Origin of the sequence: Microbacterium rhizomatis, assembly GCF_008710745.1 — a bacterium.
In the GTDB taxonomy this organism is placed as follows: domain Bacteria; phylum Actinomycetota; class Actinomycetes; order Actinomycetales; family Microbacteriaceae; genus Microbacterium; species Microbacterium rhizomatis.
The window spans coordinates 685,091-910,234 of the sequence record NZ_VYSA01000001.1 but is presented as its reverse complement, the minus strand read 5'-3'; the positions used below and the strand labels follow the sequence as shown (position 1 = coordinate 910,234).

Genomic DNA, 225,144 nt, shown 5'->3' with positions numbered 1-225,144 from the left:
CGCCCGTTGCCCTCGGAAACCCCATCGGGCCCTCACGCCGACCGGGCACCGTGGGTGTGCCCTTTCCGAGCACCGATATCCGCGTCGTCGACCCCGGGCATCCCGAGACCGATGTGGAACAGGGGCAACCGGGCGAGTTGCTCATCCGCGGACCGCAGGTCTTCCAGGGCTATTGGAAGCGCCCCGACGAGACCCGCGCAGTGCTCCTGGAGGGCGGATGGCTGCGCACGGGCGACATCGTCACGGTGTCTCCCGACGGTTTCGTGACGATCGTGGATCGCATCAAGGAGCTGATCATCACGGGTGGATTCAACGTCAGCCCGTCCGAAGTCGAAGAGACCCTGCTCGGGCACCCCGATGTCGAAGCAGCCGCCGTGGTGGGCCTTCCGCGCAGCTCGGGCGGCGAGGACGTCACGGCCGCAGTCGTGCTGCGCTCCGGCGCGCAGTTCGACCCGGGAGCGCTGCGCGACTATTGCCGGAAGCACCTCACCGCGTACAAGGTCCCCAAGCGGGTCGTGCAGGTCGAGGAGCTTCCGCGCTCGCTGATCGGCAAGGTGCTCCGCAAGACGGTGCGAGACGAACTCACCTCTGCTGCCGCCGAACGGGCAGCGTCGGAAACGAAGGAAGGCTGACCTCATGGCACGCATCATCATCATCGGCGGGCACGGAAAAGTGGCGCTCCTGCTCGCCCCCCTCCTCGTGGCGCGGGGCGACGAGGTCACCTCGGTCGTGCGCAATCCCGAGCACGCCGACGACATCTCGGCGACGGGTGCCGCTGTCGCGGTGGCCGACGTCGAACGGCTCGACGCCGACGGCATCGCCGACGTGATCGCGGGCCACGACGCGGTCGTCTGGTCAGCCGGCGCGGGTGGCGGCAGCCCCGCGCGGACGTACGCGGTCGACCGTGACGCGGCGATCCGCACGATGGATGCGGCCGGAAGTGCGGGCGTCGGACGCTTCGTGATGGTGTCGTACTTCGGCGCTCGCCCCGATCACGGCGTCCCGCAGGAGAATTCGTTCTTCGCCTATGCGGAGGCGAAGGCGGCAGCCGACGAGCATCTTCGCGCGAGCGGTCTGGAATGGACGATCCTCGGCCCGAGCGGGCTCACGCTCGACCCGCCGACCGGCCGCATCGACGTCGACGCATCCGAGTCCACGACCGTTCCGCGCGCCGATGTCGCGGCGGTCATCGCGGCCACGCTGGCCGATCCGTCCACGGTGGGACGCAGCATCCGATTCAACTCCGGCGACGTGCCGATCGCCGAGGCGATCGCGCGCCGCTGAGGGTCGGCCGAACGATGGAACGCGGGCGCTACGGCGAGTTCGCCACGCTGCTGGCGCAGCGCCGGATCGAGCTCGAAGCGGCTCTTGCGGCCGGCGATCGGCGCGTTGAGGCGATTCGCTCGGCCCGATCGGACACACCTGCCGACGACGAGCACGACCCGGAGGGCTCGACGCTGTCGGGGGAGTGGTCGGCGGCGATCGGGCTGCGCGATGCGGCCGGTCAGGAGCTCGCGCAGATCGCTCTCGCTGAGGCGCGTCTGGATGGCGGAACCTACGGTGTCTGCGAGATCTGCGGATCCGAGATCCCGCTCGAGCGGCTGCGGGCGCGACCTGCTGCCGCGCGCTGCGTACGGTGCGCCTCGCCGTGAGTCGACGGCGCTCGACGAGCGTTCAGGCGGAGCGCACCAGGTGGAACACCGCGATCGTGCGCCCCGCGCTTTCCTCATAGGTCGAGAAGGACGGACTCGCCGAAAGGAAGCGCGCCCAGGCCCTGTCGCGTTCGGACCCGTCCAGTTCCTCAGCGACCGCATCGACGGTCCCAGTGCCCGTCTCGACCGCGGCACGCGGGGTGACGCGGAGGTTATGGGCCCAGCCGGGCTCCTCGGGAGCACCGCCCTTGGAAGCGGCGACCAGCCAGCCGTTCTCGGTGGGCAGGCCCATCAGGGGGCTCACCCGGTCGGCACCGGTCTTCGCGCCCGTGGTGTGCAGCAGGACCAGGCGGTCGCCGAAACCCGCCGTCGTGACGTGCCCGCCGTGGGCGCGGAACTCCTCGATGATTCTGCTGTTGAAGTCGCTCATGCCGTCCAGCCTAGGAGTCGATCGTGACGTCGGGGCGAGCACGGGGCGGTCGCGTTTAGGCTCTACCCATGCTTGCCACCCTCATCCACGCCGCCCGCGACATCCGCGTCGAAGAAGTCCCCGACCCCGCGCTCTCGACCGGAGGCGACGCGATCGTGCGCGTCGTCGCGGCATGCGTGTGCGGGTCCGATCTGTGGTCCTATCGCGGCATCACGCCGACGGATGAGCCCCAGCGGATCGGCCACGAGTTCGTCGGCATCGTCGAGGCTGTCGGCTCGGAGGTGGAGAACGTGCAAGCGGGCGACTTCGTCATCGCGCCGTTCTATGTGTGCGACGGCACGTGTGCGAACTGCCGGAACGGGGTGAGCACGTCGTGTCTGAACGGCGGGTGGTGGGGAACGGACGACCGGGTCGGCGGATTCGCCGACGGCGGACAGGGCGAGCGGGTGCGCGTGCCCCTTGCCGACGGCACGCTGGTGGTCGTGCCGGGTCCCGTGGCCGATGACGAGATCCCGGGCCTCCTCACCCTCAGCGACGTCATGGGGACGGGGCACCACGCGGCGGTCTCGGCCGGCGTGTCGCCGGGTGAAGCGGTCGCGGTGGTCGGCGACGGCGCCGTGGGGCTGTGCGCGATCATCGCAGCCAAGCGGCTCGGCGCGACGACGATCATCGCGATGTCGCGGCATCCGCAGCGCCAGGCCCTCGCGCGCGCGTTCGGGGCGACACACATCGTCGAGGAGCGCGGCGATGCCGGGGTCGAGGCCGTTCGCGCGCTCACAGGCGGGATCGGAGCCGATCGCGTGCTCGAGTGCGTCGGCACGAAGGAGTCGATGGACCAGGCACTGCGCTCGACGCGACCGGGCGGGATGGTGGGCTACGTCGGCGTGCCCAACGGTGGTCCTGTGCTGCCCATTCAACGCATGTTCGGCCGCAACGTCGGCGTGAACGGCGGTGTCGCTCCGGTGCGCGGGTACATCGAAGAGCTTCTGCCCGACGTGCGTTCGGGGGCGATCAAGCCGGGGCTCGTCTTCGACCTCGAACTCCCGTTGAGCGAGGCCGCGGAGGCGTACGCGGCGATGGACGAACGCCGCGCCACGAAAGTGCTGCTGCGGCCCTAGCGTCCGCACGGTGCAGGAAGACGCACGAGGACAGGAGGGTTCGGCCTTCTATCGTCCTGTGTCGGTGATTTCTCCTGTGCTCGTGCGTCGAACGTGACGCGGACCTCAAGGGAACGCGAGCACCGTGTCGCCCCACCCCGCGCGGAGAGGCGCGTCGAGGTCGGCGACGATGCGGTCGTCGGCGTCGATCACGAGGGTTTCGCGCGTGTGAGCGTCGTAGGGCGTCCAGGCGACGGCATCCGGTGCGTCCGGCGACCCGCCGCGGGCGAATGCCGTCCATCGCGCACGCACACGGCCCGAGATCCGCTCCGCGGTGCGGCGTCCGCCGAGGAGGAACGTCGGATCCTTCCGGCCGGTGGGCAGGTTTCCCCAGACGTAGGCCAGTTCGGCACCGTGCGTCGCGCCGAGCCCGATCGCCTGGAGCGCGCGCGTGGCGTGGTCGAATCGATAGAGCCAGACCGGTGCGACAGCCGCATGTCCTTCTGCGATCCAGATCGTGGGCAGGCGGAACGCGATGTCGCGGGCGATCCCGAGCCCGAGCATCTTCTGGCGGACGCCCTCGTAGCTCGCGAGCACGGCCTCTCGCGATGGCAGTTCCACAGTGGGGTTCTCGACCTGCATCGCCGCGAACATGCGCTCGATGTCGGGCCCCGTGATCGGCATGAGCGGGCTCTTCATGAAGCGGAAGAACGAGGCCTCGTCGTGATTGGTGCCGATGATCAGCGGCACGGGAAGGGCGCGCCCCTCCTTGAGCACGGTCGCCGGCGCCTCGGGCACCAGCGTTCCGTCGATGACGGGCGCGAAGGCGAGCGTGCCGGGCACTTCGGTCGGCACCGCGGCGAAGACCGCCATGGCGGCGCGCACGATCTCAGAAGCGGGCAGAGAACGAGCGGATGCGGCATCCCCGCCCACTTCGCGCAGGAACCGCTCCGCGACGCTGCGTGCGCGCGCTGGTCCGTACACGCTCGTGGCCGGAGAGGATTCGGCGATCGCGCGCGAGAACAGGCCCGCGGCGCTCGGAGTGGCCAGGAGCGTGGTGACCAGGCCGCCGCCCGCCGACTCCCCGAAGACCGTCACCTTCGAGGGGTCGCCGCCGAAGTCCTCGATGTTGTCCTTCACCCAGTGCAACGCCAGCAGGATGTCCTTCAGCGCGAGATTGCCGTCGAACTGCTGGTCAGTGGTGCTGAACGACGACAGGTCGAGGAACCCGAGGGCACCGATCCGATAGTTGACGGTGACGACGACCACGTCACCGGACTCCACGAGGGCGCCCCCGTCGTACAGCGGCTGGCTCGATGACCCGAAGGTGTACGCGCCGCCGTGCAGCCATACCATGACCGGCAGCGCGCGACCGGAAGCCCCCGCAGGGCGCCACACGTTCAAGAACAGGCAGTCCTCGTCCTGACGGGCGCCGGGGCCGAGCGTCAGGGCGGGGTTGATCTGCTGCGGAGCGACCCCACCGAAGGTTGTCGCGTCGATCGGCCCCACGACGGACGGAGCGGGCAGCGGATCACGCCACCGGCGCCCGCCGATGGGCGGGGCGGCGTAGCGGATGCCGCGGAACACGTCCACGGTGCCGAGTCCCGCGCCGATGAACTCTCCGGCAGCACACTGCACGTGGGGGGATGCGTCGGTCATTCTTCCTCGCTCGCGTCGTCGTGTCGGTCCCTGAGCAGGATGCAGGAACATTCCGGTCGTCCTGGCCGTTCTGGTACTCTAGAGCGTCACTCGTGTGGCTCTCTTGCCGCGCCCCGCTTGCCGGGACGAGAAGACATCGCACAATCAATCCACCCCGCTTCGGCCCGAAGCATCCGCTCGCCCTCGTGCGTGCGTGTGCGGCCGCAGCCCGACACCCAACCCAACAAGGACAACCCACTACATGACTACCGCAACGACCGCCCCGGCCACCAAGCAGGTCGCCATCAACGACATCGGATCTGCTGAGGACTTCCTGGCCGCGGTCGAACTGACCCTCAAGTTCTTCAACGACGGCGACCTCATCGAAGGAACCGTCGTGAAGATCGACCGCGACGAGGTGCTCCTCGACGTCGGGTACAAGACCGAGGGCGTCATCCCCTCGCGCGAGCTCTCCATCAAGCACGACGTCGACCCCAACGAGGTCGTCAAGGTCGGCGACGCCGTCGAGGCGCTCGTTCTCCAGAAGGAGGACAAAGAGGGCCGCCTCATCCTGTCCAAGAAGCGCGCGCAGTACGAGCGTGCCTGGGGTGACGTGGAGAAGATCAAGGAGACCGACGGTGTCGTCACCGGCTCCGTGATCGAGGTCGTCAAGGGCGGACTCATCGTCGACATCGGCCTCCGGGGCTTCCTGCCGGCGTCGCTCATCGAGCTGCGTCGCGTCCGCGACCTCACGCCGTACCTCGGCCAGGAGATCGAGGCCAAGATCCTCGAGCTCGACAAGAACCGCAACAACGTCGTGCTCTCGCGCCGCGCCCTGCTCGAGCAGACGCAGTCCGAGTCGCGCACCACGTTCCTCAACAACCTGCACAAGGGCCAGGTCCGCAAGGGCACGGTCAGCTCGATCGTCAACTTCGGTGCGTTCGTCGACCTGGGCGGCGTGGACGGCCTCGTGCACGTCTCCGAGCTCTCGTGGAAGCACATCGAGCACGCGTCCGAGGTCGTCGAGGTCGGCCAGGAGGTCACCGTCGAGATCCTCGAGGTCGACCTGGACCGCGAGCGCGTCTCGCTGTCGCTCAAGGCGACGCAGGAAGACCCGTGGCAGGTCTTCGCCCGGACGCATGCGATCGGCCAGGTCGCTCCGGGCAAGGTCACCAAGCTCGTTCCGTTCGGTGCGTTCGTGCGCGTCGCAGACGGCATCGAGGGTCTCGTGCACATCTCCGAGCTGTCGGGCAAGCACGTCGAGCTCGCTGAGCAGGTCGTGTCGGTCGGCGAAGAGGTCTTCGTCAAGATCATCGACATCGACCTCGAGCGTCGTCGCATCTCGCTGTCGCTCAAGCAGGCGAACGAGGCGATCGACCCGTTCGGCACCGAGTTCGACCCGGCGCTGTACGGCATGGTCACCGAGTACGACGAGAACGGCGAGTACAAGTACCCCGAGGGCTTCGACCCCGAGACCAACGCCTGGAAGGAAGGCTCGGACGAGGCCCGCGAGAAGTGGGAGCAGGAGTACGCCGCTGCCCAGGCTCGCTGGGAGCAGCACAAGGCTGCCGTTGCCAAGGCCCTCGAGGCCGAGGCGAACGCTCCGGCCGTCGAGTCGTCCTCGAGCTTCTCGTCCGACGTTTCGGCGTCGACGAGCGGTGGCGGCGGAACCCTCGCCGACGACGAGGCTCTCGCGGCGCTCCGCGAGAAGCTCTCGGGTCGCTGATCCGCTGAGATCCTGATAGCGCGTCGCTGACGTGACGCAGAGGGCCGGAACCTTCGGGTTCCGGCCCTTCGTCGTACCGTCATGTCCGACCCCTCGGCTACGTTCGCCTCGTGCCCCTCGATTCGTCGCGCTCATCGTGCATCGTCGGTGACGGATGCCTCGGCCCGGTGCCGCCCGATGCGCCGATCGCCCTCTGCGAGGGGCACCTGGCGCTGGCGGCCGAGTGGGCCGGGGCCACGGCGGGCGTGAGCGACGTGCTCCCCGCGCCGTGCCGGCTGTGCGGCTCACGGGCGGGCGTGCGGTATCCGTCCGGGTGGCTGTGCGCGGTCTGCGAGTGGCGCCACGGCGACATCGTCGACGGCGAGCTGCCGCCCCCGCGCATCGATGTCGTCTACTACCTCCGCTTCGCCGATCGCGTGAAGATCGGCACCACTGCCAACCCGCGTCAGCGGTTCGCGGCGATCCGTCACGATGAGCTGCTGGCCTTCGAGCGCGGAGACCGGCGCCAGGAGCATCGACGCCACCTGCAGTTCGGCGCCGAACGCTACGGCACCACCGAGTGGTTCCGGCTGACGGATTCCCTCCGCGCCCACATCGACCTCGTGCGGGACGGCACGGGAGACCCGTGGGAGCGGCATGCGCGCTGGGTGAGCGAGGCGCTCGCGCTCCGGGGCTGACGGCGCGATACGCGGGCGGCGAATGGATGCGGTGGTCCCAGCATCCTCTGAGCCTTCGGACATAGCGTGAGGAGTCCCCACGACGACGGAGGACACATGGGATTCTGGGACCGCCTGATGGGCAACGACGACGCCGCGCGTCAGGCTCCGACGCGAGCGACCGGCTACGACCGGCCCGCGCAGGCCGCCAATCAGCCGCCGCGCAGCGAGGACGAGATCGCCATCGAACGCTATCGGTACCTGCTGCGTACGGCGCCTCCCGAGACGATCGAGCAGGTCCACGCCGAGGCGTTCGCGAAGCTGACCGAGCCGCAGCGTCAGCAGGTGCTGGCCGATCTGTCGGCCGGCCTTTCCGCCGCCGAGCGCCCTGCTTCGACCGATCCGCAGTCGATGGCCCGCGCGGCGACGCGTGCAGAGTCGATGAACCCGGGATTCATGGAGCGCACGCTCGGCTCGGGCGGCGGCCGCCAGGGCCCCGGGTTCGGCGCGATGGTGGGCTCGTCCATCCTCGGGACGGTCGCCGGTTACGTGATCGGCTCCGCGCTCGTCAGCGCGTTCATGGAGCCCGCGTTCGCGTACGACGAGGGCTACGGCGACGGGTCGGCGGATGCCTCGGCCACCGACGCGGGTTCGGCCGACGCCGGCGGCGCTGACTGGGGCGGGGGAGATTTCGGCGGGGGAGATTTCGGCGGTTTCGACGGGTTCTGACCCGCGCACGTCGCCCACCCACCCCTCTCCCACCCAATCAGCCCTGTGCGAGCACGACACCGGGGAGCGGGTCGGCGGGAGCGGGGTGGTTGGGCGGAATCCAGGGCGGGACGTGGCATCCTCGAATCATGCCGCTCGTCGCACTCACCGGAGGAATCGCCTCGGGCAAGTCCACGATCGCCCGCCGTCTCGCCGAGCACGGCGCGACGATCGTCGACGCTGACGCGATCGTGCGCCACGTGCAGCGACCCGGATCACCCGTCCTCGACGCTCTCGCGGCCGAATTCGGTGCCGACATCATCGAATCCGACGGTGCCCTCAACCGTGCTGCGCTCGGCGCGCGGGTGTTCGGCGACTCCGACGCGATCACCCGGCTGAATGCGATCGTTCACCCCGCGGTACGCGTCGAATCGCAGCGACGGATCGGCGAGGCGCTGGCGACGGACCCCGACGGAGTGGTCGTCTACGACGTGCCGCTCCTCGTGGAGGCGCGCGCCGACGACCCGTGGGAGCTCATCGTCGTCGCTCACGCGCCCGCAGACGTCCGTGTGCGGCGTCTCGTCGACATCCGCGGCCTGACCGAGCCCGACGCCCGCGCCCGGATCGCCTCGCAGGTCTCCGACGAGGAGAGGCTGGCCATCGCCGACGCGGTGATCGACACGTCCGGTGACCTCGCAGACACGATCGCCCGGACCGACGAGCTCTGGGGCACGCTCGCCGAGCGCATCAGGACGCGCGCCGGTCGCTGACGGGGCCATCCGCGCTCGGCGAACGGCGGCCCCGATGTCGGAGGTCGCGCCTACGCTGGAGGGATGCAGGCAACGCGTTCGGTCCGTCCTTTCGAGGTCGTCAGCGAGTACGTTCCGAGCGGTGATCAACCGCAGGCGATCGCCGAGCTCGCGGCGCGCATCAACGCCGGTGAGACCGACGTCGTGCTCCTGGGCGCCACCGGCACGGGCAAGTCGGCGACCACCGCGTGGCTGGTCGAGCAGGTGCAGCGCCCCACGCTCGTGCTCGCTCACAACAAGACTCTCGCGGCGCAGCTCGCCAACGAGTTCCGCGAGCTCATGCCGAACAATGCGGTCGAGTACTTCGTCAGCTATTACGACTACTACCAGCCCGAGGCCTACGTACCCCAGACCGATACCTTCATCGAGAAGGACTCGTCGGTCAACGCGGAGGTCGAGCGGCTGCGCCACTCCACGACGAACTCGCTGCTCAGCCGCCGCGATGTCATCGTCGTGTCCACCGTCTCGTGCATCTACGGCCTCGGTGCGCCGGAAGAGTACATGCGGGCCATGGTCGCCCTGCAGGTGGGGGAGCGGTACGACCGCGACGCCCTCATCCGCAAGTTCATCTCGATGCAGTACAACCGCAACGACGTCGACTTTTCGCGCGGCAACTTCCGTGTGCGCGGCGACACGATCGAGATCATCCCCGTCTACGAAGAGTACGCGATCCGCGTCGAGCTCTTCGGCGACGAGATCGAAGCGCTGTACATGCTGCACCCGCTCACGGGTGATGTGGTCCAGAAGCTCGAGTCGGTGCCGATCTTCCCCGCATCGCACTATGTCGCCGGCACCGATACCGTGCAGCGCGCGATCGGCACGATCGAGACAGAGCTCGAAGCGCGCCTGAAAGAGCTCGAGTCGCAGAACAAGCTGCTGGAAGCCCAGCGCCTGCGCATGCGCACCACGTTCGATCTCGAGATGCTCCAGCAGCTCGGGTTCTGCTCCGGCATCGAGAACTACTCCCGCCATCTCGATGGGCGGCAGCCCGGCGAGGCTCCGCACTGCCTGCTCGACTTCTTCCCCGACGACTTCCTCGTCGTCATCGACGAGTCGCACGCTACCGTGCCGCAGATCGGTGCGATGTACGAGGGGGATGCCTCGCGCAAGCGCACGCTCGTCGAGCACGGCTTCCGGCTTCCGAGCGCCCTCGACAACCGGCCGCTCCGGTGGGACGAGTTCAAGGATCGGGTGGGTCAGACCGTCTACCTCTCGGCAACCCCCGGGCGGTACGAGATGGGCATCGCCGACGGCGTCGTCGAGCAGATCATCCGCCCGACGGGTCTGATCGATCCGCAGATCATCGTGAAGCCGTCGAAGGGCCAGATCGACGACCTGCTCGAGCAGATCCGCGTGCGCGTCGAGCGCGATGAGCGCATCCTCGTCACGACCCTCACGAAGAAGATGGCCGAAGAGCTCACCGACTTCCTCGGCGAGCACGGCGTGCGGGTGCGTTATCTGCACTCGGATGTCGACACCCTCCGCCGTGTCGAGCTGCTCACCGAGCTGCGCGCCGGGGTGTACGACGTCCTGGTGGGCATCAACCTCCTCCGCGAAGGCCTCGACCTGCCGGAGGTCTCTCTCGTCGCGATCCTCGACGCCGACAAAGAGGGGTTCCTCCGCAGCGGCACCTCGCTGATCCAGACGATCGGCCGCGCGGCACGCAACGTATCGGGCGAAGTGCACATGTACGCCGACAACATGACCGACTCGATGCGCAACGCGATCGAAGAGACCGACCGCCGCCGCGACAAGCAGATCGCGTACAACCTCGAGCACGGCGTCGATCCGCAGCCGTTGCGCAAGAAGATCGCCGACATCACCGAGGCGCTGGCCCGTGAGGGCGCCGACACCAAGGCGATGCTGTCACGCGGAGGCCGCGCGGGCGCGACGGGCAAAGGCAAGTCGCCGACCCCGGGCCTTCGCCGCACGGGCATCGCCGCAGACGGGGCGAATCAGCTCGAGGCGACCATTGCCGATCTGAGCGATCAGATGCTCGCCGCGGCGGGCGAGCTCAAGTTCGAGCTGGCCGCCCGACTCCGCGACGAAGTGCAGGATCTGAAGAAGGAGCTCAGGGCCATGGAGCGCGCCGGGCACGCCTGACCCACCCGCCGGCGAGCCGGCTCAGGGGCAGTGCATGAGCGGCTTCGGACCTGATCTGTCGAACGTGTGCAGTGACATCGGCCGACCGCACAGCGGGCATGCCCGCTCCGTGCGGTCGGGCTCGGGCGTCGTTTCGTACGGGCCGACCGACGCGGGCCCCGCGACGCGGATCAGCTTCTTGTTGAGGTACTCGTACCATCCGCCCGCCTCCCGCACGCGTTGACGGAGGGTCGAGCGCGGGGACGGGGCATCCGGGGTGGTCATACTAATTAGTGTACTAAGTAATAGGGCAGATAGGATCGACCGATGGACCGCGACGACCTGCTGAAGCTCGACAACCAGGTGTGCTTCGCCATCGTGACCGCCGCGCGCAACGTGGTGTCGATCTACCGTCCGATCCTCGATCCGCTCGGTCTCACGCATCCGCAGTACCTCGTCATGCTCGCGCTGTGGGAGAGGGCGCCGCGGTCCCTCGGCGACCTCGCCGCAGAACTGGCGATGGATCCGGCCACCCTCTCGCCGCTCGTCAAACGCCTCGAGGCGCAGGGCCGCGTCACGCGCGCGAGGCGCGCCGACGACGAGCGCATCCTCGACATCGACCTCACCGAGGAGGGGCATGCGCTGCGCGCTCGTGCGCTGGACGTGCCCGGTCAGGTGATGGCGCGTGTGGGGGTGGATGCCGAGCAGCTCGCCGCGCTCCGCGATGGTCTCGCGCCCTTCTCGGGCAGCGCTGGGGTCTCGGCTCGATCGGGGCGTCATCCGGCGCAGACCGGCTGAGCCGAGAGCGAACCCCGAGACCGGTGTCGGAGGCCGCGCCTACAATTGACCAGTGCCTATCGTCCCTGTCGTCGCGCCCGGAAAACTCAGTGTTCGCGGTGCTCGCGTCCACAACCTGAAGGACGTCGATCTCGACATCCCTCGCGATTCACTCGTCGTGTTCACGGGTCTGTCGGGCTCGGGCAAGTCGAGCCTCGCGTTCGACACGATCTTCGCGGAGGGCCAGCGGCGATACGTCGAATCGCTGAGCGCGTACGCCCGCCAGTTCCTCGGCCAGGTCGACCGTCCGGACGTCGATTTCATCGAGGGCCTCAGCCCGGCGGTGTCGATCGATCAGAAGTCGACGAACCGCAATCCGCGATCGACCGTGGGGACGATCACCGAGATCCACGACTACATGCGCCTGCTCTGGGCGCGCATCGGCGTGCCGCACTGCCCCGAGTGCGGCGCCGTCATCCAGCGCCAGACGGTCCAGCAGATCGCCGACCAGCTGATGGAGCTTCCCGAGAAGACCCGCTATCAGATCGTCGCGCCGGTCATCTCGCAGAAGAAGGGCGAGTTCGTCGACCTCTTCCGCGAGCTCGGCGCCAAGGGTTACGCCCGGGCGATCGTCGACGGTGAGCTCATCCAGCTCGCCGAGCCCCCGGTGCTGAAGAAGAGCTACAAGCACGACATCGCCGTCGTCATCGACCGCCTCGTCGCCGGTCCCGACATCCTGAGCCGTGTCACCGACTCCGTCGAGACGGCGCTCGGCCTCGCCGGCGGTCTCGTGCAGGTGAACTTCGTCGACGAAGAAGGCGACGCCGCATGGCAGTCCTTCTCCGAGAAGCTCGCGTGCCCGAACGGCCACCCGCTGCAGCTCACCGAGATCGAGCCACGCACGTTCTCGTTCAACGCACCCTTCGGCGCGTGCCCGACGTGCTCCGGACTCGGCACCCGCATGTCGGTCGACGTCGACCTCATGCTCGGCGACGACGCCCTCTCGATCCGCGAAGGCGTGCTGATCCCGTGGACCACGCAGGGCAAGGGTCTCTTCCAGTACTACGAGCGGCTCCTCGAAGGCCTCTCCGATGACCTCGGTTTCTCGCTCGACACACCGTGGCGCAAGCTGCCCGCCGCCATCCAGGAGGCGGTCCTCCGCGGGGAGGACTACAAGGTCACCGTGCGTTGGAAGAACCGGTACGGGCGTGAGATGCGCTACGCATCGGGCTTCGAGGGCGTCGTCCCCTACATCGAGCGGCAGTACAGCACCGCCGAGTCCGACACTCAGCGCCAGCGCTGGTCGGAGTACCTGCGCGAGGTGCCCTGCGCGGTGTGCAATGGCGATCGTCTGAAGCCCGAAGTGCTCGCAGTGCTCGTGCATGGGCATTCCATCGCGGATGCTTCGCGCCTGAGCCTTGCCGACGCGCGTGACTACTTCGGCCGCCTCGAGCTCACCGATCGCGAGGCGCAGATCGCCGCACAGGTGCTGCGCGAGATCCGGGTGCGGCTGGACTTCCTGATCCAGGTGGGCCTGAACTACCTCAACCTCAGCCGAGCGGCCGCCTCCCTCTCCGGCGGCGAGGCGCAGCGCATCCGGCTCGCGACTCAGATCGGCTCGGGGCTCACCGGCGTGCTCTACGTCCTCGACGAACCGTCGATCGGTCTGCATCAGCGCGACAACCGCCGCCTGATCGAGACCCTCGTGACCCTGCGCGACCTCGGCAACACGCTGATCGTCGTCGAGCACGATGAAGAGACCATCCACGCCGCCGACTGGATCGTCGACATCGGGCCGTATGCCGGTGTCGCCGGCGGCCGCGTCGTGCATTCGGGGCCGTTGGACGCGCTCCTCACCGAGCGCGAGTCGGTGACGGCCGACTACCTGTCGGGCCGCCGCGAGATCCCGACGCCGAAGAAGAGGCGACGCTTGGACCGGAGTCGCAAGATCACGGTCGTCGGAGCGCGCGAGAACAACCTGAAGAACGTGACGGTCGACTTCCCGCTCGGCGTGCTGACCGCTGTCACCGGTGTGAGCGGGTCGGGCAAGTCGTCGCTCGTGAACGACATCCTCTACGAGGTGCTCGCCTCGCGTCTGAACGGGGCAAGGCGCGTACCGGGCAAGCACACCCGAGTGACCGGGACGGATGATCTCGACAAGGTCGTGCATGTCGACCAAGGGCCGATCGGGCGCACTCCGCGTTCCAACCCGGCCACCTATACCGGCGTGTTCGATCGGGTCCGCACCCTCTTCAGCGAGACCCCGGAGGCCAAGGCGCGCGGCTATCAGCCCGGGCGTTTCAGCTTCAATGTCAAGGGCGGCCGCTGCGAGGCGTGCGCCGGTGACGGCACGATCAAGATCGAGATGAACTTCCTGCCCGACGTCTATGTCGACTGCGAGGTCTGCCACGGCAAGAGGTACAACCGCGACACGCTGGCCGTGCACTACAAGGGCAAGAACATCGCAGAGGTGCTGGAGATGCCGATCGAAGAAGCTGCGGACTTCTTCGAACCCATCCAAGCGATCCACCGGTACCTGAAGACCCTCGTCGACGTCGGACTCGGCTATGTGCGCCTCGGTCAGTCCGCGACCACGCTGTCGGGCGGTGAGGCCCAGCGCGTGAAGCTCGCGACCGAGCTGCAGCGGCGCAGCAACGGCCGCAGCATCTACGTCCTCGATGAGCCGACCACCGGCCTGCACTTCGAGGACGTGCGGCGGCTGCTGGAGGTCTTGAACGGCCTGGTCGAGAAGGGCAACACGGTCATCGTGATCGAGCACAACCTCGACGTGATCAAGTCGGCGGACTGGATCATCGACCTCGGGCCGGAAGGCGGCGCGGGCGGGGGAGAAGTGCTCGCGACCGGAACGCCCGAGCAGATCGCACGCGTCGAGAGCAGCTATACGGGTGCCTTCCTCGCAGAGGTGCTCGGCACGGAGGCGGCCCGCAAGGCCGGCTGACGTGGCTGGTCCCGAGCGCATGTCGCAGCTCTCGTATCGGCCGAAGCCCGGCGAGATCCCGACCAATCCCGGTGTTTACCGTTTCCGTGATGCCGACGGGCGGGTGCTGTACGTCGGCAAGGCGAAGAATCTGCGCGCGCGCCTCTCGAACTACTTCGCGCCCCTGCGGTCGCTGCACGAGCGCACCAGGCGGATGGTGACGACCGCGGCGTCGGTCGAATGGACCGTCGTCGCGAGCGACGTCGACTCGCTCCAGCTCGAGTACATGTGGATCAAAGAGTTCGATCCGCCGTTCAACGTGCGCTACAGAGACGACAAGTCGTACCCGTTCATGGCGATCACCCTGGCTGACGAGGCACCGAGGGTCATCGTCACGCGCAATAGGCGGATCCCCGGGGCGAAGTACTTCGGCCCGTACCCGAAGGTCTGGGCGGTGCACGACACCATCGACCTGATGATCAAGGTCTTTCCGATCCGCACCTGCAGTGATGCGTCGTACAAGAAGGCGATGCAGACCGGTCGACCGTGCTTCCCGGGCCAGATCGGCCGATGCGGTGGGCCCTGCTCCGGTCGCGTGACGATCGAAGAGCATCGCGCGATCGTTGATGACTTCATCGCGTTCATGTCCGGCGGTGACCAGCGGTTCACGAAGGCGCTCACGCAGCGGATGCGGGAGGCCTCCGCAGCCATGGACTACGAGGCCGCGGCGGTCTATCGCGACAAACTCCAGTCGATCGATGCGGTGCTCAACCGCAGTGCCCTCGTGCTGGCCGAAGATACCGACGCCGACCTCTTCGGCATCGCCGAGGACGAGCTGGCTGCGACCGTGCAGCACTTCGTGATCCGGGGCGGGCGGGTCCGCGGTGTGCGAGCCCTCACGATCGAGAAGGAGCTCGACATCGCGGGAGCCGACCTGGTCGACCAGGTGCTGCAGCGCACATACGGCGACGCGGTCGCCGCCGACATCCCCCGCCAGGTGCTCGTGCCGTCCCTCCCCGAAGACGCGGCCGACCTCGAACAGTGGCTCCGTGAGCGGCGTCAACGGCCCGTGACGATCCAGGTGGCGCAGCGGGGACGCAAGGCGGAGCTGATGCGGACGGCGTCGCTCAACGCTCAGCAGGCGCTCATGCTGCACAAGACACGCCGGACGAGCGATTACGTCGCGCGCGCGCAGGCGCTCACCGATCTTCAGGACGCGCTCGGACTGGCCGAGGCACCGCTGCGCATCGAGTGCTTCGACGTCTCGCACCTGGGCGGGACGAACGTCGTGGCCTCGATGGTCGTCTTCGAGGACGGCCTGGCCCGCAAGGATCAGTATCGGTCGTTCTCTATTCCCGAGACCACCGACGACACCGACTCGATCTACCAGGTCCTCACACGCCGACTCGCCTACGTCGACCGTGCGGAGGAGCCCGACGAACCGGCCGATCCGCTGGCCGCGGCGGTGGCCGACGGTGACGTGGTCACCACCCGCAAACGGCCGCGCTTCGCGTACCGTCCGCAGCTGCTCGTCGTGGACGGCGGTAAACCACAGGTCGAGGCGGCCGCCCGCGCCCTCGCGGACGCCGGCCACGAAGAGATCGCCCTCTGCGGGATCGCGAAGCGCCTCGAAGAGGTCTGGCTTCCGGGCGAGGACTTCCCCGTGATCCTGCCGCGCACGAGCGAGGCACTGTACCTCCTGCAGCGACTGCGTGATGAGGCCCACCGCTTCGCGATCACGCACCAGCGCAAACGCCGGCGTCGCGACATCGGCAGCGTGCTGTCGGAAGTGCCGGGGCTCGGCGATGCCCGGATCAAGGCTCTCCTTCGGCATTTCGGTTCGGTCACCGCACTCAAGAATGCTGCCCCGGAAGAGATCGCCGAGCTCCCGGGCATCGGCCCGAAGCTCGCCCTCGCGATTCACGACCACCTCACGACTCGCTAGGGTGGACGTGACGACGGGGGTGGTCATGACCGACGCAGCGCGCCAACCGGGCGAGGTGCTCATCGTCACGGGGATGTCGGGTGCCGGCCGGTCGACGGCCGCGGACGCGCTCGAGGACCTCGACTGGTACGTGGTCGACAACCTGCCGCCGCAGATGCTCCGCCCGCTTCTCGAGATCACCGAGCTCGCCGCCGGGGCACTCCCCAAAGTCGCGGTGGTCGTGGACGTTCGTGGCCGTGACCTGTTCGCGCAGCTCCCCGAGGTCACCCGGGTGCTGCGGGATGCGCGTCAGGTGCGCGTCCTGTTCCTCGATGCGTCCGACGAAGTGCTCGTGCGGCGCTTCGAGGCGGTGCGCCGCCCGCACCCGCTGCAGGGCGAGGGAACGATCATCGACGGCATCCGGCTGGAGCGCGAACGACTCGCGCTCGTGCGCGAGAGCGCCGACATCATCATCGACACGTCGAACTACAACATCCATCAACTGTCCACTCAGGTCGTCGAGCTCTTCGCGGTCGAGGATGCTCCGCGGCACACCATGACGGTGATGAGCTTCGGCTTCAAATACGGTCTGCCCACCGATGCCGACCTCGTGGCCGACATGCGGTTCTTGCCCAACCCCTTCTGGAACGAGGATCTGCGCGCACTCACCGGTGAAGACGAGAAGGTACGCGAGTACGTGCTCGCACAGGAGGGCGCCGAAGAGTTCGTCGACGCCTACGCCGCGGCCCTCAAACCCGTTCTCCAGGGATATCAGCGTGAGAACAAGCGGCACTCCGTCGTCGCCATCGGCTGCACGGGCGGTAAGCACCGCTCTGTCGTGATGGCCAAAGAGCTCGCCGCTCGCCTGGCCGAGCAACCCGGAGTGGCGGTACGTACGATTCATCGCGATCTCGGTCGCGAGTAGGCTGGACCGTCGTCCCGGCCGCACCACACATTTTCACGACGTGTCGCGGGCCGGGTGAGACATAACACATCAGGACATCGACCAGAGGAGTGCCGTGCCGCTGACCACCGACGTGAAGGCAGAACTCGCCGCCGTCCGAGACCCCCGGCCGAGTGCCCGAGTCGCCGAGCTCACGTCGATCCTGCGGTTCTCCGGCGGACTGCATTCGATCGCGAACCGCGTCGCGGTCGAGGCCGAACTCGACTCCGACCTCCTGGCGCGCCGCGTGGCACGCGACCTCGTGGAGATCTACGGGGTGCGCCCCGAGCTCGTCCACGTCCAGGGCTCGGGCGCGAGGAACGGCAGCCACTATGCGGTCCGCGTGATCGAGGGCGGCGAGACCCTCGCCAGGCAGACCGGTCTGCTGGATCAGCGCAGGCGTCCTGTCCGCGGACTTCCGAACAAGCTGACCACCGGCTCGCGGGCCGATCTCGCCGCGGTCTGGCGGGGCGCATTCCTCGCGTCCGGCACTCTGAGCGAGCCGGGCCGCTCCGCGGCGCTCGAGATCGCGTGCCCGTCGTCCGAGGCCGCTATGGCGCTCGTCGGTGCGGCGCACCGGCTCGGGATTCCCGCCAAGGCCCGCGAAGTGCGTGGCGTGCCGCGCGTCGTCGTTCGTGACGGTGAGGCCATCAGGGCCGCACTGGCTGAGATGGGCGCGGCCAAGACCGCGAGCGAGTGGGATCAGCTGCGCCAGCGGCGCGAAGTGCGCGCGGGCGTCAACCGCCTCGTCAACTTCGACGATGCCAACCTCCGCCGCTCGGCGCAGGCCGCCGTGGCAGCGTGCGCCCGTGTGGAGCGCGCGCTCGAGATCCTCGCCGACGAGGTGCCCGAGCACCTCCGCGAAGCCGGCGAGCTGCGTCTCGCCCACCGTGACGCGAGCCTCGACGAGCTGGGTCACCACGCCGATCCGCCGCTCACGAAGGACGCAGTCGCCGGCCGCATCCGCCGCCTCCTCGCGATGGCCGACAAGAAGGCCGAGGTGGACGGCATCCCCGACACCGAATCGGCTGTTCCCGTCGGCGCCGAGGACTGAGTCCGCGCGACCGTCTCGCCGCTAGACCGTGTCACGCGGGGAAGCAACCCGGTCGCCGAGACGTTGCCCATCACTAGGATGAAAACGTCACCCTCGCGGCTCCGGGCCTCGGCGCCGCGCCGACCGGAAGAAGAGAACATGGCGATTTACACGCTGCCCGACCTCCCCTACGACTACGCCGCTCTCGAGCCGCACATCAGCGCCAAGATCATGGAGCTGCACCACGACAAGCACCACCAGGCGTACGTCACCGGCGCCAACACCGCGCTCGAGCAGCTCGCGGAGGCCCGCGACAGCGGCAACCTCGCGAACGTCAACAAGCTCGAGAAGGATCTCGCGTTCAACCTCGGCGGACACGTCAACCACTCGATCTTCTGGACGAACCTCTCGCCCAACGGCGGGGGCGAGCCGGAAGGTGAGCTGGCCGCCGCGATCGACGAGTTCTTCGGCGGGTTCGCCAAGTTCCAGGCGCACTTCACCGCCGCCGCCACCGGCATCCAGGGTTCGGGATGGGCGGTCCTCAGCTGGGACACGATCGGCCAGCAGCTGATCATCCAGCAGCTGTTCGACCAGCAGTCCAACACCGCGCAGGGCACGATCCCCGTGTTCCAGCTCGACATGTGGGAGCACGCGTTCTACCTCGACTACCTCAACGTCAAGGCCGACTATGTGAAGGCCGTCTGGAACATCGCGGACTGGAGCAACGTTCAGCAGCGCTTCACCGCCGCCCGTGAGAAGACAACGGGTCTGCTGGTACTGTCGTAGCAGTTGTGGGCGTCCCGGCGGGATGGCCCGCCGGGACGCCGTTGTCCTCCGTCTGAAGCCGCACCAACCGCGCTTTCGCGCACGACAATCAGGAGATATTCCGTGACCGTCAAGATCGGAATCAACGGCTTCGGCCGTATCGGACGCAACTACCTTCGGGCGGCCCTCGCACAGGGCGCCGATCTCGAGATCGTGGCGGTGAACGACCTCACCGACAACAAGACCCTCGCCCACCTTCTCAAGTACGACTCCGTCGGCGGGCCCCTCGCCGAAGAGGTCTCGTACGACGCCGACTCGATCACCGTCGGCGGGAAGTCGATCAAGGTCTTCGAAGAGCGCGACCCGGCAAACCTCCCCTGGGGCGAGCTCGGCGTCGACATCGTGATCGAATCGACCGGCCGCTTCACCAAGGCAGAGGATGCCAAGAAGCACGTCGCCGGCGGCGCGAAGAAGGTCCTCATCTCCGCCCCCGCGACCGGTGACGACGTCACGATCGTCATGGGAGTCAACGAGGGCGACTACAACCCCGAGACCGACGTCATCATCTCGAACGCGTCCTGCACGACGAACTGCCTCGCCCCCCTGGCCAAGGTCTTCAACGACGCTTTCGGCATCGAGCGCGGCTTCATGATGACCGCTCACGCCTACACGGCTGACCAGAACCTGCAGGACGGCCCGCACAGCGACCTCCGCCGTGCCCGTGCCGCCGCGATCAACATCGTGCCCGCGTCGACCGGTGCCGCCAAGGCCATCGGCCACGTGCTGCCCGAGCTGAACGGCAAGCTCAGCGGCTCGTCCTACCGCGTTCCGGTTCCCACGGGATCCATCGTCGACCTCACGATCGTGACGCCGACCGAGGGCCTCACCGTCGACCAGATCAACGAGGTCTACAAGAAGGCCGCGGCCGAGGGTGCGCTCGCGGGCTACCTGCAGTACACCGAAGACCCCATCGTGTCCAGCGACATCCAGGGCAACCCCCACTCGTCGATCTTCGACTCCGAACTGACCAACGTCAGCGGCAACCTGGTCAAGGTCTCGGCGTGGTACGACAACGAGTGGGGTTACTCGAACCGTCTGGTCGACCTCACCGAGTACGTCGCCGAGAGCCTCTAAGCGCCACCATGGCTCTGCGCACCCTCGATTCGCTGGGTTCGCTCGCAGGCAAGCGCGTCATCGTCCGTTGTGACCTGAACGTCCCCCTGAAGGACGGCGTCATCACGGACGATGGCCGCGTGCGAGCATCCCTGCCGACGCTCAACGCCCTGATCAATCAGGGCGCCCATCTCGTCGTCTGCTCCCACCTCGGGCGCCCCGACGGCGCGCCCGACCCGAAGTACAGCCTCGCGACGGTCGCGCAGCGCCTGTCCGAGCTGCTCGGCAAGCCGGTGGCGTTCGCTCGCGACACGGTGGGGGAGTCGGCCCACGAGGCGGTCGCCGCCCTCGAGGACGGCGACGTCGCGGTTATCGAGAACCTGCGCTTCAACCCGGGTGAGACCGCGAAGGACGACGCAGAGCGTCACGCGTTCGCCGAGCAGCTCGCCGCCCTCGGCGACGCGCTCGTCTCGGACGGATTCGGGGTCGTGCACCGCAAGCAGGCGAGTGTCTACGACCTCGCCGAGATCCTGCCATCCGCCGCGGGGCTGCTGATCGCGACCGAGCTGGACGTACTCGACCGCCTGACCGAGAACCCTGAGCGCCCCTACACGGTGGTGCTCGGCGGATCGAAGGTGAGCGACAAGCTCGGCGTGATCTCGCACCTCCTCCCGAGGGTCGACCGGATCCTCGTCGGGGGAGGGATGCTGTTCACCTTCCTCGCGGCGAAGGGCGACAAGGTGGGCGCGAGCCTGCTGGAGGCCGATCAGCTCGACACCGTCTCGCAGTACATGGCGACGGCCGAGGAGCGTGGCGTAGAGCTCATCCTCCCGACCGACGTCGTCGTCGCCTCGAAGTTCGGCGCTGACGCGGAACATGTCGTGACGGCGGCCGACGCCATCGAGGAGACCCCGTTCGGCGCATCGGGTCTCGGACTCGACATCGGACCTGAGACCGCCGCCCGCTTCGCCGCGGTGATCCGCGACAGCCGCACGGTCTTCTGGAACGGCCCGATGGGCGTCTTCGAGATCCCCGCGTTCGCGGAAGGCACGCGCGCCGTCGCCCAGGCTCTCACCGATGTCGAGGGCCTGAGCGTGGTCGGTGGCGGCGATTCGGCCGCCGCTGTCCGCCAGCTCGGCTTCGCCGACGACGATTTCGGCCACATCTCCACCGGTGGTGGCGCCAGCCTCGAGTTCCTCGAGGGTAAGAAGCTTCCCGGACTGGAGGTCCTCGGATGGTCCTGACGACAAGAACACCGTTCATCGCAGGCAACTGGAAGATGAACCTCGACCACCTGCAGGCGGTCGCCTTCGTCCAGAAGCTGCACTGGACGCTCAAGGACGCCAAGCACGAGAGTGACAGCGTAGAGGTCGGGCTGTTCCCGCCCTTCACCGATCTGCGCACCGTGCAGACGCTCCTGGACGCAGACAAGATCCCGTTCGCGCTGGGCGCGCAGGATCTGTCGACGAAGGACTCGGGGGCATACACCGGTGAGGTGTCGGGCCAGTTCCTGGCGAAGCTCGATGCGAAGTACGTCATCATCGGCCACTCCGAGCGCCGCGAGTACCACGCGGAGTCCGACGAGGTCGTGGCGGCGAAGGTGCAGGCGGCGCTGCGTCACGGACTCGTTCCCGTGATCTGCGTCGGCGAGACCGCCGCCGACCTCGAGGAGTTCGGCGCCAGCGCCGTCCCCGTGGGCCAGCTGGAGGTCGCACTCGAGGGGGTGCCCGCCGATGCCGACATCGTCGTGGCGTACGAACCCGTCTGGGCGATCGGCTCCGGGCAGGCCGCCACACCCGAGCAGGCGCAAGAGGTCTGCGCGAAGCTGCGTGAGGTCGTCGCCTCGAAGCTGGGTGCGGACGCTGCGGCTCGTACCCGCGTGCTGTACGGCGGGTCGGTCAAGTCATCGAACATCGCGAGCTTCATGCGCGAGCCCGATGTCGACGGTGCGCTGGTCGGCGGCGCCAGCCTCGTCGCCGATGAATTCGCCGCAATCATCCGATTCCAGAAGCACGTCGGCGTCTGAGCGGGTCCGCCCCGTATACTTGACCCTTGTGCGATCCGCGGGATCGCAGCGAAAGGCTTTGAACGACTGTGGACATCCTCCAGTTCGTCCTGTGGGTGGTGCTCGGAATCACGAGTCTCCTGCTGACGCTCCTCATCCTCCTGCACAAGGGCCGCGGCGGTGGCCTCTCCGACATGTTCGGCGGCGGCATGACCTCCGCGATGGGTTCTTCGGGACTCGCGGAGAGAAACCTGAATCGGTTCACCGTCATCCTCGCCCTCGCGTGGTTCGTGTCGATCGTGGCACTGGGCCTCATCACGAAGATCCAGGGCCTCTGACATGGCCACAGGAGGCAACGCCATCCGAGGGACACGCGTCGGTGCAGGACCAATGGGCGAGCAGGATCACGGCTTCCACGCCGATCGGATCGCGATCTCCTATTGGGATGCGCTCGGCAACGAGACGGTCAGATACTTCTCCGCGGGGATCCCCGACGAGGAGATCCCCGACACGATCGATTCGCCGCACTCCGGCCTCCCCGCCGGTCGTGACAAACAGAATCCGCCGGCTCTGGCCAAGACCGAGCCGTACAAGACGCACCTCGCCTACGTGAAAGAGCGTCGTACGGAAGAAGAGGCTGAGACCCTTCTCGACGACGCCCTCCAGCAGCTGCGAGAGCGCCGCGGCCAGGACTAGCCACCGAATCCTTCGCGCGGTACGCGGTTCGATGACCGAGTAGCGAGCGTATAGAGATCCGCGGCCAGACGTACCGCGTCGGCCAGGTTTCGATGCGGCGCTGGCGCGCCTTACTCAACCTTGACACGCAAACGACTCAACGCGGGCTTCGCTCGCATTGAGTCGTTTGCGTGTCAATACTCGCGATCGATGAGCTCCTGCGGCACCTTCTCGGCGGCCGCCTCGTCGACGAACAGAATGGTGCGCGACCGGCCTTTTGCACCCGCAGCGGGGACGCTGAGATAGCTCGCACCCGCGAGCGCGAGGCCGAGAGCGGACGCTTTGTCGACGCCGGCGAGCACCATCCATACGCGCTCGGACGAGTTGATGACCGGTCGCGTCAGAGAGATCCGTTCCGGCGGGGGCTTGGGCGAATCGCGGACAGCGACCGCTGCACGATCGGTGACGCCGATCTCCGCACGATCCGGGAACAGTGACGCGATGTGTGCGTCAGGCCCCACGCCCAGGAAGCAGATCTCGAACGAGGGCCACGGTCCTGTCTCGGAGCGATCCGCGGGAGCGAACTGGGCGAGCTCGTCCTCGTAAGCGATCGCCGCAGCATCCAGATCCAGTGTTCCGTCGCTCGAGGCCATCGCATGGATGTTCTCTGCGGGGATCGCGATACGGTCCAGCAGAGCAGCACGCGCGGGTTTGTCGTTGCGGTCATCGGAGTCGGCCGGGACGAATCTTTCATCCCCCCACCAGAAGTGCACGAGCGACCAGTCGATGTTCTCGCGCTTGGGATTGGCGCCGGCCGCAACGAGCACGGCCGTCCCGATCGTGCCGCCCGTGAGCGCGACGTGGACAGTCTCACCCGCGCTCGTCTTCTTGAGCAGCACCTTGAGGAAGCGTGCGGCGACCGATTCGGCGAGATGCGCGGGGTCCGGGCTGATGACGACCCGCTTCTCGGTGAAGAACTCAGCCATCTGTCTCCTGTGTGCTGGACGGTCCCAGAAGCTCCCAGCCCGTGGTGATCACCCGACCGTACAGCACGTCAGGATCGAGGCGGCGGAGCTCCTCGGCGAGGCATTCCCGCAACGAGCGCCGAGGGAGCACGAGATCGTGCTGGGGCTGGCCAGGCTGGGTCAGGCACGCGATGGCGGCCGACGAGCGCTCGAGGAGGATGTCTGCCCCGGTGTCCGATGAGGTGCCGGCGCGCACGAGGCGCACGGACTTGATGCCGTCCGTCCACTCGTGTGCGGGCAGGTAGGTCCAGGTCACCGGAACGTCCAGCTTGAGCCGCAGCCATGCGGCCAGAAGTGCCGTGGACGGCGACGTGCTCGCTCCACGGACCTCGGCCGCGGTGACCTGCTCGTACGGCGGCTGGTCGAGCACGGCGGCGAGCTGCTCACGCCAATGCGTGAGGCGGGTCCACGCCAGGTCGGTGTCGCCGGGAGCGTGGTTCTCGCCGAGCGCGGTGAGCCGGCCAGGAACATACGGGCGCGTGGACGCGTCGGTGATTCGCCGCTGGGCGATCCGCCCGAGCGGAGAGGTCGACGGGACCACCGGCGGGTGATCCGGCCACCACACCACGACAGGCGCATCCGGCAGCAGCAGACCGGTGACCAGGCTCTCTTCGTTGGATGCAGCGGCACCGTACGCGCGCAGCACCACGACCTCGCTCGCGCCGGCGTCGCCGCCCACGCGGATCTCGGCGTCGATGCGGGGCTTCTCGTGCGGGTCATCATCCGTCATGAGCACGATGACGCGCATCGGATGCTCGCGCGACGCGTCGTTGGCCGCTTCGATGACCTCTTCCTCGGCGCCGTGGCGTACGGCGATGATGAGGGTGAGCACTCGTCCGAGGGCGACGGCGCCGCCCTCCTCGCGGACGCTCACGAGCGAGCGCGAGATCTTGCTCACGGTGGTGTCGGGCAGCTCGACGATCACGGGCGCCTCCAGGTACGGCCGTCGCGGGCGAGGAGCTCGTCGGCGGAAGGCGGACCCCACGAACCGGGGGAGTACTGCTCGAGCGGGCCACCCTGCTTCGCCCAGAACTCCTCGATCGGATCGAGGATCTTCCAGGAGAGCTCCACCTCCTCGTGGCGGGGGAAGAGCGGGGGGTCGCCCAGGAGCACGTCGAGGATCAAGCGTTCATACGCTTCGGGGCTCGCCTCGGTGAACGCGTGGCCGTAGCCGAAGTCCATCGTGACGTCGCGCACCTGCAGGGCCGCACCCGGCACCTTCGACCCGAACCGGATCGTGACGCCCTCGTCCGGCTGCACGCGGATCACGAGCGCGTTCTGCCCGAGGGTCTCGGTCTGGTTGCGGGCGAAAAGCAATTGCGGCGCCCGCTTGAAGACGACCGCGATCTCGGTGACGCGGCGCCCGAGGCGCTTGCCCGTGCGGAGGTAGAACGGCACACCCGCCCAGCGGCGGGTGTTGATCTCGAGCTTGACGGCGGCATAGGTCTCGGTCGTCGACTGAGGGTCCATCCCGTCCTCTTCGAGAAAGCCCAGGACCTTCTCACCGCCCTGCCATCCACCGGCATACTGACCGCGCGCCGTGGCCTGCGCGAGGTCGTCGGGGAGCTTTACCGCGGCGAGCACCTTCTCCTTCTCGGCCCGCAGCTCTTTCGCGTCGAAGCTGATGGGCTCCTCCATGGCGGTGAGGGCCAGGAGTTGCAGGAGATGGTTCTGGATGACGTCGCGAGCCGCGCCGATTCCGTCGTAGTAGCCGGCCCGCCCGCCGACCCCGATGTCTTCGGCCATCGTGATCTGCACGTGGTCGACGTAGTTGCGGTTCCAGATGGGTTCGTAGAGTTCGTTCGCGAAGCGCAGCGCCAGGATGTTCTGGACCGTCTCCTTGCCCAGATAGTGATCGATGCGGAAGATCGAGTCCGTCGGGAAGGCCGACCTCAGAGAGTCGTTGAGGGCGCGTGCGGACGCGAGGTCATGGCCGAACGGCTTCTCGATGACGACACGCCGCCAGTGCTCGTCCTCATCGGCGTTGTCCCCGACGAGCCCCGACGCCTTGAGCTGCTGCGCGACCACCGGGAAGTCCTTGGGCGGAATCGACAGGTAATACGCGTGATTGCCCATCGTGCCGCGTTCGACGTCGAGCTTCTCGATCGTCTCGCGGAGGTGCTGGAAAGACTCGGCGTTGTCGAACTCGCCGGAGACGAACCGGATGCCCTGCAGGAGCTGAATCCACGTCTCTTCGCGGTACTCGGTGCGCGCGTAGTGCTTGACCGCGTCGTGCACCACCTCGGCGAAGTCCTCATCCTCCCAGTCGCGTCGAGCGAACCCCACGAGTGCGAAGCCGGGTGGAAGCAGACCGCGGTTGGCGAGATCGTAGACGGCGGGCATGAGCTTCTTGCGCGACAGGTCGCCCGTCACGCCGAAGATCACCAGGGCACTCGGCCCGGCGATGCGATTGAGGCGACCGTCTTCCGGGTCGCGGAGCGGGTTGTGCCCGCGTGAGATCTCCACGGCCATGGCTTACTGCGCAGCCTCGAACAGTGCGAGAACCTCGACCTGCGGATCCGTCAGCGTGATCGTCACGACCGGGCGTCCGTGCCCGTCGGAGAGCACAGACGCATCGCCGGCCGCTTGCGCTTCGATCAGCTCGCCGAAGGTGAACGGCCGACCGGGGATCTCGAGGTCGACGTCGGTGCGCTCCGTGATCTGCAGGAAGACACCGTTGGCGGGACCGCCCTTATGGTACTGCCCGGTCGAATGCAGGAATCGGGGACCCCAGCCGAACGTCGTGGGGCGACCGGAGTCCGCGGCGACGAGTTCGCGAAGCCCCTGCAGCTGGGGGAGGTCGAGGCGGTTGACGTAGGCCTGGATCGCGACATAGCCGTCGGCGGGAACGAGGGCCCACAGCGCATCCAGCACTCCCGCAACCGTTCCCGAAGCGGCGAGTGCGGGGTCCGAAACCCGTACCTCGACACCGTCGGCGGCGAACGCCGGGGCGGTGCGCTCGGGGCGAGCGTCAAGCAGGGCGCGCGTGGCGGCCTTGGCCGATTCCACGTCGGGCTGGTCGAACGGATCGATACCGAGCATCCGTCCGGCGATCGCCGTCGCGTACTCCCAGACGAGCAGCTGAGCGCCCAGCGAGCCGCTGATCAGAACTTCGCCCTCGTGGTGTTCGAAAAGATGGAACCGCGTCGCTTCGTCCACGAGCCGCACGATCTGCAGATCTGCGGGCTTCGAGTCGAGCTCGGGCGAGACCGGGAGCAGGACGACCGGCAGGATGCCGGTACCCTGCTTTCCCGTCGATTCGGCGACGAGCTGCTCGATCCAGTCGGGCAGGCCGATGATGTGGGTGCCGTCGGTGATGAGGCCGAGCTTGTCGCGTCGCGCCGATGCTCCGTTGCTGCTCTGGCTGCCGGCGATCGCGGCGGCCAGCACGAGCGCGGGATTCTCGGGGCTGTCGATGGCGACCTCGAGAAGGGTCGCCTCCGCCTCGTCGAGGAGCTCGGCGATGTCGGCGCCGGCCAGGCCGGCCGGCACGAGGCCGAAGGCGGTGAGCGCGGAGTAGCGACCGCCCACAGTGGGGTCGGCGTTGAAGACGCGGTAGCCCTCCGCGCGTGCGGATACATCCAGCGGCGAGCCGGGATCGGTGACGACGACGATCCGCTCCAGCGGGTCGATGCCGAGGTCACGGAATGACGCCTCGAAGGCGCGTTTGGCCGAATCCGTCTCGACGGTCGAGCCGGATTTGGACGAGACGACGAGCACGGTGCGCTCGAGGCCGCCTGCTTCGGCGTCGCCGTCGATCGCGGCCAGCACCTGCCCGGGGGCCGTCGAATCGAGGATGACGAGCGGGACCCCCGCGGTCTGCGCGATGACCTCGGGCGCGAGGGACGATCCGCCCATGCCCGCGAGCACGACACGCGTGACCTGCTTCTCGATGAGCTCGGCGCGAAGCGCCTCGATCTCGGCGACGAGCGGACGCGAGACGGTGACCGCCTGCACCCAGCCCAATCTCTTGCTCGCCTCAGCCTCGGCGGCGGGACCCCAGAGCGACGCGTCGCCGGCGGTGATGCCCGACGCGACCATGTCGCCGATGAGCCCGGGGAGCGTCGCCTCCACGACCGACTTGACGTGACCGGTCAGGTGGATGTCGAAACTCATTTGGATGTCTCGAGAGCGCTCTGCAGAGCGGTCGTGACCGTCGCCTGCAGCTCGTGCCAGGAGGCGATGAACTTCTCGACCCCTTCGTCCTCGAGCACCTGGGTGGCATCCGCGAAGTCGACTCCCGCCGCGGCGAGCCTGTCGAACACGTCGTGCGCGTCGGCGTAGTTGCCCGTGATCGTGTCGCCGGAGATCACGCCGTGATCGAACGTCGCCTCCAGCGTCTTCTCCGGCATGGTGTTGACCGTTCCGGCGGCGACGAGCTCGGTGACGTAGAGCGTGTCGGGGAGGGCCGGGTCTTTGACGCCGGTCGAAGCCCAGAGGGGTCGCTGCACGGTGGCACCGGCATCCAGAAGCGCCTTCGCGCGATCGGTCGCGAACTCGCGCTCGAACAGCTCGTACGCGAGGCGAGCGTTCGCCACGCCGGCCTTGGACTTCAGAGCCTCGGCATCGGGGGTTCCGATCGCGGTCAGGCGCTTGTCGACCTCGGTGTCGACGCGCGACACGAAGAACGAGGCGACCGACTGGATCGTGGAGATGTCGATCCCGGCGGCCTTGGCCTGCTCGACACCGGCCAGGTAGGCATCGATCACGGCGGCGTAGCGCTCGAGGCTGAAGATCAGCGTGACGTTGACCGAGATGCCGGAGCCGATGACCTCGGTGATCGCGGGGAGCCCGGCCTTCGTGGCGGGGATCTTGATCAGCGCGTTGGGGCGGTCGACCGTGGCCCAGAGTTCCTTCGCCTGCGCGATCGTCGCCTCGGTGTCGTGGGCGAGGTCGGGTGAGACCTCGATCGACACGCGCCCGTCCACGCCGTTCGTGGCGTCGAACACCGGACGGAACACGTCGGATGCGGCCCGCACGTCGTCGGTCGTGATCTCGAAGATCGCCTCGTCGGTGCTGGCACCGCGTTGTGCGAGCACCGCGACCTGGCCCTCGTACGCCTCGCCCTTCGAGAGCGCGCCCGCGAAGATCGTGGGGTTGGTCGTGACCCCCACCACGTTTCGGGTGGCGATCAGGTCGGCCAGGTTTCCGGTGATGATGCGCTGGCGCGAAAGGTCATCGAGCCAGATGCTGACGCCCTCTGCGGACAGGTGGGCGGTGGGGGTGCTCATTCGGCGTTCTCCTTGAGGGTCTCGCGTGCCGCCTGGACGACGGCGTCGGCGGTGATGCCGAACTTCTGGAACAGGGTCTTGTAGTCGGCGGAGGCGCCGAAGTGATCGATCGACACGCTGCGTCCGCGGTCGCCGATGAGCCCGCGCCAGGGCATCGCGATTCCGGCCTCGACAGATACGCGGGCCGTGACCGACGGGGGCAGCACCGATGCCCGGTAGGCGGCGTCCTGCTCGTCGAACCACTCCAGCGACGGCGCCGAGACGACGCGCGCGCCGATGCCCTCTGCCGCGAGGGTCTCGCGGGCGGCGACAGCCAGCTGCACCTCGGAACCTGTCGCGATCAGGATCACGTCGGGCTCTCCGCTCGGAGCGTCAATCAGCACGTAGGCGCCCCGCGCGACGTTGTCCGCCGAAGCGAACGTGTCGCCGGATGCCGCGCCCTCGCCCCGCTCGAACGTCGGGACGTTCTGGCGGGTCAGCGCGATGCCTGTCGGCCCCGCGGTGCGGCGGAGGATCTCGAGCCATGCGACCGCTGTCTCGTTCGCGTCCGCGGGTCGCACGAGGTTGAAGTTCGGGATCGCGCGCAGCGCAGCAAGCTGCTCGACGGGCTGGTGGGTCGGTCCGTCCTCGCCCAGCGCGACCGAGTCGTGCGTCCAGACGAACACGGTCGGGACGTTCATGAGTGCCGCCAGCCGTACGGGCGGACGCATGTAGTCGCTGAAGATGAGGAACGTGCCGCCGAACGGGCGCGTCGGCCCGTGCAGCTTGATGCCGTTGAGGATCGCGCCCATCGCATGCTCTCGGATACCGAAATGCAGCACACGCCCGTACGGATCTCCCGACCATTCATGCGTCGACCACTCGACGGGGATGAACGACTTGCCGTCGGTGATCGTCGTCAGGTTCGATTCCGCGAGGTCGGCGGAACCACCCCACAGTTCGGGCAGTTCAGCGGCCAGCGCGTTGATGACCTTGCCCGACGCGGCACGCGTCGACACGTCCTTGCCGGCTTCGAAGACCGGGAGCGCGGCGGCGATCCCCTCGGGGAGCTCCTTCGCCTCGAGACGGTCCAGGAGCGCCTTGCGCTCGGGGTTCGCCTCGGCCCAGGCGTCGAAGCCCTTCTGCCATTCGGCGTGAGCGGCTGCGCCGCGCTCCACCAGCTCGCGGGTGTGCGCGATCACGTCGTCGGCGACGACGAAGCTCTGCTCGGGATCGAACCCCAAGACCTCTTTCGTGGCCTTCAGCTCGTCGGCGCCCAGGGCCGAGCCGTGGATCTTGCCGGAATTCTGCTTGCCGGGGGAGGGCCAGCCGATGATCGTCTTGAGGATGATGATCGAGGGCTTGTCGGTCACGCCCTTCGCGGCCTCGATGGCCGCATTGAGTTCGGCCACGTCCTCGATGTACTGGCCGGTCTTCTTCCAGTCGACCGTCTGGACGTGCCAGCCGTACGCGTCGTAGCGCTGGGCGACATCCTCGGTGAACGCCACATTCGTGTCGTCCTCGATCGAGATCTGGTTGGAGTCGTAGATCGCGATCAGGTTGCCCAGCTGCTGGTGCCCGGCGAGGCTGGATGCCTCGGACGTGACGCCCTCTTCGAGGTCGCCGTCGCCCGCGATCACGTAGATGTAGTGGTCGAACGGAGACGTGCCGGGCGCAGCATCCGGATCGAAGAGTCCGCGCTCGTAGCGGGATGCGTAGGCGAAGCCGACCGCCGAGGCCAGACCCTGACCGAGCGGCCCCGTGGTGATCTCCACGCCGTCCGTGTGCCCGTATTCGGGGTGTCCCGGGGTTTTCGAACCCCACGTCCGCAGCGCTTCGAGATCGCCGAGCTCGAGACCGAAGCCGCCGAGGTACAGCTGGATGTACTGCGTCAGCGACGAGTGGCCGACGGAGAGGATGAAGCGGTCGCGGCCGATCCAGTGCGTGTCGGACGGGTCGTGCCGCATGACCCGCTGGTACAGCAGGTAGGCGGCGGGAGCGAGGCTCATGGCCGTGCCGGGGTGGCCGTTGCCGACCTTCTCCACCGCGTCCGCCGCGAGCACGCGGACGGTGTCCACCGCGCGCCTATCGATTTCATCCCACTGCAGATCCGACACCCGGCCGCCTTTCGTCAGGGAGCGCCCAGCCGAAGCCGGTCCGCGGCCCTCGACACGAGGAGGAATGGGGATCGGCGCATGGGCGCGCGTGTCTTTCCAGCATAGCGAAGGGGCACGCCGCGAGGCGGGCATCCCGCCGTCATGTGACGGCCCGGGCCTACATCGCCGACGCGGCCGGTCGGAGGCGATGCCATAGACTGAACAGGTCTGGGCACACGCGGGATTCGGGGGACGATGGACATCACAGCGACGTCTCGCCTCCCCATCGAGACCGGCGGGCGATCCCTCGGACGGACGGTTCGCGCCTACGTTGCGCTGACAAAGCCCCGGGTGCTCGAGCTGCTCCTGGTCACGACGGTGCCGGTGATGATCCTCGCTCAGGGGGGCCTGCCGAATCTCTGGCTCGTGCTCGCGACCGTCGTCGGTGGCTCGCTCAGCGCCGGTTCCGCTGCGGCGTTCAACATGTACCTCGACCGTGACATCGACGCGCACATGCAGAGGACCGTCAACCGGCCGCTGGTCACGGGCGAGGTCTCGCCCCGGGGCGCGCTGATCTTCGCGTGGACTCTCGCGGCCGTCTCCACGGTCTGGCTTTCACTGACGACCAACTGGCTCGCCGCCGTGCTGTCGGCGGGCGCGATCTTCTTCTACGTCGTCATCTACACGATGATCCTGAAGCGCCGGACCGAGCAGAACATCGTCTGGGGTGGCATCGCGGGGTGCTTCCCCGTGTTGATCGGCTGGTCGGCTGTGACGGGCTCGCTGTCGTGGACGCCGATGATCCTGTTCGCGCTCGTCTTCCTCTGGACGCCCCCGCACTACTGGCCGCTGTCGATGAAGTACAAGGATCAGTACGACGACGTCGACGTGCCCATGCTCGGGGCCACGCGCACCGGCTCGCAGGTGGGCCTGCAGGTCATCCTCTACGCGTGGGCGACGGTGGCCTGCTCGCTGCTGCTCGTCCCGGTCGCGTCGATGGGGCTCGTCTACACGGTGTCGGCCGTGGTGTTCGGCGGCTGGTTCATCTACGAGTCGCATCGTCTGTACGCCCGTGCCGTGCGCGGCACGGAACCGCGGCCCATGCGCGTCTTCCACGCGTCGATCACGTATCTCACGCTGCTCTTCGTGGCGATCGCGGTCGATCCGCTGCTGCCGTTCTGACCTGAGCGCGGTTCCGGCCGTTTTCCGATCTTCGGAGGTCTGCAGTTCTTCGGAGGTCTGAGGTTCTTCGGAGTTCTGCGGTTCTTCGGAGTTCTGCGGTTCTTCGGAGGTCTGCAGTTCTTCGGAGGTCTGCAGTTCTTCGGAGTTCTGCGGTTCTTCGGAGTTCTGCGGTTCTTCGGAGCGGAACGGCGCGACGGCTCCGACGTTGTGCAGTTCTCCGAGGCTGTGCGGGCCGGCCGGGTGGGCATCGCCTCCTCCCCATGCGGTTCGAAGAGGCCGTTGTGCTCGGATAGCCGGTTCGGGGGTCGCCCCGGCCATCGCACCGGGCACGATCGGGGGGTGACGATACCCCCCGAAGCCCGAGCGCGCGGGCGTGATCGACGTCGTCGGGCAGACGCCGACCTGATCGCTGCGGTCACCGAGAAGCACGACGTCGCGCGCGTGACATCGCTCCGCAACGCGGGTCACTCGCGCCACACCATCGCGCTCGCGCTCGACTCCGGGCGCCTCATACGGGTCCGCCGTGACTGGGTGGCGCTTCCCGGCGCGGATCCCGAACTCGTCGCAGCCGCACGCCACGGTGTCGTTCTCACATGCGTCACGCTCGCGCGGCGCACGGGTCTCTGGGTGCTCGCTGAAGACAGCTGCCACGTCGGCGCCGACCCGCACTCGGCAGTGCGGGCTCCGCACCGAGCGACGACGCATTGGTCGGTCCCCCTGGTGCCGAGGCATCCCGACGACCTGGTCGACTCGCTCACGAACGCACTCGTCCTGATCGCGCGGTGTCAGCCACATGAGGCTGCCCTCGCGGTGTGGGAATCGGCGCTCGACAAGCGCATGATCGTGCGCGAGGAGCTGGCGCAGTTGAGGCTCCCCGGCGCAGCGGCTCGTATGCTCGCGGCGATTCAGCCGTACCGCGACTCGGGGCTCGAGACGATCTTCATCGAACGCTTGCGGTGGCTCGGCGTGAGGATCCTCGTCCAGATCTGGATCGCCGGGCACCGGGTGGACGCCCTCATCGGTGATCGGCTGGTGGTGCAACTCGACGGCGGGCACCACGTCGATGAGCAGCGCGTGAGCGACATCTCGCACGACGCGGCGCTGATGCTGATGGGCTATCACGTCCTGCGGTTCGGCTATCGACAGGTGCTGGAGGATTGGCCGCGAGTTCAAGCCACGATCATGGATGCGGTCGCCCAAGGACTGCATCGCGCGGTCGGGTGAAGCGGTGAGGGAGGGGTGCGGATGCCGCGTGGTGTCTCGCGCAACCTCGGAGAAATGCATGGTCTCGGAGAGTATCGGGATGCTTGTTCCGAGGCTGTGCAGATTCCCGAGGCTATGCAGATTACCGGGGCTGTGCAGATTACTGAGGCTGTGCAGATTCCCGAGGCTATGCAGATTCCCGGGGCTGTGCAGATTCCCGAGGCTGTGCAGACTCCCGGAGCTGTGCAGACCTCGTTCGATGCCGGATACGCGAAACGGCCCGCCCCCGGGTAGGGGCGGGCCGTCGCACGGAGATCAGCGCGTGGGCGTCGTGCTCGACTCTTCGGCGGGCGACTCGGGAGTGGCGGGCGACTCGGGAGTGGCGGGCGACTCGGTCGCGTCGACCGGCGTGGCAGCGACCGGCGTGGCAGCGACCGGCGTCGCGTCGACCGGGGCCGCAGCGGCGGGCTCGGTCACGAGAACGGATGCCGCGTCGTCAGCGTCATCCTCGTCGTTCCACTCGATGACCTCGAGTGCGGCGGGGGCCGGGGCGGGGACGAAGGAGCGGGCCGCGGCGAGCGCGAGAACGGTCACGAGTCCGAACAGTCCGGCAGCAAGGAGCGCTCCGCCGACGATCACCCAGGACTGTCCGGCGTACACCTCGACGCCCGTGGCCGATCCGTCGGCGAGAGTGCTCGTCATCGTCGAGATCTTGTCGAGGACGAGCCAGAGGCCGACCCCCACGCTCGCGAGCGAGCCGACGAGGAGGATCCAGAACGGGATGCTCCGCAGCAGGCCCGGACGGCGGCCGGCGGTCGTGGCGGGACTAATGGACATGGGGGATTCTCCTTGGATGTCGGGCGCCGCGGGATCCGCGGCATACGTAAGCCTGGTCGGTCAGTCCGAGCGCGCTGTGTGTGTCGCCCATGAGTTGGCTATGAGTTCGCCATTCGAGTCACCCCGGGGTGCGCGCTCTCTCGGCTGCGTCGGCGGGTGCGGCGGCGATCGTCGCGGGCGCCGGAAGCTTCAGGTGCATCACGACCGCCGTCATCGCGGCGACCAGCATCATCGCGAGCACCATGTGGATGTTGACGAGGACGATGGGCAGCCCCAGCCGTGCCTGCCACAGTCCGACGGCGATCTGGAGCAGTTCGACCGCGAGCAGGAGCCCCACCCAGAGCCTGAGCCGTCGTGCGGCCTGCGTGCGCCAGGCACCGATCAGGAGTACCACCGTCAGCGCGAGGGTCGCATAGGCCGGCCACGAGTGCACGTGCTGCATGAACTCGGGGTCCAGTCCGTTGCGCGAAGCCGCGCTGTCGCCGGCGTGGGGGCCCGAGCCGGTCACGAGGATGCCGACGATCACCGTGATCAGCACCACCGCGCTCGTGATGTGCGCGGTGATCGCGTACCAGCGCGGCACGCCCCGCTCGCGAGGCCCGGGCGCGGCGTACACCCGGCACACGAGCGCCGCCGCGATCGCGACGAGCGGCACCGACGCGAAGAAGTGCAGCCCCACGACGTAGGGATTGAGCTTCGTGAGCACGGTGATGCCGCCGAGCACCGCCTGCACGGGGATGTACAGCCCGACGAGGAGGGCGAGCCAGAACAGGTCGCGCCGCTCGCGCCGCATCCGCAGAATCAGGATGAACGTGACGATGGCGACGATCGCGAGCACGAATGTCAGCGCGCGGTTGGTGAACTCTATGACGCCGTGGATGCCCATCTCGGGGGTCGCGATGAGCGAATCATCTGTGCACCGCGGCCAGGTGGGGCAGCCCAGCCCCGAGCCTGTGAGGCGCACGAGGCCGCCGGTGCCGACGATCCCGATCTGGACGACGAGCGTCGCCCAGGCGGCCGCGACGACACGGCGATCGACCTTTTCGGGCAGCCACAGCCACAGCCGGCGGCCGATGCCGGGTCGAGAAGATGCGGTCGGTTGGGCGGACATCGCGTCTGGGCCTCCTGGGAATGCCCTCCAGGACGTGGCCGGAGGCGGATCCGCGACCCACGATGGGGGAGCGGAGCCTGTAGAATCGAGGTGTTCGGGATGCTGCGCGCAACGCGCGATTCGCATCACTGACAGTGTAGGCGCGCAAGACGGCGCCACTTGAGAGGGCCCACCAGCGACGTTCTCCTCACGGTGATTTCACCGTGCGATCGGAATGTCGGGGCGGATGACACCGTTGCGGCCTAGAGGAGAGTGTGACTATGTCTGAAGTGCTTGTGTCTGACGTGCTCATCGATCGACCCGAGCTCGCCGGCCTCGGCCAGTACGAGTTCGGCTGGCACGACGATGACGCCGCGGGAGCCATCGCCCAGCGCGGGCTCAGTGAGGCCGTCGTCCGGGGGATCTCGGGGCTCAAATCCGAGCCCGAATGGATGCTGAAGAACCGGCTCAAGGGCCTGCAGCTCTTCGAGCGCAAGCCGATGCCGACGTGGGGGGCCGATCTCAGCGAGATCGACTTCGACAACATCAAGTACTTCGTGCGCTCGACGGAGAAGCAGGCGCAGTCGTGGGAAGACCTTCCTGAGGAGATCCGCAACACGTACGAGCGCCTCGGAATCCCCGAAGCCGAGCGCCAGCGCCTTGTCGCCGGGGTCGCCGCGCAGTACGAGTCCGAGGTCGTCTATCACCAGATCCGTGAAGATCTCGAGGCCCAGGGCGTCATCTTCATGGACACCGACACGGCTCTGCGCGAGCATCCCGAGTTCTTCGAGGAGTACTTCGGCACGGTGATCCCCGCCGGCGACAACAAGTTCGCGGCACTCAACACGGCCGTCTGGTCGGGCGGGTCGTTCGTCTACGTCCCCAAGGGCGTGCACGTCGAGATCCCGCTCCAGGCGTACTTCCGCATCAACACCGAGAACATGGGTCAGTTCGAGCGGACGCTGATCATCGCGGACGAGGATTCGTACATCCACTACATCGAGGGCTGCACGGCGCCGATCTACAAGTCGGACTCGCTGCACTCCGCCGTCGTCGAGATCATCGTCAAGAAGAACGCGCGTGTGCGCTACACGACGATCCAGAACTGGTCGAACAACGTCTACAACCTGGTCACGAAGCGTGCGATCGCGCACGAGGGCGCGACCATGGAGTGGATCGACGGCAACATCGGTTCGAAGGTGACCATGAAGTACCCGTCCATCTTCCTGGTGGGCGAGCACGCCAAGGGCGAGACGCTCTCGGTCGCTTTCGCGGGGCCCGGCCAGCATCAGGACGCCGGCGCCAAGATGATCCACATGGCGCCGTACACGCAGTCTTCGATCGTCTCGAAGTCGATCGCCCGCGGCGGCGGCCGAGCGGGCTACCGAGGCGAGGTCCGCGTCGAGGCGAACGCGCACCACTCCGCGAACACCGTGCGCTGCGATGCGCTGCTGGTCGACACGAAGTCGCGCTCCGACACCTACCCCGCGATCGACATCCGCGTCGATGATGTGCAGCTCGGCCACGAGGCGACCGTCTCGAAGGTCAGCGAGGAGCAGCTCTTCTATCTCATGAGCCGAGGGATGCCGGAGGACGAGGCGATGGCCATGATCGTCCGCGGATTCATCGAGCCGATCGCCCGTGAACTGCCGATGGAGTACGCCATGGAATTGAACAAGCTCATCGAGATGGGCATGGAAGGCAGCGTCGGATAATGATCGCTCTCGCGATGAACGGAATCGTGGGCTGAATGACGTCGCTCACCCAAGCCCCGGCCACCACACCGTCGGGGGTCGCTGTCGTGGGCAGCACCGCCCACTCCGACGGCGGTTTCGTCCCGGTCCAGACCCGCTCCGAGCGCCCGCGCTCGTACGACCCCGCTGACTTCGGCGTTCCCACGGGGCGCGAGGTCGACTTCACGCACACGCCGGTCGCGCGACTGGCTCCGCTCTTCGTCGACGCCGACGCGTCGGCGAACCCGGTCGAGATGACGGTGAGTGGCGCGCAGGACGTGTTTCAGGGCACGCTCGCGATCGGCCAGAGCCCGCGTGGCGACGTCTTCGAGCCCGAGGACGTGATCGCCGCCGTGGCCTGGACCCGCACGACGTCGGCGCTGCACCTTCGCATCCCCGCCTCGATCGAGCTCGCCGAACCCGTCGAGATCGATGTCACCGCGCCTGGCGCGGTGGCCCACAGCCACATCGTGATCGAGGCGTCGGCGCATTCGCGGGCGACCGTGCTCCTGCGTCACCGCGGCGAGGCCCTGCTGGCCCAGAACGTCGAGATCATCGTGCGCGACGGCGCCCATCTCACCGTGGTGACCGTGCAGGAGTGGTCCGACGGCGCCGTGCACGCGGCATCCCACCAGGCTCGTGTCGATCGCGACGCGTACCTGCGGCACATCGTGGTGAGCCTCGGCGGTGCCGTGGTCAGGCTGAACCCGTCGATCGAGCTCGCCGGCTCGGGGGCGGAAGCCGAGATCTACGGGCTCTCGTTCGCCGACGCCGGTCAGCACTTGGAGAGCCAGGTCTACCTGCATCACAAGGGCCCTCAGACGCGCGGGAACGTGCTCTACAAGAGCGCTCTGCAGGGTGACGGCGCGCGGACGGTGTGGGTCGGCGACGTGCTGATCGGACCCGATGCGACCGGTACCGACTCCTACGAGGCAAACCGCAACCTCGTGCTCACCGAAGGTGCGCGCGCGGACTCTATCCCGAACCTCGAGATCGAGACCGGCGACATCCGCGGAGCAGGGCACGCGAGCGCCACGGGGCGCTTCGACGACGAGCAGCTCTTCTACCTGCAGGCTCGCGGCATCCCGGAAGAAGAAGCGCGCCGCCTGGTCGTGCGCGGATTCCTCGCCGAGATCGTGCAGAAGCTCGGCATCCCGGCCCTCGAAGAAGAACTCAGCGCCGCCATCGAGGCGGAGCTGACCCCGGCGGAGGCGGCATGAGCGCCACCCGCGCGTGCGCGCTCAGCGAGCTGCAGCAGGACGAGGCCCACCGAGTCGAGATCGACGGTGTCGCGATCGCGGTCGTGCTCGACTCGAACGGCGAGGTCCACGCGATCGGCGATGTCTGCACCCACGGCGACGTCTCGCTGTCCGAAGGGTTCGTCGACGACGACACGCTGGAGTGCTGGGCCCACGGCTCCGCCTTCTCGCTGCGTACCGGTCGCCCACTGAACCTCCCCGCGTACGAGCCGGTCCCGGTGTATGCGGTCACCATCGACGGCGATGACGTCCTCATCGACCCCGCCGTCCTCAAAGAGCTCTGAAGAAGGAAGCACACATGCCTGTCCTTGAAATCCGCGATCTGTTCGTGACGGTCGAGACGGATGCCGGAACAACGCCCATCCTCAACGGCCTGACGCTCACGATCCGCACGGGTGAGACCCACGCGATCATGGGCCCGAACGGGTCGGGTAAGTCGACTTTGGCCTACACGATCGCCGGTCACCCCAAGTACCACGTCGAGAGCGGCTCCATCACGCTCGACGGTGCAGACGTCCTGTCGATGACCGTCGACGAGCGTGCGCGCGCCGGTCTGTTCCTGGCGATGCAGTATCCCGTCGAGATCCCCGGTGTGACCGTGACGAACTTCCTGCGCACGGCCAAGACCGCGATCGACGGCGAGGCGCCGTCCATCCGCACCTGGACCAAGGACGTCAAAGCGTCCATGAAGAACCTCCGCATGGACCCGAAGTTCGCCCAGCGCAATGTGAACGAGGGCTTCTCCGGCGGCGAGAAGAAGCGCCACGAGATCCTCCAGCTCGAACTCCTGCGCCCGCAGATCGCCGTGCTCGACGAGACCGATTCGGGCCTCGACGTCGACGCGCTCAAGATCGTGTCCGAGGGCGTGAACCGCGCCAAGGAGCAGACCAACCTCGGCGTTCTGCTCATCACGCACTACACCCGCATTCTGCGATACATCCACCCCGATTTCGTTCACGTGATGGTCGCCGGTCGGATCGTCGAAGAGGGCGGTCCCGAGCTGGCTGAGCGCCTCGAAGACGAAGGCTACGATCGTTTCGTCGAGCCCGCCGTCGACGCGGACGCGTAGGATCGTTATATGACCGCAACGCTCGCACCCGAGAAGTTCGACGAGGTCACCGAAGCCCTGAAGGACGTCATGGATCCCGAGCTCGGGATCAACGTCGTCGATCTGGGACTCATCTACGACCTCGCGTGGGATGACGAGAACGATGCTCTCGTGATTCACATGACCCTCACCAGCGCCGGGTGTCCCCTCACCGATGTGCTCGAGGAGCAGACGGCGCAGGCGCTCGACAACGTCGTCGAGCGTTTCCGCATCAATTGGGTCTGGATGCCGCCGTGGGGCCCTGAGCGGATCACGGACGACGGACGCGACATGATGAGGGCACTCGGCTTCGCGATCTGAGCGACGTCCCCGCGACGCCGTGTGACAGGTGAGGGGCGCCGCCGTTGCCGCGCGGTTAGCCTGAAAAAGTGAGTGCGACCCCGCTGCAGGCCCTGCCGATCGACGAGTTGCGCCAGCGTTCGAGTACGAAGTGGCGCAAGTATCCGGCCGACGTGATCCCGATGTTCGTCGCTGAGACCGACTACGGGCTCGCCCCGGCCATCACCCGAGTTCTCGCCAGGGCGGTCGAGCTCGGCGACACCGGCTATACCCCGCCCGACCCCGGCATCCGGGACGCGTTCGTCGGATTCGCGCAGCGCCGCCTCGGATGGTCGGTGGACCCCTCGCACGTGTTCTGGACCGGCGACGTGATGATGGGGGTCGTCGAGATCCTGCGCCTCGTGATCTCGCCTGGGGACCGCGTCGTCGTGACCACGCCGGTGTATCCGCCCTTCTTCGACACGGTCGAGGAGGCGGGCGGCATCGTCGAGCGAGTACCGCTCGTCCGTACAGAGACGGGCTTTCATCTCGACCTCGACGGCATCGAGGCCGCCCTGGCCGGGGGAGCGCGCGCCATTCTTCTGTGCAATCCGCACAATCCGACCGGCACCGTTCACACGCGCGAGACGCTCGCCGCTCTCGCGGACATCGCCGAGCGCGCGGGCGCCACCGTCATCAGCGACGAGATCCACGGCCCTCTCGCGTACGATCCCCGTGCCTTCACGCCGTTCCTCGCCGCATCGGACGCGGCCGCCCGGGTCGGCTACGCGGTGACGAGTGCGAGTAAGACCTTCAACCTGGCGGGGCTGAAGTGCGCGGTGATGATCGCGGGCGCGACCCCTCAGGCCCACGCTCTGCAGACGCTGCCCTGGGAGGTCGAATGGCGGACGGGACTGTTCGGGGCGCTCGCGAACGTGGCTGCCTACTCGCCCGAGAGCGATGAGTGGCATGACAGCCTCATGGCGGCCCTGACCGCCAACAGGGCGCTCCTGGCGGACCTGCTCGCCGATCACCTGCCCGAGGCGCGGTACCGCATACCCGATGCGGGGTTCCTCGCATGGGTGGATGTCTCGGACTACGGGTGGGGCGACAACCCCGCGACGAAGATCCGCCGCGAAGCGCGAGTGGCCCTGCATCACGGGCCGCTGTTCGGCGACGAGGGCGTGGGGCACGTGCGGATCAACTTCGCGTGCCACCCCGATCTCCTCCGTGAGGCCGTGACGCGTGTAGGGGCTCTTGCGGGCGGTGTCACCGCATCGAATTGAGGTTAAGGAGTAGGTGAGGCTAACCTAAGAAACATGTCCTCGACCGAGATCATCTCCCGGCCCGCCTACCGCCCCTATCGAGCGACCGTCTCACGTGTTCGACGTCTCTCGCCGCACTTCGTGCGTGTGACGTTCCACGATCACGATCTGGCCTACTTCGGTACGGCCGGCCTGGATCAGCGGATCAAGGTCGTTCTTCCGCGAGCGGACGGCGAGTACGGCGATTTCGGTCAGCATGATGCCGCGGGGGACTGGTACGACCGGTGGAGGGCGCTCCCCGAGTCGGAGCGCAACCCGTTTCGCACGTACACGGTGCGCCGGATCGATCCGGATGCGCGCGAGCTCGACGTCGACTTCGTCGTGCATCCCGGGGCCGGCCCGGCGGGCACATGGGCCGAGACGGCGGCGCCCGGCCAGGAGCTCATCATCGTCGGGCCCGACGAGCGGAGCCCGCACTCCGCGACCGGTTTGGACTGGCACCCGGGAAACGCCACGCGGCTGCTGCTCGCCGGCGATGAGACGGCCGCCCCCGCGATCGGCGCGATCCTCGAGTCTCTCGACGACTCGCACGAGGTCGACGCCTTCATCGAGGTGGCCACGGCAGAGGACGTCGTGCCGCCCGCATGCGCCAGCGGGTTCCGCGTGCACTGGATCGCGCGCCACGAGCGAGCGCACGGCGCTGCGCTCATCGAGGCGGTGAGCGCCTGGGCGAGCCGATCGACCGATGTCCTCGAGCGCGCGGCCGCGCCGCGCACGCAGGAGCTCGACGACATCGACGTGGATCGTGAGCTGCTCTGGGACAGCCCCGAGGGCGCCGAGGGGGAGTTCTACGCCTGGATCGCAGGCGAAGCCGCCACCGTCAAGCAACTGCGCCGGATGCTGGTATCCGACCGGGGCGTGGACCGCAAGCGCGTCGCCTTCATGGGCTACTGGCGTCTCGGTCAGGCCGAACGCGTCGAATGATCGCCACCGCCCGAAGGCGGCGGACCGGGCTGGTGCTCGCGGGGATGATCGTCGTGTTCGTCGTCGCCGTCGTGCTGAGCCTCGGTGTCGGCGCGCGTCCGATCGCCCCCGCCACCGTCCTCGAAGCGCTGCTGTCGCCCGACCGCTCGGACCCCGACCACACGGTGGTGCTCACGCAGCGTCTCCCTCGCACAGTGATCGCGATCGTGGCCGGCGCTGCACTCGCCGTTGCCGGCACCGTGATGCAGGGGCTGACGCGCAACCCCCTCGCCGACCCCGGGCTGCTCGGAGTCAATGCCGGAGCATCCGTCGCCGTGCTCGCCGCGATCACGCTCCTCGGCATCACCACCCCGAGCGGCTTCGTCTGGTTCGCTTTCGGCGGCGCGGCGATCGCAGCAGTCGTCGTCGCCGCGATCGGGGGACGCGGACCGGACGGGAGCAATCCTGCGAGACTCGCCCTCACCGGAGCCGCCGTCACGGCAGGGCTCGGGGCTGTCACCATGCTCATCCTGACGACGAACACCGTCGCTCTGGACGTCTACCGCTACTGGTCGGTGGGCGGCCTCACCGCACGCGGACTGGATGCTGTCGCGATCGTCCTGATTCCGATCCTCATCGGGCTCGTGCTCTCGCTCACCTCGGCGCGCGGGCTGGATCTGGTCGCGCTCGGCGAGGACACCGCAACGGGTCTCGGCCACAATGTCGCACGAACGAGGGTCGTCGGCATCCTCGCCACCGTGCTCCTGTGCGGCGGCGCGACAGCGATCGCGGGCCCCATCGTCTTCCTCGGACTTCTCGTGCCGCACGCGCTTCGCGCGGTGGTCGGCGGCGAGTACGGGCGCCTGCTCGTGGTCGGCATCCCGGCGGGAGCGAGCGTGCTGCTCCTCGCCGACGTCGCCGGCCGGGTCATCGCGCTGCCGGGCGAAGTGCAGGCGGGCATCGTCGTGGCGTTCATCGGAGCACCCGTCCTCATCTCCCTTGTGCTGCGCAGAACGGAGGTGTCGCTGTGACGACGCTCGAGGAACCCGTCTTCCCGCGGGCGAGCGTCGTCCTGGGCGTGCGGCGCGGCGCGCGTCGGCGCGCGACCCTCGTCCTCTGGATCGTCGCGGCGATCGTCGTCGCGGTGACGGCCGTCGCGCTCTCGATCGGCGACTACGCCCTCTCACCGGAGGCGCTCTGGCGCACCCTGTGGGGTGGCGGTGAACGGATCGAGTCCTACGTCCTCTTCCAGGTGCGGGCTCCGCGCGTCGCGATGGCGCTGGTCGCCGGCGGCGCGCTGGGGCTCGCCGGCGCCCTCCTGCAGTCCTTGCTCGGCAATCCCCTCGCCAGCCCCGACCTCCTGGGCATCTCCGGCGGCAGCGGTGTCACCGCGGTGTTCGTCCTGCTGGTGCTCGGCACCACTGGGCCGCTTCTCGCGCTTGGCGCGTTCGGGGGAGGCATCGCCGTCGCCGGACTCCTCCTGCTCGCCGGTCGGGCTCAGCTCGACGGCGGTTACCGGCTGATCCTCGCGGGGATCGGAGTGTCATTCCTGTGCGCGGCGGTCATCAACTTCCTGATGGTGCGCGCCAAGGTCGAGCAGACGCAGCTGGCCCTGCTCTGGCTGACCGGCAGCCTGTCGTCCACACCGTGGTGGCAGGTGGTCACGGTGGCAGCAGTGGTGCTCGCGAGCATCCCGGCCGTCGTCCTCTGCGCGCGCTGGCTGCCGATCGTGCAGCTGGGGCCGTCCACCGCGTCGGGGCTCGGGGTGCGCCCGGGTGTCGTCCGTGTGACGACGGTGACCGTCGCCGTGCTCCTGACGTCGGTCACGTGCGCCTTCCTCGGGCCGATCTCGTTCGTCGCGCTGTGTGCTCCGGCGATCGCACGCCCGCTGCTCGGCCACGGCGCCATCGGCATCGGTACGAGCGCCCTGATCGGGGGTGCGCTGCTCGCCGTCGCCGACCTGATCGCACAGTTCGGGATCCCGGGACTCCAGGTGCCCGTGGGCGTCGTCACCGGCGCTCTCGGCGCCGTCTTCCTGCTCTGTCTGCTCGCCACTTCGAAAGGACGCCACTTGTGACCTCCCCGAATGCCACGGATGCTCCGCGCCTCGTCGCGCGTGGCCTCGATGCCGGCTACCCCGGCCGCAGGGTCATCGAGGGTCTGGATCTGCAGATCGCCCCCGGGCGGATCACGATGATCATCGGCGCCAACGCGTGCGGAAAGTCCACGCTGCTCGGGGTGCTCGCTCGCCTCCGCGCTCCGCTCGCCGGGAGCGTCGAACTGGATGACGTCGATGTGAACACGATTGCGCGGTCGCGCTTCGCGCGCACGGTCGGGCTGCTGCCCCAGCATCCGATCGCTCCCGACGGGCTCAGCGTCGCCGAGCTCGTCTCTCGCGGCCGCCACCCCCATCGCGGGGTCTTCCGCCGGTGGAGCGCGGCGGATTCCGCGCACGTCGACGACGCGATGGCCCGCACGGGCGTCAGCGAGCTCGCCGACCGCCCGGTGGGTGATCTGTCCGGCGGGCAGAGACAGCGGGTCTGGATCGCGATGGCTCTGGCGCAGGACCCCAAGATCCTGCTGCTGGATGAACCGACGACGTTCCTCGACCTCAGCCATCAGCTCGAGGTGCTCGATCTGCTGCGCGAGCTCAATCGCACCCAGGGCACCACGATCGTCGTCGTCCTTCACGAGCTGAACCTCGCGGCGCGCTACGCCGACGATCTCATCGTCATGTCGGAGGGCCGGGTCGTCGCACACGGCCGGCCGTCCGACGTGCTCACCCGCGAAGTGGTGGCGCGGGCTTTCGCCCTGGACGCCCTCGTGATCCCCGACCCGCTCACGCAGACTCCGCTCGTCATCCCGGTACCCGGAGGCGCGCACGCGCGCGCCGACGAGCACTGACCACAGCCCACCACAGAAAGGCACGACACATGACCCGTCCACGTACCAGGCTGGCCCTCGCCATCGCCGCGACCGCCGCGGCCGCCTTCGCTCTCGCCGGATGCGCCGGCACGGCCTCGACGTCGCCCACCGCGAGCGCAGGAGCCGTCGCGCAGATCGGCTTCCCCGTCACGATCGACTCGGCCCTCGGCTCGACCACGATCGAGGCCGCGCCCACCCGTATCGCGACGTGGGGATGGGGTGCCACCGACGCGGTCCTCGCGCTCGGGATCGTGCCCGTGGCCATCCCCGCCGACAACTACTCCGGCGGCGACGACAAGATGTCGCCGTGGATCTCGGACGCCATCGAGCAGCTCGGGGGCGATGCCCCGACGATCCTCGATTCGTCCGCCAGCGAGATCTCGGTCGAGGAGCTCCTCGCGACCGACCCCGACGTGCTCCTGGCGCCTTATTCCGGGCTGACGCAGAAGGAGTTCGACGCGGTGACCGCAGCCGGCGTCCCCGTCATCGCGTACCCCGAAGCGGCCTGGACGACGCCGTGGCGCGACGTCATCACGATCACCGGCGAGGCACTCGGGATGAAGGATCAGGCGGCCCAGCTGCTCGGTGACCTCGACACCCTCGTGAGCGACGCGGCCGCCTCGCATCCCGAGTTCGCCGGAACCTCGATCGCGTACATCGACGACGACGTGGACACGTTCTACATGTATCTGCCCGCCGATCCGCGCGTCGAGATCCTCGAAGACCTCGGATTCGTCACCCCGTCGAGCGTGACAGCGCTCGACAACAAAGAGGGGACGTTCTACACGACCGTGAGCTATGAGAGCCTCGACAGGATCGACGCGCAGGTGATCTTCACACAGGCGGAAGAGCAGAGCGCGCTCGATGAATTCCTGAGCTCGGACCGCGGGCTGCTGATCCCGGCTGTCAAGAAGGGCGCCGTGGCCGCGATCGTCGGTGCGGAGAACGTCGGTGCCGTCTCGCCCACGGCGCTCAGCCTCCCGTGGCTGCTCCCGACGATGACGGACAAGCTCGCCGCGGCAGTCGCGACAGCCAAGAGCTGAGAGCGCTCTACCCGATGGATGCCCCGGCCGTCGTAGCCGGGGCATCCGTCGTGTGCCGCCCCCGGGAAGGGTCGGGGCGCGTGCCGACTTATACTTGGGGGCTGGCACTTCGCCGCCCTCGATCCCCGACTTCAAGAAACGGACGTCTGCTGTGCTCGCCGTTCACGACCTCGAGATCCGCGTGGGAGCCCGCATCCTCATGTCGGATGTCTCCTTCCGCGTGTCACCCGGTGACAAAGTGGGGCTCGTGGGCCGCAACGGCGCCGGCAAGACCACGCTCACGAAGGTCCTCGCGGGCGATCTGCTTCCGGCCGACGGCCGCGTCGAGCGATCGGGCGAACTCGGTTACCTGCCGCAGGATCCCCGCTCGGGTGATCCATCGATGCTCGCCCGCACGCGCATCCTCGATGCACGCGGCCTCGGCTCCTTGGCGATCGAGATGCACGAGGCTGCTCTGGCCATGGGTGCTGACGATCAGGCCGTCGCCGCGAAGGCGATGAAGCGGTACGGCCAGCTCACGGAGCGTTTCGAAGCTCTGGGCGGCTACACGGCCGAGGCAGAGGCGGCGACGATCTCGCACAACCTCTCGCTCCCGGATCGACTTCTCGATCAGCCGCTGAGCACGCTGTCGGGCGGCCAGCGACGCCGGATCGAGCTCGCCCGCATCCTGTTCTCGGATGCAGATTCGATGATCCTCGACGAGCCGACCAACCACCTCGACGCTGACAGCGTGGTGTGGCTGCGTGAGTTCCTGAAGAACTACCGCGGTGGCCTCATTGTGATCAGCCACGACGTCGAACTCGTGGGCGAGACCGTCAACCGGGTCTTCTACCTCGACGCGAACCGTCAGGTCATCGACGTCTACAACATGAACTGGAAGAACTACCTGCGCCAGCGGGTCGCCGACGAAGAGCGCCGGAAGAAGGAGCGCGTCAACGTCGAGAAGAAGGCGACAGCACTGCAGCTGCAGGCCGCCCGGTTCGGCGCCAAGGCATCGAAGGCCGCCGCCGCCCACCAGATGGTCGCACGTGCGGAGAAGATGTTGTCCGGCCTCGACGAGGTGCGTCAGGAGGAGCGTGTCGCGAAGCTCCGCTTCCCCAAGCCCGCGCCGTGCGGAAAGACGCCGCTCATGGCGACGGGTCTGTCGAAGTCGTACGGCTCGCTGGAGATCTTCACAGATGTGGATCTCGCGATCGACCGCGGGTCGAAGGTCGTCGTGCTCGGGTTCAACGGCGCGGGCAAGACGACGCTCCTGCGGATCCTCGCGGGGGTCGACAAGCCCGACACGGGTGAGCTCGAACCCGGCCACGGACTGAAGGTCGGCTACTACGCCCAGGAGCACGAGAACCTCGACGTCAATCGGTCGGTGCTCGAGAACATGATGTCGGCGGCGCCCGACATCACCGCCACCGAGGCGCGTAAGGTGCTGGGTTCGTTCCTGTTCACGGGCGACGATGTGCTCAAGCCCGCCGGCGTACTCTCCGGCGGCGAGAAGACGCGCCTGTCGCTGGCGACTCTCGTCGTCTCGTCGGCGAACATGCTCCTGCTGGACGAGCCCACGAACAACCTCGATCCCGCGTCGCGCGAAGAGATCCTCGGCGCGCTCTCGCACTACGAGGGCGCCGTGGTGCTCGTCTCGCATGACGAGGGCGCGGTGATGGCGCTCAACCCCGAGCGTGTCCTCATCCTTCCCGACGGCGTCGAAGACATCTGGAACCGCGAGTACCAGGAGCTGATCACGCTCGCGTGATCTTCCGTCGCTGCGGAGGCGGGTCAGCGGGTGCGGTCGAGCAGCGCATCCTCGTCTTCGGCGTCGCGGTCGCGTCGACGCCTGGCCGGCGTGCGGGTCGGAAGCTCGACGCCGGCGGCGGCCGCGGCACGGTCTTCGGCATCCTCTCGCCGGGCCCGTCGTTCGCTGCGGATCACGTACCAGATGAAGACGAAGCCCATGATCGCGAACAGGATCCACTGGATCGCGTACGACAGGTAGGGTCCTGGGTCGTCCGACGGCGGGTCGACGGCCTGCGGCCGTGTGTCGGGGGCCGGGGTCTCGGACATCATGAGACCGTAAGCCGACTGCTCGAGCTTGGCCGCTGACGCCGGGTCGAGCATATCCGCGACCAGCGGGAGGTTGATCGTCGGCACCTGACCGTCGGGTGCCGACCGGCCGGAGGTGGGGAGGGCCTCACCCGGCCGCAGCCGGACGATCACCGACACGTCGCCCGTCGGTGCGGCAGGAATGACATCCGGGTCCGGCTGGTGGTTTCCGGGCGGAACCCACCCTCGATCAACGAGGAGGACGCGGCCATCGTCCAGCTGGAAGGGTACGAGCACCTCGAAGGCTGCCGTCCCGCCGTGCGGTCGATTGCGCACCAGGATCTGTTCACCGTCCAGGTATCTCCCCGTCAGCTCGACGGGGAGCCACTCGTCCTGCGGTGCCAGCGTCGTGCCCAGGGGGATCGCCGAGTCGAGCGACACGGGTTCGCGGTCGTAGTTCGCGGCGACCAGCGCGAGCTGCTCGGATCGCTCCGCGTTCCGGGAGAACTGCCAATTCGAGAGGAACCCGCACGCGATCGCGAACACGATCGCGACGGCGATGTAGATCGTCCAGCGCACCGCGGCGGGAGCGGTGGCGCGGCTCACAACACGCCTCCGGCGGATGTGAGCGCGCTCACCGACACGGGGAACTCGCGCGCGGCGAGAAACGCGCGCAGGTACTCGACGTGGTCATCGCACGCCACCCAGATCTTGCGGCGGTCACCGGTGTGGATACGGGGATTGCGCCAGGTGATCCGCCAGGAGGCGTGCTCGCGGCATCCCGCTCTCGAGCACTCCGCGGTCGACGCGCCCGGATCCGAGTCAGCGTCGTGCCGTGGGCTCATGCGCCGGGCCCGGAGGCCGGACCGTCGCCCTGGCCGGCCCCGTCGATCGGGCGGCTCTCGTGGATGAGGATCACCGGAGGCGCGGACGCCTCCGCCTCACGTACGACCGGTGTGCTCGGCGCTTGCGGCAGAGCACGCTCCGGGCTCTCGGCATCCACTTCATGCACATCGTCGCCGACGTTGGCGATGACGACGGCGATATAGGGCAGGAAGATCGCCCCGGCACCGAAGACCCACGTGTACCAGCCGTACGGAGTGACCAGCACCATCAGCACGAAGCACACGATGCGGATGCCCATCATCACGAGGTACCTCGTGTACCGACGGCTCGCTTCGTCGCGCGGCGCCCGCGGAAGGGACGTCGCCGACTGCGCATTCGCCTGACTCTTCACGATGATCACAGACTACGCCGCGTGCGAGCCTCTCGGCCCCGTCCGCGGCGTGCGATCGGACTCAGATGTTGTTATAACGCGCACCCTGCGTGGCGGCGAACCCGATGAATGCGAAGAAGGCGATCACGCCGAGGATGAACAGCCCGAGGCCGACGTACCCGACGATGACTCCCGCCAGCGCCAGCCCGCGTCCGCCCTCTTGCGTCTGGGAGATCTGACGCAGCGAGATGTGCCCCATGATCACGCCGGCGAGTGAACCGATGAACGGCAGGAACCAGAGGAATCCGACGATCGAGGCGATCATCGAGATCACTGCGAGCGTGTTGGTCTTGACCGGCTGCGGATACGCGCCGTACGGAGCCTGCGCGTACTGCGGGTAGGCACCGGGCTGGCCGTAGACCGGCTGCGGAGGAGCGCCGTAGGGGGCAGGCTGAGCGGGCGCTCCGTACGGAGCCGGGGGTGGGTACGCGCTCGGAGGCGGATAGGCGCTCGGCTGCGCGGGCGAGCCATAGGCGGGGGGAGCGGGCGGCGCCGGCACGGCGGGGACCTGAGGATTCTGGCCGGGGGAGGTGTCGCTCACGATGCGCCTTTCGTCACGGATGCTGGCCTTCAGCGTCCCAGCGCCGCAACCCGGGTGTCAAACCCGCGCCGGTAGGCTGGTGCGGATCATCCGCCGAGCTCCAGGAGGCCTACATGCCCAGCGATCGCGTCGTCCTCGTCACCGGGGGAAACCGCGGCATCGGCCGTGCCATCGCCGAGCGCTTCGTCGCGGAGGGGTACCGGGTCGCAGTGACAGCCCGATCCGGCGAAGGACCCGAGGGCACGCTGACGGTGCGCGCGGACGTGACGGATGCCGCAGCCCTCGATGCCGCGTTCACCGAGGTGGAGCAGCAACTGGGGCCCGTCGAGATCGTCGTCGCGAACGCGGGCATCACGCGCGACACACTCCTGCTCAGGATGACGGAGGACGATTTCGACAGCGTGATCGCGACCAATCTCGGCGGAACCTTCCGCGTCGTCAAGCGCGCATCCAAGGGAATGCTCCGCGCGCGCTGGGGGCGCGTGATCCTCATCTCGAGTGTCGTCGGCCTCTACGGCGGAGCCGGTCAGGTCAACTACTCGGCCTCCAAGAGCGCCCTGGTGGGCTTCGCGCGTTCACTCACGCGAGAGCTCGGCGGACGGGGCATCACGGCGAACGTCGTCGCCCCCGGCTTCATCGAGACCGACCTCACCGCAGTCCTGCCCGAGGCGACCCAGGCGGAGTACAAGAAGAACATCCCGGCGGGGCGCTTCGCCACGACAGACGAGGTCGCCGGGGTCGTGACGTGGCTCGCGTCGGATGACGCGTCCTACATCTCGGGTGCCGTGATTCCGGTGGACGGCGGCCTCGGCATGGGGCACTGACGGGCGCGCATCGCCCCCGGCCACCTTCGGGGCGCTGCTCAGGGCAGCAGCGGAATCACTTCGCGCAGATCCACCGGCCCGATCACCAGGTCCGCGTGCGCGCGCACCGCGGGTTTGGCGTTGAAGGCGAGCCCGAGGCCTGCAGCGGCCATCATCAGCAGGTCGTTCGCGCCGTCGCCGATCGCGATCGTGCGCGCGGCCGACACGCCGAGTTCATCGGCCCATTCACGAAGCGACGCGGCCTTGGCCGCAGCATCCACGATCTCGCCGTCGATGACTCCGGTGAGCACCTCGTCCTTCGAGGCGAGTCGATTCGCCCGCCACCGGTCGACCCCTAGCTGGGGAGCGACCGTGTCGAGGATCTCGTGGAAGCCGCCTGAGACGACTCCCACGACGCCGTGTCGTTCGTGCACGGCGTCGATGAGCTCTCGGACGCCGGGGGTGGGTTCGATGCGCGCGCGAACGCGCGCGAACGACGACAGCGGCACCCCCTCCAGGGCTCGGACGCGCGACCGCAGGCTCTCCGCGAAATCCACCTCGCCGCGCATGGCGGCCTCGGTCGCCGCCGCGATCTCGGGGCCGCGACCCGCTTCGTCGGCGATCAACTCGATCACTTCGTTGCGGATAAGGGTCGAATCCGCGTCGAGGACGACGAGAAGGCGGGTGGGGGCGTCGGGCACCCTCACACGTTAGCGGGATCCGCGGGGAGCCCCCGCGCAGAGGTCAGTCGACCCGCATACCCTTGCCGACGACCGTGATGCCGGTCTCGGTGACGGTGAAGCCCCTGGCCAGATCGTGATCGCGGTCGACGCCGACGGTGGCTCCGTCGCCCAGGACCACGTTCTTGTCGAGGATGGCGCGATGGATGCGGGCGCCCTGCCCGACGCGGACATGGTCGAAGATGACCGAGTCGGTGATCGTCGACCCGCCGGCGGCGAGGGCCCACGGACCGATCACGCTGCGTTCGAGGTGAGTCCCCGAGAGCACCGAGCCGAGCGAGACGATCGAGTCGATCGAGTTGCCGATGCGGCCGACCGAGTCGCGGACGAACTTCGCCGGTGGCGAGTTGACCGTCTGCGAGTGGATGGGCCAGTCCATGTTGTAGAGGTTGAAGATCGGCAGGGTCGAGATCAGATCCATGTGCGCGTCGAAGAACGACTCGATCGTGCCCACGTCCCGCCAGTACGACCTGTCGCGGTCGGTGGAGCCGGGCACCTCGTTGCGCTTCATGTCGTAGACGCCGGCTTCGCCTCGTCCGACGAAATAGGGCACGATGTCGCCGCCCATGTCGTGGTTGGAGGTCGGGAGTTCGCCGTCCGTCTCGACGGCCTCGATGAGTGCCTCCGCGTCGAAGATGTAGTTGCCCATCGAGGCGAGGACCTCACCGGGGGAGTCGGCCAGGCCGGTCGGGTTCTGCGGCTTCTCGAGGAACTGCTTGATCTTCGACGGGTCCTTCGCATCGACATCGATGATGCCGAACTGGTTGGCGAGTCCGATGGGCTGGCGGATGCCGGCTACGGTCGCCCGGGCGCCGGATTCGATGTGCGCAGCGAGCATCTGACGGAAGTCCATGCGGTACACGTGATCGGCGCCGATCACCACGACGATGTCGGGCTTCTCGTCGTTGATCAGGTTGAGGCTCTGCAGGATCGCGTCAGCCGATCCGGAGAACCAGCGCTTGCCGAGCCGCTGCTGCGCCGGGACGGATGCAACATACGAGTCGAGGAGCGGCGACATCCGCCAGGTCTGGGATATATGCCGGTCGAGGCTGTGCGACTTGTACTGCGTCAGTACGACGAGCTGTCTCAGCCCCGAGTTGATCAGATTCGAGATCGCGAAATCGATGAGACGGTACTGGCCGCCGAACGGGACGGCGGGCTTGGCTCGGTCGGCGGTGAGGGGCATGAGGCGCTTGCCCTCCCCGCCCGCGAGGATGATTCCGAACACCTTCGGCGCTGCTGGCATGGCACCACACTAGGCCGCGCCAGGGCCGGGGACTAGCGTATTGACATGCGAGTCGACATCATCACGAAGGAGTATCCGCCGGAGATCTATGGCGGCGCGGGAGTGCATGTCACGGAACTCGTGAAGGCACTGCGCGAGCGGCTGGACGTGCAGGTGCGCGCGTTCGGGGGTGCCCGCGACGAGACGGGGACGACCTCTTACGCGGTTCCGGTCGAGCTTGCCGGCGCGAACGGAGCGGTGCAGACCCTCGGAACCGATCTCGAGATCGTCACGGATGTCGCCGGCGCGGACGTCGTGCACAGCCACACCTGGTACGCGAACTTCGCGGGGCATCTGTCGTCGTTGCTGCACGGCATCCCCCACATCGTCACGGCCCACAGCCTCGAACCGCTCCGCCCGTGGAAGGCGGAACAGCTCGGCGGCGGCTACGCGGTGTCGAGCTATATCGAGAAGACGGCATATGAGGGTGCGGCGGCGATCATCGCCGTGAGCGAGGGCATGCGGCAAGACATCCTGCGGAGCTACCCGTCGCTCGATCCCGCCGACGTGCGCGTGATCTACAACGGCATCGATGTGGAGGAATGGCACCCCGTCGAGGATGCTGCGGTGCTCGCCGAGTACGGGATCGACCCCGATCGTCCCTCCGTCGTCTTCGTCGGTCGCATCACCCGGCAGAAGGGCCTGCCCTACCTGCTGCGGGCCGTGGCGGAGCTCCCTGCAGATGTCCAGGTGATCCTCTGCGCCGGCGCCCCGGACACGCCCCAGATCCTGACCGAGGTCGAGGGTCTCGTACGCGATCTGCAGACCACCCGTGACGGTGTCGTCTGGATCGACAAGCTTCTGCCGCGGCACGAGCTGTGCGCCATCCTGTCGTCTGCGACCACGTTCGTGTGTCCGTCGGTGTATGAGCCGCTGGGGATCGTCAATCTCGAGGCGATGGCGTGCGGGGCAGCTGTCGTGGGCACAGCGACCGGCGGCATTCCCGAGGTCGTCGTGGACGGCGTCACGGGGCGACTGGTCCCGATCGAGCAGGTGCAGGACGGAACGGGCACCCCGGTCGACCCGGAGCGGTTCGTCGCAGATCTCGCCCGTGTCCTGACCGAGGTCGTGACCGACCGCGAGCGTGCCCGGACCTACGGCGAAGCGGGCCGCGCGCGCGCGGCCGCGGCTTTCAGCTGGGGTGCGATCGCCGAGGCCACGGCGGCGCTCTACGCCGAGGTCGCCGGTCGCGGCCGATAGGCTGGGCTCATGCCGCAGGTGCTCGAGTTCTCCGACGTCGTCGTCCGCCGAAGCACCCGGAACATCGTCGATCATCTCGACTGGACGGTGCAGGACGATCAGCGGTGGGTGATTCTCGGCCCCAACGGAGCGGGAAAGACGACCCTGCTCCAGCTGGCCGACACGCTCATGCACCCCACTTCGGGTCGGGTGACGATCCTCGGCGAGGTGCTCGGACGCAGCGACGTGTTCGAACTGCGTCCGAGGATCGGCTTCGCGTCATCGGCGATGGCAAGGCGGATTCCGGGTGACGAGACCGTGCTGAACGTCGTACTCACCGCCGCCTTCTCGGTGCTCGGACGCTGGAACGAGGACTACGAAGACATCGACGAGCGCCGGGCGCTCCGGGTGCTCGCCGAGTGGAAGCTGGATCACCTGGCCGACCGCACGTTCGGCACACTGTCGGACGGTGAACAGAAGCGCGTGCAGATCGCGCGCGCCGTCATGACGGATCCGGAGCTCCTGCTGCTCGACGAGCCGACGGCGAGCCTTGACCTCGGCGCGCGAGAGGAGCTTCTGGCGCTCTTGACGGGCTATGCGCAGGCGCCGTCCACGCCCGGGATGGTGATGGTGACGCACCACGTCGAAGAGATTCCGGTGGGCTTCACTCACGTGCTGCTTCTGCGAGACGGCGCTGCGGTCTCCGCTGGTCCGATTGCGGAGGCGCTCACCTCTGAGACTCTGTCCCGGGCCTTCGGGCTGTCGATCGAGCTCAGCGAGCATGACGGCCGGTACGCCGCCATCGCGCGCAGATCCTGACGCCTCCGCACCGCAGGGGCGGGCGGAGGGCGCATGATTCCGCATCGTGCGGCATCCCTGATAGAATCGTTCCTTGGTGCGCTCGCACCACAGACTTTCTGCCCTGGCACAATCCAGAGCTCCACTCCCTAGAGGATCACCATGAAGACTGACATCCACCCCAACTACCAGGACGTCGTGTTCCGCGACCTCGGTTCGGGCGAGACCTTCCTGACCCGTTCGACGGTCACCAGCAGCAAGACGATCGAGCTCGACGGTGTGGAGTACCCCGTCATCGATGTCGAGATCTCGTCGGCGTCGCACCCGTTCTACACGGGCAAGCAGCGCATCATGGACTCGGCCGGTCGCGTCGAGAAGTTCAACCAGCGCTTCAAGGGCTTCGGCGGTGGGTCGAGCAACTAGCTCACCTCGCTTCGCTCGATAGAAACGCCCCGCTTCGGCGGGGCGTTTCTTCGTGCATCGGGGGCGTTATCGCACCGGCCAACCGCCGTCGAGGCGCTCGTCGGGGTCGAGACGCCCGATCCGGATGAAGTACTCGGTCAGGCTGGCCGCCTGAGCCCGCGCCCACGCGATCTGCCGAGTGTGAAGCTCTTCAAGCCTCGGCGGGAGAAGCGGGGCGAATCGCTCCGCGAGCGCTTGCGCGAGACGCCCAGCCGCAACGGCGTCTGCGGAGGCGTGATGTGCATCGTCCAGCCCCACCGCGTAGTGCTCGGCCACGGCCGCGAGCGTGCGCTTGCCGCGACGGTACCGGTCATACGTCTTGTCGATGATGAGCGGATCGATCACGGGAGCCGGATCCCGCAAGGGGGAGACGCCGTGCCTGTGGGCCTCGTGCGCGAGCAGCGAGAAATCGTACGCCGCGTTGTAGGCGACGACGGGGATGCCGGCATCGAGCAGTGAGCGGAGCACGTCGACGATCTGCTCGACGACGTCGCCCGCAGGCGACCCGACCGCACGCGCGTCCGCCGTGGTGACGCCGTGGATCGCCGCCGCCGACTCGGGGATGTCGATGCCCGGATCGGCGATCCAATCGCGCGAGAGGATGACGGCACCGCTCGCGTCGAGGAGCCCGACGTGGGCCGTCACGATCCTGTCTGTCGTGACGTCGATACCGGTCGTCTCGAGGTCGAACACCCCGATGACTCGTGCCCACGCCGGCGTCGAGTCGTGGGCATCCGCCGCCAGGGGGGCGTGCAGGTTCGGGTCCATGTCGACTACGGTATGCATCCCCTCCGACACCGGTCACGAGTCCCGCTGATATATATTAGTGTTTCGCATATCAAATCGTTCTGGGAGGGTACTGTGTCGTCGTCTGTCTTCGGAATCGGCCGAGGTGTGTGGGGTGTGGGCGTCGGCGTCCTGGTGGTGGGGTGCGTGGTGCTGGGGTCGGGTGCGGTCTCAGCCACTGCAGCGACAGGTCAGCTCGCCGACTCGGCTTTGGCGACGCCGGTGGTGGGCAGTTTCGACCTCGGCTACGGGGTGGATGGTCAGATCGACGAGCGGGTGGGTTCGTTGTCGTTCGTTCTTCCGCGGGCGGGGTTGGAGTTGCGTTGGGATTCCAGGGCGCTCGGCCTGGACATGGTGGGTTTGGGTGCGGGATGGATCCTGTCGGGTGTGCCATATGTGGGTGTGGACGGTGGGGTGAAAGTGTTCCCCGTATCCGGGGGCGACTACGACGCGGACGCGAGCGCCCCGTCCGGAATGGCCGGGTACGTGCTCGGCGACGCCGTGTTCTCCCAGACCGGTGGGGTGGTCCCCGCCCGGACGGATGGGATGGTCGCCGAGCGGGAGTACGCGTTCGAACTGTCGCAGACCGGCGGGACGACGACGTATTTCAACGCGGACGGTGAGCCGTTGACGCAGATAAAGGACTCGGAGAACCGGACGGATTGGGTCCCGGCGTCCGATGGCTCGCACCGCCTCATGCGGGTCGTCGACCCCGTGGGTGTCGTGACCGGGGTCGACTGGTCGAACCCGTCCGCTGTCCACGTCACTCGGGCCACCGCAACGCCCCCTGGCGCTGCGTCGGTCGGGGGAGAGGTGGAGCTGGACGGAGGCCGGGTCGCCGGCGTGGTCGATGCCGTCGGGGGTCGGGTGTCGGTCGACTACGACTCGTCCGGGCTGATCGCGCGGATCACCGGGGTGTCGGGCGCGGTCACCGATGTGTCCTGGCAGCCCCTCGTCGACGGATCGGCCGGCGTGGACCGCGTCCGGGTCATCGATGGACTCACGGGGGCGGTGCTGTCTGTGCGGGAGTGGGATGCCGAGTCTGGGGTCGCATCGGGGTGGCCGATGTACGCGGGGGAGGGAGACGTGTTCTCGTCCGGTGACGGTGCCTTCCGGTACCGAACGGCACTCTCCGACGGTGCGACCCGGGTGATTTCGGAGTACAACTCCACCCACTTGCTCATCGGCCGCTCCGTCGAGGTGACCACCGAATCAGGGCCGGTCGTCATTCAGGAGCAGGCGTTCCGGTATCCCGGGACGGATGGCGGGACTGTCCCTGACCCGTGGGACCTGCCGGCGCAGTTCAACCGCCCCACCGCCGCCGAGGTGACTTACCGAGATGATGCGGGCCGTGAACGGACCACTTCCGACGCGTACGAGTTCGACCCCCACGGGCACATGGTCTCCCACACCTCGCCGGATGGGACTGTGACCGAGACCGTGTATGACGAGACCGTGCTCGCGGGTGGCGTCCTGCCCGTGGGCCTGCCCCTCTCGGAGACTGTGCGCACGACGGACGGGCTGGTCTCACAGACCCGCTACGAACTGAACCCGACCCGGACGGCGCCGGTCGTCGAGGAGTCCTTAGCCGGAAAGGCAGGAGAAGTCCTGACCCGAACCGGCAGGACGGAGCGGGCTGTGCGGACCGATGGGTTCGTCTCCGAGGAACGCGTGTTCGGACAGGGAGGCACCGGTACCCCCGTCGTCACCACGCATGCCAGGGACGTGGATCTGGCAGCGAGCACTCAGAAGATCACGGACACGGCCGCCGCGGGGACGGATCTCGCCGTCACCACCAGCCACGTCTCCGATCTCCTGACCGAGCAGACCATCTCCGAGACCGACGCACTGGGAAATACGACGACGAGTTCGTATGACCCATCGGGGCGTGTGACCGCGCGGACAGACACTGCGGGTAACCTCACCCGCACCCGTTACCTCACCGTTCAGGCGGATGGGGTGAACGCGACCGTGGTGACCGCGCCGGACGGGGTGGTCACCACGACCGAGACGGACGTGCTGGGTCGGGTCGTGAAGGTCACCGACAACCTGAAGGACGGTGCGCCTGTCGATGGGCATGTGCGGGTGGTGGAGTCGCGGATCTACCCGGACCCGGGGACCGTGGAGGTCACGGACGCGTGGGGTGCGGTGACGGTCACGAAGCAGGATGTGTTCGGCCGGGAGCGCGAAACCGTCGCGTCGAATGGGCTCGCCAAGATCACCCAGTACGACGACATCGCCCACACTGTGACGACAGGGTTGACCCCTACGGGGAACATCTCGGACGCGGAATACGTCAGGACGAGCGTTCTGGACGAGGTCGGGCAGGTCACCCGGTCCAGCGGCGTTCGAGCGGATCAGAAACCCGTCCCCACGACTGCTTCAGTGTTCAACGGATTCGGGCGTGAGACATCCACATCGGACGAGACCACGGTCGCTAGCACGAAGCTGGATGTGTTCGGCAACCCGACCAGCACCACTCTCGCGCGCCACGACTCCGACGGAGTGCCGATCGTCGCGGAGCGCCGGTTCGACCAGTTCGGGACGAGCGTGGAGAAGACCTTGAGCGCGGGCGCCGAGTCTCGCTCCGGGGGTACCCGCACTCTGGACATCCTTGGTCGGGTGCTGTCCGAGACCGACCAGGTCGGGTCGACCACGACCTACACCCACACCCCCGACGGGCATGTCGCGAAAGCACTGACCGGCTACGGCCGATCGACTGTCAACACGTACGACCCGCTGACCCGAAAACTGACCGAAACGGTCACGACCTCCCCGATCGGGGACGATGTCCGTTCCGGATACGAGTACGACCCCGTCACGGGAAACCTCCTTGCCGTTTTCGATCCGGCCGACCGGGCCGGTACGCAGGTCTCCTACACGTACGACGGGTTCAAGAACACCACGAGCACCACATACCCGGACGGGAAGCAGATCACCCACACCTACGACGACAACGGTCGCAAGACCTCCACGACCGACACCGCCGGGAACACCACCTCCTATGCCCATGATCCGGCGGGGCTGCTCACTGCCGCGGTGCAGGTCAGCCCCGACGGCACCGAAATCGGCCGGGTCGCATACACGTACGACGAGTACGGGCGTACGAGAGAGCTGTCCCGCGGCAACGGCGTCACCACGCGGTACACGTTCACCTCGCTCGACGAGATCGCGACCGAGACGACGACCGGGTCGGATGGGAGCATCCAAGACGCCCGCTCGTACACGTACGACGGTCGTGGAAACCTCACGAGACGCATCGATACCACCTCCGATCTCGCGGACGGGGGCGATCCGACGACCACCACCACGACGTATGAGTATGACGAGCAAGACCGTCTCACCCACTCCACCGTTCATCGAGGTGACACCGTGGATGGATCGATGGTCAAGGAGACGACCTACGTGATGACCGTGTCGGGTGACATCTCTCGCGAGACCGTCACCGCCCCGAACCCCGGCACCGGGGTCGATGCCACGACCGTGCGGGAGTTCACCTACACCCCGACCGGAGAGATCGCGGGCATCACGACGACCGCAGCGGACGGCACGCGCTCCCACGCCGCCCCGACCTACGACGCGGCCGGCAATCTCACCACTGCTGTCGACGGGACCGCCTACTCGTACAACGCCGTCAACCGGCCCGTGACCGAGACGAGCTCCTCCGGGGAGACCGTATCGACAGGGTATTGGGCGACCGGGCAGCGCGCACACCTCATTGCCGCCGGCCCTGGCGACGAATCCGCTCGGGCGAGCTTTTACTGGGACGACAGCACACTGATCAACGACACGCACAGCGAAGGTGAGAACTCGACCGGGACGGCGTCTTACCTGATCGGTACCGCCCGGCAGTCCCGAACCACGACGGGGCCGGAATCGAGAGCGGCGGTCGGAGCGGACACGGTCTACTACACGCAGGACCGGCACGGCAATACGACCGCTCTCACGGCAGCAGACGGCACCCCCACGACCCGGTACACCTACGCCGATTACGGAACAACGACCCGGACCGGCGGGGGCGCCGACACGGGTGCAGCGTGGATAGGAGAGCTGTCCTACCAGCCGTTCCAATACGCCGGCGAACACACCACCCCCGCAGGCGAGCAGTACCTGCAGGCGCGCATGTTCGACCCGGCCACCATGCGGTTCACCACGCAAGACACCGCGGAGCTGCACAACACGTACAACTACGCCGACCTCAACCCCGTCACGAAAACCGACCCCACCGGCCATATTGCCCTCGGCGATGCGATCGGCGTCGTCGTGTTGGGCGCGCTCGCGCTCGTGGGCGCAATCGTATCGGCGACGGCAACGGTAACCGGACTGCTGGCGGTCCTCACCATGGAAGGAGGACTAGCCGCGGTGGGCATGTCGCCCGTGGTCGCTGCAATTGTCGGCATTGGCGCGAACTTGTACAGCGCCGCACTGTCCGCGGGACTCATCGTCACGACGCTGGCACCCGATCTCGACGCAAATGCCACCGCGTTCTTCAACTCCTCGTTCGCCTGGATTTCGCAGGTAGTCGCCCTGGCGGTAGGAGCCGCTGCCTCCGCCTTGCTCAAGGTGATGACCGCGCAGCCGACGCTCATTATCCGCGAAGCCCGAGAGAGTGCATCGATCGTGAGAGCCGGGGCAGCCACCCAAACGGGCCGCGCAGGAACGACCGGTTCCATCAACGCCGGCTCCACTGCCACGACCGCCAGCGAGTCCACGCGCCTGGTCACCGCACCTCAGACAAGCACCTCGTGGACAGCGGCGACATTTCTGTCGAAATTCCAATGACGGGCCCCCGCGGATGCCGAGACGACGATCTTCGTGGTCCCGGCATCCGCGGTGATCGAGAAGTTCACCCAGCGCTTCACGGGCTTCGACGGTGGGTCGGGCAGCTCGCTCACCCCCGATTCGTCGCGCATGTCGCGCTCAGCGTACGCCCACGTCGGCGCTGTGTCGGTGACGGCTGCCGCCGGGCAGGTGTGCGGGTCATGTCGATTACGATCGATCCGTGCCCGTTCCCCATCCGACCGCTCCGCTCGGGTCGCTCCGCCCGACACGGCACGATGTGGAGCTCGTCGGAGGGGCCACTGCCTATTGGGAATACGGTCCGGCGGACGCGGAGAAGACGATCGTTGCGGTTCACGGCTTCCGCGGCGAGCACCACGGGCTCGAGGCGGTTGTTGCGCTGCTCCCGGAGATGCGGATCATCTCTCCCGATCTGCCGGGTTTCGGCGAGACCTTCCCGCTGCCGGGGCGGACCCATGACCTCGCGGCATACACCGACTGGTTGCGCGCGTTCGTCAGTGCGGTCGCGCCGGGTGCCGTCATCGTGGGGCACTCGTTCGGCTCGATCGTGGCGTCAGCTGCGGTCGCGGGCGGCCTCGCGACCCCCGGGCTGATCCTGGTCAATCCCATCGGCGCCCCCGCGCTCGAGGGTCCGCGCGGCATCATGACGCGCCTCGCGATCTTCTATTACTGGGCTGGGGCTCGCCTGCCGGAGCGACTGGGCACGGCGATCCTTCGCAACGGGCTGGTCGTACGGGTCATGAGCGTCACGATGGCCAAGACCACCGATAAAGAGCTGCGCCGCTTCGTGCACGACCAGCACGACACGTACTTCTCGCGCTTCGCGGATCGCGACGTGCTGCACGACGCGTTCGTGACGAGCGTCTCGCACGACGTCAGCGAGTTCGCGCCGGCCATCGAGGTGCCGACGCTCCTCGTCGCGGCGCAGAAGGACGACATCACCCCCATCGAGGCGGAGCGCCGCCTCGCGACCCTCTTCCCGCACGCCGAACTGGTCGAGATTCCTGATGTCGGCCACCTCATCCACTACGAGACGCCGGGGCCCGCGGCATCCGCGATCAGGCGGTTTCTTGCGCCTTCCGCTGGCGATACGCGATGACGTTCATCCGGTTTCCGCAGTTGCCGGTGTCGCAGTAGCGCTTCGACCCGTTCTTCGAATAGTCGATGTAGACGGAATCGCAGTCGTCCGCAGCGCAGATGCGCACGCGGTCGTACTCGTCAGACCGGATGACGTCGACGAAGGCCATCGCCGCTTCGACGAGGATTCGCGTCGCCAGCTCTGCATCGTCGGCCGTAGCGTGGATGTGCCAGTCGTATCCGTCGTGGATCACCAGGCGGGGGAGGGCATGCCCGTCCTGAAGCATCTGGTTGACCAGCGGGACAGCTCCCTCGCGATCGACGTCCCACAGTTCGCGCAGGCGCGCGCGGATTGTACGGACCGCCGCCACCTCAGCGTCATCGAGATGCCTGACGCCCGTGTACGGGTTGACGACGAGGTACGACTCGAGGTCGGCGCGAGTCTGCAGCGTGTCTGTTCCGTCGTAGCCGGGCAGGGTGTTGACGAGCGAGACCGCAGCGTCGAGCGCTTGCTTCGTGTCATGAATGAAGACCATGTTGACTCCTGACGCCCGGCTCCCTTAGAGTCACTAGCGTACCCCCGTTTACTCCTGACAGTGAGACACTATGGTCGCCTCCACCGCCTCGCTTCGGATCGTCGGTGCCCCCGCCGCACGCCGCATGAGCACGTCCGGTCTCGTGATGGCCGTCGCGTCCGCCCTGGCCTTCTCGTCGAGCGGCCCGCTCGTCAAGCCGCTCCTCGAGGCGGGCTGGTCGCTGGGCGCCGCACTGCTGGTCCGCATGGGCGTTGCTGCCCTCATCCTCTCGCCCGCCCTGATCCGCACCGTCCGCAGGCAGCCCGGGTTCGTCCGCAGACACGGATGGATCATCCTCGCGTTCGGACTCATGCCCGTGCTCGGCTGCCAGCTCTTCTTCTTCTCCGCCATGCAGCGGATGCCAGTGGCTGTCGCACTTCTGATCCAGTACCTCGCCCCCGTCATGCTGGTGGTCCTGGCGTGGGTGCGAACACGTCGACGGCCTTCCGCGCTTGTGCTCTGGGGGTCTGTCGTCGCGATCGTCGGTCTCGTTCTCGTCGTCGACATCTCGGGAGCCGCGTTCGACCTGCTCGGAACGATTCTCGCGCTCTGCGCGGCGGTCTGCGTGTGCGCCTACTTCCTCATCGCCGAGCACGTGAGCGATGACCTGCCTCCGCTCGCACTGGCCTCGGGCGGCCTGATCACGGGCGCGGTGATCATGGCCGTCCTCTGCGGGTCGGGCGTCATGCCGTTCATCGCGCCCCCGGTCTCGGTCGTGCTTGCCGGGGTGGAGGTGCCGTGGTTCGTGCCCCTCCTCTGGGTAGGTGCTGTGGGCACGACGCTCGGCTACGCACTGGGGGTGAAGGCGGTACCCCGGATCGGGTCTCGGGTCGCATCGTTCGTGGGCCTGTCGGAGGTGCTGTTCGCCCTCGGCTTCGCGTGGCTGCTCCTTGCCGAGGTGCCCGCACCCGTGCAGTTCGCGGGTGGAGCGTTGATCCTGGTCGGGGTCGTGCTCGTGCGCGCCGACGCGGGATCGTCGGTGAATCCGACGACGGAGGTCGCTACGCTTCCCGCCGTGCCAGCTCCATGAGTGGCGCGACGCGGTAGCCGATCACCTCGCCCATGACGAGCGAGGTCTCGGTGCGCTCGACGCCCTCGATGGCGAGGATGCGAGCATCCGTGTCGAAGAGATGCTGGGTGTCTCGGCACGCGACCTTCACCAGGAGGTCCACCTGCCCGCTGAGCCCATGCGCCTGGACCACCTCGGGCACTCGTTGCAGTTCGGCGGTGATGCGGGGGAGGTCGGCCTGTCGCACCATGACGCTGATGAAGGCCTTGATGGGGAACCCGAGCGCATTCGGCGACAGGGCGCGCTCGTACGAGAGGAACACGCCCGAACGTTCGAGCTTTGCCATTCTGGCCTGCACTGTATTGCGCGATAGCCCGAGGCGATCGGCAAGGGCGACGACGGTGGCACGCGGGTCGCCCGCAAGAGCGGCCAGAAGCTCAAGGTCGACGCGATCGAGGTTTCCCATAGTGCGAAACAATATCAGTCGCTCCGGCCTGTTGATTGGCAACATGCTCAAGCAATCGTCGGATGCTTGAGCTAGGTGTACCGCGGACGTAACGTCGACGGTGATCGGCGAAGACGCCGGTGCTCTAGCAGATCGGCCTCACGAGGGCGGATCTCACCGAGAGGTATGACGATGGCGCACACCCTGACCCCCACCGCAGACCCGGCCGTCGACGTCGAGGACGTCGCGCGGCTGCTGACCGAGGACGGCGAGCGCGTCGCCGATCGGGAGCTCGACCCCTGGGTGGCCGACGTAGATACGACAGCACTCCAATCCCTGTACCGCGACATGGTGCTCGTCCGTCGGGTCGACACCGAGGGCGTCGCCCTCCAGCGTCAGGGTCAGCTGGGCCTCTGGGCGCCGTGCCTCGGTCAGGAGGCGACGCAGATCGGCACCGCGCGGGCGCTCCGGTCGGACGACTTCGTCTTCCCCAGCTACCGTGAGACCGGGGTCATCCACGTGCGCGGCGCGAGCCCCGCCGATCTGGTGCTGACGTGGCGCGGCGAGGAGCACTCGACCTACGACCCGGCGGCGATCAATACGGCGCCGCTCCAGATCATCATCGGCGCACAGGCTCTGCACGCCGTCGGGTACGCGATGGGGATCCAGCGCGACGGCACCGACCAGGTGGCAGCCGCCTACTTCGGCGACGGTGCCACGAGTCAGGGCGACGTGAACGAAGCGATGGTGTTCGCCTCATCGTTCCGTGCCCCGGTGGTGTTCGTGTGCACGAACAACCAGTGGGCGATCTCCGAGCCGGTGACCGTACAGGCGAAGTACCCGATCGCCGGGAGGGCGCCCGGCTTCGGCATCCCCAGCATGCGCATCGACGGGAACGATGTGCTCGCCTCGATGGCGGCGATGCGCTGGGCGCTCGGTCATGCGCGTCGCGGTGAGGGGCCCGCGTTCATCGAGGCGGTGACCTACCGGATGGGGCCGCACACGACATCCGACGACCCGACCCGGTATCGCGACCCGGAGGAGCTCGAGCGGTGGCGTCGCCGCGACCCGCTTCTGCGCGTCGAGAGGCTGCTGCGGTCCCTGGACGCGTTCGACGACGAGTTCGCCGCCGACGTCGCCGCCGACGCCGACCGGTTGGGCTCGGAGGTGCGCGCCGCATGCCTCGGCGCGGTCTCGCGCGCGCCGATCGGCGTCTTCGATCACGTCTACGCCGAACCGCACGCGGGGCTCGACGAACAGCGCGAGCACTTCGCGGCGTACCTCGACGGGTTCGCCGGCGCGGAGGGAACGAGTCGATGACCACTCTCACGATGGCGAAGGCGCTCAACGAAGGTCTGCGGCGCGCACTGGCCGACGACCCGAAAGTGCTCCTCTTGGGGGAGGACATCGGGCGCCTGGGCGGGGTCTTCCGCATCACGGACGGCCTCCAGGCCGAATTCGGAGCGATGCGTGTGATCGATACTCCGCTCGCTGAGGCGGGGATCATGGGAACCGCGGTCGGGCTCGCCTTCCGCGGCTACCGGCCCGTCGTCGAGATCCAGTTCGATGGCTTCGTCTACCCGGCGTTCGACCAGATCGTCTGCCAGGTCGCGAAGCTGCACTATCGCTCGCACGGCAATGTGAACATGCCGATCACCGTCCGCATCCCGTGGGCGGGCGGCATCGGGGCGGCCGAGCATCACAGCGAATCGCCCGAGGCGTACTTCGTCCACACCTCCGGGCTCCGCGTCGTCGCCGTCTCGAACCCTCAAGACGCGCACGTCATGCTGCGCCAGGCGATCGCCTCGGATGACCCGGTCGTCTTCTTCGAGCCGAAGCGGCTGTACCACGCCAAGGGCGAGGTCGACATGGGTGTCGACATCGCCGATGCGCCGCCGATGGGGCTCGCCCGTGTCGCGAGAGAAGGCTCGGACGTGACGCTCATCACGTACGGCGCTCAGGTGACGACGGCGCTGGATGCGGCGATCGCCGCGGAAGACGACGGCGTCTCGATCGAGGTCATCGATCTGCGTTCGCTGTCACCCGTCGATTACCGCACGGTGACATCGTCCGTGCGCAAGACCGGCCGCGTCGTGGTCACCCACGAGGCGGCGAGGGAAGCGGGCGTCGGGGCTGAGATCGTCGCGAGCGTGACAGAGCGGTGCTTCGAATACCTCGAGTCCGCCCCCGTCCGGGTGACGGGACACGACATCCCCTACCCTCCCGCGAAGCTCGAGAAGCACCATCTCCCCGATCTCGACCGGATCCTGGATGCCGTCGACCGTGTGCTGGATCGGCCGAACAGCATGACGGGGGTATCGCTGTGACCGACTCCGCGATCGTGGACTTCCGTCTCCCCGACCTGGGTGAAGGCCTGCCCGAGGCTGAACTCGTTCAGTGGCTGGTCGCGGAGGGCGATACGGTGACCCTCAATCAGGTCATCGCCGAGGTGGAGACCGCCAAGGCGGTCGTGGAGCTTCCTTCTCCGCACGCCGGGGTGATCCGTGCGCTCCATGCCGCAGCGGGCGACATCGTTCCGGTCGGATCGGTCCTGGTCTCGTTCGACCTGGGCGGCGGGGTTGGAGAAGCCCCCCGCGTCGAAGGGGGAGCGGAGGTCGAAGAGACCACCGAGGTCGAAGAGAAGGCGCAGCCCAATCTCGTCGGGTACGGCGCCGCTCCCCGGAGCACCGTGCGCCCGCAGCGGCGTGCCCGCAGCGTGCGCGGTGGGGTGACAGCACCTGCCAGCGCAGACGCGGCCGTCCTGGTGGCTGCGCCGCACGACGCGATCATGCAGGTCGCGGACCGTGCCGACGAGCGCGTCCGCGAGCGTCCTCGGTCGACGCCTCCCGTGCGCAAGCTCGCGAAGGACCTCGGCATCGATCTGGCGCTGGTCGAGGCATCCGGAGCGGGCCCCGTGATCACCCGATCCGACGTCGAGGACTTCGCCCGCCGGAGGGAGGTGCCGGCCCCCGCTCCGACCGCGGCTGTCGCCGGAGCCGCGCCGCGCACGACCCGCACGCCCATTCGCGGGGTGCGCCGGATGACCGCCGATGCGATGGTGCGCAGCGCCTTCACCGCGCCGCATGTGACGACCTTCCTCACCGTGGACGTCACCGCCACGACCGAGCTGGTCGCGTCACTCCGGGACGATCGGATGCTGGAGGGCCACCGCATCGGGATCATGGCGGTCGCGGCCAAAGCCGTCTGCCTCGCGCTGCCCCGGCATCCGGCTCTCAACTCTCGGTGGGACGCCGAGGCCGGCGAGATCGTCGCGCACCACTACGTCAATCTGGGTATCGCGGCGGCGACCGGCCGCGGGCTCGTCGTCCCGAACATTCCGGACGCCGAGCAGATGAGTCTGGTCGAGCTCGCCGATGCGATCGGTGAGCTCGCCGCAACGGCTCGCGCAGGCAAGACTGCGCCCTCCGGCATGACCGGCGGGACGTTCTCGATCACGAACGTCGGCGTCTTCGGCATCGATGCGGGCACACCGATCCTGAACCCGGGCGAGGCGGGCATCCTCGCGCTGGGCGCCGTTCGACGGCAGCCGTGGGAGCACCGTGGAGAGGTCGCTCTCCGCGATGTCATGACGCTCGCCCTGTCGTTCGACCACCGGCTGGTGGACGGCGAGCAGGGTGCTCGGTTCCTCGTCGCCGTGGCCGATGTGCTCCGCGAACCCGGCAGGGCGATGCTGCTGCGCTGACTCGATGCGGGGTCGCGGTCAAGAGCGCGGAGCGCGCATGCGCTTCGCGCTCTTCCGCGTCCGCTAGACTGAAGTCACTTGCGAACCCGATCCGGGTTCCCTGCGTCGTCAGAACGACCCCTTCATGCTGCGGCAGGCCTCGAGCCCCGCAAACATGCTGAAGCTTCTCACGGCGAACGGATGCGTCGCCCGACGCCTTCGCCACTCCTCGGTGCACCACGATTGCTGCACCGGCTCCTCCCCGCCTGAGCGGCGGACGGAGCAGCCCGCCCGAAAGGCACACCCATGTCCACCGACACTCCCTCTTTCGCCTCGCTCGGCGTTCCGGCACCGCTCGTGCGCGTGCTCGCCGAACAGGGCAAGAACGAACCCTTCCCCATCCAGGTCGACACCCTTCCCGACACCCTCGGCGGCCGCGACGTGCTCGGCCGTGGAAAGACCGGCTCGGGCAAGACGCTCGCGTTCGCGCTCCCGATGGTCGCGCGCCTCGGCGGAAAGCTCGCCGGCGGCAACCGCCGCGCCGGCCGCCCGCTCGGAATGGTCCTGGCTCCGACCCGTGAGCTCGCCACGCAGATCGACGCGGTGCTCGCACCGCTCGCCGCCGCGTACGGCCTCAAGACCACCACGATCTACGGCGGCGTCAACCAGAAGCGCCAGGTCGACGCACTCAAGGCCGGCGTCGACATCATCGTCGCTTGCCCCGGCCGGCTCGAAGACCTCATGCAGCAGCGATTCGTCACGCTCGACGCGGTCGAGATCACGGTGCTCGACGAAGCCGACCACATGGCCGACCTCGGGTTCCTGCCGGTGGTCACGCGCATCCTCGACAAGACCCCGCAGGGTGGTCAGCGGCTGCTGTTCTCCGCGACGCTCGACAACGGCGTCGACAAGCTCGTGCGCCGCTTCCTGCAGAACGAGGTGCTCCACTCTGTCGATGAGGCCAACTCGCCCGTTGCCGCGATGACCCACCACGTCTTCGAGACGGTGGATGCCGACACCAAGCGCGATCTCGTGCACGCCCTCGCTCGCGGCAAGGGTCGCCGCATCCTCTTCATGCGCACCAAGCACCACGCCAAGAAGCTCGCCAAGCAGCTGACCGACCAGGGGATCCCCGCGGTCGACCTGCACGGCAACCTGTCTCAGCCGCAGCGTGACCGCAACCTCGCCGCGTTCGGCGACGGATCGGTGCGGGTCCTCGTGGCCACCGATGTCGCGGCCCGTGGCGTGCACGTCGACGACGTCGAGCTCGTGGTGCACGTCGACCCGCCCACGGAGCACAAGGCGTACCTGCACCGCTCGGGTCGCACCGCGCGCGCCGGCAGCGCCGGTGACGTCGTGACCGTCATGCTTCCCGCTCAGCGCAAAGACACCGAGGCCCTGCTGCGCAAGGCCGCCATCGCGGTCACGCCGGTCGCCGTGCGTCACGATTCGCCCCGGGTGACCGAGCTCGTCGGTCCCGCGGCGGAGTACGTGAAGCCGCAGCCCCGCCAGGAGCAGCACGGCTCGGGCGGTGGGCGCTCCGGCGCCGGTCGCTCCGGCGGTGGGCAGTCGGGCGCCGGTCGCTCGCAGGGCGCGAACGCCCAGCGCAAGCGCGCCGCGCGCGACGGCGCCGCCAGCAGCAGCGCGGGGGCATCCTCCCAGCGATCGGGCGGCTCCGGGCAGGGCCGGCCGGCTCAGGGCTCCGGGCAGGGCCGGCCCGCTCAGGGACGCCCGGCTCAGGGTACGGGCCAGGGTCGTTCCGGCGGGATGCGCGTCGGCGACACGGTCGGGCGAGGCTCCCGCTCCCCGCAGCGCACCAACCGTCGCGCACAAGGCTGAACCGCGCAGCCGCTGAAGTCATGCAGAGAGACCCGGGTTCTTCGGAACCCGGGTCTCTCTTTGTTCGGGAACGTGTGTTCACGAACGTGTGTGCTCAGGAATGTGCGCTGGTGGCCTAGTAGAGGCCGTACAGCAGAGAGGTGATCTTGCCGATGTCGGCGTTCGCCTGGATGACCTTGCCCTGCACGGCCGTCGGATCCTTCCCCAGCGGAACGTCGTTGACGTAGATGGCGAACCCGTACTTCTTGCCGCTCTTCGCGTCCAGGTAGCCCGCGAGCGCTTTCGTCTCGAGCACGAACCCTCCGGTCGCGTCGTCCGCGCCCACGAGGGTTCCGGTCTTCGCGTGCGCTTTCCCGATCGCCGGGTCACCGGCGGGAAGCACGGAGGCGAGGGAGCCGTCCACGCCGAGGATCGGAGTGGAGTCGTAGAAGGTGTCGAAGGTCGCGGTCGTGGTGAGGTACTTCAGGTAGTCGGTCAGCCCGGCCGGGGTGATCACGTTGTCCGGAAGCCCCTGGCCATCGGTCACCGTCACCTCGTCGGTGGTGAGACCGCCGTTCTCCAACACCGACATCTCGATCGCGAGACCGTCATCGAGAGTGCGCTTCCCCTCCTGCGCCGCAAGGAGGAGGGGGAGCTGATTCGCTCCGAGGTTGTGGCTCACCTTATTGATCAGGCGCGCCGTCTCGGCGAACGGCGGCGATGTGTAGACCGCGATCGGTGCCGACGCGTCGAGCTCTGCCGCCGCGGGCAGGGACGCGACGGGATTCGCCGTCAGCGGATCCGACGTGACCTCTACGCCGGCCCTCACCAGTGCCTCCATGAACAGGGTCCGCGCCCACGTGGCGGGGTCGGGCACCTGGTAGGTGTGCACGACGGGCGCGGCACCGGCGGGGACGCTGCCGGCGAGCGCGAGCGCGCCGCCGTCCCCCGGAGTGACGTCGAGATCGATGGGACTCCCGGTCGCCCCGGTGGTCACGGCGAAGGCCGGCTGGTATGCGGCCGTCTGGGGCCGCCAGGTGACGGTGGCGGGATCGCCGGCGGCAGCGCCGGGTGTCACGACGAAGTCGATGAGGTTGTCGTTGACCACGATCGGGGTGATCGGGATCTTGTCCAGGACGACCGGGTCCCACAGCCGGTCGTCGACGAGCACATCGCCGGCCACGCGGTTCACTCCCGCGGCCTTCACCTGAGCGGCCAGCGAATCCAGTCCCGACAGCGGATCCTCCGCGGGGAGGGTCGCCAGTCCGGGCAGCACGTTGGCGTCGTAGTGATCGAACGTCTGCACATCGATCGTGCCGTCGGCCTTGACCCCTGCGCCGAGCGTCAGGTCACCCATTCCGCGCAGCACGAGGTCTCCGGTCAGCGTGCCTCCGGAGATCGGCCCCGTCGCGATGACGGGCGTGTCGATGCGGTGGTCGGCTCCCAGCTTGTCGAGCGCCGCGGTCACGGAGAGGATCTTCGCCGTCGAGCCCATTCGGAACTTCTCGTCCGGGTTCATCGCCAGGACGGTCTTCCCCGTCTCGAGGTCGATGAGGCTGAGTCCCCAGCGTCCGCCCTCGTAGTTCGGGTCGTCCATGATCGCGAGGATCTCGGGGGGCAGCGCCGATGCGTCGCTGGCCGTGGGAACGGGGGTCGGCGGCTCGGCGGTGCAGCCGGTGATGACCAAGGCGATCGCGGCCAGTGCGGCGAATCCCGCCAGCGGCGCGCTTCGAAGTGAGAACGTCATGCTCTCACTCTGGCGCACCGCCCGAGTCCGGGGAGCCGACTCAGGTCCTGTCTTCGCGAGAATCCGGTCAGACCGTGAGAGCGGTCCTGGCCATCGATTCGAGGATGCTGCGCACGGCGCTGTCGGAGGGCACGCCGCGCTGCCCGCGGACGCTGTGGGGCGTGGAGTTGATGAGTCCGAAGCAGGCGTGCGCCCGCACGCGCAGATCGCTCTCGGAGCGGCCGGGGTGAAGGCGCGCGAGGACGGCCATCCAGATCCCGACGTACTCGCGCTGCAGGCGGCGCACGCGGTGGCGATCGTCGTCGCTCAGGCTCTCGAGCTCCCTGTCCTGCACGCGAATGACATCCGCGTCGGCGAGGGCGAAGTCGACATGGAACCTCACCAGCGCCTCGAGCTGAGCATCCGCATCGTCGAGCGCGGCGACCACGCTCCGCCCTCCGGTGAGCAGCCTCTCGCTGACCCGCACGAGGATCGCGCCGAGGAGTGCCTGCTTGTTGGCGAAGTGGCGGTAGACGGCAGGACCGCTGACGCCGACGGCGGCGCCGAGATCCTCCAGGCTCACCCCCGCGAAACCGCGATCGGCGAACAGCCTTGCCGCTTCGCGCAGAAGCGCCGACTGCCGGTCGGCCTTCGCGCGATCGCGTTCGGTCAGCCCACTTGCCATTTCAGTTAACCCCCGCTAACCTAGATTTACAGTTAGTGAACACTAACCAATGCGATCGCGCCGGACAACGGGTGTGATCCGATCGTGACGTCGACGGAGATGACATGGCCGTGCTGCCGACCGCCGCCCATCGCGGTGAGATGTTCACGCGCAATGCCGACGCCCAGTCCGCTCTTGCTCGGGACCTCCGGGAGCGGCTGGCCAGAGCATCCCTCGGCGGGCCCGCCTCGTCACGCGAACGGCATGTCGCGCGCGGAAAGCTGCTGCCCCGCGAGCGTGTCGACCGGCTGCTGGACGAGGGAAGTCCGTTCGTCGAGATCGCCGCGCTCGCCGCCACGGGCCTCTACGACGATGAGGCGCCGGCCGCGGGGGTCATCGCCGGCATCGGTCTCGTGCACGGCCGCCACGTGATGGTCGTCTGCAACGACGCGACGGTCAAGGGCGGAACGTATTTTCCGATGACGGTCAAGAAGCATCTTCGTGCACAGGAGATCGCGCTGGAGAACCGTCTGCCCTGCATCTACCTCGTCGACTCGGGCGGAGCATTCCTCCCCATGCAGGACGAGGTGTTCCCCGATCGCGACCACTTCGGGCGCATCTTCTTCAACCAGGCGCGCATGTCGGCCGAGCGGATCCCGCAGATCGCGGCGGTGCTCGGATCGTGCACCGCGGGCGGAGCCTATGTGCCGGCGATGAGCGATGAGACCGTGATCGTTCGGGGCCAGGGCACGATCTTCCTCGGCGGTCCGCCTCTCGTGAGGGCCGCCATCGGCGAGATCGTGACCCCCGAGGAACTCGGCGGGGGAGAGCTGCACGCGCGGCGTTCGGGCGTCGTCGACCACCTGGCAGATGACGACGAGCACGCACTCGAGATCGTGCGCGACATCGTCGCGACCCTTCCGTCGCCACCGATGCCCGCGTGGGAGGTCGAAGCGACCCGTGCTCCCGTCGTCGACCCGGCCACGCTGTACGGCGTCGTACCGGTCGACGTCAATCAGCCGTACGACGTCCGCGAGGTGATCGCGCGCCTCGTCGACGGCAGTGAGCTGCACGAATTCAAGCGCGAGTACGGCACAACGCTGGTGACGGGTTTCGCGCACATCCACGGTCACCCGGTCGGCATCGTCGCGAACAACGGCGTGCTCTTCTCCGAATCGGCGCAGAAGGGCGCGCACTTCATCGAGCTGTGCGACCAGCGGGGCATCCCGCTGCTCTTCCTGCAGAACATCTCCGGCTTCATGGTCGGACGGGATGCGGAGGCCGGGGGCATCGCGAAGGACGGCGCCAAGATGGTGACCGCCGTGGCGACCACGCGAGTGCCCAAGCTGACGGTCGTGATCGGCGGCTCGTTCGGTGCGGGCAACTATTCGATGTGCGGGCGGGCGTACTCGCCGCGGTTCCTGTGGACCTGGCCCGCGAGCCGCATCTCGGTGATGGGCGGACCGCAGGCAGCGTCGGTGCTCGCCACCGTGAAGCGCGACCAGCTCGAAGCGCGCGGAGAAGAGTGGTCGGCCGACGCCCAGGCCGCATTCGAGAAGCCGATCCGCGCACGCTACGACGAGCAGGGCAGCCCGTACTACGCCACGGCCCGGCTCTGGGACGACGGTGTGATCGATCCGATGGATACGCGCGACCTGCTCGGTCTCACGCTCGACGTCGTCGCGCGCACCCCCCTTCCCGAGGCGCGCTTCGGCGTGTTCCGGATGTGAGCGGCATGTTCGATACCGTCCTGGTCGCCAATCGCGGCGAGATCGCCCGACGAGTCATCCGCACGCTGCGACGCCTCGGCATCCGATCGGTCGCGGTCTACAGCGACGCCGATGCGGATGCGCCGCACGTTCATGAGGCGGACGCGGCCGTGCGTATCGGGCCCGCCGCAGCATCCCTGTCGTACTTGGACGTCGAGGCGGTCATCGGCGCAGCGCTCCAGACCGGTGCGCAGGCGATCCACCCGGGCTACGGCTTCCTCTCCGAGAACGCCGGCTTCGCGCAGGCGTGCGCGGCGGCCGGCATCGTCTTCATCGGGCCGGATGAGCGTGCGCTCGAGGTGATGGCCGACAAGATCCGCGCCAAAGCGCACGTCGCACGACACGGAGTCCCCGTCGTGCCGGGATTCAGTGCGCGGGGGATGGACGATGATGACATCCTCGCCGAGGCCCAGCGCATCGGACTGCCGCTCCTGATCAAGCCGTCCGCCGGGGGCGGAGGGAAGGGCATGCAGGTCGTGCGCGAGGCGTCCGAACTCCGCGATGCCCTCGCCGCCGCCCGACGCGTCTCGGCTGCCGCCTTCGGCGACGACACCCTGCTCCTCGAGCGCCTCATCGATGGGCCTCGTCACATCGAGGTGCAGGTCCTGGCCGATGCCCACGGGGCCGTCATCCACCTCGGCGAACGCGAGTGCACGCTGCAGCGGCGTCACCAGAAGGTGATCGAAGAGGCGCCATCGCCCGTCGTCGACGAACGAACCCGCGCACGACTGGGTGCTGCCGCCCGCGCGGCGGCGGAGAGCGTGGACTACCGAGGGGCGGGCACCGTCGAGTTCCTGGTCGCCGCCGACCGTCCGGACGAGTTCTTCTTCATCGAGATGAACACGCGCCTGCAGGTCGAGCATCCGGTCACCGAACTCGTGACGGGGCTCGACCTGGTCGAACTGCAGCTTCGCGTCGCCGCCGGCGAACACCTGCCGATCGCGCAGGACGACGTGCGTCTGCACGGCCACGCGATCGAGGCCCGCGTGTACGCGGAGGCTCCCGCACGCGGCTTCCTCCCGGCGACGGGCGAGGTGCTGATGTGGCGTGAGCCGGCGGGGGTCCGAACGGATGCCGCGGTGGAGACCGGCAGCATCGTCTCGGCCGACTACGACCCGATGATCGCCAAGGTCATCGCATGGGGCGAGGATCGGGCATCCGCCCTCGAGCGGCTCGACGATGCCCTCGCCCGCACCGTCCTGCTCGGGGTCGACGCGAACATCGGATTCCTGCGCACTCTGCTGGGGGCCCCCGCGGTGCGGGCCGGTGATCTCGATACCGGTCTGATCGACCGGATGCCCCCGCACACGGATCCCGAGCCGACGATGGCTGCGCTGACCGCCGTCGCGACCCAGCTCGCCGTCGCGCACCCCTCGCTAGAGCCGAGGCGTGCCGTCAGCGCGCTCTGGGCTTCCGGCGGAGGGTGGCGCGCCGGCGCGGCGCCGTCGGTCGTGGCCCAACGGTTCGAGACCGCGAGCGGCCAGATCGTCACCGCGACAACCGGCGATCCGGGCGATGCCGTCGTGGCCGGGCCGGACGGCGACGGGCGCGTGTGGGTGCACGACGCGGGCACGGCCTACGTCTTGCGCCCCCTGTCGCGCCGCGAGGCGGCCGATCTGCGGCGCGCACGGCGCGAACGCACCGCACACGCGACCGATCCGGAGCTCCGCGCACCCATGCCCGGCGCGGTCGTCGCGGTTCACGTCGCCGACGGCGCGTCGGTCGCCGCGGGGGAGCGCATCCTCACGATCGAGGCCATGAAGATGGAGCACCCGCTGATCGCAGCGCACGATGGCGTCGTGCGGCTCGATGCCGCGGTGGGTGACCAGGTGCGGCGCGACCAGGTGCTCGCGCACGTCAGCGCGAACGGCGAATAGGAGAGACATGGACCACCCGGATCTGACCGAGGACGAGCGCGAGCTGGCCGCGACGGTGCGCGAATTCGCCGAGGAGGTCGTCGCTCCCCGCGCGTACGAGGCGGATCGCACTCACACTCTCCCGCTCGACGTCGTCGCGCAGATGGGCGAGCTCGGGCTGTTCGGACTCCCGTTCCCCGAGGAGTACGGCGGACAGGGCGGCGACTCCTTCGCGCTCTGCCTCGCGATAGAGGCCCTGGGTCGCGTCGACCAGTCGATCGCGATCACACTGGAGGCAGGGGTGAGCCTCGGCGCGATGCCGGTGTTCCGTTTCGGCACCGAGGCGCAGAAGCGCGAGCTGCTGCCCGATCTCCTCGCCGGTCGCGCGCTCGCCGGTTTCGGGCTCACCGAACCGGAAGCGGGGTCCGATGCGGGAGCCACCCGCACGACGGCGAGGCTCGACGACGACGCTTCGGAGTGGGTGATCAACGGCGCAAAGCAGTTCATCACGAACTCCGGAACGGATATCACCCGATTCGTCACGGTGACCGCCGTGACCGGCGAGCGCGACGGGCGCAAGGAGATCTCGACGATCGTCGTGCCGAACGGCACACCCGGGTTCACGGTCGAGCCGGCCTACGACAAAGTGGGATGGCACGCATCCGACACGCACCCTCTCTCCTTCGTCAATGCTCGGGTTCCCGCGGCGAATCTGCTGGGGGAGCGCGGTCGCGGTTTCGCGAACTTCCTGCACATCCTCGACGAAGGGCGGATCGCCATCGCGGCTCTCTCGACGGGTGCGGCGGAGGGATGCCTGGAGGCATCGATCGATTACGCCAAGAAGCGCACCGTGTTCGGCGAGGCCCTCTCCACCCGTCAGAACGTCCAGTTCACGATCGCCCGGATGCACCTTCGGGTCCACAACGCCCGCCTGGCCTGGCATCACGCCGCGCGGCTGCGCGACGCCGGGAAGCCGTTCAAGACCGCGGCGGCCGTCGCGAAGCTGACGGCGAGCGACGCGGCGATGGACAACGCGCGCGACGCGACACAGATCTTCGGCGGCAACGGGTTCATGAACGAGTACCCGGTCGCGCGCCACTACCGCGATTCGAAGATCCTCGAGATCGGCGAGGGCACGACCGAGGTGCAGCTGCTCGTCATCTCGCGCGCACTCGGCCTCCAGTGAATCGGCGGGTAGCGTGAACAGCGTGACGGAACACGACGCACCCGCTCCCGCCCGCGAGATCGTGCAGCGCGGGCTGTATTTCGATGAGATCGAGGTGGGCGCCCGGTACTCCCATCGTCCAGGGCGCACCGCCACCGAGGCCGACAATGTGCTGTTCTCCTCGCTCACGATGAACGCGCAGGCGTTGCATCTGGATGCCGCGTACGCGGCGACCCAGCCGTTCGGCCAGCGCCTGATGAACTCGATGTGGACGCTGTCGACGGTTGTGGGCCTGTCCGTGACCCAGCTCACGCAGGGGACGCTCGTCGCGCAGCTGGGCCTGACCGACATCGCGTTTCCTGCGCCGCTGTTCGCCGGCGACACCCTCACCGCTCAGACGGAGATCATCGCCAAGCGGGCATCGGCCTCTCGCCCGGGTCAGGGTGTCGTGACGATGGCCCATACGGGTCGCAATCAGCACGGCGAGATCGTCGCGACGGCGACGAGGGTCGCGTTGATGTGGTTCCGGGATGCCGCGCCCGCGACGGGGGCGGAGGCCTCGGCGTGAGCGAGGCTGTCACGTTCGGGATGGGCCCCGCCCTGCTCTTCTGCCCCGCAGACCGGCCCGAGCGGTTCGCGAAGGCACTGGACCGTGCCGACGCCGTCATCCTCGATCTGGAGGACGCGGTCGCGCCCGATGCCAAATCGGCCGCCCGCGGCGCGGTGATCGAGTCGGAGCTCGACCCCGACAGGGTGATCGTGCGGGTCAACCCCCCGGGAACGGACGCGTTCGTCTCCGACATCGCCACGCTCTCCCAGACCGACTACCGCACCGTCATGATCGCGAAGGCCGAGAGCGCGAAGTCGCTGAAGGCTCTTGACCGGCGGTTCTCGCTCATCACCCTCTGCGAGACGGCCAAGGGGATCGCGGCGGCGGAGAAGCTCGCCGCACACGATCAGGTCGTCGCGCTGATGTGGGGCGCGGAGGACCTCGTCGCGAGCCTCGGCGGCACGTCCAGTCGCAAGCCGAAGGGCGCCTATCGCGACATCGCGCGCTACGCCCGTTCCCGCGTGCTGCTGGCCGCGGGTGCGAACGGCAAGGCGGCGATCGATGCCGTGCACCTCGACATCTCGGACACGAAGCGCCTCGCTGCCGAGGCGGCGGATGCCGCGGCATCCGGATTCGCCGCCACCGCGTGCATCCATCCGAGCCAGGCCGATGTGATTCGTGACGCGTACCGGCCCGATGCGGCGACGACGAGTTGGGCCCGCGGCGTGCTGGAGGCCTCTCGCACGCAGCGCGGAGTGTTCACCTACGCCGGGCGCATGGTCGACGAGCCGGTGCTGCGACATGCCCGACTGGTGCTGAGCCGCGTCGACCGTTAGGCCACGACCCCGCTGTAGGACAGGAGCCGGAGTCGCTCGCGCTCGAGCAGGAACGTCGTCGCCGATCCGTTCGCCAGCCGCTCGCCGTCTGCGGGGAACTCCTCGCGCGTGGCGTGCCGGATGACCTCCCGGATGAGCGCGCCGTGGGTCACGACCACCAGAGACGCGGCGACGGGAGCGGTGTCGCGCCGAGCCTGCGCGCTCACCCGGCGCAGTGCCCCGAGGGCACGGGCGCGCAGGTGCGGCCGCGTCTCGGCGCCGGGCACCTCGGCGGTGTGCCAGTCGCCCCAGCGGCTGAAGAACTCGTCCGAACTGATGCCCTCCGCCACCCCGTAGGCGCGCTCGCGAAGCTCGGCGAACTGGCGGGGTTCGGGCAGTTCGAGCTGCGCGGCGATGATCTGCGCGGTCTCTCGGGCCCTCGCCAGGTCGCTGCTGACGATCACCACGGGGCCGTCGAGCTCGGCGGCGAGTGCGGTCGCCGCATCCCGTGCCTGCTGGCGTCCCGTGTCGTTCAGCGGAATGTCGGTGGTGCCCTGAATGCGCCGATCGCGATTCCAATCGGTTTCGCCGTGGCGCACGAGCGTCAGGATGGTCACGATGCCTTCTCCGGACTCAGCGGGCGGCGGGCAGGGCGGTCGCGAGCGCGCTCAGCACTTCACTCGTGCCCGCGTCGATCTTCACGGTGGCGCGACCGTCCGCCCTGGTCCCACCGCGGTTCACGATCACGACGGGCAGGCGCCGCCGCCGGGCTCGCTCGACGAGTCGGATGCCTGAGTTGACGACGAGCGAGGACCCGGCCACTACGAGGGCTTCGCTGGCCTGGACGAGCTGCTCGGCCTCGCGGAACTTCTCGGCGGGGATGTACTCGCCGAAGAACACGACGTCGGGCTTGAGCATGCCGCCGCACACCGTGCAGTCGGGCACCAGGAAGTCGACGGCGGTCTCAGGCCGCACGTCGCCGTCCGGGCCGAGCACGACGTTCTCATCGACCGTGATCCAGGGATTGTCGTTCTCGACGCGAGCCGCGAGATCCCGACGATCGAACACCTGGCCGCAGTGCGTGCAGAACACGCGCCGCATCGTGCCGTGCAACTCCACGACGCGGCGGCTGCCGGCGCGCACGTGCAGGCCGTCCACGTTCTGGGTGATCACGCCGGTTGCGATCCCGGAGGTCTCGAGCGAGGCGATGGCCTCATGCCCCGGATTCGGTCCCGCAGCGGCGAACGACCGCCAGCCGAGGTGGCTGCCCACCCAGTAGCGCTGGCGGGCGGAGGCGCTCCCCAGAAACTGCTCAGCGGTCATCGGGGTCCGCGTGGGCGCGCCCTTGCCGCGATAGTCGGGGATGCCGGAATCCGTCGAGACCCCGGCGCCGGTGAGGATCGCCACCCGGCGCCCGGCCAAGGCGTCGATCGCGCGGTCGAGCATGGCCGCCGCCTGCGTGTCGAGCTCCGTCAGAGTCGTCATGCGATCACCTCCCCGAGCTTCGAGTGTAGGCGGCTCGGTTTTCCGGGATGTTTCAGGCGGCCCCGGCGGGCCTGCGAGACTCATGCGGGAGGTACGCCATGCCGATCGTGCACATCTCGTCCGAGGACGATTCGCGTCTGGCCGACTATCGGTCGCTGACGGACGTTGCGCTGCGCCGTCTTCTCGAGCCCGACGGCGGGCTCTACATCGCCGAATCCGTGAAGGTTCTCACCAGGGCTCTCGCTGCCGGCCACAGACCCCGGTCGATCCTGGTCCAGGAGAAGTGGCTTGCCGACGTGGAGGCGCTGGACGGTATCGCCGACGAGGTGCCGGTGTACGTGGTGGCCGCGGAGGTGGCCGAGCGGGTGACCGGGTACGCAGTGCATCGCGGGATCCTGGCGGCGATGCACCGGCCCGTTCTGCCGACCGTCGCCGAGGTGCTTCACGGTGCGCGCCGCGTGCTCGTGCTCGAAGACATCATGGACCACACCAATGTGGGCGCCGCCTTCCGCAGCGCTGCCGGGATCGGGGCGGACGCGGTGCTCGTCTCGCCGCGCTGCGCAGACCCGCTCTACCGGCGAAGCGTGCGCGTGAGTATGGGAACGGTCTTCCAAGTGCCGTGGACGCGGCTTCCGGAGTGGCGCGAGGCTCGCGGTCAGCTGCACGATGCCGGGTTCCACGTCGCCGCGCTCGCGCTCGCGGACGGTGCGCTTCCCCTGGACGCGTTCGCCGCGGACCCTCCCGACCGGGTCGCGCTCCTGCTCGGTGCCGAGGGCGACGGGCTGAGCAGGCGCGCGCTGGAGGCGGCCGATTCGGTGGTGACGATTCCGATGACGGGCGGAGTGGATTCGCTGAACGTCGCCGCTGCCAGCGCCGTCGCGCTGTGGGCATTGCGCGAGCGCCCGATCCCGTAGGAATACCTCCGGACTGCGGTCGTTGACGTCACTATGACGCGCATCGGAACCAGCACCCTCGACATCCTTCCCCTCTCGCTCGGCGGCAACGTCTTCGGGTGGACAGCCGATCGCGACGAGTCGTTCGCGATCCTCGATGCGTTCGCGGCGGGCGGCGGCGATTTCATCGATACCGCGGATGCCTACAGCGCATGGGTGCCGGGCAACACCGGCGGCGACAGCGAGCGGATCATCGGCGAATGGCTGGCCTCGCGCCGGCCGGGCGGTGTCGTCGTGGCGACCAAGGTCAGCCAGCATCCCGATTTCAAGGGTCTTTCGGCGGGGAACATCCGCGCGGCGGCGGAGGCCTCCCTCCAGCGTCTCGGCGTGGACGTCCTCGACCTGTACTACGCCCACTTCGACGATGCGACAGTGCCTCTGGAAGAGACCGTGGGAGCATTCGGCGAGCTCGTCGCCGACGGTCTCGTGCGCTACACGGCGGTATCGAACTACAGCGCCGAGCGCATCCGCGAATGGATGACCATCGCCGAGGCCGCGGGCAGCGCCCTCCCCATCGCGATCCAGCCGCACTACAACCTGGTTCACCGGGGCGACGTCGAGGAGAGCATCATCCCCCTCGCCGAAGAGTACGGCATGAGTCTCGTGCCCTACTATGCGCTCGCGAGCGGGTTCCTCACCGGCAAATACCGGTCGACGGATGCCGGGGCTCAAGGCTCGCCGCGTGCCGCCGGTGCGTCGAAGTACGCCACGCCGCAGGGTCTCGCGATCATCGACGCGCTGGAGGGGGTCGGCAGGGCTCACGGTGTGTCCGTCGCCGCGACCGCGCTCGCCTGGCTGCGCGCACAGCCCACCGTGGCTGCGCCGATCGCCAGCGCCTCCCGCGTCGCTCAGGTAGCCGACCTGCTCGATGGAGCCCGCGTGACGCTCACGCCCGAAGAGATCGCCGCGCTGAACAGCGTGTCGGAGTGGAGCCCGGCCAGCGCCTGACGCAGGGTCCGCGGAAGGCTCCCATCCGATTCGACGTCCGTGCCGAATCACCTCTAGAACATCACCGTCACCACCCGACGTCGCTCGCGCGACGGGTGCCGAATGTCTGGAGTCGTACGCTCATGCCCTCCCACCCGATGCCCCCCTCCGGGTCCGCTCCGAAGTCGTCGACGCCGCGTACCGGCGCTCCCGCGGCGTCCAGCGCGAAGAAGACCGGGGCGGCGAAGCCCGCGGTCCCTTCGCGCAAGGCCCCGAGCGCGAAAGCGCCTGCGAAGAAGCCGGCCGTGCCCAAAAAGCCGGCCGTGCCCACGAAGCAGTCCGCGCCGAGGAAGCCGGCCACCTCCGCGAGCGCCGCCGCGTCCGTGCAGCCGACCGTCGCCAAGAGCCCGGCACCGCCTGCGGTCGTTCCTCCGCCGAAGCCCGCCATCCCCGCATCCGCTGCAGCATCCTCAACTCCGTCGACGGCCGCAGAAAGGACCGTCGCGCAGAAGCCGGTGGTGCAAAAGCCTGTTGCGCAGAAGCCGGTGGTGCAGAAGCCGGTGGTGCAGAAGCCGGTGGTGCAGAAGCCTGTCGTGGCGGCCCCCGCGGGAAGGCGCGGGTGGCTGGCGACGTACCGCGGAGCGCTCCTGAGCCTCATCCCGGTCTACCTGCTGGTCGGGCTCCTGAGCGTTTCTGCCACGGTCGCCGCCACCGCGGGGAACGGCACTGAACCACCGGTCGCAGGTACAGGACGAACGGCTGCGCAGGACGCCGCGGCGTCCTGGCTCATCGCCAACTCCGCTCCGAACCAGGCGTTGATCGTGGATGCACCGATGTCCGGCGATCTCCTGACAGCGGGATGGTCCGCGGACGACCTGTTCGTCTACGACAGCGCGCAGGGCGCGGCATCCGTCGAGCAGCCGACGAACTGGCGCGACGCGGCGTTCGTGGTGACCACTCCCGCGGCCGCGAGCACCGTGATCGCCTCGGGACAAGTGGGCCAAGCCGTGGACAATTCCACGCTCGTCGCCTCGTTCGGCTCAGGCACCGACGTCGTCCAGGTGCGCAAGGTCACACCAGAAGGAGCATCCCTCGCCTCGTTCGCGAGCCGCCGCGACGCGCAGACCCGAGCGGAGTTCGGCGCCCAGCTGGCAGAGAACGCGTCGGTGCGCCTCTCGGTCGCCGACCGGTCGCAACTGGCCGCCGGAAGGGTCGACACGCGCATCGTGGCCGTGCTCGGAACGCTCGCGGCAGCGAGCGACGTCGCCGTGACGTCGTTCCCGGTGATCGCCGGCGAAGAGGATCAGCCGTTCCGGCAGGTCGCCATCAGCGAGGTCGGCGATGTCGCCCTCGTGAAGGACGGAGCCGTCACGCCCGATGCGTCCGCGCTCCTCAGCGGTCTTCGCGGTACGTACGCCCCTCAGGACATCACGATCGACGGAGCGAGCGTCGTGCTCCGCTACGCCGTCATGCCGGCCGTCGGCTGAGCAGAACGAACGGAAGGAATGACGCCATGAATCTTCACGTCTCCCCACGGGCACGCGTGCTCGCGGTCCTCGGTGCGATGGTGCTCGGTGCCGCGCTCGCGGCACCCGCGGCCGCTGTCGCCGCTCCCCGCGAGGCCGCGCTCTCGGTCCCTGCGGCGGCCGGCGCTACCGGCTGGCTCCGGCTCGGGCACTTCTCTCCCGACACGAAGGCGGTCGACATCCGGGTGTCCGCGCTGCGCGGCGGTTCCGTCGTGTTCGAGCTCGACGGCATCGGATACGGCGACGTGTCGCCGTACAAAGCGCTGCAGCCGGGCGACTACACGGTGAGCATGATCGCCGCGGGCACCGGCGACTGGAGCAAGCTCGCGATCTCCGGCACGGTGACGGTGGGCGCCGCAACGGCGACGACGATGGCGGCCTACGGTCCGAGCAGCTCGCTGCAGATCAAGCCCTTCACCGACGATCTCACGAGCCCCGCGAGCGGGAATGCGCGGATCCGCGTGATCCAGGCCTCGACGATCACTCCCACCGTCGATGTGCGGACCTCGACGGGGACCGCCATCGCCACGGCTGCCCGCGCCGGATCGGCATCGTCCTATGCCGAGGTCCGCGCGGGGACCTGGAAGCTTCAGCTGACCGGCACCGGAGTCAGTGACACGGCCGACGTCGCCGTCGCCGCCGGCAGCGTCACGTCGCTCTTCGTGCTCGACAACGCCCGCGGAGGTCTCACGATCCTTCCCGTCCTCGACAGTGCGGCTGCGCCCGTCGTGCCGATCGGTGGAGTTCAGACCGGCGGAGGCTGGCTTGCCGCCCACCCGTCCGCCACCCATGCCCTCCGGCCCGGTGGCTCGGCGGTCGTCACCGGAGCGGCGGTGGCCGGCTGATGCGCATCCCGCGACGCGTCGTCGCGGGCCTCGCGGCGACCTCCGTCGCGGCGATCATGCTCAGCGGCTGCATGAGCGTCACGGGCTCTCCGGGTCCGGGCGTCGCGTCTTCGGCGACACCGTCGTCGAACCCCTTCGCCGCGGGGGGTCTGCAGGACCCGCGAGGGCAGGCCTCGGCCGATGCCTCGGCATCCGTCCCCACTCCCACCCGCGTTCGGATCCCTTCGATCGGCGTGGACACGGGCGTGGAAGACCTGGCCATCGGCGAAGGAGGCAGGCTGAACGCGCCGGTCGACTACGACTCGGCCGGGTGGTTCGCCGGGGGAGTGAGCCCCGGACAGATCGGACCGGCGATCATCGCCGGTCACGTGGATTCGCCGACCGCCCCCGCGGTCTTCGCCCGCATCGGCGAACTCGCGGTGGGGGCGGACGTCGTCATCTCGATGTCCGACGGGTCCGACCTCACGTTCCGCGTGACCGGCACCGCGCAGTCGGCGAAGTCGGAGTTCCCGACCGCGGAGGTGTACAGCAACGTGCCTGCACCCGAACTGCGGCTCATCACGTGCGCCGGGTCGTTCGACACGGCGATCGGTCACTACACCGACAACCTGATCGTGTTCGCGGTGCGTGCCTGAGCGGACTCAGTCCCCGGGCTGCCCGCGCGCGGGCTCCTCAGCGGACGGCCGTGTGTTGCGACGCGACCGCACCCGTCGGACGATGCTGACGATCGCCCAGACGACCGCCGCGATCACGGCGATGACCGCGATCCACGGGATCAGGAAGCCGACCGCGATGACGATGCCGTTGAGGGTCGCGACAAGTCCGTTCCAGCCCGCCGCGACGCCGTCGCCGAATCCCGCGGGGTCGGCGGTGACGGCCGTGTTCTTCGCTGTCAGGTTCACGGTCAGGGTCGACATCTCGACCTGCCCGGAGAGGTAGCTCAGCTGCTGCTGATACGACTCGAGGGTGGCCTGCCGCTCGGCGAGCGCTGACTCGGCGGCGATGAGGTCCGCGGTGCTCGTGGCCTGCGCCATGAGCTGCGTGAGGCGATCGATCGAGACCTGGCTCGCGTCGATTCGGGCTTGGAGGTCGATCGTCTGATCGGTGACGTCCTGACGCGTGATCGAGGATGCCGTCACCTCGCCGATGCCCGGAAGCTGGGCGATGAGGGCGCTCAGCTGATCGGACGGCACCCGTACCGTCACCCACCCGCCGTCAGGAGAAGGGGCGACGGGGATGCTGTCGGCCGCGCCGCCCATCGGGAAGACCACCCCCGACTGCCCGATCGTCGTCGATTCGACCGACCCCCCGAGCGCCGTCGCCGCCGCTCCGACGCGCTGAGCCCCGGTGGCCACGTCCTCGACGGCGATCGTCGCGGAGGCGGTCGTGATGACCTGCGGATCGACGGCGGTATTGGCGCCGGGCAGCGCGGATGATCCCGCCACGCCCGCGGCGTCCTTGGCGATCTCGCTCTGGGCCGCTGAGTCGCTCAACGGCACCGGCGCGGACGCGATGGTCGACGACGTCGAACTCGAGGGCGAGACCAGCCCCACGACCGTCGGGGCGATCACGGCCGCGACGACGATCACGGCGGCTGCCGCGCCTGCCCCGAGCCACACACGGCGCCGGCGCGTCGCCGATCGGCCGCGCTCGCGGGCGATGTCGGCGAACAGAGCGTCCTCCATGGCATCGATGCGGACGTCGCTGAGCTCCGGCAGCCGCGCTGGCGCGGCATCCGGAACCGGGGGGATGGATGCGGTGTTCATGTGCTCTCCGTTTCGGTGACGACCGTCCGAAGGCGGCCGCGAATGCGGGAGAGACGATTGCGGACGGTGCCGTGCGCGACGCCGAGCTCGTCGGCGGCCGCCTGGTAGGCATAGCCCTCGACGGCGCACAGCCGGAAGATCTCGCGATCGGTCGGGCTCAGCCGGCCCACTTCGGCGAGGATCGACGCGGCCATCTGATCGTCGATCACCTGCTGGGCGACGTCGACCGTGTCGGGCACCGAGTCATCGGGCGCGTCCGTGGTGTGTGTGCGCTCGCGCTGCTGCCGGCGAATGCGGTTGGCGGCCTGGAACCGGCAAATCGTCACGAGCCAGGGCAGGAGCGAGTCCCCGGCCAGCTGCAGGCCTGGGAGCTTCCGCCACGCGACCAGGAAGGTCTCCTGCGTCACGTCCTCCGCGTCCGCGGAGTTGCCCACCAGATCATGCGCGAGCCAGTAGACCGGCCGCACGTAGCCCCGGTAGAGCGTGCGGAACGCGTGTTCGCTGCCGCCGGCGGCCAACGCCACGAGTTCCGCGTCGTCCGTCACCACTGGTTCGCCCCTGTCCCACCCGATCGGTGCTTCATTGTCTCTCACCCGGTAAGTGTCGGAAGGAACCGGATCGTCTCACGGGCGGGCGCCCCGGTTCGGAGGCACCGGATCCGCCCTGTATCCTGGTAGGGCGAGAGGGAGTATCCCGTCATCGCGTGTCCGTCATCACGGGAGCTTGCGAGCGACCCGGGCACGCACCGCGCAGCCGGTCTCCGGCACCGCGGGGGAGAGACTTTCGACGATTCGTCGCCCCCTCCCGTGAAAGGCCCGCAATGGACCTCGCCCTCCCGCTCTGGTTCGAGATCGGCTCGCTCGTCGTGCTGACGCTCATCCTCGCCGCCGACCTGCTCCTCATCCTCAAGCGCCCGCACATCCCGTCGACGAGGGAATCCACTCTCTGGGTGGTGTTCTACATCTGCCTGGCGCTCATCTTCGCGGGCCTCATGTGGATCTTCGCCGGCGGAGAGTACGCGGGGCAGTTCGTCGCGGGATGGCTGACCGAGTACAGCCTCTCGATCGACAACCTGTTCGTCTTCGTGCTGATCATGGCTCAGTTCGCCGTCCCGCGGCGCTACCAGCAGGAAGTCCTGATGGTGGGCATCATCATCGCCCTGGTCCTGCGCGGGGCGTTCATCCTGGTCGGGGCCACCGTGATCGAGAATTTCAGCCCGATCTTCTACGTGTTCGGCGCGTTCCTGGTGTGGACGGCGTACCGGCAGGCGTTTCCCCACGGTGGCGCGCACGATGACGACGTGCAGAGGGAGAACTTCGTCGTGCGGCTCCTCCGGCGCACGGTCGACATCAGCGACGACTACGACGGCGCGAAGCTGAGGACCGTTGTGAACGGCAAGAAGATCTTCACGCCGATGATCATCGTCTTCGCAGCGATCGGTGTCACCGATCTGCTGTTCGCGATCGACTCGATTCCCGCCATCTTCGGCATCACGCAGAGCCCGTTCATCGTCTTCACCGCGAACATCTTCGCGCTGATGGGTCTGCGTCAGCTCTACTTCCTGCTCGGCGACCTGCTCGATCGACTGCGCTACCTGCACTACGGCATCGCGTTCATCCTGGCGTTCATCGGGCTCAAGCTCGTCTTCCACGCGATGCACGTGAACGAGCTCCCCTTCATCAACAACGGCGAGCACATCGAGTGGGCCCCCGAGATCTCGACCTGGATGTCGCTGGGCGTGATCATCGCCTCGATGGCGGTCGCGACGATCGCGAGCCTCATCGCCTCGGCGCGCGATAAGAAGAAGGCCGAGCTCAGCAGCTAGAAGGCCCGGAGGTTCGCCTGCAGTCCGCCCGCGGCGTACTCCGTCCGCAGAACGCCGCGTCGCCGCAGGATCGGCACGAGGTCGTCGAGGACCCGGTGCACCGTGACCGGGTGCAGGTCGCCCCACAGCAGCACGCCGTCGTTGCCCCATGAGCCCAGTTCCTCGATGAGGTCGGCGAACTCGTTCGCGGTGCCCACAAAACCCGAACGGTCCGAGATCCGTCCCAGCTTTGCGTGGGCGGCGAGGATCGTCCGCAGCGGTGTATCCGCGTCGTGGGCCCCGACCAGGCGCCGGATGCTGCCGTGCGACACGTGTTCGCCGAAGACCGAGAGATCGAGCGGAGCGTCGAGGTCGAGGGCGGTGAGGTCGGTCTCGAGGTCGCTGGACTGCCGTTCGGCGATGTACCGGATCGCCGCCTCATCCGGGTGGCGGGATGCTGCGACCAGCCGATCCGCTTCTTCGGGCGACGAGACGATCACGGGCTGGATCGCGAACAGGATCTTGATGTCGTCCGGTGAGCGTCCGTGCGCGACGGCCGAGGCGTGGATCTTCGCGCGATACTCCGTGATGCTCTTCTCATCGAGCGGGGCGAGCGCGAGCTGGACGGCGGAGTTCGCCCCCGCGAACGCGAGTCCACGTCCGGACCCGCCCGGTGAGACGATCGCCGGCTCGCCGTCGGTGAACGGGATGGCGTTCAGCGGTCCGTCGAACGAGAAGTACTCGCCGCGGTGCTGTACCGGTGCCAGCAGCGCTCCGTCCGCGTACCGGCCGTGCGCCGGGTCGGCGATGAGCGCACCGTCGCCCCAGCTGTTCCAGAGTGCCCGGATGCCGGCGAGCCACTCCTCCGCACGGTCGTACGCGCCGTCGTGGTCGAGCTGCGGTGCGATGCCGAAGTGTCGTGCGCTGCCCGTGTCGGTGACCACATTGATTCCCAGTCGATGACCGCTCAGGTGCTGAAGCGTCGCGAACTGCCGGGCCGCGGTGTACGGCAGGGAGGCGGCGGGATTCACGGTCGGCACGACCCCGAGGTGGCTGGTCGCGGCGAACAGGTAGGGCGCGAGCAGGAGCGGGTCGTGCTTGGGGCCGCCGAAGGCGTGACGGATCCGGAGGTCGATCGTGCGGGGCGAGCCGAGAGAGGGCGCGTCTTCGATGATCAGCAGGTCGAATCCGGCCTGCTCGAGCGCGCGCACGGAGTCCTGGTACAGCGCGGGCTCTGTCCAGCGGTAGTTCCAGTCGAGGTAGGGATGCCCCCACCCGTGCGGACCGAATCCCCGGGCGAGAAACCAGCCGAAGTGCTGGGGCCGGCTCACGCGGCGACCACGACGTCGAGCGCGCCGGACTCTTCGCGCACCGCCTCGACGGTCTCGAGAGGGGGGTGCGAGGCATCCAATCCGCGCGAGAGATCCGCGATCAGGTCGGCGGAGTCCTCGATCCCGATCGACAGGCGCAGGGTGCCGGGCAGAACGCCATGGGCCTCGCGCTCCTCGGGAGTGCGCCGGACATGGCTCGTCGTCCCCGGGTGGAGGATGAGAGACCGGACGTCGCCGAGGTGGGTCATGTGCGTGATCACCCGCAGCGCCTCGACGAAGGAGCGTGCCTCGTCGATGCCGCCTCGGAGGGTGAAGGTGAACACCGAACCGTTGCCACGTGCCAGATAGCGTCCGGCGAGGGCGTGATGGGGGTGGGACGGCAGGCCGACGTAGTCGACAGAGGCCACCTCGGGTCGCGTGCTGAGCCACTCGGCGACGATCAGCGCGTTCTCGGACTGCCGCTGGACGCGCAGGCTCAGGGTCTCGAGACCCTGGCCGACGAGGAACGCGTTGAGCGGCGAGGGTGTCGGCCCGAGCCGAGGGGCGACCGTCTCGCGCAGATACGCGATGCGGGCGAGGCCGCCGTGCCGCTCTGCCAGGCTCGAGCCGCCCAGGCGCCCCGTCCCGGTCAAATGGGGGTAGAGCGCTCCGGAGCGGACCGCGTCGAAGCGCCCGTCGTCGATGATGACGCCGCCGAGCACCGAGCCCTGCCCCGCCAGGAACTTGCTGGCCGAGTGCACGACGATCGCTGCGCCGTGCTCGATCGGGCGCAGCAGATACGGCGTCGCGAAGGTGTTGTCGACGACGAGGGGTATGCCGTGACCGTCGGCGACGCGCGCGATCGACGCGATGTCGAGCAGATCGTTGCGGGCATTGGCGATCGACTCCGCGAACAGGACGCGCGTCGTGGGCCGGATCTTCGACTCCCACTCGGCGACGTCGTTCACGTCGTCCACGAAGTCGACCTCGATGTTCAGGCGGGCGAGGTTGTCGAGGATGAGTCCGCGTGTGCCCTCGTAGATGTGGGTGGCGCACACGATGTGCTCGCCGGCCGACACCAGTCCGAGAAGGACGACAGTCACGGCAGCCTGACCGCTCGCGACCAGGAGCGCCTGCGCGCCGCCCTCCAGCGAGGCGATCTTGCGTTCGACCGCGTCGACGGTCGGGTTACCCGTGCGGGTGTAGCCGAATCCATCGCCCTGGTCGAAATGCGCGGCCGCGTCGTCGAAGCCGTCGAACGGGAACCCTGCCGTCATATAGATGGGCAGTGCGCGCGGGCGCGCGGCACGGGCATCCGATCCTGCGTGGACTTGACGAGTCGTGAAGCCCTCGTCGGCGGACTGTGTCATCGTGGCCTTCCCGGGTCGTGCGTGGACAACCCAGAGTGGCACGGACCCCGCGAAATCCCGATCGAATGAGAAGCAGTGTTACGACGCGACCGGGACGGCCGACACGCTGGGCTCAGGACGGGCCCCGGTGCGCCGGTGGTAGTCTGCTCAGGTGCGGATCGCTCGCCTTCTCCTTAGCAGCCGCGACGAGTCCTAATTCCCAGGCCTCCCTCGTCGCGGAGTTCACTGCGGGCTTGATCCTCTTCTTCAGGAGAACGACGGAGCAATGAGCACCCCCATTTCCACGATTCCCGACCGCCCTCGCACCCTCGCCGAGAAGGTGTGGGACGACCATCTCGTCGTGAAGGGCGAGAACGGCGAACCCGACCTCATCTACATCGACCTGCATCTCGTGCACGAGGTGACGAGTCCGCAGGCGTTCGACGGCCTCCGCGCCGAGGGGCGGCCCCTTCGCCGGGTCGATCTCACGATCGCGACAGAGGACCACAACACCCCGACGCTCGCGATCGACAAGCCCATCGCCGACCTCACGAGCCGGACGCAGATCGAGACGCTCCGCCGGAACGCCGAGGAATTCGGTGTGCGCATCCACTCGCTCGGCGACAAAGAGCAGGGGATCGTGCACGTCGTCGGCCCCCAGCTCGGGCTCACGATGCCGGGAATCACTGTCGTGTGCGGCGACTCCCACACCTCGACCCATGGCGCCTTCGGCGCGATGGCCTTCGGCATCGGCACGAGCGAGGTCGAGCACGTCATGGCGACGCAGACCCTGCCGCTGAAGCCGTTCAAGACGATGGCGATCACCGTCGAGGGCGAACTCCAGCCTGGTGTGACCGCGAAGGACATCATCCTCGCCGTCATCGCGAAGATCGGTACGGGCGGTGGGCAGGGCTACGTGCTCGAGTACCGCGGCAGTGCGATCCGCGCCCTCTCGATGGAGGGGCGCATGACGATCTGCAACATGTCGATCGAGGCGGGCGCGCGAGCAGGCATGGTCGCCCCCGACGAGAAGACCTTCGCATATGTGAAAGACAAGCCGCACGCGCCGCAGGGCGCCGACTGGGACGCGGCGGTCGCCTACTGGCAGACCCTCCCCACCGACGAGGGCGCCGTCTTCGACGCCGAGGTCTTCCTCGATGCGAATGAGCTCGAGCCGTTCGTGACGTGGGGCACGAACCCCGGGCAGGGTGTCTCGCTCTCGGACGTCGTGCCGACGCCTGCCGACATCGCCGATCCCAACGAACGGGCCGCTGCGGAACGCGCTCTGGAATACATGGATCTCGCTGCGGGGACGCCCATGAAGGACGTGTCGGTGGATGCTGTGTTCATGGGCTCGTGCACTAACAGCCGCATCGAAGACCTCCGTGCCTTCGCGTCGATCATCGAAGGCCGCACCAAGGCCCCCGGTGTGCGCGTCATGGTGGTGCCGGGATCGGCCCGCGTGCGACTCGAGGCCGAGGCCGAGGGGATCGACAAGATCGTCGAGGCGTTCGGCGCCGAATGGCGCTTCGCCGGGTGCTCGATGTGCCTGGGCATGAACCCGGATCAGCTCGCGCCCGGTGAGCGGTGCGCGTCGACATCCAATCGCAACTTCGAAGGACGCCAGGGCAAGGGCGGCCGCACCCATCTGGTGTCACCCCTCGTCGCGGCGGCCACGGCCGTGCGCGGGACGCTCTCCAGTCCCAGCGATCTCCCCGCCCTGCAGAAGGTCGAGGCCTGACATGGACAAGTTCACGACGCACACCGGTATCGCCGCGCCGCTGAAGCGGTCGAATGTCGACACCGACCAGATCATCCCCGCGGTCTACCTCAAGCGCGTGACGAAGACGGGCTTCGACGACGCCCTGTTCGCCGCCTGGCGGCAGGACCCCGAGTTCGTGCTGAACCAGCCCGCCTTCCAGGGCGCGAGCATCCTGGTCGCAGGTGCGGACTTCGGCACCGGCTCGAGCCGCGAGCACGCGGTATGGGCACTGCGCGACTTCGGGTTCGCCGTCGTCCTGAGCCCTCGGTTCGGAGACATCTTCCGCGGCAACTCGGGCAAGCAGGGTCTCGTGACCGGCCTCATAACCGAGGACGACCTCGAGCGCATCTGGGCGCGCATCGACGCCGAACCGGGCACCACGATGACGGTCGACCTCGAAGCGCGGCGCGCGACGATCGGTGACCTCACGGTCGCTTTCGACATCGACGATTACACTAGGTGGCGGCTTCTCGAAGGGCTCGACGACATCGGGCTCACGCTGCGCAGCGAAGACAAGATCGCGCAGTTCGAGGCCCGCCGGGAGGCGTGGCGGCCGCGGACGATACCCGTCCCCTGATGCGGGAGGGCGCCTTACGAGGGCGTTCCGACCGACAGCCGTACCCCTTGACACACCCAAGGCCCACACAAGCGAGGTTCCACCGGATGAAGACTCTTCTCAGCGACGCAGCCGATTCGAAGGCGGGGGAGAAGGGCTTGTCCGGAGAGGTGCTCTCCATTCGCGGTGGACGTCCGCTCACCGGACGTGTCGAGGTCAAGGGTGCGAAGAACCTCGTCACGAAGGCGATGGTCGCTGCCCTCCTGGGCGAGACCCCCAGTGTTCTGCGCGATGTCCCCGATATCAGCGACGTGCAGGTGGTGCGCTCCCTCCTCGAGGTGCACGGCGTCCGCGTCGTGGACGGAGAGGAAGAGGGCACGCTGCACCTCGATCCGGCCGGCGCGGTCTCGGCGCACTTCGAAGAGATCGATGCGCACGCGGGGGCATCCCGGATCCCGATCCTGTTCTGCGGGCCTCTTCTGCACCTCCTGGGAGAGGCGCTCATCCCCGACCTCGGCGGGTGCCGCATCGGCGACCGGCCGATCAACTTCCACATGGACGCGCTGCGCGCATTCGGGGCGGTCGTCGACAAGAGCTACGAGGGCATCAGGATCACCGCTCCCCACGGCCTGCACGGCGCCGACATCGAGCTGCCCTACCCGAGTGTGGGCGCCACCGAGCAGGTGCTGCTGACGGCGGTCCGCGCCAAGGGGACCACAGAGCTGCGCAACGCGGCGATCGAGCCGGAGATCATGGATCTGATCGCCGTGCTGCAGAAGATGGGCGCGATCATCTCGTACGAGCCCAACCGGGTGATCCTCATCGAGGGCGTCGATTCGCTCCGCGGGTACGATCACCGGGCGATCTTCGACCGCAACGAGGCCGCCTCGTGGGCGTGCGCGGCGCTGGCGACCGACGGCGACATCTTCGTCGGGGGGGCCAAGCAGCAGGAGATGCTGACCTTCCTGAACGTCTTCCGCAAGGTGGGAGGCGACTTCGACGTCCGCGAGGACGGGATCCGGTTCCGCCGCGGCGGCGAGCTCAAGCCTGTCGTCGTCGAAACCGACGTACACCCCGGGTTCATGACCGACTGGCAGCAGCCGCTCATCGTGGCGCTCACGCAGGCCCAAGGCGAGTCGGTCGTGCATGAGACCGTCTACGAGAACCGGCTCGGCTTCACCGAGGCGCTCGTGCAGATGGGTGCGGACATCGTCGTGCACAAGCAGGGCATCGACGCCCCCGGGCGGCGCGTGCCGCGGCGCGCCCTCGAGCAGGCTGCCGTCATCAACGGACCCACTCCGCTGCACGGCGCCGAGGTCGAGGTGCCCGACCTGCGTGGCGGGTACAGCTACGTCATCGCCGCCCTCGCGGCCGAAGGAAGGTCTGTGGTCAGCAACGTCGGGATCATCCGCCGCGGCTACGAGAAGTTCTTCGCCAAGCTCCAGGCGCTCGGCGCCGACTTCGACGTCATCGGCTGACGCGCGTGGCAGAGACTTCGCCCTCCACCGGGTCAGACGCGCGTGAGCCGCGGCCGTTCGTGTTCTGGATGCTGGCGACCATCGTCGTGCCGTTGTTCGGCCTGCTCGCGAAGGTCCGGATCCGGAAGGGTGATTCTCTTCCGCGCAACGGCGCGTACATCCTGGCGCCGAACCACTACACCGAGATAGACCCGATCGTGGTCGCCGTCGCCGTCTGGCGTCTGGGCCGCCCGCCTCGTTTCATGGCCAAAGAGAGCCTTTTCAAGGTCCCGGTGCTCGGCGCCGCGCTGCGTGCCACGGGGATGGTTCCCGTCGCGCGATCGAGCTCCAGCGCATCGGCGCGCCAGACCATTGCGGCATCCGAGGCTCTCGTCGAGCACGGGCGCGGTGTGATCGTCTACCCCGAGGGAACGCTGACCCGCGAGCCCGGGATGTGGCCGATGCGCGGCAAGACCGGCGCCGTGCGGCTCGCGCTGGAGTCCGGCATCCCGCTCATCCCGATGGCCCACTGGGGTGCGCAGGAGATCATGGCGCGCTACGGGAAGAAGATCAGCCTCTGGCCGCCGCGCAAGCTCGTGACCGTGGCGGTGGGCGCACCCGTCGACATCTCCGACCTCGTCGGACGCCACACCCAGCCCGCGGCACTCGCCGAGGCCACGGATCGGCTCATGTCGGCCATCACCGTGCTCCTCGAAGACCTCCGGAACGAGAAGGCTCCCGCCGAGCGGTGGAATCCTGCGTCGCACGGGCAGAAGGAAACGGGCCGCCTTGAGCCGTAAGCAGGATGCCGCCCTGCCCCGGGTCGCCGTCGTCGGTGCGGGCAGTTGGGGCACGACCTTCGGCAAGGTGCTCGCCGATGGCGGGGCCCACGTGACGATGTGGGCGCGCCGGCCCGAGCTCGCGACCGAGATCAACGAGGCCAAGCGCAACAGCGGCTACCTGCCCGGTGTCAATCTCCCACGCACGATGAGCGCGAGCCACCACCTGTCCGAAGCCCTCGAGGGTGCCGAGCAGATCTACCTCTCCATCCCGAGCCAGGCCGTCCGTGAGAACCTCAAGGCGGTGCGCGCTCTCGTCTCGATGAGCGACGTGCCGATCGTTTCGCTCATGAAGGGTGTCGAGAGACGCACCGGGCTGCGGATGAGCCAGGTCATCGAGCAGGAGCTCGCGTGCGACCCGATGCGGATCGCGGTGGCCTCGGGGCCCAACCTCGCGCTGGAGATCGCGCGGGAGCAGCCCACCGCGGCGGTGATCTCCTCGACGAGCCAGGAGACCGCCGAGGCGGTCGCCCGGCGCGCTCGCAACCGCTACTTCCGCACGTTCGTCAACACCGACGTGATCGGCACCGAGTTCGGCGGGGTGCTCAAGAACCTCATCGCCGTGGCGATCGGGATCGTCGACGGCGTCGGCTACGGCGAGAACACGAAGGCGTCGATCATCACACGGGGTCTCGTCGAGATGACCGATTTCGCGGTCGCGCAGGGTGCCGAGCCGGAGACGTTGCAGGGCCTCGCCGGCCTGGGCGATCTGATCGCGACCTGCCAGTCGCCGTTGAGCCGCAACAACACCGCGGGGCGCCTGCTGGGTCAGGGTCTCAGCCTGGCCGATGTCGTCAAGCAGATGAATCAGACCGCGGAGGGTCTGGCGTCGGTGGCGCCGATCCTCCAGCTCGCGCGCGAGGCGGGGGTTGCGATGCCGATCGTCGAGCAGGTCAAACGGGTGCTCGACGGCACGATGGATCCGCGCGAGATCGCGCCCCACCTCACGACCGACGACGACGAGCCGCAAGGCGAGAGGACGCAGAATGGACAAGCCGGCGGTGGTGGTGCTCTTTGGAGGTCGCTCCAGCGAACACTCGATCAGTTCCGCAACGGCGGGAGGCGTGCTCCGCGCGATCAATCGTGATCGCTACCGCGTGATCCCGGTCGGGATCACGCGGGACGGCGCGTTCGTGCTCGAAGACGACGATCCGGACAAGTTCGCGCTCGATCCTTCCGCGATGCCCGCCGTCCTTGACAACGGCACGCGCATCGTGTGGCCGGAGGCGGCGGGGGCGCACGGTTTCGCCGTTCGGCGCACCGACGGAACGATCGACGACCTTGGCAGCGTCGATGTCGTGCTGCCGATCCTGCACGGACCGCACGGCGAGGACGGCACCATTCAGGGCTTCTTCGACACGATCGAGCTGCCGTACGCGGGCGGTGGCGTGCTCGATTCCGCGCTGTGCATGGACAAGCACTTCATGAAGGTGGCCCTTCAGCACGCGGGGGTCCCCGTCGCCCCCTGGATCACGGTGCGGCAGTCCGAATGGCGCGGAGATGCGGATGCTGTCGCCGCCCGCGCCGCCCATCTCGCGCTGCCGTGGTTCGTCAAGCCCGCCAGGGCGGGCTCGAGCGTCGGGGTGTCGAAGGTGCATGGGACCGATGAGCTCGCCGCGGCACTGGAGGTGGCGTTCGCCGAGGACGACAAGGTGCTCGTGGAAGAGGGGCTCACGGGCCGGGAGATCGAGGTGGGCGTGCTCGAGGGGCGCGACGGGGCCGGGTCGCGAGCATCCCTTCCCGGTGAGATCGTCCTCACGACGCGCGAGTTCTACGACTTCGAGGGCAAGTACCTCGGCGGCGACGGGGTCGAGGTGGTCTGCCCCGCCGACCTGAGCGATCAAGAGCGCGACGCGGTCCAGGCGATGGCGCTGCGCGCCTTCGCCGCCGTGGACGGGCGTGGGCTGGCGCGGGTCGACTTCTTCGTGACCGACAGTGGGCCCGTCGTCAACGAGCTGAACACGATGCCGGGATTCACGCCGATCTCCATGTTCCCGAAGTGCTGGATCGCGTCCGGGCTGTCGTACTCCGACCTGATCTCGGAGCTCATCGATACCGCGCTGGAGCGCGTTGCGGGCTAAGGGGTCGCAGATGCGGTAGCGCTGGCGGTATCGGTGCACGCCGATCCGTCGGTGGGGAGCGTCGCCACGATGCGCGAGAGCGTGTCGAGGACGTCGGCACTGCTGACGACGTCGTTGTCCAGGTAGATCTGGACGGCCGGAACACGGCCGAACGTGGTCACCCGGTACCGCGGAGCATCCGTGTCGTCGATGATCCAGTCCACACCCGCGACCGGCGTGCAGGGCAGGGTGGTGGGGCCGGGGGGTGTGATGCCGCACGTGAGGATGACCGAGGCGGGGTCTCCCCACGCGCCCGTCGCCTGCGCATCGGTCCAGCGGCGATCCTGGCCGCTGACCGACGCCGGAAGGTGCACGGTGATGTCTGCGCACGCGGGGTCGTTGGCTGCGGCGGCGGGCTGGAGCGAGACGGCTGACGTGCACCCGGAGAGCGCGGCCATGAGTGCGAGGCCGACGGCGGCGGCTCCGGCGACGGCGGAGAGGCGGCGGGGGCGGAGCACACCTCCAGGCTAACCCGGGGGATCGCGGGGCGCGGACGAAGAGCCGGTACGTTTTCAGGATGACATCGCGTGATGACCCCACCGTGGGCGAGCTCAGCGAGGGAACGATCCTGCGCCGCATCCTCGACCGTGTCGGGCCGTCGGCGGCGGTCGTCGGCCCCGGTGACGACGCAGCGGTGCTCGCCGTGCCGGACGGGCGGGTGGTCGCGACGACCGACACCCTCGTGCACGGACCCGACTTCCGTCTCGCGTGGTCGAGCGCGTTCGACATCGGCTGGAAGGCCGCGGCGGTCAATCTCGCCGATGTCGCGGCGATGGGCGCCCGGCCCACGGCGCTCCTGGTGGCCCTGGCGATGCCGGACGACACCCGCATCTCCTTCGTCGCGGGCCTGGCCGATGGGCTCCGTGCCGCGTGCGATGAGCTCGCGCCCGGTTGCGTGGTCGAGGGCGGCGATCTGACCGTCTCCGACACGCTGACCGTCGCCGTGACCGCACTCGGCGTTCTCGACGGACGCGAGCCGGTGCTGCGTTCCGGAGCGCATCCGGGCGATGTGGTGGCCATCGCGGGTGAAATGGGAGTGGCGGCCCGCGGTCTCGAGCTGCTGTTCACGCGGTTCGCCGACTCCGACGGGACACCGAACGCGCTCACCAGCGAGGCTTTCGCCGAGCGTCTCGTGGAGACGGGCGACGCCACCGCGGTGACGCGCCAGCTGCGGCCGCGACCGCCCATCGGAATGGGGCCCCTCGCATCTGAGCGCGGAGCCACGGCGATGATGGACGTCTCGGACGGACTCGCTCTGGATGCCACGCGTATGGCGGATGCCTCGGGGGTCACGATCGACATCGATGTGCGGTGTCTCGGGCCCGACGCCGCGCGCGCGCTGTCCGGCGGCGAGGACCACGCGCTTCTGGCGACGTTTCCCGCGGGTGGGGAGCTGCCTGAAGGGTTCACGCGTATCGGATCCGTGCACGATCGCACGCACGCGCCCCTGCTCGTCGACGGTGACCCCTTCCAGGGGCGGGGCGGCTGGGATCCTTATCGCGACTGGGACACCGGACGGGGCTGACCCCACCACAGCGTGGTGTCGCCGTAGCGGCGGTCGCGGAGGGCGTGCAGGTCTGCCGCGTTCCAGTCCGGCGCGGGGGAGCGGCGCGCGCGCTCGACGATCACGATGGCGTCCGCGTGCAGCGAGGGGCCCAGAGCGATGAGGGCGCCCGTGAGCTCGGATTCCGCAAGATCGTAAGGCGGGTCGATGAAGACCAGGCTGTAGGGGCCGCGGGCGGCGCGCAGGAACAGCTCGACGCTCGCCCGGTGCACTCTCATCGGGCCGGCGGCGGATCCGAGCGATTTCGCGACGCGAGCGGCGTTGCGCTCTGCGGCCGCCGCGGCCTTGGGCGTCTTCTCCACGAGATCCGCGGATGCCGCGCCCCGGCTCATCGCCTCGAGCGCGAGCGCCCCCGATCCTGCGTAGAGATCGAGCACCTCGGCGCCGCGGAGAGCGTCGATCGATTCGAGCGCGCCGAACAGCGATTCCCTGACGCGGTCGCTCGTGGGGCGGGTTCCCGCGTCGGGGACCTCGAGGGTGACGGAGCCGGCGCGTCCGGCGATGATGCGCGTCACGAGATCATGCGGGCGCCGAGGCCGTGTCTTCGTCGGCCGTGCGCTCGTCGCGCAGCCGCGGCTCGATGCGCAGTTCGGGGCGGAAGCCCGCCTTGTCGGCGTAGAAGGCCCTGATGCGGTCCATGTCGGCCCGAACATCGCCCGTGAGATCGATCGTCGGCCCCAGCCCCGTGGTCATCGTGGTGCGATCGACGAAGCAGAGGGTCACGCCGAGACCCGTCTCGCGGGCGATGCGATAGAACCCCGACTTCCAGTACTCGGCACCCCCGCGCGTACCCTCGGGGGTGATCACGAGCCCGAAGACCTCGCCTCTGCGGATGCGTTCGACCACGTCGCCGACGACGCGCGATGCATCCGCGCGATCGACGGGGATGCCGCCGATGGCGCGCATGAGCGGGCCGCGCCAGCCGCGGAACAGGCTGGCCTTGCCGAGCCAGCGCATTCGCACGCCGCGTCGCCAGGCGACGGCCAGCATGAAGACGAAGTCCCAGTTGGAGGTGTGCGGTGCCCCCAGGAAGACCGTCGGCCGGGTGGGTGCGAGTTGGGGGGCGAGGGTCCAGCGGCTGCACGCCCAGTACAGGCGCGACACGAAGCGTCGGATCATGCCGCCACAATATGCGATGCCGCGATGGAGTGCCCAGCGGCACGTCGCCGCCCCTGCCTAGACTCGGGACATGTCGTTCACGCTCGATTCGCGGCTCGACGGCGCCGTCGGCGGGAAGACGGCGACCGCTCTGCAGCGCGCCTTCGGGATGAAGACGGTGGGCGATCTGCTCGCCCACTATCCGCGCCGCTACGCACGCCGGGGTGAGCTCACTCCGATCTCGTCGCTCCCACTCGGCGAACCGGTCACGATCGTCGCCGAGATCCGACGCGCGAACGAGCGCCGCATGCAGAACCGCAAGGGGTCCCTCCTCGAGGTCGTGATCAGCGACGGCCAGGGCGAGCTCTCGCTCACCTTCTTCAACCAGTCGTGGCGCATCAAGGATCTGCACGCCGGTCGTCGTGGCATCTTCTCGGGGAAGGTGGGTGAGTACCGCGGTGCGAAGCAGCTCGCCCATCCCGATTACGAGCTGTTCGACGACGAAGCCGAGGCGCGTCTGACGGCCGAAGCGTATGCGAACCTCCCGATCCCGATCTATCCGGCCACCAGCACGATCGCGAGCTGGCAGTTCCAGAAGATCGCAGCCCTCGTCCTCGACGGGCTCGGTGCGGTCGAAGACCCGCTTCCCGAGCCCTTCCGCGAGGCGCATGAGCTCCTCGACGCGCGCACCGCGCTCCTGCGCATCCACAGACCCGACTTCGAGAGCCAGATCGAGCAGGCGAGGGCGACGCTGCGCATGCACGAGGCCTTCGTGCTGCAGGCGGCGCTCCTCCAGCAACGGCAGTTCGTCCGCGCGCTCTCGGCGACCGCACGCCCTGCTTCTCCCCGCGGCCTGCTCGAGCGCTTCGACGCGCTTCTCCCGTTCGCGCGCACCGCCGATCAGGTCGCGGTCGGCGATCAGATCGCGGTCGATCTCGTCGGCGACTGGCCGATGAACCGGCTCGTGCAGGGCGAGGTGGGATCGGGAAAGACTCTCGTCGCTCTGCGCGCCATGCTGCAGGTCGCCGAGAGCGGGGGGCAGTCCGCACTCATCGCGCCCACCGAAGTGCTGGCCGGTCAGCACGTGCGCTCCATCGCGCGGATGCTCGGGCCCGAGCTCGCCCCCGAGCTCATGCCGACCCTCCTCACCGGTCAGATGACCGCGGCGGAGCGTCGCAAGGCGGCGCTGCGCGTGGCCTCCGGTCAGGCACTGATCGTCATCGGGACGCATGCCCTGCTCAGCGAGACGACGACGTTCGCCGAGCTGGGGCTCGTCGTCGTCGACGAGCAGCACCGGTTCGGCGTGGATCAGCGCGAGACGCTGCGGGCCAAGGGGCTGTCTCCGCACGCCCTCGTGCTCACCGCGACGCCGATCCCGCGCACCGTGGCCATGACGGTGTTCGGCGATCTCGACGTCTCCACGATCCGCACGCTGCCCGCGGGCCGTGCCGGCATCCAGACGTTCGTCACGCCGCTCGCCGAGCGACCGGCGTGGTTCGGGCGGGTGTGGGACCGCATCGCCGAGGAGGTCGCCCTCGGGCGCCAGGCGTTCGTGGTCTGCCCGGCGATCGATGCGGAGGCGTCCACGAAAGACGACACGGCCGACGAACCCGTCGAGGTCGTGGAGGGCGAGGCGGCGCGGATCCGGTGGGGCGTCGTGCAGGCGGCCGACCTGCTGTCACGGCATCCCGCGTTCGAGAACGTACGCGTCGCGATCCTGCACGGCAAGATGCCGTCGGACGAGAAGGATGCCGTCATGCAGCGATTCGCTCGGGGTGAACTCGATGTACTCGTGGCGACCACCGTCGTCGAGGTCGGTGTCGATGTGCCGAATGCCTCGACCATGGCGATCCTCGAAGCCGATCGGTTCGGTGTCTCGCAGCTGCACCAGCTGCGCGGCCGCGTGGGGCGAGGCGGTGTTCCTGGGCTCTGCCTGCTCGTGACCGAAGCACCGATCGGCACGCCGGCCCGTGCGCGAGTGGACGCGGTCGCCGCGACGACCGACGGGTTCGCTCTGGCAGAGGTCGATCTCGAGCTGCGCGGGGAGGGCGATGTCCTCGGCGGAGCACAGTCGGGTGCGCGGTCCTCCCTCCGCCTGCTGCGGGTGGTGAAGGACGCCGACCTGATCGCCGAGGCGCGCGCCGAGGCGGAGCGCGTGCTCATCGACGATCCCGCGCTCCTGCGGCATCCGGGTCTGGCCGCGACGATCGAACGGCGCGTGGGGATGCAGGAGCGCGCGGCGCTCGCGAAGAACTAGCGGCATCCCCTCGATAGGCTTGTCGCATGAGCAGCCGGATCGCCGTCGTCCCCGGGTCGTTCGATCCGCCGACCCTGGGTCACCTCGACGTGATCCGTCGCGCGGCGTCGCTCTACGACCAGCTGCACGTGCTCGTCGTGCACAACCCCGGTAAAGAAGCCATGCTCCCGATCGCTCAGCGACTCACGCTCCTGGAGCGGTCGATCGCCGAGAGTGACATCGAAGGCGACGTGGTCATCGCCGCATGGAGCATGGGACTTCTGGTGGATTACGCGACCGATGTCGGGGCCGGCGTCCTCGTGAAAGGCATCCGCTCGCAGGTCGACGTCGCCTACGAGACCCCGATGGCGATCGTCAACCGCCATCTCGCGCACGTGGAGACTGTCTTCCTTCTGCCCGACCCCGCGCACGCCCTCGTCTCGAGCTCTCTCGTCCGCCAGGTCTCCGCTCTGGGCGGCGATGTGTCGCCGTTCGTGCCGCCCGCCGTCGCGCGTTTCCTCGACACGGGTGCCCAGCGCGCGTGAAGCCCGAGCGGTACGGCGCCCTCGTCTCCACGCGCCGGTACGATGGACCCCTGTGAGAAGACATCGCCCCGGACCGTTCGCCCTTCAAGTGCGCGACATCGTCCACCGCGCGGGAGAGATGCGCGAGTTCACGATCGACACGCCTGCCCCGGAGAAGTGGGGAGAGGGGCTCGTCGCCGTCGCCGGGGGTGAGCCCCTCGAGCTCGACGTGCGTGCCGAGTCGGTGCACGAGGGCATTTTGATCTCCGGCAGCGTCGAAACCGAGTACACCGGCATCTGCGGACGCTGCCTCACCGACATCGCCGAGCCCCTCCAAGTCGAGTTTCAGGAGCTTTTCGCGTATCCTGGAGAAGAAGCAACTGACTTCGAGGTTCAAGACGACCACGTGGATCTTGAAACTCTCGTCAGGGACGCGATCGTTCTGTCGCTCCCGTTTCAGCCGGTGTGCCAGCCGGATTGCCCCGGTCTCGACGCGATCACGGGTGAGCGGCTGGCCGACACCCCCGGCGAACAGCAGCGCACGCCCTCCGATCCACGCTGGGCCGCGCTCCAGGAATACACCCCAGACCACGACGACGAAGCGCCGCGCCGCGCGTAGCGCCTGATCGCCGCCGTACACAACGAAGACAGCACAGAAGAGAGCAAGCCATGGCAGGTAACCCCCCGAAGCGGAAGGTCTCCCGCTCGAACACCCGGTCCCGTCGCGCGCAGTGGAAGGCGGCGCCCATCACGCTGACCGCCACGGTCGAGAACGGCAAGACGGTCTACAGCCGTCCGCACCAGGCGAAGGTCGTCACCGACTCGCAGGGCACCGAGCTGTTTCTCGAGTACAAGGGCCGCAAGGTCGCCGACGTCTGATCGCCTTCCGGCGAATCTTGACTGACGTCACACTCGAGCGGCATACGCTCACCGACAAGCTCGGGGTCATCATCGATCCCGAGCTTCTGTCGCTTGCCCTCACCCATCGATCCTTCGCGTACGAGCACGGTCAGATGCCGCATAATGAGCGGCTCGAGTTCCTCGGCGATTCCGTTCTCGGGCAAGCGGTCACGGTGCGTCTGTTCACCGGACATCCGGACCTCGACGAGGGCGAGCTCGCCAAGCGTCGCGCGAGCGTCGTCTCGACGGTCGCTCTGGCAGAGGTCGCGAGACGCATCGGACTCGGCGCCTACATTCTGCTCGGCCGCGGCGAGAACCAGACCGGTGGCCGCGACAAGGACTCGATCCTCGCCGACACGATGGAAGCGATCATCGGGGCCACGTTCCTCTCCGCCGGTCCGGACGCCGCGACGTCCCTCGTCCTCCGTCTCGTCGAGCCCCTCCTGGCCGATCCGGAGCGCTACGGCGCCGCGATGGATCCCAAGACGAGTCTTCAGGAACTCGCCGCCCGCCGGGGGTTCGCGCCGCCGTCGTACGGCGTCGAGTCTTCCGGCCCGGATCACGACCGCACGTTCATCGCGACGGTGACGGTCGGCGATGTGTCGATGAACGGCACGGGCACGAGCAAGAAGCACGCCGAGATGGCGGCGGCCCTGCGGGCGTGGCACGAGCTCGCAGACCGTGCCTGAGCTCCCTGAGGTCGAGGTTGTTCGTGCGGGCCTCGAGCCGGCGGTGACGGGTGCGATCATCACGGGTGTGAGCGCGGTCGACGAGCGTGCGCTGACCCGGCACTCCGGTGGTGCCTCCCACTTCGAGGCCGCTCTGGCCGGACGATCCTTCGTCGGTGCCGCCCGCCGCGGAAAGTTCCTCTGGCTCCCGCTGGCGACCCGATCCGCCGGCGAGGGCGAAGCCGTCATCGCCCACCTGGGAATGAGCGGTCAGATGCTGCTGCGTGAAGCAGGAGCCCCCGCCCAGCGCCACGAACGCGTACGCCTGGACCTGGAGCATCCCCGTCACGGAGAACTGGCGCTCGTGTTCGCCGATCAGCGGACTTTCGGCTCACTCGCGATCGACCGGCTCATTCCGACTGCGGATGGCGCACCGGGCGGGAGAGGAACCGCCGAGGCGACCGTCCCCACGCAGGTCGCGCACATCGCCCGCGACCCCCTCGACCCCGCCTTCGACGACGGTCTGTTCCGGGCCGCGCTGGCGCGCAAGACGTCGGCGATCAAGCGGGTGCTGCTGGACCAGACGGCGATCAGCGGTGTGGGGAACATCTACGCCGACGAAGCGCTGTGGGCCGCACGGGTGCATCCAGAGACACTCGCGCGCGACCTGTCCACCCGCACGGCGCACCGGCTTCTCGCCGAGGTGCGTGCAGTCCTCGAGAAGGCATTGGCCGAGGGCGGGACGAGCTTCGACGCCCAGTACGTCAACGTGAACGGGCAGGCGGGATACTTCGCGCATTCCCTCCACGCCTACGGGCGTACCGGCCAGCCGTGCGACCGTTGCGGCCGGCCGATCGTCCGCGCGTCGTTCATGAACAGGTCGAGCCACTATTGCCCGCGCTGTCAACGGATGCCGCGGCCCGCGGCATCCGTCTGATCAGCTCCGCCGGTCACGCGAGCACCTTCTTCCACGCGGCCGCGTATGAGGCGGCGGTGAACCCGATGGCCTCGTTGATGTCGAGCATGGGACGGTTCTCTTCGGCGTTGAACGTCGAGACGCGCGGCGATTCGGGCACCAGCTCGCGCCAACGCAGGAGGTTGGCCGTCTTGACGATCGTCCCGAGACGGTGACCGCGATGCTCCTTCAGCACCAGGGTGCCGTACTGATGCGTGGATCGAGTGTGGTCGGCGCCGATCACGAGCTCGTTGAAGGCCACGATCCGACCGCTCGGCGTGTGCTGGACGCAGGCGACCGACACGGTGTGGCCGCCGGCGAGGAGGCGAGCATCCCGGCGCTCGACGCGGGCGGCATCCCACGTCTCCTCGTCGAAGACCATCCCGCCGCTGGGCACATCGGTCGCCATGCGCGAGATCGCGTAGGCGAAGCCCTCGGCATGCTCGGCCGGCGTCGGAGCGGTCCACATCACAAGGCGATAGTCACCGCCGGCCGCGTCGAGCGCCTCACGATGCAGGCGCTCGACCAGATCGAACGGCCCCCGCAGGTCGAACGTGCTGTTGCGCTCGGTCTGCTCGAACGTGAAGCCCTCCTCGATCATGAACAGCGTCTGGCGATCGTGGGCGGGAATCGAACCGAAACCGGTCGGAGGCGTGAGGCGCGGGCCTCCCGCTCCGGGGCGATGAAGCGTCCAGGTCTGGATGATGTCGCGCGAGCGGTCTTTCGCGATCTGCTCCACGCGGTGCAGCAGCGCCTGCTCGGCGCCCTCGTTCCAGTGGTCGGGGTGCACGCAGAGATCGAACTCGGCCGTGGTCGTGCCCACCTCGTTGGGGATGGTGAGGGTCACCGCGCCGATGTCCACGCCGTGGCGCCGGGCGAGGTAGGCCATCCGCGTCGTATCGGTCTGGTCGAGCCACGTGGGCAGCTCCTGTTGCGGCTCTTGGTCGAGGTGGTCGTGGCCGGCATCATGTCGACACATCAGGTTGCCGAGCCGGATGACGCTGCGGAAGTCCGCGGCGTCGTTCCCGTGCGGATCCCGGGGGATCTGCACGGGAACGATCTCGACCTCTCGGGTGGCATCGTGCTCACGCATCGAGGACCTTCTTCCACGCGCCTCCGTAGGCGATCGGAACGAACCCCATCGCCTCGTTGATGTCGAGCATGGGCCGGTTCTCCTCTGCGTTGTAGGTGAGCACGCGCGGCGAATCCGGGGCGAAGTCGCGCCAGGCCAGCAGGGCTGCGCACTTGACGAGCAGCCCGAGCCTGTGCCCCCGGTGTTCCGCGAGCACCAGCGTGTCTTCCTGATGAGTCGCCTCGGTCAGGTCGCTGCCGATCACCAGCTCGTTGAAGGCGCACAGCTCGCCGGTGGCGATGTGCTGGGCGGCCGTCACCTGCATCGGACGACCGGCATCCAGGTAGATCGCCTCGTGGCGGCGCAGGCGAGCGGCGTCCCACTCCTCTTCGTCGAACTCCATCGCCGCGGCGGGCGCGTCGGTGATCATGCGCGACTTCATCCAGCCATAGCCGGCGACGAACTCCGGGGGAGTGGGCAGGAACCACTGCACGATCCGATAGTCTCCCGACGCGGCGAGCGCCTCGGCATGGAGGTCCCTCAGCCGTGGCAACGCCTCATGGATATCGAGGGCGCTGTTGCGCTCGACCTGTTCCAGAGAGTAGCCGTGCCGCCGGTAGAAGCGGGCGGCGTGGTCGTCGGGAATGCTGCCGAATCCCGTCGGTGGCGACAATCGTGGTCCCGGCGCATCGGGGTGGGAGGTCCACGACTGCAGAACCGTCCGGCCGTGCTCGCGAGCGACGCGCTCCACGAGGGCGTGACCGGCCGTGCCGACACCCCGGCCCCACGACGAGCGGAGCAGCTCGATCCGCCAGAAGACCACCTTCGAATCCTCTTCGAGGGGAATGTCGACACCGACGCGCCCGATGGTCTCGCCGTCCTGCACGGCGAGCCACACGAGGCGGATCTCATAGTCGGTCCGCTGCATGGCGGGCAGGAGCTCCTCGGGAGCGATCCGCTCGTCGTCGTGACCGTTCATCTCCAGATAGACGAGGTTTCGGACCCGCACCATCTCGATGAAGTCCGCGGCGTCGGGCGATTCGATCGAGGTCGGGATGGCGATCTGCCGGAACTCAAGGCCGGTGGGTGGAGCGTACATGGTGGATCCTTCGATGTCGGTCGATGTTGTTCATTAGAGGTCGGGGGTGACCCGGGCCCGCAGGAGCGAGCCCGGGTCGACGGACGTCACGCGCGAAGCTGCCTCAGCAGGTGGTCGCCGGTGAATGCGCGTTCGCGGACTTCCCGTGCCCGCTCGTTCGCGAACAGGCGAGCGTGCTCGGTGTGATCGGTGCCGAGGCGGAGCCGTCGTTCGCCGCGCAGGAGCAGCCAGAGGCCGATCCGCATCGCCAGGCGATCGCTCAGCGACGGACGCGGGCCGAGATGCGGCGGGTGGGACAGGAGCCGGTGCCGTTCCAGGCCGGGTGACCGGACGGAACCCAGAAGATCGTTCATGAGGATTCTTTCGAGTGGATGTCGTCGAGTGGGCCCGAAGGCCAGGGTCCGAGCGCAGAGAGCGCAAAGGACGGGAGCGCGCTGAGGGCTGACGAGCCCGACGCGGACCGGGGAGACCCTCGAGGTCACGCCGGATGGCGGAGTCCTCGCAGGGTACGGAGCGACTACGCGGCTGCGGCTGCGCGGAAGGCGGGGGTCACCCCACGGGCGACTCCTCCGAACGGAGTGCGGCTGAATGGCGCAGCGATCGCAGCAATACCGGAGATGGTGGCTGCAGAGCTGGCGGCGTGGTTCATGAGCATCATGATGGTGACCTCCTTTCGACTTCGTACGCGAAGGAAGACGTTAGCGCGGTCGACGTGGACGCGTCAAGCTGATTCACAGAATTCGTGGACTCTCGGGCGTGTCCGTTGGTGTCGCCGGAATGCTGCCGCGGGGCGGCATCGGCCCGCCTGCCGGGCCTGGGGCCCGATGTCCGGTAGCGTGAACGCGCAATCCATCGGCCGGAAAGGGCGCGTTCATGCACCTGAAGAGCGTGACGCTCAAAGGGTTCAAGTCGTTCGCCCAGTCGACGACTTTCGCCTTCGAGCAGGGTGTGACCGCGATCGTCGGTCCGAACGGTTCGGGCAAGTCGAACGTCGTCGATGCACTCGCCTGGGTGATGGGCGAGCAGGGCGCCAAGACGCTGCGCGGCGGCAAGATGGAAGACGTCATCTTCGCAGGAACGGCCACGCGCGGACCCCTCGGTCGTGCCGAGGTGCAGCTGACGATCGACAACCACGACGGCGTCCTCCCGATCGAGTACTCCGAAGTGACGATCAGCCGCACGCTCTTCCGCAACGGTGCGAGCGAGTACGCGATCAACGGGTCGACCTGCCGCCTGCTGGACGTGCAGGAGCTCCTGAGTGATTCCGGTCTCGGCCGCGAGATGCACGTGATCGTCGGCCAGGGCCGGCTCGACAGTGTCCTCCAGGCCTCGCCGGAAGACCGGCGCGGGTTCATCGAGGAGGCCGCCGGCATCCTCAAGCACCGCAGGCGCAAGGAGAAGACACTCCGCAAGCTCGACGCGATGGAGGCCAACCTCACGCGCCTGAACGACCTCGCCGGTGAGTTGCGGCGCCAGCTCAAACCTCTCGGGAGACAAGCCGAGATCGCGAGAGAGGCGGCCACGATCGCGGCGGTCGTCCGCGACGCGAAGGCCAGGCTGTTCGCGGACGAGCTGCTCCGCCTGCGAGCCGAACTCGCCGACCACGCCCGCAGCGAGCAGGAACGCCACACGGAGCGACTCGTGCTGCAGGACCAGAGCGAGAACGTGCGCGCACGCATCGCGCAGCTCGAATCGAGCCAGCAGTCCGCTGCCGTCGACGATGCACGCGGCGTGACCTTCGCGCTCGAGCGCGTCCAGGAGCGGCTTCGATCGCTCTACTCGCTCACCGGCCAGCGGCTCGCGCTGCTCGGCGCGGACGATGACACGGCGCTCGAGCATCCGACGGTGTCACAGGCGTCGATCGATGAGGCGCGCGCGGAGATCGACGAGATCTCGGACGGCCTCGGGGGTGCGCAGGATGCCGCGGCCGCCGCCGGCCGCGACGTCGTGCGTGCACGGGCCGAACTCGATGCGCTCGACGTCGACATCGCCGAGCAGAGCGCACTCGTCTCGGAGCACGACATGCGGTTGACCGCACTGCGCGGCGGCGCGGAAGCGGCCGCATCGACTCTCGCCGCTGTGCGCGCCGGGCTCGAGCGGCAGCGCGCCGCGCTGGATGCGGCTACGACGCGCAGAGCCGAAGCCGAGCAGGTGCTCGCCGGCGTCGAGCCCGACCTGGTTCCCGAAGGCGGCTCGGCCGAGCAGGCCGGCGCATACGAGCAGGCGCAGCGCCTGGCTGCCGACGCGGAGACGCAGGTCGGCGCCCTGCGCGAGCGCCTGCATGCCGCCGAGCGCGAGGTCGAGGCGCTCACCGCTCAGACGCGAGCTCTCGGACGTGCTCTTGATATCCGCAATGCTGCCGCGGAGCTGGTCGCGCGGGGCGGCGGGGGAATCCGCGGACTCATCGGCGACGCGGTCAAGGTGACCCCCGGGTTCGAAGCCGCGATCGCGGCAGCCCTCGGGCCGCTGGCAGAGGGGGTTCTCGTCGGTACGCGCGACGAGGCTTACGACCTGGCCCGCGCGGCGCGCGGCGACGACCTGGGCGTGGTCGACATCGCGATCGCCGATGCCGTGCACACGGCGCGCCCCGTGTCGTCGATCCCGGGGATCGTGGCGGCGGCCGAGGTGGTGCGCGCCCCGGAAGGGATTCTCGGCATTCTGGCCGGCACGGTCATCGCCGACGACCTGGATGCCGCGGCCGCCGCAGCGGGAATGCTCGCGGCGAGAGAGAACTCGAATCCTGTCACGATCGTCACCCGCGCCGGTGAGGTCGTCACCGCGCACACGGTCCGCGCCGGGTCGGGGAGCGGGCGCTCGCGCCTCGAGCTCGCAGCCGAGCGGGATGCGGCGACCGAGCGGCTCAGCGAGGTCTCCGTGATCGCCGACAGCCTGCGCGAGGCGCTCGTCGATGCCGTGCAGGAGCTCGATCATGCACGGCGCCGGACCAAGACCGCCCTCGAGACGTTGCGCGCGCACGACGCCGCGCTCGCCGCGCACGCCGAGCATGTGAACCGCGCCACCGTCCGCCACGAGGCCGCCGTCGCGGAGTGCGATCGGCTCGCGGCCGGCGTGCGCCAGGCCGAAGCCGCAGTCGAGGAGGCGGAGTCCGCCGCGCGCGTCGCCGACGATCGATACGCTGCCGCGGTCGAGGCACCCCGCCCGATCCTGGACGCGTCAGCCCGCGACGGGCTGCTGAGCGCACTGGAGTCCGCGCGCGACGCCGAGATGCGGGCACGTCTGGACGTCGAGACGCTCAAGGAACGCGTGCGAGCCGGTGAGGCGCGCGTGGCGGGCCTCGTGCGCCAGCGTGAGCGCGAACGGTCGGCGGCGGAGGAGGCCGCCCGGCGCGCCGTCATCAGGCGCGCGCAGCGCGACGTCGCTGCCGACGTCGCCGGCCAGCTCCCCGCCCTGCTGGATTCGGTCGACCGGTCGGTGAGCCAGGCCCGCGTCGAACTCGCCGCAGCGGAGTCTGCGCGCACCGCGGTGACGGCCGAGCTCGGCGACCTGCGCACGAGCGAGGCATCCGTCCGCGAAAGGCTCTCGGGGCTCACCGAGATGGTGCACGGTCTCGAGCTGAAGATCCACGAGAAGCGGCTTCACGCGTCGAGTCTGCTCGAACGGGTGATGTCGGAACTGGGCCTCGAGGAAGACATTCTCATTTCGGAATACGGGCCAGACGCAGACGGAGGCGAGCCTTTCGACCGGGCCGTCCAGCGCACCCGCCTGCAGGATGCCGAGCGGAAGCTCGCCCAGCTCGGCAGGGTCAATCCGCTCGCACTCGAGGAGTTCTCCGCCCTCGAACAGCGGCACAAGTTCCTCACCGAGCAGCTCGCCGACCTGACTCAGACACGCAAAGACCTGATGACGATCATCGAGGAGCTCGACGAGCGGATGCAGGTGATCTTCCTCGCCGCGTTCGAAGACACCCGCGTCGCATTCGGCGAGGTCTTCCCGATCCTCTTCCCGGGCGGCACGGGCAGCATCTCGCTGACCGATCCCGACTCTCCGCTCACGACGGGCATCGAGGTCATGGTCCGGCCGGTGGGAAAGAAGATCGAGCGTCTGTCGCTGTTGTCGGGCGGGGAACGCTCGCTCGCGGCAGTGGCATTGCTCACCGCCATCTTCAAGGCGCGCCCCAGCCCTTTCTACATCCTCGACGAGGTGGAAGCCGCCCTCGACGACGCGAACCTCGGGCGCCTGCTCGGCGTGTTCGAACAGCTGCGCGCGAGCAGTCAGCTCATCGTCATCACGCACCAGAAGCGCACGATGGAGATCGCCGACGCGCTCTATGGCGTGTCGATGCGACAGGATGGCGTCTCCGCGGTCGTCGGTCAGCGCGTCGGCGATCGCGTCGCCTCCTAGTCCGGCCTCGTAAGCTCTAGGGCATGGCAGAGAGCTCCTGGTCGCTGGGCCGCGCGCTGCGCGGCGTGTTCGTGAAACCGACGATCGACGAGACCACATGGGACGACCTCGAGACTGCGCTGCTGACCGCCGACTTCGGCCCCGACATCACCGAGCGCATCGTCGATGAACTGCGCGAAAAGGTCGACCGGTACCGCACGACCGACCCGAAGGACCTGCAGCGGATGCTGCGCGAGACCCTCGAGGAGCACTTCGCGAAGTTCGACACGACGCTGCGCCTGACGGAGCGGCCGGCCGTCGTGCTCGTCGTGGGGGTGAATGGCGTCGGAAAGACGACCACGATCGGCAAATTCGCGAAGTTCCTGCAGCGCTACGGCCGTTCGGTCGTCGTCGGAGCGGCCGACACGTTCCGCGCCGCCGCCGTGGATCAGCTCGCGACGTGGGCAGAACGCGGGGGAGCGGCGATCGTCCGGCCTCAGCAGGAAGGCCAGGATCCGGCATCCGTTGCCTTTCAGACGATCGAGTACGCGAAGCAGACGGGCACTGAGATCGTGCTCGTCGACACCGCCGGGCGCCTGCACACCAAGGGCGGCCTGATGGACGAGCTCTCCAAGATCCGCCGCGTGATCGAGAAGCAGGCGCCGATCAGCGAGGTTCTCCTCGTGCTGGACGCGACGACGGGGCAGAACGGGGTTCTGCAGGCGCAGGCCTTCCTCGAGCACGCGGGCGTCACGGGACTCGTCCTGACCAAGCTCGACGGGTCGGCCAAGGGCGGGTTCGTGCTGGCGGTGCAGGAGAAGACCGGGATACCGGTGAAGCTGCTCGGGCAGGGCGAGGGAATCGGCGACCTGACAGGCTTCACACCGCACGTCTTCGCCGCGTCCCTGGTGGAGTGATCGGCCGATACGGCGAAAACAATCCCGGACACGCCCGTTCGGACTACCGTCGAGGGCGTCTCGCTGGTTTCATGGGGACATGGCGATCGAACACGACTTCTTCGGGCTTCTGGAGTCCGGACCGGACGGCTCGATCTTCTGGTCGGAGAACGTCGAGTTCGGCGACCAGACCGTCACTGTCGATCTGACCGCTCCCGACCAGGACGACGTGTCGCAGGCGGCACTCGACGTCGCCGCCGCCATGGTCTCATCGATCGAGGCGATCGACCTCGCCGCGCGCAACGCCATGGTCTCGGAGCTCGATGACCGCGCCAGCGAGGTCACCGAGTACACCCTGCAGCAGCAGGAGGCGCTCGGAGATGCGATCGAGGAGCTGCTGGTCGACATCTCCGGAGACACGCCGATCGACATCATCCGCTCGCTCCAGCTCATGAGCATGACGATCCTCGCGGATGAGCACGGCGGTGCCGATCCGTTCGCCGTGCTCGAGTACGCACTCGATCCGGACGCCACAGACGATGTGCTGCTGGTGAACTTGAGCTCGGAGGGCGAAGTCCAGTCGGTCACCAGCGCAGACTGAGCCCGTCGACCTCCACGATCCCTCGCCGGATCACACCGCCTGCGCGAAACCGAGCTGCGCCGCTTCGGCGATGTGAGAGAGGTGGGGCGGGATCTCACGGCCCTTCGAGACCATCGACTGCGCCCACAGCCGACCTGCGCGGTAAGACGAGCGGACGAGCGGGCCCGCCAGGACGCCGAGGAAGCCGATGCGTTCGGCCTCGTCCTTGAACTCGACGAACTCCTGCGGCTTGACCCACCGGGCGACGGGCAGGTGGCGCGGAGTGGGCCGCAAGTACTGGGTGATGGTGATGATGTCGGTGCCGGCGTCGTGCAGGTCCTGGAGGGCCTGGACCACTTCTTCGGGTTCCTCGCCCATTCCGAGGATGAGGTTGGACTTGGTGATGAGCCCGAAGTCGCGAGCCTGGGTGAGGACATCCAGTGACCGCTCGTAACGAAACGCGGGACGGATGCGCTTGAAGATCCGCGGGACGGTTTCGACGTTGTGCGCGAAGACTTCGGGGCGGGACTCGAAGACTTCGCTCAGCAGGGCGGGATTGCCGGAGAAATCAGTGGCGAGGATCTCGACACCGGTGCCGGGGTTCTCCGCATGGATGCGACGCACCGTCTCGGCGTGCAGCCACGCTCCCTCGTCGGGGAGGTCGTCCCTGGCGACGCCGGTGACCGTGGCGTATCGCAGCCGCATCTGGCGGACGCTCTCGGCGACGCGGCGAGGCTCGTCGGTGTCGTAGTCGGCCGGCTTGCCGGTGTCGATCTGGCAGAAGTCGCAGCGGCGGGTGCACTGCGAGCCGCCGATCAGGAACGTGGCCTCACGGTCTTCCCAGCACTCGAAGATGTTGGGGCACCCCGCCTCCTGGCAGACGGTGTGCAGCCCCTCGTCCTTCACGAGGTGCTGAAGGGCCGTGTACTCGGGCCCCATGCGGGCCTTGGTCTTGATCCACTCGGGCTTGCGCTCGATCGGGGTCTCGGCGTTGCGCACCTCGAGGCGGAGGAGCTTTCGCCCGTCCGGTCCTGACGCGCTCACGCGAGGGCGCCTTCGTACTCGCGCTGGAACGTGCGGGTGACGGTGTCGAGGATGTCGGACGGGGTAATGTCGGCGCCGACGACTTCGCTGACCGTCGTGACCCCGGCATCGGTGATCCCGCACGGGATGATCCCCCGGAAGCCCGCGAGTGAGTTGTCGCAGTTGATGGCGAAGCCGTGCATCGTCACGCCCTTCTCGACGCGCACGCCGATCGCGGCTACCTTGTCTTCCGAAAGCGGGCGCCGCACCCACACGCCGCTGCGGCCGGTGACCTGGTACCCCTCGACGCCGTGCACGCGGAGCGCGTCGATCAGCAGCCTCTCGATGCGCCGCACATGCGCGACGACGTCCATGGGCTCGGTCAGGCGCACGATCGGATACCCGACGAGCTGGCCGGGGCCGTGCCAGGTGATCTTGCCGCCCCGGTCCACATCGATGACGGGGGTCCCGTCGGTCGGCCGCTCCTGGGGCTCCGTGCGCTTGCCCGCGGTGTAGACGGCCTCGTGCTCGAGGAGGATCAGCGTGTCGGGACGCTCACCTGCGGCGACCTCGGCATGCACGCGGCGTTGCAGCGCCCAGCCTTCGTGATACGGAACGTACGTCGGCGCCAGTCCGGCGTTCAGGATCTCGAGCACAGCCGCTCCTCGCATCTCATCGTTGTTGGATCGCGTCCAACAATACGCCTCGTGTACGCGGTCTCCGCACAATAGCCTTGAGCGATGATCCCGGTGACGCGAAGCGGCAGACCACGTGCGTCGTCGCGCGAAGTGCTCGCCGAGGCCGCGTGCGAGCTCTTTCTGGAACGCGGCTACGAGGCGACGTCCGTGGCCGACATCACCTCACGCGCAGGGGTGAGCCGCTCGAGCTTCTTCAACTACTTCTCGTCGAAGGGCGATGTGCTGTGGGCGGCGTTCGATGAGCGGATCGCCGCGCTCATCGAGAAGCTCGAGGCGGACACCGGGTCGGATGCTGCGTCCGCCGTGCGCAGCGGGATCGCCGCCATCGGCGACGATCTCGAGCCGGAGAGCCTGGCGCTCGCGATCGCGAACGCCACTGCGATGGGGATCGAGCTCGAACTGGAGCGCGAGTCGGCGATGCGGCGCGCCCGGATCGCGAGCGCGGTAGCTGCGCGCCTTCGTCGCGGAGGCGACGACGCGTTGCGCGCGGAGGTCCTCGCCGCGGCGTACGCGGGCGCGGTGCTGGCCGCTGTGGAGCGATGGGCTCACGAAGGTCCGGGACGCACTGCTCTCTCCGGCGTCCTGGATCGGGCCCTCGCCGTCGTGGCGACCCTCCCGACCGCCGCATCCTGATCACCGCTCCCGTCGCGTAAACTTGGCGGATCATGGCGACTTTCGGCACCCTTTCCGACCGACTCACCGAGACCTTCCGCAACCTTCGCAAGAAGGGTCAGCTCACCCCGGCCGACGTCGACGGAACCGTCCGCGAGATCCGGCGCGCACTTCTCGATGCCGATGTGGCCCTGCCCGTCGTCAAGGAGTTCACCGCGAAAGTGCGCGAGCGCGCGCTCGGTGACGAGGTCAACCGGGCGCTGAACCCTGCACAGCAGGTCGTGCAGATCGTGAACGAAGAGCTCATCGCCATCCTCGGTGGCCAGCAGCGCCGCCTGCAGTTCGCGAAGAACCCGCCGACGGTGATCATGCTGGCGGGCTTGCAGGGATCGGGAAAGACGACCTTCGCGGGCAAGCTCGCGAAGCTGCTCGAGAAGGAGGGGCACACCCCGCTTCTGGTCGCGGCCGACCTGCAGCGCCCCAACGCGGTCAACCAGCTCCAGGTCGTCGCCGCTCAGGCCGGTGCTGCGGTCTACGCGCCGCAGCCCGGTAACGGCGTAGGCAACCCCGTCCAGGTCGCGCGAGACGGTGTCGAGGTCGCCCGCCGCCAGCAGCACGACGTCGTCATCATCGACACCGCGGGCCGGCTCGGTGTGGACGCCGAGCTGATGAAGCAGGCGTCCGACATCCGCAAGGCCACCGATCCGGACGAAGTGCTGTTCGTGATCGATGCCCTCACGGGTCAGGACGCTGTCAACACCGCGAAAGCATTCCAGGAGGGCGTGGACTTCACCGGTGTCGTCCTCTCCAAGCTCGACGGCGATTCGCGCGGAGGCGCGGCGCTCTCGGTCGCATCCGTGACGGGGCGTCCCATCATCTACGCGTCGACGGGTGAAGGTCTCGATGACCTCGAGCCGTTCCACCCCGACCGCATGGCCTCCCGCATTCTCGACCTCGGCGACATCCTGACGCTGATCGAGCAGGCGCAGAACGCGTTCGACGAGGCCGAGGCCCTCAAGGTCGCCGAGAAGATCGCGACCGACAGCTTCACCCTCGAGGACTTCCTCGAGCAGATGCAGCAGATGAAGAAGATGGGCTCCATGAAGAAGATGCTCGGCATGCTGCCGGGCATGGGGCAGATGAAGCAGCAGCTGGACGACTTCGACGAGAAGGAGATCGACCGCACCGAGGCGATCATCCGGTCGATGACGCTCGGGGAGCGTCGCAATCCGAAGATCCTGAACGGCTCGCGCCGCCTGCGGATCGCGCGCGGTTCGGGGATGACGGTGACCGACGTCAACGCACTCGTGAACAGGTTCGACCAGGCTGCCAAGATGATGAAGACCGTCGCGCGCGGCGGCGTGCCCAACATCCCCGGGATGGGGCCGGTTCCGGGAGCGGGCCGACCCGGAGCGTCCTCCAAGCGCGGGAAGCAGCCGAAGGCTCGGGCGATCTCGAGGTCGGGCAACCCCGCCAAACGCGCGGCGGAGGCCGCAGGAGCCGCGGCGGCCGCTCCCACCGCGCCTGCCGGTTCGGGCTTCGGCCTCGGAGGGGGCGCCAAGGGTGCGCCGACCGAAGCCGACCTCGCCGAGCTTCAGAAGCTCCTCGGCAAGGGCTGATCTCGCCGTGACCTGCTAGACGTAGATGCCCGCGCCGGCCAGGGCCGACGTGATGGCGTCCAGAAGCACCTGCTGGCCCGCGGCCGTCGGGTGCTCGTCGTCGAACTGCATGAGGTCCTGTCCGTTCTGCAGCGGCTGGCCGATGTCGACGAAGGTGCCCCCGACAGCATCCACCGCGGTCTGCAGCGCGATCGTGCTGGAGACGATCTCATCGGGCGCGTCGTACGGCTGATTCCACAGTGTGCTCAGGCCGACGATGCGAGCGTCCGGCAGCGCTGCGCGCAGCGCGACCACTGTCGTCATCGCCGCATTGTCGAGGTCGGCGTCGCTCTGGCCGTCGTCGTTGTCGGAGGACTGCAGAATGACCATCGTGGGGTGGGCGGCGATCGCGGCGTCGATGAGCCCCGCGAAGTCGGAACCGCAGTCGCCGTCCGCGATGAAGCCGGCGCCGCTGCAGGCGAGGTTGGTCACAGGGACTCCGGTGCGATCGGCCAGCAGGGTCGGCCAGTCCTCGCCCGGGTCGAGCCCATAGCCGGCCATGATCGAATCCCCGATCGTCACGATCACGGGCGCCGGCACAGATGCCGGGGCTGTCTCGCCCGCGCTCGGCATGCGAACGGGTGCGGCGGGGAACGGCGTCGCAGACGGATCGAGCCCGACCTCGGAGGCCGGGACGGTGGCCGCGCACCCGCTGCTCATCAGCAGCGTCAGCAGCAGCACGGCGACTGCTGCGCGCGCACGGGTCTTGGACACCCCACAACGGTACGCACACTCGCTGAACGGATTCCGGGTGCGTTCACCCGAAGCGCGCACTCGGCGTATCAGTGCCCGAGGGAGGCCAGGTGATCGCGGAGCGTGGGTCCGGCGCGGAACTCGCGGATGAGGTGTTGGACGACTTCGTGCAGGTCACCGCCCGCGGCGTCGGCGACCAGCATCTGCCGGGTGGAGCTCGCGCCCTGGCTCAGTATGGTCTCCAGACCGGCGAACTCGCGCGCGCAACGGAGGTCGACGGCGACGTCGCCGAGCCGTTCCACGAGCTCGCGGAGGTGGCGGGTGACCTCCACTTCCGTGCCGTCGCGATCCACGATCACTCTCGCGTCCAGTCCGTACCGTGCCGCCCGCCACTTGTTCTCCCGGACGAACCACGGCTGAATCGTCGCGAGCTCGCGCCCGGCATCCAGCTCGCGTGAGAAGTGCTCCACGAGGACCTGGACGAGGGAGGCCACTGCCGCCAGCTCGGGCAGCGTCGACATGCCGTCGCACGCACGGACTTCGATCGTGCCCCACCGAGGAGCGGGCCGGATGTCCCAGCGCACTTCGCTCGCGTCGGCCATCACCCCGGTCCGCTCCATGTCGTCCAGATAGCCCTCGAACTCCGACCAGTTCTGCAAGGGCCAGGGGAGTCCTGCGGTGGGCAGCTGCTGGAAGACGAGGGAGCGGTTGGAGGCGTACCCGGTCCGCTCGCCCGCCCAGAAAGGGCTCGACGCCGACAGCGCCTGCAGGTGGGGCAGGTACACCGAAAGAGCGTTGATGATCGGGAAGACCTTGTTGACGTCCTCGACGCCCACGTGGACGTGGATGCCCCAGATCATCATGTTGCGCCCCCACCACTGGGTGCGTTCGATGAGCGTGTGGTACCTGGACTTGTCCGTCACCTGCTGGTTGTACCACTGGGCGAACGGATGGCTGCCTGCGCAGAGCAGCTGTATGCCCAGGGGGTTGGTCACGGTGCGGACGGCGGCGATCGCATCCGCGATGTCCTCGACGGCGGCCTCCACGGTGTCACCGACTCCGCTGGTCACCTCGACCGTGTTGGTCAGCAGCTCGCCCGTCACGGTGAACCGCTCCAACGCGGTCGACTCGGCGAGGGCATCGATCACTTCGGGGCCCCGGGGGACGAGGTCACCGGAGTCGCCATCGGCAAGCATGAGTTCCCACTCGATGCCCACGGACGAGCGGGAGGATGTCGCAAACGGCACCGTCATCCGCTCAGTCTGGCACGCACTGTCCGATCAGACCCTCATCCGGAGGTGTTCGAGAAACCCTGTGTCATGTGGAAGAATGGAGGGTCGGACGTGGTGCTCGACCCTCTATCCAGCGCCAATGTCCTCCTCAGAGCTTCCGCCGGGTGTGCACCCCACTCTCCCGGACGATCGGTTCCTTCCTCATCACACCATTCAGGAGAATTGTGGCTGTCAAGATCCGTCTCAAGCGCCTCGGCAAGATCCGTGCGCCGTACTACCGCATCGTCGTTGCCGACTCGCGCACCAAGCGCGACGGTCGCGTGATCGAAGAGATCGGCAAGTATCACCCCACGGAGGAGCCCTCGTTCATCGAGGTCGACTCCGAGCGCGCGCAGTACTGGCTGTCGGTGGGCGCGCAGCCGACCGAGCAGGTCGCCGCGCTGCTGAAGCTCACGGGCGACTGGGGCAAGTTCAAGGGCGACGCCAACGCGGTCTCGACCGTCAAGGTGCGGGCGCCCAAGGCCCCGTTCGAGGTCGACTCCGCCAAGAAGTCGGTGCTCCAGCCCAAGGTCGAGAAGACGTCGGCGAAGGTCGAAGAGGCTCCGGCCGCCGACAGCGCTGACGCGACCGACGCAGAGTAGCCATCGTGCTGGCCGCCGCGCTCGAGCACGTCGTGAAGGGGATCGTGGATCACCCGGACGACGTGAACATCCGCTCCTCCTCCTCGCCGCGAGGCGACGTGTTGGAGGTGCGCGTGCACCCCGATGACAGGGGTCGCGTCATCGGGCGCGGCGGTCGCACGGCCAAGGCACTGCGCACGCTCATCTCGGCACTCGCCGACGGTCGACGCGTTCGCGTCGACGTCGCCGATGACTGACGTCGTGACATCGGAAGAACCCGTCCAGGGAGACAAGACGCCTCGCACGCAATTGCGTGTCGGGCGACTCGTCAAGGCTCACGGTCTCAAGGGCGCGCTCAAGCTCGAGCTGTTCACCGATGATCCGGACGGCAGGTTCGTCCCCGGTGCGACCTTCACTCTGCAGGTGCCCGAGGCATCCCCCTGGCACGGCAAGCCGCTCACGGTGCGCGAGTTCCGCTGGATGAACAGCCATCCGGTCGCGTTCTTCGAGGGCGTCGACGACCGTGACGTCGCCGAGAGTCTTGTCAAGGCGATCCTCTGGATCGATGAGGACGACGATGCCGCCGTGGCCGAGGACGACGCGTGGTACGACCACCAGCTCGTCGGGCTCGACGTGGTGCGCGACGGCGTCGTGGTGGGTCGCGTGATCCGTGTCGACCACTTCCCCGCGCAGGACCTCCTGATCGTGCGGACGCCCGGCGGCCCGGACGGCGAGGGCGAGGTCCTCGTCCCGTTCGTCAAGGCGATCGTCCCGGTCGTCGACATCGTTGCGGGGCGGGTGACCGTTACCCCTCCGCCTGGGCTGTTCGAGGACCTCCCGGACGACCCGGCGCCTCCGGAGAGCGCCGTGCCCGAGCCGGCCGAGGACCACTCTCCGAAGGATTGACGTGCGCATCGATGTCGTGACGATCTTCCCGTCATTCTTCGACGTACTCGAGGTGTCTCTTCTGGGGCGGGCGCGCGATCGCGGTCTGCTCGAAGTGCGTGTGCACGACCTGCGCGACTGGGCGCACGACCGGCACCGTACTGTCGACGACACCCCCTACGGCGGCGGCGCCGGGATGGTCATGAAGCCCGAGCCATGGGGTGCGGCGCTCGACGCGATCGCTGCGGATGCGGGTGAGCGCCCGACCTTCATCTTTCCCTCGCCCGCGGGAGAGCTGTTCACGCAGGCGACCGCGCGAGAGCTGTCGACGGCTTCACGGCTGGTATTCGGCTGCGGACGCTATGAGGGAATCGATGAGCGGGTGTTCGCGCACGCGGCCACGCTCGGCGACGTGCGACTCATGAGCCTCGGCGACTACGTCCTCAACGGTGGCGAGGTCGCCACGATGGCCATGATCGAGGCCATCGGGCGCCTCATCCCGGGAGTAGTGGGCAACCCGGCGAGCCTGGTCGAGGAGTCGCACGAAGACGGCCTGCTGGAGTATCCGTCGTACACCAAGCCGGCGCAGTGGCGCGGGCACGAGGTGCCGCCGGTGCTGCTGAGCGGCAACCACGGTGCGATCGCGGCGTGGCGGCGAGACCAACAGCTGGAACGCACCCGCGCACGGCGTCCCGATCTGCTCAGCGATCCTTCGGATTCCACCGGAACGTAAGAGCGCACACGACCAGCCCGACCACGAGCCAGACGCTGCAGACGATGGCGACGAGGGGGAGGGCCCAGGTTCCGCCGGGTTCCGCGCCCTCGAATGCGGTGGGGAGGAACACCGCCCGCATCCCGGCCGCGGTCCACCTCAGCGGGAAGACGCTCGCGATCTGCTGCATCCATTCCGGCAAGACGTCGAAGGCGATGTACACGCCGGAGATGAATTGGAGGATCAGGGCGATCGGGACGATGACGGACTGGGCGGATTTGCCCGACCGCGGGAGCGCACTCACCGCGATCCCGAGAACGGCGGAGCACGACACTCCCAGCACGAAGACCCACGCGAAAGTCGCCCAGGCCTGGGCTGTCGACGGCAGTTCCACGTGCCATACGGCCCACGCGACGAGGATCAGCACCGTTGCCTGCAGCGACGCGGTGACCGCCACCTGGCCCATCTTGCCCATGAAGTAGCTGCCGATCGGCATCGGCGAACCCGCGTATCGCTTCAGCGTCCCATCCGCGCGCTCGACGGCGATGTCGACGCCGAGGTTCTGCAGGCCGGAGAGCAGGATGCCGGCGGCCAGCATTCCCGGAAGGTAGTACGCCGCCGCGCTGATCGTCGCGTCCGCGGGCCCGAACGACTGACTGCTGAAGGCGGTCGCGAAGATCGCCAGCATCAGCACCGGGAAGAGGAACGTGAAGAAGAGGGTGTCGGTCTGGCGGAAGTATGCGCGCACCTCGTAACCGACGCGGAGCCCGCCGATCCGCGCCGACCGGCCCCGGGGGAGAGGGGCGATCCGCTCTCCGGCGCGGACGTTCATGCGGGGCGGGCGGGGGTCGAGCCGGCCTCGGCTGCACCGATCATCGCGAGATAGACGTCTTCGAGGCTGGGCCGCACGACCTCGAGACCGGAAACCTCCCCGAGCTCGCGGAAGAGGTGCGCCGTCAGGGCGCCGGGTTCGGCGGTGCGCTCTTCTCGCCTGCTGCCCTCGTGCCACCACCGCACCACGGGCATCCGCGCCTCCGCACCGCCGAGCTGATCGATGGGCGCGATGTCCAAGAGCGACCCTCCGGCGATGACGCCCGCCCGATCGGCGAGCTGCGCGGCTTCGTCGAGGTAGTGGGTCGTGAGCAGGATCGTCGTCCCTTCATCCTTGAGGGAATGGATGAGGTCCCAGAACTGACGGCGAGCGGCGGGGTCGAAGCCGGTGGTCGGTTCGTCGAGGAAGAGGAGGGCGGGGCGTCCGATGATGCCGACGGCGACGTCCACGCGTCGTCGCTGACCTCCCGACAGGCGGCGGATGAGCGTCTTGCGCTGCGGTTCCAACCCGACCGCGGCGATGACCTCGTCGACGTCGCGCGGCTGCGGGTACATCGCGGCGAAGTGAGCGAGTTGCTCGCGGACGGTCACCGGTCCGCTCTCGCCCGTGGTCTGCAGCACGATCCCGAGGCGCGCCTTCCACTCCAGGCCGCCTCGGTGGGGGTCCACGCCGAGCACCCGTACCGTGCCGCCGCTGCGGTGGCGGTATCCCTCGAGGATCTCGATCGTGGTGGACTTTCCAGCGCCGTTGGGTCCGAGGAGGGCGAACGTCTCGCCGGGCTGGATGTCGAACGACACGCCATCGACCGCGACCTTGTGCCCGTAGGCCTTGACCAGCCCCTCGACCTCTACCGCCGCAGCGGGCATGTCAGTCCACGCCGAGGAAGCTGCGGTCGGTCAGCACGATCGGTCCGTCGGCGGTCACCGCGATCGTGTGCTCGGAATGGGCACCGCGGGATCCGTCGGCGCTGCGCAGCGTCCATCCGTCCGGGTCCGTGACGAGTTCGTCCGTGGTCTGCAGGAACCACGGCTCCAGAGCCACGACGAGACCTTCACGCAGTGCATATCCGCGCCCTGCCCTGCCGTCGTTCGCGACATGCGGGTCGCCGTGCATGATGTGGCCGACGCCGTGGCCGCCGAAGTCGGTGTTGATCGAGTAGCCGTCGGCGTGAGCGATGGCCGCGATGGCCGCGGAGATGTCGCCGATCCGGTTGCCCACCGTGGCCGCCGCGATCGCCGCGGCCAGCGCGCGTTCGGTGGTGTCGATGATCGCGAGGTCTTCGTCCCTCGGGGTTCCGACGACGAACGAGACGGCGGAGTCGGCCACCCATCCGTCGATCGACACCGCAAGATCCAGCGAGACCAGATCGCCGTCGCGGATCGCGTAGTCGTGCGGGAGTCCGTGCAGCACCGCGTCGTTGATCGAGGTGCAGATGACCTTGCCGAAGGGGCTGGCGCCGAACGAAGGGTGGTAGTCGATGTAGCACGACTGGGCACCTGCCCGGCGGATCAACTCGTGGACACGCCGGTCGATCGCCAGCAGGTTCGTGCCGACCTTGGTCTCGTCGCGCATCGCCGCGAGCGTCTCGGCGACGAAGCGCCCGGCCGGTCGCATGGCCTCGATCTCTGCCGGCGTGCGCAATTCGATCATCGTGATCCCTTCATCCCCTCCATTCTGTCGGATGCCGGGGGCACGGGCTGAGAGGCTGCTCAGCGTCTCCTCTCCACCGGTGCCGCGCGGTCGCGACGGGCGTACGATCAGTGCCATGTGGGTTCGTCGGGCGTTCTACGGATGGCTCATCCCTTCCGCTTTCCTCCTTCCGCTCTGGCTGCTGGTCGGCTGGGGCGTGTTCAACGCCGGGGGCTGGGCATTCGTGTGGGTGCTCTTCCTGGCCATTCCGTCGGTGTTGATCGGCCAACTGATCCTCACGCTGCTGGTGAGGGCCCGAGGTACCGTTCGCGCGCATCGCGCGGTGTCCTGGTGGGATGTGGCGGGTTTCACCGTGTGGCACCTCCTCACCATCTCGCTCGGCTTCTTCAATCAGGCATGGTGGGCGCCCGTGATGGTGCTCACGATCTTCGTCGCGGTCGGTCTGTTCTGGCTGGAGCTGTGGCAGCTGTGGCGCGAGGCACGCGGATCTGCGGCCGTCGTCCTGCGAACCGCGGAAGGCGTCGGGTACATTCCCGCAGAGCCCCCGCGATCGGCACCTGTCAGCGACGACGTCTTCGTCATCGCGGAGAAGCAGCCGCCGACCATCTGAGCCGTTTTTGACGGATGCGGCATCCGTGGCAGAATGGATCTTTGTGCCCTGACCCGGCTCTGCCTCAGGGGAGTCCGTCGTCCGGCTTCATCCGGCGACATCGGGCACATGACATCCTTTTCCTCTCTCTCGCGGTCGACCTGTGGCGGCCTCAGGAAGTGATCGACCATGCAGATCCTCGATTCCGTCGATGCGGCTTCGCTCCGCTCCGACATCCCCGACTTCAACCCCGGTGACACCGTCAAGGTGCACGTGAACATCACCGAGGGCACCCGTTCGCGCATCCAGGTGTTCCAGGGCATCGTCATCGGTCGCTCCGGTGACGGTGTCCGCGAGACCTTCACGGTCCGCAAGATCAGCTTCCAGGTCGGTGTCGAGCGGACGTTCCCGGTGCACAGCCCGGTCATCGACCACATCGAGGTCGTCACCCGTGGCGATGTCCGCCGTGCGAAGCTCTACTACCTTCGCAACCTGCGCGGCAAGAAGGCCAAGATCAAGGAGAAGCGCGACCGCTGACGCGGTTCATACGCTCTTCCGCGCGAAACCCCGTGGCCACAGGTCACGGGGTTTCCCCATCTGCGGGGGAGTGCGCCGTGTACGATTCTTCACGGTGCGGCTCTCCGATTCCCGGTGACCGGCGAAGGAATTCATGACGACCGAGAAGACGGCCCCGACGGGCCCCACGCCGTCACCCGATCCCGCCGCCGCACCTCCACGACGTCGGCGCGGCTGGCTGACCTTCCTGCGCGATGTTCTGGTGATCGTGCTGATCGCCGTCCTGGTCTCGTTCCTCGTCAAGACCTTTCTGGTGCGATCGTTCTACATCCCCTCAGGGTCGATGAAAGACACGCTGCAGATCGACGACCGCATCCTGGTCGACGAGATCACGCCGAAGTTCGGCGGGTTCTCGCGCGGCGACATCGTGGTGTTCCGCGATCCCGGCGGGTGGCTGACCGCACCGGCCAAGCCGGCACGGCCCGCGATCGTCGAGGCCGCAGACTGGGCGCTCTCGCTCGTGGGTCTGTCCGCGCCCGACAGCGACGACCATCTCATCAAGCGCATCATCGGGCTCCCGGGCGACCACGTCGTCTGCTGCAACGGAATCGGCCAGATCACCGTGAACGACGTTCCGATCGACGAGTCCTCGTACCTGCGCCTGCGGCCGGGTGACCCGGCCTCCTCCGTACCCTTCGACGTGACCGTGCCGCCCAATTCGCTCTGGGTCCTCGGCGACAACCGCAACGAGTCTCGAGACTCGCGGTACAACACCGACCAGCCCGGCCGGGGATTCGTCCCACTCGACAACGTGGTGGGGCGCGCATTCCTCACGACGTGGCCGCTGGCTCGCTTCGGCCTGCTCGACTTCCATCATGATGTTTTCGCCGGGGTTCCGGCGCCCGCCGGCACCCCGTCCACGGGCACGGGGAGCACGACCTCGCCATGACGGTCGTCGAGCCGCGCCTGACGCTCGAACGACGTCTCCTGCGCGAGCATCCCCTCGTCATCGCGTGCGACGAGGTCGGCCGCGGCGCCCTCGCCGGACCGGTCGCCGTCGGTGCGACCGTGGTGGATGCCCGCGACGCACGCAGGCGCGTCCCCGCGGGATTGCGCGACTCCAAGCTCGTCCCCGAGGCGCGGCGGGCTGATGTCGCGGCCCGGGCATCGTCGTGGGTGTCCGCCAGTGCGGTGGGGTGGGCAAGCTCCGCGGAGATCGATGAGGTCGGCATCATGCGCGCGCTCGGAAACGCCGCCATCCGGGCGATCGCGCAACTGCGTGTCGTCGGGGTCGTGCCCGAGGACGCGATCGTGCTGCTGGACGGCAACTACGACTACATCCGCCCGGCGGGCGCAACCGGGCTCACCGTACGACCGGTGATCAAAGCCGACCGCGATTGCGCGAGCGCCGCGGCGGCATCGGTCATCGCGAAAGTCGCGCGCGACGCGCTCATGGTCGAGCTCCATGACGAGCTTCCGGCTTATCAGTGGGCACGCAACAAGGGATACGCGAGTCCTGAGCACCGCGACGCCATCCGCGCGCACGGCATCAGCGCCCACCATCGCGCGTCGTGGTCGATCGCGGACGCGCCGACGCTGTTCTGAAAGAGATCAGGAGTCCAGCGACAGCTCTTCCGGGAGGTGGAAGTCGCGTCGGGACAGTTCCTCGACGTTGACGTCTTTGAACGTCAGCACCCGCACCGACTTGACGAAGCGATCGGCGCGGTAGATGTCCCACACCCACACGTCCGTCATCGAGATCTCGAAGTAGAAGTCGTGCTCGGTGTCCTTGCGGACGACGTTCACCTCGTTCGCCAGATAGAACCGGCGCTCCGTCTCGATCACGTACTGGAACTGTGCGACGACATCCCGGTACTCGCGATAGAGGGCGAGCTCCAGTTCGCGGTCATAGTCTTCGAAGACTTCGTCATCCATGGTGCGTCTATCTTAGGCGCGCTCCCGGACGGGACGATCGCGGGTTGTCGGAGGGCGTGCATTCCTCCCCAGTGCCTCGTCGGCGTCGGACTGTGCACATGTGCGAACGTTCGTGCCGTCCAGGCCTGTGGCGGCGACCACGATCGATGCATGGCAGAAAAGGACGGCCTAGGCCGAGCGGGCGAGGAGCGCGCCGCGCGCTACTTCGAAGAGTGCGGCTACGCGGTGCTGGACCGAAATTGGCGTTCGCCCGGCGGTGAGCTCGACCTCGTCGTCGCGACGGCGACGCAGCTCGTGGTGGTCGAGGTGAAGACGAGGCGGACCGCACGGTTCGGGCATCCCCTCGAAGCCGTGGACGCGCGCAAGCGCGGCCGACTGTGGCGCCTGGCGATCGCGTGGATCGCGGCCCACCCCGGCGATGTGCAGGGGCGCCGACTGCGCATCGACGCGGTGGGGATCATCGGTGAGGATCCACGCATCGGCAGCATCGAGCACATCGAGGACGTCGCGTGACCGTCGCACGCACCCTGTCCGTCGCGCTGGTCGGCCTCGACGGCGAACTCGTCGAGGTCGAGGCGGACCTGTCGAATCAGATCCCCGATTTCAAGATCATCGGGCTTCCCGACAAGGCGCTCGGCGAAGCCGTGCAGCGGGTCTTCAACGCGTGCGCGAACAGCGAACTGCCCCTCCCGCGGCGACGACTGACCGTGAACCTGTCTCCCGCGAGCCTGCCCAAGCAGGGGTCGGGGTTCGACATCGCCATCGCGATCGCCTCACTCGCGACCGAAGGACGGATGGACGCCGAATCGGTGGCTTCCACAGTGCACATCGGTGAGTTGGGACTCGACGGTCGGCTGCGGCCCGTCCCGGGTGTGCTGCCCGCGGTGCTGGCTGCCGCACGGTCGGGAATCCGGCGCGTGGTCGTTCCCTTCGGAAACATCGATGAGGCACGTCTGGTCAGCGGGGTCGAGGTTCTCGGCGCGGTGTGCCTGGCCGATGTCGCACGGTGGCACGGAGCCGATGTCGAGGAGCGACTGCTCGATCCCGTGCTCTCGACTCCATCCGTGACCGAGGTGGCCGCGGCACTCGATCTCGCGGACGTGATCGGCCAAGTCGACGCGGTGGAGGCCATGATCGTCGCGGCGGCCGGGGGCCATCACGTGATCATGAGTGGTCCGCCCGGCGCGGGCAAGACCATGCTCGCGCGCCGTCTGCCCGGCATCCTTCCGCCGCTCGATGACGCACAGGCTCTGGCGGTCGCGTCGATCCGGTCTCTGTCGGGCGAGCAGGTGGGCGCGCTGGTGCACACGCCCCCCTTCGAGGCTCCTCATCACAGCGCGAGCGCGGCCGCGCTGGTCGGCGGCGGCAGCAGGATGATCCGTCCGGGGGCGATCGCGCGCGCGAGCGAGGGCGTGCTCTTCCTCGACGAGTTGGGGGATGGAAAGTACACCTCCTGATCCAAGGAGGAAGTACATGGTGACTCTTGAAAAGCGGCCAGGCACGCACGCACGTCCGGGACGGACCACTCGGTCTGTGGTCTATCCCGCGTTCGCTCAGACCGGTCCGGAGTCGGCCTTGGCTGGGACACGGCCGATTTACCTTTACCTGCGGTTGTCGAAGTACCACAAGGACAAGGCGGATGCGATCGAGCGGCAGAGGATAGATCTGACGCGGATGCTTGCGGCCGAGGGCGGTTGGACGGTGATGGGGGAGTACATCGACAACGACTCTGCAAGCTCATCGGCGCAGAAGACGCGGAAGGGCTGGCGTCAACTAAATCTGGACATCAAGGCTGAGAAGGTGAAGGCGGTCGCGTTCTGGAAGCTTGACCGCACTAACCGCATTGCTGCGAGGTGCATTGAGTGGATCGGTGATTGCCAGCGCGCGAGCGTTCTGCTGCGTTCGCATCAGGACTCGACCGACGAGCTGAACACGGCTACCGCGGGAGCGAAGCTGGTGACCGGGATCAAGGCTCTACTGGCCGAGGTCGAGACGGATTCGATGAGCGAACGGCAACTGGCCTCCAAGCGCCACCTTGCTGAGGCTGGCTTTCATCATGGTGGAACGCCGCCTTTCGGTTGGATATCGGGGCCGCGCGTGACGGATGCGTTGGGGCGCACGGGAATTCGGCTGGTCCCTCATCCGGTAGAGCACCAGGCTTTGAAGGACGCGGTGGACATGGTCCTGGCCGGGAAGAGCCTGTCTCAGATCGGTCGCTACTGGGAGGACCGGTACGGGATCACGACGGCTTCCGGTGCGTACGTGTACGAAGCGACCATCTACCGTTCACTGGTTTCGCCGCGGATGATCGGGTACCGGATGCGGCAGGTTCCTGAGCATCAGCGAGGCGTGAAGCTCGATCTTCTCGACTACATCGCGCGGGACCCGCGTGGCGAACCGGTGATCTCGCAGGAGCCCGTGTGCGATCGTGCGACCTGGTTGCGTGTTCGGCGCTTGTTGGAGCAGGCCAAGACGTCCAAGGCGCGGAAGCCGTGGGGCTCACATGAATGGCTCCTCACGGGTCTGCTGTTCTGTCAGTGCGGCGGACGTCTTTACGGTCATCAAAAGACACGGATGCGCGCTGGTGGCGATTCCGAGACCGAGTATGTGTACCGCTGCATGACGAACCGGCATCGTGGTGCAGGGAACTGCCCTGGTGCTTGCACTATCAGCGCGCGCAAGGCTGAGGCGTACGTGCTGGGCTGGTTTTTCTCCCAGATCACTGATGACGCGTTAGCGAAGGCCCGAGCTCGGCGGAGGCTGGCTCGGGCAGACGGCGAGGTGAATGCGCTCCTCGCCCAGCTTGATGACGCGACCGCAGAGAAAGATGCACTCCTGGTGAAGCAGGGAACCGGCGCATACAAGGGAGCGATGGTGACGGTTCTTCTCGGGCTTATTGAGGACGCCCAGAACCGTATCGATGCTCTCAAGCGTCGAGTGGATGTGGTGGAGTTGGACGAGTTGATGATCGCCGACGGCCCTGACGTGATTCGCTCGTGGGAGGGCAAGGGAATCAAGGAAAAGCGGAACTACCTACGCCGGATGATCCATCAGGTCGACGCCCTGCCGGGACGCGGACCGATTGAGGATCGGATAAGGATTACTCCAGTGGGTTGATCCTGTTGACCAGCTCAGCTGAGTCGAGGAGGAGAGCAAGGTCTTCGACTACCTCGATCGGTGCGGGGTTCGCGATGCCACGGGTGACACCAGCGCGCCACCCCGCATCGAAGTCGGGGTAGTCGCTGGGGTCTACGAGTCCTGCGAGGGTCGTGGCTGAGGGGCACGGAACTGACTCGCTCATCCCACCTCGCCTACCAGATCTCTGTAGAAGGCGTCCTCCTCGGCGCGCCGGGCTTGGACGTCGGCGTGCATGTATTCCACGAAGTCTTCCTCCCGGTTCGATATGACGGTGTCTTCGATGGGGTCGGTGTCGGGTTCGCCGGGCCAGGCGATGCGGCGTGTGGGGCGGTCCGTGTTCAGGCGGGTGCCGCAGGCCGCGGTCCAGTGCCGGAGGCGATCTTGGGCGTCGGCGAAGTCGCGGTGCCAGACGAGCATCGCGGAACCTTTTGCTTCGGGGTGGATCGCGCACAGCCAGTGGATGTGCAGCGCGGACAGTTCCCACACCAACTCCGGGTGGCGATGCCAGAACGGCGGGATCACCGCGACAGGCAGGCCGTAGGTGTGGCGGAGCCAGTGCACCCACTCGTTGAGCGCCAGCCATTCTTCTTCTGCGGCGTCGGCGCTGAGGAGGTTCCAGTTCACCGGCCCCGGAGGCCCCGACTGATCCTCCTCATCTGCGCCGGCGAGAGTGTCGGTGTCGGGGTCGTAGCTCTCATCGAACTCGTCCTCCGCCACCTCACCCGGATCGACATCGCCCGTGTCTGACAGTTCATCAACCATGATCCGTCCTCACCTCCCGACCGCAGCAGCGGTGGCAGCGGAGGTGCGACGTGGCGCGTCGGGCGACAGCGTCGCATCCTCGAGTCCGGCATCCAATGAGTCGGATTCTGGGGTGCGTCGGGGTCGGTCGACGGTGTAGGGGGTGCGGGCGAGGTCGTGGCCGATCTTCTTCGCGACGAACTCCTCGACTTTGATCGGTTGGCCGTTGTCGTCGGTGCGGTCGTGGGTGTGGGTGTAGCCCTCGGCGACGAACTTGTCGCCTTTCGCGAAGCGCTGGTGTGCGCGTTCGGCGGTCTTGCGGAACGCGACGAGGTCGTGGAACGTGGTCTCGGTCTGCGTGAACGATCCGTCGTCTTCACGGCGGTAGTGTTCCTGCCCGATCTTCACGAACAGGCGCGCATCGCCCTTCTCCGTGAGGGACAGGTGGGGTTCGGAGGCGATGAACCCGGACAGGGACTCTTGCGTGTGGATGGCCATTGGACACTCCTCGTGACGTTCGGCGCCCCACGGTTCGGGGTGCTCTGTCACTCAGGTGCGCCCGCCGCCCCCTCATGGCCCGCGGGTGGCGGGGCGCCGCCTTGCAGCAGCTCCTCCACCACGCGCCGCTGATCCTGCAGCTCGCTCGCGTCCTTGCGGCGAGTCCAGGCGCGCAGTTTCGCGACGATGGGCGGGGCGGCGCGGAGCAGGATGAGGCCGGTGCCGAATGGGAGGGTGCGGATCACGTCGGGCGGCATGATCGACACCCTGCGGATGGAGCGTTGCGCGGTGCGGGAGCCGTGGTCGCCGATGGTGGTGGAGTCGGTGATCTCGTCTCGTTCCCCGATCAACGTGGTGAGGTCTTGAAGGTCGCGGCTGTTGGATGCGCCGCCGAGGATGATCTTCACAATGCTGGCGTCCCAGATCGCGCCGGCTGCGTTGTCCGACCACTTTTCCCTGGCTTGGGCGAGCGACTGCAACACCGGCATGGTCGTGATCCCGGTGCCCCCGCCTTCCGCCATCAGCGTCGGCAGGGACGGGAGCGGTGCGAGGTTCCCGATTTCATCAAGGGCGAGCAGCAGGGGCGGGTCGAGTCGGGCTGAGGGTGATCTTGCGGCGAGGCGGCGGGCTGCTTCGACGAGGTCTTCCACGAACGCCGACACCAACGCCGCACTGTTGTTCGCCCCAGCACCCGTCGCGAGGAGATACACGGTGCCGCGCTTACGCAGAAACTCTTCCGGGTCGAACCGCTCGTCCGGGCCGGGACTCACGGCGTCGAGCACGCGCGGGTCGGCAAGGGCTGCGAGTGAGAGCGACACGCCCTGCCAGATCGAATCCCTCGTGCGGGGGTCGGAGTCGATCATCGCCTGCAGCGAGTCCGCCCACCCGGTCGCAGCGTTCGGGTTCGAAGTGAGGATCGCGACCGCATCCGACGCTGCGGCAGGGTCGAGGGTCCACCGGAACAGCTCGGCAGGGGTGCGTTGATCGAGAGCTGCGGCGTGAAGGAGGGCTTGGAGTGCGGTGCGGGTTTTCCCTTCCCAGAAGTCACCACCTTCGACACCACCCGCGGACAGGCCGGTGCCGGCGGCAAGTCCGGTGGCGCGGATCATCGCCGTCAACGGGTCCTCACACCCACGAATCGGAGACCAGCGAAGCCCCGCCGGAATGCCTTCGGCGAGGTGCTGCGGGTCGAACACCGCCACCGGCCGCCCAGCGGCACTGCGAGCGGTGAGAGTGGCAGTGAGGTTGTCCGGGCGCGTGGAGGTCGTAACGACCGCCCCCGGTGCGTCGAGGATCGCGTTGATGACGACGTGGAGGCCTTTGCCGGAGCGTGGTGGCCCGATCAAGAGGATCGAGTCTTCGACGCTTGCCCAGACGCTCACGCCCCGCGATGCACCGAGCAGATAGCCCACGTCGTGTGTCTCGGGCTTCGACAGTGACGGGCGGAGTTGCCCGCCGCGACGCAGCAGCGCCCTCTCCGACGCGGCGGTAGCAACATCGGTGCGGGTCGCGATCCCGACGATCCGATACGGATCAATCTTCGTTCGCCGACTGTGATCCCGGAACGTTCGCCACACCCACCAAACCGCCGCACCCACGCCGACGATCAGGAGCCCCGCGACGGTCCAGTAGACGATGGCGTTGAGCCCGTCGGCACCGAGCGGGCTCCCTGGGTCGGCGGGGTGCAGGAGGACGCCGAGGCCGGCTTCGATCCCGCCGGTCGGCTGCGCGATACCCGTCACCCACGCGGCGATCGTGCCGGCCACGCGGAGGATGACAGCGAGAACCGCCGCGGCGATGAGGGCGACGATCCCGAGGTTGGCGAACTCATCACCGAGCGCCCCGCCCTGCCGTGGGGTACTCATAGGAGCCTGCTGACAGCGAGGGTGCCGGAGATGCGACCAAGGAGAAGCACTTCACCGGTCACCGCAGCCGCAGCTTGTTCCGCGGTCAGGAGCGCACGGGCCGTGCCGTCGGGGCTGGCATCGGAGTGGGCGTGGATGATCGCGACCGCGACATCCTCACCCGGCACAAACCCCGAACCTGCGACCTGATGCAGCACCGGCTGAGCGGCAGACATCGGCGGTGACGCCACCTCTGGCACCGGTGCTTCCCATGGCCTCGCTGTGGGGCGTTCGCGGGGCGGGGTGATGATGTCGGTGAAGGTTGAGCCGTCCGCTTCCCGCACCTGCACCCGCAGCGGGGTGCGGTAGCGGGCAGCGAGGGCGTCGAGAATCGCGGGGAATGATTCGCGCCGCCAGTCCGGCGCGAACGGCTCCGGCATGTGCGGCACCCCGTCGACGGTGACCGTCATCGCACCGTCCGCACCGATGGTGAACTCCACCACCGGCACCACAATCGGCCCACCGCTCGGAGGCAGAGATGCTGCCGGGGGCCCCGAATCGGGGTCGGTGCGGCGGTAGCGGGGTTTCGGCGTCACAGGGCGGTCCTCTCCGAGAAGTGCAGGGGTGTTCGCCATGCAGGTGCACCTGCGCAGCCCTGGACGCAGAGAGATGGGAGGGCACGAACCTGGGGGTGGTTCGTGCCCTCCCATACTGACCCGCCGTAGTGGGGACGCCAGCGGGCCAGCAGCTTGTGGTTACTCCTCCTTTGCTCCCTCGAACTGGGCCCTGAACTCCTCGAACATCTCGTCCTCTTCGCGGACGTACCCGGCGCGTTCGCGGGCGATCGCGAGGCGACGCCCGAACAGCAGCACCCCGCCGGTCGCGGCGGCGATCAGGCCACCGGCGAGGCCGAGCGGCCACCAGCCGCCGTCCGCACCCGTCTGCGCCAGCTCACCCGGTGCACCCGGCTTGCCCGGCTCCTCTGGGACAGGGGTGACGGTGGTGGTCTCATCCGGTGCGCCGCACAGGCCGCGGTGCAGGATCGTGCCGTCCTTGTCGATCACGGTCTCCACCCAGTAGTAGGTGCCGACCTGATCGAAGACCACCTCGTCCGACGCGTAGTCGCCGGGACCGTCGAGGTCGATCACGGCAGAGGTGAACACGAGTTCTTCCGCCGTGCACGTCGCGTTCTCGCCTTCCTGCCGGTAGGCCTCGAACACGAGCCGCGCACCCTCCGGCACAGTGCCGGTGACGGTCGCGACATCATGCACCGGCTCACCCAGCGTGACAGTCGACACCGCGTTCGTCTTCACCCGCAGCTCGTCGGGCTGTTCGCTGATGACGGTGGTCTCACCCGGCGCCCCACACGTCCCCTCAGCGATCACCTCACCGTCGGCGCCATACAGCGTCTCGACCCAGTACACGTTCCCGGGCTCGGTGACGGTGGTGGTGCCGGAGTGGTAGATGCCGGCCTGGGTGACAGGGATCTCGTCGCTGACGTAGAACGGCGTCTCACACACCGCCCCGGCTTCTGCCGGGTGCGGCCCGTACGCGCGGAACACCAGGTACGCGCCGTCGGGAATTTTCGTGCCCTGCACGAGCGCCGTGTCCGAGAAGGGTTCCCCGATGAGCGCTTCCGGTGTCGCCTGCGTGATCACCGTCACCGGCACCTCCGTGCCTGTGGGTGGGACGTAGAACCGTTCGAGCACATCCGCCGGAGACGACTGATAGGGCTGCACCCGGTCATCACCTTCGAACGTCGTCACGAGGACGTAGAACCCTGGTTCGGTGGGCACGATCTTGTCGTCGTCGGTGTAGCCGAGCTTGTAGACCCCGTTCCTGGCCGGCGTCGTGAGTTCTGTGAGTACCGGCGCGGCAGTGAGGTCGAGGTCGTCGGTGAGTTCGGTGTCGGTGGCGAAAGGCCCGTAGACGGTGTAGCGGAGTTCGTCGAGGTCGGCGTTCCAGTAGCCGTCGCCGGTGAAGTCACCGTGGTTTGCCGGGAACCCGCTGACGGTGACGACATCGAAGGCGCGACCGCCGGGGTGCACGTTGTACTCCCGCATCAGCGACGTCGCCGTGATCGGCCACCGCACGGATGTCGTCTCGACGTTGATGCCGTAGTCGTCCTGCCAGTCTGCGGCGAGGTAGTCGCGCACCCACTCCGGCTGCGACGACTTCTTCACCTCCCACACCCACGTCACGAACCCACCCGACGGCGCCACCACCGACGGCGACGTGTAGACGCCCGGGCCGTCCGCAGTGATCGTCACCGTGCCGAGCGGCACCGCATTGTCGTCAATCACCGCGTCCTGTGCCGGGGGGAGGGTGCCGGGGACTTGGTAGGCGGTGCCCTCGAACACCACCGGGATGTGTGTGCCGTCCTTCTTCAGCCACGCACCGTTGCTGCTGGACACGGTGATCGTGTCCGTTAGCGCATCACCAGGGATCGCGAGGCGCTGGTCGGCTTCGGAGACGGCGACGGGCTGGAACGGCACCACCGAGGTCTCCGCTACCTGCCCGAACCGGTCGGTGAACGAATCGGTGAGGTACTTCGCATTCGCTCCGTGCGCGTCTTTATCGATGCCCCACACCCACGTGTAGAACCCCGATTCCGGGGCGGTGATCGTGCCCGGCGAGGTGTACGACCCCGCACCCGTCAACGTGACCGTTTCGGTGCCAACGACGGGGGCTCCGGCCGGCGGGGTGTCTGCTTCGGTGGGCTGCTCATCGAACGGCCCATACAAGGTTCCGGTCGCGGTGACCTCGATGGGGTTCCCGTCGAGGTGAATCCAGGTGCCCTTTGACACCGTGACCGTGAGCCCATCCACGAACGCGTCACCCTCGGTGACGTAGCGGGAGGCGACCTGGGTGGTGATCTCCGGCTGGAAGTCCAACTCGATCACCGGCGACGACGCTGAGGCGGACAGCCCCGTGGACGAGCCTGCGACAGCGGCGACGAGGCGCTGCGCCCCGGGCGTGACATACAGGTCGAGTGCAGCGCCGTACCCGGCGGCAGCGATGTTCATCGACGCGCGGATCTGGTACGACGGCACCCCGTCAGCCGGAGTGCCCGTGATCGGGTGCGCACCGGCACCGATCGTGCGCATCGTTGATCCGTCGGCGAAGACCGCATCGGTGAGTGTCGCGGTGCCGGTAAGGCCCGCAGGATGGGTGGCGACGGTGAGGGTGCCGGCGTACTGATCCGCCATGTCGAGGCTCAGCGTCAGCGAAGGGTCGGTGACCGCGTTGACGGTGGCTTCCTGACGCATCGCGGCGAGGTTGGCGAGGATCGTTCCCCGCTCCGACGCCGGTGCGCGGCCGACGTAATAGGTATCGCCGGACATGCCGTGCGAGTTGTAGGTTCCCGGGTCGGTGATCGACCAGACGAACAGTGCCACCGCCGCGGTGACGTTCGGGTCGCCGGACTGCCCCCACCGATCCAGCACGTAGTTCAGCTCCGCGAGCTGCTGCCTGGACAGTGAATCCAGCGACGTGACCGTCTCCGGTCCGTGGGTCTGCGCGAACGGCGAGTCTGCGCCCAGGTCGGCGCAGTATGCCTGCCTCCCGTCGACATCGGTGTTGTAGGCACCGAGGAACCCCATCCCGATGTCGTACCCGACACCGAGACCGCCCGCATGAGCTGCCGGCGCATTCAGTGCGAGCGACCCGGCGAGCAGGAACAGGGCCAGCAGCACCGACAGCCAGCGCCGCACCCCTCTCCTTGGCGGCGCAGCCACGGGCTGCGAGATGTGGGCGAGTGATCCTGACACGAGATGCCTCCTGACGCTCTGCGAACAGCAACCCGACACCGGGTCGCCTTCACAGCAGGTGCACCAACCTGGCCCTCGGCCTCACAGTGCAGGACTATGCGGTATCCGCCGCTGGCCTGGTGCCTGCTGATCGAGCGGGTCTACCTCGAGTCCCGCCCGTTCCCGCACCGCACGTTGCGCACCCTCGCGCACTCCGTGCAGCAGTTCGCGTACGTCGTCATAGCCGGTGATGATCGACCCGAGCCCGTCGCGCAGCAGCCGGTGACACCCCGCAGACGCAGCACTCGTCAGCGGCCCAGGGATCGCGCCGACCGGACGGCCGAGTTCGATCGCGCGGGCGGCCGTGTGGAGGGAGCCGGATCGGAAGCCAGCCTCGGCGATGATGACGGTGCCGGAGAGGGCAGCGAGGAGCCTGCCGCGTTGCAGAAACCGCCACTTCGTGGGCGCCGCCCCCGGCGGCAACTCCGACAGCAACAGACCCTCCTTGGCGACACGGGCGAGGAGTTCAGTGTGGCCCGCCGGATACGGGCGGTCCAGGCCGCCCGCGAGCACCGCGACCGTGGGACCACCCGACGTGAGCGCGGTCCGGTGCGCGGCACCATCGATGCCATACGCGCCACCGGAGAGCACCGTGCGAGAGTCCGCCACCGCCGACTGCACCAACTCCGCCGTGACGTGCTCCCCATACCCGGTGGACGCCCGCGCCCCAGTCATGGTGAGGCGATCCCACACCGGGCCGGCTAACAGCCCGGTGTCGCCTCTCGCCCACAGTGCGACGGGTGCGTGATCGCCCAGCGCATTGACGGACGCCGGCCAGTCCGCATCGCCGGGGATCAGCACCCGCATTCCGTGGCGCTCGGTCTCCGCGAGCACCCGCCGCGCCTGGGCCGCGTCGATGCGGGGAGCGAGGCGTCGCTGCCAGGTATCACCATCAGGCTCTGCCGGTACCTCGTCGGCGACGGCACGGGTGACGGTCTCGGTTGCGCCGAGGGTGCGGATCATCCACCCCGTCACCGCATCACCAGGTTCGGACGCGACCGCGAGGATGACCCTCGCGGTGCGCTCGTCGGCTGCAAGCTCGTTGATCGTGTCCATCGGTTCTGCTCCCACGGTCGTGTCGAATCAATCGAGGGATAGGTACGAACCCGCACGCCAAGCTGGTCACCGAAACTGAGTAGGCTGCGGCGGGAACTTGCACCCTCACAACAGCCCGCAGATCGACGGAATCACGCGGAATCAGGCTTCAGGAATCCTGAACCTAAGCGTTTACCCCTTCATTCGCGCGGTCGTGTCGAACGCGGCGAGCTCGGCCGGGTGGAGCTGGTGTTGCACGACGAAGGATCGTTCCTTGATCCGCCAGAGACCTTGCCCGGTGCCGAGGCCGGGGAGGAGTTTCTGTTCGGTGCCGGTGAGTCCGAGTGCTGCGGCGGTGGTTCCGAGTTGGTCGGGTTCTTGCCGGTAGATGATCCGTGTCTCCGCATTTGCCAACAGGCTGTTGGCGAGGGCGCGCATGGCGGAGCCGGAGTCGCCGACGTTGTCGAGGTCGGTGAGTTTGTGGAAGATCAGCATGTTCGCGATCCCATAGTGCCTGGCCAGCCGCCACTGCGCATCCATGCGTTTCAGGAGGGCTGGGTAGGCCATGAGGCGCCAGGCTTCGTCGTAGATCACCCACCGGTGCCCACCATTCGGGTCCATCAGCGCCGATTCCATCCACGCCGACGAACAGGTCATCAGCACCGAGATCAGCGTGCTGTTCTCCGCCACCCGCGACAGATCGAGCGACACCATCGGCAGTGACGGATCGAACCGCACCGTCGATGGCCCATCGAACAACCCCGCGAGATCGCCCGCGACGAGACGGCGGAGTGCGTGACCGACGAGACGCCCGTCTTCCGCGAGCCGCCCATCCGTATCGGTTGCCGCGTCGGGGGCGAGGATACGGTCGACGATCATCGGCAGGATCGGCACCTCGCTGGATCGAACAGCGTCTTGGAGGGCGAGATCGATCGCCGTGTGTTCCAACGGCGACAGCACCCGATCCAGCACCGTCTCCGCAAGCGCACCTATCAACTCACGGCGGCGGGAAGCGACCTGCGCCGTCCATTCCGCGTCGCTCACCCCGGAGGGGCGGTGACCTTCATCAAGGGGGTTGAGGCGGTTGCGGAGCCCGTGGCCGAGGACGATGGCGCGCCCGCCGACGGCTTCCGCGACGGCGGTGTGCTCGCCCTTCGGATCGCCGGGGACGTAGACGCGCCGTCCGAACGGAATCGACCGCGTGTAGAGGGATTTCGCAAGCGACGACTTTCCGGACCCGACGATGCCTGCGAGGACGATGTTGGGGGCGGTGATCATTCCGCGGGCGTAGAGGGTCCAGGGGTCGTAGACGAACGAGCCACCTGAGTAGAGGTCTTGGCCGACGAACACCCCGTCAGCACCGAGGCCCCCTTCGGCAAGAAACGGATACGCGCCAGCGAGCGTCGCGGAGGTGTCCTGATGGCGTGGCAGACGAAACCTGCCCGGTGTCCGAAGCGCCGCAGCCCCGGATTCTCCTGCTGCGGGGAGGTAGGTGGTGTTGCGGCGTTCGGCCCGTTCCGCCGCCATCCGCTCACGTTCGGCTGCCTGGTCGATTTTGCGGGCGTTGGTTTCGATCTTCGCTGCAGCGTGCTTGCGTGCCTTCCGCTGCGTGCGACGTTCGCCGGCCGGTTCTACCAGTGCCGCGGTGTGGAGCTTCTGCCGTTCACTCACAGTGCTCGCCCCCGCGACATCGAGGACGACTGAGACGGTGCGAACCAGTCATCGTCATCCTCGACCACCCGTGCCTGCCGACGCGCCCCTTGACGTGCCGGTGCAGTCCTCGACGCAGGAGCCGCCAACTCTTGCGATTCGGGCTGTCTGCGGAGCAGGGAGACGTGCCCGTGGTCGTGGTTGTACGTCAACGTGTATTCGCCGTTCGTGGTGATGCGGTCGAGGTGACCGGTGGGGATGGTGTCGTAGACATATCCGTTGACGAGTGCCGCCTGGGTGGTCTCATCGCCCATGTCGAACCCAGCCAAGTGCTCGATCGCCGCATCCGTACCGTCACGGTCAATGACCGCCAGCACTTCGTCGGCGTCCTGGCCCTGCAGGAACACCACGCTCACCCACCGCGACACCTGGGCGGGCTGTACCGGTTCGGGGTGCCAGGCGATCCGCCCGGAGGCGGCCATCGCCGCATCCACCCGGTCATGCACCGCATCCAGTAACGCGGCGGCTTGCTGCAGCTCTGCGGTCGCGGTCAGCGCGTTCGTCGCGCCGACCGTCTGGTCCCCGGCATCGTCATGCGCACGCACCCGGTGAGTGACGTGCGCGGTCGCAAGCTGATCGAGCACCTGCCGCAGTGATCGCACCCCAGCAAGCAGGTCACCGAGCACCGCGTAGGTGTCGGCGGGGTCCTCGAACACGCGGGATGCGTGCGCAAGCCCACGGAGCGCTTCGGAGACTTCAGCGGCATCCGCGGTCGGACTGTTGAAGGTTGGCATCGGTTTTCTCCTCAGACGGTGCGGCACAGCGGCAACGCTGCGACGGTGAAGGCTTGGGCTTGCTGACCCACGAGACGCCGGGTCTCGCAGGAAGCTTGGATCGCGGCCTGTTCGATCGCCGCAACCGCGGTGTCGAGCACGTCCAGGGTGGGTGCGGACACGCTGATGAGGCCGGTGTAGCGGAGGACGCCGTGCCCGGCGGTGAGGTCGGCTTCTTGTTGGAGGACGTCGCCGTATTCGGCGGTTTGGGACGCGTCTTCGATCTGCCCCATCTTGGAGCGTTGCGCCGCGTCCGAGATCAGCTCGGTCTTCTTCTTCCTGATGTCCCTCGCCGCCTGATCCGAACGGATCGGCGTACAGATCAGTGAGAACGCCCGCTGGATACCAGAGGACAACAGCACCGGTGCGAGGAACCCTGGATACACCTGAGACCTCGGCCACTCCGATATCCACAGCACCGCATGGTGCGCGGAGTCCGATCGCAGCCGATCCCATGACTCGGTGACCGCGACCGGCCCCGCCGTCGCCAGTGAGCGGCCGATGTCACCATGGCGTTCAAGGAGCGCGGCAGCGGCGGGGTCGTAGGCGGAACGGAGAATCACGGCAACCTCGCCTGGGGTGAGCCAGGTGCCGACGGTGAGTTCCGCGGCACGCAGCGCGGTCACGAGCGTGGTCATCTCTTGCCGGAGCACCGCCGCTCCGCCCTTGATCCCACCGCCGTTCGTGCGTATCTGACGTGCTGCAGCGCGCAGGTCGAGCGCGAGACTGATCGTGGTCGCGTGGCGCTCACCGGCAGGTCCGGCACGGTCGATGAGCTCCCGGTAGACGGTCGAAGTCCACGACCCGTCATCACGCCCGTGCTGCCGCCACCACTCGACCAGACCGGAGCCCCCGTCAGGGAGAGTGCGTTCGCAGACCTGAAGGCGGGCGATCCTGCCGGATCGGCAGGCGGTGGCGAGCACTCTGCCCCAGGTGGCGACGCGGCGTTCCTGCTCACCCGGGTCGAGGAGAACGAACGCGGGATGCGACACCGCGATGATCGCGGTGAGCGTCTGCGCGTGGGGGTCGTGGATCATCGCCGCCCCCGTCTCCGGGTCCTCCCACTCCCGGAGCGCTGCCGCATCGCCGGGGAGTGTGAGTGTTCCGGCAGGTCTTGGTTTCACGATCCTGCGGCGGAACACGGTCTGCCGTTTCTGTGTGCGGGCGACCCACCGGAAGGTGACAGGTACCCACTCGATCAACTTCCGGCCACCAACCGGCGTCCACGCCAGCGTCGCGCTGAGGAGCCAGACGGGTGCGGTCCAGGCCAGCAGTATCCCGCCGCCGGCGTAGAGGGCGCCGACGATTGCGAGTACGCCGATGGCGAGGGCGATGAGTTGTGGGAGGGAGAGGCCGAGGAGGATGCCGCGGCGGGTGAGGCGGGAGAACTGCACCGCCCGCAACCCAAACTCCACCGTGCTCTGCTGGTTCGACATCGGCTACTCCTTCCCGCTCATCGGCTTCGGAGCCGGTGGTGGTGTCTGTTTCGCCGGTGGCACAGACGGCGACGTGGGCGGTGCCGTGGGCGTGTGGTTCGGTGCGGGAGGCGGTGCCGGCTGCACGGTCTCACCCGCACCGGCCGCGTGACCTTCCGCAGCCCCACCGACTGCGCCACCGAGTTCCGGTCCCGCGGTCGCCGCAGCTTTGGCGACTTGCGCGCCGATCACGACCGCAGCCGCAGGCCCTGCAGCGGCTGCACCAGCACCTGTCCCAGCACCGGCCGCACCAGCACCTGTCCCAGCACCGGCCGCACCAGCACCTGTCCCAGCAGCGGCCGCACCAGCTCCACCTCCCGCGCTGCCTGCACCAGCACCTGCGGCAGCGCCGGAGGCACCACCTGCTGCTGCGCTCCCGCCCGCAGTAGGTGCAGCAGTCGATGCGGATGGGGTGCCTCCACCAGACGGTGCCGCACCGCCCCCCTTGTCGCCGGCGCCGTCGAGCACCTTCTTCGCCCCGTCGGTCTTCGGTGCGGACGGCACCGGGACGGGGCGGTTGAGGGCGGATTTGGCTTCTTGTTCGGTGCTCATCGAGTGGTACATGTCGAACCCGACGAAGCTGACGAACTTGTAGGTCATGTAGGGGGCGAACGCGGCGATGAACATCAGCACGACTCCGGCGATGGGGTCGCTGATCGACGCGAGATCCAGTTCGATCGGTGCGGAGACTTGGGTGATGGCGACGAGGAAGATCACCACGAGGACGAGTTTCGACAGGATCAGGGCGATCACGAACGTCGCCCACTTCCCGAACCACCCCTTGGTGGCGTCCCAGGAGAACCCGGCGAGGGCGATGGGTGCGAACACGATCGCGACGAGCAGGAGGGCTTTGCGGATCAGGAGGGAGAACCACACGATCGCCGCCGCGCTGATGGCGAGGCCTGCGAGGAAGATCGTGACGATCGCCCCGACACCGGGGGCGGCGATGTTGATCCCCGCGAACCCTGCGGCGAGGAGGGTGATGCGGTCGCCGATGGATTCCATCGTGTTCCCGGTGGCTTGCACGATCCCGACCGCGAGCTGATCGGTGATCTCCAACAGGAGCCCGGTGAGGCCGATGGCGACGAAGGAGCCGAGGATGCTTTTCGCGGCCCCGAGGGCGGCGCGGGTGAGGGCGGTGGGGTCGCGGTGGATGAGGCCGGTGATCAGTTGCAGGCAGAAGAAGATCAGCACCACGAACACCGCCACCCCGAACAGGATGTTGTAGACCCCGATGTAGCCCTCGTCGGTGACATCGACAAGGGTGGTGGTGTCAAATACCGCCCACACGGCTTCGAAGAGCCACGCGGCGGCGCCTCCCATGGCCTGAGCGAGCCAGTCAAATGGGGCCGCGATCAACGTGGCGGCGCCTTGGCCGACGGTGTCGCACACGGCCGAGATCACCGGAACATCACACACACTCATCGCTCACTCCTTCCCTCGTGCGCGGTGGGGCTAGACGGCTTGTCCGACGCCCCAGAAGAAGTTGATGAGCGTCACGCTGGCGCCGCAGATGATCGCCGCCCCACACGACACGAGCACCCCGACCTTCCCGCGCGACGCGAGGTGCGGGTTGCTGCTGTTCGCGCCGAAGCCCCACACGATTGCGGAGACGATCAGGGCGAGGACGGAGAGGATCAGGCCGACGGTCATCACCGCGCCGACGATGATGCGCAACTGCTCGATCCCGGGAAGCCCGGTACCGTTCGGATCAATATCAATCACAGGGTGCTCCTTCGACTCACACCGCCAGTAAGGAGGCGGACTTGCCAGCCAGGTACGCTCCCGCCTCCCGGACGGAGAAGCCCCGCCGGTAAACTTGAGTGATGACCCCCGCCGCGCAGACCGTCGTGTTCCTCCACGGCATCGGCGCCGGCCCCGACTCCTGGAACACGCAGATTGCGGCATTGCCGGAGGGGTTCACCGGATTCGCCCCGACGATTGCCGGGCTCACTGATGCCGACGATCACGAGTTCTCTCTGACTGCCGCGGCGACGGCGATCCGCGATGAGCTCGATCGTCGCAGCATCGACCGAGCGCATTTGTGTGGGCTGTCGCTCGGCGGGATGGTCGCCACACGGTTCGCGATCGACTACCCGGAACGGGTCGCCTCGCTCGTCCTCTCAGGCAGCCAGGTACACCCGAACCCGGCGTTGATGAAGGTGCAGAACGCGATCATGCGCATCCTCCCCGCGCGTGTCGTCGCGCAGCCTGGGATGAGCAAGCAGCGGATGTTGGCCGTGCTCCGCGCGGTTGGGCAGACCGACTTCCGGGCTGAGCTCGCGCAGATCAGCGCACCAACACTGGTGCTGTGCGGCCTCAAAGACCGTCCGAACATCCCTGCTGCCAGAGAGCTCGCCGGTGGGATTGCCGGGGCGGAACTGCAGCTCGTGCCCGGCGCCGGGCACGAGTGGAATGTGCAGCAGGCCGAGGAGTTCAGCACCAGGCTCAACGCCTTCTACCTGCACCAGAAGCCATGACGCTGGCTGAGGTTCAGCGCGCCTATGGGGCACGCGCAGCAGAGTACGCGGAACACCTCGGCCTGATGGAGGCCGTCACCGAAACTGACCGTGAACTCGTGCGTTCCTGGGCGAAGACACTTACCGGGCCGGTGCTCGATGTCGGCTGCGGCCCCGGCCACTGGTCCGCCTATCTCCACGCGCTGGGCGTCGATGTCACCGGTATCGATCCGACGCCTGAGTTCATCATGCATGCCCGCTCCGCGCACCCGCCCGTCGTGTTCAGTGAGGGGCGAGCCGAGCACCTGGACGTGCCCGAAGAGTCGCTGGGCGGTGTGCTTGCCTGGTACTCACTCATCCACGCCCAAGCAGCCGAAGTGGCGGCGGCGCTGGTCGAGTTCGCTCGCGCTCTCCGGCCCGGAGGTGGTCTCGTGATCGGGTTCTTCGAGGGGCCAGTGTTCGAGCCGTTCGATCACGCGATCACCACGGCCTACCGGTGGCCCGTTGACGCACTCAGCATCCTCGTCCGAGAAGCGGGGTTCACCGTGACCGAGACGCACACGCGCACCGATCCCGGTGTCCGCCCGCACGGTGCGATCACCGCAATCCGAACGGTGCCGTAGCGCGCGGCGACTAGAGGTTCTCACCGACGCCGAGGAGGAAGTTCACCCATGCGACCCCGGCTCCGGCGAGTGCGGCCGTGCCGAGGGCGACCCAGGCTCCGATTCTGGCTTTGGTCGCGGTGTGCGCGTTGCCGGTGGATGAGGCGATGGCCCAGATGATCGCGGAGACGACCAGCATGAGCACGGCGATGATGAGCACGAACATCAGCAGCGCACCAATGACCGCACGGAGTTCGCTGTCGGCGCCGACACCGCCGAAGTCGGGGAACACCATCAGCGCCCACCCCCGCCCAGCGTGCAGGACGCCCGAGAACCGGTGCCGCCGATGATGCCTTCCGCACCCTGGTCGCTGAGCCATTGGTCGGCGTCGATCGCGGGCTGACCCTCGCCGCCGGGGCGGATTTCGAGGTGGAGGTGGGGGCCCGTGGACTTCCCGGAGGAGCCGACATCGCCGATGTGTTGCCCGGCAGTGACGGTCATCCCTTCAGCGACGTGGATGCCGTACTCCCACATATGTGCGTAGTACGACGCGATGCGTTCCCCTCCGACGGTGTGCTCGACGATGATGAGACCACCCCAGGAGCCGGTGTATCCGGCATGGGTGACGATCCCGTCGGCGACGGCGTAGATGGGGGTGCCGTCGGCGGCGCCGTAGTCGCTGCCGGAGTGGAATGCCTGCTCGAAGGTGATCGGGTCGGTGCGCCACCCGAACGGACTCGTCCGCACCCAGGTGCCCTCCGGGAGTGGGAACACGACCCGGGTGGTCTCCGGCACCAAGACCTCGCCACTGCTGCCGCCGCCGGTTGATGGTGCGGGCTTGGTCAGGGCGGTGAGGATCGCTTCGGCGACGGGCTGATAGTTCTGATACCTGTCCGGGTAGGCCGACACCTCGACGGCCTGCGCTGCTTCGCCGGGGTCGAGCTGCTGCCACCCCGGAATGTCCAGGAGTCCGCGCGGTGAGGGGTGGTTGGGGCCGGTGGGTCCGCCGTAGAACGCTCTCGCTTGGTAGTTCGGGTCCATGAGCTCTGCGACGGTGCCCCAGCCGGCTTGCGGGCGCATCTGGAACAGGCCGAGTGAGTCGTGGTCGGAGGCGTCGCCGTCGTTGGGGTAGTTCGCTGATTCGGGGTAGGTGCCGGTGTTGGCGAGCATCCGTAGATGCGACTCCGTGAGCGCCGCCATCAACGCGATCACAACACCAGGACGCCCCACCCCGTCGGTTTGCCCGCCGACCGTGATGATCGTTGCGGCATGGGTGAGCTGCTGCCGGTTCAACGTCACCGTCTCACCGTTCTTCGTGGTCGCGGTAAGCGAGTCCGGGATCGGCCCCACGATCAACGACCCCGGAGCGCACGCGGCGATGGCGGGGTTCGCGAGGACAGCCACGGAGAGCAGAACGGTCGCGGGGCCGAAGCAGACGGCGGCGATGGCAAGAGATGCGAGGAGCTTCTTGAGCATGATCGGTCACCGCAGCGGGTTGTCGAGCTGCGATAGCCGCAAGAGCGCGCAGGTCTCGGTGATCGGATCGGCAGGCGGCGGTGCCGGGTTTCGTTCGGGGGTGCAGGTGAGGAACACGGTGAACGCCACCTCATGCGCGGTGGTGACGGGGTCGGCGCCCCAGTAGCCGGTGCGGTGGCGAGTGCCGGAGATCGTGTACGCGATCGTGCCGTCGGGAATCTGCCCCGGCGCCGCCTGCGCGACCGCTTCCTCCCACACGGCCGGGATCTCGATCGCGTCGATGGTGAGCCACTGCCTCGTCTGATGCGTGCGCAACTGCGCCCACGCCTCCTGGGTTGGCAGATAGGCGCGCACATCAGTGGCCGCCGCGTCGGCCTCTTGATCTTTGGTGACGTCGGCGATCATCTGCGCATAGTCCGTGGGTCCGTATCCGCTGGTGGTATTCCAGGTGAACAGCGCTTCCGCGAACGCCGCCGCGAATGCCTCCGGTCCACCAGCCACGACCACCGGCTCCGGCCTCGAAGGCGTGTCTGCGGGTTGCGTCGCCGCTGAGCTGTCGGTCGGGACGGCGTCTCCGGGGTCGGCGGGCTGTGGCCCGCGGATGAGTCCGTAGAAGCCGATGCCGACGAGGATGAGCAGGATGAGGGCGCCGGCGATGGCGGCGATGAGCATGGTGCGGCGGCGGCGAGCGGTGGGGTCCATCCTGGTGTCCTTCCCGACAATGTGCGGATCACCAGATAGGTGCACCCACGCGCCCGGAGGAGGAAAGGTCGAGGAATGTCAGGCGGTGTCGCGGTGTGCATCCCGTGCGGCGCGCGCGGCATCGAGGAAGGCGATCGTTGCGGCGACCGCGTGCTCGAACATTGCCCACTGTTCGTTCGACAGGGCGGGGCCGATGGTCTCCGGGTCGTAGCGTTCGGTCCAGGTGGAGAGCTCATCCCAGAGGTAGACGAACGACCGCACCGGCAGGAACTCTCGTGCCGGTTCCTCAACCGCATGGAGGCGGGTGGATGCGAGTTGGTTGGGGCGCTTCTTCGTCGCGGTCTTCGCGCGCTCGACCGCGATCTCGGCCAGCCGCTGCAAGTCTGCCGGCCGCGCGGTGTCTTCGAGTTCCCGTATGCGTGCGGCTCCGGCTGCGGCGGTGTCGCGGATGCCTGCTGGTTGTGCGGGGTCGGCGGCGAGGGTGTCGAGTTCGGCGAGGGCTTGCGCTGCACGGATGCGATGTTGTGCTCCGGTGATCGATTCGCCCGCGTCGATCCGGTCAAGCTCTTCTCGCGCCCGATCCCGCACGTCCTCGGGCTGTGAGCGATCAGCGGCGATCTGCTGCAACTCGTTGATGCGCTCCAAGGAGGTGTAGGAGTTGCGGCCGGTGACCATGAGCGCTGCTTGCTGCCGGGTTTCGCCTTTCTGCGGTGCCGCCACGGTGGCGGCACCGTGTGACCTGGGGTTTTCCTGTTCCGAGGTGAACCGTGACGCTTCCTGCCTGCCCGCCGCATCCTCAACCATGAGAGCTTTCAGCTCGGCGTAGAGGGCGGCTTCCTCGGTGCGGGTGAGGGGCTTGTGGAGCAGGTTGTCGTCCTGCTCAGCGAGAAGCTGCCCGAGGAAGGTCGAGATACCGGATCGCACCCACACGTTCACGGTCTTCCACCCGAGCCTGCGGATCGCGGCCAACCTGCGGGCACCGCAGATGAGCATCCCGTCCGGGGTGATCGTGATCGGCTGCAACAGCCCATCCCGGCTGATCGACTCGACCAGAGGGTCGAGGTCGCCGTAGTCCTCCCGATGCCGTCGACCGGACCAGATCGAATCGACCGCCCGCTCCAGCTCGATATGCCCCAGCTCGCTCATGACCGCCCCCGCATGACGCCGGGGGCGGCGACCTTGATCGCAGCACCCAGGTCCGCGTCATCCATGAGATGACGCAAGGACTCATCGATCAGCAATCGCAGCAGCACACCGCGTGCCGCGTTCGTCCCCGCCAGGTGCAGGTCCGGTGTCCCGAGGATGATCCGCAACAGCCGGTACCAAGACGGAGCCGGGATGTCCAGGAGAGCGCGGGTGTGCCGGTCCCTTCGCAACGACTCGTACGCGCCGGCTCGGGAGACGGACTCGGCGAGGCGGGCGCAGATGCACTCCACGGCGGCGCGGGCGAGTTCTGGTCCCCAGCCGTGCCAGCACAGCAACGCGATGGTGTCCTCCATCGCGGACTCCACCCGCGTCGACCCCGTGTCCTCGAACGCCTCCTCACGCACATCGTCTTCGTCGCCGCCGAAAGGATCGGCGAAAGGGTCGGCACGGAATGCGGGATGGTAGTCGGTGAGAGGGTTTTCGCGGTCGGAGAAGCGTTCGGCGTCATGGAAACTCGAGTACCGAGGCCTGCGCGCCTGATGCACCGAACAGAGCAGCCCGTTGGCACGGTTCTCTGCGATGCAGGTGATCTGCACGGCGCGGGTGATCACCGCCCACGGGTCATCCGCCCGGCGGACGGCTGCGGTGCGCATCGCCTCGAACGCCGCCGCCGACGCCTCCCACGGATCAAGCCCATGCTTCCTCGCGAGAGCCGCGTACTTCTGGGCGGCGTGCCGCATGAGCGCTGCCGCTTCCGCGTCCGTTCGCCAGGCGTCCGGTCCATCGTCGTTCAGGCGGGTGAGGAGTTCGCGGAGTCGTTCTGAGTTCTCGAAACCCTGCCCGCGGCGGTTGGGGCCTGTGTTGTGATGTTGTGGCATGGTGGCACCTCCTTCAAGGAAGGTGCGCACCGGCACCCCACCGACATCTCGCCACCGATTCCGGTACATGGCCTTTCACCCCAGCCCAATCCCAGACGGGCGCACCCACGACGAGGAGCGACGCCGATCCTGCGACTCGAACACCTCGAACGACTCGAACACCGACGCGTCATCGGCAACCGTTCGTTCAGCGCGGCGATCCCGGATATCTCGAACACCATTGCGTGTCGCTCGGTAGGCCTGGCCCGGTGCACGACGGGCCCTGCGCGCGAGCTCCGCCTGGACGTTGATGCCGCGCCCGGCAATCCGAGCGGTGCCCGACGCGATCAGGTCAGTCGGCCTGACCCATGCGATCCCACGCCCCACCCGCGACGAACGTTCCCCGGCATCGTCGGAGGTGAGTGAGGGGTCTCGGCGCACGGCGAACGCTGACCGTTCACCCTCCGCCGCCGCCGCCGCCGCCGGCTCGGTACGAATCTCCAGCGCCTCGGCACGGGCCGGGTCTGTGTCGTCGTTCACGATGTCTCCTCCTTCACTTCGCTGGCGAACCAGCGGCCGACGGTGGAGGGGTGCACGCCCAGGTGCCGGGCGATCTGCTTGTTCGACCACCCCTCCACCTCCCGCAACCGCGCTGCTTTCGTCCGTCGCTGACTCACGGGAACCAGCGGGGCTGGAGTCGTATGCGTCGGCGCGGTGTCCACCCGCGGTGCGGCAGCACCATCTGTTGCCTCCGTGCGTTCGGCCACGTCTTGCTCGGGCACGGTCTCGCTTGCGTCCGCGGTGGGAGCCAGGGGGCGGGTGAGGATGACGGTGAGGTGCGTGATCGCCAGCAGCACGAGCGGTGGGATCGCAGCGACTGAGGCGGCAAGGATGCTGGGGACGTCGGTGTCGGCGGCGATGATCGCGTGGATCGCGTTCGCCGTCACCGACACGACAGCCCCTGCGGCGAGGAGTGTCCAGGGGTACCAGGTGCGGCGGTGCTGACTGGCGAGGGCGACGACGGCGACGGTCGCGACGACGATGATGCCGTCCACGATCAGCGGCCACGCCCACGCCTGCCCCGCATCGATCCCTGACCGCCGCGCCAGATCAGCCAATGCGGTGAACGACAGCCAGAACGCCCCAGCCGCGATGAACACCGTCCCCGTGATCGCCGTGACGACCGCCAACCGGCGGCCCCGCGGCATCACCGCCTCGGCGGCGCTCATGACAGCACCCGCCCCGGTGATTCGCGCACGAGACGCCGCTGATCCGCCACGGGTTCCACCGCACGGCTCGCTGGGTGGGTGGCGCGGTAGGCGGAGCGGATCGTCGCCATGATCTCCCGTGACCTCAGCCCCGCGTGCTCTGCCGCAGGGCCGAGCGCTTCGAGGGTCGCATCGGGTGGGGTGCCGGCTTCCGCGAGACGGCAGGCGGCCCAGAACAGGCCTCGGTTCCGCTCGCCCTCGCCACGCCCAGCCACCCAGCCCGCGAGCACCTTCGCATCCGAACCCCGTCGCTCAAGCCGAGAAGCACGGGCACGGTCGAGTGGAATCGGGGTGCGGGGGTCGAGGAAGTCGCGCAGCCGCGCTGCATCCACCGGTGCCGGGGTGTTCCCGGCGACGATCAGCCGGTACGGGGTCCGTACCCCGCCGGGGCGGAGCACGCGGGAGGGCGGGGCGATGATGTATCCGCCGTCACCCCGGAAATCGATGTGCGCCCGTGCCGCTTGCCACGACGACTGCGACCGATCTGGGTCTGCCGGATAGTAGGCGTGCAGCCCGCCGGAGGGCGTGCGCACCAGCGCCGCCCACCCCGCAGCGAGGCCTTCACGATGTGCGTTGCGGAAAGCGGGGAATCCGGTGCCGATGGCGTGGACGTCGACATCGACGACCTCCACTCCAGACGGGGTACCGGTGGGGACGCCGATGTTCGCCGCCGGCCACCTCGACCACCAGGCCGCAACCTGGGCTGGATCGCTGGTGGCGTCGTGGAACCCGCGACGCACCAGCGGCCGCTTCTCACCCGGCACACACGGGAACACCGGCACCCCCGCCGCAGCGAATCGCGCTGCAGCTTCGGGGAGCGGCATCCGGCTGACTTCGGAAAACAGATCGACGGCACTCATCAGAGGCTCCTCACTGAGGATGCGACCGGGCGGCGCGGCTCCTCGCTCAACGGATCAGCCGCCGTCTCGACCGCCGTCTCGGGTGGCTCCTTCGCCGCGGTATCGCGGGTCAGGCCGGGCGGGTCACCGTTACCGATCTGGGGTGTCGGGAGCTGATCGAGGATCGCAGCGGCACTCTTGCGGACTCGTTCGCCGGTGGCCTGGACAACTTCAACCGGGGACTTCTCCGGCACCGTCGCCGCCCACCCCGACACATACGGCACCGTGTAGTCACTGGTGTCCATGCCATGTGCTGCGGCGACCATCAACGCGACCGAGTCCGCCTCGACCTCACCGATCCCGCGATGCCCCGTCGCATCGGCGTTGTCTGGTCCGTGCAGGAGGACGTGCGCGAGCTCGTGCACGAGGGTCTTCACCTGCGCGGCGTCAGGCATGTTCTCCCGCACCGCCACCGTCCGCGCACTGAAGTCGGTGAGGCCGTTCGCGCCATGGATCATGCCCTCGTGCGGCACCCGCGACACCGTGAACCCCGCCGCCTCGACTTGCGCCGCGATGCCCTCCCAAAGACCATCGGGAGCTTCACCTGCGAGCAGCCGTGGCGACGGGGTCGTGGGGATCGGATCGCCCGCTGTCTGCGACGCATCCCACACGTAGGCGGGGCGGACACCGACCATGCGGGAGCGCACCGCCTCGCCGGGCTTCGGCTTCTCGAAGCGGCCGAGCCTGCGCCACGACTCCGCCACCTTCGGCGTGAACGAAGCAAACCGGCCCGTCACCGGGGCGAGGATCATGTACCCCGACTGGCCCTTCTCAACCTGCCGACCGAGCGCCTGCCACTGCTTGAACCCCGCCACATACGTCGGTACCGGTTCTGGCACCCGGCCTGCCTCGAACGCGGCCTGATGCTGCACGAAGATCAGCAGCGTGTTGTTGAACGAGCGGGCACGGAACCGGGCCGCGAACTCCAACGCCTGCTTCCAGTCCTCACCCGACACCAACGACTCCACCGCGCCGGTGAGTTGTTCATGGAGCGCATCGAGCTTCGAATCCCGCGCCGCTCGCGCCTCTTCGCTGGTTGCCATCGCCGTCCTCCTCCCGCAGGTACCCGCACACGGCGGGTGACCTCTGCGACCAGAAGGTGCGCGAAGGGACTCAGGAAACGCAATCGAGACGGACGACGGACAGATTGTGAGCGACCGCCAGGTGCATCACTGAACCCGACGTGGTCAGCCCACCTCTACCCCAGAAGCAGGAGCCCCGGTGATCCGAGCACCGGATCATGGTCGTTTCACCCGGACGCACGCGCGTTCACTCGGGGTCTGTCGGCAACGGGATTTCGCGGCTGATCCGGCGATATTCGCTCGGAGCGACCCCGACACTACGGCGAAACTGCTGGGCTGCGAAATCAGGATCACCCCACCCCACCGACGCGGCGATGATCGAGATCGGCGAGTCGGTGACCTTGAGTAGATGGGCCATCCGTTCCGCGCGCAGCATCGTCAGATACGCGATCGGCGACTTCCCAAACGACGCTGTGAAGACTCGTCGGAGTTGCGATGGCGACAGATGCACCGTGGCCGCCAGTTCGGGCACTGACCACCGACGATCAAGCTCACCGGCAATGAGTTCCGCAACCCTCCGGGCTTCGGCACGCACCGGTCGAAACGCACGGTGTCTGGGCGCGGACGGCACGATCGTGCTCCGCTGAGTTGACGTGACCCGTTGGTCTGTGACGGTAAGACTCGGAACGACGACATCGAGGACGGCTGAGACGAGCGCCTGCGCCCGGTAGAAGTGTTCTGCTTGCAGGCCGTCGATGCTCAGTGTCGCGAGTTCGTCCAGCCACGGCATCAGCAATCCAGCACGTTCCTCGCCGATCCGAACGACCTGCGCGGGTTCCGCGTAGTTCGCATCGAGGAACGTGCTGGCATCAAGCCGATCCTTGAAGCGTGCGGCGTACTGCCAGAACACCTGATCGATCACATAGTCACGGTCGAGGTAGAGGGTTGTTGTCGTTATCCACCCCTCGGGCTCAGCCCCACAGAGGGTGTTTGCTGCGAGCACCACGACGTCGCCGATGCTTATGTGGCGGGCACCGAACTCGCTGAACAGTCGCGCGCTGCCAGAGCGGACGACGATGAACTTCACGCAGTCGAACGCAACCGGTTCGATAGCGACGTGATCGGTTCGCGTGCGCGCGGCAACGGGCGCGTACTCGGGGGCTCTGAGGCGTGATCGGTGCATGCCGTCAACGCCGTGGTTCAGTACAGGTCTGCGCGAGTCGTTGCCTGGGCGTCTTCGAGGAACCCGATGTGCCTTCGAGGGCGGATCGGGTTGATCTGGCGATCATGTTTACTCGCGGACGGGGATGATCCCGTGCGTGTAGGCGAGAATGACCGCCTGAACGCGGTCGCGGACGGTGAGCTTTGCGAAGACGCGGTTCACGTAGGTCTTCACGGTCGCCGGTGAGAGGTGATGCCTCTCGCTGATCTCAGGGTTCGACAGACCTTGGGCGATGGCGAGGAACACGTCATGCTCACGTGGGGTGAGTGACGAGAGCAGAGCGTGCACGTGGGGGTCTGCTTCGTGCATGGTGCTAAGCGTGTAGTGGCTGATGAGCTTGGTCGTGATCCGAGGCTCGACCACCGACTCGCCGCCGGCCACGGTGCGCACTGCCCGGGTGAGGAGTTCCGGCGTGGTGCTCTTGAGGAGGAACGCACTCGCTCCCGCTTCCAGGGCTCCGAAGGCGTACTCGTCGAGGTCGAAGGTAGTGAAGACCACGACCCGTGTCAGGGGTTGCCTGCTGGTGATCGTTTTGGTTGCTTGGATGCCGTCCATTCCTGGCATGCGGACATCCATGAGCACGACGTCGGGGGTGAGGTCAGCGCTGAGGGTGATGGCTTCGAGGCCGTCGGCCGCTTCACCGACGACTTCGATGTCGTCCGCAGTGTCGAGAACGAGCGCGTTCCCTTTCCGCACGAGCGGCTGGTCATCAACGACGAGAACCCGGATCATCCGGGTGGTGGCCTCATTCGTCATGGGTCACCTCCCCGGTTTGCGGGACTCTGAGTGTGACGATGGTTTGCCATCCGCCGGTGACCGTTCGCCCGGCGACGAGTTCACCGTCGTAGGCGGCGGCGCGTTCGCGAATCCCGATCAAGCCCTTCTTCGAGCCGAGTTGGTCTCCGGTGGTGGCACCATTTCCATCGTCTGTGACGTGTAGATGGAGCGTGTTCTCGTGCCGACTGATGCTGAGCTGGACCCGTGTGGCGCCTGTCGCGTAGCGCAGGGCATTGGTGAGGGATTCCTGTGCGATGCGGTAAACGGTGGTGTTCAGCGCGGGGTCGTCGGTGATGACGCTTCCTGTGCGGGTGAGAACGACCGGGAGGCCGGCGGCCTGGAACACTTCGACCAGGTTCTCCAAGTCAGGGAGGTTGTGCCCGGATTCGTGGAGCGCTGCGTCCAGGTCGGCGTCGGAGTCGCGGAGAAGATGGAGCACTCGCTGCATATCGGTGAGTGCGCCCCGCCCGACGGCGGAGAGGTGGTCGAGTGCGTCAGCGGATCGTTCGGGGTGCTTCTGCCACGCGGTTGCCGCACCGTTCGCCAACGCGATCATCACCGACAGAGAGTGCGCGACCACATCGTGCATTTCCGCCGCGATGCGCGTCCGTTCCAGAGTGCGCGCGTTCTCGATGCGTTGGTTGATCAGCTCCGTAACTGCTTCCCGTTGCGCCCGTCGCCCGCGAACGGCGATACCGATAGCGAGCGCGAGAAGCACGAACGGGTCGATCACACTGCTCGGGATCACGGGCTCTTGGGTCATGAGTTGCCAGATGAATGCCCCCGCTGCCGAGACTGCCAGGCTCGCGCCGGCGACAGCCGCGGTCCGCCCGAAGGAGAGTCGTGAGGCAACGGTGTAGACAGCGAAGGCCAGGGCGATGGTCTGATTGGTGGCCGGGTGGATCGTCCCGGCGAGGGAGATCGCGACCAGCACCGCCGCCGGGTGAGAGCGGCGCCAAATCAGTGCGAGCCCGGTAAGCCCGACTGTCGCATACGCGGTCCAGGGTTGCGCGCCGCCGGCATAGATGAGGGCGACGATCTGCGGGGCGACAGCAAGGACAATGATGAGGATGTCGATGACTTTGGGGTGACGCTTCAGCCAGCGAAAGGGAGGCCAGGGACGCAGCGCGAACTCATCCGCATTGACGCGGGGAGCGGGTGTGTCCTCTGGCATGGGTCTTCCTGTTTCGCGGGTTCTCGTCGGTTCCATTGTCTCGTGCAGTCCTGAGCGGGCTGCCGGGAGCACCATGATGGTCAATGGGCTGCCTCCTCTCACGCATCTCTGGCGCGAAGCGCCCAGCTCGCGAGCGCGAGCAGGACGAGAGCCCATCCGGCGAGAACGGCCAGACCCGGCCAGGCGGTGAGGCCGGCGGGGTTCTCGAACGTGGTGAGGATCACGCGACCCGCCACCGTGGGGAGGTAGCCGGTGAGCATGGTGATGGTGTCGTTTCCGATGGATTCGAGCACAGACGGCACGATGCTGAACACGGCGACGGGGATGATGATCGCGACCACGACGTTGCGGATCAGCGCCCCGATGCACAAGGCCACGACCCCGGTGAGGGCGAGGTAGATGCCGGACGCGACCGAGAGCAGCAGCGCATAGCCGAGTACGAAGTCGTAGGCGATGTCCCCGAAGGGCAGGATCAGCAGGGGAACGCACACGGCGATGAGCGCGGCAACCGTGCCGACGACGAAGCCAATCACTGAGATGACGATGGCTTTCGCGGCGAGTACCGGGATGCGGGAGGGTACAGCGGTGAGTGAGAGTTTGATCTGGCCGCTGGTGTACTCGCTGGTCGCGTAGAGCACCGCGATCACGGCGAACACGATCTGCATCCACAGAACGGTGTCCACGAAGCGGAGCGAGTCGACGCTGGTGACCGTGTTGACGGCAGCTCCGGGGTTGGAGGATGGCACAGTCAGCGCGATCGCGGACGGCAGCGCCGAGAGCGCGATCAGTGCCCCGACCACGGATACGAGGATGGGGTTGGATCGCAGCGTGAAGAACTTGATGCGTTCGGCGGTGATGACGTCGATGAGACGCAGTCGGGCAGGGATGGCGGTGGAACGGGTTGTGGCGGTCATGGCTCCTGCTTGAGTGTCGGAACGATTCACGGCGTCACGCGTCCCTGAATCGAAGAGTGAGTGCTGCGGCGACCATCCCGGCGGTCGCCCAGGCGGCCAGGACGCCGAGGCCCTGCCACGGGGTGAGTGGTGACATGGGGCTGTCTGGGTACAGCACGAGGATGCCGGCGATGGTGGGAAGATACGAAGTCGCTTTGGCGACCCACTCGATCGGCACGGCGCTGAGCAGAAGCGGTGCCACCGTGAGCAGCGCGACGACGGTGAGGAAAGCACCCACCGTGTTCCGGATCAGCACCCCCAGGCTCAGCGCCAGCACGGCGATCAGCGCCAGATAGAGACCACACCCGAGGATCACCTGCACCGGCGTCTGCGCGGACCAGTCGACCCCGATGCCGGCCTGGTCGAGAATCGCAGGAGCCGCGAACATGAGCGTCGCACTCCCGGCAACACCGATGAGTAGCCCCGCGGAGGCGACGGTCGCGGCTTTTGCCATCAGGATCGGGATGCGCTTGGGGACGGCGATGACGCTGGTCTGGATAGTGCCCTGGGCGTATTCGGAGGTGACGAAGAGCGTCGCCACGATCGCGAGCAGAACCTGCGCGGTCTGCACACCATCCAGAACCAGCCCAGGCACCACCGGCCCCAGCGCGGGACCGCCGTCCTCGGCCTGCCAGACCATTGCGAACGAGCTCAGCACGCCCAGCCCGATCAGCAGCGCAAGTGTCGCGAGAGCAGAGATCGTGTATGAGGGCAGGGTGAGGAACTTGATGCGTTCCGCGTTCACCGCGCTCAGGGAGGTGACCCGCCGTGCGGTCACGGGCGTCGCTGTGAGCGTCGTCATGATCCTGCTCCGGTGGCGCGGTACTCCACCGCGTCGCGGGTGAGTTCGTTGTAGGCGTCCTCGAGCGATCTGGTCACCGGGGCGATCTGATACAGCACGATGCCGGCGACGTTCGCGCGCTCCGCGATCTGCTCCGCTGAGAGCCCGGACACCTCCACCGTGTCCGCGGAGAGGACGGTCGTGCTGACCTCAGGACCGGTCAGTACCTTTACCAGGTCGGCGACGGCTGCTGTGCGCACCTGGGTCGTCTCGGTCGTGTCGACGAGTTCGGAGAGGGGCTTGTCGGCGATGATGCGGCCTTTGCCGATCACGATGACGTGATCGGCGATCAACGAGAGCTCACCGAGGAGATGCGAGGACAGGAACACGGTGCGACCTTCGTCCGCGAGCCCGCGCAGCAGACCGCGCATCCAGGTCACGCCATCGGGGTCGAGGCCGTTGACCGGTTCATCGAGGATCAGCGTTTGAGGATCACCGAGCAGGGCGACCGCGATGCCGAGCCGCTGCCCCATCCCGAGAGAGAAACCACCTACCCGCTTGTCCGCTACCGTACTGAGTCCCGCGAGGTCGATGACCTCTTCCACACGCGACTTCGCAATGCGGTTCGTAGCCGCCACCCAACGCAGATGATTGCGAGCGGTACGGGAACGGTGCGCGGAACGCGCATCCAGGAGAGCACCGACCTCGTGCAGCGGCGCGCCGAGCTCCGCATACGGACGACCACCGATCAGCGCCGTCCCCGACGTGGGGTGATCCAGACCGACGATCGCCCGGAGGGTGGTGGACTTGCCAGCCCCGTTCGGTCCGAGGAAGCCCGTGACCTTGCCGGAGGCCACGGTGAATGACACATCCTGGATGGCGTACTTGCGCCCGTATCTCTTGCTGAGGCTGCGTGTCTCGATCGTCACGGTGCTTCGTCCTTTCATGCCCCTGCGGAGCGGTGGGAATGGCCTACTTCCAACGTAGGAATCGACCCACCCACCGGAACATCAACCGTGGGTGACAATGCGCTTCCCCGCGGACCAACCCTGGATGGTCCTAGAGCACCCGGTCGGGGCGGGCGAGAACCGAACGCAGCACGGGCGTCGTCGCTGCAACGGCGACACGCACCGCACCGATACCGGCAGCAAGGAGCAGCACCACACCCACGATGAACAGCGGTGCTGTCGCGACCGCGATCGCGACCAACAGGAACACCAGCGCCGTCGACGCGAGGGCAGAGCCGATGGATGCGACCAGAAGCGGCAGCAGCACCGCCCCCCACCGTGACCGGTTCATCTCACGACGCGGCATTCCGAGACGGTCGAGGCTGACGTAGAACGCGCCGCGTTCCAGAACCGCCGCAGCCTGGGTCACGCCGACCGAGCAGGCGACCAGCAGGAAAGAGACGACCAGCGCGACCAGCAGCACCGTTCGGATATCGGCGAACAGCACTCGGTTCTCGTCCGTGACCACGGGCGATGTGCGTTGGATCATGTCGAGGTAGCCGAGCATCGACCCGGCCGGAACGACGAGGAAACTCGCCAAGGCCACCCCGGACACCTGCCGCCACGCTGTTGCCGGCGACTCCAGCACCACGCGTGCTGCGATCAACGCGGACGCTGTGCTCGCTCTCTTAGCGCGCAGACCTGCGAGCCGGGCGGTAATGAATGGGCCGACCACCCCGAGTACCGACATCACCGCGACCAGAGCGACCGCGTATGCCGCGGCGATCCCGGTCGCGCCCCAGCTCCCGGACACCGACTGCAAGAGAACCAGCGCGAGCGCGATCACCCCGCCACCGATCAGCAGCCGAACCCACCGCAGCCGAGGAGCCTCACTCCGGGTCCGCACCCCCAACGGTGACACAACGACCATGCGCAAGCTCGCTGTCGCGCTCAGTGCCGCGATCGCGACCACGCCGACGGCAAGAGACACCGTCACCCACCACGGCAACCACATCTCCGCAGCCTGCGCAGACTCACCCTGCATCGGAACGAGCAGCAGAAGCGGGGCGGCAAGAAGGTACAGAAGTACACCGATAGCCGCGCCGGTCGCGGCGATCAACACCGCCTCACTGAACGCGATCCGCCGCACGAGAGTGGACGCGGCCCCGAGGAGCCTGAGCGTTGCAAGACGATCGTCGCGCCGCCGCGCGGAAAGCCGCGCTGCCGCTGCCGAGAGTGTACTCAACGGCACGAACAGCAGAATGACGAGACCGGCGCCCAGCAGCCGATATGCACCGAACTCGTTGTCAGGAGCGAACCAGAACCGGCCAGCGATCGCCACCACGCTCAACGCGACCGTCGTGATCACCGCGAACGCCACGGCAGGAAGTACAACGGTTGAGACACCGGTCCGGCCTGGACGGATGAGAAGCCACAGCACGTGCCAGTTCATGGCCGTGACTCCGCGCTGTCGGATACAACCCGGCCATCCTTCATCCGCACCACCCGAGAACACCGAGCAGCGACAGACTCATCGTGCGTCACAAGCACGAGAGCCCGGCCACGGTGAGCGGTCAGCGACATCAGAAGATCGAGCACATCGGAGGCGGTGGTCGAGTCCAGCGCGCCGGTCGGCTCGTCCGCGAACACCACCGGCGGATTCCCGACGACAGCGCGAGCGATGGCGACCCGCTGAGCCTGCCCGCCCGAAAGCTGCCCGATCCGACGTTCCCCCAGACCGTCAAGCCCCAGCGATGCCAGCAGACCCCGAGACGATGACTCTGCCGACGCGCGAGTTGCGCCTGAGAGCAGCAGAGGGAGCGAAATGTTCTCGACCGCCGTCAGTTCAGGGAGCAGAAGACCCTGCTGAAAGACAAAGCCAAACTCCCGCAGCCGGAGCGCCGAACGAGCATCGTCATCGAGCGCGCCGATACTCACCGGACCCGCATCAGTTCGCAGAATCACCTCGCCGGCATCCGGCGGGACGATCCCGGCCAGCAGATGCAGAAGGGTCGTCTTCCCCGAGCCCGACGGCCCCATCACCGCCACCGACTCACCATCACGAACCTCGACAGTGACGCCACCCAGCGCTGTTGTTTCACCGTAAGTCTTCACCAGCTCCGTTCCTCGGACTCTCGGTGACGGGGCTGGGCTTGTAGACATGCGAACTCTCAATCCTCGATAAACGTGACCCTTCCACGCTAGGAAGGAAGCAGACGCCGACAACATCAACCAGGGGTTGAAGTCTCGCCCTGAAAGTGGCTCGGCTTACCGGCTCTCCGCGTGCGATGGGTCTTGGCGGTGCCCAAGAAGCGTTCGTAGCGCTGCCGCAGCCTGAGCCGGGAGAACTCCGTTACCCAGCGCTGTGAGCTGCTGGTTCATTGAGAGCCGGAAGCGCTTCGCTGTGACCCAGCCTGACGGTAGCCCCATGAGCCATTCCACGAACACTGGTGCAGGACGCGGCCCAGTCATGTCGCTGAGGATTGCTGGCGACGGAGCGGCTCGACCGGTGATCTGCTCCCAGCGGATCACTGCTTCGGCGTATCTTCCCCATCGTTGAAGAGTTGCCCAATCAGCGTCCACAGGCTGTCCGGCTCCTCCGGTCGCGGATCCCCGTTGGTCCGTGGAGGGCGAGGTCGATGATCTGATGGCTCAATGCGATCGTGCCGCGCCGGGCCTTGACCTGCTGCAGCGTCTCCCCGCCACGCGACGCGTCTGACGCTAGTGGCGTTCGGAAGAGCGCGGTGGGCGAGGATGAAGACACGGTATCGAGGGTGAGGTGCGCCGATTGCGGAAGCGGGTAGGCCCATCCATTGCGCGTCATACCGGAGGTCGGCCAGGTCTCCCATAACGGCGCTTATGCGAACTTCCGCATAAGCGCCGTTATGTGGACTCCGGTGTTATGCAAACTCGGGACTAGATTGACCGGCCATCTAGTTGCTGCAATCATCTAGGTATGGATGAGAGTTGGCCTGGCGATTGGCTTCGCGGGGTGCTGGAGACGATGGCGTTGGCTGTGGTCTCCGAGGGCGAGACCTACGGGTATCTCATTGCTGCGCGGTTGGCTGGGGCGGGGATGGGGACGATCAAGGGTGGAACGCTCTACCCGGTCTTGAATCGTCTGGAGCGAGACGGCGCCCTGGCGTCGCAGTGGCGTCAGGGTGAGGGCGGGCCCGGGAGGAAGTACTACACGATCACCGTGGCCGGCCGCGAGCGATTTGAGCAGCAGCGCGCGCAGTGGCAGAGGTTCACGGAGCGGACGTCGTTGCTACTGCGGGGCGAAGGGAACGGAGTTGGTCATGGCAACGGTTGAGAAGTACACGCAGCAGCTGATGCTTGCGCTGCGGCTGCGCGATGTCCCGGGCGAGGTGATCGGGGATGCGATCGCGCAGGTCGAGAGCCACATCGCCGAGACGGGTGAGGACCCGGTCGCAGCGTTCGGTCCGGCGCGCGAGTATGCTGCGAGCTTCGGCGGGGAGACAGCGCCTGCGCGCCGCTGGCCGTGGTACATCGTGAACTGGCTCGTCGGGTTCCTGTTTGGATGCGTTCTGATCATCGGCGTGTTCGGTCAGATGCGCGGCGAGGAGGTCTTCTGGGGGTTCCACCCGATCATCGCGATCGTGGTCGGCGCAGTGGGTCTGGTCGGCTATTTCGTGATAATCGTCGTGATCTGGGGGGAACGGGTGAAGGACCCGCGCAAGGCCCCTAACGGACTCGATTCCGCATAACCGTGACGCGGATCGACACGGTTCGCTTGACCTGACCGGGCAGTCACACCGACTGTCCGGCACGGATCAAGGAGGATCACGATGTCGAAGTATCGGGAACGTCGCCGCGGTGACGCGCAGCAGGTGTTGGAGGAGTTCGAGGACTGGCTGCTGCGGGAGCGATCGGTCAAGGAGAGCACCGCACGGGTCTACACGGATCGGGTCGTCGGGTTCCTGGCCTGGTTACCCACGCCGGTCGAGGAGTCGCTGCGAGCGTTGACGCCGGCGACAGTGATGGAGTTGGTGAACCTCGCGGCGAAGCGCGGGCAGAAGCCGTCGACGTTGCGCAAGCAGTTGGTGATGCTGCGCTCGTTCCTGCGGTTCTGCCACCGCACCGGCAGGGTCGGGCAGGACCTGGCCGGGGTCGTCCCGAACGCCACCGGGTGGCGGTTGTCCTCGATCCCGGACCCGGTGCCCGAGGGCACCGTCCAAGACCTGCTGGGCAGCCTCGATTTGCAGGCACCCAAGGGACTGCGGGATCGGGCGATCCTGCTGCTGCTCACCGGCCTCGGGCTCCGCGCTGGAGAGATCGCTGCGCTCAGACTCGGCGACATCGGTTGGCGCACCGGCACGATCCGCGTCCGGGGGAAAGGCGACCGCGCCGACGAGTTGCCGCTGCCGGACGAGGTGGGTCGCGCGTTAGAGGAGTACGTGCTGCACGGTCGCGGCGGCAGGGCTGGCTATGACGAGGTGTTCTTGACGATGTTCGAGCCGGTGCGCCCGGTCGCACCGAACGGGATCGAGAAGATCGTGCGGATGGCCTGCGCCAGGGCCGGGATCACCGAGTTCGGGCCGCACCGACTGCGGCACACCTTCGCGACCGGGATGCTCGCCTCCGGCGCGACGCTCCAAGAAATTCAGGGGCTGCTACGTCACACCCAACTACGAACCACCGCGATCTACACCAAGGTCGACCACGCACGACTGACACAGCTCGTCCCCGAATGGCCGGCTGCGGCTGAGGGCAGGTGGGGACGATGAGCGCCCTGCGGGACCTGCTGGACGACTACTTGACGACCAGGAGGGCGCTCGGGTTCACGCTCGCCGTCCCGGGCCGGGTGCTGGGCGAGTTTCTGGACTTCATGGACGATGCCGGCGAGACCACGATCCGTCACGATCTCGCGGTCTCCTGGGCTGCGCGGTTCTCCCGCGGCACGGTGCTTGCCCGGTTGAACACGGTCCGGCAGTTCGCTGAGCACATCGCCTCGTTCGATCCGGCCACCGAGGTCCCCGTTCTCGACGGGAGGCCCTACGTGAATCACCGCCCGCGACCGCACATCTACACGTCGGAGCAGATCAACACCCTGTTGCGCGCGGCGGGCCGGTTGACGCCGACGATCCGCGCCGTGACCTGGCAGACGCTGCTCGGGCTGCTGGCGGTGACCGGGCTGCGGATCAGCGAGGCCCGCGGCCTCAACGACGCTGACATCACCTCGGATGCAGATAGTGATGGCGGATGGGTGCGGGTGACGGAGTCGAAGTTCGGCAAGTCCCGCATCGTTCCGGTTCACGCCACCACGATGAGCGCGATCGGCGAGTATCAGCGGCTGCGCGACAAGCGATTCCCCGTCAGGCGGACCGAGGCGTTGTTCGTCACCCGGCGCGGCGACCGGCTGGCGACCTCGACCTGCGGGCAGGCGTTCCGTCAGATCCGCGCCCTGGCGGGAATGACCGGCACCACGACCGAAGCAGCTGCGAGGTTGCATGACTTCCGACACTCCTTCGCGACGAACACCCTCATCGGCCACATCCGCGCGGGCGGGGACGTCGAGCAGATGATGCCGGTCCTCTCAGCCTGGCTCGGACACGTCAGCCCCGTCTCGACCTACTGGTATCTGCAGAACACCCCCGAGCTGGCCGCCGCCCTCGGCGCCCGCCTCCCGGCGATCGGAGCCGATGATGAGTGATCTCGCGCCGCTGCTGCAACGGTTCTTCACCGACAAGCTCGACGGGCAGATGAACGCCAGCGTCCACACCAAAGCCGCCTACGCCGACACCTTCCGGCTCCTGCTCCTCTACGCCCAGCACCGCACCGGCACCGCCCCGTCAGCGTTGCGACTGGCGGACCTGAACGCGGACATGGTCGGCAGGTTCCTCCAGCACCTGGAAGACGAGCGCGGCAACTCCGCCTCGACACGCAACGCGAGGCGGGCGGCGTTGCGGTCGTTCTTCACCTACGCCAGCTACCGGGCACCGGAAGCGATCGCGACGATCAGCCAAGTGCTGGCGATCCCCGCGAAACGGACCAAGACGACCATCGTGTCCTTCCTCACCCGGGCAGAGGCTGAGGCGCTGATCGCCGCCCCCGACACGGCGACCTGGATCGGCAGGCGCGACCGGCTCCTGCTGCACTTGGGCATCCAGACCGGGCTCCGCGTCAGCGAGTTGGCCGGTCTGCGCGTCGGGGACATCGAGAACGGCCCGCACAGCCAGCTCCGCTGCCTCGGAAAAGGACGCAAACACCGGGTGATCCCGCTCCAGAAACCCACCATCCGCCTGCTGACCGCCTGGCTCAACGAACTCGACGGCATCCCTGCAACGCCACTGTTCCCAACCAGCACCGGGACGGCGTTGAGTCGGGCGGCGATCGCGAAACTCCTCGCCCGGCACGTCCAGGTCGCGTCCGAGCAGTGCCCGAGCCTGGGAGAGAAGAACGTCACCCCGCACACCCTGCGACACACCTGCGCGATGATGCTCCTGCACGCCGGGATCGACACCGCCAGCATCGCGCTCTGGCTCGGCCACGCCACCATCCAGACGACGCAGGCCTACCTCCAGGCCGACCTGGAGCTCAAGCGCCGGAGCCTGGACCGACTCCCCGCGATCGGCGACAGGCCACCAGCGCGCTACCAGGCGTCGGACGCTCTCATCGCGTTCCTCACCGACCGCTGACACGCCCACGGTTATGCCGACCGGAGTCGCCGCTCACCCAGCGGTCTCAGACCGACGGCGACTCGGTCGGCATAACCACTCGCTCCGCATAACTGCTCCTGCTGCGCGAAGAGGTCGAGTTGCGGTTTCTCCCAGATGCCACGGGTCGGGTTCCATGCCGCGAGGGGTTGCACCGTCGGTGCTTGTATGTTCAGGGTTGCGTCGCTCATCGTCGTCTCCTTCGGGGTTTGCGCGGATCGCGGGTGCGGAAAGCAGACCGCGCACGTTCTCGATCACGACCCACTCAGGTTGCAGTGCGTCGATTGCAGCTGCCATGTGCGCCCACAGGCCGGAGCGGGTGCCGGGTTTCAGTCCGGCCATCTTCCCGACCGTCGATACGTCCTGGCAGGGGAACCCGCCACAGAGAATGTCCACCAATGGAACCGTGTTCCAGTCGATGGTGGTGATGTCGCCGAGGTTTGGGGCGTCGGGCCAGTGGTGGGAGAAGACGCAGGCAACGGGTTCGTTGATCTCGGAGAACCAGATCGTCTTTGCTCCGAAGACTTCCTCGACTGCGAGGTCGAGTCCGCCGTAGCCAGAGAACAGAGACCCGACACGCAGCGGCGCGGACGGGTCGGTGGGAGTCTGGTCTGCCACGGGCGAACCTCCTGGAACGGTGATCCCCGGAGTCGTGCTGCGGCTCCGAGCTGGTCACCAACCAGGTGCACGAAGCACCCCACCCGCCGACGGCCAGCAGACGCGACCCAAGTCACGACGACGGCCGCGACGGCCAACGCCTCTCACCCCTCGCGGTTCGCTCGAACGAGTTGCCACGCGTCTTGCAAGCGCGGCCCGCCACCTGACTCGTCAGGCGCCGGCGAACTCGCTGCGCGAGGACGGTCGCACCCACCTCGTGAGCAGGAAGAGGGCGGTGTGTGGTGACGGTTTCGATGCGGGTGATGTCTGCCGGTGACGGCTACAAGTACCTGCTGCGCACCGTCGCCACGGGTGACGGTGACCGGATGCTCTCGACACCGCTGACGCGCTACTACACCGAGGAGGGCACCCCGCCCGGCAGGTGGCTCGGCTCCGCTATCGCCGTTCTCGGCGGCGGCTCGGTCGTGGTGGGCGATCAGGTCACTGAGACGCAGCTTCAGCTCCTGATCGGTATGGGCCGTGATCCTGTGATGGGTGATCCGCTCGGGAGCGCGTATCGGAACTATCCGACGGTGACTGAGCGCATTCAGCAGCGCACCGCCGGGCTCGACCCCGAACTTCCCGTCACGGAGCGTGCGGAGGCGGTCGCCGCGATCGAGGCGGAGGAGATGGCGAAGGGGTCGCGGAAGGCGGTTGCGGGGTTCGATTTCACGTTCTCGGTCCCGAAGTCCGCGTCGGTGCTGTGGGCGGTCTCCGACGCGGGCACGCAATCGTTGATTGCGGACGCGCACCATGCGGCGGTTGCGGAGATGGTTGCGTTCATCGAGCGCGAGGTTGCCGCAACCCGTGTCGGCGCGGCGGGTCGCAACGGCGCGGTCGCGCAGGCCGATGTGACCGGGGTGATCGCCACGGCGTTCGACCATTACGACTCCCGTGCCGGTGACCCGCATCTGCACACGCACGTGGTGATCTCGAACAAGGTGCAGACCGCCCACGACGGCAAGTGGCGCTCCCTCGACGGACGCCCCTTGCACGCGGCGACGGTCGCGCTGTCCGAGCTGCACGAGGCGGTGTTCGCCGACCACCTCACCCGCGCCTTCGGCGTCGCATGGGAAGCACGGAACATGGGGCGTGACCGGAATCCGGCGTGGGCGATCGCCACGGTGCCGGAGGAGCTGGTGGTGGAGTTCTCGTCACGGTCCCGGCAGATCGAGCAGGAGAAGAACCGGCTGATCGCCGAGTACGTTGAACGCCGCGGCCGGCAACCGTCGCTGGCGACGATCATCAAGCTCCGCGCGCGGGCCACCCTCGCCACTCGACCCGAGAAGCAGGTCCGCTCCCTCGCATACCTCACCGCAGAGTGGCGGGCACGTGCAGCCCACCTCCTCGGTGAAGACGCCACCGCCTGGGCTCGCACCGTGACGGCGAATGGTGCGTCGTTGTTGCTGCGCGCCGATGACGTGCCGTTGGATGTGATCGCGTCGCTCGGGCGGAGTGTGGTCGAGGCGGTCGGTGAGAAGCGGTCAACGTGGCGGCGGTGGAACCTCACCGCCGAAGCCGCGCGCCAGACCATGCCCTACCGGTTCGCGACCACGCAGGATCGTGAAGCCGTCGTCGGGATGGTCGTAGACGCCGCTGAACACGCCTCCTTGCGGCTGACCCCGCCCGAGCTCGCATCGAGCCCCGCCGTGTTCCGCAGGTCCGATGGCACGAGCAGGTTTCGTCCGACGGCATCCACGGTGTACTCCTCGGAAGAGCTGCTTGCGGCGGAGGATCGGCTTCGCGAGCGCGCCCGCGCCAGAACGGCGCCGACGGTGCCTGTCGAGGTCGTGGAGAAGGTCGCCGGCCGGCCCGACCGCGACGGGCGACTCCTTGGGGCTGATCAAGCGGCGGCGCTCGTGGCGGTGGCGGTGTCGGGCCGGGTGGTGGATGTGCTGGTCGGCCCGGCTGGGGCGGGGAAGACCACGGCCATGCGGGCGCTGCGCACCGTGTGGGAGCGGGAGCACGGGCGCGGCAGCGTCGTCGGTCTCGCCCCGTCCGCGGTCGCGGCGCAGGTCCTCGCCGATGACCTCGGCATCCGAACGGAGAACACGGCGAAATGGTGGGACACCCACCAGCGCAACGGGAACACGTTCCGCCGGGGCCAGTTGGTCATCATCGACGAAGCCTCCCTCGCCGGCACCCTCTCCCTTGACCGCATCACCGCACACGCAGCGGAGGTGGGGGCGAAGGTGCTGCTGGTCGGGGACTGGGCGCAACTGCAATCCGTGACTGCCGGTGGCGCTTTCTCTCTCCTCGTCCACGACCGTGACGACGCCCCCGAACTGGTCGACGTGCACCGGTTCGTCAATGCCTGGGAGAAGACCGCTTCCCTCGACCTCCGCCACGGTCGCTCCGAAGCGATCGACACCTACGCCAGCCACGGTCGCATCACCGGTGGGGACACCGAGGCGATGATCGACGCCGCCTACACCGCCTGGCGCGCCGACACCCTCGCCGGGGTTGCGACGGTGCTGATCGCGGACTCGAACGAGTCCGTCCACGCGCTGAACCAGCGCGCCCGCGCAGACCTGATCCTCGACGGCACCGTGAACGCGCTCCGTGAAGTCGAACTCCACGACGCTAGCCGCGTCGGCATCGGTGACCAGGTCATCACCCGCCGCAACGACCGGCGCCTCCGCGCTGGACGTGGCTGGGTGCGCAACGGCGACCGCTTCACCGTCACCGACATCCGCGACGACGGCTCCCTCACCGTCCACCGCACCGCCGCACGCGGCACGGTTGTACTGCCTGCAGGATATGTGGCCGATCACGTCAATCTCGGCTACGCAGTGACCGCACATAGAGCGCAAGGCATCACCACCGACACCGCCCACGTCCTCGCCGACCCCAGCACGACGAGGGAGAACCTGTACGTCGCGATGACCCGCGGGCGGCAAGCGAACCTCGTCTACGTCGCCACCGACCACCCCGACGACAACCACACCACCCCGCACCCCGCCGACGACCCAGACGCGACCGCGCGCAGCGTGCTCTACGGGGTCCTGCAGCACGTCGGAGCGGAGCTGTCCGCGCACGAGACGATCACCGCCGAGCACGAGACGTGGGGGTCGATCGCGCAGCTCGCGGCCGAGTACGAGACGATCGCGCAAGCAGCCCAACACGACCGCTTCGCCACCCTCATCCGCAAATCCGGGCTCACCCAAGACCAGGCGGACGACGCGATCCGCTCCGACACGTTCGGGGCACTCACCGCAGAGCTGCGTCGCGCGGAAGCCAACCACCACGACGTCGACGCGCTCCTTCCGCGCCTGACCGCGGCACGAGGATTCACGGATGCGGACGACATCGCCGCCGTCCTGCACTACCGCCTCGCACGCGCCACCGCCCGCCCCGCAGGATCAGGCCGCACCCGCAGACCAGCCCGCGTCATCGCCGGTCTCATCCTCGAAGCAACCGGCCCGATGACCGCCGAAATGCGGAAAGCACTCACCGAACGCCGCGACCTGATCCACCAGCGCGCCGACGGACTTCTCGACCAAGCTCTCGGCGAGAAGCACGAGTGGGCGCGCTCACTGGGCGCCGAACCCCCAGAGGCGAAGGCGGCAGCCTCCTGGCGGAGGCACGCACGAACCATCGCCGCGTACCGCGACCGCTACGGCATCACCACCAGCACCCCTCTCGGCCCAGCCCCCGATAGCGAGGTACAGAAGATCGACGCCGCACGAGCGAGGGCCGCACTGGAGAGGATCAGCGACCTCGCGGCGGCCGAACCCGGCGAAGCCACGTCGCGGCCAGCGCGACGAGCGAGCGCCGGCCGATCGCTGTGACGGTTGCGCTTCCGATTGTCGCCAGTGCGTCGTACCCTGAAACGGAGGCGGATTTCTCCTTGATATGACGCTCCTCGGGGCAGGCCGCAAGGCCACTCACACACGCACCGCCTCCGACAATCCGTCGTGCCTGTGAGAGGAACCCCGTCATGATCCGCCAACTCTGGACCCTCAGCGTCCGCACCCGCGCCTTCCTGCGCCGCTACATGCCCACCAACATCCTCCTCGACGCCATTCGCACCCGCCGAGGCTTGAAGTGGGGCATCCCAGCGATGCTGCTCGCCGTGCCCTACCTCCTGGCCGCGAGCACCCTCACCGCCCTCATCACCGACGACGGCCCCGGCTGCCTCAACCTCCTCGTCCTCCTCTGCCTGTGGAACACCATGAAGTTCATCATCATGGGACCCGTCAGCCTGATCCTGCTCGCCCGCGTCCGCGTGCGTGAGGCGGTCGCCGCTCGCGCGCAACATCGAACGACCACCGAGTTGGTCAAGCAAGCGATTTGATCGACCACTGCGGTACCGTGACCGTGACGCAGTAGCGCTCCGTCGTCTGATTCCGGGAAGCAAGAAGCATCGAGTTTCGTTCGACCCGCTGACGGACGATCGCAGAGGGAGCCCTCGTCGTCTCATAGAGTTGGGACGAGACGACAAAGGAACGAGGAGGTGCCCGCGTGTCATTGGCGACCCAGCCGAACGCAAGCAGCGGCGCACCCGAGCTCATTGACCTTCCTGTCCCCGTCGCAGTGGGTTCCCCAGCGCCGGCACTCCCCGGATCGCCTGTACCGCCTGCTCACCGCATCTATTTCTACTCGCCCGACGAGTGGGAAGTCTTCATCACCGAGTGGGCAACCGGGGTCGCCATCTCATATCGACAGATCAAGCAGCTTGGAGGCTCCGGAGACCGGGGCGTCGATGTGGCCGCGTTCAAGACTGATCGTGGCCTAGAAGACGCATGGGACTGCTTCCAAGCCAAGCACTACGATGGATCGCTCACTCTGTCGGATGCGTTCCCCGAGATGTTGAAGATTTTCCACGGCGTCGTGGACGCCTTCTATAGCCTTCCGGACCGATATGTGTTCGTCGCACCGCGGGGTTGCGGCCCCACGCTCAATCGTCTACTGAGCAAGCCAACGGAGCTTCGAAGGAAGTTCCTCGAACTGCTCGATGCCGGGGGCACCGCTACGCGGCTGTACGACGAACAAGCGTTGCGATCCATCCGTGAACTCGCCGAGACCTCGGACTTCTCGGTCTTCCAGTCGCTCGAGCTCAACGAGATGCTCGACATACACCGCAAGACCCCGTACTACGCCGACAGATTCGGGACATCCCTACCTGAACGGCCACCTGTCGGACCCACGCCGGAGGCCCCTGCGCCGAACGAAGCGACCTACGTCAAGAAACTTGTGGATGTCTACCACGAGCAGGACCCCGCATCCTGCTCCGATACCGACTCGGTTGCCGCACATGCCACGTATGGTGCCCACCTACAGCGGCAACGGGAGGCGTTCTACTCCGCTGAGGCGTTGCGCCTGTATGCCAGGGACTCGGTGCCCGACGGCACGTTCGAATTGCTCCAAGACGACGTCTACACCGGCGTAGTGGATACGGCAGAAGCGCACCACTCCAGCGGCCTTGACCGACTCCGAGCTGTTCTCACACAGTCTGGTCAGCTCGACCTGGGCGCGCATCGGCTCATCTCGGTCTCGAAGCTCCAGGATCGTCAAGGCATCTGTCACCAGCTTGCCAACGCCGACCAACTGACGTGGGTGACCGATGATGCTTAGCCCGCTCAACAGTCCCCTCGAAGTGGGGATGCGCGTCTTAATGATTCTGGTCGAAGCTTTCCCCGCGCACCTTGATATCAACCGACTGGTGCTCCTCGACTACGGACTGCTGCACAGTGCGGACCTCGACGGCCCCGAGAGCCTCCATCCGCCGATCCCGGTACGAGTCGGTGAACTAGGGGTGAAGCGACAGCACATCGAAGACGGTCTCCACGTCATGATCCGGGCGGGACTCGCGGAGATGTCGGCTGAAGCCAGCGGTATCGAGTTCTGGGCCAACGAGAGTTCCGAGAGCTTTCTGAAGCTACTCGAGAGCGACTACGCGCATGCCCTGCATGACCGTGCACACTGGGTCGTTGAAGAACTGGGCAGCGTTGATGATGCACGCCTGCGAGAGCGCATGAGGGAAATCTCCTCGCACTGGTCCGAGGAGTTTGAGGTCACGCAGCACGAGATCGGGAACGGCATCTGATGGGACGACTCACACTTTCGCATCTGACGTTCACCGGCACGAATACGATCCCGGCCTCGGTCGACTTCAGCCCACACGTCACTGTCATCCACGGCCCGTCGGACACGGGCAAGTCGTTCATCGTCGACGCGATCGACTTCGTCCTCGGCGCCAAGGAACTCAAGGAGATCCCGGAGCGAGAGGGCTACAGCCGTGTCCTGCTGGGTCTTGAGCTCCCCACTGGTGAGCGAGTCACACTCGCACGATCGGTGGAAGGCGGCGGAATCTCCCTCTACCGAGCCGACATCCGCGTCGAGCCCTCGACTCCTCCGGACGAGACGCTCTCCGCAAAGCACAGCGCGGCGAACACCAAGAACGTTTCCAGGTTCCTTCTCGACCAAGTTGGCCTGGACGAGAAGCAGGTGAGGAAGAACGCGCGGAATGAGACTCACATGCTCAGTTTCCGCGATCTGACCCGCCTATGCCTCATCGGCGAGACGGAAATGCAGGCCGAAGAAGCACCCGGACTCAGCGGCAACCCGGTCAATAAAACCAAGGAGGTCTCGGTCCTCAAACTCCTACTCGCGGGTGAAGACGACTCCGCATTGACCGCGGTTCCCTCGGCGCAAGAGCAGAAACGGCTGCGCGGTGCTCGGCAGGAAGTTGTCGAGAGAATGCTCAGCCAACTTGAGTCGCAGCTCCAAGACGTCGCGGAGCCGGCAGAGCTCAAGACGCAGCTCGGCAAGCTCAACCGCACAATTGACAAGCACAGCACGATGATCGGGAGCCTCACAGAACAGCGCGGTCAACTGCTCCGCCAGCACAATGAGCTTCAATCCGCAGACAGCGCCCAGCGATCGGAATACTCGGATGCGGCGGCCCTCCGGCAGCGGTTCACTCTCCTGCAGAAGCAATATGAGAGTGACCTGGCACGCCTTGAGATGATCGCGGAGGCCGGAAACCTGCTCGGGTACTTCCGAAGCGGGACCTGTGTGTTCTGCGGTGCGGAACCGGCCAGTCAGCATCTCAATCTGGACTGTGAAGGCGACGTGACCAGCTTTGGCCTCTCAGTCGACTCTGAGACCCGGAAGACCCAGGGCCTTCTCGATGACCTCCGCGTGACGATGGAGAGCCTGGACGTGCGGGCCGAGGTCCTTCGCGCGTCGATCAGCTCAATCCACCGAGATGTATTGGCGCTCCAGAAGAGCATCGGGAAGGTCGACGCGGATATGGCCCCGGAGAAGGGGAATCTCCGTGATCTTCTTGCTAAGCGCAGCGAGATCGAAAAGCACCTGGGCCTCTACGAGCAAGTCAAGACCTTCGAGGATATGATCCGCCGGATCGCTGACGAGACTGAAGCGGAAGTGGCAACAGCGGTTGCGGGGCTGAGCCTCACCGCAGTGCGAGAGTTCTCGGCCGAGATCTCCAAGCGCCTCGCCGAGTGGGACTACCCGTCCGCAGCCTCCGTCCGCTACGACCGAAACGAACTCGACATCATCGCTGGCGACCAGCGGCGCTCAGCACACGGCAAGGGGGTGCGTGCGGTGCTGCATGCCGCTTTCACACTCGCCCTCGCCCAGTATTGCTTTGACCGGGACCTGCCTCACCCTGGATTCGTCATACTCGACTCGCCCCTCGTCACCTACCGACCGCCGGACCAATCCACAGAGACGGACGATGAGCCGCCAGAGGGCGTCGTCCGGGCGTTCTACCGCGACATCGAGGACAACTTTGACGGTCAGGTCATCGTCATGGAGAACACCGACCCTCTGGACCCGCTTGGGTCGGACGCGCTCGACATCCGCTTCACGAAGCGCGTCGACATCGGACGATATGGTTACATGCCCGCTGCGGGCGACGAACGGGCGGTCGATGCCTTGACGATAGAAGGCTAAGCCGAAGAGTCGGCGAGGTTCACCGCCTATCGTTCGCCTCCGTGGTTGTCGTCACAGGATGACATCAGCTCGTCGCCGGCGCGTGTGTGCAGTCCACTGCTCGTTGCGCGCCATCAGACAGATTGGGAGCGCACACGAACCGACGGTACGCGCTCGGCGTTACCCCAAGGCTCCGACGAAACTGGCGGGCCGCGAACTCGGCATCGACCCATCCCACCTGCGCTGCGATCTGCTTGACCGGTAGCTCAGTCGAGCGGAGCAGCTTCGCTATACGTTCGGTGCGCACCATCGTCAGATAAGCGATGGGTGCCTTCCCGAACGCCTCCACGAACACGCGCCTCAACTGTGACGGCGACAGATGCACTGCCTCCGCCAGTTCCTGCACAGTCCATCGGCGCGCCGGGTCATCTCGTATGAGCTGCGCAACGTGTCGGGCATCGATGCGAAGCGGTCTGAACTGCCGATGCCGCGGAGCAGAAGGTATTACCGCGCTGCCGCGACCGGCCTTCGTTGTGCCTGCTGTCGTTGTCACGAAAGGCACGATGACGTCGAGCACCGAGAAGAGCATCGCCTGCGCCCGGAGAAACCGCTCAGGACGCGGCCCATCCAGGCTGAGAGCAGCGAGCTCATCCAGCCAGGGCATCAGCATCTCGGCTCGGTCCTCGCCTATCCGAACGATCTGTGCAGGTGTCGAGTAATGGGCGTCGAAGAAGTCGCGAGCATTGTGCCGATCACAGAACTGCGCGGCGTACTGCCAGAACACCTGATCGATCACATAATCGCGGTCAAGGTAGATCGTGGTCGTAGAAACGCTTCCCTCGGGCTCCGCCCCGCACAGCGTCTGAGCGGCTAGAAGTACAACGTCACCGACCTTCACGTGTCGGGCGCCGAACTCGCTGAATAGCAGAGCGCTGCCTGAACGGACGACAATCAGCTTCACACAGTCGAACGCGATCGGATCAACGGGCCGATGGTGGGTTCGCGTCGAGGTCGTCAGAGCAGAGAATTGCCGTGTGGTGACTGGTCGCTGTCGCGGTCCTCGCCGTCCTGACGCAGAGGCCGTCTGGGGTCGGTCGTGTGGATTGCTACGCAGCACCGTGCTCGTAGAGGGCGATCCCTGCTGCCACCGAGACGTTGAGAGACTCCACGCCCGGCGTCATTGGGATCGAGTAGCGATGGTTCGCCAAGTCGTTGAGTCCCTGAGAAACGCCGTTGCGTTCGCTTCCCAGGACGATGGCGATGCGATCGGTGACCGAGCGGATGGTGCGTAACGGGCTCTCGGCGTCTGCTGACAGGGTTGCGATGCTGATTCGTTCGTGTTGCAGAAACTGCGCGCATTCCGTTCGCGATGTAAGAACGATGGGGAGCGAGAAAACGAGCCCTCGACTGGCGCGGATCAATCTGCGGTCGAACGTGGTGCGCAGGCCGCTGTCGAGCAGGATGATGCCCGCGGCACCCAGTCCGCATGCCGTGCGAGTGATTGCGCCGATGTTGCCGACGAGTCGCACACCGTCGAGTACGACAAGGTCTCCGCGTGTTCCGCGAAGATCATCGAGCACCGGTGTTCGCGGCGCGCGTGCGAGGGCGAACGCTCGAGCGTGCTTCTGACCGCCGAAGAGCTCGCTCGCGACCCGATCGTCAAGGAGGTGATGGGGAACGTCATCGCTGACGTGTTGTGGATTGCTCTGACCTGATGCGATCGAGCGGGTGGTGCTGTAGAGGCTGTCGAGTTGAATGCCGGACGCGATTGCCTGTTCGATGTTCTCCGCATCATCGATCAGGATGATCTTGGGTCTGCTGGACCGGTTGCGCAGTACGTCGGCGATGCGCCTGGCGACAGGATGGCGCACGCTGTCGATCGCCTGCGCCTCGCTGTACGCGGGCGCTTCGCTCGTGACCGTTGATGCCGCCATACGCACCAGCGTGTGGCCTCACGCGACGTGAGGGTCAAGAAGCAGGTGCCGGGATCACTCCCACACTGCGTGGTCAGGATCGATGCCCTGGCTGCGGGCATTCGCGTTGATGACCTCGGCAAGCCACTCCGCGAGGCCGGGTTCCAAGCCGGCGAAGAATGCCGAGAACCGCTTGTCCCCGACGTAGAGCTGGCCGAGACAGACCTGCATCGAGTGGGTGCACTCGAACAACTGGCTGACCATCGTGCGGTGCTGTTCCGCCAACAGGTTCGCGGACTCCGTGCCCGGCGCGACACCGGCGCGCTTCGCCTCCGCCATCTCGGCATAGAGCGCTTCTCCGTGCTCCTGCATCCGCTTACGATCAGCTTCCGAGAAGGTCATCGCGTTCTGCTCGAACTGTGACCACTCGTCGGACTCTCCCCACCGATCGCGTGCCTCGTCCGCCCAGTCCTCACGCCATCCACGCCCGAAGATCTCGGCCTGCTGCTGCGCCGTCAGTCGCAGGCCCGATTCCTGCGAGTGGAGCACCTGGTCGATCGCATCCGCCATCTGTTGCAACCGTCCGATGCGGTCTTCGAGAAGTCCTCGCTGCTGGCGGAGCTGCGCGGCCGCATTGACGGCCGGGTCGTCCAGGATCGCCGCGATACGGGTAAGACTGAACCCGAGCTCCTGATACACCAGCACCCGGTGAATGCGTGCCACGTCCCGTGCAGAGTATGCACGGTATCCGCTCGTCGTGCGAGACTGCGGACGCACAAGCCCGACATCATCCCAGTGATGCAAGGTCCGAACGCTGACCCCGACCAGCGATGCGACCTCGCCCACGGTCAGTTGCTCATCGGGCAAGAGCGGGAGCTCGCCATCAGAGGGGGACCGCAGCCACGGAGTCATCGAAACGGGTGTATTGACATCCATGACGGCTCCCTTCCGTTGCGTTTGGTGATGCTCGACATCCATTTTCTCATCTGCGCATCAGGCATCGGGGTTTGTTCGGCGTCCACGAGGTCGAATCCTGCCTCCCAGCGCGACTATCGCATTGCGTACAGTCTTCTCATTCGCATCGAGCCGAGTAGCGACCTCCTGCAAGGTGAGCCCTTCGTTGTAGAAGGCGAGCGCGCGGACACGAGCAGTGTCGCTCAGGCCGGAGGCTCTCAGCGCCCCACCCGCCATGCGAACAAGCTTGGGGGTGCTTCCTCGATGCACTCCGTGCTTCGCCGCGATGGTCCTGACCGACATCCCCGACTCGTAGTCCGCGACCAACTCCGTGCGCCGCGCAGGAGTCATTCGTGTTTGAGACTTCGCCGGATTTTTCGCGACCGCGCCTCGCGTATCGCGTCTCTGAGTGGCCCGAGCGCGCGGTCCGCGCCCCTCGGAGCCCCTAAGAACACGGGAAATCAGGGTTCTCAGCGCCGGGCGCTTGTTTGAGAATCGCTTGGGAAGGTCCACTTTGAGAGACCTAAACACCGTTGTTCAAACTCACCGTCGGTACACGCTCGGCGATACCCCGAGAGCCCGTCGGAACTGCCGTGCCGCGAAGTCGGCATCCGCCCAGCCCGCTTCTGCTGCTATCAGCTTGATCGGCAGGTCAGTCGAGCGGAGCAGATGGGCCATCCGCTCGGTGCGCACCATCGTCAGATACGCGATAGGTGCCTTCCCGAATGCCTCCACGAACACACGCCTCAGCTGTGACGGTGACAAATGCGCCGCCTCCGCCAGTTCCTGCACAGTCCATTGGCGTGACAGGTCATCTCGTATGATCTGCGCAACGTGGCGGGCTTCGATGCGAAGCGGCCTGAACTGCCGATGCCGCGGAGCAGATGGCACTCCAGCGCTGGCGCGACCGGCGCTCGCAGTACGCGCAGTGATCGTCATGAATGGCACGACGACGTCGAGCACCGAGAAGAGCAGCGCCTGCGCCCGGAGGAAGCGTTCAGGATTCGGTCCATTCAGGCTGAGTGCGGCGAGCTCATCCAACCACGGCATGAGAAGGCCGGCCCGGTCCTCGCCGATCCGAACGATCTGGGCGGGTGTCGAGTAGTGGGTATCGAAGAAGTCGCGCGCGTTGTGGCGGTCACAGAACTGCGCGGCGTATTGCCAGAACACCTGATCGATCAGGTAGTCACGATCGAGGTAGATCGTGGTGGTCGTGATGCTGCCCTCCGGTTCGGAACCGCACAGCGTCTGCGCGGCGAGGAGAACGACGTCGCCGACATTCACATGCCTGGTGCCGAACTCGCTGAACAGCAGCGCACTGCCTGAACGGACGACGATCAGTTTCACGCAGTCAAACGCGACGGGATCAACGGGAAGGTGGTGCGAGCGAGTCCGAGCTGCCAAAGGCGAGAAGACTGCCGCATGACTCCTCAGCACCTGCGGTCCAGGTGTGAAGTCCGTTCGCGAGTGATGAAGATGCGAACGGCGGCCGGGATCAGTGGTGTCTCTGGTCCTGGTCCTTGCGTGTCCATGAGCGCATCTCGAAGCGTGAAGGTCTACGCAGCTGAACTCTCTGCAGCTCGCGTCCAAATGGACGAAGCAACGACTGCGATCAAGGGTGCACCGATTACGATGAGCGCGACTGGGATCCAAGGCAGGGTGAGTTCCCATACGCCACGGTCGATCAGGTTCGTGCTTACGGTGTTCAGCGAGATCGTGATGCCGAGTGCCACACCTGCAAGACCACCGATCACGCTGCCGAGTAGTCCGACGGTGAGTGTGGCCGCTGTTCTGATGCGCCTGCGCGTGTGGTTCGACGCGCCAACGTCGTGGAGGACGCGAAGGTCGCGGCGCATGTCGGTGAGTGCGAGACGAGCGGTGCCCACCGCGGCTGTGATCGAGATGAGCGCGGCGATCACCGTGACGATGGAAAGAGTGGTCGCAAGTCCTGGGTTCGAGTAGTCCCGTGCGGCGGTGACTTGATGGATACCAAGAAGCAGGAGGCGATCTCGAAGCTCGTCAAGCTCGGTTTGAGCGAGAGGGACTTCCGTTGTCGCGATCATCCCGACGTGCTCAACGACAGGATCGAAGTCCGCCAACGGAGCTTGCTCGAGTATCTGCGGCGGGATGAACGCCTGCCATTGCTGTGATCCCCAGTCCACCACGACGGCATCCGCGATCAAGGTGTCGAGGATGACCGGGTCGGGCGGGTTCTCGAAGAAGCGTTCGCCTCGATCCTCCGCCTGTTCCAGCCGTTGTTCCCATGCGGCTTCTGCGGTCGCGTCTTCCTCATAGATCCCCAAATGTGCTGAGCCGTCTGACCATTGGTCGATCGTTCGAGTGAGCACGATCTGTCCTGATCGGAGCGCTTCTGCGGCTTGTTCATATCCGGGGAGACCGAGTGCGGTCACGAGAGTGCCGTCATCGACCACGACGTTCGTTCGCTCTGTCGAGCGCCACATCGGCTGCCGGTTGATATCCGTGGCGGCCTTGTCGATCTGGCAGTTGTAGCCATTTACATCGGCGCCCTGTTCGTACTTGTCCGGGTCAGCAATGGCCTCGTTGTACTCCTCGGAGAAGTCGGCCCAGGCCGGGCACGCCGTAGCAGGGTCGATAGTGAAGCGGGCGAATCGTTCCCCAGTGAGGCTCAGCATGTTCACGTCAACGAGCTCGGTCCCCGATACGAACTGATTGATGGTGCTCTTGATGCTGTTGCGCTGCTCCGAGCTCGAAGAAGATGCGGCTCCCGCGTCTTGCTCGCTCGTTGATTGCTCGAAGGGGTTCTCGCTGCCAGAAGACTCGGTGTAGAAGCCGTCGTAGATCATGATGGTTCCCTCGTTCGCGCGAGGATGCCACTCTGCGGCCACCGTCGCGTACTGGGTCGCCGTTACGACAAGGATTGCCACGGCGACCGCGATCGCCGCCGCAGTGCCGGTGGCTGAGGGGATCGTCCGGTCTGAGCGCCGCACCGCATCACGAATCGCTACCCGCTCGGCTGTCGGCAACCTGTGCGCGAACCTTCCCAGAAGCGGCAGGATCGGACGGATCATGAGGATGAGCACGACCGTCAAGAAGGGACCAGTGAGGATATACCAGGCGCGCACCCCGCTGGCGAAGCCCAGCACAAAAGTAACTAGTGCGAGCAGCACGAGGACAGCGATCAGCACCCAGCGGACGCGTGGCATGCTTCCGGGCTCGTCGCCCGTGTCCCTCAAAGAAGCGATCGGATCGGCCTTCGCTGCGCGTCTGGCCGGCGCCCAAGCGGCAACGAAGGCGACGACGACGCCGAAGACGGCGATGAGTACGAGATCGAGCGCAGGAACGATCAGGTTGGGGTATGCGATGCTTCCAGTGAGGCTGGTGACCAAGACGATCAGCGAGGCAACGATCACACCGAGCAACACTCCGGCTATCGACGCGAGCGACGCAACGAGTACGGCGCTGCGCATCATCACCCCGCGGATGTCTCGCCCGGTGGCGCCCTGGGCGACGAGCAGCCCGTAATCTCGGCGCGACTGACGGGCTCCGATAGCGAAGACCGGACCGATCAGAAGTGCCATGATCGTGCCACCGATAACTGCCGACAGGGTGACTGCGAGAGCGACGCCGAGCATCATTTCGGCTTCGTGTGCTTTACCGTCGCGGTAGATCGGCACATCCACCGCTTCAGGAGTGTCCATGACAACGGAGCGGCTGATCGCCACGAATCCAGCATCGTTGAGGGTGAGCACGTCTGCCCACGGCACATCAGGGCCAGTCAGGAACCAGACCGTGGATGCGCCATCCAAGTAGGTGTCACCCACGGCCAGAAGGGTGCCATCAGCCAAAGCAATATCGGGGCCGAGCGCATTGTTCTCGTGAATGCCGACGAGAGTGAGTGTTGTCAGTTGCTCTGCGGTATCAGTGCCGCCCTCGAAGGTGTCGCCCACTGAAAGGCCCAACCGTTCCGCAACCGTGCGGCTCACCGAAGCCTCACCGGAGGCCACCGGCACTTCCCCCTGCCAGACATCAATCAGGCTGCGCAACGTCGCGTCCGTGAAGTCGGCCTCCACTGCGGCAAGGCCGTCCGTCAGCGCGTCGCCTGAACGGAGCGCGAGGAGCCCGGTCAGCGTCTCGTGAAGCTCACTGTGAGCCGGGAGTATCGAGCGGAGCGTGCTCTCCACCTGTTCCAGCGGTGCGTCGCGCCCGCCTCCACTGCCAACGTCAGCGCGCGGCGTCTGCTGGAAGACTGCGTCCCCGAACCATTGCACGCGCGCTTGCGCGGTCGCCCCCAATGTCAGCCGGGAGTAGGTCTCATCTGAGGTTTGCGCAGAGCGAAGAAGAACGTCCATGCTGGTACCCGCCCCAACGGTCACCAGGATCACGAGCGCAGCCAGTAGGTAGCGAGTCAGATTGCGGCGCACATCCCTCATCGCGAGGCGACTGAGTAGCGCTTGCCGCCGCCGAGCGCTGGGCCGTCGTGGTGTTCCCTTGGTCATGATGCCGTACCGGGTGAATGCCCAGACCCAGGAGCGATGAGCGACTCCACCTCGCTGAGCGGCTCGGTCCCCGCCACGATCCGACCGTCCCTGAGGAACACCGTTCGATCCGCCCACGCCGCATAGCGAGGGTCGTGAGTAACGAGAATGCCACCGCAATCCGGGCCGATCTGCGCCCGAAGTAAAGCGATCACCTCTTCGCCCAGCGCGGAATCCAGCGCTCCCGTCGGCTCATCAGCGAGGATCAGCGAGCGAGACCCCACCACCGATCTTGCGATTGCGACTCGCTGCCGTTGCCCACCCGAAAGCCGATCAGGAAACTCATCACCGCGGTCCAGCAGCCCCAAGCGCGCAAGCATGATGGAAGCCTGTTCCGCTGCCTCGCTCGCGGGAGTTCCGTCAAGCTCCAGCGGCAAGGCGACGTTCTCCTTGGCCGTAAGGGAGGACACCAGGTTGTAGTCCTGGAACACGAACCCGATCGACTGGCGGCGCAGTCTCGCACGCTCGACGCTCGAAGCATTCGAGATGTCCACCCCCGCAACGAGCACCCGCCCCGAAGTAGGCGAGTCAAGGGCACCCGCGAGGTTCAGCAGCGTGCTCTTGCCCGATCCGCTCGGACCCATCACCGCGACCAACTCGCCATAATCGACACGGAAACTCACGTCCCGCAGCGCATGCACGAGTGTGTCACCCGACGTATGCGTGCGCGTTACCTCAGAGAACTCGATCAACGCGGCGCTCACCGGCTGACCCCTTCCTGGGTCTCATGATGCGCGTGCTCGGGGGCGCTTACCGGCCAAGACTTCTCGGCGGACACTTCGCGAACGATCGTGGCTTCAACGTGATCGAGCCAACGAATCTCTGCCTCGGTTTGGAAGATGAGAGAGTCAAGCAGAAGCTGCCAGGCCAAATCCTGCGCAGCAGCTTGCTTCGCTTGCGCCTTGAGGCGCGTGTACTGGTGCAACATCCGCATCGACTCCGTGCGCTGCCGCTGCACCACAAGGCTCACATCCACACCAGGAGCCGCCACAGCAAGCGTCAGCTTGATCGCCAGTTCATCCCGCGTGGGGCGAGAACGTTCAACCGGGGAATCCCACCACTCGCGCACCGCAGCGCGCCCGTCTCGGGTCAGCTCGTAGAGCTCCGAATCACCACCGGCGAGCGGTCCTACCAGACCGTCACGCTCAAGCCGCTGCAACGTCGTGTATGCCTGCCCGATGTTCAAAGGCCAGGTCGATCCAGTGCGGGACTCGAACGCTGTCTTCAGTTGGTTCCCATTCATCGGACTCTCGGACAGCAGTACCAAGAACGCCTTCGGTATCGACATGACACACCCCTTACTCAGTAAGCCAGCCACCAACTTACCGAGTAAGGGTTGTCCAGTCAAGCGCGTCACAGAGGCACCAGAGAGCACACTTCTCGACCACGCTCAATCGCTGTACGTCACGCCTTCACTCCCGCGCGACGCCCACGAGGTCGAATCGCGCCGCCGAGTCCGACTATCGCGGCACGCACGGTTTTCTCATCCGCGTTGACGCAGGCGGCCACCTCCTGCAAAGTGAAGCCCTCGTCGTAGAGAGCAAGCGCGCGGGTGCGGCCAGTTGAGCTGAGGCCACACGACCTCAGTGTTCCACCGCTCGCGACAACCAACTTCGGAATGCTTCCCCGACGCACGTGGTGGTTCACTGCAATGTCCTTGACCGACATCCCCGCCTCGTAGTCCGCAACCCGGGCTCCGGCGTGGTCGCTGACACCTGTCCGGCGGCAAGTACGAGCACCTCGCCGCGAGACAGCGCCAGCTCTTCGCGCGCTGTCGTCAACCGCGCACAGCTGTTCATCACGTGGATGATCTTCATCCCAGCGTGCGCGACAGGCCCTGTCGAGGCGCATGCAATGGTTTCGATGGCCGCGAGCGGCCCCGTCAAGTGGGCGAGACCGAGGAGACTGTCAGTCATCATCCATCACCGTTCGCGGGGTTGCTCGTGCTGCCCGGTGCCTCACGTGTCGCGTCTGTTGGCAATGCTGATCGACGGGATCAGAAATGCGAGAGTCCAGGCGAGCAGCACAAGCCAGGACACGAGCGCCGGTGGTGCGGTATCGGGGATGCTGGCGAACCAGAGGGTGTATGAGGCGATGTCGGGGAGGAAGTACCAGTTCTGGCTTTGCAGCAGGGGGCTGAGGATGAGCAGGTAGACGAGCAGGATCGCCGCCGCCGGAATTGCCCTCCGGATGAGGAATCCAAGGGCCGAGCTGAGGACAGCCATGAGGGTGAGGTAGCCGGCTGCGCTTGTGATGATTCGCGCGGCCAAGCCGAGGTCGGCTTCGGTAACGGAAGCACCTGTGGTGAGAAGGATGGTGGTGATGCTCGCGCCGACGACGAGGAAGCCCGCGACGAACGCGAACGGGACGAGCGCGACGGTCGCTGCGAGCCTCCAGGCGATCCGGTCGGGAATGGCGACGAGGGTGGTACGGATCTGTCCGCCGATGTATTCGGAGGTGCTGGCGATGACGCCGAGGAGAAAGAAGCCGCACTGCGTCCAGGTGACGGCGGTGACGCCGTAGTCGAGGATGTTCACCGTCTGGCCGGGGCCAAGGTTCGCGCTGGTGCCGAACGCGATCGACAGGACGATGGTGAGCGCGAGCGTTCCGCCGAGGAGGAGCCAGGTCGCGGGCAGCGACCATAGTTTGGATGCTTCGGTGCGGACTGCGTCCGCGAATGCTCTCCCGCGGGTACGTGTGGCAGTGGTCGTGGTCATGCGTCTCTCCGGGTGAATACGGCCCCGGCGGCGAGGAGGAGGGCTGCGACCCAGGCGGTCATGACGAGTCCGCCGGTGAGCGGGTCGATGTTGACGCTGGTTTGGATGGTGGTGAACATGCGCATACCGGCGAGGTCGGGAAGGTAGTTCGCGGCGGGGATGCTCTGTGCAAGCAGGTAGGTGACGGTGACTGCCGAGGAGTTCGCGACGAGAACAGCCATTGGGATGATGCCGTTGCGGGTAAGGACGGTGAGTCCGAAACCGAGCAGCGCCATCAGGACCCAGTAGATGACTGCGCCGCCTGCGCGGGCGAAGGTGTCACCGCTTAGCGGAGGCGCGTCTGGGCCGAGCAACAGGTGCACGGTCGCGAAGACCAGGGTGATCGCGACGACGGCGAGGATCGCGGTGGCGATGATGACCGCGGTGATCTTCGCGAGCAGCAGGAGAACACGGGAAGGAGTCGCGATGAGGGTGGTGGTGACCTGCCGGCTACCGGCGGATTCTTCGCCCTCGGCGGTGTATTCGCTGCCGATCGCAGCGGTGCCGAGGATGATCGCGCCGAGCACTCCGATGGCAAGTTCGGAGAAGCCGGTGTCCGCGCTTGGAGTGGTGGTCAGGCTGGTGATGACGGCGATCCCGGTAGGAACGACGATGCCGGCAGCGAGGGCCAACCAGACGAACGGCAGCGTGGCGAGCTTGGACAGCTCCGCGCGCAGCGCCCTCATCGCATGCCCCGGTCGCCAGTCAGGGCGAAGAACGCGTCCTCGAGATTCTTGTGGTCACCGGTTACCTCGGCCAAGGTGCCGTCGGCGACGATGCGGCCGCCGACGATGACCACGACGTCATCGACGGTCTCAGCCAGTTCGCCCATGAGATGCGAGGACAGCAGCACGGTTCGGCCAGCCTCTGCTTGCTCTCGCAGGAACAGTCGTATCCATCGGATGCCCTCGGGGTCCAGGCCGTTCACGGGCTCGTCCAGCACGAGTGCCTGCGGGTCGGCCAGCAGCGCGGCGGCAAGCCCCAGGCGTCGACCCATACCCAGCGAGTACGTGGACACCCGCTTGTTCCCCGCGTCCGCGATCCCCACCAGTTCCAGCACCTCCTCAACCCGGGCGTTGCTCACGCCTGCGGAGCGGGCAACCCAGCGCAGATGCGCGCGACCGGTGCGTGAACGGTGCGCCCCGGACCCGTCCAGGACCGCGCCGATACTGCGCAGCGGGTCACGCAACGACGCGAACCGCCGCCCGTCCACGAGCGCCTGCCCGGACGTGGGCCGGTCCAGACCCAGCAAAATGCGTAGCGTCGAGGACTTCCCCGCCCCGTTGGGTCCGAGGAACCCAGTCACCCGGCCGGGGCGAGCGTGGAAGGTGATGTCGGTGAGGATGTCGCGGGAACCGCGGCGCTTGGTCACGTGCTCGAAGGTCAACATGACTCCCATGCCAGCAGGCGGCGAGAGGCAGCACACCACAGCCAGGGGTGGTCTTTCCCGCCTTTCTCACACCACGGGGTGAGGACATCCCCGCCCCCGATTTCTAAGATTGAGGAGTATGGAGCACAGTGACAGGCCATCGCGGAGGTCGCGCGCATGGTTGATCGCGGTCGCCGTGTTCGTGCTGCTCCTCCTCGCACTCCTCGCGCTGGAGCCGACTGCCCCCTATCTGATCGTCGCGATCTCACTCATCCTCGCGGCTGCAATCGGGGTCACCATGTGGGCGTTGTTACGCTCCCGCGCCGAACGTCGCGCCTACGAGGCACAGCTGACCGAATGGGCCGCAGAGAAAGCCGTGCAGGCCGAGCGGCTGCGGATCGCCCGCGATCTGCACGACCTCGCCTCCCACGGGCTCGGGCTGATGACGGTACGGGCTGCCACGGCGAACCTCACCGACGAGCACGACGAGGCCGAACGTCGTCAAGCCTTCACCGACATCGAACGAATCGGACGCGAGACCACGACAGAACTACGGAACATGCTCACCGTGCTCCGCACCGCCAGCGACAGCCCGGCCCCCCTCCACCCGGCGCACTCTCTCACGGACCTTCCGCGCATCATCGAGACAGCACAGAGCGTCGGACTCACCGTCACACTGAAACAAGGCGACCTCGGGGACGTTTCCCCCGGCGTACAACTCACCATCTGCTCCGTCGTCCGAGAAGCACTCGCCAACACCCTGCGGCACGCCGGGCACACACGCAGCGACATCTTGATTCACCGCGATGACTCCGGTATCACCGTCGATGTTCGCGACGCAGGACCCGTAGCCGGATGGTCGGCCGAGAATGGAACAGGCAACGGGCTCCGCGGGTTGCGCGAGCGCGTCGCCGTGCACGGCGGCACCCTGACCACCGGACCCACCGGGAGAGGCTTCCGTCTCCTTGCCCACATACCCGACGAGGTTGTATGAGCACGCGCCCCATGCAGATCCGGTTGCTGCTGGTCGATGACCAGGCTCTGCTCCGGCACAGCCTCCGCATCGCCATCGATCGTGAACCCGACCTCAGCGTGGTGGGTGAAGCAGGCACGGGGGCAGAGGCGGTCACCGCAGCTCGTGAGCTGCGCCCCGACCTCGTCCTCATGGACATCCGCATGCCTGAACTCGACGGCATCGAAGCGACCAGGCAGATCACCCACGCACCGAGCCTCACGGACACCCGGGTGCTCGTGCTCAGCATGTTCGACCTCGATGAATACGTCTACGGGGCGCTCCGCGCCGGGGCCAGCGGCTTCATCCTCAAAGACGCACGCCCCGACCAACTCATCGACGCGATCCGCCGCGTTCACCACGGCGAATCACTGTTCGCCCCCACGATCCTCACAACCCTGATCGAGCACTACCTCGACCACCGCCCAACCGACACGCCCATGGGTCTCGCTCAGCTCACCCCGCGTGAGACAGATGTCCTGACGCTCGTCGCCCGCGGGCGCTCCAACGACGACATCGCCGTCGAGTTGACCGTCTCCCACAACACGGTCAAGACCCACATCAGCAGCCTGCTCGCTAAACTCGCCGCCCGCGATCGCGCCCAACTCGTCATCGCCGCATACGAACACGGCCTGATAGCACCTCGTCCGGTTCGACCGCCACTATCGACAGGAACCGCACCACGATGGAGCACCAAACCATGAGCAGCATCACCCGCGTGCCGAGCCGCCACCGCCGCACTCGAGGCGCGGCCCGCCTCCTCGCCATGAGCGTCGCGGTCATGATGGCAGGGAGCGTCGTCGGATGCGCGGGCGTCTCAGAGCCGACCGTGGTCGACGGTCCAGGGCAGGAGTGGTCGGTCGGCGTCAGCGACCCCAGATTCGCAGGTGACGAGCGATGCGACGGCGACCCGAGCGTCGACACGGCGGTGATGACGGCGGACCTCCCTGCTTCCGGGTACGGGCTCACCTTGCGTGCGGACTCAACCGAGGACGATGCGCAGCGCATTGCCGGATGCCTCCGCGACGCGCTCACCAGCGGAACCATCACGATCAGCCGCCCAAGTAGTGAATAGGCGGCACCTCCACTCACCAACTGTGGATACGTCCGCTCTTGCGGGCTGTTCCTACTCGACCGCGCGACAACAGCATCTCCGAGTTTCACGTGCGAGTATCGGACTCGCTGAACGGGAGAGAGCTGCCTGAACGAACGACGATCAGCTTCACGCAGTCGAACGCGACGGGATCAACCGGGATGTGATGAGAGCGAGCCCGAGTGACGAGCGGTGAGAAGCTCGCCCCGCCATTCCTCAGCATCTGCTTCCCAGAGGTGAGGTCTGTTCGGGCGCCGGCCGCTGACGCCATCCTCAGCCATTGGTGTCACGTCTGCGGAAGATGAGCCAGGACGCGACCCCGAACAGCACGGTCCACGTCGCCATGACGAATCCGCCTGGTATTGGGTCGAGAAGTCCGATTCCCGGATAGCTCGTCAAGAGTTGGATTCCAGCGAGGTCCGGCAGGAACTTCAGGGCCGGGATGACTCCCAGCAGGGAGATGGTGAGTCCGAGCACCAACGGGACGAGTACGACGAGGGTCACGATGAATGTGCGGGCGAGGATGGTGACGGCGGCGGCGATTAGTCCTATCAGCGTGTAGTTCACGGCGACGCCGACGAGGTTCCACTCGATAGCCGCGGTGAACTCTCCGAGGGAGAGCCCATGTTCGCCGAGTACGGCATGTTTGAGGAGGACAGCCGTGCCAGTGGCAATGATGCCGACGAGCAGGGCGAGCAAGGCGATCACGATGAACTTCGCCGCGAGCACACGCCCTCGCTTGGGTATGGCGCTGAGGGTGGTGCGGAGCTGGCCGTCGAGGTATTCGGTGCCGGCGATGAGCGCTGCGAGCAGACAGGACGGACGTAGGCAAGTTCGTCTAGGGGAGTGCTCACCTGTGCGGGGCTTGACTCCGCCCTTACGTCATGGTTCTGACTTGATGTATGAAGCTCATTCCCTTGGCGTACCTGGCGTCCTAACTGCTGTCCTTGCTTGGCAACTCGATCGCTGGGGTTGCTCTGCCGTTGATCGTGTTGCAGGTCACTGGCAGCGCCCTGGGCGCTGGTGCGGTTGCCGCAGCCACCGCGATCCCGGCGGTGCTTGCTGGTCTGCTGATGGGGGTGGTGATCGACAGGATCAACCGCCGCACATCGTCGGTCGTGACCGATCTCGTCTCGGCGGCAGCGGTCGCAGCTCTCCCGTTGATCGACATGATCTCGGGGCTGAGCTTGGGGTGGTTCATTCTGTTCGGCGTCATTGGTTCGCTGGGTGACGTGCCTGGAATGACAGCGAGGGATGCTCTGTTGCCGGCGATCGTGCGTCACGGTGGGATCGCTGCGGAACGGCTCATGGGCATCCGTGAGGCGTTGGGCGCAGTCGCGCTGCTGCTCGGCCCGGCGATGGCAGGTGCGCTAATGGTGCTTTTCGACGGGTCTACGGTGTTGTGGATCACCGCGGCAACCTCATTGGCTGCCGCACTACTCACCCTGTTCATCCCGCACCGCGTTGGGGTGATCGTGATTGCGGTCGGCGCGGCGGCGACAACGACGGGGAATGGGTGGTCACAGCTGCGTGACGGGTGGCGGGTGCTGTTCCGAAGCCCATTCCTGCTGGTCACGACGACGCTCAGTCTTGTGTCGGTGATCGTGCTCGCCTCGTTGCAAGGGCTGATTCTGCCGGTCTACTTCACGCTGCTCGAGCAGTCAGGAATGCTCGGGTTCGTTCTCACCGCCCTCGCTGGTGGGATGCTCGTCGGCGGAACGGTCTACGCGGTTGCTGGGACGAGGGGACGCCGGCGAGTGTGGTTCCTGGCCGGGCTGATCGGCAGCACCCTCGGGTTTGGGATCATCGCCTCCCTGTCCTCGGTGTGGGTGGTGTTTGCCGGGGCGTTCGTTGTCGGGCTGTCCAGCGGACTGTTCGGCAGCCTGGTCGGGGTGCTGATGATCGAGCGAATCCCCGAGCAGATGCGGGGACGGATCATGGGAACACAGAACGCGATCATGACCGCCGCCCCGCCGGTCGGAATCGTCGCCGCTGCGGTACTGACCGAGTACGTCGGGGTGAATGTCGCAGCGGTGCTTCTCGCCTCGCTATGGCTGATCGCCCTCGTCCTCGGCCTGTCAGCACGGTCCTTGCGTAGTCTGGAACCCCAGAGCGAACAGGCAGTGAGAGGCGAGAAGGCGGAGGCCGACGGTGCATAGCAGTGAACTGGCGCGACTCTCCGGAGTGACCGTCCGCGCGCTGCGTCACTACCATCACGTCGGTGTTCTCGCGGAGCCCGAGCGTCGCAGCAACGGCTACCGAGAGTACAACGTCCATGATCTGATCCGTGTCCTGCGGATCAAACGCCTCGCTTCCCTCGGCATCCCGCTAGAGAGAATGCCTGACCTTCTCGACGACACCGACGACGATGCCCAAGGGTTGCTGGATGAGCTGGACGAGGAACTGGTTAGGCAGATCGGCCACCTCACCAAACAACGAGACCTGATCGCGCGACTCCGCGATCACAACGCCGCCCCAGACCTTCCACCCGAGCTGGCCCCATTCCTCGCCCTGTTCGCAGCCACGGGACTGTCGCCGGAAATGATGAAGATCGACCGGGATCAGTCCGTGCTCCTGGCCCACCTTGTCGGCGAGGACGGAATGCCGCACCTTGCCAACTTCTACCAGCGACTCAGCGCGCCAGGGCTGGCGCCGGAGGTGACCCGCATCTCCGAACGCTTCGCCCGGCTCGGCCCCGACAGCACCGAGCAGGACGTCGCCGATCTGGTCGAGGACTTCATGACTACCTTTAGCATCGCGATCGACGATTTCGCCGCGGCAGAACCGCCGATCGACCTCAGCGGAACAGCCGACCTCGTCTCCGAATACACCAGCGCCTTGTTCAACGAACAGCAAAGTCGAACCCTCAAAGAACTCGAGGGTCGACTCGGCGAATCCAAGATGTAATGCCAATTCCAACGCCGCGGGGGAGCACCACGGGGTGAGAGTCGTTCGTAGAGTTGACAGATGATCCTCACCAACGTTGTTGCCGAGAGCATCGCTCGTGGTGAGATCACGGTCGTCTTCCGTCGGTGGGAGACCCCGCGCGTCTCGGCGGGGCACCGGTTCCACTCGGTCGCCGGGATCATGGTCGTCGACGAAATACAGGAAACCGACGCGGCGTCAATCACCCCAGCAGACGCGGAGCACGCCGGATTCAGCACGGCCGCCGAGATCATCGCAAGTCTGCGCGGAGACCCAGCCCATCCAGTCTTCCGAATCCAACTGTCATGGGGAGGAGCGGACCCACGCATCGAACTCGCCGCCACCACCGAGTTAGCCGCCGATGAGCGCGCAGCAATCACTCGCGCGTTGGACAGACTTGACGCTCGCAGCAGCCACGGTCCCTGGACAAGAGAAGTTCTCCGGCTGATCCGACAGCAGCCGGGCACGCGCGCGGCGGAACTAGCGAGGATTCTCGATCGCGACAAGGACGCAGTGAAGATCGACATCCGCAAACTCAAGAACCTCGGCCTCACCCGCAGCCTGACCACTGGCTACGAGATCTCAGACCGAGGCAATGTCTACCTCGCCCCCGCCTGATCTGAGTCGGCGATCGCCGGCCTGAGACCTGCACCAATGATCAACCCCGTCAACAACCCCCTCGGCGGCTACAATGAAGTCACCCAGCCGAGGTGTACTTTCCATTCCTTGCTGATGGGAACTGAAGTGCTACGCGGGCGAGGTCACGTCGCTGTTTCGGAAGCACCAGACTCGCGGCAGCGACGGGGTAGACCAGGTGACTTGTTCCGCCTCCCGTAGCACGAGAGCGCTGGCTAGCGACGGGTGAATCCCTCGTCATGCCAGTACGCGGCCTGCGCTGCGGTGCGTCGCAGGATCGCGTCGGCTGAGTACGGTGCTGGCCAGAGCATCAGCTCGTAGGCGTCGGGTGCGGGGTGATCTGCAGTGTTGTCCTGAGCGTGGCCGGCGTCCAGCCCCTTGGCGTTCCATCGCACGCGATAGCTGGGGGCGGGTAGGTCGAAGCGCACCACCGGATCGTCTGCCCACCCGGCGAATGCGGCTTCGCCGGCGGGGACGATGCTCGCCTCGACCACTTCCTCCCACTCGCTGAGGTCGGGCGCCTCGTCCCACAGGCTGACTCGCACAGGGACATCGCCGGTGTGCGTTCCTGTGATGAGAAACAGCGCCCCGGCGACTGCCGCCCCACACAGCCCGTTCTCCTGACCGACGAACGCGACATCAGGGATCGGCGCTTCGACCGTCCCCGTCGTCAAGGTCATCTGCGCATACGACGTGAATACCAGATCGTCAAAGAGCACACCCATACGCTCATCTTCTACGACATCCTCGATGTCGTGCACGGGGGATCATGCAGATCACCGGAAATGAGGCTCACATCGGTGCGCGGCCACCTTGGAAGACCTGGGAGATTCCTCGCTGATAGGAACCGAACAACTAATGCGGCATCGTGAGAGCTCACCAGGCTGCGCCAGCAGTGCCTGGCCGACCTCGCGCTATTCGAGGTTGAGGATTGTGGAGCGGACGAACCTTCCGACCCGGCGGATGAAGCGGTCTCCGGGGTTGCCGTAGGGGTCGTCGGTGACCATATACGTCCAGGTCGCGGAGGGGCGTCGGAGCCCCAACTCTGTGAGATCGCGGCCGACATCGTCGGGACTGAGTCCCGCGATGAAGTCCGCGACTTCGCGGTAGGTGCGGTCGAAGAAGCCGTGGAACTCGCGGAGGGCGAGCCGGTGGAACTCGTCGGCCGGTTTCTCGCCGCCGAGTGCGCGGAGATGGATGCCGTCCCTGATCTCCTGCAAGACGGTCAGGTGCGAGACCCATTGCTCATCCAGGTAGAACAGCGCGACGGCCCGGGTGGTCTCTGACACGCGTGCCAGCCCCCGAGCATCTACGAGGCGCTGCCAGTGCTCGGCGATGAGGTCGCGCACTCGTCCGTCCGCGACCGAGCTGTCGATGATCTCTTCGCGGTGCGCGAGGACGGCTGTTCGTTGTGCGGCGATGGCGCGGTTGTAGACCCAGGTCGCACGATGGCGGTCGGTGCGCTGGCTCTCCGCGATCGCCTGGCACTGGTCGGCGATCTTCTGGCGTGTGACGCCGGGCAACGTGCTCTGTTCCCGGTGGATGCGGGTCACGATGCGGTCGGTGGCATGCAACTGGATCACGTCGTCGTCCAAGCTGAGGAAAGTGCAGCTGACGCCGGGGTCGCCTTGCCGTCCGGCCCGCCCGCGCAGTTGCGCGTCAAGTCGACGGGAGGGGTATCGGCTTGTCGCGATCACAGCGAGGCCCCCTGCTTTCACGACCCGGTCCCGGTCGCGCCCGTCAGAGCCTCCGAGCCTGATGTCGGTGCCCCGCCCGGATATCTGTGTCGAGATCGTCACAGCGCCGTACTCGCCCGCACGTGCCACGATCTCGGCTTCCTCAGCATCGTTCTTCGCATTCAGCACCCGCACCGGAACCCCGGTCGCGTCGAGGCGGGCGGCGAGGGCTTCGGACTCGGCGACGCTCTGTGTCCCCACGAGGACCGGCTGCCCCGTCTGGTGTCGTGTTGTCACGTCACTGATGATGGCCGCGGTTTTCGCTTCTTCGGTCAGCACGATGATGTCGGGGGTGTCGATACGCTGGTTGGGTTCGTGTCGTTCGACGCGGCCTGCGGGGAGCCGGTAGAACTCGATGAGTTCCTCCGCGACCGCGGTGATGGTGCCGCTCATTCCGGCCGTGGTCTTGTACTGGAGGAGGAGGTCTTGGATGGTGATCTGGTCGAGGATCACCCCGGGCGCGGAGACGGGCAGGTGCTCCTTTGCTTCGAGTGCGGCGTGGAGGCCGTCGGGCCATCGTTGCAGATGCGCGACCCGTCCCCGGGTGGTGTTGATCAGTGTGATCTTTCCGTGGGCCACCAGGTAGTCCACGTCACGGTGCACCAGGACCCGGGCGTGCAGGGCGAGGTTGATGCGGGTGAACATCCCCAGATGCTCCACGTCGTAGAGGTTGATCCCGCCGAGCTTCGCCTCCAGCCGGTCGAGTCCGTCGTCGGTCAGGCTGGCGGTGGCCTGGTCTGCGTCGACGGTGAAGTCCTCATCCGGGACGAGAGCCTCCACGAGTGCAGTGGCGTGGTCGAACTCGTCGGCCTCGTGCTCGGAGGAACCGGCGAGCACGAGCGGGACCATCGCCTCGTCGATCATCACTGAATCCGCTTCATCGATGATCGCGACATCGAACACCGGAGCCACCCGCTCTTCCGGGGTGACGGTGAAGCGGTCGCGGAGCACGTCGAACCCGACCTCGCTCACCGGCGCGTACACGACATCACACTTGTACGCGGTACGGCGGTCGTCATGCGGGGTGTGCTGGCCGATCCATCCCACGCTCACCCCGAGAAGATCGAAGAACGGCCCCATCCAGGTCGCATCGCGCTCAGCGAGGTAGTCGTTCACCGAGATCACGTGCACCCGCCTGCCCGCGGCGGCGAAACCTGCGGCGGCGAGAGCGCCGACAAGGGTCTTGCCCTCACCGGTATCCATCTCCACCGCATGACCCGACAACAGCGCACAGCACCCCAGCAGCTGCTCATCGAACGCGCGCAGCCCCACCGTACGTGCCGCCGCTTCCCGCGCAACCGCGAGATACCGCGCTGTGGCCTCTCGTTGCAGCCGCCGCTCTCCGGTGCGGAAGGCGAGCGACGCCGCTTCGGCGCGGAGCGCGTCGTCATCCAGCGCGCGCATCCGCTCTTCGAGCGCGTTCGCGTCGCGGATGATCGGCACGTAGCGGCGAAAGGACACGGCTCCCGGCAATCCGAGAATCTGGGCTGCCCACCAGGGAACGGGCGGCCTCATCGTGGCGTCCCCGCAGCCACCAGGATCGCCAGCAATGGCACCACCCGAGCCGCGGGAACCTCGTACGCGCCACGACCGGCAGGGGCGAGCCATCCCGTCGTGGTCAGCTCTTTCAGATGGTGATAGACCTGACCGCTCGTCCCGCTCTCCAGCGTTTCGACCAACCCCGACGCGGTTACCGTCCCTTGCAGCACGGCTTGCAGAATCGCCAAACGAATCGGATGCCCCAGTGCATCCAACAAGTCCGCATGCTTCGTCCAGTCCTGCGCCAGAACCTCGGACGCAGCCAGACTGTACTGCCACTGCACGGCGCCTCCGGTCGGCAGATCGACGGCACCGGTATAGAGCACCGCCCCGCCCTCGGGGGAACGAGTTTTCAGACCCTCCAATGCCCACAACGCCTCAGCTGTCGAGCCGGACATGTCCGAGTTGGGGCGGGAAGCGTCCGCAGCGAAACGCCCCTGCAACTCCGTGACTGTCTGTTCCAACGCACTCAACCGCGCCTCAACATCATGCACGCCCATACGCCAACTCTACGTCAGAACGTAATCACCGAACTCCTCGCCGTTATCTTGCCCGTCCGTCCGTCCGTCCCCGTTTTTCACGGCGACTACGCGAGCGACGTAGGCTGCAAGGTCGTAGGCGGCGGCTAGCATTGGTGCATACACCGGGGTGTACTTTCCATTCCTTGCTGAGGCCGGAGAGTTCGCCTCCCACGCGCTGGACGCCTTGCGGCAGCCGCTGGAGAGCGGGGCGATCCGGATCCATCGATCGGGGATCGCCGCATCCTTCCCCGCGAGGTTCCAGCTCGTTCTCGCGACCAATCCGTGCCCGTGCGGCAACTACGGAGTGGTCGGCGGAGCATGTGTCTGCGCACCGAACGCGATTCGCCGCTATGCGGCGCGTTTGTCAGGGCCGCTCCTGGACCGCATGGACATCGAATTGGCCCTGCAGCGAGTGTCATCCCTCACGGGGCCCGAGACGTCGTCCTCGATCTCCACGGCGGCTGCACGTGAGCGCGTGCTCCTGGCCCGGGAGCGGACGGCGCGCCGCCTGGGCTCCACCTCATGGCGGCTCAACGCGGAGGTAGCCGGCACGTGGCTGCGGAACGGTCCGGTCGCTCCTGATCGAGTGGTCCGCAGGCCGCTCGACGCGGCTCTGCAGCGAGGCGCGCTGACTCTCCGCGGCTACGACCGGGTGCTGAGGGTCGCCTGGTCGATCGCAGACCTCGCAGGAGACGAGCGCCTGGAGCTGGGCCATGTCGGCCGTGCGCTGTACCTGAAGAAGGGGATCACCCCGTGACCGCACGGGAACCGTCGCCGGTCTCTGCCCGCATGCAGCTCGCCGGTCTCGTCGACCCCGACGCGCTCGCCGACGATGGTGAAGCCGTCGCTCGTCATGCCCTGGCCGTCTGGAACGCTCTGACGGAGCCCGGTGACGGCGTGGCCGGTCGACTGATCGCCGCCCTCGGTGCCGTCGACGCCCTCACCGCCGCGCGGTCGGACACGCCGGACACGGGGGCGATCGCGGAGGCCTCGGGGGTTTCCCCGGCCGAGTATCGTGCGGGCCGCAGACGCTGGCGGCCGCGACTGGACGCGGCGGGGATCGGCGCAGGGTGGGAGGTCGCGCGGCGCCACGGGATACGTCTGCTCCAGCCTGGTGACCGTGACTGGCCGAGTCAGCTGGGCGACCTCGGAGCGCACGCTCCGCTCGGGCTGTGGGTGCGCGGAGACCCGGCCGCACTGGGTCGGTTGCAGCCATCGGTCGCACTGGTCGGAGCGCGTGCGGCGACCGCCTACGGCGAACACGTCGCGTCGCAGTTCGCGAGTGATCTGGCGGCACGCGGCATCGGGGTGGTGTCGGGTGCCGCCTACGGGATAGACGGTGCTGCTCACCGCGCCGCGCTCGGAGCAGGAGGGCTGACGGTCGCCCTCCTCGCCGGGGGTGTGGAGAGGCCCTACCCGGCCGGCCATGCGCATCTGATCGGCCGGATCGCGGAGGGCGGTGCCGTCGCGAGCGAAGTGCCCTGCGGATCCGCGCCCACTCGATGGCGCTTCCTGCAGCGGAACCGCCTCATCTCGGCGCTGAGCGACGCCACCGTCGTTGTCGAGGCGGGATGGCGGAGCGGGTCGCTCAACACCGCCGCCCACGCGGCCTCGCTCGGTCGCCCGCTCGGTGCTGTCCCCGGGCCGATCACGAGCGCGACATCGGCAGTCTGCCATCGCCTGATCAGAGAATTCGACGCCCGGTGTGTCACCACTCCCGACGAAGTTCGCGAACTGGCGGGCGACACTGTTGCGGTCGCCTGGTCTGAACGAGGCCGCGGCGCCCGCACGGACGACTCCACGAGAGTGCGCGATGCGCTGAGCACTCGCACATGGCGCGAGACGGTGGAGATCGCCCGTCAGGCGGGCATGGACCCTGACGAGGTGGGAGCGCTGCTCGGATTCTTCGCGCTGGAGGGCGATGTCGAACGCGGTCCACGGGGGTGGCGGCTGGTCACCGACGCTCGCTGACCCGTCACGCCCGCACCGGAGCGTCGTCAGCCCGGCTCGGGCGCCCACCCGTCATGCTGGGGGGATGCGGATCGATGGGGCGGTGGATGCCTGGACCACGCACCTGCGGGATGTGCGGCGCCTCTCACCCGCCACCGTGCGCGCCTACCGCTCCGATCTGGCGGATCTGGTCGGGACGATCGGCGACCGTGATCTTGCGAACGTCGACCTCGACCAGCTTCGGGAGTGGCTGTGGAGTTCGACGAAAGCGGGTCTGGCGCGGTCGACGATCGCACGACGCACCGCTGCCGTGCGCGCGTTCTTCGACTGGGCATTGGAGTCCGGGCACATCCCGGCTGATCCGAGCCTGCGGCTGATGGCGCCCAAGCGGGGTCGCTCGCTCCCGCGGATCGCCACGGCCGGAGCGATGTCCGACCTTCTGGACGCTGCGGCCACCCGTGCTGCCGACGGCGACCCGATCGCGCTCCGCGACCACGCTGCCCTCGAGCTGTTGTACGGTGCGGCGATCCGCGTGTCCGAACTCTGCGGTCTTGACGTCGGCGACCTCGACCGGGCACGGGCTACCGTGCGGGTCCTCGGAAAGGGTTCCAAGGAGCGCGTGGTCCCCTTCGGGGCTCCCGCGCTTCGTGCGGTCGAGGCGTATTTCGTCCGCGGGCGCCCGGCGCTCCTCGCCCGGCGAGCACCGGACGAGCCTGCCGAGCACGCGATGCTGCTCGGTGCGCGCGGGGGACGGATCTCGCCCCGCACCGTCTACGACGTGGTCGCGCGCGAGCTCGGCCCTGTCGTGGGATCGGGTACCGTCGGGCCGCACGCCCTTCGCCACTCCGCCGCGACCCACCTGCTGGACGGGGGCGCGGATCTGCGCGCCGTTCAGGAGATGCTGGGGCATGCCAGCCTGGGTACGACTCAGATCTACACCCACGTGTCGAGTGAACGGCTGGCCGCCACCTACCGGCTGGCTCATCCGCGCGCATAGGTCGCACCGAGCGGAGCGGCGCATCAGCAGCAGGGGAGCAGCACCGCGCGAGGGACCCCGTCGAACAGCAGCATCGGGTTGATGTACTCGCCGGCGCGTCGAACCCCGAAATGCACGGTCGATGCGGCGGCGTGACCGCCGAGCGCGAGCGTGGCCACCTGGTCGCCGCGCACCACGGGAGCACCCGCCGTCAGCGTGCTCTGCACCGGTTCCAGGGTCGTGACGAGACCGTCGCCGTGATCGATCGTGAGGATGCCGCGACCGGCGACCTCGCCGACGAACGCGATCGTGCCCGCTGCCGGCGCACGGACCGCGGAGCCCACCGCTGCCTCCAGATCTATCCCGCGGTGGCCGGCGCCGTAGGGGTGCGAGGGAGCGAGGTAGGGGCGCACCACGTGCACGACGGCGACGGGCCATACCCAGCCGAGTGCGCGAAGGTCTTCCGCGGACGCGGTCGGTGGGATTGGAGGTTCTGCGGCGACCGCGATCGATGTGTTCGACCCGACGAGCGACAGCACGAGGAGCACCGAGCCCATGACGCGCGTCGCAGGTGAGTGCGCTCGTTCGCTCTCCCGTCCGCGGCGGCGGAGTGCGGCATCCATCACACCATCGTTACGCGCGCCCGCAGGGCCGAGGGCATGCGCATACGGATCTGGGGAGTTCGGCGTCGACCCTACGGCTGGGGAGGAACGGAGCCCGGCAGAGGCGCCTGATCCCGCAGAGCCACCTGATCCCGCAGAGCCAGCTGATATAGTTGTGCCAGCACCCCGCTCGTCGGGGTGACTTCGCGTGCTCACAGTGCCCCTCGAGATCATCGAGGCGCATGGCATCCACCCTCACCGGTCTCCCACGAAATGTCGTGGGAGCGGGCGTGCGCCGAGTACCAGGATCGCCGGCCATCAGGTGCGGCGGAAGAAACCGAAAGCGGCGCTTCCGCGCCGAGAACAGGAGAACGGCCATGGCCGTCGTCACCATTCGTCAGCTGCTGGACAGCGGCGTGCACTTCGGACACCAGACCCGCCGGTGGAACCCGAAAGTGAAGCGCTTCATCCTCACCGAGCGCAGCGGCATCCACATCATCGACCTGCAGCAGTCGCTCGCCTACATCGACAAGGCGTACGAGTTCGTCAAGGAGACCGTCGCCCACGGCGGCACCATCCTCTTCGTCGGCACCAAGAAGCAGGCGCAGGAGATCCTCGCCGAGCAGGCGACGCGAGTCGGTCAGCCCTACGTCAACCAGCGTTGGCTGGGTGGCCTTCTGACCAACTTCCAGACCGTCTCCAAGCGTCTCGCTCGCATGAAGGAGCTCGAAGAGCTCGACTACGAGAACCCGGCCGACAGCGGCTTCACAAAGAAGGAGCTCCTGCTGAAGAAGCGCGAGCTCGACAAGCTGCACAAGTCGCTCGGCGGTATCCGGAACCTCACCAAGACGCCCTCGGCGATCTGGGTCGTCGACGCCAAGCGCGAGCACCTGGCGGTCAACGAGGCCACGAAGCTCGGAATCCCGGTCATCGGCATCCTCGACACGAACGCCGACCCGGACGAGTTCCAGTACCCGATCCCCGGTAACGACGACGCGATCCGCTCGGTCGGCCTGCTCACCCGCATCATCGCGGACGCTGCGGCCGAGGGCCTGATCCAGCGTCACAACCCGACCGACGAGTCGGCCGAGGCCGAGCCGCTGGCCGACTGGGAGCGCGAGCTGCTCGAGCAGGGCGCGCCCGAGCAGTCCTCGGCCGAGACCGAGAAGGTCGCGGACGAGTCGATCGCCGTATCCGATCTCGCTGACGCCGTCGAGGCCGAGCAGGCCGTCGAGGGCGAAGCAGCCACCGAGTCCGCCGCCGACGCTGCTGGTGCAGAGGCGCACGACGAGGCCATCGCAGCCGCCGCCGGCGAGACCGTCGACGAGGTCGCCGTCGACGAGGTCGCCGCCAGCAAGTAGTCCTTCCGCGAGCGATCGCGTGGTGTCGGCCCGTTCACCGGGCCGACACCCTCGAAGAGGACGATCGGCGAGATCCCTGCGGGGTCACGCCACAGCATCCACAGAACGCATCAGATTGCATCAGAACTAGGAGCAGCCACACATGGCAAACTTCACGATCGCCGACATCAAAGCGCTGCGCGAGCAGCTCGGCACGGGAATGGTCGACACCAAGAAGGCGCTCGAAGAGGCCGACGGCGACGTCGAGAAGGCCGTCGAGATCCTGCGCCTGAAGGGTGCGAAGGGCAACGCCAAGCGCGCGGACCGGTCCACCAGCGAGGGACTCGTCGCCGCCCGAGAGGTCGACGGCAAGGTGACGCTCATCGAGCTCGCCTGCGAGACCGACTTCGTCGCCAAGAACGACCGGTTCATCGCACTGGCCGACAAGGTCGCCGATGCGGCGGCCGCCGTCGCCGCGGACTCGGTCGAGGCCGCGCTGGCCGCGCCCGCCGGTGACACGACCGTCGAGACCCTCATCTCGGACGAGGCCGCCATCATCGGCGAGAAGGTCGAACTGCGCCGGGTACGCACCCTGTCGGGTGAGCACTTCGAGATCTACCTGCACAAGACCAGCAAGGACCTGCCCCCGCAGGTCGGCGTCGTGCTGGCCTACTCGGGTGAGAACGCAGAGACCGCGCGGAGCATCGCTCAGCACATCTCGTTCGCCAACCCCTCCTACCTCTCGCGCGACCTCGTGCCCGAGGAGGACGTCGAGAAGGAGCGCCAGATCGTCACCGAGATCTCGCGCAACGAGGGCAAGCCCGACGCGGCCCTGCCCAAGATCGTCGAGGGTCGCGTGGGCGCCTTCTTCAAGCAGGTATCGCTCCTGGACCAGGACTACGCCAAGGACAACAAGCTGTCGGTGGCGCAGGTCGCCAAGGACGCCGGAATCACCCTGACCGATTTCGCTCGTTTCAAGGTCGGCGCGTAACACCGCGTCAAGGCCCGCATCGGAATCGGTGCGGGCCTTTTCCGTGCCCGGACGTGCCGGGCTTCGATAGCTTGTACTCGACGAGAGGATGACACGTGACGGATGAGGCGAGTAAGACGCGACGAGTGGTGCTGAAGCTCTCGGGTGAGGCGTTCGGGGGTGGGCAGCTCGGAGTGAACCCCGATATCGTCAGCCAGATCGCGCGCGAGATCGCCGCAGCGGTGGATCGCGTGGAGATCGCGATCGTGGTGGGTGGCGGCAACTTCTTCCGGGGTGCCGAACTCAGCCAGCGCGGGATGGACCGCGGGCGTGCGGACTACATGGGCATGCTCGGCACGGTGATGAACGCGCTCGCGCTCCAGGACTTCCTCGAGCAGGCGGGCGCCGCCACTCGTGTGCAGTCGGCGATCGCGATGACGCAAGTCGCTGAACCGTACATTCCGCGTCGCGCCGAGCGGCACATGGAGAAGGGACGTGTGGTGATCTTCGGTGCGGGAGCGGGCCTGCCCTACTTCTCGACCGACACCGTCGCGGCGCAGCGGGCGCTGGAGATCGGCGCGTCCGAGGTCCTGGTGGCCAAGAACGGGGTGGACGGCGTGTATACGGCGGACCCCCGGCATGACACGACGGCGACGAAGATCGACAGGATCACCTACCTGGACGCGCTCCAGCGGGGGCTCAAGGTCGTCGACTCGACGGCGTTCAGCCTGTGCATGGACAACGGCATGGACATGCGCGTCTTCGGCATGGAGCCGGCGGGGAACGTGACCCGCGCGCTTCTCGGGGAGCCGATCGGAACCCTCGTCACGGTCTGACGGTGCCGCCGCGGGCGCGGGCATGCCCGGGACGGCGCCACCGGCGTCCCCAACGCTGGAACCCCCGCGGATAGACTGACCTGGAGTATCAATCGAATGGAGTCACAGTGATCGCCGACGTCTTGGCTGATGCCGGAGCGCGCATGGATCGCGCTGTCGAGGCTGCGAAGGAGGACTTCAGCACCGTTCGAACGGGGCGAGCGAACCCGCAGATGTTCCAGAAGATCCTGGTGGACTACTACGGGTCGCCCACCCCCCTCGCGCAGTTGGCGTCGCTGAACAACCCCGAGGCCCGCACGATCATCGTCACCCCGTACGACAAATCGGCTCTGAAGGCGATCGAGCAGGCGATCCGTGACACGCCCAACCTCGGCGCCAACCCGACCAACGACGGCAACCTGATCCGCGTCACCCTCCCCGAGCTGACGGAGGAGCGCCGCAAGGAGTTCGTCAAGCTCGTGAGGACCAAGGGCGAAGACGCGAAGGTGCACGTGCGCGGCATCCGTCGCAAGTCCAAAGACGACCTCGATGCACTCAAGAGCGACATCGGCGAGGACGAGCTGGCCCGCGCGGAGAAAGAGCTCGATGCGCTCACGCGTGCCCACGTCGATACCATCGATGAGGCACTCAAGCGCAAAGAGATCGAGCTCCTCGAAGTCTGACGCGCCGACATGTCCGACTCATCCGGCGCGGAAGCCGGTGGCGATCCGCCCCAGGGCGCGGAGCCGCCGTTGACGCGGCGCGAGGCGAGCGCCCGGCGTGATCCGGCTCCTCCCGACCCGCGGACGATCCAGCCTGACGCAGTGCCACTCTCGCACGTGCGCGCGGCCCGCAGCGAGTTCGAGCATCAGGTCGCACATGCCCGCGCCGAGTTCGATCAAGCGAACGAGCGGATCAAGGAGCGCACGGGGCGGGATCTGATCCTCGCGACCATCATCGGAGTCGCGATCGGTGCCGTGCTGGTCCTCTCCTTGATCTTCTTGAAGTGGGTGTTCATCCTCTTCGCCCTGGCGGCGAGCATCCTGGGCATCTTCGAGTTCTCGCGAGCGTTGCAGAAGGCCGGCAGGAGAGTCGACCTCGTGCCGCAACTCATCGCCGCCACGTTGCTCGTGGTGGCGGGTTACTTCTTCCCCCAGCTGTGGCTGCTGTGGGTGAGTGTGTTCGCCGCGGTCGCGTTCGTGATCGTGTGGCGGCTCGTCGCCCAGATGGTGGTGAAGGACGGCCGTACATACGGCGCGGTGTTGAGCGATACCCTCATCGCCGGCTTCCTGCAGCTCTACGTCGCGCTGCTCACGAGCCTGTGCGTCGTCCTGCTCAGCCAGCACGGGGGCGAGTGGTGGGTGCTCGCGTTCATCATCACCGTGGTCGCGGCCGATACCGGCGCCTACGCGGCCGGCCTCACTTTCGGCAAGCACCCCATGGCGCCCCGCATCAGTCCGAAGAAGACCTGGGAGGGATTCGCCGGAGCCATGCTGGCGGCACTGATCGCCGGGGCGCTCCTGGCTCAGTTCATGCTCGGGCTGCCGTGGTGGGCGGGACTCATCATCGGCGTGGTCATCCTCGGGACGGCCACGGTCGGTGACCTCGGCGAATCGATGATCAAGCGCGATCTCGGCATCAAGGACATGAGTTCCTGGTTGCCCGGGCACGGGGGAGTGCTCGACCGGCTCGATTCGATTCTTCCGTCCGCGGCGGCGGCGCTTGCTCTCTATTACCTGCTCTCTCCACTGGCGGCCTCATGACGACGATTCCCGATCCCCAGACCGATTCGGTCGCCCCGGCGCCCGCGCCGTTCCCGATCACGACGGGCCGCACGAAAGGGTACGAGCGTCGCGCCGTCGACGCCTTTCTCTCGCGTGCTCGCATCGCTTTCGAGGCGGATGCCGACACGACCTCGGCCCCGCTCACGGCGGCAGATGTGCGCAACGCGGCATTCTCGTTGACGCGTCGGGGATACGTGATCGCGTCCGTCGACGCGGCTCTGTCGCGCATCGAGGACGCCTTCGCTGCGCAGGAGCGAGAAGAGGCGCTCGAGATCGCGGGAGCGAGGGAGTGGGTCGGTCGCACGCGTGAGACCGCGCAAGTCGTCCTTGATCGGCTGGCGCGCCCACGCGGGCGCCGCTTCCAGCGCGTCAGCGTCCTGCAGTACGGCTATCGGATCGACGAGGTGGACCTTGTCACCGACAAGCTCGCCCGGTACCTCGAGACGGGCGACTCGGTCACCGTCGAGCAGGTGCGTGCGGTCGCGTTCCGCATGCAGCGCGGCGGCTACCGCGAAGTGCAGGTGGATGCCGTGCTGGACGCTGTGGTAGAGGTCATGCTCGCCGTCGCATGACGACCCTCCCCGGAGGCACGGATGGCGGCCTCGCCCAGGTCTGGGTAGACTCGCTCTACTGTGACTTCCGGTAACGAGATGATGCCTGCGCCATCCCGACGGGCGAACCGAGATGCCTCACGCCGCTCACGGCAGTCGGCGTCTGCTCCGAGGAGCGGCCCACCGACTCCTCGATGGGGGCGGCGTCGCGGAGTGCTCGCGGCCTTCGCGGCCTTCGCCGTCGTCGGTTTCGCGGCAGCGTACGTCGGGCCGACGGGCGTGGCCCTCGCCGGCGCGAGCGCGGACGAGCCCGCCGCCGTCTCGCTCTATTCGAGTGCGATGAGCGACAGCCAGCAGTTCGCCGCGGGGTACGCGGCCGGTCAGGCTGCCGCCGCAGTCGATCTGGAGCGCGGCAACTACGAGGTGTACGTCACCCCGAAGCCCACGCCGACGCCCGAGCCATCCGCGTCGAGTTCCAGCTCAGGATCGGGCTCGGACAGCGGCAACGGCGGCGCTCAGGCATCCATTCCGCTCTATACCGGAGGTGGAAGCTCGGCAGACTGGATGACGGCTGCGGGAATCGCGCAGAGCGACTGGGGCTATGTCGACTACATCGTCAGCCACGAGAGTGGCTGGAACCCGAACGCGACCAACAGCTCATCGGGGGCGTGCGGTCTCGTGCAGGCATTGCCCTGCAGCAAGGTCCCCGGTAACGGCTACGACCCCGTCGACAATCTCCGCTGGGGAACCGGCTACGCGGTCGGCCGCTACGGGAGCTGGGCAGGGGCCTATTCGTTCTGGATCTCGAACAACTGGTGGTAGCGGGCACCTCATGCCTCGTTCACACCGTCACCGCTCGAATGCGGGGGGCGACGACTCCTTCGAGCGTCTGCTCGCCGGCTGGAAACGCACCGAGGTGCGGCGCGGAACGGAATGGATCGTCCAACCGGTCTCGGGTGCCCAGGCCACGAAGGCGTACATCTGCCCCGGCTGCGGGCGCACCGTCGAGCCCGGCGTCGCACATCTGGTGACCTGGCGCGCCGATGGGGTGCTGGGCCCGGATGCCGACCTCGCCGCCCGGCGGCACTGGCACACGCACTGCTGGAGGATCGCCTGACATGGAGATTCGTGGCCCGATGCAGCTGCCCGCACTTCGCGAAGACATCGAACTCGAGACCCTCGACGGTCTGCGTCTCGTCGGCGAACTGGCGCGTCCGGTCCTGGCGGAACCTGTGGCCACCCTGGTGACCCTGCATCCGCTCCCCACGGCCGGGGGCTTCATGGACTCGCACATCTTCCGCAAGGCCGCCGCGCGGCTGCCCGCCCTCGCCGACCTGGCCGTGCTCCGGTTCAACACCCGCGGGACGGCCTCGCCCCGGGGCGTCAGCGACGGCGCTTTCGACGGTGGTCGCGCCGAAGCCTTCGACGTCGCCGCGGCGATGGACTTCGTGCGCGAGCGCGATCTGCCGCACCCGTGGATCGTCGGGTGGTCCTTCGGCACCGAGCTGGCGCTGAAGTACGGGCGCGACCACGACATCGAGGGTGCGATCCTGCTGTCGCCGCCGCTGCACCGTGCGACCGACGTCGACATCGCCGCGTGGGACGGCGACCGGCGCCGGCTGATCGCGCTGATCCCGGAATTCGACGACTACCTGCGACCGGATGCCGCGGCGGAGCGGTTCGCGTCGGTACCCGAGGCCGTGCTCATTCCTGTCGAAGGGGGCAAGCACCTGTGGGTCGGCGAGCAGCAGACCCGGCGCGTGCTCACCGAGATCGTGGCGGCGGTCAACCCCGCCGCGCTGCCGCTGCCCACGGAATGGGACGAGTAGTCCGGTCTCGGATCATCGCTCGTTCATGCGCGGGATGACGACCTGTCGGTAGATGATGAGCACGCTCGCCGCCACAGGGATGGCGATGAGGGCACCCAGCAGTCCGAGCAGGGACCCTCCCGCGAGGGCGGCGATCACGACGACCGCGCCGGGGACCGAGACCGCGCGGTTCATCACCCGCGGCGAGACCACGTAGGCCTCCAGCTGCATGTAGATCAGATAGTAGATCGCCGCGATGAGCGCAGTGGTCGGCGATCCCAGCCCGGGGATGAGGCAGGTCAGCACGATGATCGCCGAGCCGATGAGCGTGCCCACGAGCGGAATGAGCGAGAAGAAGAAGGCGATGACGGCCAGCACCGCGGGGAACGGTGCGCCGATGATCGACAGGAAGATCGCGCTGAGCACCCCGTTGATGACGCCGAGGCCCACCTGACCCATGACGTAGTACCCGACCGAGTCGGTGATCTGCTCGGCCAGATCGATGAATCGAGCGCGCTTGGATGCCGGAACCAGCTGGTAGACGGCAGCCTTCAGCGACGGGGTGGAAGCTGTGAAGTAGATCGTGAGGATCAGGATCACGAAGGCCCCGGCAAACCCCGACAGGATGGATGCACCCACCTCGAGCACGCCCTGGCCGATGGATCCCACGTCGAGGTGGGCGACGAAGTCCTGCACGTAGGCGACCACGGCATTCACGTCGAGATTCGGGAACACACCCTGTGCCCAGTTCTTGAAGTCGTCGATGTTGGGGTTGCTCGCGATGAACTCCGTGATCGCGGCGACCAATTGGCTGATCTGGCCCGCGATGATCGGGACGACGAGCAGGACGATTCCCGCGAAAAGGGCGAGCACGGCGAGGATCGTGATGAGCACCGCGAGCCAACGCTTCAGCTTGCGGCGTTCCAGGAACGCCACGATCGGCTCGAGTCCGAGGGAGACGAACAGGGCCGTGCCGACATACAGCAGGATCGTGGAGAGAGTCGTGACGCTGCTGATGAACAGCAGCCCCAGACCGACGCCGAGAGTCGCGACGAACGCGACGCCGAACGGGTTCTGAACCTTCACGAAGAGCTCCCTGCGTTCTCGGCAAGATCTGTGGACATGTCACGTCAGGATACGCACACAACACGTCCAGGTCCGGGAATGGCGCTTCCCGGGCTGTTTTCAGCTGGTCTTCGCTAGTCTGGAACGTCGAGTCGACGATCCGCCTGCTCTATCGCGGATCTCTGAGAGGTGTTATACGTGCGTTTCGTGTGGGCGGTCGCTGCGTTCGTGCTCGCCGCCGTGATGATCGGCGGGGGCATCGCGCAGCGCACGGTGTTTCAAGGACCCAAGACCGAGACTGCAACGATCTCCGCCGAACAGGCGCCGTACATCCTCATCGACGGGGCCGTCCTCAACAAGCTCCCCGGCTCGCAGACGCTGCGGGCGGAGGGAGACGGCACGATCTTCGCCTCCTACGGCCGCACCGCCGACATGAAGGCCTGGCTCGCCGATTCCGCCTACGAGGCGGTCACGCTGGGCACCGACGGGCAGGTCGTCACGACCGACACCGAGCCCGAGGCGGCACCGGCCGCGAGTTCCAGCCCGTCGCCGAGCGCGAGCCCAACGGACTCCAGCCAGACGACCACCGCTACCGCGCAGCGGAGCCCCGTCGGATCGGATCTGTGGCTGGACGAGTTCCAGCAGGACGGCGTGCTCATCGCGCCCCTCCAGCTCCCCGACACCATGAGCGTCCTGGTGGCCACCGACGGCACGGCACCTGCGCCGTCGCAGGTGTCGGTGTCCTGGGCGGTGGGCAACGCCACCCCCTGGGCGGGTCCGCTGATCCTCGGCGGCGGCATCCTGATGGTCGTCGGGGTGATCCTCTACATCCTTGGCATCCGGCACGTGCGGCGATCTCGCGGTCCGCGACGCAAGGGCCTTCCGATGCCTGTCACAGAGCCGATCGATCTCGCCGTGGAGGGCGCGGACAAGGGCGTCATCTCGGCGGGAACCCGACAGCGTGCACTCACTCGGCGGCGTGCGTTCACCGTTGTACCCGTCGTTGCCGTCTCCGCACTGCTGTTGTCGGGATGCTCCGCCGACTCGTGGCCGGATTTTGCGGGCAGTCCGACTCCGTCCCCGACCCAGAGCGTGATCGTGCCCGAGGGGCAGAAGCCGCCTGCGGTCACCACCGCCCAGGCCGACCGCATCCTGACCAGGATCGCCCAGACCGTCGCGGATGCCGATGGCAAGCGCGACGAGACGCTCGCGTCCTCACGACTGGACGGTGCCGTCCTTGCCGAGCGCGCGACCAATTACAAGCTGCGCGGCGGGATCCCCGACTTCGCCTCACTCGCCGCCATCCCGACCAGCTCGCTCCGGATCGTGCTGCCCCAGGCGGTCGACGGCTGGCCGCGCACGGTGATGGCCGTCGTCGATGACGCGGCAGACAAGACCGCCAGCATCATGCTGCTCACGCAGAAGGACGCATGGTCGCCGTACAAGCTGTCCTACCTGTCGACGCTCGAAGCGGCGACGCAGATGCCCGACCTGGCAGCGGAGTACGTCGGAGCGAGCCAGGTGCCACCGGATTCGTCGTTCCTCGTGATGGCTCCGGAGGAGCTCGCGGCAGCCTACGCGGACGTTCTGAACAAGGGCGCCGACAGCGCCTACGCGTCGCAGTTCGTCGCGGAGGGCGACCAGTTCCGTGCGTCGATCGCCGCAGACCGCCAGAAGCGACTCGACTCGTTCAACCAGACCGCCGCCTCCACGGGAAGCCTGACGTTCGAATCCACCGCCGGATCGCAGGCGCCCCTGGCGCTGGCCACTCTCGAGAGCGGCGCGATCGTCGCGGTGAACGTCAACGAGATCGACACAGTGAAGCCCACGAACGCCGATGCGGTCATCAAGGCGAACAACAACGCCATGGTCAAGACGCTGGCCGGTGCCGAGCAGTCCTCCACCGGCTTCACCACGACGTACAGCGATCAGCTGTTCTTCTACGTGCCTGGTCAAGGCTCGACGGAGAAGATCCGACTGCTCGGCTATTCCTCCAACCCCCTCGACGCAAAGGTGATCCCGTGACCGATCCCGCCCCCGGTGCCGTTCTGCGCGGCGCCGTCGATCTGTCGTCGCTCCGCAATCGGCCGCAGCCTCCCGCGACTGCCGAGGGCACTGCGGGGCCGGCCGGAGCGGAAGCATCCGTCCCGTCGCTCGTCCTGGATGTCACCGACGCGACCTTCCCTCAGGTGCTGGAGCTGTCGCGGGTCGTGCCGATCGTCGTCGATCTGTGGGCGGAGTGGTGCGGCCCCTGCAAGCAGTTGAGCCCGATCCTCGAGAAGGTCGTGCGCGAGCTCGGCGGCCGCATCGTGCTGGCCAAAGTCGACGTCGACGCCAACCCGCAGCTGTCACAGGCGTTCCGTGCGCAGTCCATCCCGCTCGTGGTCGCCCTCGTGGCCGGTCAGCCGGTGCCGATGTTCACGGGTGCGGTTCCCGAGCAGCAGGTGCGAGAGGTGTTCGCCCAGCTGCTGCAGATCGCTGCCCAGCAGGGCGTGACCGGCACCGCTTCCGTCTCCGGCGATGAGGGCGGGCCTGCTACTGCTCCGGAGGAGCCGGAGCTTCCGCCGCTCCACGCCGAGGCCTTCGACGCGATCGAGGCGGGCGACTACGTCCGGGCCGTGAGTGCGTACGAGCGCGCCCTCGCCGAAAACCCTCGCGATGCCGACGCACGCGCGGGCCTCGGCCAGGTGCGCCTGCTGGCGCGCGTGCAAGAAGCCGATCCTCAGGCCGTACGCGACGCCGCCGCCGCGAACCCTCTCGAGATCCCCGCGCAGCTCGCCGCGGCCGACCTGGACATGACCGGCGGCCACGTCGAGGATGCGTTCGGTCGTCTCCTCGAGCTGTTCGCCGCTCTCCCGGACCCTGAGCGCGCGCCCGTGCGCGAGCGCCTGCTCGAGCTGTTCGCGCTCGTCGGCGACGCCGACCCGCGCGTCATCCGAGCGCGGGGGCAGCTGGCGTCGCTGTTGTTCTGAGCCGGAACGCATCACTGCGGCCGGAGCGCGCGGTGATGCGTTCGCGGCTCACGTCAGCCCTGGGTGGGCGAGGGGAGATGGGCTTCGGTCTCGTGCCGGAGCCAGAGCACCCCGAGCGGCGGAAGCACCATGGTCGCGCGGTGATCATCGCCGGCGTGCACGACCCCCATGTTCCCGACGCCGGAACCGCCGTACGCCTCCGCATCGGAGTTGAGGATCTCGTGCCACGCGCCCCGCTCGGGGAGGTCGAGCTCGTATCCGTGCACGGGCTCGCCGGAGAAGTTGCAGATCACCGCGATCGTGTTGCCGTGCCAGTCGCGGCGCGAGAACGCCACCACATTCGGGTTCCACGATGGGCCGCCCAGCCGTGAGAAGGCTGCGCCGTCGCTGTCGCGCGCCCAGAGCGCCGAGTGGTCGCGGTAGGTCGCGTTGAGCGCGGCCACGAAGTCCTGCAGCTGGGCGTGCGAGGGCTGATCCAGTAGCCACCAGTCCAGACCGCGCCCCTCGGACCACTCCGACATCTGCCCGAACTCCTGGCCCATGAACAGCAGCTGTTTGCCGGGGTGTCCCCACATGTAGGCCAGGAACGCGCGCATGTTCGCAAGCTTCTGCCAGTGGTCTCCGGGCATGCGCCCGAACAGACTTCCCTTGCCGTGCACGACCTCGTCGTGACTGATCGGCAGGATGAAGTTCTCGCTGAACGCGTAGACGAAGGAGAACGACAGCTCGCCCTCGTGGTGCGAGCGGTACATCGGGTCTCGCTTGATGTACTGCAGCGAGTCGTTCATCCACCCCATGTTCCATTTGAAGCCGAAGCCGAGGCCGGCGGCGTTCGTGGGGGCGGTGACGCCGGGGAAGCTGGTGGACTCCTCGGCGATCATCGAGATGCCGGGGTAGCGCTTGTAGGCGGTCGCATTGACCTCCTGCAGGAAGTGGATCGCCTCGAGGTTCTCGCGGCCGCCGTGGATATTCGGAATCCACTCGCCTTCTTCGCGCGAGTAGTCGAGGTACAGCATCGAGGCGACCGCGTCGACGCGGAGGCCGTCGACATGGAACTCCTCGAACCAGTACAGCGCATTCGCCACCAGGAAGTTCCGCACTTCGCTGCGACCGTAGTCGAAGATCAGCGTGCCCCAGTCCTTGTGCTCGCCTCTGCGCGGGTCGCTGTGCTCGTAGAGGGGCTCGCCGTCGAATCGCGCCAGGGCGAAGGCATCCTTCGGGAAGTGGCCCGGAACCCAGTCCATGATGATCCCGATGCCCGCCTGGTGCAGGCGGTCGAAAAGGTAGCGCAGGTCATCGGGAGAACCGAATCTGCTCGTCGGGGCGTAGTAGCCACTCACCTGGTAACCCCACGACCCACCGAACGGGTGCTCTGCCAGCGGCAGGAACTCGATGTGGGTGAACCCCTGCGCGGTGACGTGGTCGATGATCTGGTCGGCCGCATCGCGATACGAGAGCCCGGGGCGCCACGAACCGAGATGCAGTTCGTAGATCGACATCGGCTGCGACACCGGGGTGCTGCGCGCCCGTCGCTGCATCCACTCGTCGTCCCCCCACGCGTAGGAGGATTCGGTGACCACGGATGCCGTGGCGGGAGGCACTTCGGCATAGCGGGCCATCGGATCGGCCTTGACCACCCATTCGCCGCGTCGCGAGAGCATCTCGAACTTGTAGATCGCGCCGGCTTCGACGCCGGGGATGAACAGCTCCCACACGCCGCTGGCGCCCATCGACCGCATCGCGTGGGTGTTGCCGTCCCAACTGTTGAAGTCGCCGACCACGCGCGCGGCGCGTGCGTTGGGCGCCCAGACCGTGAACGATGTCCCGCGCGAGCCGTCGAGCACTCGCACGTGCGCGCCGAGAACCCGCCAGAGCTCTTCGTGGCGGCCCTCCCCGATGAGATGGAGGTCCAGTTCGCCGATCGCGGGGAGGTGACGGTAAGGGTCGTCCGTCACGAAATCGGGAGCGTCGGGATAGGAGGTCTGCAGCACGTACGGTGCGGCATCGCCTTCCCGTGTGCCCTCCCAGATGCCGGAGCGCACGTGTTCTAGCGGGACCTGCGTGCCGTCGGCGAACACCGCCGTGACGGTGGCGGCGAGCGGTCGGCGTGCGCGGATGCGCCAGACCTTGGCGCCGGTGGCATCCGTGTCTTCGTGGATGCCGAGAACGCCGTGCGGGTCGTGATGGCGTCCGCCGGCAACGGCGTCGAGGAGGTCGTCGTCGAGTGTGGTCATGGCGTCTTCCTGACGTAGAGGATGTGCACGGGCTCGTTGAACGCATCGAGCCGGACGAAGTTGTGGTCGGCCCAGGTCCAGACCGCCCCCGTGATCAGCTCCTCCACCTCGTAGGGCTCGCCCGGGGCGATCCCCCAGAGGGTCGTATCCAGGTGGATCATGGTCTGGCGCACCGAGTGAGGATCCACGTTCGCGACGACGATGATCGTGTCGGGCTGCCCGCTCGGCGAGACCGAGGCATCCAGATGCTTTGAGAACACGAGGATCGCGTCGTCGTCGCTCCAGTGCACGCGCAGGTTGCGCAGCTGACCGAGCGCGGGATGCTGGCGGCGGATCTCGTTGAGCCGCGTCAGGTACGGTGCGAGCGAGTCGCCCCGCTCCTCGGCGCCCGCCCAGTCCCGGAGCTTGTACTCGTACTTCTCGTTGTCGATGTTCTCTTCCGAACCCGGGCGCGCAACGTTCTCGTAGAGCTCGTACCCCGCATACACGCCGTACGAGGGCGCGCCGGTCGCTGCCAGCGCCGCACGGATCTTGTAAGCGGGCCTGCCGCCGAACTGGAGGTACTCGGTGAGGATGTCGGGCGTGTTGACGAAGAGGTTCGGACGCAGGAAGTCCGCGGTGTCTTCCGCGAGCGCGCGCAGGAACTCTTCGAGCTCCGCCTTCGTGTTCCGCCAGGTGAAGTACGTGTAGCTCTGCTGGAATCCCGCCATCGCGAGTCCTTGCAGGGGAGCGGGACGGGTGAAGGCCTCTGCGAGGAAGACGACGCCGGGGCTCTCCGCCTCGACGGTCGCGATCAGCCACTCCCAGAACTGCAGGGGCTTGGTGTGCGGGTTGTCGACGCGGAAGATCCGCACGCCCTGCGCGATCCAATGCCGGACCACGCGAAGCACCTCGGCCCTGATGCCTTCCGGGTCGTTGTCGAAGTTGATCGGGTAGATGTCCTGGTATTTCTTGGGCGGGTTCTCGGCATACGCGATCGATCCGTCCGGCAGTGTGGTGAACCACTCGGGATGCGCCGTCACCCAGGGGTGATCGGGCGCGGCCTGGAGCGCCAGATCGAGCGCGACCTCGATGCCGGCTTCACGAGCGGCGCGCACGAACGCCCGGAAGTCGGCGAGCGTGCCGAGCTCGGGGTGCACCGTGTCGTGTCCGCCTTCGTCCGAGCCGATCGCCCATGGGCTGCCCGGATCACCCTCGCGGGGGTCGAGGGTGTTGTTGGGCCCCTTGCGATTGAGCCGGCCGATCGGATGGATCGGCGGAAGGTAGAGGACGTCGAAGCCCATCGCCGCGACCGCGGGAAGACGCTTCGCGGCACTCCGGAACGTGCCGCTCTTGATCTCGCCCGACTTCAGGCGCTTGGCTCCCTCTGAACGCGGGAAGAACTCGTACCAGGCCCCGACCCCGGCCCGTTCCCGCTCCACGACGAGTTCGTGGCGTGGCCCGATCGTGGTGAGCGAAGCGATGGGTCGATCCGCGAAGAACGCGGCGATGGCCGGGTCCCGCACGATCGTGAGCGCGGTGTCGTCGCTGATCGACGCATCCCGAAGCGCCGCAGCAGCACGTTCCAGCGTCTGTCGCTCGGGTCGCGGGCGCTCCGCGTCGGCGGCGGCGCGGCCGAACAGCGACGCTCCGATCTCGCGCATGAGCGCGGCATCCACATCCGCGGCGATCTTCAGGTCGGCGGCGTGTTCCCAGGTCGCGAATTCGTCGGCGAACGCCTCGTACCGGAACGACCAGACGCCCTCCTCGGTGGGGGCGATGAGGGTCTCCCACCGGTCGAATCCGTCATGGAGGGGCCGGAGCCGGTGCAGCGATTCGTCGCCGCTCGGTGAGAACAGACGCACATGCACGCCGATGAGGTCGTGCCCCTCGCGGAATGCGGTGACCCGGAAGGGGACCACCTCGCCCGCATACGCACGGGGAGGGAAGAGGCCGCCCGGAACGGACGGCACCGCGAGGGCCATCGGGATCCGGCCGGTGATCGTGTCGCTCGGTGAGGTACTCAGTGACGGGGGGTCCGCAGCGGGGCGGACGGGAATCGGGGAGATCGATCGCCAGGGGCGTTGCGTCTCAGGACGCGTCTTCGTGGCCACCTCACGAACCTACCGCGCACGGGTTGCCCGGCACAGCATGGGGGACTCACGTGGCGCGGAACAGGTGCATCGATGTACCCTCTACGGTCACGGTGTCGCCGGGCGCGAAGATCGTGATCTGGTCCGTCGGCCGCTCGTCCGCGCTCGACCACAGCGATTCGTACGCGATGACGCCCTCGATTTCCGGGAGGGTCACCTCGACCGGCTGCTCCGTGCCGTGCACGATCAGCAGGATCCGGTTGAACTCCTCGGTCTCAGGGGTGGAGGCGGCGACATACTGCAGCGTCCGGTTCGCGGGACTCGTCCACCGGTCGCCGGACATCGTCTCGCCGTGCTCGTCGTACCAGTCCATCGACGACGCGCTGGGGATCCGCTTGTCCTCGTGCGCGAAGCGGATCGGGCGAAGCGCGGGGTTCTCATGACGCAGGCTGATGAGGCGCTGCACGTGCCGGTGCAGGTCTTCCTGCCACGGTTCGTGGTCCCACGACAGCCAGGTGAGGGAGGAGTCGTGACAATAGGCGTTGTTGTTCCCGCGCTGGGAGCGGGCGAACTCGTCGCCCGCCGTCAGCATGGGTACCCCCGCGGAAAGAAGGAGCGTGCCCAGGAGGTTCCGCATCGCTTTTCGCCGAACGGAGAGGATGCCGGCATCGTCGGTGGGTCCCTCTGCGCCATGGTTGAACGAGCGGTTGGTGTCTGCTCCGTCGCGGTTCTGCTCGCCGTTGCCCATGTTGTGCTTGACGTCGTAGCTGACCAGGTCGCGAAGCGTGAACCCGTCGTGGGCGGTCACGAAGTTCACGCTCGCGAGCGGGCCGCGCTCGTCGCTGAACGTGTTGGATGAGCCGGCGAGGCGAGTGGCGAATCCGCCGATGCCGACCGGTGCCGCCGACGCACGTCGCGCATAGTCGACGTCGCTCAGCCAGAAGTTGCGGACGCGGTCGCGGTAGCGGTCGTTCCACTCGGCCCACCCCTCGCCGAAATTGCCGGTCTGCCAGCCGCCCATCCCCACGTCCCACGGCTCGGCGATCCGCTTGACCCCCGCGAGGGCGGGGTCGTCGATGATCGCACGCAGCAGGGGATGCTCCGGAGTGAACGCGTGCGTCGCGTCACGGCCGAGGGTCGCCGCCAGATCGAAGCGGAAGCCGTCGATCTGCACGTCGTTCGCCCAATAGCGGAGGGAATCGAGGATCAGTCGGGCTGCGGCGTCGGTTGACGTGTTGACCGAATTGCCGCACCCGGTGACGTCGATGTAGGCGCCGTCGTCCTGCTGGCGGTAGTAGGCACGGTTGTCGATGCCGCGCAGGCTCGTGCGCGGACCCCCGATGGCTTCCTCCGACGTGTGGTTGTAGACGACGTCGAGGATCACCTCGAGCCCGGCCGCGTGCAGCAGCTTGACCATTCCCTTGAACTCGCGCAGCACCGCTTCCGGCCCCTCGCGCCGATTCGCCTCTGTGGCGTATGCCGCGTGCGGGGTGAAGAAGTTCAGTGTGTTGTAGCCCCAGTAGTTCGTGAGGCCGAGCTGGAGGAGGCGCGGCTCGGAGGCGAACGCGTGGACGGGAAGGAGCTCGATGCTCGTGACCCCGAGCGTGAGGAAGTGTTCGATCATCGCGGGATGCGCAAGGCCCGCATAGGTCCCGTGCAGGGCAGGCGGAACGTCGGGATGCCGCTTGGAGAGGCCCTTGAGGTGGCCTTCGTAGATGATCGTGCGGTCGAGGGGGATCGCCGGCTTTGCCACTCCGCCCCAATCGAACGATCCGTCCACGACCACCGAGCGCCAGTCGTCGAATCCGCCGTTGACGAGCCCGCGCGAATAGGGTTCGACGAGGATCGTCCGAGGGTTGAACGTGTTGCCGGTCTCGTGCGGGCCGTCGACGCGTATCGCGTAGCGCACCCCCGGTCGCAGGAGGGGGGTCGTCACGCTCCACACGTCGCCGCCGACCGGGGCGAGCGGCTCGCGATCGGTGATCCAGTCGAGGTCGGTGTCGTCGAAGATCAGGAGCTCCACCGACCTCGCGTGGGCCGACCAGACCCTGAGGGTTCCGCCGCCCGCATGGAGTGTCACTCCCAGCTGGTCGAGGTCCGAACGCAGCAGCGACGCCGGGGACGTGGTCTCGGCGAGTGAATCGACCATGCGCTCTACAGTAGTAATGCCGTGACGCCGGGACGTACACGGCGGGGAGCGGGGTCCGTGATGCAGTCGAACCACGGCCGGGTGCGCCGGGATCGCGTGTACTTGGACCACGCCGCCACCACACCGCTGCGGCCGGAGGCGAGAGACGCCTGGATCGCGACGACCGAGCACGTCGGAAACGCTTCGTCGATCCACGCCGGTGGGCAGGACGCGCGGCGGATCCTGGAAGAGGCGCGGGAGCGGATCGCGGCCGTGCTCGATTGCGACCCCATCGAGGTCGTCCTCACTTCGGGCGGCACCGAGTCGGTGAACCTCGCGGTCAAGGGGCTCTGGTGGGGTCGGAGTGCGGGGACGGATGCGGTGGTCCTGCCCGATGCGGAGCACCACGCCACGCTCGATGCGGTCCAGTGGCTGGCCGCGACGCAGGGCGCGCGGGTCGTTCCTGTGCGCGTCGATCGTCAGGCACGGGTGGACACGGCGGCGTTCGCGGCGGCGTGCGCGGGCGACGGCGTGGCGCTGGCCACCGCGCTGGTCGCCAACAACGAGGCGGGCACGATCAATCCCGTTGCCGAGCTCGCTCAGGCGGCGAGCGCCGGGAGAGTGCCCTTCCACCTCGATGCCGTCAGCGCGTTCGGTCATGTCCCGGTGTCGTTCCGTCGCTGGCGGGCGGAGGCCGCGGGCGGCACGGGCCTGGTCGCGCTCAGCGTGTCGGCGCACAAGATCGGCGGACCGGTCGGGATCGGTGCCCTGGTCGTGTCGCGCGCGGCGACCCTCTCCGCGCTCCAGCACGGCGGAGGGCAGCAGCGCGGCCTGCGCTCCGGGACCCAGGATGTCGCGGGCGCCGTGGCGTTCGCGGTCGCGGCAGAGCTGGCGGACGCCGAGCGCGAGGCCGAAGCGGCGCGGCTCGCAGACCTGCGGGATTCGCTGGTCTCCGGCATCCGCACTCTGGTGCCGGAGGCGGAGCTGCTCGGCGATCCGACCGATCGGCTGCCCGGCAATGCCCACGTGCTGTTCCCCGGGGCGAGCGGCGACGCCCTGCTGTTTCTCATGGATCGCGCAGGCATTGCCGTCTCGACGGGATCGGCATGTCAGGCCGGCGTGCCCGAACCGTCGCACGTGGTGCTCGCCATGGGCAGGGACGACGACGCCGCCCGCTCGGTCCTGCGGCTCACCCTCGGCCGCGCCTCCACGCGAGCGGATGTGGATGCGTTCCTCGCCGCACTGCCCGAGGCGTACGAGCGGGCGGTGCCCTCCGCGCGGCGCTGACGGGCTCCCGGACGCCGTGCAGTCACCCGCTCGTAGACTGGACGCATGAGGATCCTTGCGGCGATGAGTGGTGGCGTGGACTCGGCGGTGGCCGCTGCGCGCGCCGTCGACGCCGGTCATGACGTGGTCGGGGTGCACTTGGCCCTATCGCGCGCGGGCGGCACCCTCCGCACCGGGAGCCGGGGCTGCTGCACGATCGAAGACTCGCTGGATGCGCGCAGGGCCGCCGATCTGCTCGGCATCCCGTTCTACGTGTGGGACTTCTCCGAGAGGTTCCGCGACGACGTGATCGATGACTTCATCGCCGAGTACCAGGCCGGTCGCACCCCGAACCCCTGCATGCGCTGCAACGAGAAGATCAAGTTCGCCGCACTCCTCGAACGGGCCGTCGAACTCGGTTTCGACGCGGTCTGCACCGGCCATTACGCGACGCTCATCGACGGCGAGAGCGGTCTCGAGCTGCACAGGGCGTCGGATGCCGCGAAGGACCAGTCCTATGTGCTCGGCGTGCTGACGGCCGAGCAGCTGGCACACACGTACTTCCCGCTCGGCGCGACGCCGTCCAAGGCCGTCGTCCGCGCGGAGGCGGCGGCGCGCGGTCTCACGGTCGCGCAGAAGCCCGACAGTCACGACATCTGCTTCATCCCCGACGGCGACACCCGCGGCTGGCTGGCCGAGAAGGTCGGCACCGCGACGGGTGACATCGTCGATCGCACGGGAGCCGTGGTGGGATCGCACGAGGGCGCGCACGCCTTCACCGTCGGCCAGCGGCGCGGCCTCGCCCTCGGCGTGCCGGCCGCCGACGGCAAGCCGAGATTCGTGCTCGAGGTGCGCCCGGTCTCCAACACCGTCGTCGTCGGTCCGAAGGAGGCTCTCGCGATCTCCGAGATCTCGGGCGCCCGCTACAGCTGGACGGGCGCACCGCCCGCGGACGATGAGTGGGACTGTCATGTGCAGATCCGTGCGCACGCAGAGCCTGTGCCGGCCACAGCGCGCAGGGATGCGGCATCCGGTGCGCTCGTGGTCACCCCCGAGGTGGCACTCGACGGTGTGGCCCCCGGCCAGACGGCGGTGCTCTACGTCGGAACGCGAGTACTCGGCCAGTTCACGATCGACCGCACGGTCTCGGCCGTTCCCGCGGGGGTCTAGCCGGTTCGACGTCGGAGCCCGTCTCTAGACTGACGGGGTGACTGACGGCTCGGACATCTCCTCGCTCCCGCTCGACGAAGCTCGCGATGAGGTGGAGTCGCTCGTGGACCGCATCATCGGCGCGCGCGACGCATACTACGGGCGCGACACCGTGGTCGTCGACGACCAGACGTACGACGGGTGGATGCATCGGCTCGAAGAGATCGAGCGACTCCACCCCGAGCTGCAGAGCCAGGACTCGCCGACGCTGACGGTGGGTGCGGCATCCGGCACGCTGTTCGATCCGGTCGAGCATGCCGAGCGGATGCTCAGTCTCGACAACGTGTTCAGCGATGACGAGTTCCTCGCCTGGGCCGCGAAGGTCCAGCGCGATGCGGGCCGCTCCGTGCACTTCCTGTGCGAACTGAAGATCGACGGTCTCGCGCTGTCGCTCCGTTACGAGCACGGTCGCCTCACGACCGCCGCCACTCGGGGCGACGGTCGTGTCGGCGAGGATGTGACGGAGAACGTCCGCCGGATCAGCGGCATCCCGCAGCGACTTGCGGGCACGGGCCATCCTCCGCTGGTCGAAGTGCGCGGCGAGGTGTTCTTCGACGTGGCCGATTTCGAAGCGCTCAATGCGTACCAGGCTTCCATGGGCGATCGTCTCTTCGCCAACCCGCGCAACGCCGCGAGCGGCTCGCTGCGTCAGAAGGCCGAGGGCAAGAACGAGCGCCAGCTCGAGGCGATGCGTCAGCGCGTGTCGCGGCTTCGCCTCACCGTGCACGGCATCGGGGCGTGGCCGGATCCGCCCGTCGCGACGCAGAGCGAGATCTACGGACTGCTCGCAACCTGGGGCCTGCCGACCAGTCGGTATTTCGAGGTCTTCGACAGTCCGGATGGCGCGGACGCCTACATCCGCCGATTCGGCGAGAACCGTCACTCGATCGAGCACGAGATCGACGGCGTCGTCGTCAAAGTCGACGAGCTCGCGCTCCACGGCGAGCTCGGTGCCACCAGCCGCGCACCGCGGTGGGCCATCGCCTACAAGTACGCTCCGGAAGAGGTGAACACGAAGCTCCTCGACATCGTCGTCTCGGTGGGGCGCACCGGCCGGGCCACGCCGTTCGCGGTCATGGAGCCGGCGCGGGTCGCCGGGAGCGTGGTGCGCCAGGCCACCCTCCACAACCAGGACGTCGTGAAGGCGAAGGGCGTTCTGATCGGCGACACGATCGTGCTGCGCAAGGCGGGCGACGTGATCCCCGAAGTGCTCGGCCCCGTGGTCGAACTGCGCGACGGCACCGAGCGCGAATTCGTGATGCCCACCCACTGCCCCGAATGCGGCTTCCCCCTGGCGCCGGCGAAAGAGGGCGACATCGACCTGCGGTGCCCCAACTCACGGTCGTGTCCCGCGCAAGTACGCGGGCGTGTCGAGCACATCGGCTCGCGGGGTGCACTCGACATCGAGGGTCTCGGCGAGGTCTCGGCGGCGGCTCTCACGCAGCCGGTCCGTCCCGAAGAGCCACCGCTCGAGACCGAGGCCCGGCTGTTCGACCTGCGCGCCGAAGACCTGTTCGGGATCGATGTGGTGGTCCGCGACGCCGAGACGGGGCTTCCGCGCCTGAACGAGGACGGAACGCCCGACACGCGGTCGCCCTTCCGGCGGCAGCGGAAGAAGACAGATGCCGCGTACCGGCCCGACGGTCCGTTCGACGGCGACGAGGCATACATCCTGTCGCGTGCCGCGACCGAGCTGCTCGCCAACATCGAGGCCGCCAAGGTGAAGGATCTGTGGCGCTTCCTCGTCGCGCTCAACGTCCGGCACGTCGGTCCCGTGGCCGCGCGCGCCCTCGCCCAGTGGTTCGGTTCGGTCGCGGCGATCCGCGCGGCCTCTCGCGACGAGCTCGCCGCCGTTGATGGGGTGGGAGGAATCATCGCCGACGCGCTGATCGATTGGTTCGACGTCGATTGGCATCGTGACATCGTCGATCGGTGGACGACCGCGGGCGCCCAGCTGACCACACCGGGCCATCCGGGTCCTGGGGCGGCCACTGCACGGGGTGGGGTGCTGGACGGTGTGACCGTGGTGGCGACCGGCTCGCTCGAGGGCTACTCGCGAGAGGGTGCGCAGCAGGCGATCATCGACGCAGGAGGCAAGTCGGCGTCGAGCGTGTCGAAGAAGACCGACTTCGTCGCCGCCGGCCCGGGCGCGGGCTCGAAGCTCGCAAAGGCTGAAGAGCTCGGCGTGCGGATCATCGACGCGGCGCAGTTCCATCTGCTGGTGACAGAGGGTCCGGGCGCGCTCGACGGCGCCGTCGGGGGCGCGCCGGCCGAGGCTTAGGCGCCGGTCGTGAGGTTGAGGAGCGACTCGCGCACCTGTCGGCGCAGCACCTTGCCGATGAGCGATTTCGGCAGCTCGTCGACCACGTAGACGCGCCGCGGCACCTTGTACGGAGTGAGGATGCCGCGGGTGAAGTCGCGCACGGCTTCGACGTCGATCTCGCTACCCGGCTCCACCACGATCGCGGCGACGACCTCTTCGCCGGAGTGCTCGCTGGGCAGCCCGACGACGGCGGCGTCCTGCACCTGCGGGTGCTGCCGAAGGGCGTTCTCGACCTCTGTCGGGGCGACGTTGAACCCGCCCGTGATGATGAGCTCCTTGATGCGATCGACGATGCGGACGAAACCGGCCTCGTCGATCGTCACGATGTCGCCGGTGCGGAACCACCCGTCGGCGAACACCGTTTCGGTTTCCTCCGGCTTGCCGTAGTAACCCTGGAAGACCTGAGGTCCGCGCACGACCAGCTCGCCGCGTTCGCCCGCGCCGAGGACCCTCGTCGGCTCGTCAGGATCGACGATGCGGCATTCCGTGCCCGGCAGGGGCAGGCCCACCGTGCCGGGCACGCGGTTGTCGGCCACGGGGTTCGCCATCAGCACGGGGGAGCACTCGCTCAATCCATAGCCTTCGACGAGGAATCCGCCGGTGGCCTGCTCGAACGGCACCACGAGCTCGTGGGGGAGCGCCATCGCGCCGGAGATCGCGATCTCCGTGCCTCGCAGCGACACCCCCTTCTCCCGCGCGGCCTTCAGGAGCCGGTCAGCGATCGGAGGCACGAGCGGCAGGAAGGTCGCCGGGTGCTTCTTCGTCACCTCGAGCACCATGTCGGGGTCGAATCGGGGGAAGAGCACGAGACGCGCGCCCATCGACATCGCGAACGTGAGGCACAGCGTGAGGCCGTAGGCGTGGAACATCGGCAGCACGGCGTAGACGACGCACCCGTTCCCGCGTGTGATCGAGGGCACCCACGCGACGGCCTGTGCGGCGTTGGCGAGCAGATTCCGATGGGTGAGTGCTGCGCCCTTGGGCGTGCCGGTCGTGCCGCTCGTGTACTGGATGATCGCGAGGTCGTCGGTCGCGGGCTTCGGGTGCGTGGCGGGCAGCGACCCGACTTTCAGGAGGTCTTCCCACGCGGTCGTGCCGGTGACACGCTCGTGGAGGGCCTCGCGCGCCTCCCGTGCTTTGGCGATCGGCAGCTTCAGCGCCATCCGCGTGCCGAAGGGCATGGCCTTCGTGATGTCGACAGACACGATGCTCGACACCTGCAGATCGGCAGGGAAGTCCTGGATGCTGCCCACGACCTTGCTCCACGCGATGGCGTGCGTCGCGCCGTGGTCTTCGAACTGCTTGCGCAGCTCGCGCGGCGTATACAGGGGATTGTGCTCGACGACGATCGCCCCGAGCCGGAGGATCGCGTAGAAGGCGACGATGTGCTGAGGGCAGTTCGGCAGCACGATCGCGACTCGGTCTCCGGCGCCGACCCCCTGGGCGCGCAGGCCCGCGGCGGCACGGTCGATCTGCGCGAGCAGCTCGCGATACGTCGTCACGCGCCCGAAGAACTGCAGGGCGGGAGCATCCGGAAAGTCACGTGCGGAGGCTTCGACGATGTCGATGAGCGAGCCGGTGATCGGGGCCAGATCTTTCGGAACACCGGGCGCGTAGCTGGCGATCCAGGGCCGAGGGGGGTCGTACGTCACTGTCACCCGGCCAGCCTAAACCCGCCGCGTGCAGCCCTGCGGGGCCACGCGCAGCCGGCACGCGGCGGTGAGGCCGAGCCGCGCAAACTAGACTGGCGGAGTGTCTGAAATCACCCCCGATCTCGTGCGCCATCTCGGTGTGCTCGCCCGGATCCAGCTGAGCGACGACGAGGTACAGCGCCTCACCGGACAGCTCGACGCGATCGTCGACAACATCGCCAAGGTCTCGCAGGTGGCCACTCCCGATGTGATCGCGACCAGCCACCCGATCCCGCTGCAGAACGTTTGCCGTGCCGACGTCGTGGGCGAAACCCTCACGCAGGCTCAGGCGTTGCAGAACGCCCCGGATGCGGCCGACGGCCGGTTCCGCGTCACCGCGATCCTCGGAGAAGAACAGTGACGGAGCCGACAGGGACGGAACGAAAAGCAGTGAGCGACATCATCCGGCTCTCCGCGGCAGACCTCGCCGCGAAGCTCGCTTCGCGCGAGATCTCGAGCGTCGAGGCCACCCAGGCGCACCTCGATCGCATCGCCGCGGTGGACGGAGACGTCCACGCCTTCCTGCACGTGAATGCCGGCGCTCTGGATGCCGCCGCCGACATCGATCGCCGACGGGCCGCGGGTGAGGATCTCGGCCCCGTGGCCGGAGTTCCGCTCGCCATCAAGGACGTGCTGGTCACGACGGACATGCCCTCGACGAGCGGATCGAAGATCCTCGAGGGGTACCTGTCGCCGTTCGACGCCACCGTGGTGGCGCGTGCACGGGCCGCCGGTCTCGTGCCGCTCGGCAAGACGAACATGGATGAGTTCGCGATGGGCTCCTCGACCGAGCACTCGGCCTACGGCCCCACCCACAACCCGTGGGACCTCGACCGGATCCCGGGCGGGTCCGGCGGCGGTTCGGCCGCGGCCGTCGCCGCCTTCGAGGCGCCCCTCGCCCTCGGCTCTGACACGGGAGGCTCGATCCGCCAGCCTGCCCACGTGACCGGCACCGTGGGCATCAAGCCCACCTACGGCGGCGTGAGCCGGTACGGCGCGATCGCTCTCGCGTCCAGCCTCGATCAGGTGGGTCCGGTAACCAGGACGGTGCTCGACGCCGGCCTGCTGCACGACGTGATCGGCGGCCACGACCCGCGCGATTCGACGTCGCTCACCGACGCGTGGCCGTCCTTCGCCGACGCGGCGCGGGAGGGCGCGCGCGGCGATGTGCTCAAGGGACTGAAGGTCGGCGTCATCGCAGAGCTTCCCGACAGCGGGTTCCAGGCCGGTGTGTCGGGTTCATTCCGGGCCGCGCTGGCGGTGATGGAGGCTCAGGGGGCCGAGATCGTCGAGATCAGCGCCCCGCACTTCGAGTACGGAGTGGCCGCGTATTACCTGATCCTCCCCGCCGAGGCATCCAGCAACCTCGCCAAGTTCGACTCGGTGCGCTTCGGTCTTCGGACTCAGGCCGTGGGCACGGTGGAGGATGTCATGGCCGCGACCCGTGATGCGGGCTTCGGCGACGAGGTGAAGCGACGCATCATCCTCGGCACGTACGCGCTGTCGGCCGGCTACTACGACGCCTACTACGGCTCCGCGCAGAAGGTGCGCACCCTCATCCAGCGCGATTTCGATGAGGCGTTCGCCCGTGTCGACGTGATCGCGACGCCCTCGGCGCCGACCACGGCGTTCCGGCTGGGCGAGAAGATCGACGACCCGCTGCAGATGTACTTGAACGATGTCACGACGATCCCCGCCAACCTCGCGGGGGTTCCGGGCATCTCGATTCCGTCGGGCCTGGCCGCCGAGGACGGCCTGCCCGTCGGCATCCAGTTCCTGGCGCCCGCGCGCGAAGACGCACGCCTCTACCGCGTGGGCGCTGCGCTCGAGGCTCTGCTCGTGGACAGCTGGGGCGGTCCGCTCCTCGACAAGGCTCCGACGCTCGGAGAGAAGGCCTGATCATGGCGACGCACGGAAGAAGCGCGGATAAGCTGCTGAGTTTCGACGAGGCCCTCGAGCGGTTCGAACCCGTTCTCGGGTTCGAGGTGCACGTCGAGCTGAACACCAAGACCAAGATGTTCTCGGCTGCGCCCAACTCGTTCGGGCGCGAGCCGAATACCGATCTGGCACCCGTCGACCTGGGTCTGCCCGGGTCCCTCCCCGTCGTCAACGAGCAGGCGGTCCGCTACTCCATCTCGCTCGGGCTCGCGCTGGGGTGCTCGATCGCACCGTCCAGCCGCTTCGCACGCAAGAACTACTTCTACCCCGATCTGGGTAAGAACTATCAGATCAGCCAGTACGACGAGCCGATCGCGTTCGAGGGCTCGGTCGATGTCGAGCTCGCGGACGGCACGATCGTCACGGTGCCCATCGAGCGCGCGCACATGGAAGAGGATGCCGGCAAGCTCACGCACGTCGGCGGCTCGACCGGGCGCATCCAGGGCGCGGAGTACTCGCTCGTCGACTACAACCGCGCGGGCGTGCCGCTCGTGGAGATCGTCACCAAGCCCATCTACGGGTCCGAACACCGTGCCCCCGAGATCGCGAAGGCGTACGTCCAGACGATCCGCGACATCGTGCTGGCGCTGGGGATCTCGGACGCGAAGATGGAGCGCGGCAACCTCCGCTGCGACGCGAACGTTTCACTGCGTCCCCGTGGACAGGAGAAGCTCGGCACTCGCACCGAGACCAAGAACGTGAACTCGATGCGCTCCGTCGAGCGCGCGGTGCGCTACGAGATCCAGCGGCAGGCGGCGATCCTCGCGGCGGGCGGCACGATCACGCAAGAGACCCGGCACTGGCACGAGGACACCGGAACGACTTCGCCGGGCCGGCCGAAGTCCGACGCCGACGACTACCGATACTTCCCCGAGCCGGACCTCCTCCCGGTGGTTCCCTCGCCCGCCTTGATCGATGAGCTCCGGGCCGCGCTCCCGGAGGGCCCCGCGGCGCGCCGTCGTCGCCTGAAAGCAGAGTGGGGCTTCACGGATCTCGAGTTCCAGGACGCCGCGAACAACGGCATCCTCGCCGAGATCGAGGCGACGATCGTCGCGGGCGCGACCCCCGCGGCTGCCCGCAAGTGGTGGACCGGCGAGATCGCCCGCCTCGCCAACGCGCAGGGGCGGGAGGCCGCCGACCTCGTGTCTCCCGCCGACGTTGCTGCGGTGCAGGCGCTCGTCGATGCCGGAACGCTCAACGACAAGCTCGCGCGCCAGGTGCTGGAGGCCGTCATCGCGGGTGAGGGCACACCCCAGGAGATCGTGGATGCTCGGGGCCTTGCCGTCGTCTCGGACGACGGTGCGCTCATCGCCGCGATCGATGACGCGCTGGCCGCGCAGCCCGACGTGCTCGAGAAGATCCGGGACGGAAAGGTCCAGGCGGCGGGGGCGGTCATCGGAGCGGTGATGAAGGCGATGCGGGGGCAGGCCGACGCGGCCCGTGTGCGCGAACTCGTCCTGGAGCGCGCGGCCCGGTAAGTCGCGCGGCCCGGTGAGCCTCGAAGGGCGGGGCCCGATGTCGGCGCACGCGGCGAGAATGTATTCATGGGACGCGGCGACGGGACGGGGCGGACGGTCTCGCCCGACGATGCCGACGACAGCGGCACCGGCATCCTTCACGTC

At 67.6% G+C, this 225,144-nt stretch carries 219 protein-coding genes and 1 pseudogene (2 of these 220 only partly in view); 124 read left to right on the top strand and 96 right to left on the bottom strand.

What is annotated here, in order from left to right; all coding sequences use genetic code 11:
• The 3 genes in view from F6B43_RS04375 to F6B43_RS04365 are tightly spaced (at most 14 nt apart) and all read left to right on the top strand, a layout consistent with a single transcriptional unit that may run on beyond the window.
• Nucleotides 1-632, top strand: partial view of a long-chain-fatty-acid--CoA ligase gene (locus F6B43_RS04375; RefSeq protein WP_246159791.1) — the final stretch only. Its footprint begins 1,117 nt before the window's first position; only the last 632 of its 1,749 coding nucleotides appear in the window; the start codon falls outside the window, past its left edge; its stop codon occupies nt 630-632.
• A gap of 4 nt (nt 633-636) precedes the next feature.
• Nucleotides 637-1,284, top strand: a complete 648-nt coding sequence (locus F6B43_RS04370) for an SDR family oxidoreductase (RefSeq protein ID WP_150447648.1) — start codon at nt 637-639, stop codon at nt 1,282-1,284.
• 14 nt (nt 1,285-1,298) lie between these two features.
• Complete coding sequence (locus tag F6B43_RS04365; protein ID WP_150447647.1) at nt 1,299-1,652, top strand: TraR/DksA family transcriptional regulator; 354 nt, start codon at nt 1,299-1,301, stop codon at nt 1,650-1,652.
• Between the two features lie 22 nt (nt 1,653-1,674).
• On the opposite strand, the gene F6B43_RS04360 is transcribed toward F6B43_RS04365, so the two are convergent.
• Nucleotides 1,675-2,082: a nitroreductase/quinone reductase family protein gene (locus F6B43_RS04360; RefSeq protein WP_150447646.1), complete on the bottom strand. Its 408-nt coding sequence runs from the start codon at nt 2,080-2,082 to the stop codon at nt 1,675-1,677.
• A gap of 68 nt (nt 2,083-2,150) precedes the next feature.
• On the opposite strand from F6B43_RS04360, the gene F6B43_RS04355 reads away from it, so the two are divergent.
• The gene (locus F6B43_RS04355; RefSeq protein ID WP_150447645.1) at nt 2,151-3,200 is read left to right on the top strand and encodes a zinc-dependent alcohol dehydrogenase family protein; all 1,050 of its coding nucleotides are present in this window, start codon (nt 2,151-2,153) and stop codon (nt 3,198-3,200) included.
• Nucleotides 3,201-3,305: 105 nt separating this feature from the next.
• On the opposite strand, the gene F6B43_RS04350 is transcribed toward F6B43_RS04355, so the two are convergent.
• A complete protein-coding gene (locus tag F6B43_RS04350) occupies nt 3,306-4,838 on the bottom strand; it encodes a carboxylesterase/lipase family protein (RefSeq protein ID WP_150447644.1) in 1,533 nt (510 codons plus the stop codon).
• Nucleotides 4,839-5,079: 241 nt separating this feature from the next.
• Here F6B43_RS04350 and rpsA point away from each other — a divergent pair, with 241 nt between their 5' ends.
• The 5 genes from rpsA to uvrB all read left to right on the top strand — a co-directional run bounded on the left by rpsA (nt 5,080) and on the right by uvrB (nt 10,819).
• Nucleotides 5,080-6,543, top strand: a complete 1,464-nt coding sequence (rpsA, locus tag F6B43_RS04345) for a 30S ribosomal protein S1 (protein ID WP_150447643.1) — start codon at nt 5,080-5,082, stop codon at nt 6,541-6,543.
• Nucleotides 6,544-6,653: 110 nt separating this feature from the next.
• A complete protein-coding gene (locus F6B43_RS04340; protein WP_246159790.1) occupies nt 6,654-7,220 on the top strand; it encodes a GIY-YIG nuclease family protein in 567 nt (188 codons plus the stop codon).
• A 96-nt stretch (nt 7,221-7,316) separates the two neighbouring features.
• Entirely contained in the window at nt 7,317-7,928 is a 612-nt protein-coding gene (locus F6B43_RS04335; RefSeq protein ID WP_150447642.1) for a hypothetical protein, read from the top strand.
• A gap of 128 nt (nt 7,929-8,056) precedes the next feature.
• Nucleotides 8,057-8,677 (top strand): dephospho-CoA kinase, encoded by a 621-nt coding sequence (gene coaE / locus F6B43_RS04330; protein ID WP_150447641.1) that lies wholly within the window; start codon nt 8,057-8,059, stop codon nt 8,675-8,677.
• A 63-nt stretch (nt 8,678-8,740) separates the two neighbouring features.
• Complete coding sequence (gene uvrB, locus F6B43_RS04325) at nt 8,741-10,819, top strand: excinuclease ABC subunit UvrB (protein ID WP_150447640.1); 2,079 nt, start codon at nt 8,741-8,743, stop codon at nt 10,817-10,819.
• Nucleotides 10,820-10,840: 21 nt separating this feature from the next.
• On the opposite strand, the gene F6B43_RS04320 is transcribed toward uvrB, so the two are convergent.
• Nucleotides 10,841-11,083, bottom strand: coding sequence for a hypothetical protein (locus F6B43_RS04320; protein ID WP_150447639.1), 243 nt, complete (start codon nt 11,081-11,083; stop codon nt 10,841-10,843).
• 42 nt (nt 11,084-11,125) lie between these two features.
• Here F6B43_RS04320 and F6B43_RS04315 point away from each other — a divergent pair, with 42 nt between their 5' ends.
• The 11 genes from F6B43_RS04315 to F6B43_RS04265 all read left to right on the top strand — a co-directional run bounded on the left by F6B43_RS04315 (nt 11,126) and on the right by F6B43_RS04265 (nt 22,992).
• Nucleotides 11,126-11,596: a MarR family winged helix-turn-helix transcriptional regulator gene (locus F6B43_RS04315; protein ID WP_150447638.1), complete on the top strand. Its 471-nt coding sequence runs from the start codon at nt 11,126-11,128 to the stop codon at nt 11,594-11,596.
• Between the two features lie 52 nt (nt 11,597-11,648).
• The gene (uvrA, locus tag F6B43_RS04310; RefSeq protein ID WP_150447637.1) at nt 11,649-14,534 is read left to right on the top strand and encodes an excinuclease ABC subunit UvrA; all 2,886 of its coding nucleotides are present in this window, start codon (nt 11,649-11,651) and stop codon (nt 14,532-14,534) included.
• A gap of 19 nt (nt 14,535-14,553) precedes the next feature.
• The gene (gene uvrC, locus F6B43_RS04305) at nt 14,554-16,458 is read left to right on the top strand and encodes an excinuclease ABC subunit UvrC (RefSeq protein WP_150448422.1); all 1,905 of its coding nucleotides are present in this window, start codon (nt 14,554-14,556) and stop codon (nt 16,456-16,458) included.
• Nucleotides 16,459-16,483: 25 nt separating this feature from the next.
• Complete coding sequence (gene rapZ, locus F6B43_RS04300) at nt 16,484-17,362, top strand: RNase adapter RapZ (RefSeq protein WP_150447636.1); 879 nt, start codon at nt 16,484-16,486, stop codon at nt 17,360-17,362.
• A gap of 94 nt (nt 17,363-17,456) precedes the next feature.
• A complete protein-coding gene (gene whiA, locus F6B43_RS04295) occupies nt 17,457-18,434 on the top strand; it encodes a DNA-binding protein WhiA (protein ID WP_150447635.1) in 978 nt (325 codons plus the stop codon).
• Nucleotides 18,435-18,572: 138 nt separating this feature from the next.
• Entirely contained in the window at nt 18,573-19,199 is a 627-nt protein-coding gene (locus F6B43_RS04290; RefSeq protein ID WP_150447634.1) for a superoxide dismutase, read from the top strand.
• Nucleotides 19,200-19,301: 102 nt separating this feature from the next.
• Entirely contained in the window at nt 19,302-20,312 is a 1,011-nt protein-coding gene (gene gap, locus F6B43_RS04285; RefSeq protein ID WP_150447633.1) for a type I glyceraldehyde-3-phosphate dehydrogenase, read from the top strand.
• Between the two features lie 8 nt (nt 20,313-20,320).
• Nucleotides 20,321-21,535, top strand: a complete 1,215-nt coding sequence (locus F6B43_RS04280) for a phosphoglycerate kinase (protein WP_150447632.1) — start codon at nt 20,321-20,323, stop codon at nt 21,533-21,535.
• The gene (gene tpiA, locus F6B43_RS04275; protein WP_150447631.1) at nt 21,526-22,317 is read left to right on the top strand and encodes a triose-phosphate isomerase; all 792 of its coding nucleotides are present in this window, start codon (nt 21,526-21,528) and stop codon (nt 22,315-22,317) included. The genes F6B43_RS04280 and tpiA overlap by 10 nt, the downstream gene beginning before the upstream one ends.
• Nucleotides 22,318-22,385: 68 nt before the next feature.
• A complete protein-coding gene (secG, locus tag F6B43_RS04270; RefSeq protein WP_150447630.1) occupies nt 22,386-22,634 on the top strand; it encodes a preprotein translocase subunit SecG in 249 nt (82 codons plus the stop codon).
• Between the two features lies 1 nt (nt 22,635).
• Nucleotides 22,636-22,992: an RNA polymerase-binding protein RbpA gene (locus F6B43_RS04265; protein ID WP_150447629.1), complete on the top strand. Its 357-nt coding sequence runs from the start codon at nt 22,636-22,638 to the stop codon at nt 22,990-22,992.
• Nucleotides 22,993-23,165: 173 nt separating this feature from the next.
• Here the strand turns inward: F6B43_RS04265 and pgl are convergent, their stop codons facing one another.
• The 6 genes from pgl to tkt are packed head-to-tail and all read right to left on the bottom strand — an operon-like array spanning nt 23,166 to nt 31,323.
• A complete protein-coding gene (gene pgl / locus F6B43_RS04260) occupies nt 23,166-23,957 on the bottom strand; it encodes a 6-phosphogluconolactonase (RefSeq protein WP_150447628.1) in 792 nt (263 codons plus the stop codon).
• The gene (locus tag F6B43_RS04255; protein WP_150447627.1) at nt 23,950-24,921 is read right to left on the bottom strand and encodes a glucose-6-phosphate dehydrogenase assembly protein OpcA; all 972 of its coding nucleotides are present in this window, start codon (nt 24,919-24,921) and stop codon (nt 23,950-23,952) included. The genes pgl and F6B43_RS04255 overlap by 8 nt, the downstream gene beginning before the upstream one ends.
• Nucleotides 24,918-26,468, bottom strand: a complete 1,551-nt coding sequence (gene zwf, locus F6B43_RS04250) for a glucose-6-phosphate dehydrogenase (RefSeq protein WP_150447626.1) — start codon at nt 26,466-26,468, stop codon at nt 24,918-24,920. The genes F6B43_RS04255 and zwf overlap by 4 nt, the downstream gene beginning before the upstream one ends.
• Before the next feature lie 3 nt (nt 26,469-26,471).
• Nucleotides 26,472-28,112 (bottom strand): glucose-6-phosphate isomerase, encoded by a 1,641-nt coding sequence (locus tag F6B43_RS04245; RefSeq protein ID WP_150447625.1) that lies wholly within the window; start codon nt 28,110-28,112, stop codon nt 26,472-26,474.
• Complete coding sequence (gene tal, locus F6B43_RS04240) at nt 28,109-29,227, bottom strand: transaldolase (protein WP_150447624.1); 1,119 nt, start codon at nt 29,225-29,227, stop codon at nt 28,109-28,111. The genes F6B43_RS04245 and tal overlap by 4 nt, the downstream gene beginning before the upstream one ends.
• Nucleotides 29,224-31,323 (bottom strand): transketolase, encoded by a 2,100-nt coding sequence (gene tkt, locus F6B43_RS04235; RefSeq protein ID WP_150447623.1) that lies wholly within the window; start codon nt 31,321-31,323, stop codon nt 29,224-29,226. The genes tal and tkt overlap by 4 nt, the downstream gene beginning before the upstream one ends.
• 234 nt (nt 31,324-31,557) lie before the next feature.
• On the opposite strand from tkt, the gene F6B43_RS04230 reads away from it, so the two are divergent.
• Nucleotides 31,558-32,484, top strand: coding sequence for a heme o synthase (locus tag F6B43_RS04230; protein WP_150447622.1), 927 nt, complete (start codon nt 31,558-31,560; stop codon nt 32,482-32,484).
• A 339-nt stretch (nt 32,485-32,823) separates the two neighbouring features.
• The gene (locus tag F6B43_RS04225; RefSeq protein WP_246159789.1) at nt 32,824-33,708 is read left to right on the top strand and encodes an endonuclease domain-containing protein; all 885 of its coding nucleotides are present in this window, start codon (nt 32,824-32,826) and stop codon (nt 33,706-33,708) included.
• A gap of 294 nt (nt 33,709-34,002) precedes the next feature.
• Here F6B43_RS04225 and F6B43_RS04220 read toward each other — a convergent pair whose 3' ends face one another.
• Entirely contained in the window at nt 34,003-34,524 is a 522-nt protein-coding gene (locus tag F6B43_RS04220; RefSeq protein ID WP_150447621.1) for a tetraspanin family protein, read from the bottom strand.
• Nucleotides 34,525-34,642: 118 nt separating this feature from the next.
• Complete coding sequence (locus F6B43_RS04215; protein ID WP_150447620.1) at nt 34,643-35,635, bottom strand: COX15/CtaA family protein; 993 nt, start codon at nt 35,633-35,635, stop codon at nt 34,643-34,645.
• 275 nt (nt 35,636-35,910) lie between these two features.
• Here F6B43_RS04215 and sufB point away from each other — a divergent pair, with 275 nt between their 5' ends.
• From sufB to F6B43_RS04155, 12 genes are all read left to right on the top strand, one after another.
• On the top strand, nt 35,911-37,329 hold the full coding sequence (sufB, locus tag F6B43_RS04210; protein WP_150448420.1) for a Fe-S cluster assembly protein SufB: 1,419 nt from the start codon (nt 35,911-35,913) through the stop codon (nt 37,327-37,329).
• 35 nt (nt 37,330-37,364) lie between these two features.
• Complete coding sequence (gene sufD, locus F6B43_RS04205; protein ID WP_150447619.1) at nt 37,365-38,567, top strand: Fe-S cluster assembly protein SufD; 1,203 nt, start codon at nt 37,365-37,367, stop codon at nt 38,565-38,567.
• Nucleotides 38,564-38,890, top strand: coding sequence for a non-heme iron oxygenase ferredoxin subunit (locus F6B43_RS04200; RefSeq protein WP_150447618.1), 327 nt, complete (start codon nt 38,564-38,566; stop codon nt 38,888-38,890). Before sufD ends, F6B43_RS04200 begins: the two co-directional genes overlap by 4 nt.
• Before the next feature lie 14 nt (nt 38,891-38,904).
• Entirely contained in the window at nt 38,905-39,675 is a 771-nt protein-coding gene (gene sufC / locus F6B43_RS04195) for a Fe-S cluster assembly ATPase SufC (RefSeq protein ID WP_150447617.1), read from the top strand.
• A 9-nt stretch (nt 39,676-39,684) separates the two neighbouring features.
• Nucleotides 39,685-40,014 carry a metal-sulfur cluster assembly factor gene (locus tag F6B43_RS04190; protein WP_150447616.1) on the top strand — a complete coding sequence of 110 codons (330 nt, stop codon included), beginning with the start codon at nt 39,685-39,687 and terminating at the stop codon, nt 40,012-40,014.
• Between the two features lie 68 nt (nt 40,015-40,082).
• Nucleotides 40,083-41,258, top strand: a complete 1,176-nt coding sequence (locus F6B43_RS04185) for a MalY/PatB family protein (RefSeq protein ID WP_150447615.1) — start codon at nt 40,083-40,085, stop codon at nt 41,256-41,258.
• Nucleotides 41,259-41,291: 33 nt separating this feature from the next.
• The gene (locus F6B43_RS04180) at nt 41,292-42,221 is read left to right on the top strand and encodes a siderophore-interacting protein (protein ID WP_150447614.1); all 930 of its coding nucleotides are present in this window, start codon (nt 41,292-41,294) and stop codon (nt 42,219-42,221) included.
• Nucleotides 42,218-43,231 carry a FecCD family ABC transporter permease gene (locus F6B43_RS04175; protein WP_150447613.1) on the top strand — a complete coding sequence of 338 codons (1,014 nt, stop codon included), beginning with the start codon at nt 42,218-42,220 and terminating at the stop codon, nt 43,229-43,231. The genes F6B43_RS04180 and F6B43_RS04175 overlap by 4 nt, the downstream gene beginning before the upstream one ends.
• Nucleotides 43,228-44,277: a FecCD family ABC transporter permease gene (locus tag F6B43_RS04170; RefSeq protein WP_246159787.1), complete on the top strand. Its 1,050-nt coding sequence runs from the start codon at nt 43,228-43,230 to the stop codon at nt 44,275-44,277. The genes F6B43_RS04175 and F6B43_RS04170 overlap by 4 nt, the downstream gene beginning before the upstream one ends.
• Entirely contained in the window at nt 44,274-45,104 is an 831-nt protein-coding gene (locus tag F6B43_RS04165; protein ID WP_246159786.1) for an ABC transporter ATP-binding protein, read from the top strand. Before F6B43_RS04170 ends, F6B43_RS04165 begins: the two co-directional genes overlap by 4 nt.
• Nucleotides 45,105-45,133: 29 nt before the next feature.
• Nucleotides 45,134-46,168, top strand: coding sequence for an ABC transporter substrate-binding protein (locus F6B43_RS04160; protein WP_150447612.1), 1,035 nt, complete (start codon nt 45,134-45,136; stop codon nt 46,166-46,168).
• A 151-nt stretch (nt 46,169-46,319) separates the two neighbouring features.
• Nucleotides 46,320-47,918 carry an ABC-F family ATP-binding cassette domain-containing protein gene (locus F6B43_RS04155; RefSeq protein ID WP_150447611.1) on the top strand — a complete coding sequence of 533 codons (1,599 nt, stop codon included), beginning with the start codon at nt 46,320-46,322 and terminating at the stop codon, nt 47,916-47,918.
• Between the two features lie 23 nt (nt 47,919-47,941).
• Here the strand turns inward: F6B43_RS04155 and F6B43_RS04150 are convergent, their stop codons facing one another.
• From F6B43_RS04150 to F6B43_RS04135, 4 genes are all read right to left on the bottom strand, one after another.
• The gene (locus tag F6B43_RS04150) at nt 47,942-48,811 is read right to left on the bottom strand and encodes an SURF1 family cytochrome oxidase biogenesis protein (protein ID WP_150447610.1); all 870 of its coding nucleotides are present in this window, start codon (nt 48,809-48,811) and stop codon (nt 47,942-47,944) included.
• Entirely contained in the window at nt 48,808-49,050 is a 243-nt protein-coding gene (locus F6B43_RS04145; protein ID WP_150447609.1) for a hypothetical protein, read from the bottom strand. Before F6B43_RS04145 ends, F6B43_RS04150 begins: the two co-directional genes overlap by 4 nt.
• Nucleotides 49,047-49,442 carry a DUF3099 domain-containing protein gene (locus F6B43_RS04140; RefSeq protein WP_150447608.1) on the bottom strand — a complete coding sequence of 132 codons (396 nt, stop codon included), beginning with the start codon at nt 49,440-49,442 and terminating at the stop codon, nt 49,047-49,049. The genes F6B43_RS04145 and F6B43_RS04140 overlap by 4 nt, the downstream gene beginning before the upstream one ends.
• 61 nt (nt 49,443-49,503) lie before the next feature.
• Nucleotides 49,504-50,022 (bottom strand): DUF4190 domain-containing protein, encoded by a 519-nt coding sequence (locus F6B43_RS04135; protein WP_246159785.1) that lies wholly within the window; start codon nt 50,020-50,022, stop codon nt 49,504-49,506.
• 113 nt (nt 50,023-50,135) lie between these two features.
• Here F6B43_RS04135 and F6B43_RS04130 point away from each other — a divergent pair, with 113 nt between their 5' ends.
• A complete protein-coding gene (locus F6B43_RS04130) occupies nt 50,136-50,846 on the top strand; it encodes a beta-ketoacyl-ACP reductase (RefSeq protein ID WP_150447606.1) in 711 nt (236 codons plus the stop codon).
• A 38-nt stretch (nt 50,847-50,884) separates the two neighbouring features.
• Here the strand turns inward: F6B43_RS04130 and serB are convergent, their stop codons facing one another.
• Together serB and glgC are read right to left on the bottom strand one after the other, a co-directional pair.
• Nucleotides 50,885-51,526 (bottom strand): phosphoserine phosphatase SerB, encoded by a 642-nt coding sequence (gene serB / locus F6B43_RS04125; protein ID WP_150447605.1) that lies wholly within the window; start codon nt 51,524-51,526, stop codon nt 50,885-50,887.
• 43 nt (nt 51,527-51,569) lie between these two features.
• Complete coding sequence (gene glgC / locus F6B43_RS04120) at nt 51,570-52,811, bottom strand: glucose-1-phosphate adenylyltransferase (RefSeq protein ID WP_150447604.1); 1,242 nt, start codon at nt 52,809-52,811, stop codon at nt 51,570-51,572.
• A gap of 45 nt (nt 52,812-52,856) precedes the next feature.
• Here glgC and glgA point away from each other — a divergent pair, with 45 nt between their 5' ends.
• From glgA to F6B43_RS04105, 3 genes are all read left to right on the top strand, one after another.
• Nucleotides 52,857-54,050 (top strand): glycogen synthase, encoded by a 1,194-nt coding sequence (glgA, locus tag F6B43_RS04115; RefSeq protein ID WP_150447603.1) that lies wholly within the window; start codon nt 52,857-52,859, stop codon nt 54,048-54,050.
• Between the two features lie 9 nt (nt 54,051-54,059).
• The gene (locus F6B43_RS04110) at nt 54,060-54,848 is read left to right on the top strand and encodes an ABC transporter ATP-binding protein (protein WP_150447602.1); all 789 of its coding nucleotides are present in this window, start codon (nt 54,060-54,062) and stop codon (nt 54,846-54,848) included.
• Nucleotides 54,849-54,989: 141 nt separating this feature from the next.
• Nucleotides 54,990-55,250, top strand: a complete 261-nt coding sequence (locus F6B43_RS04105) for a type B 50S ribosomal protein L31 (protein WP_150447601.1) — start codon at nt 54,990-54,992, stop codon at nt 55,248-55,250.
• A 66-nt stretch (nt 55,251-55,316) separates the two neighbouring features.
• On the opposite strand, the gene F6B43_RS04100 is transcribed toward F6B43_RS04105, so the two are convergent.
• Complete coding sequence (locus F6B43_RS04100; protein WP_246159784.1) at nt 55,317-56,057, bottom strand: exonuclease domain-containing protein; 741 nt, start codon at nt 56,055-56,057, stop codon at nt 55,317-55,319.
• A 93-nt stretch (nt 56,058-56,150) separates the two neighbouring features.
• Between F6B43_RS04100 and F6B43_RS04095 the strand changes: the two genes are divergently transcribed.
• Nucleotides 56,151-60,857, top strand: coding sequence for an RHS repeat protein (locus F6B43_RS04095; RefSeq protein WP_150447599.1), 4,707 nt, complete (start codon nt 56,151-56,153; stop codon nt 60,855-60,857).
• Here the strand turns inward: F6B43_RS04095 and F6B43_RS04090 are convergent.
• Nucleotides 60,806-60,988 carry a hypothetical protein gene (locus tag F6B43_RS04090; protein WP_150447598.1) on the bottom strand — a complete coding sequence of 61 codons (183 nt, stop codon included), beginning with the start codon at nt 60,986-60,988 and terminating at the stop codon, nt 60,806-60,808. The two genes, F6B43_RS04095 and F6B43_RS04090, sit on opposite strands and share 52 nt — an antisense overlap.
• An 89-nt stretch (nt 60,989-61,077) precedes the next feature.
• Between F6B43_RS04090 and F6B43_RS04085 the strand changes: the two genes are divergently transcribed.
• Nucleotides 61,078-61,974 (top strand): alpha/beta fold hydrolase, encoded by an 897-nt coding sequence (locus F6B43_RS04085; RefSeq protein WP_150447597.1) that lies wholly within the window; start codon nt 61,078-61,080, stop codon nt 61,972-61,974.
• On the opposite strand, the gene F6B43_RS04080 is transcribed toward F6B43_RS04085, so the two are convergent.
• The gene (locus F6B43_RS04080; RefSeq protein ID WP_150447596.1) at nt 61,934-62,488 is read right to left on the bottom strand and encodes a CGNR zinc finger domain-containing protein; all 555 of its coding nucleotides are present in this window, start codon (nt 62,486-62,488) and stop codon (nt 61,934-61,936) included. The genes F6B43_RS04085 and F6B43_RS04080 overlap by 41 nt on opposite strands.
• Nucleotides 62,489-62,558: 70 nt before the next feature.
• On the opposite strand from F6B43_RS04080, the gene F6B43_RS04075 reads away from it, so the two are divergent.
• Nucleotides 62,559-63,557, top strand: coding sequence for a DMT family transporter (locus tag F6B43_RS04075; RefSeq protein WP_150447595.1), 999 nt, complete (start codon nt 62,559-62,561; stop codon nt 63,555-63,557).
• Here the strand turns inward: F6B43_RS04075 and F6B43_RS04070 are convergent.
• The gene (locus F6B43_RS04070; protein WP_150447594.1) at nt 63,529-64,002 is read right to left on the bottom strand and encodes an Lrp/AsnC family transcriptional regulator; all 474 of its coding nucleotides are present in this window, start codon (nt 64,000-64,002) and stop codon (nt 63,529-63,531) included. The two genes, F6B43_RS04075 and F6B43_RS04070, sit on opposite strands and share 29 nt — an antisense overlap.
• 165 nt (nt 64,003-64,167) lie before the next feature.
• Here F6B43_RS04070 and pdhA point away from each other — a divergent pair, with 165 nt between their 5' ends.
• From pdhA to F6B43_RS04050, 4 genes are all read left to right on the top strand, one after another.
• Nucleotides 64,168-65,301 carry a pyruvate dehydrogenase (acetyl-transferring) E1 component subunit alpha gene (gene pdhA / locus F6B43_RS04065; protein ID WP_150447593.1) on the top strand — a complete coding sequence of 378 codons (1,134 nt, stop codon included), beginning with the start codon at nt 64,168-64,170 and terminating at the stop codon, nt 65,299-65,301.
• Nucleotides 65,298-66,308, top strand: a complete 1,011-nt coding sequence (locus F6B43_RS04060) for an alpha-ketoacid dehydrogenase subunit beta (RefSeq protein ID WP_150447592.1) — start codon at nt 65,298-65,300, stop codon at nt 66,306-66,308. The genes pdhA and F6B43_RS04060 overlap by 4 nt, the downstream gene beginning before the upstream one ends.
• A complete protein-coding gene (locus tag F6B43_RS04055; RefSeq protein WP_150447591.1) occupies nt 66,305-67,684 on the top strand; it encodes a dihydrolipoamide acetyltransferase family protein in 1,380 nt (459 codons plus the stop codon). Before F6B43_RS04060 ends, F6B43_RS04055 begins: the two co-directional genes overlap by 4 nt.
• 285 nt (nt 67,685-67,969) lie before the next feature.
• Nucleotides 67,970-69,502 carry a DEAD/DEAH box helicase gene (locus tag F6B43_RS04050; RefSeq protein ID WP_150447590.1) on the top strand — a complete coding sequence of 511 codons (1,533 nt, stop codon included), beginning with the start codon at nt 67,970-67,972 and terminating at the stop codon, nt 69,500-69,502.
• A 115-nt stretch (nt 69,503-69,617) separates the two neighbouring features.
• Here the strand turns inward: F6B43_RS04050 and dacB are convergent, their stop codons facing one another.
• Together dacB and F6B43_RS04040 are read right to left on the bottom strand one after the other, a co-directional pair.
• Nucleotides 69,618-71,228 carry a D-alanyl-D-alanine carboxypeptidase/D-alanyl-D-alanine endopeptidase gene (gene dacB / locus F6B43_RS04045; RefSeq protein WP_150447589.1) on the bottom strand — a complete coding sequence of 537 codons (1,611 nt, stop codon included), beginning with the start codon at nt 71,226-71,228 and terminating at the stop codon, nt 69,618-69,620.
• Between the two features lie 67 nt (nt 71,229-71,295).
• Nucleotides 71,296-71,892 (bottom strand): SACE_7040 family transcriptional regulator, encoded by a 597-nt coding sequence (locus F6B43_RS04040; protein WP_150447588.1) that lies wholly within the window; start codon nt 71,890-71,892, stop codon nt 71,296-71,298.
• Between the two features lie 104 nt (nt 71,893-71,996).
• On the opposite strand from F6B43_RS04040, the gene F6B43_RS04035 reads away from it, so the two are divergent.
• The 5 genes from F6B43_RS04035 to F6B43_RS04015 are packed head-to-tail and all read left to right on the top strand — an operon-like array spanning nt 71,997 to nt 78,047.
• Nucleotides 71,997-73,601: a carboxyl transferase domain-containing protein gene (locus F6B43_RS04035; protein ID WP_150447587.1), complete on the top strand. Its 1,605-nt coding sequence runs from the start codon at nt 71,997-71,999 to the stop codon at nt 73,599-73,601.
• A 5-nt stretch (nt 73,602-73,606) separates the two neighbouring features.
• Nucleotides 73,607-75,517, top strand: coding sequence for an acetyl/propionyl/methylcrotonyl-CoA carboxylase subunit alpha (locus F6B43_RS04030; RefSeq protein ID WP_150447586.1), 1,911 nt, complete (start codon nt 73,607-73,609; stop codon nt 75,515-75,517).
• A gap of 7 nt (nt 75,518-75,524) precedes the next feature.
• Complete coding sequence (locus F6B43_RS04025) at nt 75,525-76,682, top strand: acyl-CoA dehydrogenase family protein (RefSeq protein WP_150447585.1); 1,158 nt, start codon at nt 75,525-75,527, stop codon at nt 76,680-76,682.
• Nucleotides 76,683-76,704: 22 nt separating this feature from the next.
• On the top strand, nt 76,705-77,229 hold the full coding sequence (locus F6B43_RS04020; protein WP_150447584.1) for a MaoC family dehydratase: 525 nt from the start codon (nt 76,705-76,707) through the stop codon (nt 77,227-77,229).
• Nucleotides 77,230-77,249: 20 nt separating this feature from the next.
• Entirely contained in the window at nt 77,250-78,047 is a 798-nt protein-coding gene (locus tag F6B43_RS04015) for an HpcH/HpaI aldolase/citrate lyase family protein (protein ID WP_150448417.1), read from the top strand.
• On the opposite strand, the gene F6B43_RS04010 is transcribed toward F6B43_RS04015, so the two are convergent.
• Nucleotides 78,044-78,643 carry a histidine phosphatase family protein gene (locus F6B43_RS04010; RefSeq protein WP_150447583.1) on the bottom strand — a complete coding sequence of 200 codons (600 nt, stop codon included), beginning with the start codon at nt 78,641-78,643 and terminating at the stop codon, nt 78,044-78,046. The two genes, F6B43_RS04015 and F6B43_RS04010, sit on opposite strands and share 4 nt — an antisense overlap.
• Before the next feature lie 16 nt (nt 78,644-78,659).
• The gene (locus tag F6B43_RS04005) at nt 78,660-79,511 is read right to left on the bottom strand and encodes a Sir2 family NAD-dependent protein deacetylase (RefSeq protein WP_150447582.1); all 852 of its coding nucleotides are present in this window, start codon (nt 79,509-79,511) and stop codon (nt 78,660-78,662) included.
• A gap of 98 nt (nt 79,512-79,609) precedes the next feature.
• Between F6B43_RS04005 and F6B43_RS04000 the strand changes: the two genes are divergently transcribed.
• Both F6B43_RS04000 and F6B43_RS03995 read left to right on the top strand, forming a co-directional pair.
• A complete protein-coding gene (locus F6B43_RS04000; protein ID WP_150447581.1) occupies nt 79,610-80,425 on the top strand; it encodes a TrmH family RNA methyltransferase in 816 nt (271 codons plus the stop codon).
• 33 nt (nt 80,426-80,458) lie between these two features.
• Nucleotides 80,459-81,412: an aldo/keto reductase gene (locus F6B43_RS03995; protein WP_150447580.1), complete on the top strand. Its 954-nt coding sequence runs from the start codon at nt 80,459-80,461 to the stop codon at nt 81,410-81,412.
• 67 nt (nt 81,413-81,479) lie between these two features.
• Here F6B43_RS03995 and F6B43_RS19535 read toward each other — a convergent pair whose 3' ends face one another.
• Nucleotides 81,480-81,839 carry a hypothetical protein gene (locus tag F6B43_RS19535; protein ID WP_170285554.1) on the bottom strand — a complete coding sequence of 120 codons (360 nt, stop codon included), beginning with the start codon at nt 81,837-81,839 and terminating at the stop codon, nt 81,480-81,482.
• 70 nt (nt 81,840-81,909) lie between these two features.
• Here F6B43_RS19535 and F6B43_RS19530 point away from each other — a divergent pair, with 70 nt between their 5' ends.
• Genes F6B43_RS19530 through F6B43_RS03980 form a run of 3 tightly spaced genes read left to right on the top strand, consistent with a single transcriptional unit; the run spans nt 81,910 to nt 84,397 of the window.
• On the top strand, nt 81,910-82,878 hold the full coding sequence (locus tag F6B43_RS19530) for a hypothetical protein (RefSeq protein ID WP_170285553.1): 969 nt from the start codon (nt 81,910-81,912) through the stop codon (nt 82,876-82,878).
• Nucleotides 82,879-82,904: 26 nt separating this feature from the next.
• Nucleotides 82,905-83,762, top strand: coding sequence for a DUF4397 domain-containing protein (locus F6B43_RS19525; RefSeq protein ID WP_170285552.1), 858 nt, complete (start codon nt 82,905-82,907; stop codon nt 83,760-83,762).
• Complete coding sequence (locus tag F6B43_RS03980; RefSeq protein WP_150447577.1) at nt 83,762-84,397, top strand: sortase domain-containing protein; 636 nt, start codon at nt 83,762-83,764, stop codon at nt 84,395-84,397. Before F6B43_RS19525 ends, F6B43_RS03980 begins: the two co-directional genes overlap by 1 nt.
• A 6-nt stretch (nt 84,398-84,403) precedes the next feature.
• Here F6B43_RS03980 and F6B43_RS03975 read toward each other — a convergent pair whose 3' ends face one another.
• Both F6B43_RS03975 and F6B43_RS03970 read right to left on the bottom strand, forming a co-directional pair.
• A complete protein-coding gene (locus F6B43_RS03975) occupies nt 84,404-85,528 on the bottom strand; it encodes a DUF4349 domain-containing protein (protein ID WP_150447576.1) in 1,125 nt (374 codons plus the stop codon).
• On the bottom strand, nt 85,525-86,121 hold the full coding sequence (locus F6B43_RS03970) for an RNA polymerase sigma factor (RefSeq protein ID WP_246159783.1): 597 nt from the start codon (nt 86,119-86,121) through the stop codon (nt 85,525-85,527). Before F6B43_RS03970 ends, F6B43_RS03975 begins: the two co-directional genes overlap by 4 nt.
• A gap of 227 nt (nt 86,122-86,348) precedes the next feature.
• On the opposite strand from F6B43_RS03970, the gene F6B43_RS03965 reads away from it, so the two are divergent.
• Nucleotides 86,349-87,353, top strand: coding sequence for a TerC/Alx family metal homeostasis membrane protein (locus F6B43_RS03965; protein ID WP_150447575.1), 1,005 nt, complete (start codon nt 86,349-86,351; stop codon nt 87,351-87,353).
• On the opposite strand, the gene F6B43_RS03960 is transcribed toward F6B43_RS03965, so the two are convergent.
• Nucleotides 87,350-88,663 carry an LLM class flavin-dependent oxidoreductase gene (locus F6B43_RS03960; RefSeq protein WP_150447574.1) on the bottom strand — a complete coding sequence of 438 codons (1,314 nt, stop codon included), beginning with the start codon at nt 88,661-88,663 and terminating at the stop codon, nt 87,350-87,352. The two genes, F6B43_RS03965 and F6B43_RS03960, sit on opposite strands and share 4 nt — an antisense overlap.
• Complete coding sequence (locus F6B43_RS03955; RefSeq protein WP_150447573.1) at nt 88,660-90,012, bottom strand: O-acetylhomoserine aminocarboxypropyltransferase/cysteine synthase family protein; 1,353 nt, start codon at nt 90,010-90,012, stop codon at nt 88,660-88,662. The genes F6B43_RS03960 and F6B43_RS03955 overlap by 4 nt, the downstream gene beginning before the upstream one ends.
• A gap of 265 nt (nt 90,013-90,277) precedes the next feature.
• On the opposite strand from F6B43_RS03955, the gene leuC reads away from it, so the two are divergent.
• From leuC to F6B43_RS03925, 6 genes are all read left to right on the top strand, one after another.
• Nucleotides 90,278-91,732 carry a 3-isopropylmalate dehydratase large subunit gene (leuC, locus tag F6B43_RS03950; protein WP_150447572.1) on the top strand — a complete coding sequence of 485 codons (1,455 nt, stop codon included), beginning with the start codon at nt 90,278-90,280 and terminating at the stop codon, nt 91,730-91,732.
• A gap of 1 nt (nt 91,733) precedes the next feature.
• A complete protein-coding gene (gene leuD / locus F6B43_RS03945) occupies nt 91,734-92,330 on the top strand; it encodes a 3-isopropylmalate dehydratase small subunit (RefSeq protein WP_150447571.1) in 597 nt (198 codons plus the stop codon).
• An 86-nt stretch (nt 92,331-92,416) separates the two neighbouring features.
• Nucleotides 92,417-93,787, top strand: coding sequence for a UDP-N-acetylglucosamine 1-carboxyvinyltransferase (gene murA / locus F6B43_RS03940; protein ID WP_150447570.1), 1,371 nt, complete (start codon nt 92,417-92,419; stop codon nt 93,785-93,787).
• Between the two features lie 5 nt (nt 93,788-93,792).
• On the top strand, nt 93,793-94,566 hold the full coding sequence (locus F6B43_RS03935; protein WP_425486797.1) for a lysophospholipid acyltransferase family protein: 774 nt from the start codon (nt 93,793-93,795) through the stop codon (nt 94,564-94,566).
• A complete protein-coding gene (locus tag F6B43_RS03930; RefSeq protein ID WP_150447568.1) occupies nt 94,556-95,692 on the top strand; it encodes an NAD(P)H-dependent glycerol-3-phosphate dehydrogenase in 1,137 nt (378 codons plus the stop codon). Before F6B43_RS03935 ends, F6B43_RS03930 begins: the two co-directional genes overlap by 11 nt.
• Entirely contained in the window at nt 95,592-96,686 is a 1,095-nt protein-coding gene (locus tag F6B43_RS03925) for a D-alanine--D-alanine ligase family protein (protein WP_150447567.1), read from the top strand. The genes F6B43_RS03930 and F6B43_RS03925 overlap by 101 nt, the downstream gene beginning before the upstream one ends.
• On the opposite strand, the gene F6B43_RS03920 is transcribed toward F6B43_RS03925, so the two are convergent.
• Nucleotides 96,683-97,183 (bottom strand): DUF3515 family protein, encoded by a 501-nt coding sequence (locus tag F6B43_RS03920; RefSeq protein WP_246159782.1) that lies wholly within the window; start codon nt 97,181-97,183, stop codon nt 96,683-96,685. The genes F6B43_RS03925 and F6B43_RS03920 overlap by 4 nt on opposite strands.
• A 59-nt stretch (nt 97,184-97,242) precedes the next feature.
• Between F6B43_RS03920 and thiL the strand changes: the two genes are divergently transcribed.
• Nucleotides 97,243-98,250: a thiamine-phosphate kinase gene (gene thiL / locus F6B43_RS03915; RefSeq protein WP_150447566.1), complete on the top strand. Its 1,008-nt coding sequence runs from the start codon at nt 97,243-97,245 to the stop codon at nt 98,248-98,250.
• On the opposite strand, the gene F6B43_RS03910 is transcribed toward thiL, so the two are convergent.
• Both F6B43_RS03910 and F6B43_RS03905 read right to left on the bottom strand, forming a co-directional pair.
• Nucleotides 98,220-98,804, bottom strand: coding sequence for an RsmD family RNA methyltransferase (locus F6B43_RS03910; RefSeq protein WP_170285516.1), 585 nt, complete (start codon nt 98,802-98,804; stop codon nt 98,220-98,222). The two genes, thiL and F6B43_RS03910, sit on opposite strands and share 31 nt — an antisense overlap.
• A 4-nt stretch (nt 98,805-98,808) precedes the next feature.
• Nucleotides 98,809-99,408: a 1-acyl-sn-glycerol-3-phosphate acyltransferase gene (locus tag F6B43_RS03905; protein WP_170285551.1), complete on the bottom strand. Its 600-nt coding sequence runs from the start codon at nt 99,406-99,408 to the stop codon at nt 98,809-98,811.
• A gap of 70 nt (nt 99,409-99,478) precedes the next feature.
• Here F6B43_RS03905 and F6B43_RS03900 point away from each other — a divergent pair, with 70 nt between their 5' ends.
• From F6B43_RS03900 to mutM, 6 genes are all read left to right on the top strand, one after another.
• On the top strand, nt 99,479-101,644 hold the full coding sequence (locus tag F6B43_RS03900) for an ATP-dependent DNA helicase RecG (protein ID WP_150447564.1): 2,166 nt from the start codon (nt 99,479-99,481) through the stop codon (nt 101,642-101,644).
• A 26-nt stretch (nt 101,645-101,670) separates the two neighbouring features.
• The gene (coaD, locus tag F6B43_RS03895; RefSeq protein ID WP_150447563.1) at nt 101,671-102,168 is read left to right on the top strand and encodes a pantetheine-phosphate adenylyltransferase; all 498 of its coding nucleotides are present in this window, start codon (nt 101,671-101,673) and stop codon (nt 102,166-102,168) included.
• Between the two features lie 118 nt (nt 102,169-102,286).
• Complete coding sequence (locus tag F6B43_RS03890; RefSeq protein ID WP_150448413.1) at nt 102,287-102,766, top strand: YceD family protein; 480 nt, start codon at nt 102,287-102,289, stop codon at nt 102,764-102,766.
• 50 nt (nt 102,767-102,816) lie between these two features.
• Nucleotides 102,817-103,026 (top strand): 50S ribosomal protein L32, encoded by a 210-nt coding sequence (gene rpmF / locus F6B43_RS03885; protein WP_150447562.1) that lies wholly within the window; start codon nt 102,817-102,819, stop codon nt 103,024-103,026.
• Nucleotides 103,027-103,043: 17 nt separating this feature from the next.
• The gene (gene rnc / locus F6B43_RS03880) at nt 103,044-103,736 is read left to right on the top strand and encodes a ribonuclease III (protein WP_150447561.1); all 693 of its coding nucleotides are present in this window, start codon (nt 103,044-103,046) and stop codon (nt 103,734-103,736) included.
• Nucleotides 103,729-104,652, top strand: a complete 924-nt coding sequence (gene mutM / locus F6B43_RS03875; protein ID WP_150447560.1) for a bifunctional DNA-formamidopyrimidine glycosylase/DNA-(apurinic or apyrimidinic site) lyase — start codon at nt 103,729-103,731, stop codon at nt 104,650-104,652. The genes rnc and mutM overlap by 8 nt, the downstream gene beginning before the upstream one ends.
• A 13-nt stretch (nt 104,653-104,665) precedes the next feature.
• Here the strand turns inward: mutM and F6B43_RS03870 are convergent, their stop codons facing one another.
• From F6B43_RS03870 to F6B43_RS19520, 4 genes are all read right to left on the bottom strand, one after another.
• Nucleotides 104,666-105,763, bottom strand: a complete 1,098-nt coding sequence (locus F6B43_RS03870; RefSeq protein WP_150447559.1) for a GNAT family N-acetyltransferase — start codon at nt 105,761-105,763, stop codon at nt 104,666-104,668.
• Nucleotides 105,756-106,841, bottom strand: a complete 1,086-nt coding sequence (locus F6B43_RS03865) for a GNAT family N-acetyltransferase (RefSeq protein ID WP_150447558.1) — start codon at nt 106,839-106,841, stop codon at nt 105,756-105,758. Before F6B43_RS03865 ends, F6B43_RS03870 begins: the two co-directional genes overlap by 8 nt.
• Nucleotides 106,842-106,927: 86 nt before the next feature.
• Entirely contained in the window at nt 106,928-107,194 is a 267-nt protein-coding gene (locus F6B43_RS03860; protein ID WP_150447557.1) for a hypothetical protein, read from the bottom strand.
• A 164-nt stretch (nt 107,195-107,358) separates the two neighbouring features.
• Nucleotides 107,359-107,499: a hypothetical protein gene (locus tag F6B43_RS19520; protein ID WP_170285550.1), complete on the bottom strand. Its 141-nt coding sequence runs from the start codon at nt 107,497-107,499 to the stop codon at nt 107,359-107,361.
• 215 nt (nt 107,500-107,714) lie between these two features.
• Between F6B43_RS19520 and smc the strand changes: the two genes are divergently transcribed.
• The 3 genes from smc (at nt 107,715) to F6B43_RS03845 (ending at nt 112,679) form a co-directional block, all read left to right on the top strand.
• Nucleotides 107,715-111,203 carry a chromosome segregation protein SMC gene (gene smc, locus F6B43_RS03855; RefSeq protein ID WP_150447556.1) on the top strand — a complete coding sequence of 1,163 codons (3,489 nt, stop codon included), beginning with the start codon at nt 107,715-107,717 and terminating at the stop codon, nt 111,201-111,203.
• Between the two features lie 23 nt (nt 111,204-111,226).
• Complete coding sequence (gene ftsY, locus F6B43_RS03850) at nt 111,227-112,099, top strand: signal recognition particle-docking protein FtsY (RefSeq protein ID WP_150447555.1); 873 nt, start codon at nt 111,227-111,229, stop codon at nt 112,097-112,099.
• A 79-nt stretch (nt 112,100-112,178) separates the two neighbouring features.
• Complete coding sequence (locus tag F6B43_RS03845; protein ID WP_150447554.1) at nt 112,179-112,679, top strand: DUF2004 domain-containing protein; 501 nt, start codon at nt 112,179-112,181, stop codon at nt 112,677-112,679.
• Between the two features lie 30 nt (nt 112,680-112,709).
• Here F6B43_RS03845 and lipA read toward each other — a convergent pair whose 3' ends face one another.
• Together lipA and lipB are read right to left on the bottom strand one after the other, a co-directional pair.
• Nucleotides 112,710-113,702, bottom strand: a complete 993-nt coding sequence (lipA, locus tag F6B43_RS03840; RefSeq protein ID WP_150447553.1) for a lipoyl synthase — start codon at nt 113,700-113,702, stop codon at nt 112,710-112,712.
• Complete coding sequence (gene lipB / locus F6B43_RS03835; protein WP_150447552.1) at nt 113,699-114,337, bottom strand: lipoyl(octanoyl) transferase LipB; 639 nt, start codon at nt 114,335-114,337, stop codon at nt 113,699-113,701. Before lipB ends, lipA begins: the two co-directional genes overlap by 4 nt.
• Before the next feature lie 84 nt (nt 114,338-114,421).
• On the opposite strand from lipB, the gene F6B43_RS03830 reads away from it, so the two are divergent.
• Both F6B43_RS03830 and ffh read left to right on the top strand, forming a co-directional pair.
• Nucleotides 114,422-115,012: a TetR/AcrR family transcriptional regulator gene (locus F6B43_RS03830; RefSeq protein ID WP_150447551.1), complete on the top strand. Its 591-nt coding sequence runs from the start codon at nt 114,422-114,424 to the stop codon at nt 115,010-115,012.
• A gap of 32 nt (nt 115,013-115,044) precedes the next feature.
• Entirely contained in the window at nt 115,045-116,610 is a 1,566-nt protein-coding gene (gene ffh / locus F6B43_RS03825) for a signal recognition particle protein (protein WP_150447550.1), read from the top strand.
• A gap of 15 nt (nt 116,611-116,625) precedes the next feature.
• Here the strand turns inward: ffh and F6B43_RS03820 are convergent, their stop codons facing one another.
• Nucleotides 116,626-117,363 carry an SGNH/GDSL hydrolase family protein gene (locus F6B43_RS03820; RefSeq protein ID WP_150447549.1) on the bottom strand — a complete coding sequence of 246 codons (738 nt, stop codon included), beginning with the start codon at nt 117,361-117,363 and terminating at the stop codon, nt 116,626-116,628.
• 68 nt (nt 117,364-117,431) lie between these two features.
• Nucleotides 117,432-118,595 (bottom strand): glutamate--cysteine ligase, encoded by a 1,164-nt coding sequence (locus F6B43_RS03815; RefSeq protein WP_150447548.1) that lies wholly within the window; start codon nt 118,593-118,595, stop codon nt 117,432-117,434.
• 203 nt (nt 118,596-118,798) lie between these two features.
• On the opposite strand from F6B43_RS03815, the gene rpsP reads away from it, so the two are divergent.
• The 4 genes from rpsP to trmD are packed head-to-tail and all read left to right on the top strand — an operon-like array spanning nt 118,799 to nt 120,812.
• A complete protein-coding gene (rpsP, locus tag F6B43_RS03810; protein WP_150447547.1) occupies nt 118,799-119,215 on the top strand; it encodes a 30S ribosomal protein S16 in 417 nt (138 codons plus the stop codon).
• Nucleotides 119,216-119,220: 5 nt separating this feature from the next.
• Nucleotides 119,221-119,451, top strand: coding sequence for an RNA-binding protein (locus tag F6B43_RS03805; RefSeq protein ID WP_150447546.1), 231 nt, complete (start codon nt 119,221-119,223; stop codon nt 119,449-119,451).
• Nucleotides 119,444-120,100, top strand: a complete 657-nt coding sequence (gene rimM, locus F6B43_RS03800; protein ID WP_150447545.1) for a ribosome maturation factor RimM — start codon at nt 119,444-119,446, stop codon at nt 120,098-120,100. The genes F6B43_RS03805 and rimM overlap by 8 nt, the downstream gene beginning before the upstream one ends.
• A gap of 1 nt (nt 120,101) precedes the next feature.
• The gene (gene trmD, locus F6B43_RS03795) at nt 120,102-120,812 is read left to right on the top strand and encodes a tRNA (guanosine(37)-N1)-methyltransferase TrmD (RefSeq protein ID WP_150447544.1); all 711 of its coding nucleotides are present in this window, start codon (nt 120,102-120,104) and stop codon (nt 120,810-120,812) included.
• Here the strand turns inward: trmD and F6B43_RS03790 are convergent.
• The 3 genes from F6B43_RS03790 to map are packed head-to-tail and all read right to left on the bottom strand — an operon-like array spanning nt 120,781 to nt 123,273.
• The gene (locus F6B43_RS03790) at nt 120,781-121,623 is read right to left on the bottom strand and encodes an ABC transporter permease (RefSeq protein WP_150447543.1); all 843 of its coding nucleotides are present in this window, start codon (nt 121,621-121,623) and stop codon (nt 120,781-120,783) included. The two genes, trmD and F6B43_RS03790, sit on opposite strands and share 32 nt — an antisense overlap.
• Nucleotides 121,620-122,489: an ABC transporter ATP-binding protein gene (locus F6B43_RS03785; RefSeq protein ID WP_150447542.1), complete on the bottom strand. Its 870-nt coding sequence runs from the start codon at nt 122,487-122,489 to the stop codon at nt 121,620-121,622. Before F6B43_RS03785 ends, F6B43_RS03790 begins: the two co-directional genes overlap by 4 nt.
• 1 nt (nt 122,490) lies before the next feature.
• Nucleotides 122,491-123,273, bottom strand: coding sequence for a type I methionyl aminopeptidase (map, locus tag F6B43_RS03780; protein WP_150447541.1), 783 nt, complete (start codon nt 123,271-123,273; stop codon nt 122,491-122,493).
• A gap of 115 nt (nt 123,274-123,388) precedes the next feature.
• Here map and F6B43_RS03775 point away from each other — a divergent pair, with 115 nt between their 5' ends.
• The 4 genes from F6B43_RS03775 to F6B43_RS03760 all read left to right on the top strand — a co-directional run bounded on the left by F6B43_RS03775 (nt 123,389) and on the right by F6B43_RS03760 (nt 125,983).
• Nucleotides 123,389-123,883: an MFS transporter permease gene (locus F6B43_RS03775; RefSeq protein WP_150447540.1), complete on the top strand. Its 495-nt coding sequence runs from the start codon at nt 123,389-123,391 to the stop codon at nt 123,881-123,883.
• Between the two features lie 168 nt (nt 123,884-124,051).
• On the top strand, nt 124,052-124,399 hold the full coding sequence (gene rplS, locus F6B43_RS03770; RefSeq protein WP_150447539.1) for a 50S ribosomal protein L19: 348 nt from the start codon (nt 124,052-124,054) through the stop codon (nt 124,397-124,399).
• Nucleotides 124,400-124,532: 133 nt separating this feature from the next.
• Entirely contained in the window at nt 124,533-125,327 is a 795-nt protein-coding gene (lepB, locus tag F6B43_RS03765) for a signal peptidase I (protein WP_150447538.1), read from the top strand.
• Nucleotides 125,324-125,983: a ribonuclease HII gene (locus tag F6B43_RS03760; protein WP_150447537.1), complete on the top strand. Its 660-nt coding sequence runs from the start codon at nt 125,324-125,326 to the stop codon at nt 125,981-125,983. Before lepB ends, F6B43_RS03760 begins: the two co-directional genes overlap by 4 nt.
• A 6-nt stretch (nt 125,984-125,989) precedes the next feature.
• Here F6B43_RS03760 and F6B43_RS03755 read toward each other — a convergent pair whose 3' ends face one another.
• Nucleotides 125,990-126,313 (bottom strand): DUF2469 family protein, encoded by a 324-nt coding sequence (locus F6B43_RS03755; RefSeq protein ID WP_150447536.1) that lies wholly within the window; start codon nt 126,311-126,313, stop codon nt 125,990-125,992.
• Nucleotides 126,314-126,463: 150 nt separating this feature from the next.
• Here F6B43_RS03755 and F6B43_RS03750 point away from each other — a divergent pair, with 150 nt between their 5' ends.
• From F6B43_RS03750 to F6B43_RS03740, 3 genes and pseudogenes are all read left to right on the top strand, one after another.
• Nucleotides 126,464-126,826, top strand: a complete 363-nt coding sequence (locus F6B43_RS03750) for a YraN family protein (RefSeq protein ID WP_150447535.1) — start codon at nt 126,464-126,466, stop codon at nt 126,824-126,826.
• Nucleotides 126,823-127,752, top strand: a pseudogene (locus tag F6B43_RS03745) (ATP-binding protein); the annotation flags it as partial. The gene F6B43_RS03750 and the pseudogene F6B43_RS03745, both read left to right, overlap by 4 nt.
• Before the next feature lie 34 nt (nt 127,753-127,786).
• Nucleotides 127,787-129,430: a recombinase family protein gene (locus F6B43_RS03740; protein WP_150447533.1), complete on the top strand. Its 1,644-nt coding sequence runs from the start codon at nt 127,787-127,789 to the stop codon at nt 129,428-129,430.
• On the opposite strand, the gene F6B43_RS03735 is transcribed toward F6B43_RS03740, so the two are convergent.
• The 12 genes from F6B43_RS03735 to F6B43_RS03680 form a co-directional block, all read right to left on the bottom strand.
• Nucleotides 129,414-129,614 carry a hypothetical protein gene (locus F6B43_RS03735; RefSeq protein WP_150447532.1) on the bottom strand — a complete coding sequence of 67 codons (201 nt, stop codon included), beginning with the start codon at nt 129,612-129,614 and terminating at the stop codon, nt 129,414-129,416. The genes F6B43_RS03740 and F6B43_RS03735 overlap by 17 nt on opposite strands.
• On the bottom strand, nt 129,611-130,213 hold the full coding sequence (locus F6B43_RS03730; RefSeq protein WP_150447531.1) for a hypothetical protein: 603 nt from the start codon (nt 130,211-130,213) through the stop codon (nt 129,611-129,613). Before F6B43_RS03730 ends, F6B43_RS03735 begins: the two co-directional genes overlap by 4 nt.
• A gap of 9 nt (nt 130,214-130,222) precedes the next feature.
• Complete coding sequence (locus F6B43_RS03725) at nt 130,223-130,690, bottom strand: single-stranded DNA-binding protein (protein ID WP_150447530.1); 468 nt, start codon at nt 130,688-130,690, stop codon at nt 130,223-130,225.
• 47 nt (nt 130,691-130,737) lie between these two features.
• Nucleotides 130,738-132,555, bottom strand: a complete 1,818-nt coding sequence (locus F6B43_RS03720) for a type IV secretory system conjugative DNA transfer family protein (RefSeq protein WP_150447529.1) — start codon at nt 132,553-132,555, stop codon at nt 130,738-130,740.
• Entirely contained in the window at nt 132,552-133,130 is a 579-nt protein-coding gene (locus F6B43_RS03715) for a hypothetical protein (protein WP_246159781.1), read from the bottom strand. The genes F6B43_RS03720 and F6B43_RS03715 overlap by 4 nt, the downstream gene beginning before the upstream one ends.
• A gap of 159 nt (nt 133,131-133,289) precedes the next feature.
• A complete protein-coding gene (locus F6B43_RS03710) occupies nt 133,290-136,304 on the bottom strand; it encodes a hypothetical protein (protein WP_150447528.1) in 3,015 nt (1,004 codons plus the stop codon).
• A gap of 81 nt (nt 136,305-136,385) precedes the next feature.
• Complete coding sequence (gene dprA / locus F6B43_RS03705; protein ID WP_150447527.1) at nt 136,386-137,399, bottom strand: DNA-processing protein DprA; 1,014 nt, start codon at nt 137,397-137,399, stop codon at nt 136,386-136,388.
• A gap of 171 nt (nt 137,400-137,570) precedes the next feature.
• Nucleotides 137,571-139,049 (bottom strand): ATP-binding protein, encoded by a 1,479-nt coding sequence (locus F6B43_RS03700; RefSeq protein ID WP_150447526.1) that lies wholly within the window; start codon nt 139,047-139,049, stop codon nt 137,571-137,573.
• Nucleotides 139,046-139,822 (bottom strand): hypothetical protein, encoded by a 777-nt coding sequence (locus tag F6B43_RS03695; protein ID WP_150447525.1) that lies wholly within the window; start codon nt 139,820-139,822, stop codon nt 139,046-139,048. The genes F6B43_RS03700 and F6B43_RS03695 overlap by 4 nt, the downstream gene beginning before the upstream one ends.
• A gap of 11 nt (nt 139,823-139,833) precedes the next feature.
• A complete protein-coding gene (locus F6B43_RS03690; protein WP_150447524.1) occupies nt 139,834-141,297 on the bottom strand; it encodes an SCO6880 family protein in 1,464 nt (487 codons plus the stop codon).
• A gap of 3 nt (nt 141,298-141,300) precedes the next feature.
• Nucleotides 141,301-142,761, bottom strand: a complete 1,461-nt coding sequence (locus tag F6B43_RS03685; protein ID WP_150447523.1) for a conjugal transfer protein TrbL — start codon at nt 142,759-142,761, stop codon at nt 141,301-141,303.
• A gap of 30 nt (nt 142,762-142,791) precedes the next feature.
• Nucleotides 142,792-143,061, bottom strand: a complete 270-nt coding sequence (locus F6B43_RS03680) for a DUF6112 family protein (RefSeq protein WP_024355940.1) — start codon at nt 143,059-143,061, stop codon at nt 142,792-142,794.
• 101 nt (nt 143,062-143,162) lie between these two features.
• On the opposite strand from F6B43_RS03680, the gene F6B43_RS03675 reads away from it, so the two are divergent.
• Complete coding sequence (locus F6B43_RS03675) at nt 143,163-143,816, top strand: alpha/beta fold hydrolase (protein WP_150447522.1); 654 nt, start codon at nt 143,163-143,165, stop codon at nt 143,814-143,816.
• Entirely contained in the window at nt 143,813-144,418 is a 606-nt protein-coding gene (locus F6B43_RS03670) for a class I SAM-dependent methyltransferase (protein ID WP_150447521.1), read from the top strand. The genes F6B43_RS03675 and F6B43_RS03670 overlap by 4 nt, the downstream gene beginning before the upstream one ends.
• 10 nt (nt 144,419-144,428) lie before the next feature.
• Here the strand turns inward: F6B43_RS03670 and F6B43_RS03665 are convergent, their stop codons facing one another.
• The 17 genes from F6B43_RS03665 to F6B43_RS03585 form a co-directional block, all read right to left on the bottom strand.
• Nucleotides 144,429-144,695 carry a DUF6112 family protein gene (locus tag F6B43_RS03665; RefSeq protein ID WP_150448411.1) on the bottom strand — a complete coding sequence of 89 codons (267 nt, stop codon included), beginning with the start codon at nt 144,693-144,695 and terminating at the stop codon, nt 144,429-144,431.
• Nucleotides 144,692-145,873: a M23 family metallopeptidase gene (locus tag F6B43_RS03660; protein WP_150447520.1), complete on the bottom strand. Its 1,182-nt coding sequence runs from the start codon at nt 145,871-145,873 to the stop codon at nt 144,692-144,694. The genes F6B43_RS03665 and F6B43_RS03660 overlap by 4 nt, the downstream gene beginning before the upstream one ends.
• Nucleotides 145,874-145,879: 6 nt before the next feature.
• Entirely contained in the window at nt 145,880-146,575 is a 696-nt protein-coding gene (locus tag F6B43_RS03655) for a hypothetical protein (protein ID WP_246159780.1), read from the bottom strand.
• A gap of 78 nt (nt 146,576-146,653) precedes the next feature.
• Entirely contained in the window at nt 146,654-147,721 is a 1,068-nt protein-coding gene (locus tag F6B43_RS03650; RefSeq protein WP_150447519.1) for a ParB N-terminal domain-containing protein, read from the bottom strand.
• Entirely contained in the window at nt 147,718-148,599 is an 882-nt protein-coding gene (locus F6B43_RS03645) for a hypothetical protein (RefSeq protein WP_150447518.1), read from the bottom strand. The genes F6B43_RS03650 and F6B43_RS03645 overlap by 4 nt, the downstream gene beginning before the upstream one ends.
• A gap of 75 nt (nt 148,600-148,674) precedes the next feature.
• A complete protein-coding gene (locus F6B43_RS03640; protein WP_150447517.1) occupies nt 148,675-149,118 on the bottom strand; it encodes a hypothetical protein in 444 nt (147 codons plus the stop codon).
• Complete coding sequence (locus tag F6B43_RS03635; protein ID WP_150447516.1) at nt 149,115-149,807, bottom strand: DUF2637 domain-containing protein; 693 nt, start codon at nt 149,805-149,807, stop codon at nt 149,115-149,117. The genes F6B43_RS03640 and F6B43_RS03635 overlap by 4 nt, the downstream gene beginning before the upstream one ends.
• Nucleotides 149,804-150,706, bottom strand: coding sequence for a bifunctional DNA primase/polymerase (locus F6B43_RS03630; RefSeq protein ID WP_211368021.1), 903 nt, complete (start codon nt 150,704-150,706; stop codon nt 149,804-149,806). Before F6B43_RS03630 ends, F6B43_RS03635 begins: the two co-directional genes overlap by 4 nt.
• The gene (locus F6B43_RS03625; protein WP_150447514.1) at nt 150,706-151,788 is read right to left on the bottom strand and encodes an ArdC-like ssDNA-binding domain-containing protein; all 1,083 of its coding nucleotides are present in this window, start codon (nt 151,786-151,788) and stop codon (nt 150,706-150,708) included. Before F6B43_RS03625 ends, F6B43_RS03630 begins: the two co-directional genes overlap by 1 nt.
• A gap of 226 nt (nt 151,789-152,014) precedes the next feature.
• Nucleotides 152,015-152,854, bottom strand: coding sequence for an AraC family transcriptional regulator (locus F6B43_RS03620; RefSeq protein WP_246159779.1), 840 nt, complete (start codon nt 152,852-152,854; stop codon nt 152,015-152,017).
• Between the two features lie 204 nt (nt 152,855-153,058).
• Nucleotides 153,059-153,745 (bottom strand): response regulator transcription factor, encoded by a 687-nt coding sequence (locus F6B43_RS03615; protein ID WP_246159778.1) that lies wholly within the window; start codon nt 153,743-153,745, stop codon nt 153,059-153,061.
• Nucleotides 153,735-154,940 (bottom strand): sensor histidine kinase, encoded by a 1,206-nt coding sequence (locus F6B43_RS03610; RefSeq protein ID WP_170285549.1) that lies wholly within the window; start codon nt 154,938-154,940, stop codon nt 153,735-153,737. The genes F6B43_RS03615 and F6B43_RS03610 overlap by 11 nt, the downstream gene beginning before the upstream one ends.
• Nucleotides 154,941-155,038: 98 nt before the next feature.
• On the bottom strand, nt 155,039-155,854 hold the full coding sequence (locus tag F6B43_RS03605; protein ID WP_150447511.1) for an ABC transporter permease: 816 nt from the start codon (nt 155,852-155,854) through the stop codon (nt 155,039-155,041).
• Nucleotides 155,855-155,888: 34 nt separating this feature from the next.
• Nucleotides 155,889-156,695 carry a hypothetical protein gene (locus F6B43_RS03600; RefSeq protein ID WP_150447510.1) on the bottom strand — a complete coding sequence of 269 codons (807 nt, stop codon included), beginning with the start codon at nt 156,693-156,695 and terminating at the stop codon, nt 155,889-155,891.
• Nucleotides 156,692-157,603 (bottom strand): ATP-binding cassette domain-containing protein, encoded by a 912-nt coding sequence (locus tag F6B43_RS03595; RefSeq protein ID WP_246159777.1) that lies wholly within the window; start codon nt 157,601-157,603, stop codon nt 156,692-156,694. The genes F6B43_RS03600 and F6B43_RS03595 overlap by 4 nt, the downstream gene beginning before the upstream one ends.
• Before the next feature lie 130 nt (nt 157,604-157,733).
• On the bottom strand, nt 157,734-159,074 hold the full coding sequence (locus F6B43_RS03590; RefSeq protein WP_150447508.1) for an FtsX-like permease family protein: 1,341 nt from the start codon (nt 159,072-159,074) through the stop codon (nt 157,734-157,736).
• Nucleotides 159,071-159,736: an ABC transporter ATP-binding protein gene (locus F6B43_RS03585; protein WP_425486795.1), complete on the bottom strand. Its 666-nt coding sequence runs from the start codon at nt 159,734-159,736 to the stop codon at nt 159,071-159,073. The genes F6B43_RS03590 and F6B43_RS03585 overlap by 4 nt, the downstream gene beginning before the upstream one ends.
• Before the next feature lie 841 nt (nt 159,737-160,577).
• On the opposite strand from F6B43_RS03585, the gene F6B43_RS03580 reads away from it, so the two are divergent.
• From F6B43_RS03580 to F6B43_RS03560, 5 genes are all read left to right on the top strand, one after another.
• The gene (locus F6B43_RS03580; protein WP_150447507.1) at nt 160,578-160,934 is read left to right on the top strand and encodes a PadR family transcriptional regulator; all 357 of its coding nucleotides are present in this window, start codon (nt 160,578-160,580) and stop codon (nt 160,932-160,934) included.
• Nucleotides 160,921-161,349: an HAAS signaling domain-containing protein gene (locus tag F6B43_RS03575; protein ID WP_150447506.1), complete on the top strand. Its 429-nt coding sequence runs from the start codon at nt 160,921-160,923 to the stop codon at nt 161,347-161,349. Before F6B43_RS03580 ends, F6B43_RS03575 begins: the two co-directional genes overlap by 14 nt.
• Before the next feature lie 81 nt (nt 161,350-161,430).
• Nucleotides 161,431-162,369: a tyrosine-type recombinase/integrase gene (locus F6B43_RS03570; RefSeq protein WP_150447505.1), complete on the top strand. Its 939-nt coding sequence runs from the start codon at nt 161,431-161,433 to the stop codon at nt 162,367-162,369.
• Nucleotides 162,366-163,295 (top strand): tyrosine-type recombinase/integrase, encoded by a 930-nt coding sequence (locus tag F6B43_RS03565; RefSeq protein ID WP_150447504.1) that lies wholly within the window; start codon nt 162,366-162,368, stop codon nt 163,293-163,295. Before F6B43_RS03570 ends, F6B43_RS03565 begins: the two co-directional genes overlap by 4 nt.
• A complete protein-coding gene (locus F6B43_RS03560) occupies nt 163,288-164,280 on the top strand; it encodes a tyrosine-type recombinase/integrase (RefSeq protein ID WP_150447503.1) in 993 nt (330 codons plus the stop codon). Before F6B43_RS03565 ends, F6B43_RS03560 begins: the two co-directional genes overlap by 8 nt.
• Before the next feature lie 33 nt (nt 164,281-164,313).
• On the opposite strand, the gene F6B43_RS03555 is transcribed toward F6B43_RS03560, so the two are convergent.
• On the bottom strand, nt 164,314-164,916 hold the full coding sequence (locus tag F6B43_RS03555) for a DNA cytosine methyltransferase (protein WP_211368018.1): 603 nt from the start codon (nt 164,914-164,916) through the stop codon (nt 164,314-164,316).
• Nucleotides 164,917-165,209: 293 nt separating this feature from the next.
• On the opposite strand from F6B43_RS03555, the gene mobF reads away from it, so the two are divergent.
• The 5 genes from mobF (at nt 165,210) to F6B43_RS03530 (ending at nt 172,878) form a co-directional block, all read left to right on the top strand.
• On the top strand, nt 165,210-168,746 hold the full coding sequence (mobF, locus tag F6B43_RS03550) for a MobF family relaxase (protein ID WP_150448406.1): 3,537 nt from the start codon (nt 165,210-165,212) through the stop codon (nt 168,744-168,746).
• A 149-nt stretch (nt 168,747-168,895) separates the two neighbouring features.
• On the top strand, nt 168,896-169,252 hold the full coding sequence (locus F6B43_RS03545) for a sulfate permease (protein WP_150447502.1): 357 nt from the start codon (nt 168,896-168,898) through the stop codon (nt 169,250-169,252).
• Between the two features lie 167 nt (nt 169,253-169,419).
• Nucleotides 169,420-170,532: an ABC-three component system protein gene (locus F6B43_RS03540; RefSeq protein ID WP_150447501.1), complete on the top strand. Its 1,113-nt coding sequence runs from the start codon at nt 169,420-169,422 to the stop codon at nt 170,530-170,532.
• Nucleotides 170,522-171,004 carry an ABC-three component system middle component 2 gene (locus tag F6B43_RS03535; protein WP_343030072.1) on the top strand — a complete coding sequence of 161 codons (483 nt, stop codon included), beginning with the start codon at nt 170,522-170,524 and terminating at the stop codon, nt 171,002-171,004. The genes F6B43_RS03540 and F6B43_RS03535 overlap by 11 nt, the downstream gene beginning before the upstream one ends.
• Nucleotides 171,004-172,878 carry an AAA family ATPase gene (locus tag F6B43_RS03530; RefSeq protein WP_150447499.1) on the top strand — a complete coding sequence of 625 codons (1,875 nt, stop codon included), beginning with the start codon at nt 171,004-171,006 and terminating at the stop codon, nt 172,876-172,878. The genes F6B43_RS03535 and F6B43_RS03530 overlap by 1 nt, the downstream gene beginning before the upstream one ends.
• 64 nt (nt 172,879-172,942) lie before the next feature.
• Here F6B43_RS03530 and F6B43_RS03525 read toward each other — a convergent pair whose 3' ends face one another.
• From F6B43_RS03525 to F6B43_RS03475, 11 genes are all read right to left on the bottom strand, one after another.
• On the bottom strand, nt 172,943-173,818 hold the full coding sequence (locus F6B43_RS03525) for an AraC family transcriptional regulator (protein WP_211368015.1): 876 nt from the start codon (nt 173,816-173,818) through the stop codon (nt 172,943-172,945).
• Nucleotides 173,819-173,963: 145 nt separating this feature from the next.
• Entirely contained in the window at nt 173,964-174,791 is an 828-nt protein-coding gene (locus tag F6B43_RS03520; protein WP_150447498.1) for a TrmH family RNA methyltransferase, read from the bottom strand.
• A 54-nt stretch (nt 174,792-174,845) separates the two neighbouring features.
• Nucleotides 174,846-175,682 carry a MerR family transcriptional regulator gene (locus F6B43_RS03515; protein WP_150448404.1) on the bottom strand — a complete coding sequence of 279 codons (837 nt, stop codon included), beginning with the start codon at nt 175,680-175,682 and terminating at the stop codon, nt 174,846-174,848.
• A 585-nt stretch (nt 175,683-176,267) separates the two neighbouring features.
• Nucleotides 176,268-177,071 (bottom strand): helix-turn-helix domain-containing protein, encoded by an 804-nt coding sequence (locus F6B43_RS03510; RefSeq protein WP_246159775.1) that lies wholly within the window; start codon nt 177,069-177,071, stop codon nt 176,268-176,270.
• Nucleotides 177,072-177,280: 209 nt separating this feature from the next.
• The gene (locus F6B43_RS03505) at nt 177,281-180,055 is read right to left on the bottom strand and encodes an ABC transporter permease (protein WP_170285548.1); all 2,775 of its coding nucleotides are present in this window, start codon (nt 180,053-180,055) and stop codon (nt 177,281-177,283) included.
• 143 nt (nt 180,056-180,198) lie between these two features.
• Nucleotides 180,199-180,945 carry an ABC transporter ATP-binding protein gene (locus F6B43_RS03500; RefSeq protein ID WP_211368012.1) on the bottom strand — a complete coding sequence of 249 codons (747 nt, stop codon included), beginning with the start codon at nt 180,943-180,945 and terminating at the stop codon, nt 180,199-180,201.
• A complete protein-coding gene (locus F6B43_RS03495) occupies nt 180,942-181,529 on the bottom strand; it encodes a PadR family transcriptional regulator (RefSeq protein ID WP_150447495.1) in 588 nt (195 codons plus the stop codon). Before F6B43_RS03495 ends, F6B43_RS03500 begins: the two co-directional genes overlap by 4 nt.
• 116 nt (nt 181,530-181,645) lie before the next feature.
• Nucleotides 181,646-181,909, bottom strand: coding sequence for a hypothetical protein (locus F6B43_RS03490; RefSeq protein WP_150447494.1), 264 nt, complete (start codon nt 181,907-181,909; stop codon nt 181,646-181,648).
• Between the two features lie 290 nt (nt 181,910-182,199).
• Complete coding sequence (locus F6B43_RS03485; protein WP_150447493.1) at nt 182,200-182,958, bottom strand: hypothetical protein; 759 nt, start codon at nt 182,956-182,958, stop codon at nt 182,200-182,202.
• The gene (locus tag F6B43_RS03480) at nt 182,955-183,683 is read right to left on the bottom strand and encodes an ABC transporter permease (RefSeq protein WP_150447492.1); all 729 of its coding nucleotides are present in this window, start codon (nt 183,681-183,683) and stop codon (nt 182,955-182,957) included. Before F6B43_RS03480 ends, F6B43_RS03485 begins: the two co-directional genes overlap by 4 nt.
• Nucleotides 183,680-184,387, bottom strand: coding sequence for an ATP-binding cassette domain-containing protein (locus tag F6B43_RS03475; protein WP_150447491.1), 708 nt, complete (start codon nt 184,385-184,387; stop codon nt 183,680-183,682). Before F6B43_RS03475 ends, F6B43_RS03480 begins: the two co-directional genes overlap by 4 nt.
• A gap of 118 nt (nt 184,388-184,505) precedes the next feature.
• Here F6B43_RS03475 and F6B43_RS03470 point away from each other — a divergent pair, with 118 nt between their 5' ends.
• The 3 genes from F6B43_RS03470 to F6B43_RS03460 are packed head-to-tail and all read left to right on the top strand — an operon-like array spanning nt 184,506 to nt 186,453.
• A complete protein-coding gene (locus F6B43_RS03470) occupies nt 184,506-185,360 on the top strand; it encodes a sensor histidine kinase (RefSeq protein WP_150447490.1) in 855 nt (284 codons plus the stop codon).
• Nucleotides 185,357-186,082 carry a response regulator gene (locus F6B43_RS03465; protein WP_246159774.1) on the top strand — a complete coding sequence of 242 codons (726 nt, stop codon included), beginning with the start codon at nt 185,357-185,359 and terminating at the stop codon, nt 186,080-186,082. The genes F6B43_RS03470 and F6B43_RS03465 overlap by 4 nt, the downstream gene beginning before the upstream one ends.
• The gene (locus F6B43_RS03460) at nt 186,079-186,453 is read left to right on the top strand and encodes a hypothetical protein (RefSeq protein ID WP_150447489.1); all 375 of its coding nucleotides are present in this window, start codon (nt 186,079-186,081) and stop codon (nt 186,451-186,453) included. The genes F6B43_RS03465 and F6B43_RS03460 overlap by 4 nt, the downstream gene beginning before the upstream one ends.
• A gap of 291 nt (nt 186,454-186,744) precedes the next feature.
• Here the strand turns inward: F6B43_RS03460 and F6B43_RS03455 are convergent, their stop codons facing one another.
• Nucleotides 186,745-187,200, bottom strand: a complete 456-nt coding sequence (locus F6B43_RS03455; protein WP_150447488.1) for a hypothetical protein — start codon at nt 187,198-187,200, stop codon at nt 186,745-186,747.
• A gap of 218 nt (nt 187,201-187,418) precedes the next feature.
• Here F6B43_RS03455 and F6B43_RS03450 point away from each other — a divergent pair, with 218 nt between their 5' ends.
• From F6B43_RS03450 to F6B43_RS03440, 3 genes are read left to right on the top strand one after another with little or no spacing between them, the layout of a single operon-like run.
• Entirely contained in the window at nt 187,419-188,630 is a 1,212-nt protein-coding gene (locus tag F6B43_RS03450; protein ID WP_170285547.1) for an MFS transporter, read from the top strand.
• Nucleotides 188,623-189,378 carry a MerR family transcriptional regulator gene (locus F6B43_RS03445; RefSeq protein ID WP_150447487.1) on the top strand — a complete coding sequence of 252 codons (756 nt, stop codon included), beginning with the start codon at nt 188,623-188,625 and terminating at the stop codon, nt 189,376-189,378. Before F6B43_RS03450 ends, F6B43_RS03445 begins: the two co-directional genes overlap by 8 nt.
• Nucleotides 189,379-189,438: 60 nt before the next feature.
• Nucleotides 189,439-190,014, top strand: a complete 576-nt coding sequence (locus F6B43_RS03440) for a hypothetical protein (protein WP_150447486.1) — start codon at nt 189,439-189,441, stop codon at nt 190,012-190,014.
• Between the two features lie 233 nt (nt 190,015-190,247).
• On the opposite strand, the gene F6B43_RS03435 is transcribed toward F6B43_RS03440, so the two are convergent.
• The 3 genes from F6B43_RS03435 to F6B43_RS03425 all read right to left on the bottom strand — a co-directional run bounded on the left by F6B43_RS03435 (nt 190,248) and on the right by F6B43_RS03425 (nt 193,807).
• Nucleotides 190,248-190,712: a hypothetical protein gene (locus F6B43_RS03435; RefSeq protein ID WP_170285545.1), complete on the bottom strand. Its 465-nt coding sequence runs from the start codon at nt 190,710-190,712 to the stop codon at nt 190,248-190,250.
• Nucleotides 190,713-190,946: 234 nt separating this feature from the next.
• Nucleotides 190,947-193,283, bottom strand: a complete 2,337-nt coding sequence (secA2, locus tag F6B43_RS03430; protein WP_150447484.1) for an accessory Sec system translocase SecA2 — start codon at nt 193,281-193,283, stop codon at nt 190,947-190,949.
• A complete protein-coding gene (locus F6B43_RS03425; RefSeq protein ID WP_150447483.1) occupies nt 193,280-193,807 on the bottom strand; it encodes a winged helix-turn-helix domain-containing protein in 528 nt (175 codons plus the stop codon). The genes secA2 and F6B43_RS03425 overlap by 4 nt, the downstream gene beginning before the upstream one ends.
• Nucleotides 193,808-193,955: 148 nt before the next feature.
• Between F6B43_RS03425 and F6B43_RS19995 the strand changes: the two genes are divergently transcribed.
• The 3 genes from F6B43_RS19995 (at nt 193,956) to F6B43_RS03410 (ending at nt 196,775) form a co-directional block, all read left to right on the top strand.
• A complete protein-coding gene (locus tag F6B43_RS19995) occupies nt 193,956-194,585 on the top strand; it encodes an ATP-binding protein (protein WP_281349494.1) in 630 nt (209 codons plus the stop codon).
• Nucleotides 194,582-195,799 (top strand): DNA-processing protein DprA, encoded by a 1,218-nt coding sequence (gene dprA, locus F6B43_RS03415; RefSeq protein ID WP_246159773.1) that lies wholly within the window; start codon nt 194,582-194,584, stop codon nt 195,797-195,799. The genes F6B43_RS19995 and dprA (F6B43_RS03415) overlap by 4 nt, the downstream gene beginning before the upstream one ends.
• A gap of 64 nt (nt 195,800-195,863) precedes the next feature.
• Entirely contained in the window at nt 195,864-196,775 is a 912-nt protein-coding gene (locus tag F6B43_RS03410; RefSeq protein WP_150447481.1) for a tyrosine recombinase XerC, read from the top strand.
• A 23-nt stretch (nt 196,776-196,798) separates the two neighbouring features.
• Here F6B43_RS03410 and F6B43_RS03405 read toward each other — a convergent pair whose 3' ends face one another.
• A complete protein-coding gene (locus F6B43_RS03405; RefSeq protein ID WP_150447480.1) occupies nt 196,799-197,377 on the bottom strand; it encodes a murein hydrolase activator EnvC family protein in 579 nt (192 codons plus the stop codon).
• Between the two features lie 356 nt (nt 197,378-197,733).
• Here F6B43_RS03405 and rpsB point away from each other — a divergent pair, with 356 nt between their 5' ends.
• From rpsB to F6B43_RS03360, 9 genes are all read left to right on the top strand, one after another.
• The gene (gene rpsB / locus F6B43_RS03400) at nt 197,734-198,717 is read left to right on the top strand and encodes a 30S ribosomal protein S2 (RefSeq protein WP_150447479.1); all 984 of its coding nucleotides are present in this window, start codon (nt 197,734-197,736) and stop codon (nt 198,715-198,717) included.
• Nucleotides 198,718-198,859: 142 nt separating this feature from the next.
• Nucleotides 198,860-199,687, top strand: a complete 828-nt coding sequence (tsf, locus tag F6B43_RS03395) for a translation elongation factor Ts (RefSeq protein ID WP_150447478.1) — start codon at nt 198,860-198,862, stop codon at nt 199,685-199,687.
• A 95-nt stretch (nt 199,688-199,782) separates the two neighbouring features.
• Entirely contained in the window at nt 199,783-200,502 is a 720-nt protein-coding gene (gene pyrH / locus F6B43_RS03390) for a UMP kinase (protein WP_150447477.1), read from the top strand.
• A gap of 107 nt (nt 200,503-200,609) precedes the next feature.
• Nucleotides 200,610-201,164 carry a ribosome recycling factor gene (gene frr / locus F6B43_RS03385; protein WP_150447476.1) on the top strand — a complete coding sequence of 185 codons (555 nt, stop codon included), beginning with the start codon at nt 200,610-200,612 and terminating at the stop codon, nt 201,162-201,164.
• Nucleotides 201,165-201,173: 9 nt separating this feature from the next.
• Entirely contained in the window at nt 201,174-202,244 is a 1,071-nt protein-coding gene (locus tag F6B43_RS03380) for a phosphatidate cytidylyltransferase (RefSeq protein ID WP_150447475.1), read from the top strand.
• Entirely contained in the window at nt 202,241-202,837 is a 597-nt protein-coding gene (locus tag F6B43_RS03375; RefSeq protein ID WP_150447474.1) for a DivIVA domain-containing protein, read from the top strand. The genes F6B43_RS03380 and F6B43_RS03375 overlap by 4 nt, the downstream gene beginning before the upstream one ends.
• 192 nt (nt 202,838-203,029) lie before the next feature.
• A complete protein-coding gene (locus tag F6B43_RS03370) occupies nt 203,030-203,638 on the top strand; it encodes an aggregation-promoting factor C-terminal-like domain-containing protein (protein WP_246159772.1) in 609 nt (202 codons plus the stop codon).
• 10 nt (nt 203,639-203,648) lie between these two features.
• The gene (locus tag F6B43_RS03365; protein WP_150447473.1) at nt 203,649-203,933 is read left to right on the top strand and encodes a hypothetical protein; all 285 of its coding nucleotides are present in this window, start codon (nt 203,649-203,651) and stop codon (nt 203,931-203,933) included.
• A 1-nt stretch (nt 203,934) separates the two neighbouring features.
• Nucleotides 203,935-204,645: an alpha/beta hydrolase gene (locus F6B43_RS03360; RefSeq protein WP_150447472.1), complete on the top strand. Its 711-nt coding sequence runs from the start codon at nt 203,935-203,937 to the stop codon at nt 204,643-204,645.
• Between the two features lie 12 nt (nt 204,646-204,657).
• On the opposite strand, the gene F6B43_RS03355 is transcribed toward F6B43_RS03360, so the two are convergent.
• A complete protein-coding gene (locus F6B43_RS03355) occupies nt 204,658-205,710 on the bottom strand; it encodes an AI-2E family transporter (protein ID WP_150447471.1) in 1,053 nt (350 codons plus the stop codon).
• A 177-nt stretch (nt 205,711-205,887) separates the two neighbouring features.
• Here F6B43_RS03355 and F6B43_RS03350 point away from each other — a divergent pair, with 177 nt between their 5' ends.
• Both F6B43_RS03350 and F6B43_RS03345 read left to right on the top strand, forming a co-directional pair.
• Nucleotides 205,888-207,714: a DUF8094 domain-containing protein gene (locus F6B43_RS03350; RefSeq protein ID WP_150447470.1), complete on the top strand. Its 1,827-nt coding sequence runs from the start codon at nt 205,888-205,890 to the stop codon at nt 207,712-207,714.
• Nucleotides 207,711-208,661 carry a tetratricopeptide repeat protein gene (locus tag F6B43_RS03345; protein ID WP_150447469.1) on the top strand — a complete coding sequence of 317 codons (951 nt, stop codon included), beginning with the start codon at nt 207,711-207,713 and terminating at the stop codon, nt 208,659-208,661. Before F6B43_RS03350 ends, F6B43_RS03345 begins: the two co-directional genes overlap by 4 nt.
• 53 nt (nt 208,662-208,714) lie before the next feature.
• Here F6B43_RS03345 and glgB read toward each other — a convergent pair whose 3' ends face one another.
• The 3 genes from glgB to glgX all read right to left on the bottom strand — a co-directional run bounded on the left by glgB (nt 208,715) and on the right by glgX (nt 215,116).
• Nucleotides 208,715-210,895 carry a 1,4-alpha-glucan branching protein GlgB gene (glgB, locus tag F6B43_RS03340; protein ID WP_150447468.1) on the bottom strand — a complete coding sequence of 727 codons (2,181 nt, stop codon included), beginning with the start codon at nt 210,893-210,895 and terminating at the stop codon, nt 208,715-208,717.
• On the bottom strand, nt 210,892-212,859 hold the full coding sequence (locus F6B43_RS03335) for an alpha-1,4-glucan--maltose-1-phosphate maltosyltransferase (RefSeq protein ID WP_150448399.1): 1,968 nt from the start codon (nt 212,857-212,859) through the stop codon (nt 210,892-210,894). The genes glgB and F6B43_RS03335 overlap by 4 nt, the downstream gene beginning before the upstream one ends.
• A gap of 175 nt (nt 212,860-213,034) precedes the next feature.
• On the bottom strand, nt 213,035-215,116 hold the full coding sequence (gene glgX, locus F6B43_RS03330) for a glycogen debranching protein GlgX (RefSeq protein WP_150447467.1): 2,082 nt from the start codon (nt 215,114-215,116) through the stop codon (nt 213,035-213,037).
• A gap of 60 nt (nt 215,117-215,176) precedes the next feature.
• On the opposite strand from glgX, the gene F6B43_RS03325 reads away from it, so the two are divergent.
• From F6B43_RS03325 to ligA, 3 genes are read left to right on the top strand one after another with little or no spacing between them, the layout of a single operon-like run.
• The gene (locus F6B43_RS03325; RefSeq protein WP_150448398.1) at nt 215,177-216,382 is read left to right on the top strand and encodes a cysteine desulfurase family protein; all 1,206 of its coding nucleotides are present in this window, start codon (nt 215,177-215,179) and stop codon (nt 216,380-216,382) included.
• 45 nt (nt 216,383-216,427) lie between these two features.
• Complete coding sequence (gene mnmA / locus F6B43_RS03320) at nt 216,428-217,531, top strand: tRNA 2-thiouridine(34) synthase MnmA (RefSeq protein WP_150447466.1); 1,104 nt, start codon at nt 216,428-216,430, stop codon at nt 217,529-217,531.
• Nucleotides 217,532-217,568: 37 nt separating this feature from the next.
• Nucleotides 217,569-219,851, top strand: a complete 2,283-nt coding sequence (gene ligA, locus F6B43_RS03315; protein WP_150447465.1) for an NAD-dependent DNA ligase LigA — start codon at nt 217,569-217,571, stop codon at nt 219,849-219,851.
• Here the strand turns inward: ligA and F6B43_RS03310 are convergent.
• Complete coding sequence (locus F6B43_RS03310) at nt 219,848-221,545, bottom strand: long-chain-fatty-acid--CoA ligase (RefSeq protein ID WP_150448397.1); 1,698 nt, start codon at nt 221,543-221,545, stop codon at nt 219,848-219,850. The genes ligA and F6B43_RS03310 overlap by 4 nt on opposite strands.
• A gap of 100 nt (nt 221,546-221,645) precedes the next feature.
• On the opposite strand from F6B43_RS03310, the gene gatC reads away from it, so the two are divergent.
• The 4 genes from gatC to dinB all read left to right on the top strand — a co-directional run.
• Nucleotides 221,646-221,945: an Asp-tRNA(Asn)/Glu-tRNA(Gln) amidotransferase subunit GatC gene (gatC, locus tag F6B43_RS03305; protein WP_150447464.1), complete on the top strand. Its 300-nt coding sequence runs from the start codon at nt 221,646-221,648 to the stop codon at nt 221,943-221,945.
• A gap of 29 nt (nt 221,946-221,974) precedes the next feature.
• Entirely contained in the window at nt 221,975-223,483 is a 1,509-nt protein-coding gene (gatA, locus tag F6B43_RS03300; RefSeq protein ID WP_150447463.1) for an Asp-tRNA(Asn)/Glu-tRNA(Gln) amidotransferase subunit GatA, read from the top strand.
• 2 nt (nt 223,484-223,485) lie between these two features.
• Nucleotides 223,486-225,000 (top strand): Asp-tRNA(Asn)/Glu-tRNA(Gln) amidotransferase subunit GatB, encoded by a 1,515-nt coding sequence (gene gatB, locus F6B43_RS03295; protein WP_150447462.1) that lies wholly within the window; start codon nt 223,486-223,488, stop codon nt 224,998-225,000.
• Between the two features lie 66 nt (nt 225,001-225,066).
• Nucleotides 225,067-225,144: the 5' end (the start) of a DNA polymerase IV gene (dinB, locus tag F6B43_RS03290; RefSeq protein ID WP_150447461.1), read on the top strand. The gene runs 1,179 nt beyond the window's last position; only the first 78 of its 1,257 coding nucleotides appear in the window; its start codon is at nt 225,067-225,069; the stop codon falls past the right edge of the window.

What these genes read in the sequence shown, in the direction of transcription:
- F6B43_RS04370 (WP_150447648.1), top strand. Translation starts at nt 637, where the DNA reads ATGGCACGCATCATCATCATCGGCGGGCACGGAAAAGTGGCGCTCCTG.
- F6B43_RS04365 (WP_150447647.1), top strand. Translation starts at nt 1,299, where the DNA reads ATGGAACGCGGGCGCTACGGCGAGTTCGCCACGCTGCTGGCGCAGCGC.
- F6B43_RS04360 (WP_150447646.1), bottom strand. Translation starts at nt 2,082, where the DNA reads ATGAGCGACTTCAACAGCAGAATCATCGAGGAGTTCCGCGCCCACGGC.
- F6B43_RS04355 (WP_150447645.1), top strand. Translation starts at nt 2,151, where the DNA reads ATGCTTGCCACCCTCATCCACGCCGCCCGCGACATCCGCGTCGAAGAA.
- F6B43_RS04350 (WP_150447644.1), bottom strand. Translation starts at nt 4,838, where the DNA reads ATGACCGACGCATCCCCCCACGTGCAGTGTGCTGCCGGAGAGTTCATC.
- rpsA (WP_150447643.1), top strand. Translation starts at nt 5,080, where the DNA reads ATGACTACCGCAACGACCGCCCCGGCCACCAAGCAGGTCGCCATCAAC.
- F6B43_RS04335 (WP_150447642.1), top strand. Translation starts at nt 7,317, where the DNA reads ATGGGATTCTGGGACCGCCTGATGGGCAACGACGACGCCGCGCGTCAG.
- coaE (WP_150447641.1), top strand. Translation starts at nt 8,057, where the DNA reads ATGCCGCTCGTCGCACTCACCGGAGGAATCGCCTCGGGCAAGTCCACG.
- uvrB (WP_150447640.1), top strand. Translation starts at nt 8,741, where the DNA reads ATGCAGGCAACGCGTTCGGTCCGTCCTTTCGAGGTCGTCAGCGAGTAC.
- F6B43_RS04320 (WP_150447639.1), bottom strand. Translation starts at nt 11,083, where the DNA reads ATGACCACCCCGGATGCCCCGTCCCCGCGCTCGACCCTCCGTCAACGC.
- F6B43_RS04315 (WP_150447638.1), top strand. Translation starts at nt 11,126, where the DNA reads ATGGACCGCGACGACCTGCTGAAGCTCGACAACCAGGTGTGCTTCGCC.
- uvrC (WP_150448422.1), top strand. Translation starts at nt 14,554, where the DNA reads ATGTCGCAGCTCTCGTATCGGCCGAAGCCCGGCGAGATCCCGACCAAT.
- rapZ (WP_150447636.1), top strand. Translation starts at nt 16,484, where the DNA reads ATGACCGACGCAGCGCGCCAACCGGGCGAGGTGCTCATCGTCACGGGG.
- F6B43_RS04290 (WP_150447634.1), top strand. Translation starts at nt 18,573, where the DNA reads ATGGCGATTTACACGCTGCCCGACCTCCCCTACGACTACGCCGCTCTC.
- F6B43_RS04280 (WP_150447632.1), top strand. Translation starts at nt 20,321, where the DNA reads ATGGCTCTGCGCACCCTCGATTCGCTGGGTTCGCTCGCAGGCAAGCGC.
- tpiA (WP_150447631.1), top strand. Translation starts at nt 21,526, where the DNA reads ATGGTCCTGACGACAAGAACACCGTTCATCGCAGGCAACTGGAAGATG.
- F6B43_RS04265 (WP_150447629.1), top strand. Translation starts at nt 22,636, where the DNA reads ATGGCCACAGGAGGCAACGCCATCCGAGGGACACGCGTCGGTGCAGGA.
- pgl (WP_150447628.1), bottom strand. Translation starts at nt 23,957, where the DNA reads ATGGCTGAGTTCTTCACCGAGAAGCGGGTCGTCATCAGCCCGGACCCC.
- zwf (WP_150447626.1), bottom strand. Translation starts at nt 26,468, where the DNA reads ATGGCCGTGGAGATCTCACGCGGGCACAACCCGCTCCGCGACCCGGAA.
- F6B43_RS04245 (WP_150447625.1), bottom strand. Translation starts at nt 28,112, where the DNA reads ATGAGTTTCGACATCCACCTGACCGGTCACGTCAAGTCGGTCGTGGAG.
- tal (WP_150447624.1), bottom strand. Translation starts at nt 29,227, where the DNA reads ATGAGCACCCCCACCGCCCACCTGTCCGCAGAGGGCGTCAGCATCTGG.
- F6B43_RS04230 (WP_150447622.1), top strand. Translation starts at nt 31,558, where the DNA reads ATGGACATCACAGCGACGTCTCGCCTCCCCATCGAGACCGGCGGGCGA.
- F6B43_RS04220 (WP_150447621.1), bottom strand. Translation starts at nt 34,524, where the DNA reads ATGTCCATTAGTCCCGCCACGACCGCCGGCCGCCGTCCGGGCCTGCTG.
- F6B43_RS04215 (WP_150447620.1), bottom strand. Translation starts at nt 35,635, where the DNA reads ATGTCCGCCCAACCGACCGCATCTTCTCGACCCGGCATCGGCCGCCGG.
- sufD (WP_150447619.1), top strand. Translation starts at nt 37,365, where the DNA reads ATGACGTCGCTCACCCAAGCCCCGGCCACCACACCGTCGGGGGTCGCT.
- F6B43_RS04200 (WP_150447618.1), top strand. Translation starts at nt 38,564, where the DNA reads ATGAGCGCCACCCGCGCGTGCGCGCTCAGCGAGCTGCAGCAGGACGAG.
- sufC (WP_150447617.1), top strand. Translation starts at nt 38,905, where the DNA reads ATGCCTGTCCTTGAAATCCGCGATCTGTTCGTGACGGTCGAGACGGAT.
- F6B43_RS04190 (WP_150447616.1), top strand. Translation starts at nt 39,685, where the DNA reads ATGACCGCAACGCTCGCACCCGAGAAGTTCGACGAGGTCACCGAAGCC.
- F6B43_RS04180 (WP_150447614.1), top strand. Translation starts at nt 41,292, where the DNA reads ATGTCCTCGACCGAGATCATCTCCCGGCCCGCCTACCGCCCCTATCGA.
- F6B43_RS04175 (WP_150447613.1), top strand. Translation starts at nt 42,218, where the DNA reads ATGATCGCCACCGCCCGAAGGCGGCGGACCGGGCTGGTGCTCGCGGGG.
- F6B43_RS04160 (WP_150447612.1), top strand. Translation starts at nt 45,134, where the DNA reads ATGACCCGTCCACGTACCAGGCTGGCCCTCGCCATCGCCGCGACCGCC.
- F6B43_RS04145 (WP_150447609.1), bottom strand. Translation starts at nt 49,050, where the DNA reads ATGAGCCCACGGCACGACGCTGACTCGGATCCGGGCGCGTCGACCGCG.
- F6B43_RS04130 (WP_150447606.1), top strand. Translation starts at nt 50,136, where the DNA reads ATGCCCAGCGATCGCGTCGTCCTCGTCACCGGGGGAAACCGCGGCATC.
- glgC (WP_150447604.1), bottom strand. Translation starts at nt 52,811, where the DNA reads ATGCCAGCAGCGCCGAAGGTGTTCGGAATCATCCTCGCGGGCGGGGAG.
- glgA (WP_150447603.1), top strand. Translation starts at nt 52,857, where the DNA reads ATGCGAGTCGACATCATCACGAAGGAGTATCCGCCGGAGATCTATGGC.
- F6B43_RS04110 (WP_150447602.1), top strand. Translation starts at nt 54,060, where the DNA reads ATGCCGCAGGTGCTCGAGTTCTCCGACGTCGTCGTCCGCCGAAGCACC.
- F6B43_RS04105 (WP_150447601.1), top strand. Translation starts at nt 54,990, where the DNA reads ATGAAGACTGACATCCACCCCAACTACCAGGACGTCGTGTTCCGCGAC.
- F6B43_RS04100 (WP_246159784.1), bottom strand. Translation starts at nt 56,057, where the DNA reads ATGGACCCGAACCTGCACGCCCCCCTGGCGGCGGATGCCCACGACTCG.
- F6B43_RS04090 (WP_150447598.1), bottom strand. Translation starts at nt 60,988, where the DNA reads ATGCGCGACGAATCGGGGGTGAGCGAGCTGCCCGACCCACCGTCGAAG.
- F6B43_RS04080 (WP_150447596.1), bottom strand. Translation starts at nt 62,488, where the DNA reads ATGGTCTTCATTCATGACACGAAGCAAGCGCTCGACGCTGCGGTCTCG.
- F6B43_RS04075 (WP_150447595.1), top strand. Translation starts at nt 62,559, where the DNA reads ATGGTCGCCTCCACCGCCTCGCTTCGGATCGTCGGTGCCCCCGCCGCA.
- F6B43_RS04070 (WP_150447594.1), bottom strand. Translation starts at nt 64,002, where the DNA reads ATGGGAAACCTCGATCGCGTCGACCTTGAGCTTCTGGCCGCTCTTGCG.
- pdhA (WP_150447593.1), top strand. Translation starts at nt 64,168, where the DNA reads ATGACGATGGCGCACACCCTGACCCCCACCGCAGACCCGGCCGTCGAC.
- F6B43_RS04060 (WP_150447592.1), top strand. Translation starts at nt 65,298, where the DNA reads ATGACCACTCTCACGATGGCGAAGGCGCTCAACGAAGGTCTGCGGCGC.
- F6B43_RS04050 (WP_150447590.1), top strand. Translation starts at nt 67,970, where the DNA reads ATGTCCACCGACACTCCCTCTTTCGCCTCGCTCGGCGTTCCGGCACCG.
- dacB (WP_150447589.1), bottom strand. Translation starts at nt 71,228, where the DNA reads ATGACGTTCTCACTTCGAAGCGCGCCGCTGGCGGGATTCGCCGCACTG.
- F6B43_RS04040 (WP_150447588.1), bottom strand. Translation starts at nt 71,892, where the DNA reads ATGGCAAGTGGGCTGACCGAACGCGATCGCGCGAAGGCCGACCGGCAG.
- F6B43_RS04035 (WP_150447587.1), top strand. Translation starts at nt 71,997, where the DNA reads ATGGCCGTGCTGCCGACCGCCGCCCATCGCGGTGAGATGTTCACGCGC.
- F6B43_RS04030 (WP_150447586.1), top strand. Translation starts at nt 73,607, where the DNA reads ATGTTCGATACCGTCCTGGTCGCCAATCGCGGCGAGATCGCCCGACGA.
- F6B43_RS04025 (WP_150447585.1), top strand. Translation starts at nt 75,525, where the DNA reads ATGGACCACCCGGATCTGACCGAGGACGAGCGCGAGCTGGCCGCGACG.
- F6B43_RS04015 (WP_150448417.1), top strand. Translation starts at nt 77,250, where the DNA reads ATGGGCCCCGCCCTGCTCTTCTGCCCCGCAGACCGGCCCGAGCGGTTC.
- F6B43_RS04005 (WP_150447582.1), bottom strand. Translation starts at nt 79,511, where the DNA reads ATGACGACTCTGACGGAGCTCGACACGCAGGCGGCGGCCATGCTCGAC.
- F6B43_RS04000 (WP_150447581.1), top strand. Translation starts at nt 79,610, where the DNA reads ATGCCGATCGTGCACATCTCGTCCGAGGACGATTCGCGTCTGGCCGAC.
- F6B43_RS03995 (WP_150447580.1), top strand. Translation starts at nt 80,459, where the DNA reads ATGACGCGCATCGGAACCAGCACCCTCGACATCCTTCCCCTCTCGCTC.
- F6B43_RS19535 (WP_170285554.1), bottom strand. Translation starts at nt 81,839, where the DNA reads ATGGCGGGCTTCGGCGGAGGAACGACCGCAGGCGGTGCCGGGCTCTTG.
- F6B43_RS19525 (WP_170285552.1), top strand. Translation starts at nt 82,905, where the DNA reads ATGAATCTTCACGTCTCCCCACGGGCACGCGTGCTCGCGGTCCTCGGT.
- F6B43_RS03980 (WP_150447577.1), top strand. Translation starts at nt 83,762, where the DNA reads ATGCGCATCCCGCGACGCGTCGTCGCGGGCCTCGCGGCGACCTCCGTC.
- F6B43_RS03975 (WP_150447576.1), bottom strand. Translation starts at nt 85,528, where the DNA reads ATGAACACCGCATCCATCCCCCCGGTTCCGGATGCCGCGCCAGCGCGG.
- F6B43_RS03965 (WP_150447575.1), top strand. Translation starts at nt 86,349, where the DNA reads ATGGACCTCGCCCTCCCGCTCTGGTTCGAGATCGGCTCGCTCGTCGTG.
- F6B43_RS03955 (WP_150447573.1), bottom strand. Translation starts at nt 90,012, where the DNA reads ATGACACAGTCCGCCGACGAGGGCTTCACGACTCGTCAAGTCCACGCA.
- leuC (WP_150447572.1), top strand. Translation starts at nt 90,278, where the DNA reads ATGAGCACCCCCATTTCCACGATTCCCGACCGCCCTCGCACCCTCGCC.
- leuD (WP_150447571.1), top strand. Translation starts at nt 91,734, where the DNA reads ATGGACAAGTTCACGACGCACACCGGTATCGCCGCGCCGCTGAAGCGG.
- murA (WP_150447570.1), top strand. Translation starts at nt 92,417, where the DNA reads ATGAAGACTCTTCTCAGCGACGCAGCCGATTCGAAGGCGGGGGAGAAG.
- F6B43_RS03925 (WP_150447567.1), top strand. Translation starts at nt 95,592, where the DNA reads ATGGACAAGCCGGCGGTGGTGGTGCTCTTTGGAGGTCGCTCCAGCGAA.
- thiL (WP_150447566.1), top strand. Translation starts at nt 97,243, where the DNA reads ATGACATCGCGTGATGACCCCACCGTGGGCGAGCTCAGCGAGGGAACG.
- F6B43_RS03905 (WP_170285551.1), bottom strand. Translation starts at nt 99,408, where the DNA reads ATGATCCGACGCTTCGTGTCGCGCCTGTACTGGGCGTGCAGCCGCTGG.
- F6B43_RS03900 (WP_150447564.1), top strand. Translation starts at nt 99,479, where the DNA reads ATGTCGTTCACGCTCGATTCGCGGCTCGACGGCGCCGTCGGCGGGAAG.
- coaD (WP_150447563.1), top strand. Translation starts at nt 101,671, where the DNA reads ATGAGCAGCCGGATCGCCGTCGTCCCCGGGTCGTTCGATCCGCCGACC.
- F6B43_RS03890 (WP_150448413.1), top strand. Translation starts at nt 102,287, where the DNA reads ATGCGCGAGTTCACGATCGACACGCCTGCCCCGGAGAAGTGGGGAGAG.
- rpmF (WP_150447562.1), top strand. Translation starts at nt 102,817, where the DNA reads ATGGCAGGTAACCCCCCGAAGCGGAAGGTCTCCCGCTCGAACACCCGG.
- F6B43_RS03870 (WP_150447559.1), bottom strand. Translation starts at nt 105,763, where the DNA reads ATGCGTGAGCACGATGCCACCCGAGAGGTCGAGATCGTTCCCGTGCAG.
- F6B43_RS03865 (WP_150447558.1), bottom strand. Translation starts at nt 106,841, where the DNA reads ATGTACGCTCCACCCACCGGCCTTGAGTTCCGGCAGATCGCCATCCCG.
- F6B43_RS03860 (WP_150447557.1), bottom strand. Translation starts at nt 107,194, where the DNA reads ATGAACGATCTTCTGGGTTCCGTCCGGTCACCCGGCCTGGAACGGCAC.
- F6B43_RS19520 (WP_170285550.1), bottom strand. Translation starts at nt 107,499, where the DNA reads ATGATGCTCATGAACCACGCCGCCAGCTCTGCAGCCACCATCTCCGGT.
- smc (WP_150447556.1), top strand. Translation starts at nt 107,715, where the DNA reads ATGCACCTGAAGAGCGTGACGCTCAAAGGGTTCAAGTCGTTCGCCCAG.
- ftsY (WP_150447555.1), top strand. Translation starts at nt 111,227, where the DNA reads ATGGCAGAGAGCTCCTGGTCGCTGGGCCGCGCGCTGCGCGGCGTGTTC.
- F6B43_RS03845 (WP_150447554.1), top strand. Translation starts at nt 112,179, where the DNA reads ATGGCGATCGAACACGACTTCTTCGGGCTTCTGGAGTCCGGACCGGAC.
- F6B43_RS03830 (WP_150447551.1), top strand. Translation starts at nt 114,422, where the DNA reads ATGATCCCGGTGACGCGAAGCGGCAGACCACGTGCGTCGTCGCGCGAA.
- ffh (WP_150447550.1), top strand. Translation starts at nt 115,045, where the DNA reads ATGGCGACTTTCGGCACCCTTTCCGACCGACTCACCGAGACCTTCCGC.
- F6B43_RS03815 (WP_150447548.1), bottom strand. Translation starts at nt 118,595, where the DNA reads ATGACGGTGCCGTTTGCGACATCCTCCCGCTCGTCCGTGGGCATCGAG.
- rimM (WP_150447545.1), top strand. Translation starts at nt 119,444, where the DNA reads ATGACTGACGTCGTGACATCGGAAGAACCCGTCCAGGGAGACAAGACG.
- F6B43_RS03790 (WP_150447543.1), bottom strand. Translation starts at nt 121,623, where the DNA reads ATGAACGTCCGCGCCGGAGAGCGGATCGCCCCTCTCCCCCGGGGCCGG.
- F6B43_RS03785 (WP_150447542.1), bottom strand. Translation starts at nt 122,489, where the DNA reads ATGCCCGCTGCGGCGGTAGAGGTCGAGGGGCTGGTCAAGGCCTACGGG.
- map (WP_150447541.1), bottom strand. Translation starts at nt 123,273, where the DNA reads ATGATCGAATTGCGCACGCCGGCAGAGATCGAGGCCATGCGACCGGCC.
- F6B43_RS03775 (WP_150447540.1), top strand. Translation starts at nt 123,389, where the DNA reads ATGTGGGTTCGTCGGGCGTTCTACGGATGGCTCATCCCTTCCGCTTTC.
- rplS (WP_150447539.1), top strand. Translation starts at nt 124,052, where the DNA reads ATGCAGATCCTCGATTCCGTCGATGCGGCTTCGCTCCGCTCCGACATC.
- lepB (WP_150447538.1), top strand. Translation starts at nt 124,533, where the DNA reads ATGACGACCGAGAAGACGGCCCCGACGGGCCCCACGCCGTCACCCGAT.
- F6B43_RS03760 (WP_150447537.1), top strand. Translation starts at nt 125,324, where the DNA reads ATGACGGTCGTCGAGCCGCGCCTGACGCTCGAACGACGTCTCCTGCGC.
- F6B43_RS03755 (WP_150447536.1), bottom strand. Translation starts at nt 126,313, where the DNA reads ATGGATGACGAAGTCTTCGAAGACTATGACCGCGAACTGGAGCTCGCC.
- F6B43_RS03750 (WP_150447535.1), top strand. Translation starts at nt 126,464, where the DNA reads ATGGCAGAAAAGGACGGCCTAGGCCGAGCGGGCGAGGAGCGCGCCGCG.
- F6B43_RS03740 (WP_150447533.1), top strand. Translation starts at nt 127,787, where the DNA reads ATGGTGACTCTTGAAAAGCGGCCAGGCACGCACGCACGTCCGGGACGG.
- F6B43_RS03735 (WP_150447532.1), bottom strand. Translation starts at nt 129,614, where the DNA reads ATGAGCGAGTCAGTTCCGTGCCCCTCAGCCACGACCCTCGCAGGACTC.
- F6B43_RS03730 (WP_150447531.1), bottom strand. Translation starts at nt 130,213, where the DNA reads ATGGTTGATGAACTGTCAGACACGGGCGATGTCGATCCGGGTGAGGTG.
- F6B43_RS03725 (WP_150447530.1), bottom strand. Translation starts at nt 130,690, where the DNA reads ATGGCCATCCACACGCAAGAGTCCCTGTCCGGGTTCATCGCCTCCGAA.
- F6B43_RS03720 (WP_150447529.1), bottom strand. Translation starts at nt 132,555, where the DNA reads ATGAGTACCCCACGGCAGGGCGGGGCGCTCGGTGATGAGTTCGCCAAC.
- dprA (WP_150447527.1), bottom strand. Translation starts at nt 137,399, where the DNA reads ATGGACACGATCAACGAGCTTGCAGCCGACGAGCGCACCGCGAGGGTC.
- F6B43_RS03695 (WP_150447525.1), bottom strand. Translation starts at nt 139,822, where the DNA reads ATGCCAACCTTCAACAGTCCGACCGCGGATGCCGCTGAAGTCTCCGAA.
- F6B43_RS03690 (WP_150447524.1), bottom strand. Translation starts at nt 141,297, where the DNA reads ATGTCGAACCAGCAGAGCACGGTGGAGTTTGGGTTGCGGGCGGTGCAG.
- F6B43_RS03685 (WP_150447523.1), bottom strand. Translation starts at nt 142,761, where the DNA reads ATGAGTGTGTGTGATGTTCCGGTGATCTCGGCCGTGTGCGACACCGTC.
- F6B43_RS03675 (WP_150447522.1), top strand. Translation starts at nt 143,163, where the DNA reads ATGACCCCCGCCGCGCAGACCGTCGTGTTCCTCCACGGCATCGGCGCC.
- F6B43_RS03670 (WP_150447521.1), top strand. Translation starts at nt 143,813, where the DNA reads ATGACGCTGGCTGAGGTTCAGCGCGCCTATGGGGCACGCGCAGCAGAG.
- F6B43_RS03660 (WP_150447520.1), bottom strand. Translation starts at nt 145,873, where the DNA reads ATGCTCAAGAAGCTCCTCGCATCTCTTGCCATCGCCGCCGTCTGCTTC.
- F6B43_RS03655 (WP_246159780.1), bottom strand. Translation starts at nt 146,575, where the DNA reads ATGGACCCCACCGCTCGCCGCCGCCGCACCATGCTCATCGCCGCCATC.
- F6B43_RS03650 (WP_150447519.1), bottom strand. Translation starts at nt 147,721, where the DNA reads ATGAGCGAGCTGGGGCATATCGAGCTGGAGCGGGCGGTCGATTCGATC.
- F6B43_RS03645 (WP_150447518.1), bottom strand. Translation starts at nt 148,599, where the DNA reads ATGCCACAACATCACAACACAGGCCCCAACCGCCGCGGGCAGGGTTTC.
- F6B43_RS03635 (WP_150447516.1), bottom strand. Translation starts at nt 149,807, where the DNA reads ATGAGCGCCGCCGAGGCGGTGATGCCGCGGGGCCGCCGGTTGGCGGTC.
- F6B43_RS03630 (WP_211368021.1), bottom strand. Translation starts at nt 150,706, where the DNA reads ATGAGTGCCGTCGATCTGTTTTCCGAAGTCAGCCGGATGCCGCTCCCC.
- F6B43_RS03625 (WP_150447514.1), bottom strand. Translation starts at nt 151,788, where the DNA reads ATGGCAACCAGCGAAGAGGCGCGAGCGGCGCGGGATTCGAAGCTCGAT.
- F6B43_RS03615 (WP_246159778.1), bottom strand. Translation starts at nt 153,745, where the DNA reads ATGACGAATGAGGCCACCACCCGGATGATCCGGGTTCTCGTCGTTGAT.
- F6B43_RS03610 (WP_170285549.1), bottom strand. Translation starts at nt 154,940, where the DNA reads ATGCCAGAGGACACACCCGCTCCCCGCGTCAATGCGGATGAGTTCGCG.
- F6B43_RS03605 (WP_150447511.1), bottom strand. Translation starts at nt 155,854, where the DNA reads ATGACCGCCACAACCCGTTCCACCGCCATCCCTGCCCGACTGCGTCTC.
- F6B43_RS03600 (WP_150447510.1), bottom strand. Translation starts at nt 156,695, where the DNA reads ATGACGACGCTCACAGCGACGCCCGTGACCGCACGGCGGGTCACCTCC.
- F6B43_RS03590 (WP_150447508.1), bottom strand. Translation starts at nt 159,074, where the DNA reads ATGAACTGGCACGTGCTGTGGCTTCTCATCCGTCCAGGCCGGACCGGT.
- F6B43_RS03580 (WP_150447507.1), top strand. Translation starts at nt 160,578, where the DNA reads ATGGATGAGAGTTGGCCTGGCGATTGGCTTCGCGGGGTGCTGGAGACG.
- F6B43_RS03575 (WP_150447506.1), top strand. Translation starts at nt 160,921, where the DNA reads ATGGCAACGGTTGAGAAGTACACGCAGCAGCTGATGCTTGCGCTGCGG.
- F6B43_RS03570 (WP_150447505.1), top strand. Translation starts at nt 161,431, where the DNA reads ATGTCGAAGTATCGGGAACGTCGCCGCGGTGACGCGCAGCAGGTGTTG.
- F6B43_RS03565 (WP_150447504.1), top strand. Translation starts at nt 162,366, where the DNA reads ATGAGCGCCCTGCGGGACCTGCTGGACGACTACTTGACGACCAGGAGG.
- F6B43_RS03560 (WP_150447503.1), top strand. Translation starts at nt 163,288, where the DNA reads ATGAGTGATCTCGCGCCGCTGCTGCAACGGTTCTTCACCGACAAGCTC.
- mobF (WP_150448406.1), top strand. Translation starts at nt 165,210, where the DNA reads ATGCGGGTGATGTCTGCCGGTGACGGCTACAAGTACCTGCTGCGCACC.
- F6B43_RS03545 (WP_150447502.1), top strand. Translation starts at nt 168,896, where the DNA reads ATGATCCGCCAACTCTGGACCCTCAGCGTCCGCACCCGCGCCTTCCTG.
- F6B43_RS03535 (WP_343030072.1), top strand. Translation starts at nt 170,522, where the DNA reads ATGATGCTTAGCCCGCTCAACAGTCCCCTCGAAGTGGGGATGCGCGTC.
- F6B43_RS03530 (WP_150447499.1), top strand. Translation starts at nt 171,004, where the DNA reads ATGGGACGACTCACACTTTCGCATCTGACGTTCACCGGCACGAATACG.
- F6B43_RS03520 (WP_150447498.1), bottom strand. Translation starts at nt 174,791, where the DNA reads ATGGCGGCATCAACGGTCACGAGCGAAGCGCCCGCGTACAGCGAGGCG.
- F6B43_RS03515 (WP_150448404.1), bottom strand. Translation starts at nt 175,682, where the DNA reads ATGACTCCGTGGCTGCGGTCCCCCTCTGATGGCGAGCTCCCGCTCTTG.
- F6B43_RS03505 (WP_170285548.1), bottom strand. Translation starts at nt 180,055, where the DNA reads ATGGACGTTCTTCTTCGCTCTGCGCAAACCTCAGATGAGACCTACTCC.
- F6B43_RS03495 (WP_150447495.1), bottom strand. Translation starts at nt 181,529, where the DNA reads ATGTCGATACCGAAGGCGTTCTTGGTACTGCTGTCCGAGAGTCCGATG.
- F6B43_RS03490 (WP_150447494.1), bottom strand. Translation starts at nt 181,909, where the DNA reads ATGTCGGTCAAGGACATTGCAGTGAACCACCACGTGCGTCGGGGAAGC.
- F6B43_RS03485 (WP_150447493.1), bottom strand. Translation starts at nt 182,958, where the DNA reads ATGACCACGACCACTGCCACACGTACCCGCGGGAGAGCATTCGCGGAC.
- F6B43_RS03480 (WP_150447492.1), bottom strand. Translation starts at nt 183,683, where the DNA reads ATGAGGGCGCTGCGCGCGGAGCTGTCCAAGCTCGCCACGCTGCCGTTC.
- F6B43_RS03475 (WP_150447491.1), bottom strand. Translation starts at nt 184,387, where the DNA reads ATGTTGACCTTCGAGCACGTGACCAAGCGCCGCGGTTCCCGCGACATC.
- F6B43_RS03470 (WP_150447490.1), top strand. Translation starts at nt 184,506, where the DNA reads ATGGAGCACAGTGACAGGCCATCGCGGAGGTCGCGCGCATGGTTGATC.
- F6B43_RS03465 (WP_246159774.1), top strand. Translation starts at nt 185,357, where the DNA reads ATGAGCACGCGCCCCATGCAGATCCGGTTGCTGCTGGTCGATGACCAG.
- F6B43_RS03460 (WP_150447489.1), top strand. Translation starts at nt 186,079, where the DNA reads ATGAGCAGCATCACCCGCGTGCCGAGCCGCCACCGCCGCACTCGAGGC.
- F6B43_RS03440 (WP_150447486.1), top strand. Translation starts at nt 189,439, where the DNA reads ATGATCCTCACCAACGTTGTTGCCGAGAGCATCGCTCGTGGTGAGATC.
- F6B43_RS03435 (WP_170285545.1), bottom strand. Translation starts at nt 190,712, where the DNA reads ATGACCTTGACGACGGGGACGGTCGAAGCGCCGATCCCTGATGTCGCG.
- secA2 (WP_150447484.1), bottom strand. Translation starts at nt 193,283, where the DNA reads ATGAGGCCGCCCGTTCCCTGGTGGGCAGCCCAGATTCTCGGATTGCCG.
- F6B43_RS03425 (WP_150447483.1), bottom strand. Translation starts at nt 193,807, where the DNA reads ATGGGCGTGCATGATGTTGAGGCGCGGTTGAGTGCGTTGGAACAGACA.
- F6B43_RS03410 (WP_150447481.1), top strand. Translation starts at nt 195,864, where the DNA reads ATGCGGATCGATGGGGCGGTGGATGCCTGGACCACGCACCTGCGGGAT.
- F6B43_RS03405 (WP_150447480.1), bottom strand. Translation starts at nt 197,377, where the DNA reads ATGGATGCCGCACTCCGCCGCCGCGGACGGGAGAGCGAACGAGCGCAC.
- rpsB (WP_150447479.1), top strand. Translation starts at nt 197,734, where the DNA reads ATGGCCGTCGTCACCATTCGTCAGCTGCTGGACAGCGGCGTGCACTTC.
- tsf (WP_150447478.1), top strand. Translation starts at nt 198,860, where the DNA reads ATGGCAAACTTCACGATCGCCGACATCAAAGCGCTGCGCGAGCAGCTC.
- F6B43_RS03380 (WP_150447475.1), top strand. Translation starts at nt 201,174, where the DNA reads ATGTCCGACTCATCCGGCGCGGAAGCCGGTGGCGATCCGCCCCAGGGC.
- F6B43_RS03375 (WP_150447474.1), top strand. Translation starts at nt 202,241, where the DNA reads ATGACGACGATTCCCGATCCCCAGACCGATTCGGTCGCCCCGGCGCCC.
- F6B43_RS03365 (WP_150447473.1), top strand. Translation starts at nt 203,649, where the DNA reads ATGCCTCGTTCACACCGTCACCGCTCGAATGCGGGGGGCGACGACTCC.
- F6B43_RS03360 (WP_150447472.1), top strand. Translation starts at nt 203,935, where the DNA reads ATGGAGATTCGTGGCCCGATGCAGCTGCCCGCACTTCGCGAAGACATC.
- glgB (WP_150447468.1), bottom strand. Translation starts at nt 210,895, where the DNA reads ATGACCACACTCGACGACGACCTCCTCGACGCCGTTGCCGGCGGACGC.
- F6B43_RS03335 (WP_150448399.1), bottom strand. Translation starts at nt 212,859, where the DNA reads ATGGCCCTCGCGGTGCCGTCCGTTCCGGGCGGCCTCTTCCCTCCCCGT.
- glgX (WP_150447467.1), bottom strand. Translation starts at nt 215,116, where the DNA reads ATGGTCGATTCACTCGCCGAGACCACGTCCCCGGCGTCGCTGCTGCGT.
- F6B43_RS03325 (WP_150448398.1), top strand. Translation starts at nt 215,177, where the DNA reads ATGCAGTCGAACCACGGCCGGGTGCGCCGGGATCGCGTGTACTTGGAC.
- mnmA (WP_150447466.1), top strand. Translation starts at nt 216,428, where the DNA reads ATGAGGATCCTTGCGGCGATGAGTGGTGGCGTGGACTCGGCGGTGGCC.
- gatB (WP_150447462.1), top strand. Translation starts at nt 223,486, where the DNA reads ATGGCGACGCACGGAAGAAGCGCGGATAAGCTGCTGAGTTTCGACGAG.